The sequence below is a fragment of the Falsiroseomonas frigidaquae genome, assembly GCF_012163145.1.
Classification (GTDB): domain Bacteria; phylum Pseudomonadota; class Alphaproteobacteria; order Acetobacterales; family Acetobacteraceae; genus Falsiroseomonas; species Falsiroseomonas frigidaquae.
In genome coordinates this window covers 1-226,997 of record NZ_JAAVTX010000007.1, presented here as the reverse complement: position 1 = coordinate 226,997, position 226,997 = coordinate 1, and the positions used below count along the sequence as shown (strand labels likewise).

At 69.7% G+C, this 226,997-nt stretch carries 203 protein-coding genes, 5 tRNA genes and 2 pseudogenes (1 of these 210 running past the window's edge); 105 read left to right on the top strand and 105 right to left on the bottom strand.

Features of this window, described 5'->3' with window-relative positions; all coding sequences use genetic code 11:
* The 8 genes from HB662_RS23755 to HB662_RS23720 form a co-directional block, all read left to right on the top strand.
* Positions 1-469, top strand: the end of a protein-coding gene (locus HB662_RS23755; RefSeq protein ID WP_168053545.1) for an amidohydrolase. It extends 1,163 nt beyond the left edge of the window; the window shows 469 of its 1,632 coding nt (coding positions 1,164-1,632); its start codon lies off the left edge, out of view; it ends in the stop codon at positions 467-469.
* Positions 463-1,404 carry an ABC transporter permease gene (locus HB662_RS23750; RefSeq protein ID WP_168053543.1) on the top strand — a complete coding sequence of 314 codons (942 nt, stop codon included), beginning with the start codon at positions 463-465 and terminating at the stop codon, positions 1,402-1,404. The genes HB662_RS23755 and HB662_RS23750 overlap by 7 nt, the downstream gene beginning before the upstream one ends.
* A 73-nt stretch (positions 1,405-1,477) precedes the next feature.
* On the top strand, positions 1,478-2,341 hold the full coding sequence (locus HB662_RS23745) for an ABC transporter permease (protein WP_168053541.1): 864 nt from the start codon (positions 1,478-1,480) through the stop codon (positions 2,339-2,341).
* Positions 2,342-2,361: 20 nt separating this feature from the next.
* Positions 2,362-3,951 carry an ABC transporter substrate-binding protein gene (locus HB662_RS23740; RefSeq protein WP_245185855.1) on the top strand — a complete coding sequence of 530 codons (1,590 nt, stop codon included), beginning with the start codon at positions 2,362-2,364 and terminating at the stop codon, positions 3,949-3,951.
* A gap of 17 nt (positions 3,952-3,968) precedes the next feature.
* Complete coding sequence (locus HB662_RS23735) at positions 3,969-5,402, top strand: amidohydrolase family protein (protein WP_168053540.1); 1,434 nt, start codon at positions 3,969-3,971, stop codon at positions 5,400-5,402.
* Complete coding sequence (locus tag HB662_RS23730; protein ID WP_168053539.1) at positions 5,399-6,391, top strand: ABC transporter ATP-binding protein; 993 nt, start codon at positions 5,399-5,401, stop codon at positions 6,389-6,391. Before HB662_RS23735 ends, HB662_RS23730 begins: the two co-directional genes overlap by 4 nt.
* Positions 6,388-7,455 carry an ABC transporter ATP-binding protein gene (locus HB662_RS23725; protein WP_168053538.1) on the top strand — a complete coding sequence of 356 codons (1,068 nt, stop codon included), beginning with the start codon at positions 6,388-6,390 and terminating at the stop codon, positions 7,453-7,455. Before HB662_RS23730 ends, HB662_RS23725 begins: the two co-directional genes overlap by 4 nt.
* Before the next feature lie 125 nt (positions 7,456-7,580).
* Positions 7,581-8,750: an iron-containing alcohol dehydrogenase gene (locus HB662_RS23720; protein ID WP_168053537.1), complete on the top strand. Its 1,170-nt coding sequence runs from the start codon at positions 7,581-7,583 to the stop codon at positions 8,748-8,750.
* Here HB662_RS23720 and HB662_RS23715 read toward each other — a convergent pair.
* The 4 genes from HB662_RS23715 to secD all read right to left on the bottom strand — a co-directional run bounded on the left by HB662_RS23715 (position 8,738) and on the right by secD (position 13,658).
* Complete coding sequence (locus HB662_RS23715) at positions 8,738-9,898, bottom strand: EAL domain-containing protein (protein WP_168053536.1); 1,161 nt, start codon at positions 9,896-9,898, stop codon at positions 8,738-8,740. The two genes, HB662_RS23720 and HB662_RS23715, sit on opposite strands and share 13 nt — an antisense overlap.
* 235 nt (positions 9,899-10,133) lie before the next feature.
* Entirely contained in the window at positions 10,134-11,093 is a 960-nt protein-coding gene (locus tag HB662_RS23710; RefSeq protein ID WP_168053535.1) for a tripartite tricarboxylate transporter substrate-binding protein, read from the bottom strand.
* Positions 11,090-12,049: a protein translocase subunit SecF gene (gene secF, locus HB662_RS23705; protein WP_168053534.1), complete on the bottom strand. Its 960-nt coding sequence runs from the start codon at positions 12,047-12,049 to the stop codon at positions 11,090-11,092. The genes HB662_RS23710 and secF overlap by 4 nt, the downstream gene beginning before the upstream one ends.
* Before the next feature lie 25 nt (positions 12,050-12,074).
* The gene (gene secD, locus HB662_RS23700) at positions 12,075-13,658 is read right to left on the bottom strand and encodes a protein translocase subunit SecD (RefSeq protein WP_168053532.1); all 1,584 of its coding nucleotides are present in this window, start codon (positions 13,656-13,658) and stop codon (positions 12,075-12,077) included.
* 153 nt (positions 13,659-13,811) lie between these two features.
* Here secD and HB662_RS23695 point away from each other — a divergent pair, with 153 nt between their 5' ends.
* Positions 13,812-14,753 carry a Gfo/Idh/MocA family protein gene (locus tag HB662_RS23695; protein ID WP_168053530.1) on the top strand — a complete coding sequence of 314 codons (942 nt, stop codon included), beginning with the start codon at positions 13,812-13,814 and terminating at the stop codon, positions 14,751-14,753.
* A gap of 12 nt (positions 14,754-14,765) precedes the next feature.
* Here HB662_RS23695 and HB662_RS23690 read toward each other — a convergent pair whose 3' ends face one another.
* From HB662_RS23690 to HB662_RS23675, 4 genes are read right to left on the bottom strand one after another with little or no spacing between them, the layout of a single operon-like run.
* On the bottom strand, positions 14,766-15,182 hold the full coding sequence (locus tag HB662_RS23690) for a GNAT family N-acetyltransferase (RefSeq protein WP_168053529.1): 417 nt from the start codon (positions 15,180-15,182) through the stop codon (positions 14,766-14,768).
* The gene (lpxB, locus tag HB662_RS23685) at positions 15,179-16,330 is read right to left on the bottom strand and encodes a lipid-A-disaccharide synthase (RefSeq protein WP_168053528.1); all 1,152 of its coding nucleotides are present in this window, start codon (positions 16,328-16,330) and stop codon (positions 15,179-15,181) included. Before lpxB ends, HB662_RS23690 begins: the two co-directional genes overlap by 4 nt.
* Positions 16,327-17,226 carry a carbon-nitrogen hydrolase family protein gene (locus tag HB662_RS23680; protein WP_168053527.1) on the bottom strand — a complete coding sequence of 300 codons (900 nt, stop codon included), beginning with the start codon at positions 17,224-17,226 and terminating at the stop codon, positions 16,327-16,329. Before HB662_RS23680 ends, lpxB begins: the two co-directional genes overlap by 4 nt.
* The gene (locus HB662_RS23675; RefSeq protein WP_168053526.1) at positions 17,223-17,819 is read right to left on the bottom strand and encodes a GNAT family N-acetyltransferase; all 597 of its coding nucleotides are present in this window, start codon (positions 17,817-17,819) and stop codon (positions 17,223-17,225) included. Before HB662_RS23675 ends, HB662_RS23680 begins: the two co-directional genes overlap by 4 nt.
* 45 nt (positions 17,820-17,864) lie before the next feature.
* Here HB662_RS23675 and HB662_RS23670 point away from each other — a divergent pair, with 45 nt between their 5' ends.
* Positions 17,865-18,122 carry a SemiSWEET family sugar transporter gene (locus tag HB662_RS23670; protein WP_342449576.1) on the top strand — a complete coding sequence of 86 codons (258 nt, stop codon included), beginning with the start codon at positions 17,865-17,867 and terminating at the stop codon, positions 18,120-18,122.
* A 39-nt stretch (positions 18,123-18,161) separates the two neighbouring features.
* On the opposite strand, the gene HB662_RS23665 is transcribed toward HB662_RS23670, so the two are convergent.
* From HB662_RS23665 to hisI, 4 genes are all read right to left on the bottom strand, one after another.
* Entirely contained in the window at positions 18,162-18,494 is a 333-nt protein-coding gene (locus HB662_RS23665) for an STAS domain-containing protein (protein WP_168053525.1), read from the bottom strand.
* A gap of 42 nt (positions 18,495-18,536) precedes the next feature.
* On the bottom strand, positions 18,537-19,175 hold the full coding sequence (locus HB662_RS23660) for a GOLPH3/VPS74 family protein (protein WP_280865499.1): 639 nt from the start codon (positions 19,173-19,175) through the stop codon (positions 18,537-18,539).
* Positions 19,176-19,296: 121 nt separating this feature from the next.
* Positions 19,297-20,346 (bottom strand): CobW family GTP-binding protein, encoded by a 1,050-nt coding sequence (locus HB662_RS23655; RefSeq protein ID WP_168053523.1) that lies wholly within the window; start codon positions 20,344-20,346, stop codon positions 19,297-19,299.
* Entirely contained in the window at positions 20,343-20,801 is a 459-nt protein-coding gene (hisI, locus tag HB662_RS23650) for a phosphoribosyl-AMP cyclohydrolase (protein WP_168053522.1), read from the bottom strand. The genes HB662_RS23655 and hisI overlap by 4 nt, the downstream gene beginning before the upstream one ends.
* Before the next feature lie 41 nt (positions 20,802-20,842).
* Between hisI and HB662_RS23645 the strand changes: the two genes are divergently transcribed.
* Both HB662_RS23645 and HB662_RS23640 read left to right on the top strand, forming a co-directional pair.
* Positions 20,843-21,367, top strand: a complete 525-nt coding sequence (locus tag HB662_RS23645) for a Fur family transcriptional regulator (protein WP_168053521.1) — start codon at positions 20,843-20,845, stop codon at positions 21,365-21,367.
* A 209-nt stretch (positions 21,368-21,576) separates the two neighbouring features.
* The gene (locus tag HB662_RS23640) at positions 21,577-21,936 is read left to right on the top strand and encodes a helix-turn-helix domain-containing protein (RefSeq protein ID WP_168053520.1); all 360 of its coding nucleotides are present in this window, start codon (positions 21,577-21,579) and stop codon (positions 21,934-21,936) included.
* Positions 21,937-21,955: 19 nt separating this feature from the next.
* Here the strand turns inward: HB662_RS23640 and metC are convergent, their stop codons facing one another.
* The 4 genes from metC to HB662_RS23620 are packed head-to-tail and all read right to left on the bottom strand — an operon-like array spanning position 21,956 to position 25,417.
* Positions 21,956-23,158 carry a cystathionine beta-lyase gene (gene metC / locus HB662_RS23635; protein WP_168053519.1) on the bottom strand — a complete coding sequence of 401 codons (1,203 nt, stop codon included), beginning with the start codon at positions 23,156-23,158 and terminating at the stop codon, positions 21,956-21,958.
* On the bottom strand, positions 23,158-24,003 hold the full coding sequence (locus tag HB662_RS23630) for a sulfurtransferase (protein ID WP_168053518.1): 846 nt from the start codon (positions 24,001-24,003) through the stop codon (positions 23,158-23,160). Before HB662_RS23630 ends, metC begins: the two co-directional genes overlap by 1 nt.
* Before the next feature lie 17 nt (positions 24,004-24,020).
* Entirely contained in the window at positions 24,021-24,752 is a 732-nt protein-coding gene (locus tag HB662_RS23625; RefSeq protein ID WP_168053517.1) for an alanyl-tRNA editing protein, read from the bottom strand.
* Positions 24,749-25,417: an NUDIX domain-containing protein gene (locus tag HB662_RS23620; RefSeq protein ID WP_168053516.1), complete on the bottom strand. Its 669-nt coding sequence runs from the start codon at positions 25,415-25,417 to the stop codon at positions 24,749-24,751. Before HB662_RS23620 ends, HB662_RS23625 begins: the two co-directional genes overlap by 4 nt.
* Before the next feature lie 37 nt (positions 25,418-25,454).
* Here HB662_RS23620 and HB662_RS23615 point away from each other — a divergent pair, with 37 nt between their 5' ends.
* Together HB662_RS23615 and HB662_RS23610 are read left to right on the top strand one after the other, a co-directional pair.
* Positions 25,455-26,378, top strand: a complete 924-nt coding sequence (locus HB662_RS23615) for a DMT family transporter (RefSeq protein WP_168053515.1) — start codon at positions 25,455-25,457, stop codon at positions 26,376-26,378.
* Positions 26,375-26,875, top strand: a complete 501-nt coding sequence (locus HB662_RS23610) for a MaoC family dehydratase (RefSeq protein ID WP_168053513.1) — start codon at positions 26,375-26,377, stop codon at positions 26,873-26,875. Before HB662_RS23615 ends, HB662_RS23610 begins: the two co-directional genes overlap by 4 nt.
* Here the strand turns inward: HB662_RS23610 and HB662_RS23605 are convergent.
* The 5 genes from HB662_RS23605 to HB662_RS23585 all read right to left on the bottom strand — a co-directional run bounded on the left by HB662_RS23605 (position 26,844) and on the right by HB662_RS23585 (position 30,054).
* On the bottom strand, positions 26,844-26,981 hold the full coding sequence (locus HB662_RS23605; protein ID WP_168053511.1) for a hypothetical protein: 138 nt from the start codon (positions 26,979-26,981) through the stop codon (positions 26,844-26,846). The two genes, HB662_RS23610 and HB662_RS23605, sit on opposite strands and share 32 nt — an antisense overlap.
* 69 nt (positions 26,982-27,050) lie before the next feature.
* Positions 27,051-28,382 (bottom strand): tetratricopeptide repeat protein, encoded by a 1,332-nt coding sequence (locus HB662_RS23600; RefSeq protein ID WP_168053509.1) that lies wholly within the window; start codon positions 28,380-28,382, stop codon positions 27,051-27,053.
* Positions 28,383-28,393: 11 nt separating this feature from the next.
* Entirely contained in the window at positions 28,394-28,870 is a 477-nt protein-coding gene (locus HB662_RS23595; RefSeq protein ID WP_168053507.1) for a GNAT family N-acetyltransferase, read from the bottom strand.
* Between the two features lie 114 nt (positions 28,871-28,984).
* Complete coding sequence (locus tag HB662_RS23590; protein ID WP_168053505.1) at positions 28,985-29,617, bottom strand: ParA family protein; 633 nt, start codon at positions 29,615-29,617, stop codon at positions 28,985-28,987.
* Positions 29,618-29,676: 59 nt separating this feature from the next.
* On the bottom strand, positions 29,677-30,054 hold the full coding sequence (locus HB662_RS23585) for a hypothetical protein (RefSeq protein WP_168053503.1): 378 nt from the start codon (positions 30,052-30,054) through the stop codon (positions 29,677-29,679).
* A gap of 66 nt (positions 30,055-30,120) precedes the next feature.
* Between HB662_RS23585 and HB662_RS23580 the strand changes: the two genes are divergently transcribed.
* From HB662_RS23580 to HB662_RS23570, 3 genes are all read left to right on the top strand, one after another.
* A complete protein-coding gene (locus tag HB662_RS23580) occupies positions 30,121-31,566 on the top strand; it encodes an NAD(P)H-hydrate dehydratase (RefSeq protein ID WP_245185854.1) in 1,446 nt (481 codons plus the stop codon).
* A 21-nt stretch (positions 31,567-31,587) separates the two neighbouring features.
* On the top strand, positions 31,588-33,027 hold the full coding sequence (locus HB662_RS23575) for a malonyl-CoA decarboxylase (protein ID WP_168053501.1): 1,440 nt from the start codon (positions 31,588-31,590) through the stop codon (positions 33,025-33,027).
* A 66-nt stretch (positions 33,028-33,093) separates the two neighbouring features.
* A complete protein-coding gene (locus HB662_RS23570; protein WP_168053499.1) occupies positions 33,094-34,272 on the top strand; it encodes an MFS transporter in 1,179 nt (392 codons plus the stop codon).
* A gap of 5 nt (positions 34,273-34,277) precedes the next feature.
* On the opposite strand, the gene HB662_RS23565 is transcribed toward HB662_RS23570, so the two are convergent.
* Complete coding sequence (locus tag HB662_RS23565; protein ID WP_168053497.1) at positions 34,278-34,769, bottom strand: hypothetical protein; 492 nt, start codon at positions 34,767-34,769, stop codon at positions 34,278-34,280.
* Between the two features lie 167 nt (positions 34,770-34,936).
* Here HB662_RS23565 and HB662_RS23560 point away from each other — a divergent pair, with 167 nt between their 5' ends.
* The 3 genes from HB662_RS23560 to HB662_RS23550 all read left to right on the top strand — a co-directional run bounded on the left by HB662_RS23560 (position 34,937) and on the right by HB662_RS23550 (position 40,372).
* Positions 34,937-35,920, top strand: coding sequence for a tripartite tricarboxylate transporter substrate binding protein (locus HB662_RS23560; protein ID WP_168053495.1), 984 nt, complete (start codon positions 34,937-34,939; stop codon positions 35,918-35,920).
* 62 nt (positions 35,921-35,982) lie between these two features.
* Positions 35,983-36,987 carry an isopenicillin N synthase family dioxygenase gene (locus HB662_RS23555; protein ID WP_168053493.1) on the top strand — a complete coding sequence of 335 codons (1,005 nt, stop codon included), beginning with the start codon at positions 35,983-35,985 and terminating at the stop codon, positions 36,985-36,987.
* Between the two features lie 181 nt (positions 36,988-37,168).
* Positions 37,169-40,372 carry a chemotaxis protein CheB gene (locus HB662_RS23550; RefSeq protein ID WP_168053491.1) on the top strand — a complete coding sequence of 1,068 codons (3,204 nt, stop codon included), beginning with the start codon at positions 37,169-37,171 and terminating at the stop codon, positions 40,370-40,372.
* A 9-nt stretch (positions 40,373-40,381) separates the two neighbouring features.
* Here HB662_RS23550 and HB662_RS23545 read toward each other — a convergent pair whose 3' ends face one another.
* From HB662_RS23545 to HB662_RS23535, 3 genes are read right to left on the bottom strand one after another with little or no spacing between them, the layout of a single operon-like run.
* A complete protein-coding gene (locus tag HB662_RS23545; protein WP_168053489.1) occupies positions 40,382-41,428 on the bottom strand; it encodes a sensor histidine kinase in 1,047 nt (348 codons plus the stop codon).
* A complete protein-coding gene (locus tag HB662_RS23540) occupies positions 41,425-41,862 on the bottom strand; it encodes a response regulator (RefSeq protein ID WP_168053487.1) in 438 nt (145 codons plus the stop codon). The genes HB662_RS23545 and HB662_RS23540 overlap by 4 nt, the downstream gene beginning before the upstream one ends.
* On the bottom strand, positions 41,859-43,379 hold the full coding sequence (locus HB662_RS23535; RefSeq protein WP_168053485.1) for a sensor histidine kinase: 1,521 nt from the start codon (positions 43,377-43,379) through the stop codon (positions 41,859-41,861). The genes HB662_RS23540 and HB662_RS23535 overlap by 4 nt, the downstream gene beginning before the upstream one ends.
* Before the next feature lie 222 nt (positions 43,380-43,601).
* Between HB662_RS23535 and HB662_RS23530 the strand changes: the two genes are divergently transcribed.
* The 9 genes from HB662_RS23530 to HB662_RS23490 all read left to right on the top strand — a co-directional run bounded on the left by HB662_RS23530 (position 43,602) and on the right by HB662_RS23490 (position 54,377).
* A complete protein-coding gene (locus tag HB662_RS23530) occupies positions 43,602-46,016 on the top strand; it encodes a 1-deoxy-D-xylulose-5-phosphate synthase N-terminal domain-containing protein (protein ID WP_168053483.1) in 2,415 nt (804 codons plus the stop codon).
* Positions 46,013-47,020 carry a class I SAM-dependent methyltransferase gene (locus tag HB662_RS23525; RefSeq protein WP_168053481.1) on the top strand — a complete coding sequence of 336 codons (1,008 nt, stop codon included), beginning with the start codon at positions 46,013-46,015 and terminating at the stop codon, positions 47,018-47,020. Before HB662_RS23530 ends, HB662_RS23525 begins: the two co-directional genes overlap by 4 nt.
* A gap of 44 nt (positions 47,021-47,064) precedes the next feature.
* Positions 47,065-47,145, top strand: a tRNA-Leu gene (locus HB662_RS23520).
* Positions 47,146-47,287: 142 nt separating this feature from the next.
* On the top strand, positions 47,288-48,634 hold the full coding sequence (tig, locus tag HB662_RS23515) for a trigger factor (protein WP_168053479.1): 1,347 nt from the start codon (positions 47,288-47,290) through the stop codon (positions 48,632-48,634).
* Between the two features lie 302 nt (positions 48,635-48,936).
* Positions 48,937-49,581 carry an ATP-dependent Clp endopeptidase proteolytic subunit ClpP gene (gene clpP, locus HB662_RS23510; RefSeq protein WP_168053477.1) on the top strand — a complete coding sequence of 215 codons (645 nt, stop codon included), beginning with the start codon at positions 48,937-48,939 and terminating at the stop codon, positions 49,579-49,581.
* 178 nt (positions 49,582-49,759) lie between these two features.
* The gene (clpX, locus tag HB662_RS23505) at positions 49,760-51,016 is read left to right on the top strand and encodes an ATP-dependent Clp protease ATP-binding subunit ClpX (RefSeq protein ID WP_168053475.1); all 1,257 of its coding nucleotides are present in this window, start codon (positions 49,760-49,762) and stop codon (positions 51,014-51,016) included.
* Between the two features lie 177 nt (positions 51,017-51,193).
* Entirely contained in the window at positions 51,194-53,614 is a 2,421-nt protein-coding gene (gene lon, locus HB662_RS23500; protein WP_168053473.1) for an endopeptidase La, read from the top strand.
* Positions 53,615-53,916: 302 nt separating this feature from the next.
* Entirely contained in the window at positions 53,917-54,189 is a 273-nt protein-coding gene (locus tag HB662_RS23495) for an HU family DNA-binding protein (protein WP_168053471.1), read from the top strand.
* A gap of 113 nt (positions 54,190-54,302) precedes the next feature.
* Positions 54,303-54,377, top strand: a tRNA-Val gene (locus HB662_RS23490).
* A 728-nt stretch (positions 54,378-55,105) separates the two neighbouring features.
* Here HB662_RS23490 and HB662_RS29825 read toward each other — a convergent pair.
* The 9 genes from HB662_RS29825 to HB662_RS29820 are packed head-to-tail and all read right to left on the bottom strand — an operon-like array spanning position 55,106 to position 66,381.
* Positions 55,106-57,883 carry a hybrid sensor histidine kinase/response regulator gene (locus tag HB662_RS29825; RefSeq protein WP_168053469.1) on the bottom strand — a complete coding sequence of 926 codons (2,778 nt, stop codon included), beginning with the start codon at positions 57,881-57,883 and terminating at the stop codon, positions 55,106-55,108.
* A gap of 42 nt (positions 57,884-57,925) precedes the next feature.
* Positions 57,926-58,564 carry a chemotaxis protein CheX gene (locus HB662_RS23480; RefSeq protein ID WP_168053467.1) on the bottom strand — a complete coding sequence of 213 codons (639 nt, stop codon included), beginning with the start codon at positions 58,562-58,564 and terminating at the stop codon, positions 57,926-57,928.
* Entirely contained in the window at positions 58,561-58,932 is a 372-nt protein-coding gene (locus HB662_RS23475; RefSeq protein ID WP_342449575.1) for a response regulator transcription factor, read from the bottom strand. The genes HB662_RS23480 and HB662_RS23475 overlap by 4 nt, the downstream gene beginning before the upstream one ends.
* A gap of 57 nt (positions 58,933-58,989) precedes the next feature.
* Positions 58,990-59,253, bottom strand: a complete 264-nt coding sequence (locus HB662_RS23470) for a hypothetical protein (RefSeq protein ID WP_168053463.1) — start codon at positions 59,251-59,253, stop codon at positions 58,990-58,992.
* Complete coding sequence (locus HB662_RS23465; protein WP_168053461.1) at positions 59,250-61,157, bottom strand: chemotaxis protein CheA; 1,908 nt, start codon at positions 61,155-61,157, stop codon at positions 59,250-59,252. Before HB662_RS23465 ends, HB662_RS23470 begins: the two co-directional genes overlap by 4 nt.
* Positions 61,154-61,999, bottom strand: a complete 846-nt coding sequence (locus HB662_RS23460) for a CheR family methyltransferase (RefSeq protein WP_168053459.1) — start codon at positions 61,997-61,999, stop codon at positions 61,154-61,156. Before HB662_RS23460 ends, HB662_RS23465 begins: the two co-directional genes overlap by 4 nt.
* A complete protein-coding gene (cheB, locus tag HB662_RS23455) occupies positions 61,996-63,081 on the bottom strand; it encodes a chemotaxis-specific protein-glutamate methyltransferase CheB (RefSeq protein WP_168053457.1) in 1,086 nt (361 codons plus the stop codon). The genes HB662_RS23460 and cheB overlap by 4 nt, the downstream gene beginning before the upstream one ends.
* A complete protein-coding gene (locus tag HB662_RS23450) occupies positions 63,078-64,529 on the bottom strand; it encodes a chemotaxis protein CheW (RefSeq protein WP_168053455.1) in 1,452 nt (483 codons plus the stop codon). The genes cheB and HB662_RS23450 overlap by 4 nt, the downstream gene beginning before the upstream one ends.
* Before the next feature lie 4 nt (positions 64,530-64,533).
* Complete coding sequence (locus tag HB662_RS29820) at positions 64,534-66,381, bottom strand: methyl-accepting chemotaxis protein (protein WP_280865370.1); 1,848 nt, start codon at positions 66,379-66,381, stop codon at positions 64,534-64,536.
* Positions 66,382-66,775: 394 nt separating this feature from the next.
* Here HB662_RS29820 and HB662_RS23440 point away from each other — a divergent pair, with 394 nt between their 5' ends.
* Both HB662_RS23440 and HB662_RS23435 read left to right on the top strand, forming a co-directional pair.
* On the top strand, positions 66,776-68,083 hold the full coding sequence (locus HB662_RS23440) for an NAD(P)/FAD-dependent oxidoreductase (RefSeq protein ID WP_168053451.1): 1,308 nt from the start codon (positions 66,776-66,778) through the stop codon (positions 68,081-68,083).
* Between the two features lie 54 nt (positions 68,084-68,137).
* Complete coding sequence (locus HB662_RS23435; RefSeq protein ID WP_168053449.1) at positions 68,138-68,332, top strand: hypothetical protein; 195 nt, start codon at positions 68,138-68,140, stop codon at positions 68,330-68,332.
* Positions 68,333-68,335: 3 nt separating this feature from the next.
* Here the strand turns inward: HB662_RS23435 and fabG are convergent, their stop codons facing one another.
* From fabG to HB662_RS23365, 14 genes are all read right to left on the bottom strand, one after another.
* The gene (gene fabG / locus HB662_RS23430; RefSeq protein WP_168053447.1) at positions 68,336-69,061 is read right to left on the bottom strand and encodes a 3-oxoacyl-ACP reductase FabG; all 726 of its coding nucleotides are present in this window, start codon (positions 69,059-69,061) and stop codon (positions 68,336-68,338) included.
* Positions 69,058-69,483, bottom strand: a complete 426-nt coding sequence (locus HB662_RS23425) for a phosphotransferase (protein WP_209443456.1) — start codon at positions 69,481-69,483, stop codon at positions 69,058-69,060. The genes fabG and HB662_RS23425 overlap by 4 nt, the downstream gene beginning before the upstream one ends.
* Positions 69,483-70,268, bottom strand: coding sequence for a beta-ketoacyl synthase chain length factor (locus HB662_RS23420; protein WP_168053443.1), 786 nt, complete (start codon positions 70,266-70,268; stop codon positions 69,483-69,485). Before HB662_RS23420 ends, HB662_RS23425 begins: the two co-directional genes overlap by 1 nt.
* The gene (locus tag HB662_RS23415; RefSeq protein ID WP_245185853.1) at positions 70,265-71,449 is read right to left on the bottom strand and encodes a beta-ketoacyl-ACP synthase; all 1,185 of its coding nucleotides are present in this window, start codon (positions 71,447-71,449) and stop codon (positions 70,265-70,267) included. The genes HB662_RS23420 and HB662_RS23415 overlap by 4 nt, the downstream gene beginning before the upstream one ends.
* On the bottom strand, positions 71,446-73,758 hold the full coding sequence (locus HB662_RS23410) for an MMPL family transporter (protein ID WP_168053441.1): 2,313 nt from the start codon (positions 73,756-73,758) through the stop codon (positions 71,446-71,448). The genes HB662_RS23415 and HB662_RS23410 overlap by 4 nt, the downstream gene beginning before the upstream one ends.
* A complete protein-coding gene (locus HB662_RS23405; protein WP_168053439.1) occupies positions 73,755-74,318 on the bottom strand; it encodes a LolA-related protein in 564 nt (187 codons plus the stop codon). Before HB662_RS23405 ends, HB662_RS23410 begins: the two co-directional genes overlap by 4 nt.
* Entirely contained in the window at positions 74,315-75,235 is a 921-nt protein-coding gene (locus HB662_RS23400) for an LpxL/LpxP family acyltransferase (protein ID WP_168053437.1), read from the bottom strand. Before HB662_RS23400 ends, HB662_RS23405 begins: the two co-directional genes overlap by 4 nt.
* A complete protein-coding gene (locus HB662_RS23395; RefSeq protein WP_168053435.1) occupies positions 75,217-75,504 on the bottom strand; it encodes a beta-hydroxyacyl-ACP dehydratase in 288 nt (95 codons plus the stop codon). The genes HB662_RS23400 and HB662_RS23395 overlap by 19 nt, the downstream gene beginning before the upstream one ends.
* Positions 75,501-76,829 (bottom strand): AMP-binding protein, encoded by a 1,329-nt coding sequence (locus tag HB662_RS29815; protein WP_168053433.1) that lies wholly within the window; start codon positions 76,827-76,829, stop codon positions 75,501-75,503. The genes HB662_RS23395 and HB662_RS29815 overlap by 4 nt, the downstream gene beginning before the upstream one ends.
* Positions 76,819-77,316 (bottom strand): COG4648 family protein, encoded by a 498-nt coding sequence (locus HB662_RS23385; RefSeq protein ID WP_168053431.1) that lies wholly within the window; start codon positions 77,314-77,316, stop codon positions 76,819-76,821. The genes HB662_RS29815 and HB662_RS23385 overlap by 11 nt, the downstream gene beginning before the upstream one ends.
* 2 nt (positions 77,317-77,318) lie before the next feature.
* Positions 77,319-77,612, bottom strand: coding sequence for a phosphopantetheine-binding protein (locus HB662_RS23380; protein ID WP_280865362.1), 294 nt, complete (start codon positions 77,610-77,612; stop codon positions 77,319-77,321).
* A 130-nt stretch (positions 77,613-77,742) separates the two neighbouring features.
* Positions 77,743-78,582, bottom strand: coding sequence for a MipA/OmpV family protein (locus HB662_RS23375; protein WP_168053429.1), 840 nt, complete (start codon positions 78,580-78,582; stop codon positions 77,743-77,745).
* Positions 78,579-79,259 (bottom strand): class I SAM-dependent methyltransferase, encoded by a 681-nt coding sequence (locus HB662_RS23370; RefSeq protein WP_168053427.1) that lies wholly within the window; start codon positions 79,257-79,259, stop codon positions 78,579-78,581. Before HB662_RS23370 ends, HB662_RS23375 begins: the two co-directional genes overlap by 4 nt.
* The gene (locus tag HB662_RS23365) at positions 79,256-79,993 is read right to left on the bottom strand and encodes a class I SAM-dependent methyltransferase (RefSeq protein ID WP_245185852.1); all 738 of its coding nucleotides are present in this window, start codon (positions 79,991-79,993) and stop codon (positions 79,256-79,258) included. Before HB662_RS23365 ends, HB662_RS23370 begins: the two co-directional genes overlap by 4 nt.
* A gap of 74 nt (positions 79,994-80,067) precedes the next feature.
* Here HB662_RS23365 and HB662_RS23360 point away from each other — a divergent pair, with 74 nt between their 5' ends.
* Together HB662_RS23360 and HB662_RS23355 are read left to right on the top strand one after the other, a co-directional pair.
* Positions 80,068-80,859 (top strand): lysophospholipid acyltransferase family protein, encoded by a 792-nt coding sequence (locus HB662_RS23360; RefSeq protein ID WP_168053423.1) that lies wholly within the window; start codon positions 80,068-80,070, stop codon positions 80,857-80,859.
* Complete coding sequence (locus HB662_RS23355; RefSeq protein WP_168053421.1) at positions 80,856-81,626, top strand: glycosyltransferase family 2 protein; 771 nt, start codon at positions 80,856-80,858, stop codon at positions 81,624-81,626. The genes HB662_RS23360 and HB662_RS23355 overlap by 4 nt, the downstream gene beginning before the upstream one ends.
* Here the strand turns inward: HB662_RS23355 and HB662_RS23350 are convergent.
* Positions 81,592-82,416, bottom strand: coding sequence for a polysaccharide deacetylase family protein (locus tag HB662_RS23350; RefSeq protein ID WP_209443455.1), 825 nt, complete (start codon positions 82,414-82,416; stop codon positions 81,592-81,594). The two genes, HB662_RS23355 and HB662_RS23350, sit on opposite strands and share 35 nt — an antisense overlap.
* 1,118 nt (positions 82,417-83,534) lie before the next feature.
* Here HB662_RS23350 and HB662_RS29425 point away from each other — a divergent pair.
* The 23 genes from HB662_RS29425 (at position 83,535) to HB662_RS23235 (ending at position 115,009) form a co-directional block, all read left to right on the top strand.
* Entirely contained in the window at positions 83,535-91,889 is an 8,355-nt protein-coding gene (locus tag HB662_RS29425; protein ID WP_168053419.1) for a DUF4347 domain-containing protein, read from the top strand.
* A gap of 1,042 nt (positions 91,890-92,931) precedes the next feature.
* A tRNA-Asp gene (locus HB662_RS23340) sits at positions 92,932-93,008 on the top strand.
* Positions 93,009-93,303: 295 nt separating this feature from the next.
* Entirely contained in the window at positions 93,304-93,672 is a 369-nt protein-coding gene (locus tag HB662_RS23335; protein WP_168053417.1) for an NADH-quinone oxidoreductase subunit A, read from the top strand.
* A 112-nt stretch (positions 93,673-93,784) separates the two neighbouring features.
* Positions 93,785-94,345, top strand: a complete 561-nt coding sequence (locus HB662_RS23330) for a NuoB/complex I 20 kDa subunit family protein (protein ID WP_168053415.1) — start codon at positions 93,785-93,787, stop codon at positions 94,343-94,345.
* Positions 94,338-95,012 (top strand): NADH-quinone oxidoreductase subunit C, encoded by a 675-nt coding sequence (locus HB662_RS23325; RefSeq protein ID WP_342449573.1) that lies wholly within the window; start codon positions 94,338-94,340, stop codon positions 95,010-95,012. Before HB662_RS23330 ends, HB662_RS23325 begins: the two co-directional genes overlap by 8 nt.
* A gap of 29 nt (positions 95,013-95,041) precedes the next feature.
* A complete protein-coding gene (locus tag HB662_RS23320; protein ID WP_245185882.1) occupies positions 95,042-96,247 on the top strand; it encodes an NADH-quinone oxidoreductase subunit D in 1,206 nt (401 codons plus the stop codon).
* Positions 96,244-96,855 carry an NADH-quinone oxidoreductase subunit NuoE gene (locus HB662_RS23315; RefSeq protein WP_168053411.1) on the top strand — a complete coding sequence of 204 codons (612 nt, stop codon included), beginning with the start codon at positions 96,244-96,246 and terminating at the stop codon, positions 96,853-96,855. Before HB662_RS23320 ends, HB662_RS23315 begins: the two co-directional genes overlap by 4 nt.
* A gap of 3 nt (positions 96,856-96,858) precedes the next feature.
* Positions 96,859-98,166 (top strand): NADH-quinone oxidoreductase subunit NuoF, encoded by a 1,308-nt coding sequence (nuoF, locus tag HB662_RS23310; RefSeq protein ID WP_168053409.1) that lies wholly within the window; start codon positions 96,859-96,861, stop codon positions 98,164-98,166.
* Positions 98,167-98,171: 5 nt separating this feature from the next.
* Positions 98,172-100,211, top strand: coding sequence for an NADH-quinone oxidoreductase subunit NuoG (nuoG, locus tag HB662_RS23305; protein ID WP_168053407.1), 2,040 nt, complete (start codon positions 98,172-98,174; stop codon positions 100,209-100,211).
* Positions 100,212-100,215: 4 nt separating this feature from the next.
* Entirely contained in the window at positions 100,216-101,223 is a 1,008-nt protein-coding gene (nuoH, locus tag HB662_RS23300) for an NADH-quinone oxidoreductase subunit NuoH (protein WP_168053405.1), read from the top strand.
* A gap of 3 nt (positions 101,224-101,226) precedes the next feature.
* Positions 101,227-101,715, top strand: coding sequence for an NADH-quinone oxidoreductase subunit NuoI (gene nuoI / locus HB662_RS23295; protein WP_168053403.1), 489 nt, complete (start codon positions 101,227-101,229; stop codon positions 101,713-101,715).
* Between the two features lie 11 nt (positions 101,716-101,726).
* Complete coding sequence (locus tag HB662_RS23290; RefSeq protein WP_168053401.1) at positions 101,727-102,407, top strand: NADH-quinone oxidoreductase subunit J; 681 nt, start codon at positions 101,727-101,729, stop codon at positions 102,405-102,407.
* A complete protein-coding gene (gene nuoK / locus HB662_RS23285; protein WP_209443454.1) occupies positions 102,407-102,718 on the top strand; it encodes an NADH-quinone oxidoreductase subunit NuoK in 312 nt (103 codons plus the stop codon). Before HB662_RS23290 ends, nuoK begins: the two co-directional genes overlap by 1 nt.
* A gap of 4 nt (positions 102,719-102,722) precedes the next feature.
* On the top strand, positions 102,723-104,642 hold the full coding sequence (gene nuoL / locus HB662_RS23280) for an NADH-quinone oxidoreductase subunit L (RefSeq protein WP_168053399.1): 1,920 nt from the start codon (positions 102,723-102,725) through the stop codon (positions 104,640-104,642).
* A complete protein-coding gene (locus HB662_RS23275; protein WP_168053397.1) occupies positions 104,639-106,150 on the top strand; it encodes an NADH-quinone oxidoreductase subunit M in 1,512 nt (503 codons plus the stop codon). The genes nuoL and HB662_RS23275 overlap by 4 nt, the downstream gene beginning before the upstream one ends.
* An 8-nt stretch (positions 106,151-106,158) precedes the next feature.
* On the top strand, positions 106,159-107,577 hold the full coding sequence (gene nuoN, locus HB662_RS23270; RefSeq protein ID WP_168053395.1) for an NADH-quinone oxidoreductase subunit NuoN: 1,419 nt from the start codon (positions 106,159-106,161) through the stop codon (positions 107,575-107,577).
* 4 nt (positions 107,578-107,581) lie between these two features.
* Positions 107,582-108,319 (top strand): biotin--[acetyl-CoA-carboxylase] ligase, encoded by a 738-nt coding sequence (locus HB662_RS23265; protein ID WP_342449572.1) that lies wholly within the window; start codon positions 107,582-107,584, stop codon positions 108,317-108,319.
* 5 nt (positions 108,320-108,324) lie between these two features.
* A complete protein-coding gene (locus HB662_RS23260; protein WP_168053986.1) occupies positions 108,325-109,140 on the top strand; it encodes a type III pantothenate kinase in 816 nt (271 codons plus the stop codon).
* 104 nt (positions 109,141-109,244) lie between these two features.
* A complete protein-coding gene (locus HB662_RS23255; RefSeq protein WP_168053393.1) occupies positions 109,245-110,882 on the top strand; it encodes a ribonuclease J in 1,638 nt (545 codons plus the stop codon).
* A gap of 7 nt (positions 110,883-110,889) precedes the next feature.
* Positions 110,890-111,189 (top strand): DUF1467 family protein, encoded by a 300-nt coding sequence (locus HB662_RS23250; RefSeq protein ID WP_168053391.1) that lies wholly within the window; start codon positions 110,890-110,892, stop codon positions 111,187-111,189.
* Between the two features lie 426 nt (positions 111,190-111,615).
* Positions 111,616-112,923, top strand: coding sequence for a proline--tRNA ligase (proS, locus tag HB662_RS23245; protein WP_168053389.1), 1,308 nt, complete (start codon positions 111,616-111,618; stop codon positions 112,921-112,923).
* Positions 112,924-113,082: 159 nt separating this feature from the next.
* A complete protein-coding gene (locus HB662_RS23240; protein ID WP_168053984.1) occupies positions 113,083-114,333 on the top strand; it encodes a lipoprotein-releasing ABC transporter permease subunit in 1,251 nt (416 codons plus the stop codon).
* Complete coding sequence (locus tag HB662_RS23235) at positions 114,326-115,009, top strand: ABC transporter ATP-binding protein (protein WP_168053387.1); 684 nt, start codon at positions 114,326-114,328, stop codon at positions 115,007-115,009. Before HB662_RS23240 ends, HB662_RS23235 begins: the two co-directional genes overlap by 8 nt.
* A gap of 139 nt (positions 115,010-115,148) precedes the next feature.
* Here the strand turns inward: HB662_RS23235 and HB662_RS23230 are convergent, their stop codons facing one another.
* From HB662_RS23230 to HB662_RS23220, 3 genes are read right to left on the bottom strand one after another with little or no spacing between them, the layout of a single operon-like run.
* Positions 115,149-116,051 (bottom strand): hypothetical protein, encoded by a 903-nt coding sequence (locus HB662_RS23230; protein WP_168053385.1) that lies wholly within the window; start codon positions 116,049-116,051, stop codon positions 115,149-115,151.
* Between the two features lie 7 nt (positions 116,052-116,058).
* Positions 116,059-116,754 carry a class I SAM-dependent methyltransferase gene (locus HB662_RS23225; RefSeq protein WP_168053383.1) on the bottom strand — a complete coding sequence of 232 codons (696 nt, stop codon included), beginning with the start codon at positions 116,752-116,754 and terminating at the stop codon, positions 116,059-116,061.
* 60 nt (positions 116,755-116,814) lie between these two features.
* Positions 116,815-117,297 (bottom strand): nucleoside deaminase, encoded by a 483-nt coding sequence (locus HB662_RS23220; protein ID WP_168053381.1) that lies wholly within the window; start codon positions 117,295-117,297, stop codon positions 116,815-116,817.
* A gap of 158 nt (positions 117,298-117,455) precedes the next feature.
* Here HB662_RS23220 and HB662_RS23215 point away from each other — a divergent pair, with 158 nt between their 5' ends.
* From HB662_RS23215 to HB662_RS23195, 5 genes are all read left to right on the top strand, one after another.
* The gene (locus HB662_RS23215; RefSeq protein WP_168053379.1) at positions 117,456-117,962 is read left to right on the top strand and encodes a hypothetical protein; all 507 of its coding nucleotides are present in this window, start codon (positions 117,456-117,458) and stop codon (positions 117,960-117,962) included.
* The gene (locus HB662_RS23210) at positions 117,959-119,089 is read left to right on the top strand and encodes a glycosyltransferase family 61 protein (RefSeq protein ID WP_168053377.1); all 1,131 of its coding nucleotides are present in this window, start codon (positions 117,959-117,961) and stop codon (positions 119,087-119,089) included. Before HB662_RS23215 ends, HB662_RS23210 begins: the two co-directional genes overlap by 4 nt.
* A gap of 45 nt (positions 119,090-119,134) precedes the next feature.
* Positions 119,135-122,584 (top strand): DNA polymerase III subunit alpha, encoded by a 3,450-nt coding sequence (gene dnaE / locus HB662_RS23205; RefSeq protein ID WP_168053375.1) that lies wholly within the window; start codon positions 119,135-119,137, stop codon positions 122,582-122,584.
* Between the two features lie 82 nt (positions 122,585-122,666).
* Positions 122,667-123,401: a hypothetical protein gene (locus HB662_RS23200; RefSeq protein WP_168053373.1), complete on the top strand. Its 735-nt coding sequence runs from the start codon at positions 122,667-122,669 to the stop codon at positions 123,399-123,401.
* Complete coding sequence (locus HB662_RS23195) at positions 123,401-124,561, top strand: hypothetical protein (RefSeq protein ID WP_168053371.1); 1,161 nt, start codon at positions 123,401-123,403, stop codon at positions 124,559-124,561. Before HB662_RS23200 ends, HB662_RS23195 begins: the two co-directional genes overlap by 1 nt.
* A 140-nt stretch (positions 124,562-124,701) precedes the next feature.
* Here HB662_RS23195 and HB662_RS23190 read toward each other — a convergent pair whose 3' ends face one another.
* The 5 genes from HB662_RS23190 to cysQ all read right to left on the bottom strand — a co-directional run bounded on the left by HB662_RS23190 (position 124,702) and on the right by cysQ (position 130,484).
* On the bottom strand, positions 124,702-125,646 hold the full coding sequence (locus HB662_RS23190) for an alpha/beta fold hydrolase (protein ID WP_168053369.1): 945 nt from the start codon (positions 125,644-125,646) through the stop codon (positions 124,702-124,704).
* Positions 125,647-125,691: 45 nt separating this feature from the next.
* Complete coding sequence (locus tag HB662_RS23185) at positions 125,692-126,729, bottom strand: glycosyltransferase family 4 protein (RefSeq protein WP_168053367.1); 1,038 nt, start codon at positions 126,727-126,729, stop codon at positions 125,692-125,694.
* Between the two features lie 5 nt (positions 126,730-126,734).
* On the bottom strand, positions 126,735-128,015 hold the full coding sequence (locus HB662_RS23180; RefSeq protein ID WP_168053365.1) for a glycosyltransferase: 1,281 nt from the start codon (positions 128,013-128,015) through the stop codon (positions 126,735-126,737).
* Complete coding sequence (locus tag HB662_RS23175) at positions 128,008-129,531, bottom strand: hypothetical protein (RefSeq protein WP_168053363.1); 1,524 nt, start codon at positions 129,529-129,531, stop codon at positions 128,008-128,010. The genes HB662_RS23180 and HB662_RS23175 overlap by 8 nt, the downstream gene beginning before the upstream one ends.
* A gap of 149 nt (positions 129,532-129,680) precedes the next feature.
* The gene (gene cysQ / locus HB662_RS23170; RefSeq protein WP_168053361.1) at positions 129,681-130,484 is read right to left on the bottom strand and encodes a 3'(2'),5'-bisphosphate nucleotidase CysQ; all 804 of its coding nucleotides are present in this window, start codon (positions 130,482-130,484) and stop codon (positions 129,681-129,683) included.
* A gap of 104 nt (positions 130,485-130,588) precedes the next feature.
* Here cysQ and cysN point away from each other — a divergent pair, with 104 nt between their 5' ends.
* Genes cysN through HB662_RS23155 form a run of 3 tightly spaced genes read left to right on the top strand, consistent with a single transcriptional unit; the run spans position 130,589 to position 134,098 of the window.
* A complete protein-coding gene (gene cysN / locus HB662_RS23165) occupies positions 130,589-132,490 on the top strand; it encodes a sulfate adenylyltransferase subunit CysN (RefSeq protein WP_168053359.1) in 1,902 nt (633 codons plus the stop codon).
* On the top strand, positions 132,487-133,272 hold the full coding sequence (locus HB662_RS23160) for a sulfotransferase family 2 domain-containing protein (RefSeq protein ID WP_168053357.1): 786 nt from the start codon (positions 132,487-132,489) through the stop codon (positions 133,270-133,272). The genes cysN and HB662_RS23160 overlap by 4 nt, the downstream gene beginning before the upstream one ends.
* A gap of 7 nt (positions 133,273-133,279) precedes the next feature.
* The gene (locus HB662_RS23155; RefSeq protein WP_168053355.1) at positions 133,280-134,098 is read left to right on the top strand and encodes a sulfotransferase family protein; all 819 of its coding nucleotides are present in this window, start codon (positions 133,280-133,282) and stop codon (positions 134,096-134,098) included.
* Here the strand turns inward: HB662_RS23155 and HB662_RS23150 are convergent.
* From HB662_RS23150 to HB662_RS23140, 3 genes are all read right to left on the bottom strand, one after another.
* Complete coding sequence (locus tag HB662_RS23150; RefSeq protein ID WP_168053353.1) at positions 134,082-136,118, bottom strand: DUF6212 domain-containing protein; 2,037 nt, start codon at positions 136,116-136,118, stop codon at positions 134,082-134,084. The two genes, HB662_RS23155 and HB662_RS23150, sit on opposite strands and share 17 nt — an antisense overlap.
* Positions 136,115-137,395, bottom strand: a complete 1,281-nt coding sequence (locus tag HB662_RS23145; RefSeq protein ID WP_168053351.1) for a glycosyltransferase family 4 protein — start codon at positions 137,393-137,395, stop codon at positions 136,115-136,117. The genes HB662_RS23150 and HB662_RS23145 overlap by 4 nt, the downstream gene beginning before the upstream one ends.
* 80 nt (positions 137,396-137,475) lie before the next feature.
* Entirely contained in the window at positions 137,476-139,797 is a 2,322-nt protein-coding gene (locus HB662_RS23140; RefSeq protein ID WP_168053349.1) for a glycosyltransferase, read from the bottom strand.
* Between the two features lie 306 nt (positions 139,798-140,103).
* Here HB662_RS23140 and rpsB point away from each other — a divergent pair, with 306 nt between their 5' ends.
* The 18 genes from rpsB (at position 140,104) to prpB (ending at position 158,174) form a co-directional block, all read left to right on the top strand.
* Positions 140,104-140,958: a 30S ribosomal protein S2 gene (rpsB, locus tag HB662_RS23135; protein WP_168053347.1), complete on the top strand. Its 855-nt coding sequence runs from the start codon at positions 140,104-140,106 to the stop codon at positions 140,956-140,958.
* A 132-nt stretch (positions 140,959-141,090) separates the two neighbouring features.
* A complete protein-coding gene (tsf, locus tag HB662_RS23130) occupies positions 141,091-141,999 on the top strand; it encodes a translation elongation factor Ts (RefSeq protein WP_168053345.1) in 909 nt (302 codons plus the stop codon).
* 221 nt (positions 142,000-142,220) lie between these two features.
* Positions 142,221-142,943, top strand: coding sequence for a UMP kinase (pyrH, locus tag HB662_RS23125; RefSeq protein WP_168053343.1), 723 nt, complete (start codon positions 142,221-142,223; stop codon positions 142,941-142,943).
* Positions 142,944-143,018: 75 nt separating this feature from the next.
* Entirely contained in the window at positions 143,019-143,591 is a 573-nt protein-coding gene (frr, locus tag HB662_RS23120) for a ribosome recycling factor (RefSeq protein WP_168053341.1), read from the top strand.
* A 31-nt stretch (positions 143,592-143,622) separates the two neighbouring features.
* The gene (gene uppS, locus HB662_RS23115) at positions 143,623-144,423 is read left to right on the top strand and encodes a polyprenyl diphosphate synthase (RefSeq protein WP_168053339.1); all 801 of its coding nucleotides are present in this window, start codon (positions 143,623-143,625) and stop codon (positions 144,421-144,423) included.
* Between the two features lie 13 nt (positions 144,424-144,436).
* Positions 144,437-145,306 carry a phosphatidate cytidylyltransferase gene (locus tag HB662_RS23110; RefSeq protein ID WP_168053337.1) on the top strand — a complete coding sequence of 290 codons (870 nt, stop codon included), beginning with the start codon at positions 144,437-144,439 and terminating at the stop codon, positions 145,304-145,306.
* Complete coding sequence (gene dxr / locus HB662_RS23105) at positions 145,294-146,472, top strand: 1-deoxy-D-xylulose-5-phosphate reductoisomerase (protein WP_168053335.1); 1,179 nt, start codon at positions 145,294-145,296, stop codon at positions 146,470-146,472. The genes HB662_RS23110 and dxr overlap by 13 nt, the downstream gene beginning before the upstream one ends.
* A 56-nt stretch (positions 146,473-146,528) precedes the next feature.
* Positions 146,529-147,629, top strand: a complete 1,101-nt coding sequence (rseP, locus tag HB662_RS23100) for an RIP metalloprotease RseP (RefSeq protein ID WP_168053982.1) — start codon at positions 146,529-146,531, stop codon at positions 147,627-147,629.
* Between the two features lie 192 nt (positions 147,630-147,821).
* Positions 147,822-150,161 carry an outer membrane protein assembly factor BamA gene (gene bamA, locus HB662_RS23095; RefSeq protein ID WP_168053333.1) on the top strand — a complete coding sequence of 780 codons (2,340 nt, stop codon included), beginning with the start codon at positions 147,822-147,824 and terminating at the stop codon, positions 150,159-150,161.
* A gap of 23 nt (positions 150,162-150,184) precedes the next feature.
* Entirely contained in the window at positions 150,185-150,985 is an 801-nt protein-coding gene (locus HB662_RS23090; RefSeq protein ID WP_168053331.1) for an OmpH family outer membrane protein, read from the top strand.
* Between the two features lie 3 nt (positions 150,986-150,988).
* Positions 150,989-152,026 carry a UDP-3-O-(3-hydroxymyristoyl)glucosamine N-acyltransferase gene (gene lpxD, locus HB662_RS23085; RefSeq protein ID WP_168053329.1) on the top strand — a complete coding sequence of 346 codons (1,038 nt, stop codon included), beginning with the start codon at positions 150,989-150,991 and terminating at the stop codon, positions 152,024-152,026.
* Positions 152,027-152,157: 131 nt separating this feature from the next.
* Positions 152,158-152,655, top strand: a complete 498-nt coding sequence (gene fabZ / locus HB662_RS23080) for a 3-hydroxyacyl-ACP dehydratase FabZ (protein ID WP_168053327.1) — start codon at positions 152,158-152,160, stop codon at positions 152,653-152,655.
* Positions 152,656-152,684: 29 nt separating this feature from the next.
* Positions 152,685-153,509 (top strand): acyl-ACP--UDP-N-acetylglucosamine O-acyltransferase, encoded by an 825-nt coding sequence (lpxA, locus tag HB662_RS23075; protein ID WP_168053325.1) that lies wholly within the window; start codon positions 152,685-152,687, stop codon positions 153,507-153,509.
* On the top strand, positions 153,506-154,381 hold the full coding sequence (locus HB662_RS23070) for an LpxI family protein (protein ID WP_342449570.1): 876 nt from the start codon (positions 153,506-153,508) through the stop codon (positions 154,379-154,381). Before lpxA ends, HB662_RS23070 begins: the two co-directional genes overlap by 4 nt.
* A complete protein-coding gene (gene gloA, locus HB662_RS23065) occupies positions 154,378-154,773 on the top strand; it encodes a lactoylglutathione lyase (RefSeq protein ID WP_168053323.1) in 396 nt (131 codons plus the stop codon). Before HB662_RS23070 ends, gloA begins: the two co-directional genes overlap by 4 nt.
* Positions 154,774-154,783: 10 nt before the next feature.
* Entirely contained in the window at positions 154,784-156,181 is a 1,398-nt protein-coding gene (locus tag HB662_RS23060; protein WP_168053320.1) for a YcjX family GTP-binding protein, read from the top strand.
* The gene (locus HB662_RS23055; protein WP_168053318.1) at positions 156,178-157,056 is read left to right on the top strand and encodes a DUF697 domain-containing protein; all 879 of its coding nucleotides are present in this window, start codon (positions 156,178-156,180) and stop codon (positions 157,054-157,056) included. The genes HB662_RS23060 and HB662_RS23055 overlap by 4 nt, the downstream gene beginning before the upstream one ends.
* 197 nt (positions 157,057-157,253) lie before the next feature.
* Positions 157,254-158,174 carry a methylisocitrate lyase gene (gene prpB / locus HB662_RS23050; protein WP_168053316.1) on the top strand — a complete coding sequence of 307 codons (921 nt, stop codon included), beginning with the start codon at positions 157,254-157,256 and terminating at the stop codon, positions 158,172-158,174.
* Position 158,175: 1 nt separating this feature from the next.
* On the opposite strand, the gene HB662_RS23045 is transcribed toward prpB, so the two are convergent.
* The 3 genes from HB662_RS23045 to HB662_RS23035 form a co-directional block, all read right to left on the bottom strand.
* A complete protein-coding gene (locus HB662_RS23045; RefSeq protein ID WP_342449569.1) occupies positions 158,176-158,856 on the bottom strand; it encodes an HAD hydrolase-like protein in 681 nt (226 codons plus the stop codon).
* 232 nt (positions 158,857-159,088) lie between these two features.
* A tRNA-Asn gene (locus tag HB662_RS23040) sits at positions 159,089-159,163 on the bottom strand.
* A gap of 84 nt (positions 159,164-159,247) precedes the next feature.
* A tRNA-Cys gene (locus tag HB662_RS23035) sits at positions 159,248-159,318 on the bottom strand.
* 217 nt (positions 159,319-159,535) lie between these two features.
* Here HB662_RS23035 and HB662_RS23030 point away from each other — a divergent pair.
* The 3 genes from HB662_RS23030 (at position 159,536) to HB662_RS23020 (ending at position 162,336) form a co-directional block, all read left to right on the top strand.
* A complete protein-coding gene (locus HB662_RS23030) occupies positions 159,536-160,267 on the top strand; it encodes a protein-L-isoaspartate O-methyltransferase family protein (protein WP_245185850.1) in 732 nt (243 codons plus the stop codon).
* A gap of 98 nt (positions 160,268-160,365) precedes the next feature.
* Positions 160,366-161,751, top strand: coding sequence for a TolC family outer membrane protein (locus HB662_RS23025; protein ID WP_168053311.1), 1,386 nt, complete (start codon positions 160,366-160,368; stop codon positions 161,749-161,751).
* A 3-nt stretch (positions 161,752-161,754) separates the two neighbouring features.
* Positions 161,755-162,336 carry a DUF2497 domain-containing protein gene (locus tag HB662_RS23020; RefSeq protein ID WP_245185849.1) on the top strand — a complete coding sequence of 194 codons (582 nt, stop codon included), beginning with the start codon at positions 161,755-161,757 and terminating at the stop codon, positions 162,334-162,336.
* 138 nt (positions 162,337-162,474) lie between these two features.
* Here HB662_RS23020 and HB662_RS23015 read toward each other — a convergent pair whose 3' ends face one another.
* On the bottom strand, positions 162,475-163,449 hold the full coding sequence (locus HB662_RS23015; RefSeq protein ID WP_168053308.1) for a tripartite tricarboxylate transporter substrate-binding protein: 975 nt from the start codon (positions 163,447-163,449) through the stop codon (positions 162,475-162,477).
* Positions 163,450-163,547: 98 nt separating this feature from the next.
* Here HB662_RS23015 and HB662_RS23010 point away from each other — a divergent pair, with 98 nt between their 5' ends.
* A complete protein-coding gene (locus HB662_RS23010) occupies positions 163,548-166,229 on the top strand; it encodes a valine--tRNA ligase (protein WP_168053306.1) in 2,682 nt (893 codons plus the stop codon).
* On the opposite strand, the gene HB662_RS23005 is transcribed toward HB662_RS23010, so the two are convergent.
* The 8 genes from HB662_RS23005 to HB662_RS22970 form a co-directional block, all read right to left on the bottom strand.
* On the bottom strand, positions 166,226-166,732 hold the full coding sequence (locus HB662_RS23005) for a cupin domain-containing protein (protein WP_168053292.1): 507 nt from the start codon (positions 166,730-166,732) through the stop codon (positions 166,226-166,228). The two genes, HB662_RS23010 and HB662_RS23005, sit on opposite strands and share 4 nt — an antisense overlap.
* A 33-nt stretch (positions 166,733-166,765) precedes the next feature.
* Positions 166,766-167,677 (bottom strand): CHAP domain-containing protein, encoded by a 912-nt coding sequence (locus HB662_RS23000; RefSeq protein ID WP_245185848.1) that lies wholly within the window; start codon positions 167,675-167,677, stop codon positions 166,766-166,768.
* A 354-nt stretch (positions 167,678-168,031) separates the two neighbouring features.
* Positions 168,032-168,382: a RidA family protein gene (locus HB662_RS22995; RefSeq protein WP_168053289.1), complete on the bottom strand. Its 351-nt coding sequence runs from the start codon at positions 168,380-168,382 to the stop codon at positions 168,032-168,034.
* A gap of 79 nt (positions 168,383-168,461) precedes the next feature.
* Positions 168,462-168,752, bottom strand: a complete 291-nt coding sequence (locus HB662_RS22990; protein WP_168053287.1) for a hypothetical protein — start codon at positions 168,750-168,752, stop codon at positions 168,462-168,464.
* 28 nt (positions 168,753-168,780) lie between these two features.
* Positions 168,781-169,758, bottom strand: coding sequence for a Gfo/Idh/MocA family protein (locus HB662_RS22985; RefSeq protein ID WP_209443453.1), 978 nt, complete (start codon positions 169,756-169,758; stop codon positions 168,781-168,783).
* Positions 169,758-171,023 carry an MFS transporter gene (locus HB662_RS22980; RefSeq protein WP_342449568.1) on the bottom strand — a complete coding sequence of 422 codons (1,266 nt, stop codon included), beginning with the start codon at positions 171,021-171,023 and terminating at the stop codon, positions 169,758-169,760. Before HB662_RS22980 ends, HB662_RS22985 begins: the two co-directional genes overlap by 1 nt.
* Before the next feature lie 6 nt (positions 171,024-171,029).
* Positions 171,030-171,380, bottom strand: coding sequence for a hypothetical protein (locus HB662_RS22975; protein WP_168053282.1), 351 nt, complete (start codon positions 171,378-171,380; stop codon positions 171,030-171,032).
* A gap of 22 nt (positions 171,381-171,402) precedes the next feature.
* Positions 171,403-171,903 (bottom strand): P-loop NTPase family protein, encoded by a 501-nt coding sequence (locus tag HB662_RS22970; RefSeq protein ID WP_245185847.1) that lies wholly within the window; start codon positions 171,901-171,903, stop codon positions 171,403-171,405.
* A 107-nt stretch (positions 171,904-172,010) separates the two neighbouring features.
* Here HB662_RS22970 and HB662_RS22965 point away from each other — a divergent pair, with 107 nt between their 5' ends.
* Entirely contained in the window at positions 172,011-173,279 is a 1,269-nt protein-coding gene (locus HB662_RS22965) for an amidase (RefSeq protein ID WP_168053279.1), read from the top strand.
* On the opposite strand, the gene HB662_RS22960 is transcribed toward HB662_RS22965, so the two are convergent.
* Positions 173,271-174,062, bottom strand: coding sequence for a helix-turn-helix transcriptional regulator (locus HB662_RS22960; protein WP_168053277.1), 792 nt, complete (start codon positions 174,060-174,062; stop codon positions 173,271-173,273). The two genes, HB662_RS22965 and HB662_RS22960, sit on opposite strands and share 9 nt — an antisense overlap.
* A 112-nt stretch (positions 174,063-174,174) precedes the next feature.
* On the opposite strand from HB662_RS22960, the gene HB662_RS22955 reads away from it, so the two are divergent.
* Both HB662_RS22955 and HB662_RS22950 read left to right on the top strand, forming a co-directional pair.
* Positions 174,175-174,567 carry a hypothetical protein gene (locus tag HB662_RS22955; RefSeq protein ID WP_168053274.1) on the top strand — a complete coding sequence of 131 codons (393 nt, stop codon included), beginning with the start codon at positions 174,175-174,177 and terminating at the stop codon, positions 174,565-174,567.
* On the top strand, positions 174,564-175,376 hold the full coding sequence (locus HB662_RS22950; protein WP_168053272.1) for an alpha/beta fold hydrolase: 813 nt from the start codon (positions 174,564-174,566) through the stop codon (positions 175,374-175,376). Before HB662_RS22955 ends, HB662_RS22950 begins: the two co-directional genes overlap by 4 nt.
* Here the strand turns inward: HB662_RS22950 and HB662_RS22945 are convergent.
* The 7 genes from HB662_RS22945 to HB662_RS22915 are packed head-to-tail and all read right to left on the bottom strand — an operon-like array spanning position 175,360 to position 182,106.
* Positions 175,360-176,577 carry a methyltransferase domain-containing protein gene (locus tag HB662_RS22945; protein WP_168053267.1) on the bottom strand — a complete coding sequence of 406 codons (1,218 nt, stop codon included), beginning with the start codon at positions 176,575-176,577 and terminating at the stop codon, positions 175,360-175,362. The genes HB662_RS22950 and HB662_RS22945 overlap by 17 nt on opposite strands.
* Positions 176,574-178,229 (bottom strand): NTP transferase domain-containing protein, encoded by a 1,656-nt coding sequence (locus HB662_RS22940; protein ID WP_168053263.1) that lies wholly within the window; start codon positions 178,227-178,229, stop codon positions 176,574-176,576. The genes HB662_RS22945 and HB662_RS22940 overlap by 4 nt, the downstream gene beginning before the upstream one ends.
* The gene (locus tag HB662_RS22935) at positions 178,226-178,942 is read right to left on the bottom strand and encodes an XdhC family protein (RefSeq protein WP_168053260.1); all 717 of its coding nucleotides are present in this window, start codon (positions 178,940-178,942) and stop codon (positions 178,226-178,228) included. The genes HB662_RS22940 and HB662_RS22935 overlap by 4 nt, the downstream gene beginning before the upstream one ends.
* On the bottom strand, positions 178,939-179,262 hold the full coding sequence (locus HB662_RS22930) for an XdhC family protein (RefSeq protein ID WP_168053258.1): 324 nt from the start codon (positions 179,260-179,262) through the stop codon (positions 178,939-178,941). The genes HB662_RS22935 and HB662_RS22930 overlap by 4 nt, the downstream gene beginning before the upstream one ends.
* Positions 179,259-180,482, bottom strand: a complete 1,224-nt coding sequence (locus tag HB662_RS22925; protein WP_342449567.1) for a VWA domain-containing protein — start codon at positions 180,480-180,482, stop codon at positions 179,259-179,261. The genes HB662_RS22930 and HB662_RS22925 overlap by 4 nt, the downstream gene beginning before the upstream one ends.
* Positions 180,479-181,402, bottom strand: a complete 924-nt coding sequence (locus tag HB662_RS22920) for an AAA family ATPase (RefSeq protein WP_168053255.1) — start codon at positions 181,400-181,402, stop codon at positions 180,479-180,481. Before HB662_RS22920 ends, HB662_RS22925 begins: the two co-directional genes overlap by 4 nt.
* Before the next feature lie 2 nt (positions 181,403-181,404).
* A complete protein-coding gene (locus HB662_RS22915) occupies positions 181,405-182,106 on the bottom strand; it encodes a CoxG family protein (protein ID WP_168053253.1) in 702 nt (233 codons plus the stop codon).
* Positions 182,107-182,307: 201 nt separating this feature from the next.
* Between HB662_RS22915 and HB662_RS22910 the strand changes: the two genes are divergently transcribed.
* The gene (locus tag HB662_RS22910) at positions 182,308-183,723 is read left to right on the top strand and encodes a sodium:proton antiporter (RefSeq protein ID WP_209443452.1); all 1,416 of its coding nucleotides are present in this window, start codon (positions 182,308-182,310) and stop codon (positions 183,721-183,723) included.
* 21 nt (positions 183,724-183,744) lie between these two features.
* Here HB662_RS22910 and HB662_RS22905 read toward each other — a convergent pair whose 3' ends face one another.
* From HB662_RS22905 to gltX, 3 genes are all read right to left on the bottom strand, one after another.
* Positions 183,745-187,734: a beta strand repeat-containing protein gene (locus tag HB662_RS22905; RefSeq protein ID WP_168053250.1), complete on the bottom strand. Its 3,990-nt coding sequence runs from the start codon at positions 187,732-187,734 to the stop codon at positions 183,745-183,747.
* Positions 187,735-187,821: 87 nt separating this feature from the next.
* Positions 187,822-188,565, bottom strand: a complete 744-nt coding sequence (locus tag HB662_RS22900) for a hypothetical protein (protein WP_168053247.1) — start codon at positions 188,563-188,565, stop codon at positions 187,822-187,824.
* Positions 188,566-188,658: 93 nt separating this feature from the next.
* A complete protein-coding gene (gene gltX, locus HB662_RS22895; protein ID WP_168053245.1) occupies positions 188,659-190,062 on the bottom strand; it encodes a glutamate--tRNA ligase in 1,404 nt (467 codons plus the stop codon).
* Positions 190,063-190,184: 122 nt separating this feature from the next.
* Here gltX and HB662_RS22890 point away from each other — a divergent pair, with 122 nt between their 5' ends.
* Positions 190,185-192,356, top strand: coding sequence for a ComEC/Rec2 family competence protein (locus HB662_RS22890; protein WP_168053243.1), 2,172 nt, complete (start codon positions 190,185-190,187; stop codon positions 192,354-192,356).
* 201 nt (positions 192,357-192,557) lie between these two features.
* Here HB662_RS22890 and lexA read toward each other — a convergent pair whose 3' ends face one another.
* The 7 genes from lexA to HB662_RS22855 all read right to left on the bottom strand — a co-directional run bounded on the left by lexA (position 192,558) and on the right by HB662_RS22855 (position 199,256).
* The gene (gene lexA, locus HB662_RS22885) at positions 192,558-193,292 is read right to left on the bottom strand and encodes a transcriptional repressor LexA (RefSeq protein WP_168053241.1); all 735 of its coding nucleotides are present in this window, start codon (positions 193,290-193,292) and stop codon (positions 192,558-192,560) included.
* 138 nt (positions 193,293-193,430) lie between these two features.
* A complete protein-coding gene (locus HB662_RS22880; protein WP_168053239.1) occupies positions 193,431-194,636 on the bottom strand; it encodes a molybdopterin molybdotransferase MoeA in 1,206 nt (401 codons plus the stop codon).
* Positions 194,636-195,106, bottom strand: a complete 471-nt coding sequence (gene moaC / locus HB662_RS22875; protein ID WP_342449566.1) for a cyclic pyranopterin monophosphate synthase MoaC — start codon at positions 195,104-195,106, stop codon at positions 194,636-194,638. The genes HB662_RS22880 and moaC overlap by 1 nt, the downstream gene beginning before the upstream one ends.
* Positions 195,107-195,110: 4 nt before the next feature.
* Positions 195,111-195,926: an indole-3-glycerol phosphate synthase TrpC gene (gene trpC, locus HB662_RS22870; protein WP_245185846.1), complete on the bottom strand. Its 816-nt coding sequence runs from the start codon at positions 195,924-195,926 to the stop codon at positions 195,111-195,113.
* Positions 195,923-196,954, bottom strand: a complete 1,032-nt coding sequence (gene trpD, locus HB662_RS22865) for an anthranilate phosphoribosyltransferase (protein ID WP_168053237.1) — start codon at positions 196,952-196,954, stop codon at positions 195,923-195,925. Before trpD ends, trpC begins: the two co-directional genes overlap by 4 nt.
* A complete protein-coding gene (locus tag HB662_RS22860) occupies positions 196,951-197,538 on the bottom strand; it encodes an anthranilate synthase component II (protein WP_168053235.1) in 588 nt (195 codons plus the stop codon). The genes trpD and HB662_RS22860 overlap by 4 nt, the downstream gene beginning before the upstream one ends.
* Before the next feature lie 80 nt (positions 197,539-197,618).
* Positions 197,619-199,256: a vWA domain-containing protein gene (locus HB662_RS22855; protein ID WP_168053233.1), complete on the bottom strand. Its 1,638-nt coding sequence runs from the start codon at positions 199,254-199,256 to the stop codon at positions 197,619-197,621.
* Between the two features lie 153 nt (positions 199,257-199,409).
* On the opposite strand from HB662_RS22855, the gene HB662_RS22850 reads away from it, so the two are divergent.
* The 4 genes from HB662_RS22850 (at position 199,410) to HB662_RS22835 (ending at position 203,941) form a co-directional block, all read left to right on the top strand.
* A complete protein-coding gene (locus HB662_RS22850; RefSeq protein ID WP_168053231.1) occupies positions 199,410-200,375 on the top strand; it encodes a Bug family tripartite tricarboxylate transporter substrate binding protein in 966 nt (321 codons plus the stop codon).
* Positions 200,372-201,574: a mandelate racemase/muconate lactonizing enzyme family protein gene (locus tag HB662_RS22845; protein ID WP_168053229.1), complete on the top strand. Its 1,203-nt coding sequence runs from the start codon at positions 200,372-200,374 to the stop codon at positions 201,572-201,574. Before HB662_RS22850 ends, HB662_RS22845 begins: the two co-directional genes overlap by 4 nt.
* A complete protein-coding gene (locus tag HB662_RS22840) occupies positions 201,487-203,061 on the top strand; it encodes a hypothetical protein (protein ID WP_168053227.1) in 1,575 nt (524 codons plus the stop codon). The genes HB662_RS22845 and HB662_RS22840 overlap by 88 nt, the downstream gene beginning before the upstream one ends.
* 169 nt (positions 203,062-203,230) lie before the next feature.
* On the top strand, positions 203,231-203,941 hold the full coding sequence (locus HB662_RS22835) for a hypothetical protein (RefSeq protein ID WP_168053225.1): 711 nt from the start codon (positions 203,231-203,233) through the stop codon (positions 203,939-203,941).
* A 57-nt stretch (positions 203,942-203,998) separates the two neighbouring features.
* Here HB662_RS22835 and HB662_RS22830 read toward each other — a convergent pair whose 3' ends face one another.
* Positions 203,999-204,460, bottom strand: coding sequence for a CreA family protein (locus tag HB662_RS22830; RefSeq protein WP_168053223.1), 462 nt, complete (start codon positions 204,458-204,460; stop codon positions 203,999-204,001).
* 36 nt (positions 204,461-204,496) lie between these two features.
* Positions 204,497-206,173, bottom strand: a complete 1,677-nt coding sequence (gene ggt, locus HB662_RS22825; protein ID WP_168053221.1) for a gamma-glutamyltransferase — start codon at positions 206,171-206,173, stop codon at positions 204,497-204,499.
* 34 nt (positions 206,174-206,207) lie between these two features.
* On the opposite strand from ggt, the gene HB662_RS22820 reads away from it, so the two are divergent.
* The gene (locus HB662_RS22820) at positions 206,208-206,594 is read left to right on the top strand and encodes a YraN family protein (RefSeq protein WP_209443451.1); all 387 of its coding nucleotides are present in this window, start codon (positions 206,208-206,210) and stop codon (positions 206,592-206,594) included.
* Positions 206,594-207,103, top strand: coding sequence for a 2'-5' RNA ligase family protein (locus HB662_RS22815; RefSeq protein WP_168053219.1), 510 nt, complete (start codon positions 206,594-206,596; stop codon positions 207,101-207,103). Before HB662_RS22820 ends, HB662_RS22815 begins: the two co-directional genes overlap by 1 nt.
* On the opposite strand, the gene panC is transcribed toward HB662_RS22815, so the two are convergent.
* Together panC and HB662_RS22805 are read right to left on the bottom strand one after the other, a co-directional pair.
* Positions 207,100-207,927, bottom strand: coding sequence for a pantoate--beta-alanine ligase (gene panC / locus HB662_RS22810; RefSeq protein WP_168053217.1), 828 nt, complete (start codon positions 207,925-207,927; stop codon positions 207,100-207,102). The two genes, HB662_RS22815 and panC, sit on opposite strands and share 4 nt — an antisense overlap.
* Before the next feature lie 69 nt (positions 207,928-207,996).
* Positions 207,997-208,869: pseudogene (locus tag HB662_RS22805) on the bottom strand (YifB family Mg chelatase-like AAA ATPase); the annotation flags it as partial.
* A 50-nt stretch (positions 208,870-208,919) separates the two neighbouring features.
* Here HB662_RS22805 and HB662_RS22800 point away from each other — a divergent pair.
* Entirely contained in the window at positions 208,920-210,491 is a 1,572-nt protein-coding gene (locus HB662_RS22800; protein WP_168053213.1) for a recombinase family protein, read from the top strand.
* Positions 210,492-210,695: 204 nt separating this feature from the next.
* On the opposite strand, the gene HB662_RS22795 is transcribed toward HB662_RS22800, so the two are convergent.
* Both HB662_RS22795 and HB662_RS22790 read right to left on the bottom strand, forming a co-directional pair.
* The gene (locus HB662_RS22795; protein WP_168053211.1) at positions 210,696-211,469 is read right to left on the bottom strand and encodes a hypothetical protein; all 774 of its coding nucleotides are present in this window, start codon (positions 211,467-211,469) and stop codon (positions 210,696-210,698) included.
* Positions 211,470-211,951: 482 nt separating this feature from the next.
* Positions 211,952-212,260, bottom strand: coding sequence for a hypothetical protein (locus HB662_RS22790; protein WP_168053209.1), 309 nt, complete (start codon positions 212,258-212,260; stop codon positions 211,952-211,954).
* Positions 212,261-212,455: 195 nt separating this feature from the next.
* Here HB662_RS22790 and HB662_RS22785 point away from each other — a divergent pair, with 195 nt between their 5' ends.
* A complete protein-coding gene (locus HB662_RS22785) occupies positions 212,456-213,013 on the top strand; it encodes a recombinase family protein (RefSeq protein ID WP_168053207.1) in 558 nt (185 codons plus the stop codon).
* Between the two features lie 72 nt (positions 213,014-213,085).
* The gene (locus HB662_RS22780) at positions 213,086-214,111 is read left to right on the top strand and encodes a DUF4062 domain-containing protein (protein WP_171970280.1); all 1,026 of its coding nucleotides are present in this window, start codon (positions 213,086-213,088) and stop codon (positions 214,109-214,111) included.
* 64 nt (positions 214,112-214,175) lie between these two features.
* Here HB662_RS22780 and HB662_RS22775 read toward each other — a convergent pair.
* Positions 214,176-214,826, bottom strand: a pseudogene (locus HB662_RS22775) (magnesium chelatase domain-containing protein); the annotation flags it as partial.
* A gap of 31 nt (positions 214,827-214,857) precedes the next feature.
* On the bottom strand, positions 214,858-215,889 hold the full coding sequence (locus HB662_RS22770; protein WP_168053201.1) for a histone deacetylase family protein: 1,032 nt from the start codon (positions 215,887-215,889) through the stop codon (positions 214,858-214,860).
* Positions 215,890-215,993: 104 nt separating this feature from the next.
* Between HB662_RS22770 and HB662_RS22765 the strand changes: the two genes are divergently transcribed.
* A complete protein-coding gene (locus tag HB662_RS22765) occupies positions 215,994-217,295 on the top strand; it encodes an ArgE/DapE family deacylase (protein WP_168053199.1) in 1,302 nt (433 codons plus the stop codon).
* Positions 217,292-218,530 carry a Zn-dependent hydrolase gene (locus tag HB662_RS22760; protein ID WP_168053197.1) on the top strand — a complete coding sequence of 413 codons (1,239 nt, stop codon included), beginning with the start codon at positions 217,292-217,294 and terminating at the stop codon, positions 218,528-218,530. The genes HB662_RS22765 and HB662_RS22760 overlap by 4 nt, the downstream gene beginning before the upstream one ends.
* A gap of 81 nt (positions 218,531-218,611) precedes the next feature.
* Here HB662_RS22760 and HB662_RS22755 read toward each other — a convergent pair whose 3' ends face one another.
* The gene (locus HB662_RS22755; RefSeq protein ID WP_168053195.1) at positions 218,612-219,454 is read right to left on the bottom strand and encodes an alpha/beta fold hydrolase; all 843 of its coding nucleotides are present in this window, start codon (positions 219,452-219,454) and stop codon (positions 218,612-218,614) included.
* A gap of 80 nt (positions 219,455-219,534) precedes the next feature.
* On the opposite strand from HB662_RS22755, the gene HB662_RS22750 reads away from it, so the two are divergent.
* Positions 219,535-221,037 carry a M81 family metallopeptidase gene (locus tag HB662_RS22750; RefSeq protein ID WP_168053193.1) on the top strand — a complete coding sequence of 501 codons (1,503 nt, stop codon included), beginning with the start codon at positions 219,535-219,537 and terminating at the stop codon, positions 221,035-221,037.
* Between the two features lie 72 nt (positions 221,038-221,109).
* Positions 221,110-221,604 (top strand): GNAT family N-acetyltransferase, encoded by a 495-nt coding sequence (locus tag HB662_RS22745; protein WP_168053191.1) that lies wholly within the window; start codon positions 221,110-221,112, stop codon positions 221,602-221,604.
* 23 nt (positions 221,605-221,627) lie between these two features.
* Here HB662_RS22745 and HB662_RS22740 read toward each other — a convergent pair whose 3' ends face one another.
* From HB662_RS22740 to HB662_RS22715, 6 genes are all read right to left on the bottom strand, one after another.
* A complete protein-coding gene (locus HB662_RS22740) occupies positions 221,628-222,083 on the bottom strand; it encodes a DUF1801 domain-containing protein (RefSeq protein ID WP_168053189.1) in 456 nt (151 codons plus the stop codon).
* 28 nt (positions 222,084-222,111) lie between these two features.
* Positions 222,112-223,041 carry a sugar kinase gene (locus tag HB662_RS22735; RefSeq protein WP_168053187.1) on the bottom strand — a complete coding sequence of 310 codons (930 nt, stop codon included), beginning with the start codon at positions 223,039-223,041 and terminating at the stop codon, positions 222,112-222,114.
* A gap of 76 nt (positions 223,042-223,117) precedes the next feature.
* On the bottom strand, positions 223,118-223,747 hold the full coding sequence (locus tag HB662_RS22730) for a bifunctional 4-hydroxy-2-oxoglutarate aldolase/2-dehydro-3-deoxy-phosphogluconate aldolase (protein WP_168053185.1): 630 nt from the start codon (positions 223,745-223,747) through the stop codon (positions 223,118-223,120).
* Complete coding sequence (locus HB662_RS22725) at positions 223,744-224,592, bottom strand: SIS domain-containing protein (protein WP_168053183.1); 849 nt, start codon at positions 224,590-224,592, stop codon at positions 223,744-223,746. Before HB662_RS22725 ends, HB662_RS22730 begins: the two co-directional genes overlap by 4 nt.
* A gap of 90 nt (positions 224,593-224,682) precedes the next feature.
* Entirely contained in the window at positions 224,683-224,976 is a 294-nt protein-coding gene (locus HB662_RS22720) for a hypothetical protein (RefSeq protein WP_168053181.1), read from the bottom strand.
* Positions 224,977-225,060: 84 nt separating this feature from the next.
* A complete protein-coding gene (locus HB662_RS22715) occupies positions 225,061-225,492 on the bottom strand; it encodes a DUF3429 domain-containing protein (RefSeq protein WP_209443450.1) in 432 nt (143 codons plus the stop codon).
* Between the two features lie 106 nt (positions 225,493-225,598).
* On the opposite strand from HB662_RS22715, the gene HB662_RS22710 reads away from it, so the two are divergent.
* Positions 225,599-226,900, top strand: a complete 1,302-nt coding sequence (locus HB662_RS22710; protein ID WP_168053177.1) for a hemolysin family protein — start codon at positions 225,599-225,601, stop codon at positions 226,898-226,900.
* Positions 226,901-226,997 lie beyond the last annotated feature (97 nt).

The window sequence follows — 226,997 nt, the reverse complement described above, 5'->3', positions numbered from 1 at the left end:
CGGCATCCTGCCGGTGCCGCAGCCGGCCTTCATGTATGAGTTCGGCGACCTCTACATCCGCAACCTCGGCCGCGCGCGGTCGGAGGAAGCCTATCCGATGCGGACCTGGCTGGAGGAGGGGCATCATCCGGCGGCGTCCTCCGACTGCCCGGTTTCCTCCGTCGATCCCTTCGCCAACCTCTTCACCATGCTGACGCGCAAGACCAACCGCGGCACGGTGCTGGGGCCGGACCAGACGCTGACGGCCGAGCAGGCCGTGCATTGCCAAACCTGGTGCGGCGCCTACACGCAATTCGCCGAGGATCGCCGCGGCACGCTGGAGCCCGGCATGCAGGCCGACATCGCCGTGCTGTCGCGCGACATCTTCGCCTGTGAGCCGGAGCAGATCCTGCGCGACACGCAAGCGGACCTGACGCTGCGCGGCGGCGAGGTGATCTTCGACCGGCACGGGGCGCTCGCACCATGCTGAGGCATGCCGTCCAACGCCTGATGCTGGCGGTGCCGGTGATGTTCGGCGTGCTGCTGGTGGGCTTCCTGCTGATGCAGGTGGTGCCGACCGACCCCGCCATCGTCCGCGCCGGGCCGAATGCCAGCGCCGAGGTCATCGCGCAGATCCGCACCGACCTCGGGCTGGATGAGCCTCTCTATGTCCAGTTCGCGCTGTATCTCTGGCGCCTGGCGCAGGGCGATCTCGGCGTCTCCATCATCAACAACGTGCCGGTCTCGGGCGAGCTTGCCTCCACCATCGGGCCGACGCTGGAGCTGATGGTGGCCAGCCTGATCTGGTCCATCCCGCTCGGCATCGCCATGGGCACGGTGGGCGCCTATCTGCGTGGCTCGCTGATCGACCGCATCGTCATGGCCTTCAGCGTCGCGGGCGTTTCCGTGCCGGTGTTCTTCCTCGGCCTTGTGCTGATCTGGTTCGTTGGATTCCAGTGGCAGTGGCTGCCCTTCACCGGGCGGGAGGGGCCGATCTGGACCTGGCAGGGGCTGCGCGCCGTGATCCTGCCCGCCATTACGCTCGGCGGCGTCTTCGTCGGCCCGGTGGCGCGGATGACGCGCACGGCGGTGCTGGACGTGCTGGGCGCCGACCATGTCCGCACCGCCCGCGCCAAGGGGCTGTCGGAGCGGCTGGTGGTCACGCGCCACGCGTTGCGGAATGCGATGGTGCCGGTGGTCACGCTGATCGGGTTGCAGATCGGCTTCCTGCTCGGCGGCGCGGTGGTGACGGAGACGGTGTTCTCCTGGCCCGGCGTTGGGCGCCTCGCGGTTGGTGCGATCCTGTCCTCGGATTTCCCGATGGCGCAGGGCACCATCATCGTGCTGTCGATGGGCTTCATCCTGGTGAATCTGACCGTGGACCTGCTGTATGGCGTGCTCGACCCGCGGGTGCGGGCATCGTGATGGCCTTCGATGATCGCAGGGCGCAGACGCCTCCGGCGGCGAGCACCGGAGATCTGAATCGGATGCCCAAGCCATGAGCACGACCGTGACCGAAATCGTGGCGCCGGCCCGTCCCGGCACGCTGAAGATCCTGCTGCGCGAGCCGGCTGCGGCCGTCTCGCTCACGCTGGTCGTGCTGGTGATCCTGGCGGCGCTGCTGGCGCCCTGGCTCGCGCCCTATGATCCCTTCGACACCGACCTGATGGCGGTGATGCAGCCGCCCGATGGCAAGTACCTGCTGGGCACCGACGGGCAGGGGCGGGACATGCTCTCGCGCATGCTGTTCGGCCTGCGGGTGACGCTGGCGATGGGCGCGCTCAGCCTCGGCATCGGCGGCGTCATCGGCGTGGCGATGGGCTTCGCGGCTGCGTACTACCGCCGCATCGACGGGCTGCTCATGCGGCTTGCGGACATCATGCTGTCCTTCCCGGCCATCCTGTTCGGCCTGGCCATCGCCGCCATCTTTGGCCCGGGCGTCACCGCAGTGGTGATCGCGCTGGCGGTGGCGACGGTGCCGTTGATGGCGCGCATCGCGCGATCCACCGCGCTGGTCGTGCTCGGGCAGGACTACATCGAGGCGGCGCGGGCCCAGGGCATGGGCGATGCGCGGCTGATCTGGCGCCATCTGATGCCGAACTGCGCCAGCCCCATCCTGGTCTTCGCCACGCTGCGCTTCGGGCAGGTGATCCTGCTGGGATCGGCGCTGTCCTTCCTCGGCCTCGGCGCGCAGCCGCCGATCGCGGAGCTGGGCGCGATGGCGGCGCAGGGGCGCACCTTCCTGTTCTTCGCACCGCATATTTCCGTAATCCCGGCCGTCGGCATCTTCGTCGTTGTGCTGGCCTTCAACGTGCTGGGGGACGCGCTGCGCGATGCGCTCGACCCCCGGCTTCGCATCTGACCAAAAGCAGGGAGAAGCTGATGAAGATCCTCAAGGGCGCAATGGTCGCCGCGCTGGCGGCGATGGTCGCCGTGCCGGCGCTGGCGCAGACGCCGCGCAACACGGTGGTGTTCCTGCGCGAGATCGACGCGGATCGCTACGACCTGCACCGCTCCACCGCGCGCAGCGCCGGTGAGGTGGTCGGCATGATGACCGACACGCTGGTCACCATGGATTTCGACGGCCAGACCATCCGCCCTGGCCTGGCGGAACGCTGGACCGTCTCGCCCGACGGCAAGACCTACACCTTCCACCTGCGCCGCGGCGTGACCTTCTGCGACGGCAAGGAATTCACCGCGGAAGACGTGGTGTATTCGATCAACCGCTGGATCTCGCGTGAGACGCGCAGCCCGGTGGCGTGGCGCGCCGGCCCGGTGAAGGAAATCCGCGCCGTCGATGCCCACACCATCGAGTACGAGCTGAACGAGCCGTTCTCTGAGCTGCTGTCGCAGCTCACGCTGTTCTTCGCCGGCATCATCGACAAGAACACGGTCGAGCGCCTCGGCCAGAATTTCGGCAGCCAGGGCTTCAACGGCACCGGCCCCTATTGCTGGGCGTCCTGGACCCCGCGGAACGAGCTGGTGCTGACGCGCCACCCGAACTACCGCTGGGGCCCGCCGATGTACCAGAACCAGGGCCCGGCGCATGTCGAGCGCATCGTCTGGCGCGTGGTGCCGGAACCCTCCGCGCGTCTCGCCGCGATCCAGACCGGCGCCGCCGACGTCACGCAGTACATCCCGACCGTGGCGCTCACCAGCCTGCGCCGCGTGCCGACCGTCTCCGTGCTGACGCAGCCGAACTATTTCTGGGACTTCTACCTGGGCTTCAAGGTGGACAAGCCCGTGATGAACGACCGCGCCGTGCGCCGCGCCATCCATCAGGCGGTGGACCGGGAAGCGCTGGTGCGTGCGGTGTGGTTCGGGCATGCCCAGCCGGCGCTGAACATCATCAACCCGAACGCGCTGGATTATGATGCGCAGTCGGACACGATGGTGCCGCGCTTCGATCCGGCCGCCGCCCAGCGCACGCTGGACGAGGCCGGCTGGACGATGGGTTCCGATGGCGTGCGCGTGAAGGACGGCCAGCGTGCCACCTTCCTGACCTACGGCATCAACACGCTGGAGAACCAGCGCCAGAGCGAGATCATCCAGCAGCAGCTGCGCCGCGTCGGTATCGAGATGCGCATTCAGCTGTTCGATGCGACGGTTGCCTGGGGCCGCATGGCGACGCAGGAATTCGACGCGCTGTTCCTGTCCTACCCGTACTTCTCGGCGGGCGACGCGCTGAGCCTGTACTGGCACAGCCGGGCGCGGCCGACGCCGAACCGGATGAACTGGAACAACCCGCAGACCGATGCGTGGCTGGACGAGGCGCGCAGCGCGACCGACCCGGCCGTGCGCCGCACCGCGCTGGCCAACATCCAGCGGCAGCTTGCCGAGGAAGCCCCCTGGCTGACCACGGCACGTGAGAACCTGTACGTCGCGGTCTCCAACCGCGTCACCGGGCTGCGCGCGCATGGTCTGTATGGCATCGGCGTCTACAAGGCGCTCGACATGCGCACCACGCGATAAAAGGGAGAGAAACCGGCATGACCACCACCGTCATCCGCAACGCCGACCTGGTTGTTGCATGGGACGCCTCGGCGCAGCAGCACATCTACCTGCCCGATGCCGATGTCGCCTTCACCGGCGGGGCGATCAGCTTCGTCGGCCGCGGCTACACCGGCGAGGCGGAGGAGGAGATCAGCGGCTCCGGGCTGATGGTCATGCCGGGGCTTGTGAACATCCACTCACACCCATCCAGCGAGCCGATGAACAAGGGGCTGATCGATGAGATCGGCTCGCCGGGCCTGTACAATTCGTCGCTGTATGAATTCATGCCGATTTTTCGGGCGGATTCTGAGGCGGTTCCTTCCTGCGTGCGCGTTGCGCTGTCCGAGTTGCTGCTGTCGGGCGTGACCACGGTGGCCGACCTGTCGATGGCCCATCCGGGCTGGATGGACCTGCTGGCGGAATCCGGCATGCGGGTCTGCATCGCGCCGATGTTCAAATCGGCGAAGTGGTTCACCAAGAACGGCCACGTCGTCGAATACGAATGGGACGAGGCCGCCGGCGAGAAGGCGATGGCGGAGGCGCTTTCGCTGATCGAGCGGGCGGAACAGCATGAAAGCGGCCGGCTGTTCGGCATGGTCGTGCCGGCGCAGATCGACACCTGCACCGACACGCTGCTGAAGGAAAGTTTCCAGGAAGCCGAGAAGCGCGGCCTGTCCTGGCAGATCCACGCCGCGCAATCCGTGGTGGAGTTCCACGAGATCACGCGCCGCACCGGCAAGACGCCGATCGGCTGGCTGGATTCCATGGGGCTGCTGAGCGACCGCAGCATCATCGGCCATGGCATCTTCCTCGACGACCACCCCTCGACGAAGTGGTGGACCGATAGCGACATGGGCCGCCTGGCGGAAACCGGCACCACCGTGGCGCATTGCCCCACCGTCTTCGCGCGGCGCGGCATCACGCTGAAGCATTTCGGGCGCTACAAGCGGGCGGGCGTGAACATGGGCCTCGGCACCGATACCTATCCGCACAACATGCTGGATGAGATGCGGCTTGTTGCCTATCTCGCCCGCACCCAGGCGAACGACCCGCGCAGCATGACGACGACGGAGCTGTTCGACGCGGCGACGATCGGCGGTGCCAAGGCGCTGGGTCGCGAGGATATCGGCCGCCTGGCCGCCGGCGCGCGCGCCGATTTCGTGCTGGTGGACGTGACGCATCCGATGATGCGCCCGGGCCGCGATCCGGTGCGCAGCCTGGTCTATGCGGCGGGCGATCGCGCCGTGCGCGATGTCTATGTCGATGGCAACAAGGTCGTCGCCGACGGCAAGGTCACGACCATGGATTACCACGGCGCCGCCGCGCATCTGCATGAGGCGCAGAAGCGCATCGTGGAGAAGGCGCCGTCGCAGGACTGGGCGCATCGCCCGGTCGAAGTGTCCTCGCCTCCTACTTTCCGGTGGTCATGAACCCTCTACTCGAGATCCAGGGGCTGCGGACGGTGTTCCGCAGCGCCAATGGCGACATTCCGGCGGTCGACGGCGTCGATCTGTCGGTGCCGCGCGGCAAGACGCTCGGCATCGTCGGCGAATCCGGCTGCGGCAAATCCATGCTCTCGCTTTCCGTCATGCGGCTGGTGCCGCGGCCGGGGCGCGTCGCGGCCGGGCGCGTGCTGCTGGACGGCCAGAACCTGCTGGACCTGTCGGAGGCCGGCATGCGCCAGGTGCGCGGCGGCCAGGTGGCGATGATCTTCCAGGAGCCGATGACCAGCCTTAATCCGGTTCATCCCATCGGCCTGCAGATCATGGAGGCGATGCGCGCGCACGACACCAAGGCGAGCAACAAGGAACTGCGCGAGCGCGGTCTGGCGGCGCTGGACCGCGTCCGCATCCCCGCCGCCGCGCGCCGCTTCGATGAATTCCCGCATCAGCTCTCGGGCGGCATGCGGCAGCGCGTGATGATCGCGATGGCGCTGGCCTGCAAGCCGAAGCTGCTGATCGCGGACGAGCCCACCACGGCGCTCGACGTGACGGTGCAGGCGCAGATCCTGGATCTGCTGCGCGACCTGCAGATGGAAACGGGGATGTCCATCATCCTCATCACCCACGACCTCGGCGTTGTCGCGGAAATGGCCGACGAGGTGGCGGTGATGTATGCCGGCCGCGTCGCGGAGCGCGGCACCGCCAGCGAGATCTTCGCCAGCCCGCAGCACCCCTACACCCTCGGCCTGCTCGGCTCCGTGCCGCGGCTTGATGAGGAGCGCGCGGAGCTGCTGGCGATCGAGGGCGCGGTGCCGCCGCCCTTCGCGCTGCCCAAGGGCTGCCGCTTCGAACCACGCTGCCCCTTCGCCATCGCCGCCTGCCGCAACGCGCCGCCGCCGCTCGAGGAAGTGGCGCCCGGCCACTACGCCGCCTGCATCCGCGCTCCGGTGGAACACAGCCTGGACCTCGCCGCATGACGACGCTGCTGGAGGTCGAGAACCTCACCAAGCACTACCCGGTGAAGAAGGGCGTCGTGCTGGCCAGGCAGGTCGGCACGGTGCGCGCGGTGGATGGCGTGTCCTTCCGCATCGAGCGGGGCGAGACGCTGGCCATCGTCGGTGAATCCGGCTGTGGCAAATCCACCACTGCACGGCTGGTACTGCGGCTGATCGAGCCCACCGGCGGCACCGTCCGCTTCGATGGGCAGGAGATTTCGGGCGCGGCGCTGCGCACGCTGCGCCGGCGCGTGCAGGTGGTGTTCCAGGACCCCTATGCCAGCCTGAACCCGCGGCTTCGCGTCGGCGACACCATCGCGGAACCGATGGAGGTGCACGGCATCGGCACCCGGGAATCGCGTGCGGCGCGGGTGAAGGAACTGCTCGGCCTGGTCGGCCTCGCGCCCTTCCACGCGCAGCGCTATCCGCATGAGTTCAGCGGCGGCCAGCGCCAGCGCATCGGCATTGCGCGTGCGCTGGCGGTGCAGCCGGAACTCATCATCTGCGACGAGCCTGTCTCGGCCCTCGATGTCTCGATCCAGGCGCAGGTGGTGAACCTGCTGAAGGACCTGCAGCGACGCTTCGGCCTGTCCTACCTGTTCATCGCGCATGACCTGGCCGTGGTGCACCACATGGCCGACCGCGTGGCGGTGATGTATCTCGGCCAGATCGTCGAGACGGCGCCGAAGCGCGCCATCTTCGACCGGCCGATGCACCCCTATACGCGGGCACTGCTGTCGGCGATTCCGCACCCCGATCCGCGCCGGCGCGGCATGGTGAAGCCGCTCGGCGGCGACGTGCCGAGCCCGATGAACCCACCCTCCGGCTGCCGCTTCCACACCCGCTGCCCCTTCGTGCAGGACCGCTGCAAGGCGGAGATGCCGATGCTGCGGGAACTGGCGCCGGGCCAGCAGGTGGCCTGCCACTTCGCGGAGGTGCTGCCGCCGCATGAGGCGGTGGCGGAGAACGGCATGTCGCCCGTCGCGGCGCAGCGCCTGGCGCTGTATGCGGCGGCAAAGGCGCGCAAGGCTGCAAAGGCGGCCTGAAGGTATTGGCCGCCCAGGCGGCCTGGTCCCCAACGCGCGAAAGCCAGTCTTGCGCCGGGTGGGGGCCTGACGCGCCGCATCGTCTGCCTTAGCCTCCCAACCACAACGCGAAGGGGAAGCGGACGATGATCATGTCACTGGTGGCACCGCGGCTGATGGTGATGGGCGGCGGCGCCGTGGCGAAGCTGGGGGAGGTGCTGAGCCAGCTCGGCCTGTCCCGGCCACTGGTCGTCACCGACCCCTTCATGGTGTCCTCCGGCCTGGTCGAGCAGGCCCTGGCGCCGCTGCGCGCGGCCGGCATGGCGCCGGTGGTCTTCTCGGAAACCGTCCCGGACCCGACGGATACCGTCATCGCCGCCGGCGTCACGGTGATGCAGGGCGGGGACTACGACTGCCTGGTGGGCTTCGGCGGCGGCAGCCCGATGGACACGGCCAAGGCCATGGCCATCCTCGCCGCCGCGCCGGCCGGCGCGAAGATGCGCGACTTCAAGGTGCCGGCCGCCGCGAACAAGGGCGCCGTGCCCATCATCTGCGTTCCCACCACCGCCGGCACCGGCAGCGAGGCGACGCGCTTCACCGTCATCACGGATACCGAGACGGATGAGAAGATGCTCATCGCCGGCCTTGGCGCCCTGCCGCTGGCCGCGGTCGTGGACCATGAGCTGACCTTCGGCCTGCCCCCGCGCATCACCGCCGATACCGGCATCGACAGCCTGACCCATGCGCTGGAGGCCTTCGTCTCCGCCAAGGCCAATCCGGTGTCGGACGACTATGCCCGCAGCGCCATGCGGCTGATCGCCCCCAACCTCCGCCGCGTCTGGGCCGACCCGAAAGACGCCGCGGCGCGGGAGGCGATGATGCGCGGCGCGACGCTGGCGGGCCTTGCCTTCAGCAATGCCAGCGTCGCCCTGGTGCATGGCATGAGCCGCCCGATCGGCGCGCATTTCCACGTGCCGCATGGCCTGTCCAACGCCATGCTGCTGCCGGCAGTGACCGCCTTCGGGCTGGAAGCCGCCCGCGCCCGCTACGCGGAAGCCGCGCGGGTGATGGGCGTCGCGAGCGAGGCGGAGGGGGACCAGGCCGCGGCGCAGCGGCTGGTGGAGGAGTTGCGCGCGCTGAACCGCGACCTCGACGTGCCGAGCCCGGCGAAATGGGGCATCGACGCCGCGAAATGGGACGGGTTGCTGCCGGTGATGGCGCGGCAGGCGCTGGCGTCCGGCAGTCCCGGCAACAATCCGCGCGTGCCGGACGAAGCCGAGATCATCGCCCTCTATCAGGCCAGCTACGGGTCCTGAGGCTCCGGTAGCTGAGGCTCCGGTAGCTGGGGCTCGGGTAGCTGGGGCTCCGGCATCGCGGCCGCACTCCAGGCCGCGATCCAGGCGGGCAGGGCGGCCGGGGGCAGCGGGCGGCCGACGCCGAAGCCCTGCGCCAGGTCGCAGCCGGCGGCGGCCACGGCGCGCCAGATATGCGTGTCGGTGACGCCTTCCGCGATCACCAGCATGTTGTTGCGGCGGGCATGGCGGACGATGCGTTCCACCTCCGCCCGCGCCCGGCGTTCCTCCGGCATCGCGATCACCAGCTTGCGGTCCAGCTTCACGCCGGCGAAGGGCAGGTCCAGCAGGCGGCGGCGGCCATCATCCAGCGCCAGGTCATCCAGCAGCACGCCGAACCCGGCCAGCCGCAGCCTGTGCAGGGCGCGGCGCAGCAGGGCGCGGTCGCGCACCTGGGTGCTTTCCGTCAACTCCAGCAGGATGTCGGCGGGGGAAAGCCCGACGCGCGCCGCCATCAGCCCGAGCCAGATCGGCAGATCCGGCTTCACCAGGTCCGACAGGGGGATGTTGAAGGAAAGGCGGATCCGGTGCCCGCCACGCTGCGCGGCGAGGTCCGTCATCGCCCGCTGCGCCACCGTGGCGGTCAGCTTCGCCGCCAGGCCGGCGCGTTCGGCCAGCGGGATGAAGGCGTTCGCGCCAAGCGCCACGCCGGGGCGTTCCCAGCGCGCCAGCGCCTCCACCATCACCGGCCGGCGATCCGTCAGGCGCACCATTGGCTGGAAGCGCACGGTGATCTCGCCCCGGTCCAGCCCGGCGGCCAGCGCCGCGGCATCGCTGGCCGGCAGCACCACGCCGGGCGCGACCATGGAGAGTGCCGCGGCCAGGCGTGCACCTTCCGCCGGCACCTGTCGCAGGCCGGCGGAGGGTGCCTCACCCGGGCGGGTGACGAAGATGATGTCGGTGCCGTTGAAGGGGTCCCGCGCCGCAGTGAGCAGGGCGCTGCTGCCGGCGCCGCTTTCCACCACCAGGTGGCTCGGCGCATTGCCGGGCCCGACCATATGGCTCAGCGCCTCGGCGGAGGTGGAGACCAGCACCGGCGGCGGCCCGGCCATCCGTCGAACGGCATCCCGTGTCGCGGCGATCACGTGCGGATCGCGCGCGAGCAGCAGCACCGTTCCAGGCTCGGAGAGAGCGCGCCTGCGGCGCCTCAACATGGTGTGCACGTCCTTCGATCGGGCCCCGCGGCCGGATTTGGCCCGGCATCGCCCTCGATTATCACCATTTCGTGATAAACAAAATCATCTGGATCTCATTCAGGGAAGTGTCGCGAGTCGAGGCGAACGAGCATGAGGCATGTTTCGGTCATGGTTGCGGCACCTGTGAACACAGTCACGTGTGCGGGCGGTATCACGCGCGGCGCGGCAGCCAGGGTTCCTCGGCCCAGCGCCGGCGCAGTTCGGCATCGGCCCGGCGCAACAGGCTGGTCCAGGATTCAGGGTCGCGAAACCGCGGGTTCTGGCCGTTGGCGGCGCATTGCTCGGCGAAATCCGGATCGGCCGCCACGGCTTCCAGCCCGCGCAGCAGCGCCGCCCGGAACGGCTCCGGGGCGGCGGGGTGCAGCGCGAAGCCGCGCTGCGCGGAGGCGATCAGATCCACCTCCTGCTCCTGCAACGTGGCCACATCCGGCAGCAGGGCGCTGCGGCTGGCCGCGGCGAGGCCAATGCCCCTGAGCCGGCCTTCCCGAAGCTGCGCGATGGCGTCCGGCAGGGGCAGCATCGTCGCGGCGACATGGCCGGACGCCGCAGCCTGCCGGGCCGCGGCCGCGGTGGGGAAGGCGAAGCGGGGCAGGTCCAGCCTGCCATCGAGGCGGGAGGCGGCGAAATGCGCCGCGCTGCCGGGGGCCGGCGTGCCGAGCGTGCCGCTGTCGCCGAGCGCGCGCAGCGCCGCCACATCCGGCGGCCCGCCCGGTTCACCGACCAGGATCATGCTTTCCTCCAGCACCGCGGCGAGGGGGGCGACCCGGTCGACGGGGAAGGGCTCCCCGGCCTCCACGGCGCGGGCCAGCAGCAGCGGGGCGGTAAAGACGCCGATCACCGGGCGCGCCGGATCGGCCGCCGCCAGCGCGGCGACGGACTCCAGCCCGCCGCGGCCGGGATGGTTGCGCACCGCGAGGGTCAGCCGCGGCACCGCGCGTTCCAGGAAGGGGGCGACGCCGCGCGCCCAGAGGTCCGCCTTCGATCCGGGCGCTGCGCCGACCAGAAGCTCCGCCCGGTTGCGCCGCGAAGCCAGGGCCGGTGCCGCCAGCCCAAGCGTTCCCGCAAGGCCAAGCCCCAGCACCCGTCGCCGAGGCAGCCCGGAGTAGGTCACGTCGCCGCGGCCTGGGCGGGTGCCGCGGCTTCCTTCGGCCGCAGCGACTTGGCGCCGGTGTAGAGCACCAGCGGCGCGGTGATGAAGATGGAGGAGGAAGTGGACAGGACGATGCCGAACAGCATGGTCCAGGCGAAGCCGGCCAGCGCATCGCCGCCGAACAGCGCCAGCGGCAGCGCCGAGAGGAACAGCGTGGCGGAGGTGCCGATGGAGCGGTTCAACGTCTCGTTGATCGACAGGTCGACCACGTCGCGCAGCGGCATCTGCTTGAACTTACGCAGGTTTTCGCGCATCCGGTCGAACACCACGACCTTGTCGTTCACCGAGAAGCCGACGATGGTCAGGATCGCCGCGATGGTCTGCAGGTTGAACTCGATCTGCGTCACCGCCAGGAAGCCCACGGTCTTCGTGGTGTCCAGGATCAGCGTGATGATGGCGGCGATGCCGAACTGCCATTCGAAGCGGAACCAGATGTAGATCAGCATCGCCAGCAGGCTGATGCCCAGCGCGATCATGCCGCCGCGGAACAGCTCGCCCGAGACGCGTTCGCCCACCGCCTCGACCCGCAGCACGCGGGTGCCGGGGCTGGCTTCCTCCAGCGCGGCCCGCACGGCGGCCACGGCGCGCTGGGTGCCGGCCTCGTCGCCCTGCACGGGCAGGCGGATCAGCACCGCATCCGGGGCGCCGAATTGCTGCAGGCCGACATCGCCGAGGTCGAGCGCGGAGGCCGCCGAACGCAGCCGGGCCAAGTCAGCCTGGCCCTCGGTACGGATCTCCATGACGATGCCGCCCTGGAAATCGATGCCGCGGGCAAGGCCGGGATAGATCGCCAGCACGACGGAGGCGATGGACAGGAAGGCGGACAGCATCAGCCCGGCGACGGCACCCTTCATGAAGGGGATGCGCGTGTCGTCGGGGACGATGCGGAACAGGGGGCGGGATAGGGCGCGAAACATCAGGATTGTCCTTGGACCGCCGGCATCAAACGGGAAGCGTCTGCGGGCGGCGGCGGCGATACCAGGTCGCCACCATCAGCCGCACCACCACCGTCGCCGTCCACATCTGCACCACGGTGCCCACCGCCACGGTCACGGCGAAGCCCTTGATCGGCCCGCTGCCGAAGCCATAGAGGCAGGCCATGGCGATCAGGTTGGTCAGGTTGCTGTCCATGATGGTGCCGGACGCCTTGGTGAAGCCGAGCTCCAGCGACGAGATCGGCGTTCGCCCGTTCCGTACCTCCTCCCGTATCCGTTCGTTGATCAGGATGTTGGCGTCGAGTGCGGTGCCCAGCGTCAGCACGATGCCGGCGATGCCGGGCAGGGTGAGCGTGGCGCCCATCACCGACAGCACGCCGATCATGATCACCAGATTGGCCAGCAGCGCGATATTCGCCAGCCAGCCGAAGAAGCCATAGGCGAAGCCCATGTAGAGGAACACGAAGCTGGCGCCGACGGCGAGGGAGATGATGCCGGCGCGAATCGCATCCGCACCCAGCTCCGGCCCGACCGTGCGTTCCTCCACCACCGTCAGCGGGGCGGGCAGGGCGCCGGCGCGCAGCAGCACCGACAGGTCGTTGGCGCCGCGCACGTCGAAGCTGCCGGAGATCTGACCCCGGCCGCCGGTGATCGGCTCCCGGATGTTGGGCGCGGTGATCACCCGTTCATCCAGCACGATGGCGAAGGGGCGGCCGACATTCTGCCGCGTGACATCGGCGAAGCGACGCGTGCCGATGGAATCGAAGGTGAAGTTCACTACCCATTGGCCGTTCTGGTCCTGGCCGGCGCGGGCGTCGGTCAGGTTGGCGCCATCCACCTCGACCCGGCGGCGCACCGCGTAGCGGTCCTGGAAGCGGTCGCCGGGCAGGAACATGGTCCCCGGTGGCGGCGTGGGCGCCTGCAGGTTCGCTGCCTCGTCCAACAGATGGAAGGTCATGCGGGCGGTGCGGCCCAGCAGGTCCTTGATGCGGGCGGGGTCTTCCACGCCGGGCAGCTGCACCAGGATGCGGTTGGTGCCCTGGCGTGCGATCAGCGCCTCCGCCACGCCGGTCTCATCGACGCGGCGGCGGACGATCTCCAGCGACTGTTCCACCGCATTGCCGGCCTTGGCGCGCAGCGCGACCTCGGTCAGCGTGGCGCTGACGAGGCCATCCGGCGCGGTGGTGACCTCGATGTCCGGCTGCTGGGAGCCAGCCCCGGCCGGCACCACGATGGCGGCTTCCCGCAGGATGCGGGCCATGTCCTCGGCCCGCGCCGGGTCGGAGACGCGGACCGAGACGCGGCGCTCGGCCGGCGTGGCGTTCAGGCCGGTGTAGAGGATGCGCGGATTGGCGGCGGCGGCGCCGCGGCGGGCGGTATCGACCAGCGCCTCCAGCCTCTCCCGCACCATGGCGGAGGTATCGACCTCGAGCAGCAGGTAGCTGCCGCCGCGGAGGTCCAGGCCAAGGCTGATCTGGCGCGCCCAATCCGGCAGCATGCTGCGCGGCATCAGGTTGGGGAGGGACACCAGGATGCCGAGGAGGCAGACGCCTATGATGGCGAACACCTTCCAGCGGGCGAAATACATCATGGAAGCAGCCAGACCCCGAATGGTGAAGAAGCGGCCTAATACCCCATGCGGGGGGCGATGCCACCGGGCCGGAAGATGCGGCGCGCCCCCCCCTGATGCAAGCCCGCGCGCGAAGCAGTATCACCCGGTGGCTTGAAGAGAGGGTTTTTCACGATGACGCTGCGGGTCGCGGTACTCGGTGCCGGGCATTTCGGGCGTTTCCACGCGCTGAAGGCCAGCCGGCCGGCCGAAGGGAATCCCCTGCGGCTGGTGGCGCTGCATGATGCCGACCCGGCCCGCGCCGCCAAGATCGCCGCCGAATGCGGCGTGCCCGCCCTGCCGGCGGCGGAGGCGATCGCGGCGGCCCAGGCGGTGATCGTCGCCGCCCCCACCCGGTTCCACGCTGCGCTCGGCCGCCAGGTGCTGGAGGCGGGGCGGCATCTGTTCATGGAAAAGCCGATCGCCGCGACGCTGGCGGAGGCGGAGGCGCTGGCCGATCTGGCGGCATCCCGCGGGCTGGTGCTGCAGGTGGGCCATATCGAGCGATTCTCCGCCGCCTTCCGCGCCGTGGTGGCGGCGCAGGAGGGCGCGCGCGCGGTGCATTGGGAGGCAGTGCGCGTGGCGCCGTTCCGGCCGCGCTCGCTGGATGTCTCGGTGGTGCTGGACCTGATGATCCACGACATCGACCTGGTGCTGAAGCTGGCCGGCGGCCCGCCCGAAACGGTGGAGGCGGTGGGCGCGCGGGTGATGTCGGAGCATGCCGATTTCGCCGTCGCCCGGCTGGGCTTTTCCGGCGGCAGGGCGGCCACCATCACCGCCTCCCGCGTCTCCCTCGCCATGGAGCGGCGGCTGCGGGTGCTGGGGAATGAGGGGGAGATGAGCGTGGACTTCCTCAACCGCAGCCTGGCGATGCTGCGGCGGGGCGGCGCGGAGCCGGTGCCCACCATGCCCGGCTACGGCACCGACCGCGCCGGCTGGACCGACCATGACAGCCTGGAAGCCGAGCAGGCCGGCTTCGCCCGTGCCTGCGCCGGGGATGGCCCGCCGGAAGTCGCCGCCGCGGAAGGCATCGCGGCGCTGCGCGTGGCGCTGGCGGTGGAGGCCGCGATCGGCTGACCGGGCTCCGCCTCAAAGAGCCCGGTGCAGCCGCAGGCCGGAGGCGGTGAAGCCGATGCCCTCATAGAAGGCATGGGCGCGCAGCCGCTGCTTGCCGGAGGTGAGCTCCAGCGCCGTGCAGCCGGCCGCGCGCGCCCAATCCGCCCCGGCCTCCACCAGCTTGCGGCCAACCCCGCCGCTGCGTGCGGTGGCATCCACCACCAGGGTCATGATGCGCGCCACCGGGCCGATATGCAGGATGGTGGCGCGGTGCAGGGCAATGACGCCGAGCAGGCTTTCGCCATCCGCGGCGACCAGCACCAGATCCTCCGGCGTCGCGGCGGCGAGCCGTGCCTGGAGATCGGCCTCCGTCACCTGGTAGCCGAGCTGGTCCAGCAGACGCCGCATCTGCGCCGCATCGCCGGGCGCCGGCGGGCGAACCGCGATCATGGCCGCAGGGTCCGCAGCACCACGGCGGCCGCGGCGGCACTCGGCAGACCCTCCGGCGGGCGCAGTTTCGACAGCATCTCGGCAAATCCCTCGCGTTGCGCGGCGGCCGGGGCAGGGTCCAGCAGCAGCCCGGCCAGGCCCTCCGCCAGCGCCTCCGGCGTCGCATCCTGCTGCAGGTATTCCGGCACCACGGCGCGGTCGGCCAGCAGGTTCACCAGGCTGGCGAAGGGCACGCGGACCAGGCGGCGGACGATGGCGGCGGTGACCGGGTTCACCTTGTAGGCCACCAGATGCGGCACGCCGGCCACCGCCATCTCCAGGGAGGATGTGCCCGACTTGATCAGCCCGGCGCCGTGGGCCCGCGCCGCGGCGAAGGCATCATGCTTCTCCGCCAGGTCGGTCACCAGGATGATGCGGCCCGGCCAGCCCTGGGTGCCGGTGCGCACCGCATCCGCCACCACCGCCGAGACCGGCAGCGCCACGGCGAGGTTCGGCACCCGCGGCGCCAGCAGGCGCAGCGCCTCGCCGAAGACCGGCAGCAGGCGCTTCACCTCCATCCGGCGGCTGCCCGGCATCACCACCAGCAAGGGCTGCTCCGGCGCCAGGCCATGCGTGGCGCGGAACCGGGCGCCATCGCCGGCATCGACGCCGGATTCCAGCACCGGGTGGCCGACGAAGCTGGCCTGCATCCCGGCAGCCTCGAAGATCACCGGCTCGAACGGCAGCAGGCACAATATGTGGTCCACCGCCGCCTTGATCTTGGCGACGCGGCCCGGCCGCCAGGCCCAGATCTGCGGCGCCACGTAATGCACCACGGGAATGCCAAGCGGCCGGATGCGCTGCGCCAGGCGCAGGGTGAAGCCCGGGCTGTCGATGGTCACCACCACGGCTGGCCGCCGCGCGGCGATATCCGCCACCGTCTGATCCAGGCGGCGGGACAGGCGCAGGATATTGGGCAGCACCTCGATCAGCCCCATCAGCGCCAGCTCGCGCATCGGGAACAGGCTGGGCATGCCCTGCTCGGCCAGGCGGTCGCCGCCGATGCCGGCGAATTCCAGCGCCGGGTCGCGGTCCCGCAGCGCCGCCAGCAGCCGGGCGCCGAGCACGTCGCCGGAGGCCTCGCCGGCGACCAGGTAGATCAGGGTCATGCGAAACTCGCTGGCTTCGGGGCGGGCAGCGGGCGGCGGGGCCAGTCGCGGTGGTTGCGGACGGCGCCGTTGGCGCGGACCTCCTCGACCAGCGTCGGGTCCAGCGTGGCGAACAGCCAGCCGGGCTGGTCCATGGCCCCGGCCGCGACCACGCCATCCTCCGGAAAGCCGCGATCCGGCGGGCCGAAGATGGCGGCCTGGCCGTGATTGTCATCGAGCGCCGCGGACCAGGGCGCTTGCCCCACCGTCGGCGTCACCGCGACGAAGCACTGGTTCTCCAGCGCCCGCGCGGCGGCGCCGATGCGCACGCGCGCATAGCCGCGCAGGCTGTCGGTGCAGGACGGCGCCAGCACCAGCCAGGCGCCCTGTTCCACCTGGGACCGCGCATGCTTCGGGAATTCGACGTCGTAGCAGATCGAAATGCCGATGCGGCCCCAGGGCGTATCGAACACCGCGGGCCCGGCGCCGGCCGAGACGCCCCAGCGTTCCGCCTCGAAGCGCGTCATCGCCGTCTTGTCCTGGAAGGCCATGCGGCCATCGGGCGCGATCAGCGGGGCGCGGTTGATGATGCGGCCATTCGCCGCCCGCATCGGCAGCGTGCCCGGCAGCAGCCAGACCCCGGCGCGCATCGCCGCCTGGCGCATGGAGGCCAGGATCGCCTCGGCATGCGCGACCATTGCAACCAGTTCCGCCGCCTCATCCGGCGCATCGGTGCCGGCCAGCGCGGCGCCGAGCTCGACGCAGGCGTATTCTGGCAGCACGCAGAGGTCCGCCCGGCCGCCTGCCTGGTCCAGCCAGCCTTCCAGCCGCGTGCCGAAGGCGGCGACGCCGGCAGGATTGCCGACCGGCCAGGCGAGCAGGCCGAGGCGCAGGGGGCGCGGCGGCGGGGGCGTCAAAGCGTCTTGGTCCAGAAGGCCAGATCATGCGGCGTTTCAGCCGCTTCGCCGATTTCCTTCCAGTTGAAGCTCACCACCAGATCCGGCCGCGGCGTGTAGCCCCGCTTGCGCCAGAAGGCATCCAGCGGCGTGTGGCCGGCCGGGCGGCGCGGATCGGCGGGGTCGCGCACCACCGCGCAGAAGGCAGCCTCGGGCAGCGACAGGCGCCGCGCATGCGCCTCGCGTTCCACGAAGAAGCGCACACCGGCGCCGCGGCCGCGGTATTCCGGCAGCAGCACCGATTCGCCGAAATAGCAGTAGCGTTCCGGGTCCAGCCCGGCGGCGCGGAAGCAGGCGGCGACGGGCGCGTGGCCCTGCACCATCGGCTCGCAGGTCGCGGCTCCCACCACGCGGTCGCCGTCCCGGCACACCACGATGGCCGCGCCGGGCGCCTCGGCATAGGCGCGCAGGTAGCCCTGCTCGTAGCCGCCATCGCCCTCGTACAGATAGGGCCACTCGCGGAACACCGCGATGCGCAGCGCCGCGAGGTCCGGCAGCAGCGGATGCAGCGCGCGGCCTGACAAAGTCTCGAAGGTGAGATGGATTTCCGCCATGGCGGGATGCATAGGGGCGCATCTCCCGGCAGGAAAGAGCTTCGCGTGGATACGGCGGTGGAGGCGGTCGGGTTGATTGCGGGGGCGCTGACCACGTCGGCCTTCGTGCCGCAGGCGTGGAAGACCTGGCGCACGCGCTCGGCGGGGGATTTCAGCCTGGCGCTGCTGGTGCTGCTCGTGGTCGGCAACACGCTGTGGCTCGGCTATGGGGTGATGAAGGGTTCGACCGGGCTGGTGGTGGCGAACCTGGTCACCGTGCCGCTGACGGCGGCAATTCTCTGTGTGAAGCTGCGCCGCGGCTAGGCGCGGCGTGCGCCCCGCATCCTGCGGGGCGCGCCGGCATCAGGCGAGCGCGCTGACGGCCGCGTCGCGGGTCGGGTGGATGGCGAGGATCTTGTCGAAGCCGCTGATCTCCAGCACCTCCCGCACCGGCGCCTGGGGGGAGGCGATGGCGAAGCTGCCGCCGATGGCCTTGGCCTGCTTGGCCGCCTTCAGCAGCACGCGCAGCCCGGCCGAGGAGACGTAGTGCACCTCCGCCAGGTCGGCCACCACCTTCGCACCGCCCTCGAGCAGCCCGATCAGCTTGGTCTCCGCCGCGGGGGCGGTGGCGGTGTCGAGGCGGCCCTTGAGAGCCGCCACCTTCACGCCCTGGTCGGTGCTTTCCGTGATGTCCATGAAGCCTGTCCTGTCCTCAGCTCGCCTGTGATCCGGGTGTCTTTAGACCATCGGCGCATAGCGCGCGATCTGCGCGTAGATTTCGCGGATGGCATCGGCGAGGGAGCGGTTCAACTCCTCAAGATCCGCCACCTGGTCGATGCGGCCCTGCACCCGGTCCAGCTCCTGCGTCGACAGGATGAGCGAGAACAGGCCACCGGCGCGGCACAGGCCGATCAGCATGGAATCGCGCGGATCGGGGATGTCGTCCTGGAACAGCACGCCCATGATGCGGGCCTTCACCTCCCGCTCCTCCTTGTCCGAGATCACCGGGTAGCGGCGTTCCGGGAACACCCAGAGGAAGCGGCCCTCGACGCGCTTCAGGATGCCCTTGTCCACCAGCCGCTCGAACAGCGCGTCGCGATAGGCATCGGCATCGGCAGCCAGCGTCTCGATCCAGTAGCGGCTGTCGCCGGCTTCCGGCGCCGCGACGATCTGCGCCAGCGCGCGGTCCATCAGCGGATCCCCGGTCGGCGCCGGGTTCACCACGTAGAGGCGGGTCGGATCGGTGTCGATCCGGCCAGCGAGCGCGAGTTCGGCGAGCACGGCACCGGCAATCGCGTAGTCGCCGGATGGCGCCGCGCGTTCCTGCAGCCGCCCGCTTTCATCATCGAGCATGAGGAGGAGGATTTCCTCCGGCATCGTCAACGGCATGGCGTCACACGGCTCCCTGGCCACAAGCCGGCGCGGTCGTCCCGGCGGCGCCAGGGAAGCGCGCGGCGTGGGTGGAGTCAACGTGAGCGGGCCGCCTCGCAGGTCTCGCTCAGCCCGCGCCCAGCGCCGCTTCGTCCCGCGCCGCGCGCAGGAAGGCATCGAGGCCGTTCCGCACCACGTCGGGCTCCAGTTGGCGCAGGATGAAGACGAGTCGCGACCGGCGCGGCGTCCCCTCTGGCCAGGCAGCGAGGCGGATCGGCGGGTGGAACAGGTGCTGCACGCCGTGGATCACCACCGGCCGGTCCTCACCCTGCAGGTCCAGCAGGCCCTTCACGCGCAGCACGGAGGCGCCGCGCGTCATCGCCAGCATCTCCAACCACCCGGCGAGGCCCGACCAGGGCAGCGGCTCGTCGAATTCGAGGCAGAGCGCCTGGATGCTCGAATCGTGCCGGTTGCGGTCGTGGTGGTGGTGATGATGTCCATGATGATGCCCATGGGGGGCGGCGGCGCCGATCCAGGTGGCGACCGCCGGCGCCTTGGCGGAGGTGTCGTAGGGACCGGCATCCAGCAGCCGCGCCGCCGGCACATCGCCGGCGATGGCAGCCAGGATCGGCGCGACGGGGTTCAGCGCCGCCAGCCGGTCCTGCAGCGCCGCCACCTGGGCGGGCGGCACGAGATCCGTCTTGGTCAGCACGATGCGGTCGGCCACGGCGGCCTGGCGCAGCGCCTCCGGCTGGGTGTCCAGCGTGGCCATGCCGGTCGCGGCATCCACCAGGGTCACCACGCCATCCAGCACGAAGCGGCGCGCCAGGCGCGGGTCGGCCATCAGCGTATGCAGGATGGGGGCGGGGTCGGCCAGGCCGGTGGTCTCCACCACCACCCGCGCCACCGCCTGGCCGACCAGCATGCGGTCCCACACGCCATCCAGCGCCGTCAGCAGGTCGCCGCGGATGGTGCAGCACAGGCAGCCGGCGTTCAGCAGCACCGTGTCGCCATCCAGGCGTTCCACCAGCAGGTGGTCCAGGCCGATCTCGCCGAATTCGTTGATCAGTACGGCGGTGTTCGCCATCTCCGGCTGCTTCAGCAGTGCGTTCAGCAGCGTGGTCTTCCCGGCGCCGAGGAAGCCCGTGAGGATGGTGACCGGGATCGGGCCGCTCATCCGTGGCTGTGCCCCTTATGCGCATCCCCGTACAGCGCGGCCGGGTCCATCAACGGGTCCGCGATCGTGGTGAGCGCGTCGTCGCGGATGGCGCGGTAGAAGCAGTTGCGGCGGCCGGTGTGGCAGGCGACGCCGAGCTGATCCACCAGCGCCAGCAGCGTGTCGCCATCGCAATCCAGCCGCAGCTCAACCAGGTGCTGCAACTGGCCGGAGGTCTCGCCCTTGCGCCAGAGCCCCTTCCGGGACCGGCTGTAGTAGCAGACGCGGCCGGTCGCGAGGGTTTCCGCCACCGCCTCCCGGTTCATCCAGGCCATCATCAGCACCTCCCCCGTATCATGCTGCTGCGCGATGCAGGCGACGAGGCCGGCCGCGTCGAAGCGCACCGCGGCCAGAAGATCCTCCCGGGCCGCGAGGGCGGGGGGGGCATAGGTGAGGGGGGAGGGTGTGTCGGTCATGCTGCGGCATTATATGGTGCAGTGCGGCTTGGGGAAACGAGATGGCGGAGAGCATGCGAGCGGATGCGGTTGCGGCACCCGACCCGGCGCTGGAAGCAGCGCTGGACCGGGCGGCGACGTCCTGCCTGCACCGCGGCGCGCAGCTGACCGAGTTGCGCCGCCAGGTGCTGCGGCTGGTGCTGCAGGCGGAACAGCCGATCGGTGCATACGCGCTGCTCGACCGGCTGCGCGGCGCGCGGCGCGGGGCAGCACCGCCTACGGTATACCGGGCGCTGGATTTCCTGCTTGGCCAGGGGCTGATCCACAAGGTGGAACGGCTGAACGCCTTCATCGGTTGCGACGAGGCGGGCCATGGCCACGCGCATGGGGAGGACCACCCGCACCAGTTCCTGATCTGCGGGAAATGCGGCGCCACGGCCGAGATTTGTGATCCTGCGACCTCCGCCGCCGTCGCCGCGGCCGCGGCCCGCCAGGGCTTCGTGCCGCACCGGACGACCGTGGAGGTGGAGGGTATCTGCGCCCGCTGCGCCAATGATGCGGCGCCGGGTGCCGCCGCCGCCGGCTGATCCGGCCCGCCCTGCGTTCCGGCCCGGCTTGAGGGCGCCCTGGCCCCTCGTTCCGGGCCTGGAGTAGTTACGCCGAAATCAAGGTTGGCCGAGCCACATCAACTATATGTCATTGCGAGAGTCGCTTCCCGCATGCTCGGATGCATCGCTGGTCAATCTACTAGACTTTAGAACGTTGCATCCGCCTTCCGGTCTGTCAGAAGCGCCCCATGAACGATGGTGTGGTCGTGCTCCAATCCCGGATTGCCGCGCTCCGGTTGCTCCGGGACCTGCGTGCTGTTGATGCCAAGGCTGGCGTCCGCAACAGCCGCATTGCCTTCGACGTGGCGATGCTGTTCTTCGAGGAAGCGATGACGCAGCCGCAGGCCGCGCTCTCGGTGGACCAGATCGCGGCGACCACGGGCTATAGCGGCCCGACCGTGCGGCTGGTGCTGAAGCGCCTGCTCGCGGGCGGCGTCGTTGCGCCGGCCCGGCGGCTGGGCAAGACGCAGCTCTACGCCATCACGCCGGTCGGCACCGATGGCTTCAACGGCTACATCACTGCCATACTGGACTTCCGGGCGCCCTGACGGGCGCCCGGTTCGCCGCTTACCGAGGCAGCAGCGCCAGCGCCTGTTCGAGGTCGGCGATGATGTCCGGAACCTCCTCCAGCCCGATATGAAGCCGCACCGCCTGGCCCGGCAGTTCCGGCGTCACGCGTCGCACCAGCATGCCGTTGGTCGGCAGCGCCAGGCATTCATAGCCGCCCCAGCTGGCGCCGATGCCGAACAGCTTCAGCCCGTCGACGAAGCGGAAGATGTCGGCTTCCGTGTAGCGCGGCTGGAACACGATGCCGAACAGCGAACAGCCGCCGTCGAAGTCGCGCTTCCAGATCTCGTGCCCCGGCGCGCCGGGCAGCGCCGGGTGGCGCACCTGCATCACCTCCGGCCGCTTCGCCAGCCAGGCGGCGACTTCCAGCGAGCTCTCCGTCTGGTGCTTGAGCCGCAGCGGCATGGTCCGCACGCCGCGCAGCGCCAGCCAGCAATCATCCGGGCTGGCGTAGTGCCCCATGGCGGAGGCGGTGTTGCGGATGATGTGGTGATGCACCTCGGACGCCACGGTGATGCTGCCGAGCAGGATGTCCGAATGCCCGCCGACATATTTCGTCAGCGCCTGGATGGACACGTCGCAGCCATGGGCGAAGGGCTGGAAGCTGTGGATGCCCCAGGTGTTGTCGATCATGCTGACGGCGCCATGGCGCTTCGCCACCGCGGTCAGTGCCGGCACGTCCTGCACCTCGAAGGTGTGGCTGCCGGGGCTTTCCAGGTAGAGGACCCTGGTGTTCGGCGTCCACAGCGCCTCCAGCCCCGCGGCATCGATGCAGGGGTCGTAGAACTGCGTCTCGATGCCCCATCCGGGCAGCACGTTCTCGGCCAGGTTGCGCCCCGGGCCATAGACGCTGTCCGGCATCAGGCAGCGATCGCCGGCCTTCAGCCAGGCCAGCAGCGGCACGGCGACGGCGGCCAGGCCGGTGCCGGTGATGGTGCAATGCGTGCCACCCTCGATCTCCGTCACCACGTCTTCCAGGGCGTAGTGGGTCGGGCCGCCCTGGGTGCCGTAGGTCATCACCCGGTTGTAGCGGTGCTTCGCATTCTCCCGCCGCGCCTCGCAGGATTGCGCGGTGACGGTGGAGCCGCGATGGACGGGCGGATTGACGAAGCCCAGCGCGCGGATCGGCGGCCGCGCGGCATGCGACATGCGGGTGGCGAAGCCGTGCTTCGGGTGGCCGGCGGGGTTGGCGTCGTCGGGCATCAGCTTGCGTCCTTCGGGGTTTCCGGGCGGCTCGCCCATTCGGTCCAGGATCCGTCATAGACGGCGGGCTCCGGCAGCCCGGCCCGCATGGCGCCCAGCGCCACGACGCAGGCGGTCACGCCGGTGCCGCAGGAGGTGACGATCGGGCGCGTGTCATCCGCGCCGCGCTCGGCGAACATCGCCTTCAGCGTCTCCGGGTCCTTCATCACGCCATCGGGGCCGACCAGATCGGCCGCCGGCAGGGATTGCGCGCCGGGCATGTGGCCGGAGGGCAGGCCCGGGCGGGGTTCGGCGGCCGTGCCGTCGAAGCGCGCCTTCGACCGCGCATCGAGGATCAGCGCCTCCCCACCACCCTGGCGGACGATGCGCTTGATGTCGCCGATGCCGGCCAGGCGGCGGGCGATCAGGTCCGCCACGAAGGTCGCGGCCGGGGCAGGGGGTGCGTCGCCGGTTTCCACCGGCCGGCCCTCGCGCTGCCATTTCGGCAGTCCGCCATCCAGCACCGCCGCATTCTCATGCCCGAACAGCCGCATCATCCACCAGCCGCGCGGCGAGGCGCGCAGCCCGTGCTGGTCGTAGAACACCACGCGGGTGGTGTTGGAGATGCCCAGCGCGCCGATCAGTTTTTCGAACCGCGCCGGCGTCGGGATCATGTGCGGCAGCGTGCTGTCGGGGTCGGCGATCTGGTCGATGTTGAACAGCCGGGCGCCCTTGATGTGGGCCTTCCGAAAACCGTCCGCGGCGTTGCCCTGCTCGGTCGGCAGGTAGGTGGTGCAATCCAGCACCACGAGGTCCGGCTTGCCGAGCTCGGCCGCCAGCCATTCGGTGGAAACCAGCAGGTCCATCTGTGTCACTCCCTGGGTCACTCCGGCAATACGATGTGGATGCGTCGGTTTTGCCGGCCCTTGCTTTCCAGCTTCAGCACCTCGACCCGCCCGATCTCCCCGGTGCTGGCGACATGCGTGCCGCCACAGGGCTGCAGGTCCACCGGCGCGGCCTCGGCACCGATGCGGACCAGGCGGATGCGCCCGGCGCCGCGCGGCGGCTGCACGGACAGGGTGCGGACCATCTGCGGATTGGCGTCCAGCTCCGCCTCGGTGATCCAGGTGGTCGAGATCGGGTGGTCGGCGGCCACCAGCTCCGCCAGCTTTTCCGTGAACCATTCCTTGGCAGGCGGGTCGGGCAGGTCGAAGTCGAGGCGGGACTTCTCCGCGCCGATCTGGTTGCCGGTGGCGTAGATGCCGGGCAGTACGCTGCACAGCAGGTGCAGCGTGGTGTGCATCCGCATGTGCCGGTGCCGGCGGGCCCAGTCGAGGCCCAGCGTCACCTCTGCCCCAACGGGGGGAATAGCGCTGCCGGGGGCCAGCGTGTGCAGGATGGCGCCGGACTGACCCGTAACGGCCTCGCCCTTGATGGCCTCGGCCACCGTGGCCTCCCCGCCATCCCAGCGCAACGTGCCGGAATCGCCCGGCTGGCCGCCGCTGCGGGCGTAGAGGTTGGTGCGGTCCAGCACCACGCCGCGCTCATCGGCCGCCACCACGCGCGCCGTCGCCTCCCGCAGATAGGCGTCCTCGGTGAACAAAGTCTCGGTCATCGCTTCCATTCCTCACGCAGCCGCGCGCGGTTCACCTGCAGCCAGAGCAGCGCCAGCGCGCCCGGGGCATTCTGGATGCGGTTCTCGGCCACCATGCGGAAGGCGTCTTCCGCCGGCAGCACCAGCACGCGGGTTTCCTCGTGTTCATTGTCCAGGCCATGCGTCGTTGCGCCCGTCTCGGACAGGTCGACGCAGGCGCAGTGGAAATGCACCACCTCGTCACAGCCACCCTGCATCAGCAGGAAGGCGCCGATGCGCTGCACGGCGCCGGCGCGCAGCCCGGTTTCCTCGGCCAGTTCCCGCGTGCCGGCAAGCACCGGATCCTCGCCCGCCTCCAGTAGTCCGGCGGGGCATTCGGTCATTACCGGCGGCAGGCCGGCGGCGAGCGCGGGCAGGCGGAACTGCTCGATCAGCGCGACGCGGTCGGTGACGGGGTCGTAGGGCAGCATCACCACGCCCTGGCCGCGGCGCCACAGCTCCCAGGTCAGGATGCCGGATGGCGAGCCGTCGAAGCGGGCGTAGCGGAAGCGAACCCGTTGCAGGGCGAAGCGCTGGCCCCAGACAACCTCATCCTCCAGCACCTCCAGCCCTGGCCAGGGCGGGATGGGCGGGGCCTTGGGGTGGCGTTGCGTGGTTTGTTCGGGGCGGGGTGGGCTGGCGCTCATGCCCGGCCGACCCTAGCCTTGGGCATCAGGAACGTCCATGTCCCCCACCCAGAGCCTTGCGATTCCCGTCACGGTCGCCAGCGCCCGGCGCCGTGCCATCCTTCTCGTACTCGCCGCCTCGGCGTCCTTCGTGGTCTCGGCCGCGCTGGTGAAGTCGCTCGGGCCGGGCATCCCGCTGCCGCAGGTCATCCTGTTCCGCAACTTCTTCGCCCTGCCGCTGCTGCTGGTGATGGTGGTGCAGGCGGGCGGCTTCCACCTGCTGCGCACCCGGCTGCCCTGGCGCCATGCGGAGCGCACCATGTGGGGCATGTGCGGCATGGTCGGCGCCTTCCACGGCTTCGTTCATCTGCCGCTGGCCACCGCCACGGCACTCGGCTTCACCATGCCGCTGTTCCTGACGGCGCTGTCCGTGCTGCTGCTGGGGGAGAAGGTGGGCTGGCGGCGCTGGTCCGCGGTGGTGGTGGGCTTTGCCGGCGTGCTGATCATGGTCCGCCCGGGCTTCGGGGAAGCGGCGCTGCCGGTGTTCAGCGTCGGCCTGGTGCTGTTCGGCGCGCTCGGCTGGGCGATGGCGATGATGAGCATCCGCCGCATGGGCGAGGCCGGGGAGCCGGGCGTGTCCATCGTCTTCTGGTTCGCCCTGTCCTCAGCCGTGCTGGCCGGGCTTGCCACCATCCCGGTCTGGGTCACGCCGACGCCGCGGGAATGGCTGCACCTGGCGGGAATCGGCTGCGTCTCCGCCGTGGCGCAGCTGCTGATGACCGCGGCCTATCGCCGGGGCGAGACGACGCTGCTCGCCCCCTTCGAATATTCCGGGCTGATCTGGACCATGTTCGCCGGCATCCTGATCTGGTCCGAATGGCCGGACGCCTTCGAACTCGCGGGCTTCGGCGTGCTGGTCGGAGCCGGGCTGTACATCTGGCGGCGTGAGGTGGTGCGGGCAGCGGAGGCGCGCGGAAAATGAGCTTCGATCCGGCCCAGCACCGCATGATCGCCGAACAGCGCTGGTACGAGGATTTCCGCCTGGGCGAGCGCTTCCCGCTGCCGAGCCGGACCATGACCAGCGCCATCTTCCTGGCTTTCCAGGCGGCCAGCGGCGACAACCACCCGATCCACTACAACCGCGAATACTGCCAAGCCCGCGGTCTGCCCGACATGCTGGCGCATGGCTACCAGGTGGCGATCCAGACCGCAGCGGGGGCGGGGATCTTTCCGCATCTGGTCGAGGAGTCGCTGAAGGCGTTCCTCGAGCAATCCAGTCGCTTCCTGCATCCGGTTGTGCTGGGGGATACGCTCTATCCGTGCCTTGAGGTGGATGAGCTTTCGCCCAACCGTACGACCGGGGTCGTCGGACTACGCAGTACCGTGCACAACCAGAAGGGCGTGCAGGTGCTGGAGGGCCGGCATCGCTATCTGCTGCGCCGGCGCGTCAGCGCAGTGTGCTCTCCAGCAACGCCATGATCAGCACCAGCACCGCGGCCGTGCCGGCGATGGTGGGGAAGATGTAGGGGTGGCGAAGCTGCGCCACGTTGCGGCCCTCGTTCCGGTCGTTATGATAATGCGCCATCGGGGTTTGTCCTCTCTCCACCCCGCCTGAACGCGCGCGCCGGATTCGCGGTTCAGCTCCGTTCCGCCGTCAAACCTCGGATTTCGGCTGCAGCAGCTTTTCCACGCGCCGGGTTGCCGCATGGTCCGGATGAGCGCGGCGGAGCACCGCCAGATGCGCGGCCGCAGCCGCCCGGTTGCCGTCGCGCAGCGCCGCTTCCGCCAGGTGCTGCTGCGCCAGCGGATGCTCCGGCACGGCGCGCACGGCGGCGCGGAAGGCGTTGCGGGCGGGGCCGTGATCGCCCAGCTTCTCATGTAGCCGCCCGGTGACCACGAGTTGGTCGGCCTCCCGCTGCGCCACGTGGTTGAGCTGGTGTTCCAGCAACAGGCAGGCGGCCTCCAGCGCGGCATCCCGGTCGATCGGTGCCGGGCCGGGTTGTGCCGGTCCTGGCGGTGCCGGTCCTGGCGGCGACGGGCCGGCGGCGGGCTCGGGCGGCGCGAAAAGCCGCGGCCGGTCCGGAAACCAGCGGCGGCGCACCGCCTCGTTCACTTGCTCGAAGCGGGCCAGGAAGGCGGCGGCGTCGGCCGGATGCGGCTGCCAGCCGCGGCCGGGCAGCGCCTCCGACACCGCCGCGGTGAAGCGGCGCCACAGCAGGGACGACGCGCGCAGCCCCTCCGGCCGCGCCTTCAGCCTTTCGCCCAGCAGGCGCACCAGGTCGATGGCGGCGGGGGTGAAGGACAGGTTGCTCTGGCGGTCGGGGTGGTCGGCCGGCACCTGCAGGGGCACGTCGCACAAAGCGAGAAAATCATCCACCGCATCGCCATGAACCAGGCTGGCGCGCTCGAAGATGCGGACCAGCATGGCATCCTCGCCGAACACCGCGGCCCAATCGTCCAGCATCCGGGCGTAGTCGTAATGCGGCAGCCGCTCCGGCCCACCCTTCGGCAGGGCGGGCGGGTTGATGGCGGCCACCCGCAGCGCCTGGGTATAGCCGCTGGCCGCGTGCTGGTCCTGCCGGCGCAGATAGATGGCGACGCGGATGCGCGCGGCATGCGGTGCCAGCAGGTCGCGCAGGCGGGTGATCTCATCCCGCGTCGTCAGCAGCCCGCCGCATTGCTCGGCGGAGAGGATCACCAGCCGGGTGGTCTCCGGCAGCCCCGCCATCTCGGCGGCGAAATCCCGCCGGAACTGCGCCAGCCGCGCCTCCGCACCGACGCCGTCCCACAGCGCCGGGTTGAAGTGGCCCAGGCGCGACAGTGGCACCAGGGAGGCCGGCAGCATGCCGTGATTGGCCCAGCCAGGGCTGACCGGGTAGCACACGCCGAGCTTCGCCAGCGCCGCCCGCTGGCCACCCAGCACCCGCTGGATGGAGGAAGTGCCGGTCTTCGACTGGCCGATATGCAGGATCAGGTCGGGCTTCACGGCGGCCAGGTTCAGAGGGTCTTCTTGAACCACACCCGCGCATGGCCAGCCGGCATTCCCTCCAGCCGGCCGAATTCGGTGTAGCCGTTGCGGAGCCAGAAATCCGGCGCCTGGAAGCTGAAGGTATCGGTGTAGACCTGGGCGCAGCCGCGTTCGCGCGCGATCGCCTCCGCCCGCTGCAGCAATTCGGAGCCGACGCCCTTGCCGCGCAGGTCGCGCGACAGCCATAGCCAGTCGATGAACAGCCAGCCCCAGAAGGTCAGCCCGAGCAGGCCGCCACGGGCCGTGCCGTCCGGGGCGCGGGCCAGCAGCGTGACCGGCTCGCGGTCATAAGGGCCGCCCATTTCCTGGTTGAAGGCATGCAGGCCGCGCTGGATGGCGGCCACGGCATCGAGTTCGGGGAAGGTGTCCTCGGAAATCTCGACCCCGGAATCCTTGAACCCGGCATCCGGGCTCATGCCCTTCGGCGCATCATCCGGTTCCGCCATGCCGTGCCGCCTCCCACTCTGCCCGCCTGTTGCGGTGCGGCAAGTGGCCACATCGCGTGGCGGCTGAAAAGCCCCTGCTCAATCGGGGCGCCGACTGGGGCGCCAACCGGGCGATCAGTTTGGCCGCAGCGCCAGCAGCGCCGCGGCCAGGGCGCGCATCTCGGTCGCCGCGACGGATCTTGGCGCCGCTTCCGTCACCCCGAGCCCGGCGGCGAAGGCCTGGGCGATGCCGGTGCGGTTGCCGATCGCCGGGGCGAGCAGGGTCAGGTTGCGCCGCTCCAGTTCCGCCAGCACCTGCGTCAGCAGCTTGCCGCTGGCCGGCGCGCGGTTCAGCGCGATGGCGGCCAGGCGCTTTTCCCCCAGCGCCAGCTCCAGCGTCGCATCCATCGCCCAGAGGTCGGCGGAAGACGGCTGCAGCGGCACCAGCACCAGGTCGGCGTTGCGGATGGCGATGCGGGCATCGGTATCGGCATGCGGCGGCGTGTCCAGCAGCACCACATCCTGCCCGCGCAGCTTGCCCAGCGCGACGGGCAGCCGCCAGCCGGCCGGTGCATCCAGATGCAGCTTCAGGGCACGCGGTCCGGCATTCGCCCGCTCGGCGGCCCAACGTGTCAATGTCTGCTGCGGGTCCGCATCCAGCAGCGCAACGTCGAGGCCCTGTTCGGCGAAAGCGGTGGCCAGGTTGGCGCTGAGGGTGGACTTCCCCGCGCCACCCTTGCGCTGCGCGACGGCGATGACGAAGGCCATGCTGGCGACTCCACGACCTGTTGAGGGGGCCAGCCTAGCAAGAAGCGAGCCTCCGGTGGTCAGCGCCCGGTCGTGGAGGCATCCGGCTTGGCCCCGGGGCGCGGCGGGATCGGGCTATCGCCAAGCTGCCCGGCCCCCTCGCTACGATCCGGCTGGCGCGCGCTGGGGACCGGCGGGGCAGGGAGGATCGGCCTGTTCTCAGGCGGGCGGGTCCGCGGCGGCTCGCTGCGCGGCACGCCCACACCCGGCGGCGGGGAGGAGGGCAGCGGACGCTCAGCCGCCGGGGGCGCGCCGGGCAGGGAGGTCGGCGGCGGCTGCGAGCTGACGGCGGGCGGCTGCGCGGCGGCGGTGCCGGCGAACAGCAGCAGGGCGGGCAGCAGGCCGACGCCGCGCAGGATGGCAAGGCGGGGAGTGGGGGGGCGAGGGGTATGGCTCATGCAGGGCGAAGCGCGCTTCCGCCACCCGTGGTTCCCTTCGACCGTGCGCGCGATAGGCTGGCGCGCATGGACATGCCGCATGAATTGCTGACACCCGCCGAGATGGCCCGCGCCGATGCCGCGGCCATCGCCGCCGGCACGCCCGGATCGGTACTGATGCAGGCGGCAGGGCGGGCCGTGGCGCGGGCGATGATGCGCCGCTTCCGCCCGGTGCGGACCCTGGTGCTGGCCGGGCCGGGCAATAATGGCGGCGATGGCTACGTCGTGGCCCGGCTGCTGGAGCAGGCGGGCTGGCCGGTGGCCGTCGCCGCCCTGGCACCGCCCGCACCGGGCACCGACGCAGCGGCCGTGGCGGCGCGCTGGCACGGCCCGATGCTGCCCTTCACGGCGACGGAGGCGGCCCGCGCCGGGCTGGTGGTGGATGCGGTCTTCGGCGCCGGGCTGGCGCGGCCGGTGGAGGATCGCGTGGCGCGGGTGCTTGCGGCGGCCGGCGGGCCGGTGGTGGCGGTCGATGTGCCATCAGGCCTCGATGGCGCCACCGGCACCGTGCGGGGATTCGCGCCGAAGGCGGCGCTGACCGTCACCTTCTTCCGCCTCAAGCCCGGCCACCTGCTGTTCCCGGGGCGCGAGCTGTGCGGAGAGGTGGTGCTGGCCGATATCGGCCTGCCCGCCGCAGTACTGGCGGGCATCGCCCCGCGCGCCTTCCGCAACGGCCCGGCGCTGTGGCGCCTGCCGCGCCCGGGCGCCGACAGCCACAAATACGCGCGCGGCCATGTCGCCGTGGTCGCCGGCCCCGGCATGACCGGCGCCGCCCGCCTGGCCGCCGCGGGTGCCCGCCGCTCCGGGGCCGGCCTGCTGACCGTGCTGGCCCCCGATGCGGCCACCGCCGCCGTGCTGCGCGCCGGCGATGCGGGCGTGATGGTCTCGGAGGCAGGGGCCGAGGCGCTGCGCCAGGATGGGCGGATCGGCGTCTGGGTCATCGGCCCGGGCCTGCCGCCGGATGCAGCGACCCGCGCCCTGGTGCGCCAGGCGGTGGAGGCCGGGCGGCAGGTGGTGGCCGATGCCGGCGCCCTGCGCGCCGCCGCGGATGACCCCGCCGCACTGGCCGGCTGCGCGGTGCTGACCCCGCATCTCGGCGAATTCATCGCCGTGTTCGGCCAGCCGGGCGAGGACCGGCTGGAAGCGGTGCGCGCCGCGGCGCGGGCCACCGGCGCCGTGGTGCTGCTGAAGGGCGCGGACAGCCTGGTGGCCGCACCCGATGGCCGCGTCGCCATCAACGTCAACGCGCCGCCATGGCTCGCCACCGGCGGCACGGGGGATGTGCTGGCGGGGATCATCGCGGGGCTGCTCGCCCAGGGCATGCCACGCTTCGAGGCCGCCGCCTGCGCCTGCCACCTGCATGGCGCCGCGGCGAATTTGGCCGGGCCGGGGCTTTTGGCGGAGGACCTGCCGGGCCACATCCAGGCCGTGATGGCGCTCGACCTTCCCACGGTCATCGGGCATGCTTCCTGAAACATGCGGAAAGGAACCGTGATGTCCGACGTGGCCGTCCCGCCCGGATTCATCGACCGAGCGCTGCGGCGCGTGACATCGCTGTGGCGGGATATCGCCTCCTCCGCCCCGGCCGGGGAGGATGGCATCGCGGCGCAGATGCGGGCCTGCCTGGATGCGAAGGGCGGCGAGGTCTCCGCCCGGTCCCGCGCCGCACGCCTGGCGCAGAGCTACCTGGCCGGCGATCATGCCGCGCGGGGGGAGTTCCTGCGCGCCCTGGCAGGCTTCGATTCCGATCACGTGGCGGTGGCGACGGCCTGGGAATCGGTGGCCGCGGCGCCGGATGCGGAGGCCCGCGCCACCGCCAAGGCGCGGCTGCGCCGGGTGCTGGAGCCGCCGCGGCTGCGGCTGCTGACCCAGTTCACCACCCTGCCGGATGGCGTGAAGTTCCTGGTGGAACTGCGCGCCGACCTGCTGGCCCGGATGCGCGGCGACGCCATGCTGCAGGCGCTGGAGGCGGATCTGCGCGGCCTGCTGGCAAGCTGGTTCGATGTCGGCTTCCTGGAACTGCGCCGCATCGACTGGACCTCTCCGGCCGAGCTGCTGGAGAAGCTGGTGGGGTATGAGGCGGTGCACCGCATCCGTACCTGGCGCGACCTGAAGAACCGCCTGGATTCCGACCGCCGCTGCTACGCCTTCTTCCACCCGCGTATGCCGAACGAGCCGCTGATCTTCGTCGAGGTCGCGCTGGTGCAGGGCATGGCGGCCAATGTGCAGGGCCTGCTGGATGAGAAGGCTCCGCTGCTGGATGCGCGGCAGGCGGACACCGCCGTGTTCTATTCCATCAACAACTGCCAGCGCGGCCTGGATGGAATCTCCTTCGGCAATTTCCTGATCAAGCGGGTGGTGGAGCTGCTCAGCGCCGAGTTCGGCAAGCTGGAATGCTTTGCCACGCTCTCGCCGATCCCGGGCTTCCGCAGCTGGTTGGAGGCCAGGCTCGAAGCCGGCGACGCCACGCTGCTGACGGAGGATGAGGCGAAGGCGCTGCGCGAGGCGGCGCCGCCGGACCTCGCCATCGCCGCCCCGGGGGCGGAGGCCGGCAAGGCGGTGGAGGAAACCGCGCCGCAGACGCTGCGCCGGCTGATCGCGCGGCGCGGCTGGGCGCGGGTGGAAGCCACCTCGAAATCCCTGGAGCCGATCCTGCTGCGCGCCTGCGCCCGCTATCTGCTGGTTGAATCGGGCCGCGACGGCAAAAGGGCGCGCGACCCGGTGGCGCATTTCCACCTGTCCAACGGCGCGCGGGTCGAGCGGCTGAACTGGCGCGGCGACATCTCGGAAAAAGGCTTTCGGGAAGCCTGCGGCCTGATGGTCAATTACCGCTACGACCCGGGCAAGATCGAGGAATACCACGAGGCCTATGCCGGAGAGGGCAAGCGCGCCGCATCCCCCGCCGTGCGGAAGCTGGCCAAGGGTTTCCTCTGACCCCGGGTTGAGCAGCCCGGCCCGCCCTGCAAGGATCAGCGCCAGGGCGGGAAATGGACAGGCAGCTTGAACGTACTGGGCGTGCCCGATTTCCGGCGCATCCTGCTGGTGGGGCTGCTGGTCTCCGTCGCGCGCTGGCTGGAGATGCTGGTGATCGGCGTGGTGGTCTGGCAGCAGACGCAATCCGCCTTCCTGGTCGCCATGATGACGCTGCTGCGGCTGCTGCCGATGGGGTTGTTCGGCGCCTTCCTCGGCGTGGCGGCGGACCGGGTGCAGCGGCGTTCCGCGCTGATCCTGATGCTGGCGGTGCAGGGCGTGGTGGCGGCGGCGCTCGCCCTGCTGGCGCTGACCGGTTCGCTGGCGGTCTGGCAGCTCGGCGTGGCCAGCTTCCTCGGCGGCATCGCCTGGGCGGCGGACAACCCGGTGCGACGCATGATGCTGGGCGACGTGGTCGGCGCCAGCCGCATGGCGCGCGCCGTCTCGCTCGACGTGGTGGCGAACAATGCCAGCCGCATCGCCGGGCCTGCGGTGGGCGGCACCATCCTGGCCGCCGCCGGGCTGGGGCCGGCCTTCCTGCTATGTGTCGGGCTGTACACGCTGGCGGGGCTGGCGGCGCTGCGTCTGGCGCATTGCAGCACCCTGGCGCCGCGCCCCGGCGGCGTGCTGCGCGACATGCGGGAGAGTTTTGGCCTGGTGCTGCGGACACCCGGCATGGCCGGCGTGATGATCGTCACGCTGATCTTCAACCTGTTCGGCTGGCCGGTCTCCTCCATGGTCCCGGTGATCGGGCAGGAGCAGTTGCGCCTCGGCGCCGATGGGGTGGGGCTGCTGGCGGGGATGGACGGGCTGGGGGCGCTGGTGGGCGCCGCGCTGCTGGTGCCGCTGGTGCGGCCGGCCTGGTACCGCGCCATCTATGTCGGCGGCACCGCGCTGTATTGCGGCATGTTCGTCCTTTTCGCCGCCGCAACCGCGGTGCTGCCGGCGGCGCTGGCGCTGCTGCTGGTGGGCGTCGGCAGCGCCGCCTTCGCGGCCATGCAGGCGACGCTGGTCTATACCACCGCGCCGCCCGAGATGCGGTCCCGCGCGCTGGGCGTATTGTCCGCCTGCATCGGGCTCGGGCTGATTGGCTTCCTGCATCTGGGCGTCATGGCGCAGTGGCTCGGCGCGCCCACCGCCACCATGGTGATCGGGCTGGAGGGGATTGCCGCGCTGCTGCTGACCCGGCGCTGGTGGCGCGCGGTGTAGGGGGCTCAGTTCACCGCGAGCTCCGTCAGCGCACAGGTATTCACCTGCCGCCGTTCCTGCGCCTGCCCATCCATGGTGACGATCCGCAGGTCGTTGAGGCATTGCCCCGCCGGCAGCCGCACCACCAGGCTCTGCCCCGGCGCCAGCACCGACCGGCCGAGCCGGTCCGCGCCCCAGGCGCTGTCGCGGGAGGCGGAGACATAGACCTCCCGGATCGTCGCGCGGCCGGCGTTGCGCAGCGCGAAGGACGGGTCGGACCCGCGCGCCGCCACCGGCACGCCGCCCGAGGCGGCCCGGCGCTCGCGGTCCCATTGCAGGCGCTGCGCGTGGCGCTGCAGCATGTGCTCATAGACCGTGCCGTTGAACGAGCCCTGCGGGTTGTTCCAGGTGGTGCCACCCGGCCCGTTCGGCAGCCAGTATTGCTGCGACATGGCCGGTGCCGTGAAGGCGGGCGCGGTGAAGGCGAGGGTGAGCAGGGGAAGACAGGCGAGGCGCATGGCAGTGGGTCCCGGTTGAACGCCGGCACCTTCTAGCCAGCCACGGTTTCATGGCGATTGCGCGGCATGGCGAGGTCCGCGACACGGTTTCCGCAGCGAACCGCCAAAGTTGCTTGCCGTCGCGCCCGGGGCTTGCCCAAATGCCGGCACGATCCGGAGGGCAGGGCATGCACCACACTACGCGCCGCGCGACGCTGGGCACTATCCTGTCGGGGGGCGCCATCCTGTCGGGCCTCGCCGCGCCCGCGCTGGCGCAGTCGCGTTTTCCGGACCGGCCGATCCGCCTGATCATCCCCTGGACGCCCGGCGGCCCCGCCGATGGTGGCTTCCGCATCCTGGCGGATCTGGTGGGCCAGCGGTTCGGGCAATCCGTGGTGGTGGAGAACCGGCCGGGCGCCGCCGGCATCCTGGGCGCGATGGCGCTGAAGGATGCGCGGCCGGATGGCACCACCATTTCCCAGATGCATATGGGCGTGGTGCGGCAGATGCTGCTGAACCCGCGCCCACCCTACCACCCGATCGACGACCTCACCTACATCCTGCAGATCACCGGCTTCGTCATGGGCACGGTGGTGCGCGCCGATGCGCCATGGCGGACGCTGCCGGAACTGCTGGACCATGCCCGCGCCAGTCCCGGCAAGCTGAACTACGGCACGCTCGGCATCGGCTCCACCCAGCACCTGGCGATGGAGCGTATCGGCCTGGCGAGCGACGTGACCTGGCAGCATGTGCCCTATCGCGGCACCTCGGACACGCTGCGCGCGCTGCTCGGCGGCGAGATCCACTTCGCCTCGGAATCCTCGGGCTGGGCGCCGCTGGTGCTCAGCGGGCAGTTGCGGCTGCTGGCGCTGTACAGCTCCGCCCGCGCCGCGCGCTTCCCGAACGTGCCGACGCTGCGCGACCTGGGCATGAACATCGTGATCGACAGCCCCGGCGGCCTGATCGGCCCCGCCGGCATGGACCCCGCCATCGTCGCCGTGCTGGCGGAGGCGTTCCGCGCCGCGGCGCAGGACCCGCGCCACGTGGAATTCCTCGCCCGGCTCGACCAGCCGCTGATGCTCGCCGATGGCGCCAGCTACCGCGCCGCCATGCAGCAGGCGATGATCGACGAACGCGCGCTTCTGGGGCGGCTCAACCTGCTGCCGGCGTGAGGCGGCTTGCGCGCAGCCGGGGTGGGTGACAGCCTTCGATCCTGGCCAGTGGAGGCAAAGCGATGAGCGAGCAGATTCCCGTCCTGGACCTGGCGCCGCTGCAGGACGGCGCGCCCGGCGCGCTGGACCGGCTGGGGGAGGAACTGCGCCGCGCCTTCACCGAGGTCGGCTTCTACTTCGTCCGCAACCACGGCATTCCGCAATCGCTGCTGGATGCGACCTTCGAGGCGGCGGAGCGGTTCCACGCGCAGCCGATCGAGGCGAAGCTGGCGCTGAAGATCAACGAGCACAACATCGGCTACATGCCGATGCGTGGCGCCACCACGCGAGTGAATGCGGTGGGCGATGTGGCGCTGCCCAATGCCAACGAAGCGATCTTCTTCAAGCGCGACCTGCCGGCGGATCATCCGGACGTGCTGGCCAATGTGCGCTTCCGTGGCCGCAACCAGTGGCCCGAGCTGCCCGGCTTCCGGGAACAGGTGCTGCAGGCCTGCGATGCCTTCGAGGGTCTCGGCCTGCGCCTGCTGCCGCTGTATGCGCGCGCGCTGGGCCTGGAGCCCGGCTTCTTCGCGCCCTATTTCGACGAGCCGATGTACACGCTGCGGATGTCGCACTACCCGCAGCAGGAACCGACGGCGCCGGAGAACGAGTTCGGCATCGCGCCGCATGTCGATACCAGCTTCATGACCATCCTGGCGCAGAACCGCATTCCTGGCCTTTCGCTGCGGATGCCCAGTGGCGAATGGGTGGATGCGCCGGCGCCGGAAGGCGCGTTGCTGATCAATGGCGGCATGATGCTGCGGCGCTGGACGGACAAGCGCTTCCTGGCCACGCCGCACCGCGTCATCAACCGGTCCGGCCGCGAACGCTACGCCATTCCGTTCTTCATGGATGCCGGCTACCGGGCCGTGATGGCGCCGATCACGGCGGATAGCAGCCCGGCGGATGACAGAACGGGGCGTGAACCGCCGATCACCTACCCGGATTTCATGACCGGCTACCAGCGCAGCAACTTCCACCATGCCGCCGACGACAAGGCGGAGAAGGTGCAGATGCAGGGCGCCTGAGGCATGCGCCGTTCCGTCACGCCAGCGTGATCGACTCGCCCGGTCGGCGAACGGAATTCGGGCGACTTTGCTGGCTGATGGTGACATGACATCCACAAAGCTGTCCTCGCCGATGTCCTGTCGGCAGGGGGACGCTGTTTCGGCGATACGGCTCAGGGCCCGCCATAACTGACAGGACAGCATGACCAGTTCCGCGCTGCGTTTCCCCGTCGTCGGCATCGGCGCCTCGGCCGGTGGGGTGGAGGCGCTCCGGTCGCTCTTCCGCGGCCTGCGACAGCCATTGCCCATGGCGTTCATCGTCGTGACGCATCTCGCCCGCGGCCATCTCAGTGCGATGCCCGCGATCCTGGCGGACTGCACGACCCTGCCGATCCATGTGGCGGAGGACGGCCAGCAGGTGCAGGCGGGCCATGTCTATGTGCTGCAGCAGAACGCCATCATCACGTTGAAGGACGGCCGTATCGTGCTGCGCCAGCAGCCCGTCGACCGCGTACATGAGCGCCATCCGATCGACGTCTTCCTGGCGTCCATGGCGGAGGACCAGCAGCATTGCGCCATCGGCATCGTGCTGTCCGGCAGCGGCAGCGACGGCACGCTGGGGCTGAAGGCCATCAAGACTGCCGGTGGCCTGACCATGGCGCAGGGCACCAATGGCACCACGCCGCAATTCGGCGACATGCCGCACAGCGCCATCGCCGCCGGCGTGGTGGATCTGGTGGTGCCGTCGGAAAAGATGGCGGCAAGGCTGGCCGAATTGCTGAAGACCTTCGACGAACCGGCCTATGAACGACTGAGCAGCGAGGCCGCCGCCACGGCGCAGGCGACCATCGCCAAGATCCTGCATTCGGCCGTGGGGCATGATTTCGCCGGCTACAAGGACCGCACCTTCTTCCGCCGTGTGCAGCGCCGCATCCATGTGCTGCGCCTGCCGGGGCTGGATGCCTATACGGCGCGGCTGCGTGTCGATGCCGAGGAGGCGCGGCACCTGTTCCAGGACCTGCTGATCGGTGTCACCAGCTTCTTCCGCGATCCCGATGCCTTCTCGGCCCTTGGCGACAATGTCATCCCCCAGCTGTTCAAGGATCGTGGGCCGGAGGAGGTGGTGCGCGTCTGGGTTCCCGGCTGCGCCACCGGGGAGGAGGCCTATTCCCTCGCGATCCTGCTGCGCGAGCAGATGGAAGCGCATCCGGGTGGCCCGCGGGCGCAGATCTTCGCCACCGACATCGATGAGGCCGCCCTGGCCACGGCGCGGCGCGGCCGCTACCCCGGTGCGCTGCTGGCCAGCCTGTCGCCCGAGCGGCTGGCGCGGCACTTCAACGCCGATGCGGCAAGCTTCGCGGTGGCGAAGCCGCTTCGCGACCTGTGTGTCTTCTCGCCGCACAGCCTGATCAATGATCCGCCCTTCTCCCGCATCGACCTCATCTCCTGCCGCAACCTGATGATCTATCTGGGTCCGGGCCTGCAGGACCAGGTGATCCCGCTGTTCCACTATGCGCTGCGGCCTGGCGGCTTCCTGTTCCTCGGCATCGCCGAGACCATCCTTCGCCATGCCGAGCTGTTCGTGGCGGAGGACAAGGCCAACCGCATCTACCGTCGGCGGGACGACGTGGCTGTGGACGGACCGGCCGCGCGGCTGCTGGCGAATCCGCGGGGCCCGGTGCGCATCTGGCCCTCGCGCGCCCTGCTGCGCCCGCCGGCGCCGCAGCGTGGCACGGAGCTGCGGCAATCGGCGGAGGCGCTGGTGCTGGACCGCTTCTCCCCGGCCCATGTGGTGGTGAACCGGGATGGCGACGTGCTGCACCAATCCGCGCATCTGGGACGCTACCTGGAACCCGCCGCCGGCCGGCCGAGCCGCCAGCTCGTGGCCATGGCCCGGCCCGGCTTGCGCTTCGCGCTGCGGGCCGTGCTGCGCGAGGCAATGGAGACGCAGGCCGAGGTACGGCGCCCGCTGGTCGAGATCGAGGAGGGCGAACGCCGCATCAGCATCGCCCTGACCGTGACGCCGATGGGCGCGCGGGATGTGCCCGAGCGCCAATTCCTGGTCGTCTTTGCCGACATCCCCGGCGCCGACACGGCCGCCGTTTCGCTGGATACCGCGGGGCAGGACCATCTGCTGCTGCTGGAGCGCGAGCTGCGTGACACGCGCGAGAAGCTGCAATCGACCACCGAGGAATACGAGACGGCGACCGAGGAACTGACCTCAGCGAACGAGGAAATGGTCTCGGTGAACGAGGAGCTGCAATCCACCAACGAGGAGCTGGAAACCTCGAAGGAGGAGCTGCAATCGGTGAATGAGGAGCTGCGCGCGTCCAATACCGAACTTTCCGTCAAGATCGACGAGCTGGATCGGTCGAAGGCCGATCTGCGGAACCTGTTCGACAGCACGCAGATCGCGACGCTGTTCCTCGACCGCCACCTGGTGATCCGCAGCTTCACCCCGGCGGTGACCAGCATCTTCAACCTGATGCCCGCCGATCGGGGCCGCCCGGTGACCGACTTCGCCGGCCATCTCGACAAGGTGGACCTGCGGCGGGAGGTGCGCCGCGTGCTGGATGAGCGCACCGCCGTGGAACGCCGCGTCACCGCGCGGGACGGCCATGTCCATTACCTGATGCGCCTGCTGCCCTACCGCACTGCGGAGGGCGATGTGGATGGCGTGGTGCTGACCTTCTTCGACGTCACCAAGGTGGTGGAGGGTGAGATCCTCAGCACGCTGGTGGATGAGCTGAACCACCGGGTCCGCAACATGCTGCAGGTGGTCCAGGCCGTCTCGACCAGCACGCTGCGCCACGCCAGGTCGCTCGAGGATTTCGCGGCCGCATTCAGCGGGCGCATCAAGGCGCTGGCGCGGGCGCATGAACTCGTCGGCGAACAGGGCTGGACGGCGGTGGACCTGGAGGCGCTGGTCGCCAAGGAGCTTGCGCCGCACAACGACCGGCCGGACCGCATCAGCTTCGGCGGCGCCGCGGTGCCGCTGCGGCCGAAGATGGCGCTGGCCCTGGGCATGGTGCTGCACGAGCTGGCCACCAACGCCGCCCGGCACGGCGCGCTTTCCGTCTCGCCCGGGCAGCTGCGGATCAACTGGACGGTGGAAGGGAAGGGCGCGGACGAGCGGTTGCATATCGCCTGGCTTGAGCTGCGCGGGCCGCCAGCGGCCCAGGGCCAGGAACGCCGCGGCTTCGGCACGGAACTGATCAACCGCCTGCTGAAGCACGACCTCGGCGGCACCATGAGCCAGGTCCAGGCGGATGGTAAGCGCGTGACGACGCTCGAACTGCCGCTCCGCGGCGCGCCGGTGTCTCTGCCGATGGTGCGTGGCGCCACGCCGCCGGTCGCCACTCTGCCGGTCGCCACGTCTCCTCGTGCCAACGGCAAGGGGCACTGACCGGCCGCTTCACCCCAGGGCGAAGCGCACCGTGATGCAGGACCCGGGCCCGCCGGCGAATTCCACCAGCCCGCCGATGGTGGACGCCATTGCCTGCACGATCCGTCCACCGAGGCCTGTGCCGGCCGGCAGGTCGGCGCCGGCGCCGCCGACACCGTCATCTTCCACCCGCAGCACGCCATCCGCACCCTCCATCGCCAGCGTCACCCGGATCGGGCCGCCCTCCGGCGTGTCGGGGTAGGCATATTTCAGCGCGTTGGTGACCAGCTCGGACAGGATGACGCCGAGCGAGACGGCGCGGTCCGGCGGCACTTCCAGTGGCGCGCCGGTGAAATCGATGCGTGCCGTTTCCACGCTGCGGCCGATCTCCACCAGCAGGCCGCCGAGATAATCGTTCAGCGCGACGGAGCGTACATCCGCCGAGGTGTACAGCCGGCGGTGCACCTGGGCGACGGCGGCGATGCGGTGGCGCACCGCCGCCAGCGCGGCGCGGGCCGCGGGGTCGGCAACCGCGCCTTCCTGCAGGCGCGTCAGGCTGGCGATGATCTGCAGGCTGTTGGCGACGCGGTGGTTCACCTCCTGCAGCAGCAGGGCGCGGCTGGCGGCCAGTTCCTCCGCGCGGTCCAGCGCTTCCCGCACCTTGGTCTCGGCTTCCGCCTGCTGGCGGCGCATCGTGGCGCGGTCCACGGCACCCTCGATGGCCCGGTGCAGCAGCAGCAGGAAGCTCTCGCCCGGCGTCTTCACGACGAAATCCTCGGCCCCGGCGCGCAGCGCGGCGACGGCGACGCGCGTCTCATCAGCCCCGGTGACGAAGATCACCGGCGCCGGGTCGGGCAGGGCGCGCAGCGCGGCCAGGGTTTCCAGCCCATCCGCGCCCGGCATGTAGTGGTCCAGGCAGATCGCCGCGAAGCCATCCTCCTTGGCCCGCGCCAGTCCCTGGTCGCCATCGCAGGCGATGACCACCTGATGACCGAGGCGGCCAAGCGCGCGCTGTACCAGGCGGCACAGTGCCTGGTCGTCGTCGATGTAGAGGATGCGGGAAGCCTGGCTGGTCATGGGGCTGTTGGCGGCACCTGGATCACGGCGAGAAACAGCCCGAGCTGTCGCACGGCCTGGGCGAAGGTCTCGTAGTTCACCGGCTTGGTGATGTAGACGCTGCAACCGAGTTCATAGCATCGCCGGATCTCGCGGTCGTCATCCGTTGTCGTCAGCACGATCACGGGTGCGAGGCGCAACTCCGCATCCGCCTTCAACCGGGCCAGGATGTCGATGCCGCTCATGTCCGGCAGGTTGAGGTCGAGCAGCACCAGCACCGGCGCGCCGCCCTGGCGCTGCGGACCGAACAGATGGTTCACCGCGGCGGTGCCGGAATTCAGGTGCAGCACGTCGTTGTAGACGCCGGCGCGTTTCAGGTTCTTCTCGATGAGGCGTGCGTGGCCGTCATCATCCTCGATCATGACGATGGTGACGGCTTGGGCGGATACGTTCATGCGGGCTGGTCCTCCAGCTGTGGTGCGTTTGCCATGTCTGTGTCGGGGGCGGGCAAGGCATCCGGCAGCAGCAGAGTGAAGACGGAACCCTCGCCCAGGCGGGAGGCGAGGCGGATGTCGCCGCCCATGCGGCGCGCCAGCGCGCGGACATGCGCGAGGCCGATGCCCTCGCCGGGCTTGTCCTGCGGTCCGGAACGGCGGAACAGCTCGAACACCCGGGCGTGGTCGCGCTCGGCGATGCCGCGGCCGTTATCCACCACGTCCAGGGCGTGCAGTCCGGATTCCCGCCGCGCGCGGACCATGATGCGGCCAGGGCGGGCGGGATCGAGGTATTTCACGGCATTGTCCAGAAGGTTGCCGAGGATCTGCTCCAGCGCCAGCCGGTCCGTCTGCAGGGTCGGGAAGGGCGGCTGCAGTCGTAGCTCCGCGCCCGCGGCATCCAGCTGGTGCTGCAGGCTGTTCGACAGGCCCTCCAGCAGCGGCTGCAGCGGCACGGGCTCCGCCACCAGGCGCCGGCGACCCTCGCGCGACAGCGCCAGGATGGCACCGATCAGGCGGTCCATGCGATTGGTGGAGGACCGGATGAAGCCGATCGCCTCGGGGATATCCTCCCGCACCGCCTCGCGGACATCCTGCGTGACCAGCGCCGGTGCCTCGGCCTCGGCACGCTCCATCAGGCCGCGCACCGCCACGATCGCGGTCTCCAACTCCTGCGTGAAGCCCATCACATTGACCAGCGGCGCGCGCAGGTCATGCGAGACGATGTAGGCGAAGCGCTGGATTTCCTCATTCGCGGCCATCAGCGACCCGGTGCGCGTGGCCACGCGCTGCTCCAGGCTGGAATTGGCCCGTTGCAGCGCCGCCTGCGCCGCCTCCAGGTCGCGCGTGTAGCTGCGGGCCGCGCGCAGCGTGCCGAAGCTGACCAGGGCGATCAGCAGCAGGCCGAGAATCGCGCCATACATCAACAACTGCCCGGCGCCTTCCAGATTGGCACTGCGCTGCTGCTGGCGGATGGCGGTGCGCTGTTCCACGCCTGCGATCTGGTTGCGCACCTGGTCCATCAGGATCTGGCCGCGCCCGCCGCGGACCACCGCGAGCGCCGCTTCCCGGTCCCCGGCCTCCGCAAGCTCCAGGCTCTGCTGCAACTCGGCCAGCTTCGCCTCGATGGTGCCGCGAAGCTCGATCTGGGGCGGAAGCTGGCCGCCATCGGCCGTCACCTGCGCCGCAAGCCTGTCCAGCTCCTGCGGCAGCTGCGCGCGCGCGGCGATGTAGGGGGCGAGGTAGCTGGGGTCGTCAGTGAGCAGGAAGCCGCGCTGCCCGGTCTCGGCATCCTGCAGCGAACTCAACACTTCCCCGGCCGTCACCCGGATCTGCTGCGTGGCAACGACGGCGGAGGCGTAGCTGCGCGTTTCCTGCACGAGCCAGACCAGGCCAACGCCGAGTGCGAGGAGGATGACAAGCCCAAGCGCCGTAAGGCCGAGGGTGATGCGGCCGAAGGCAGCCTGAGTCCAGGTCATGGATCCGTTTCGGTTTCATTGCAGCAGGAGACCAAGCGGCCCCTCCGCCACATCGCCGTGGACCGCGCTATCGCACAAGAGCGCGCCGACGATCGATCGGTTCATCGTCTTCACTTACCCGTGTAAAGGCTCCAAGGGAGGCAAGGCGGCGGAATTGGCACGGGCGGCTTCGCGTCCTGGCCGCCGCGTCCTATCCTGCCGGCAAATGTCCAGGAGGCGCAGATGACCGCCGAACGCCCCATCCGCACGGTGCCGCAGGCCCAGCCGCATGCCCCGGCCCTGGCGCGTACCGACGCCCAGCGCCTGCGGCTGCTGCATGCGCTGGAACGCAAGCTGCTGTGGCTGTCCGCCTGGATGATCCACCACGCCAACCACATCCGTCCGAACCGGGACGGGCTGAAGGTCGGCGGGCACCAGGCCTCCTGCGCCTCCTCCGTCTCCATCCTGGCGGCGCTGTATTTCGAGATCCTGCGGCCACAGGACCGGGTGGCGGTGAAGCCGCATGCCGGCCCGGTGTTCCACGCCATCAACTATCTGCTCGGGCGTCAGGAGCGGGACAAGCTTTCCACCCTACGGCAGTTCGGTGGCATCCAGCCCTATCCCAGCCGGGTGAAGGATGGCGCGGAGGTGGATTTCTCCACCGGCTCCGTCGGCCTCGGCGTCGCGCTGACCAGCTTCGGGTCGCTGGTGCAGGATTATGTGAAGCTGCACGGGCTGGGGCGGCCGGAGCTTCCGGCGGGGCGGCATGTGGCAATCGTCGGCGACGCCGAGCTCGATGAGGGCAACATCTACGAAGCCCTGCTGGAGGGCTGGAAGCACGATGTCCGCAATGTCTGGTGGGTGGTGGACTACAACCGCCAGAGCCTCGATTCGGTGGTGCCGGACCGGCTGTTCGGCCGCATCGAGGGCCTGTTCCGGGACATGGGCTGGAACGTCGTCACCCTCAAATACGGCCGCCGCCTGGAAGCCGCCTTCGCGCGGGAGGATGGCGAGGCGCTGCGTCGCTGGATCGACGACTGCCCAAACAGCCTGTACGCCGCGCTGACCTTCCAGGGCGGCGCCGCCTTCCGCCGCGCGATCCTGGCCGAGCTCGGCCGGGTGGATGGGGTGCGTGCCATCATCGACCCGCTGGACGATGACGAACTGGCGGCGCTGATGACCAATCTCGGCGGCCACGACATCGAGACGCTGACCGAGGCGTTCCGCGTCGCGGCGGCGGAGGGCGACCAGCCCACCTGCTTCATCGCCTATACGGTCAAGGGCATGGGCCTGCCCTTCGCCGGGCACAAGGACAACCACGCCGGGCTGATGACCAAGGAGCAGATGGCGAGCTTCCGCGACGCCATGGGCATCCGGGACGGCCATGAGTTCGACCGCTTCGAAGGCCTGGACGTGCCGGAAGCCGAGCTGGAGGCGTTCCTGGCCAGCATCCCCTTCGCCCAGCCCCTGGCGCCCGAAGGCCGGCAATTGCAATCACCGACCATCCCGGTGCCAGCCAGCCTGCCGGCGCCGCGCGTCCCGCCGGGACGGATGATGTCCACCCAGGGCGCCTTCGGCGAGATCCTGGCCGAGATCGGTCGCGGGCAGGGGGAGAATGCGGCGCTGGCCGAGCGCATCGTCACCACCAGCCCGGATGTCACCGTCTCGACCAATCTCGGCCCCTGGGTGAACCGCCGCGGCATCTTCGACCGTCACCTGAAGAACGACGTGTTCCGCGATGCCAAGCTGGCGAGCGCGCAGCGCTGGGGAATGGGGCCTGAAGGCCAGCACATCGAACTCGGCATCGCCGAGCAGAACCTGTTCCTGCTGCTCGGCGCACTCGGCCTTTCGCATTCATTGTACGGGGCGCGGCTGCTGCCTGTCGGCACGGTGTACGACCCCTTCGTCAACCGCGGTCTCGATGCGCTGATCTATGGCTGCTACCAGGATGCACGTTTCCTGCTGGTCTCGACGCCATCCGGCCTGACCCTCGCGCCGGAGGGCGGCCAGCACCAGTCGGTCAACACGCCGCTGATCGGCATGGCCCAGGACCGGCTGGTGGCTTACGAGCCCGCCTATGCGGATGAGCTCGCCATCCTGATGCGCTTCGCCTTCGAGCACATGCAGAAGGCGGATGGCAGCGCCGTCTGGCTGCGCCTGTCCACCCGCGCCCTGGCCCAGCCGGAGCGCAGGCTGGACCCGGCGGGCGTCATCGCCGGCGGCTACTGGCTGGTGCCGCCCGGCCCCGGGTCGAAGCTCGCCATCGCCTATCAGGGCCCCGTGGCGCCAGAGGTGCGGGAGGCCTTCGACGCGATCCGGGAGGATGTGCCCGATGCCGGCCTGCTGGCGGTGACCAGCCCGGACCGGCTGCAGGCCGGCTGGCTGGCGCAGGGCCGCGCGCGGCGCCAGGGCCAGCCCGGCGAATCGACGGTGGAGAAGCTGCTGGCGCCGCTGGCACCCGATGCGGCGCTGGTGACGATCCTGGATGGCCATCCGGCGGCGCATGCCTGGCTGGGCTCGGTGCGCGGCCAGCGCGTGGTGCCGCTCGGCGTGGACCGCTTCGGCCAGGCGGGCGACCTGCCGGACCTCTACGCCGCCTACGGCCTTGATGCGGCGGCGATCCTGGACGCCTGTGCCGCGGCGGTGCTGGGCCGATGAGCGCGCCGCAGCCGGTCCCGCCGCGCCGGGGTGAACGCCTGGCGACGCTGGAGGATGTCCGCGCCGCCTATCGCCTGATCCTGGGGCGTGAGCCGGAGAATGAGGCCGTGCTGAGCCGGCATCTGGCGCAGGTGCCGACCCTCTCCGCGCTGCGGGCCCGCTTCCTCAATTCGGAGGAGTTCCGCGGCGCGACTCCGGGCGGCGACAAGCCGGTCATGCTGCCGCTGGCACCCGATGCGCTGCCGGTGGAGGTCGCGGCGGACCCGGCGCGGCTGCAGGCCATGCTGGAGCGGACCGGCTCCTACTGGGCGCAGGTGGGGCAGGAGGCGCCGCATTGGTCGGTGCTGACCAACGAGATCTACCTGCCGGACCGGATCGCGGAAACGAAGGGCGCCTTCTACGCCACCGGCGCCGTCGATGCGGATCTCGTGCGCCGGACGCTGCGCCGCCACGGGCTGGACCCGGCGCATCTTCCCCGCTGCGTGGAATATGGCTGCGGCGTCGGCCGTGCGACCCTGGCGCTGGCCGCGATCTTCCAGCGCGTCGTCGGCTGCGACATTTCCCGGCCGCATCTGGACCTGGCGCGGGCCGAGGCCGCCCGCCGCGGCCTTGCCAATGTCGCCTGGCACCACAGCAGCATCGCGGCACCGATGCCCGGCGGAGCGTGGAATTTCTGGTACAGCCGCATCGTGCTGCAGCACAATCCGCCGCCGGTGATCGCGCATCTGCTGCGCCTGGCCTTCGCTGGCCTGGCCCCGGGCGGCATCGCCCTGTTCCAGGTGCCGACGCATTTCCAGAACTACCGCTTTTCGATCGACGCCCATCTGCAAGACCCGCGCCCCCCGACGATGGAGATGCATGCGCTGCCGCAGCACCACATCTTCGCCCTGGCCGCGGAGGCGGGGCTGGAGGTGCTGGAGGTGCGGGAGGATACCCACGCCGTGACCGCCCACACCTCGACCTGGCTGTCCAACATGTTCCTGCTGCGCCGTCCCGCCGGCTGATGCCCCTGGCGATGGGGAAGATGGCGCGATAGGAAGGCGGCTGCGCGGGCGTGGTGGAATGGTAGACACGCTGGTTTTAGGTACCAGTGGCGCAAGCCATGGGGGTTCGAGTCCCTCCGCCCGCATATTCCCGCCGCCTATGCCGGTGCCGATGGCCCGGTTTCGGGGCCTTCCCCATTGCCCCCGGCGCCCTTGGGCGGTAACGGGGCGAGCCTCAAAGCGTCTTGCGCCCGTCATGGGCGCCTCTGTGCATAAAGAAGGTCCGAAATGCAGGTCACCGAGCTTCCCGCCGAGGGGCTGAAAAGGGCGTTCCAGGTCGTCGTCCCGGCGGCCAGCCTCGCCGAAAAGCGCGACAAGCGCCTGAAGGAACTGGGCGCGGATCTCCGCCTGCCGGGCTTCCGCCCCGGCAAGGTGCCCACCGCCGTGGTCAAGCAGCGCTACGGCCAGGCCGTGGCCGGCGAGGTGCTGGAGCAGTCGGTGGACGACGCGACCCGCCAGGTGATCGCCGATCGCGGCCTGCGCCCGGCCATGCAGCCGAAGATCGAGCTGGTGAACTACAGCGAGGGCGCAGACCTCGAATACAAGATCGACCTCGAGCTGCTGCCCGAGATCCCGATGCCGGACTTTGCCACCATCGAGCTGGACCGCCAGAAGGCGACTCCGGGCGACGCCGAGATCGACGCCTTCCTGGCCACCATGGCCGGCCGCCTGGCGAATCTCGAGGACGTGGCCGAGCCGCGCCCGGCCGCCAAGGGCGAGATGCTGGTGGTCGATTTCGAGGGCCGCACGAAGAACGAGGACGGCAGCCTGTCCGAGCCCTTCCCGGGCGGCACCGCCACCGACACCCCGATCGAGGTGGCCGGCGAGGGCTTCATCCCCGGCTTCACCGAGCAGCTCGAGGGCATGTCCCCGGGTGAGCAGAAGGAGATCAACGTCTCCTTCCCGGCCGAATACGGCTCCGCCGCGCTGGCCGGCAAGGATGCGGTCTTCGCCATCAACGCCAAGGCGCTGAAGGTGAAGGTGCTGCCGGCGATGGACGATGAATTCGCCAAGCGCCTGGGCCTGGAAGACATGGCGACGCTGCGCGCCAAGGTGGCCGAGAACCTGCAGGGCGAATACGACAGCCTGGCCCGCATGAAGGTGAAGCGCGCTTTGCTGGACGCGCTGGCCGAGAAGGCGGTGTTCGAGGTTCCCCCCGGCATGGTCGAGGGCGAGTTCACCCAGATCTGGCAGCGGGTGGAGCAGGACCTCAAGGCCGGCAAGCTGGACGCCGACGACCAGGGCAAGGACGAGGACACGCTGAAGGCCGACTACCGTGCCATCGCGGAGCGCCGCATCCGGCTCGGCCTGCTGCTGTCGGAGATCGGCCGGACCAACAACATCCAGGTCTCGAACGAGGAACTGAGCGCCGCGATGCGGCAGGAAGCCTCCCGCTACCCGGGCCAGGAGAAGCAGGTTCTGGAGTATTTCCGCAAGAACCCGCAGACCATCGAGAACCTGCGCGCGCCGATCTTCGAGGAGAAGGTGGTCGATTTCGTGCTGGAGCTGGCAAAGGTGACCGACCACCAGGTCGAGCCCACCGCGCTGACGGAGCAGGAAGAAGCGGCGGCCTGATCCGTCGCCATTCAGTCTGGGCTGCGCGGGGCGGTGCCATCAGGCCCCGCCCCGTTTGCTTTGCGGGACTTGCCAAGGGCGGCCCCGGCCCCCAATTCCGACCGCCGGCCACGGATATTCGTGCGGCGGCTTCCGCAGAGGGGGGCTTTGCGGGGCGCGCGGCTTTCCCCATCTTAAGGGGAATGGCAGGGATTCGCTGTCAGGCTGCGGCTTTGGTTGCCGGGCCGGTTTGGTTGCCCGGACGGGGTGTGCCGGGAAAGATTCGCCCAGGCCGGTAACGGACGGGCATGAAAGGGACCACCATGCGTGACCGCGATCCGGTCGAGTTCTACAACAGTTCGCTCGTCCCCATGGTCGTCGAACAGACGGCGCGTGGCGAGCGGGCCTACGACATCTATTCGCGCCTGCTGAAGGAGCGGATCATCTTCCTGACCGGGCCGATTTTCGACCAGGTTGCTTCGCTGGTCTGCGCGCAGCTGCTGTTCCTGGAGAGCGAGAACCCGAACAAGGAGATCGCCTTCTACATCAACAGCCCGGGCGGCGTGGTGACGGCCGGCCTCGCGATGTACGACACGATGCAGTACATCCGCAGCCCGGTTTCCACCGTCTGCGTCGGCATGGCGGCTTCCGCCGGCAGCCTGCTGCTGACCGCCGGCGCCAAGGGCAAGCGCTTCGCCCTGCCGAACAGCCAGGTGATGATCCACCAGCCCTCCGGCGGCGCCCAGGGCCAGGCGAGCGACATCGCCATCCAGGCGCGGGAGATCCTGAAGACGCGGGAGCGCCTGAACCGCATCTACGTGCACCATACCGGCCAGTCGCTCGAGGAAATCGAGGCCAAGATGGAGCGCGATACCTATATGACGGCTGAGGAAGCGCGCGATTTCGGGCTGATCGACCAGGTGGTGGAACAGCGGCCGGTTCCGCCCTCGGATGCGGTGAAGATCTGAACGCGGCAGCAGAATGGGGCGGCCCGACGCCGCCCCGGCGCTGCCACGGTGCTTGTTGCACTTTCCCCCGCGGCTTTGCGGGGCTACATTCCTTTGTTTCCCGCCCCCCAGCCGGGGGGCAGGTGTCCCGGTCCGTCAGCCTGCGAGGCGGCCGCGGCTTGAGGCTTTCGGAGCGCGCATGAGCAAGTCCGGCGACTCGAAGAACACCCTGTATTGCTCGTTCTGCGGCAAATCGCAGCACGAGGTCCGGAAGCTTATCGCCGGGCCTACCGTGTTCATCTGCGATGAATGCGTCGAGTTGTGCATGGATATCATCCGCGAGGAGCACAAGACGCACCTCGTAAAGTCCCGTGATGGCGTTCCGACGCCGCGCGAGATCTGCAAGGTGCTGGATGACTACGTCATCGGGCAGGACCACGCCAAGAAGGTCCTCTCCGTCGCGGTGCACAACCATTACAAGCGCCTGGCGCATGGCGGGAAGACCGGCGAGATCGAGATCGCCAAGTCCAACATCATGCTCATCGGCCCCACCGGTTCGGGCAAGACGCTGCTGGCCCAGACGCTGGCGCGCATCCTCGACGTGCCCTTCACCATGGCGGATGCGACCACGCTGACGGAGGCGGGGTATGTCGGTGAGGATGTGGAGAACATCATCCTCAAGCTGCTGCAGGCCGCCGACTACAATGTGGAGCGTGCGCAGCGCGGCATCGTCTACATCGACGAGGTCGACAAGATCAGCCGCAAGTCTGACAACCCGTCCATCACGCGGGACGTGTCCGGCGAGGGCGTGCAGCAGGCGCTGCTGAAGATCATGGAAGGCACCGTCGCCTCGGTGCCGCCGCAGGGTGGCCGGAAGCATCCGCAGCAGGAATTCCTGCAGGTGGATACCACCAACATCCTGTTCATCTGCGGCGGCGCCTTCGCGGGGCTGGAGAAGATCATCGGCTCCCGCGGCAAGGGCTCCGGCATCGGCTTCGGCTCCGAGGTGCGGGCGCCGGATGAGCGCCGGACCGGCGCCATCCTGAAGGAGGTCGAGCCCGAGGATCTGCTGAAGTTCGGCCTGATCCCGGAATTCATCGGCCGCCTGCCCGTGGTGGCGACGCTGGAGGACCTGGATGAGAAGGCGCTCATCGAGATCCTGACCAAGCCGAAGAACGCGTTGGTGAAGCAGTACCAGAGGCTGTTCGAGATGGAGGGGGCGAAGCTCACCTTCACCGAGGACGCCATGAAGTCCGTGGCAACGCGGGCCATCCAGCGCCGCACCGGCGCCCGCGGCCTGCGCTCGATCATGGAGGCGATCCTGCTCACCACCATGTTCGACCTGCCCGGCCTCGAGGATATCGAGGAGGTGGTGGTGAACCGGGAGGTGGCCGAAGGCCGCGCCAGCCCGCTGTTCATCTACGGTGAACGCCCCGCGGAGCAATCTGCGGGGTGAGTGCCAGGATGGCTCCCCTGGCATGAGGACCCCGCATGGGGCGCGCCTTGTGATGGTGGGGAAGGGGGGCCATCTGTTTGACAATCCCGTGGCGCCGGGAGCCGTGCCGAGAACCAGGCGCCCAGGTGGGTCGTCTGGGGGCGGCTTCCGCGCCGATCGTCCAAAGTGAGGTCCGATATGGCGGCAAATCCCACTGAACCCGTCCGCGGCGAACTGCTTCCCGTCCTGCCGCTGCGTGACATCGTTGTTTTCCCCCACATGATCGTGCCGCTGTTCGTCGGACGCGAGAAATCCGTCCGCGCCCTGGAAGCGGTGATGCGCGACGACAAGCAGATCCTGCTGGTCGCGCAGAAGAACGCAGCCCAGGATGATCCGGGTGCCGATGACCTGTACCAGGTCGGCACCGTCTCCACGGTCCTGCAACTGCTGAAGCTGCCGGACGGCACCGTGAAGGTGCTGGTTGAGGGCGGCCGCCGCGCGAAGATCGATGCCTATAAGGGCACCGAGCCCTATTTCGAGGCCTTCGCCGCCACCGCCGAGGAGCCGCCGAAGCCCGAGGGGCGTGAGCTGGAGGCCCTGGCGCGCACCGTGGTCGCGCAGTTCGAGCAGTACATCAAGCTCAATAAGAAGATCGCGCCCGAGGTGCTGGTCTCGATCAACCAGATCGAGGAGCCGGCCAAGCTGGCCGATACGGTGGCCAGCCACCTGAACCTCAAGATTTCGGAAAAGCAGGAACTGCTGGAGATCGAGGGCGTCGGCCCGCGGCTCGAGCGGGTCTTCGCCCATATGGAATCCGAGATCGGCGTCCTGCAGGTGGAGAAGCGCATCCGGAGCCGCGTGAAGCGGCAGATGGAGAAGACTCAGCGCGAGTACTACCTGAACGAGCAGCTCAAGGCGATCCAGAAGGAACTGGGCGAGGGCGAGGAAGGAAAGGACGAATCGGCGGAGCTGGAGGCCAAGATCAAGGCCACCAAGCTGTCGAAGGAAGCCCGCGAGAAGGCGATGGCGGAGCTGAAGAAGCTCAAGACCATGTCGCCGATGTCCGCCGAGGCGACCGTCGTCCGCAACTACCTCGACTGGATGCTGTCGATCCCGTGGAAGAAGAAGACCAAGATCCGCAACGACATCGTCGCGGCGGAAGCGGTGCTGGACGCGGACCACTACGGCCTTGAGAAGATCAAGGAGCGGATCATCGAATACCTGGCGGTGCAGACGCGCAGCCCGAAGATTCGTGGCCCGATCCTGTGCTTGGTCGGCCCGCCCGGCGTCGGCAAGACCTCGCTCGGCAAGTCGATCGCCAAGGCCACCGGCCGCAATTTCGTCCGCATGAGCCTCGGCGGCGTGCGGGACGAGGCGGAGGTGCGCGGCCATCGGCGGACCTACATCGGCTCCATGCCCGGCAAGGTGCTGCAGGGCATGAAGAAGGCGAAGTCGTCCAACCCGCTGTTCCTGCTCGACGAGATCGACAAGCTGGGCGCCGATTGGCGCGGCGACCCGTCCTCGGCGCTGCTGGAAGTGCTGGATCCGGAGCAGAACGGCACCTTTAACGACCATTACCTGGAGGTCGATTACGACCTGTCCGACGTGATGTTCGTGACCACGGCCAACAGCCTGCGCATGCCCCAGCCGCTGCTGGACCGCATGGAGATCATCCGCATCCCCGGCTACACCGAGGATGAGAAGGTCGAGATCGCCAAGCGGCACCTGCTGCCGAAGGTCAGCGAGGCCAACGGCCTGAAGGCCGGCGAGTGGTCCATTTCGGACGAGGCGCTGCGCGACATGGTGCGCTACCACACCCGCGAGGCGGGCGTGCGCAACCTGGAGCGCGAGCTTGCCGGCATCGCCCGCAAGGCGGTGAAGGAGATTGTCGCGAAGAAGTCCAAGAAGGTGGCGGTCAACGTCAAGAACCTGGACAAATTCGCCGGCGTCCGGAAGTTCCGCTACGGCGAGGCCGAGGCCGAGGACATGGTCGGCGTCGTCACCGGCCTAGCCTGGACCGAGGTGGGTGGCGAGATCCTCACCATCGAATCGGTGGTGCTGCCGGGCAAGGGCGCGGTGAAGACCACCGGCAAGCTAGGCGATGTGATGCAGGAAAGCGTCTCCGCGGCGCTGTCCTATGTCCGCAGCCGCTCGATCAACTTCGGCATCAAGCCGACGGTGTTCGAGAAGCGGGACATCCATGTGCACGTGCCGGAAGGTGCGACGCCGAAGGATGGACCCTCCGCCGGCGTGGCGATGGCGACCTCCATCGTCTCGGTGCTCACCGGCATCGCGGTCCGCAAGGACATCGCGATGACGGGCGAGATCACGCTGCGCGGGCGGGTGCTGCCGATCGGTGGCCTGAAGGAGAAGCTGCTGGCGGCGCTGCGGGCCGGCGTCACCACAGTGTTCATCCCGAAGGAGAACGAGAAGGACCTGGCCGAGATCCCCGACAACGTGAAGAAGAACCTGACCATCATCGCGGTCAGCCACGCGGATGAGGTGATCTCCCAGGCCCTGGTGCGGAAGCCCGAGGCCATCACCTGGGAGGAGCCTGCGGAGCCCGCTCCGGGTGCCGGTGGGGCCGCAGCTGACGGGGCGACCGTTCGCCCGCACTGAGGCCGCAGGACGTGGATTGGGAAAGGGGCGTGCGCCGGGCGGTGCACGCCCCTTTTTCGTTACGGGCTTTTCCTGCGTCCAGACGCGCGGGAAACTTGGGATTTTTCGGATGCAACGGTTGGGAAGCGCGGTCGCCTGCTGTTTTTCCGCCGCATGTGCTGCACGAATGGCGGATATCCGCGGCGAATCGGCGGCCGTGACGTTGACGCCGCTGAAAGCGCGCTCCTAGTGTGCCCCCAAGACGAGGCTGATTCGGGCCCGTTTCACCACGACATGCACAGGAACCTGAAGGGGGGTCCCACATGAACAAGCAGGATTTGGTCGCCGTTGTTGCGGAGGCTGCCGATCTTCCCAAGGCCAAGGCGGGCGATGTTCTCGACGCGGTTTTCGAGGCGATCGAGAAGGCATTGAAGAACAACACCGAGGTCCGCCTGGTTGGCTTCGGCACCTTCAGCACTTCCAGCCGCAAGGCTGGCAAGGGCCGCAACCCGCGCACGGGTGAGGAGATCAAGATCCCGGCCACGACGACCGTCCGCTTCAAGGCCGGCAAGGGGCTCAAGGACGCCGTGAACTGAACCTGCCGCATTCCAGCGGTTGGTGTGGAAGGGCCGGCCCGCAGGGGCTGGCCTTTTTGCCGTCCAGGGGCCTTGGCGCCTTGCCAGCTTGGCGCTACGGCATGGTCTGCGAGGGGCGCTTAGCTCAGCGGTAGAGCGCCTGTTTTACACACAGGTGGTCGGCGGTTCGATCCCGTCAGCGCCCACCATAGATTCCCCGGGAAGCCGCCCTCTGGCTGCCGCGGGGCAGCCGGCCGCAAACCAGACCGGGCGCGGCGGCATCTTCACCTGATCCGCCTGGCCGGCAGGGGCGGGTAGGGGTGTTCCTCGACGACGGCGTTGCTGGCCGCAGAACGGCACCATGCGCGAGTGGATGCGTCTCGAGGCGGAGGAGCACGCGGTGCTGCCTCAGCGAGACGCTGCAGACGCCCCCCCCGGCTGGCAGCCCTTCCCTGGTGGGTACGCTGCTGCCCCTGAACGCGTCAGACGCGCTTGCAGTGGCAGCCAGGGTCAGGCTCTACACGCCGCCCCCGGCTGGTCGATCCAGGCCGCCTGTGGGCCGCGCTGAGCTGCTGGGCGTGCCTCCGCATCGCCGCGGGCACCAATGGTCCGATTGGCGGCTGCAAGGCTCGGACTATTCTCCGCCCTCCGATCCCGCTGCTCGGCATGCCACCAGCGCGACGCGGAGATCCAGCAGCAGCGCGTTCCGCTTCTCATGGCGAGGATCAGGCTGTGCCGAGGCCGCAGCCAGCAGCGACCCTTGCCCGTCCGGCTGCGCAGGGTCGGTCGAGGTGGCCGTACGGTTGGCGGCTGGCGCCTGGCTGAGCAGGCCATGCCGGATGGCCGGCCCTGGCGTGGGGACATGATGGACGCCTCCTCGCAGCCAGCCTCGCTCTCGCCTGGTAGATCTGGCGAGGCCTCGGGCCGCGGAGGAGCATCAGTCCCTGGCCGAACCTCGCAGTATGAAATCGATCCGCTGACCGAAATCATCCACCGAGAACGGCTTCTTGATGATCTCCATCCCTTCCATCAGGAACTGGCTCTGCTCGGAAGCGTCCTTGGCGTAGCCGGTCATGAATAAGACAGGCAGGTCCGGGCGATGTTCCCGGGCAATTTCCGCGATTTGGCGGCCGTTCAGGCCTGGCAGGCCGACATCCGTGACCAGCAGGTCAATTCGTCGCCGGGATTGCAGGATGGGCACCGCCTCCTTCCCGCCCTCGGTCTCGATGGCATCGTAGCCCAGTTCCCCCAGGACCTGCAGCACGACCAGCCTTACCGAGGGATCGTCCTCGACCACCAGCACGGTCTCGCCGGTTCCAAGCACTGCCGGGCCGGCGATCGATTCGTCGCCGGTCGACAACTCGCCCTGGAAGCGAGGCAGGAAAAGACGGATCTCGGTGCCTTTGCCCGTCTCGCTGACTATCTTGATGTGACCACGGGATTGCTGAACGAAACCGTAGATCATCGACAGGCCCAGGCCGGTTCCCTGGCCCACCGGCTTGGTCGTGTAGAAGGGGTCGAAGGCCCGCGCGAGGACCTCCGGAGCCATTCCGCAACCCGTGTCCTTCACACAGATCTCGACGAAATCACCGGCAGTCGCGACGTCGGCATCGCTCAGGTCAGTGGCCGAGAGCGGGGAATTCTGCAGCGTGATCGTCAGCTGCCCGCCATCCGGCATCGCGTCACGGGCGTTGATCGCCAGGTTGAGGATGGCGCTTTCCAGCTGGCTTTCGTCGGCGACCGCGGGCCACAGCTCAGGGCCGACGTGAATCGCCAGCTGTATCCCTTCGCCAAGCGATCGGCGGAGCAGGTCCTCCACCGATTGCACCAGGGTACTCACATCGAGAGGGCGGCTATCGAGGGTCTGCCGGCGTGAGAAGGCCAGAAGGCGATGCGTCAGGGCAGCCGCGCGCTGGCCGGATTTCACGGCCGCATCGAGATAGCGGTCGACATCATGCAGGCGGCCCTGGCTGATACGCCGCCGCGCCATGTCGATGCCCCCGATGATGCCGGTCAGCATGTTGTTGAAGTCGTGGGCAAGGCCACCTGTCAGCTGGCCGACAGCTTCCATCTTCTGGCTCTGGCGGAGCTGGTCCTCGAGGAGCTTGCGCTGTGTAACGTCGCGGCCGATCCCGTAGATCGTTCCATCCTCCGCGATGCCGGTCCAGCTGACCCAGCGGTAGGACCCGTCCTTGCTGCGCAGGCGTATGTCGAAATCCGAAATCGATTCGCCGCGCCGAAGTGCCGCAAGCTGGAAGGTGAGGTTATTCAGCTCATCCGGATGCACCAGCCGATCCATCGAGGAGCCGACGAGTTCCGACCGCTCGAAGCCGAGCAACGCGGTCCAGGCGGGATTGACGGATTTCTGCAGTCCGTCCGGGCCGATGACGTTCAGCAGGTCGCGCGAAAGGTTCCACACCCTGTCGCGCTCCTGCGTCCTCAACTCCACGCGTTCCTCAAGGCTCTCCGTCAACACCCGTAGCTGTGCCTCGGAGCGCTTGATCGTCGTCACGTCATAGATGACGCCGGCGAAGATGACCCCGCCACCAACCGCGCGCCGGTACTCGCCGCGCGAGGCAAGCCAGCGCTCCTCGCCCGTGTCGGCGCGCGTGATCCGGCATTCGTGGAACGCAGTGCCGGCCGCCATCTGGCCGTCACGATTCTGGATGATCGCCTGGTCCTCGGGGTGGACGACGGAATTGATCGTGCGGACCGGCAGGCTCTGGGCCGGACGCAGGCCCAGCAGACGGCAGAATTCGCCGGACACATCCGCCGTGCCGTAGCCGCTGAGATATTCGAAAGACCCTACGCCACCGGCGGTCTGGGCAATGTACAGGCGCTCCTCGACCTTGCGCTGCTCGGTGATGTCGGTCAGCACGCCGGCGAAGCGCAGCGGCTTCTCCTCGGCATCGAGATAGGTGCGGCCGCGCGCCGAAACCCAGCGCACCTCGCCCTGGACAACCACCCGGAAGTCACGGGCAAAGACCTCGGCGCCCTGCAGCGCCCCGGCGACGGCAATGCGCATCCGCATGCGGTCGTCTTCATGGATCGGCTTGAAGAAGGCGGCGGCGGGCAGATCGGCCGGTGTAGGCTCCAGGCCATAGATCCTGGCGAAGCGCGCATCCACGATCAGGCGGTTGGTCGCGATATCCCATTCCCAGGCGCCAGCCGCGGCCGCCGAGACCTGGGCGAGCCGCAGGCGTTCCTGCGCCTCGTCCAGCTTCTGGCGGCTTCGCCGCAACTCCTGGTTCCGGCTTTCCAGGACATACTCGCTCGTGACGTCGGCCTGGCTTGCCAGGTGGAAGGCGGGCAAGCCCTCGGCATCGCGGATCGTGGTGATGCTCACGCGATTCCAGAAGCTGGCGCCGTCCCGGCGCCTGTTCAGGATGTCCGCGGTGGCCGAGCCGTTCTGCGCGATCGCGGAATGGAGGCGGGCAAGGGTGGCGGGATCCGTGTCCTCCGCGTGCAGGAAGCCGGAACTGCGGCCAACGATCTCCGCGGAGGCAAAGCCCGTCAGTGCCTCGAAGGCTGCATTGGCGAAGATGATGGTGTCGCCGGGTGCCCGTGCATCCGTCGCGGTGAGGGCTACGCCGGACTTGCCGAGGATCTCCAGCCACGGGCCCGCAATGGCCGACAGGCGCTCCAGCGCCTCTGCCCGTCCCACGTCGTTCGAAGGCCGTAACGACGGCGCTGCGGTCTGATCGCGATTAAGCATGACCGGAACCAACGCAGCACAGCCGGCGCGGTTCTGCCAAGGCTAGATCTCTTCGCCCATGACCTGCCGGATGAATTCGGAGATCAGCAGCCGCAGCGCCTGGATCGAGGGCAGGTCCATCAGCATGGAGATGTAGCCGCGGATGTCGTGGTTGTTGATGGCGAAGTTGATGTAGAGGAAAAGCACGATGCCGCCATCGGTCTCGGGCCTTCGTGATTCGAACAGCAACGACCCGTTGCTGCGCAGCACCTCGGGCAGCGACATGGTCAGGGGCTGCTTCAGCATGTTCGCCATGGTGGCGAGGCAGCTGTTGAGCACGATGTTGCCGGTTTCCGCCAAGGCCTCGTTCTCGATCGCGGCAGCCTCCTCCAGGGTGAGGGATTCGCCGGCCACGGCGCGGACCATCGCCAGGCTGTTGCTTTCGGGAAAGATCAGAAGTGCGCGGCCGGAAAAGGCGCCGTCGAAATCCTGGCGCACGGCGACCATCTGGCCGTACTCCCGCTCCCGGATCAGGGTGATGGCGCCGCTGCGGGAAACGACTTCCAGCGAGGGAACCGAGAGCAGAACCTGCTGGCCCACCATCTTGCGAAGACTGACAGCGGCGCGGCTGACGCCAATATTGACCAACTCGGTGAGGGCGTCCCGCTCCATATCCTCCAATGTGGCCGCCTGGGCCGTCATCGCGCGGCGGGCCGAAGCCGCAGCGCCGCACCGGAGATGAAGCCACGGATCCCCTCCTCCGTAACCGGCTTGGCAATGAAGCTCGCATTCGCCGCGCGGGCACGGGCGACGATCTCGTCCTGAACATTGGCTGTCGCCACCGCGAGCGGCATGGCCGGGAACCGCGCCCGCAATTCTTCCGCCAGGGCAAGTCCGTCGCGGCCCGGCATGTTGAAGTCGATGATGGCGAGGTTTACCGACTGGGCATTCACGGCCGCGACCGCTTCATCCGCATTGCTCGCCTCGATACGCACCCATTCAGGCTGCAGCGCGGCGATCGCCTTGCCGACGACGATGCGGGCCAGCTTGCTATCGTCGACGATCAGCACCGTTGTGTCCATGAAAAGTACTCCTGTAGTTCGCGGCACATGGAAACCGCGGAGCCACTATAAGTTGGATGGCTTGGCCTGTCTCTTCACCAGCAGGGCAGGAAGCAGCAGATCCCTGAGAAACGGCGATGCGGGTATGCCCTCGACGCGGGGCCCGAGGGCAAGGAGGGCCTGCACGACCGCGCCATGCAGGGATTGGCAGGCCGAAAGATCAACCAGACTGACACCGCTGGTCTGCAGCAGGGCCGTCAGGGACTCTGCATCTTCCAGGTGGCAGGAGCCTTCCAGCCGGAGCACGGCACCATCGAGCCGGACCGTCATGCGACAAGCTCCGCCAGATCCAGGATCATCAGCACGCTGCCATCCGCCAGGAGTGTCGTGCCCAGCATGCCCGGTGCATGGGCCAGCAGACCGTTCATCGGGCGCAAGGCGATATCCAGACGGTCGACGAATGCATCCACCGCGAAGGCTATTGGCTCTCCACGTACCTTCGCAATCACGACCCGTTGGGATTCCGCCAGCGCCGCCCGCCGCGTGCCGACCAGCTCCCCCAGGCCGACCAATGGCAGCACCTGGTCGCGAAGCTGAAAGGCCCATCCGGCCCTGATGGGGACGACCCGGCCCGGGGCCAGGCGCGCCGTCTCGACCACCGCGTCCAGGGGCAGGCCGTAGCGTTCTTCGCCGCAGGCGACGACCAGGATCTGGATCAGCGTCATCGCGACCGGCAGGCGGAACTGCACCTGCGTTCCCCGTCCCGCCGCGGAGGTGACGGTGACCCGGCCGCCGAGGCTCGCCGCGGCGGATCGCACCACATCCATGCCGACGCCGCGGCCCGAGAGCGTCGTGACAGCCGCCGCGGTGGACAGCCCCGGCGCGAAGATGAGGTCGATCGCCGCCACGTCGTCCAGCCGCGCGGCATCCTCCTGCGTCAGCACGCCTCGCTTCACGGCCAATGCCCGGATGGTCGCGGCATCGATGCCGGCGCCATCATCCGCGACCTCGATGACAACCTGGTCGCCCTCGACGCGGGCGGCGAGGCGGATGCTGCCAGCTTCCGCCTTGCCTGCCCGCCTGCGGGTCGAGGCTTCCTCCATGCCGTGGTCGAGCGCGTTGCGCAGGACGTGCAGCAGCGGATCGGACAGCGCGTCCACCAACGCCTTGTCGACTTCGACATCGCCCCCCTCGACCACCAGCTCGGCCTTCTTGCCGAGCGATCGTGCGATGTCGCGCACCAATCGGGGAAACCGCGCGAATAGCGGTGCAAGCGGCACCAGCCGGACCCGTCCGACCGTCGCATGCAGATCCCCGGCGAGGCGGTCGAGCCGCGCCTGCCGGAGGCGCAGGGCCTGGCCGAGCGCGTGCCCGCCAGGCAGGGATTCGGCCTGGGCGGCGAGTTCGGCCAGGCCGCCCTTCGCGATGACGAGGTCGTCGGCAAGATCCGCCAGCCGGTCGAGCCGCGCCGCATCGACGCGCAAGGTCCGCCGAGCGGGCCCGCCACCCGCCGACCCGGCCTGCGCGGCCGGGACGAGCTCGGCGAAGGCCACCTGGTCCGCAACGAGCCGGAAGCCCGCCTCGACCTCCGCCCGCCCGGCGGCCGAGACGGCCTCGATGACGAGGTTGCAGGTGAACGGATCGTAAGGCTCGGACGAATCCCATGGCACCCGCGCCGAGAGGCGGAGTGCCGTCACCTGGGGAATCGCCGCAGTGATGGCGATGGGGTCATCGCCGAAGTAGTAGCAATCCGGGCGCGGCACGTAGCGAATGGCGATGCCGGACAGCCCATCGAAATCCGGCGGAATGCGCCAGGATGGTTGCGCGGGCTGCTCCTCGGCCATTACCGGCGCGCCGCCGGCGTCGCGGATGCGGTGTGCCGCAGCCTGGCCGATGGAGCCCGCATCGGCCGGAAGCCTGCCGTCGCGCTCCAGCGCATCGAACCAGCGATCCACCTGGTCAACCATCTCGATCAGCGCGTCGATGTCGCCGGGCGTGCTGGCCTGGCCGTCGCGAAGGGCGGCGAGCCGATCCTCTGCGGCATGCAGCAGCTGGCCCATGGCCTCCAGGTCGAACAGCCCGGTCGAGCCCTTCAGCGTGTGCAGGGCGCGGAAGCAGGCCTCCATCGCGGCCGCATCGTCCCGCCGCAGGGCCAGCGCCGACAGTCCGCGAGCGGCCTCGGCGACCAGTTCGCGCCCCTCGACCAGGAATTGGGCCATCAGGTCCTGGGTCATGTGGCGGGCGGTCGCTGGAACACGGTGGCGTCCTCGAAGCGGCGAACGTCGAAGCGCTGGCTGATGCGGCTCATGGATTCGGTGTGGCCGAGGCAGAGGAAGCCAGCGGGCGCCAGCCGGTCGAAGAGGTTCCCCGCCGCGAGCAGCCGCGACTCCTCATCGAAGTAGATGAGCACGTTGCGACAGAAGATCACGTCGAAGACGCCATGCACCGCCATGCTCGCCGCATCGATCAGGTTGGCCGGGCTGAAGCTAACCGATTCCCGGAGGTCCTGGATGATCCGCCGCTGGTGCCGCCTGGCCGGCTCGAAATAGGCATCGCGCAGCCCCGGCGGAAGCCGCGACAGGGCGCGCTCCCCATACAGGCCCTCCCGCGCCGCCTCCAGCACGCGCGTGTCGATGTCCGATCCGATGATCTCGACATGGTAGGCATCCACCAGCCGCCAGTTCTCCAGCAGCCAGATGGCGATGGAATAGGCCTCCTCCCCTGTGGAGCAGGGAACCGACCAGATCCGGATCTTGTCGCCAGGCTGCCGGGTGGTGATCAGCTCCGGCAGCAGCGACCGGCTCAGGCAGGCCAGCTGGTGTTCCTCGCGGTAGAAATAGGTTTCGTTGATGGTGAAGGCGTTGACCAGCGTCTCGCGCTCCGCGGCATCGGTGCGCAGGCGGCCGAAATAGGTGGCGAAATCGCTGATCCCCGTTGCGGCGTAGCGGTCGGCCAGCCGTCGCTCAATGTAGTAGCGCTTGGTCTCGCCGAACAGCATGCCGGTCTGGCGGTACAGGAAAGCGCTGAGGCGCTGCAGTTCCGCGGCGGACAGGGACGCGCTGCCGGGGTCGCTCATGGGGTTGCGACCAGCCCGGCCAGCCGCGCCGCGATCGCCTCCAGCGGCGCGATGATGCCGGCCCCGCCCGCCTTGACCAGCGCGCCGGGCATGCCCCAGACGATTGCCGTTTCCTCGGCTTCGGCGATGGTGCGCCCGCCGGCCTGCAGCAGGGCGGCCATGGATGCCGCGCCGTCATTGCCCATGCCGGTCATCAGGATGCCGATGAGGCGCTGCGGTGGCAGCTGTGACATGGCGCTGCTGACCAGGCGATCCACGCTGGGATGCCAGCGAAGGGCGGGATTCGCCGGCGTCGGCAGCACGATGGCGCCGGCGGTGCGCTGGCTGACGATCATGTCCGCATCGCCGCGGGCGATGTGGACGTAGCCGGCCTCAATCGGCATCGGCCGCGTAACCTCCTTCACCTGCAGCGCGCACAGGCCATCGAGGCGCCGGGCGAGCGAGTCCGTGAAGGCGGCCGGCATGTGCTGGGCGACCAGGATCGGCCAGGGAAAGCTGGCCGGCAGCTGCGACAGCACCGCCTCCAGCGCCGGTGGCCCGCCGGTGGAGGTGCCGATGATCACCAGGCCCGGAAGCGCCTCCGCCGGTCCGCCGCTGGCGATGGCCGCGGCGGCGGGCGGTGCGGGTGGCTGCGGCGGCGCGGGCCCTCGCGCCCGCAGGCGCTCCGCCAGCCTGTGCGAAGGGCGGATGCGGACCTGGCTGGCGGCGCGCACCTTCTCGATGAGGATTGGTGCGAAGCCATCGATGGCGAGGGAGACGACGCCGCCCGGCTTCGGCACGAAATCCACCGCGCCCAGGTCCAGCGCCTCCAGCGTCGCCGCGGCGCCTTGCGTGGTCATGGAGGACACCATGACCACCGGGCAGGGCCGCTCGACCATGATCCGGTCGAGGCAGCGCAGGCCCCCCATGCCGGGCATCTGCACATCCAGCGTGATCACCTCCGGCCGGAAGGCATGCAGCTGGACCAGCGCTTCCGCGCCGTCGCGCGCGAAAGCCACCGAGAAGCCGCCATCCTGCTCGAATGCCGCACCCAGCACCCGGCGCATCAGAGCAGAATCGTCGACGATCAGGATCTTGATCACGGGGGGGAGGGGTTGGCCGTCAGGTCCCGCAGCAGGTCCGCCTCCGCCAGGCTCAGCAGGGCGGCCGGATCGATCAGCAGGATCACCCGGCCATCGCGCTCGAGGGCGCGGTCGAACTGGCCGGCACCCGCCTCCGACAGGTCCGGCGACGGGAGGATCTCGCCAGGCTCGACTTGCAGGATCTCCGTGACCGCATCCACCGCGAAGCCGGCCTGAAGCTTGCCGAGGGTGAGGACGACGATCCGCCCGCGCGTCTCGCCTTCGCCCGGCACCGCGAAGCGGCGGCGCTGGTCGATCACCGGAATCACCCGGCCGCGAAGGTTCAGCACCCCCTGCACATAGGCTGGCGCCCGCGGCAGGCGTGTCAGCGTGCCGGGCAGGCGCACCACCTCGTCCACGGCGCCGATCGGCAGCCCGTAGCTCTCGTTGCCGAGGCGGATCACCAGGAAGCGTTCGCGCCCCTCGGCCCGGGCCCCGGTGGAAGCCGCGGTCGCCATGCTCTCGTCCTCCTGCTGGTCTGCCGCCACCAGATGCCGCGCGACCCGGTCATCGGCGAGGAGGCAGGCGGGCGAAAGGATCGCCACCAGGCCGCGCCCATCTGGCTGGCGCAGCACATGGCCGATGCGGGCCTCGCCGCCGCCCTTGTTGAACAGGCTCGGTGCCGGGCCCACCCGGTCCGGCGCGACGCGCAGGATGGCGCTGATGCGGTCCACGACCAGGGCCATACGCTGCCCGGCCACATGCGTCACCACGATCTGCTCGGAGCCCAGGCGAGGGCGATCCGGCAGGCCGAGCAGCAGCCGCAGCGACAGGGCAGGGAGTACCGCCTCGCGCAGGATGAAGACGCCCAGCAGCACCTGATCGGTCTGCGGCAGCGTGGCGATCGCCGCAGGCAGGGCGAGGACCTCCGCGACGCTTTCAAGCGGTAGCGCGTAATCCTGCCCCGCCAGGGTGAAGGCGAGGAAGGATTGTTCCTGCCGGACCGCTGCCGAGGTGCCGGCCACCGCCTCCGGGCGCTGCGGCGCCTGCCGCGCTGCACCGCGAAACGCCGTCGCGAACCGCGCCTCCAGCATTGCCGACAGGTCGAGCGAGGTGCCGCCATCCGCCTGTTCCAGCAGCAGCCGGCCGGCCTCGGGAAGTGGTCCGGCGTGCTCGACCGCCTGCAGCGCCTCGACCGCCTCGACCGCCAGGCCGAGCGGCGGGTCGTGGCGCAGCACCACGATACGCTCCACCGCTCCCGCAGGCTGGGCCGCGTCGAGCATCTGGCGCAGCGACAGGACGGGAAGAACGGTGCCGCGCAGATGGATGACGCCGAGCAGCCCCGGCGGTCCGTTCGGCACGCGGGTCATCTGCCGCGCGCCGATTACCTCGGCAACGCCGCTGGCCGCCATGGCCAGGCGCGCCCCGCCCGCCCGCACCGTAAGCCGGTGGCCCATTTGCCCGGGCACGGCCTCAGCGATCCGGCGCCTGCTGAAGCTCATTCGCCAGCAGGGCGATCTCCTCGATCGCGACGGCGAGATCCTCGGCGGTCTGCGACTGCTGGCGCGCCGCCGCGGCGGCCTGGGTCGCGGCGCCACTCGCCTGTTCCGCCGCCGCGGCGATCTGGCCGATGCCTGACAGCACCTCCGTGCTCGCCGCCACGATGGTCTGGCTTGTCGTGGCGAGATGCTCGGCACCCGCCTGCAGGATGCCGCTGTCATTGGCGACCAGGCTCAGCCGCTCCTCCAGGGTCTGGTTCCTCTGGATCTCCGCTTCGGACATCAGCGTGATCTGGTCCACCTCGCGCCGGACCCGGGCGATGCGCGCGACGATCTCGACCAGAAGGTCCTTCACCGATTCCGCGTTCTGCGCCGCGTCGCGGGCGAGGGTGCGGACATCGCCGGAGACCACCGCGAAGCCACGACCGGCCTCGCCAGCCCGGGCCGCCTCGACGCCACCACTCGTCGCGAGCATCGTCGTCTGCACCGCGATGAGGCCCAGGCCGTCCACCACGCGGCCCACCGCCGTCGCCTGAGCTTCCAGCCCCTCGATCAGATTCTGGACATCCTTGCTGCCGGCCACGGCCGTGGCGACGCCCTGGGTGAGACCGGCAACGGCAACGCGGCCCTCCGCAAGCTGCTCCTGGATCGTCGCCACCCGGCCCACCCTGGCGCGCGCGCCGGCCTCGAAGCTGCGGGCCGTGGTCTCGATCTGCCTTATGGCCGTGCCGGCCTGCTGGGTCGCAGCGGCCTGGATCTGGGCGCCGCGGCTGATCTGCTCGATGGCGACGAGGATCTCGCCCGCCGAGCCCGACAGTTCCTGCACGGTCGCCGACAATTCCTCGGCGGCAGCAGCCGAGCCCTGGGCCGCCTCGGCGCTGCCACCGCCCCTGACCAGCCCCTCGGCCATCTCGGCCAGCGCCGCGGCCGCCGCCTGGCTCTGTTCGAGCACCGTGGCCTGCTGCTCGACCGCAGCCTGGGCTTCCGCCGTGGCCGCGGCCTGCTCCTCCGCGGCGCTTGAGATGATCTCGGCGCCCTTGCGCGCCTCATTCATCGCGGAGACCGCCTCGACCGCCGCCGTCAGGATGTGCTGGCTGTCCTCGCCCAGCGCGGCCATCTCGCTCCGGAGCGTGCCGAGGATGGCGCCGAAGCGTGCCGCCGTGCGGGCCTCCCCCTCGGCGGTCGCGGCGGCGTCGCGCAGACGAGCTGCCACATCGCGCACCGAGGCAGCGATGGCCTCGGCCAGATTGTTGATATCGAGGGACCGCAACTCCGCGGCCTGGGCCAGCGCGCGGATCTCGTCAGCGATCACGGCGAAGCCGCGACCCTCATCGCCCGCGCGCGCGGCCTCGATCGCGGCGTTCAGCGCCAGCAGGTTGGTCTGGTCGGCGATGTCGGCCACGCTCCGGGTGATCTCGCCGATCCGCCCGGCATGCGCTTCCAGGGCGCTCACCACCTCGACCACCGCCAATTGCCGTTGCGCATTCGCGCCGACCGCGCGGATGGAGGCATCGATGGCCGCGCTGGACTGGCTCAGCAACGCCTGCAGCGCGTCCGTGCGCTGCCGGGACGTATCCGCCAATTCGCGTGCCCGGTCGAAGGCGGCGGCCATGCCGACGACGGCGGCGAGTGATTCATGCGCCGCGCCGGCGGCCTCCTCGGCGCCCGACGCGATCATGGTGAGCGACCCGCGGAGTTCCTCCACCGCGCTGGCGGCTTCGGTGATGCCGCCGGCCAGTTCGAGGCTGGCCGCCACCATGCGGTCACCGGCGGTGTCCTCGCCGGAGCCGGCCAGGCGCCGGGCCGAGGGCGATGACTTCAAGGGGGAGCGCACGACGTCCTTCGCCGGGGCGCCTGGCGTCCTGGAGCGGCCAGTCAGGGTCGTCGTCTTAACCAGCGCCATTTCATGATCCAGAACGCGACGAGGTTGCTGATTGGGGTCGTCCGGCCTTCGATTTCAGAAGGCGAGGATCAGGCCCCAACTAAGCATACCTGTGCAGGCAAGCCCATGATCTCGCGGCGAAGCCGGAGCCGCTCACGCGGATGGCATGATGCCTGGCTCCGACGAGCATCGCTGCCAGGCGGCCCGGAGCCGCCTCGGCAAGGCGCGGCACATGAGCCGGGGCATGGCACGCGGGGCCGCATTCGAGATCTGGTGGCGCGAGATGTGCGGCAGGCTGTTGACGAGAGCCGTTGCGCCGACGACGCTGAGTCCGATGCAGCACGCGCCAGAAGCCGATGTCCTCGTCATAGGTGGCGGCCCCGCCGGGTCCACCGCCGCCACGCGCCTTGCCATGGCAGGCCGCTCCGTGCTGCTGCTGGAGAAGGAGGCGCATCCGCGCTTTCACATCGGCGAGAGCCTGCTGCCGCGCAACCTCGATGTGCTGGAGCGCCTCGGCGTGCTGGAGGAGGTGCGTCGGATCGGCGTGCACAAGCCCGGCGCGGAATTCGTCTCCGACCGCACCGGCCGCAGCGCGGCATTTCCCTTCGCCCAGGCGCTGAACAAGGCGCGGACCCATGCCTGGCAGGTCAAGCGCGCTGATTTCGATGCGCTGCTCTTCGCCAATGCGCGCAGGCATGGCGCAACGGCGCTGGAGAACACCCGGGTCACCGATATCGCCCTCGCCGCGCCGGGTGAGCGCGCCACCGTCACGGCCAGAAGCGGGGATGGCGCCAGCCTGCAGTTCCGTCCGCGCTACGTGCTCGATGCCTCCGGCCGGGATACCTTCCTCGCTGGACGGATGCGGGTGAAGGAAACCAACAAGTACAACAACACCGCGGCCGCCTATGCGCATTTCCGCGGCGTGCTGCGGCGGGAGGGGGAGCTGGATGGCTATATCAGCATCCACCTGGCGGAGGATGGCTGGTTCTGGCTGATCCCGCTGCAGGACGGGCTGATGAGCATCGGCTTCGTCGGCAACCAGGATGCCTGGAAGGGCCGCAAGGGCACCGCCGCCGAGCTGTTCGCCGCCCGCATCGCCAGCAGCCCGACGGTCGCGGCCCGCGTGCAGGGCGCCGAGATGGTGTCCGAGGTCTATTCCACCGGCAACTACAGCTACCGCGCGCGCCAGGGGCATGGCGAGGGCTTCCTGATGATCGGCGATGCCTTCGGCTTCGTCGACCCGATGTTCTCCACCGGCGTGCTGATGGCGATGACGGCGGGCGAGCTGGGTGCGGAGGCCGCGGATGCCTGGCTGGATGACCCGGTGCGCGGCCAGAAGCTGGCGGCGCGCACCAATCGTGAGCTGGCCCGTGCGATGGACCGCATCGGCTGGCTGATCTACCGGATCAACGACCCGGTGATGCGATCGCTGTTCATGGCGCCCCGCAACACGCTGTGGATGCGTGACGGCATCATCAACATGCTCGCCGGCAATCTGCGCGGCGATCCGCGGGCGGTGCTGCCGATCCTGTCCTTCAAGGCCGTCTTCCACGTGCTGTCGGCGCTGCACCGCCACGGGCTCGGCCCGGCGATGCCGGAGAAGCGACCGGAGGCAGCCCCCGTCGCCATGGCCGCGGAGTGACGCGTCGCGCGCCGACGCAGTAGTGTGGCGCAGGACCACGGAGGCTCCCGCACGATGCGCCCGATTCTGTTGACCTCGCTCTGCCTGCTGACCCTGGCCGCCTGCGAAAGCAGCCGGCCTGCCGCCCGCACCGGGGAAGCGCTGGATCGCGCCGGGACCCGGACCGGCGAGGCGGTGGGGCGCGCGGTGCAGGATACCGGGGCTGCGGTCGGTCGCGCCGGCGACTGGGTGCGCAACCGGACCCAGTAGGCGTCAGCCCAGGCCGCCGCTCACGGCGATGGTCTGCCCGCTGATATAGCCGGCACGCCCGGAGGCGAGGAACCCGACCAGCTCCGCCACATCCTCCGGCCGCCCAGCCTTCTTCGCCGGCACCAGTTCGGCGATGCGGGCCGGGGACAGGGCGCTGGCGACGGCCGGGCTTTCGATGATGCCGGGCGCCACCGTATTCGCCGTGACTCCGCGCGACGCATATTCCAGCGACACCGACTTCACCGCGCCGATCAACCCCGCCTTCGCCGCCGCGTAGTTCGACTGGCCGCGGTTGCCGAGCAGGCCGGAGATCGAGGAGATCGCGATGACGCGGCCCCAGCGCGTGGCGATCATCGGCAGGATCAGCGGGCGCAGCGCGGCGAAGAAGCCGTTCAGCGAGACATCCACCACGCTCCGCCACTGATGCTCCGACATGCCGGCCAGCGGCACGTCGTCATGCGTGCCGGCATTGTGGACCATGATCTGCACCGGGCCGCCGACCAGCAGCGCCTCCAGGCAGGCGGCGGTGGCCGGCATGTCCGTCAGGTCGCAGGCGAAGGCGCAGGCCTGGCCGCCGCCGGCCTCGATCTCGGCGGCCAGCGCCTGCGCGCGCTCCAGCCCTGCATGGGCGTGGATCAGCACCTCGTGCCCATCGGCGGCGAGGCGGCGGCAGATGGCGCTGCCGATCGGGCTGGCACCGCCGGTCACCAGGGCGCGACGCGGTGTCATGCGGCGGCCGACAGGATGATGGCGGCCCGGCCGTGCAGCAGCGCCGCCCCGTCATGGGAAATGGCGAAGCGGTAGATGAAGCCGCCGGATTCGGCGACCAGCGCCGTCGCCTCGATGTGCAGCGGGCCCGGCAGGTGGTCGAGCCGCGTGACCTCCAGCGCCACCTCGCGCAGGCTGCTGACGAAGCCGACCGGCTGCGCCGCGCCGGCGGTCAGCGCGCCATGCAGCGCCATCGCCTGCAGTGCGAACTCCAGGCCGCAGATGGCCGGCAGCAGCCCATCCCGCCGCAGCGGGTTCGCCACGTCCCGATGACGATCCGTCTCGCACTGGATGGAGGTGGCGTCCCAGCCCAGGGCGCGGTCGAGCAGGCACATGGCGCCCTGGTGCGGCACCAGCCGCGCGATGGTGGCGTGGTCCGGCATCAGCATGGCGTCACGCGCAATTCCAGATGGGCGTCGGGCAGCAGCGGCAGGTGGATCTGCGCCGCCCGGCGCGCGGCCAGCGCGCGCAGCAGGGGCAGGGCGCGGGCGGCGGGATTGGCGGGGGCGAGGGCATCCAGCGCATCGGCGGGTACCGGATCAGGCGCCGCTTCGGCGACGTAGCGCAGTTCCAGCAGGGCCTCCGATGCCTCGGCCGTCGGGCGCAGCAGGCAGGCGCAGGCGAAGGGCAGGGCGGTGGTCCGCAACCCGGACAGCGGCGCGGCCATCGGCGTGTCGTAGGCCACCAGCAGCACCGGCCGCCCGCGTGTCGCCACCGCACCCATCGCCGCCAGCAGCCCGGCCGCGAAGGCCCCGTCATGCCCGCCCAGGCTGACGGAGGGCATCGTGGAGCCCACGGCGATATGCCAGTAGCCCGCCGCCGCATTGTGCACCGAGTTGTGGAACAGCGTCGGCGAGACCACCCCCTCCGGCTCGTGCAGCGCATCCAGGATCCCGCCGATCACGGCGCCATCGCCGTTGCCGCTGGCGAAGACGGTTTCGAAGACGGCGCGATCCGGCTCGGCCTCGGTCGCCTCGGAGGCTGCGGCGAGGGCGAAGCGCACCGTGGCGCTGGCGCGGCGGCGGTCGCCGGGGGCCAGGATGGCGGGTGCCGGCGGCAGCGCCTCGGCCATGGCCCAGGGTGCGCTGCCGGCCAGGATCGGCCGGCTCGCCGCCCAGCCGGCCAGGCCGGGGCCGAAGACGGAGACGGCGCCAAGGAAAGCCTTCATCCGCGGCCGATCACCAGGCTGCAATTGCTGCCGCCGAAGCCGAAGGAATTGCTCATCACCCGCCGCAGCGTGGTGTGGCGGTTGGCGGTGGCGACATCGCTGCGGAATTCCGGGTCCGCGGCTTCGATGCCGAGGCAGCCCGGCACCAGGCCATCCTCCAGGCAGATCGCGGCGAGCAGCGCCTCGATGGCGCCGGAGGCACCGAGCGCGTGGCCGGTCCAGCCCTTGGTGGAACTGCACGCCACGCCATCGCCGAAAACATGGTGCATCGCACGGTCCTCCATGGCGTCGTTGGCCCGCGTGCCGGTGCCGTGCAGATTGACGTAGTCGACCTCGCTTGCCGCCAGCCCGGCGGCGGCCAGTGCCGCGCGCATGGCGCCGACCGCGCCGAGACCCTCCGGGTGCGGGGACGACATGTGGTGCCCGTCGCTGCTCGCGCCGGCGCCCAGCAGCAGCGGTCCTGGCGCCGCATCCGGCCGTTCCAGCAGCACCAGCCCCGCCGCCTCGCCAATGCTGATGCCGTCGCGATCCCCGGCGCAGGGGCGGCAGGGGCCGGCGCTGAGCAGTTCGAGCGAGGCGAAGCCATGCAGGGTCAGGCGGCACAGGCTGTCCACCCCGCCGGCCACCGCCGCATCCACCACCCCGGCCGCGATCAGTGTGGCCGCCTCCATCATCGACCGGGCGCCGGAGGTGCAGGCGGTGGAGACCGCGAGGGCCGGGCCGCGCAGGCCGAGGCGCGCGCGGATATAGTTCGGCAGCGCCTGCAGATCATGCGTGCGCGCATAGTCGAAGCCGGAAGGCAGGTTCCGCGTGCCGGAGGGGCGGGCGGCATAGGCCTGCTCGGTGCATTCGATTCCGGCGGTGCTGGTGCCGACCACCACGGCGATCCGCTCCGCGCCATGCCGCCGCACCGCGGCCGCGACCGCCTCGGCGAACCCGTCGCTGCGCAGCGCCAGCTCGGCCAGGCGGTTGTTGCGGCAATCATAGGCGGCGAGTTCCGGTGGCGGCGCAGCCTCCGCCAGACCCGCCACCGCGCCGGTCCAGATCCCGGCCGGCGCGCCGGGGAAGGTGTTCGGCGCCAGGCCGCCGCGCCGCGCATGCAGCGCCGCGCGCATCGGGGCGATACCGGCGCCGAGCGCCGAGACGGCGGTGCCGGCGCTGATCCGCAGGGGCCACATCATGTGCGGGAGATCGGCCGCGCCAGGGCCAGCGCCAGCACGAAGGCGGCGGCGACGCCGGCCGCGACGGTCAGGCCGATGCCGTGCAGGACCGGCGTGGCGCACAGCGACAGCAGGCCGAAGGTCAGCAGGGTGGATACGGCGCAGTTCAAGACGGCCCCCGCGGCATCGTCGCCGGAGTTGGAAACATGGGTGGCGAGGAACAGGGCATAGTCGATGGCGAGACCTGCGAGCAACAGCAGGGCGGCCAGGTGGAACAGGCTGATCGCTTCGCCCGCCAGGGTCAGCACCGCCAGCGCCACCAGCACCGCGCCGATGATCGGCGCCGCCACCGGAATGGCGCGGCGGGCGCTGCCGAGGCCGAGCGCGAGCAGCCCGGCCACCAGCACCCCGCCGGCCAGCGCCCAGCCCAGTGTCGCGCGGCCATAGCCGGCCAGCAGGCGCTCCATCTCCAGCTTCACGTCGAGGAACAGCACCCCCGGCAGGTCCAGCGCTGCGGCGGCGGCTTCGAGCGCCAGGGGATCGGCGACGCCGGTGGCCGGCGCGAGGCCCCAGATGGCGTCGCCATGCCGGGTCACCAGCGGGTCGAGCCGCGCGGCGATGGTCGGTGCGCCGGCGGCGAGCGCGGCGGCGTCCAGCAGCGGCAAGGCGCGGCTGGCCTCGACGGCTTCGGTGAAGCGGCGGAAGGCGGTGTCGCGGAAGGGCAGGCCGGTGCCCGCCGCCCGCAGGGCCGCCTCCAGCGTGGCGGTCTCCGGCAGGGCGGCCTGGCGGGCGCGCTGCGTGGCCGGGCTGGGCAGGTAGCGGCTGGGCAGGTCGAGCCCCCGCAGTAGGCCGCGCGCCACCAGCGGCTGCACGGCGACGGCCAGCGCCTCGGACAGGCGCAGCATCTCGGCCTCGGAGGCGGCGGGGCCAATGACGAAAAGGCTGCGCACATCCGGGGCGCCGAGCTGACGGCGCAACTCGCCATCCAGCGCCTGCTGCGCCGCGGGCACCGGGCTGAGCGCTGCGAGGTCACGCTGCGCCGATGGGCCGCCGGTGGCCAGCAGAACCAGGGTGGCCAGCGCCAGCACCGCCAGTGCCACCAGGCGTCGGCCACGCAGCGCGGCCAATGCCGCCTGCACCGTGGCGGGCAAAGGCCGCGCCGCAATCCGCGCATTCGCCGGCACCAGCCGCGGCAGCAGCCAGCGCGTGGTGGCCGCCGCCGCCAGCAGGCCGACGCCGCCGAACACCGCGGTCTGCACCAGCCCCGGCAGGCCGGAGCCCAGCATGGCCAGCAGCCCCGCCGCCGCGGAGCCCGCCGCCAGCCGCAGCGTCGGCCAGATCCGCGCGGCCGCCGCGCCCAGCGATTCCTCGCCCCGGCGCAGCGTCAGCAGCAGCAGCGGATAATCCACCGCGACGCCGAGCATGGTCACGCCGAAGCCGAGCGCGATGGCGTGCACCTGGCCGTAAAGCGCGATCGTCGCCGCATAGCCCGCCACCAGTGCCGCCAGCAGCGGGACCGCGACCAGCGCCAGGAGCAGGCCGGAGCGGAAGCGCCAGAACAGGAAGGCCGCGAGCAGCAGCGTGGCGGCGAGGCTCACCTGCGTCACGTCGCGCTCGATGCCCGCGGCGGCCTCGGCCGCGAAGACGCCGGGGCCGCTGAGCAGCAGGCGGGCACCGGGCGGCGGGTTGGCGGCGGCGAAGGCGGTGCGGAAGGCGGCCATCGCCGCGCGCTGCGCCGGGGCATCCAGCCCGGCGCCGTGGCCGCGGGCCACCAGCAGCGCGCGCAGCGGATCGCCTGGCCCCGACTGGGGCGCGAACCAGGCGCCATCCACCGTGGCGACGCGGGTCTCGCCAAGCCAGGTCGCGGCAAGACCCAGGAAGGTGCCGGTCGGGTCGGCGAAGCCGTAGCGCGCCAGCAGCGGCGCGGCGGCGGAGCGCAGCCCGTCGAGCAGCGCCTCCAGCTTCGGGCGCAGGCCGCCGGCGCTGAAATCGGCCTCGGCCAGCAGGTAGCGATGGCGGAACAGGAAGTCCTGCTCGGCCTCCCCCAACGCGACGGAGCCATCGCCGACGAAGGCGAACTTGCCCGAGCCGCGCAGCCCCGCCGCCGTCTCGCGCGAGATACGGGCCAGTTCCGCGCGCGGCGCACCCTCGATGGCGGCCAGCAGCAGGGTGGTGGCGGCGCCGGATTGCAGTTCGCGGAACAGGAAGCGCGTCGCCGGGGTCTCGCCCGGCGGCAGGAACTCCGCGAGGTCGGCGCGCGGCGGCGCCAGCCAGGCCAAGGCGCCACCCATCCCGGCCAGCAGCAGCAGCACCGCCAGGATACGGGTCACGATGCGGGCATGATCCGCATGCGGGTGACGCCGCCGCCGCCCTCGGTGTCCACGCCGCGCAATTCGGATCCCTGGCCCGTGATGGTGATGCGCTGCACCGCGGTGCGCAGCCGCAGCGAGGCGGGCGTCAGCACCAGGGTCCATTCGGCCGGCGTGCCGCTGAAGGACACCTCGTAGTGCTGGCGCAGGGCGGGCAGGTCGCCGGCGAGCGTGGCGCGGATGGCTTCCACCAGCGCCGCCATCTCGGGCTGCTCGCCGAGTGCGAATTCGCGCTGCACGGCGCGGTCCCGGCGCTCATAATGCAGCCGGCCGCCCTGCACCGCGAGGAACTCGTCGATCGGCCAGGTGGTGTGCTTCTCGAGCCGGTCCGGCGCGACCCACAGCAGCGTGCCCTCATTCGGCAGGCCGATGTCGAGTTCCGGGATCACCTTGTCCTCGGTGAAGCGGGATCGCCTTTGCTTCACTGCGGCCAAGCTGCGCATCACCTGCTGCAGCGGATCCTGCCCGAGGGCCGGCCCGGCCAGCGGCAGCAACAGCAGCGCGCGGCGGAGCGGCCTCATGGCGCCTGCCAGAACGGGTAGAAATTGAACCAGTTGGTGGGATGCGCCCGGCACATCGCCTCCAACTCGCGTGCATAGGCCTCGACGGAGGCCGCGACGGCGGCCTCGCGCCCGGCGCGGCCCGCCGGTGCGACGCGCTCTGCGAACTCCCGGAAGATGATCTCGTAGCGGCGCGTGCCGGTGCGGATGCCGAAGGCGAGCAGCACGGGCACACCGAGCACCGCGGCCAGCAGATGCGGCCCGGTCGGCAGCGGCGCAGGGTGGCCGAGGAAGTCGGCGAGATGCAGGCGCTGGCCGGCCGGCGCGCGATCCGCCAGCAGGCCGACCAGACCGCCGCGCTCCAGCACTTCCCGCACCCGCAGCATCGAATCAGGGCTGCCGAGGGGGATGATGGCCGCGGCGCGGCCGGCGCCGCCCAGCGTGTCGAACACCGCCTTCACCCGCGTCGCATTCGCCTCATGCATCAGGATCGAGACTTCCACCGGGCAGCCGGCATCGGCGATGGCGCGCAGCGCCTCGAAGCTGCCGAGATGGGCGCCGAACAGCAGGCAACCCTGGCCCGCCTCGACCCGGGCGCGCAGGGCATCGAGCCCCTGCACGGTGATGCTGAAGTCGCCGGTGCGGCCGGAGGCGAGCCAGACGCGGTCGAGGATGGTCGCGGCGAAGGTGAAGTACAGCGTCCACAGATCGGCGAGGCGCGCGGGCCGGCCGAGCGCGCGGTCCAGATACTGCCGCGCCGAAGCCCGTTGCCGCGGCGAGAAGGCCAGGAAATAGGCGGTGATCGGATAGAGCAGGACATGGCCGGCGCGCCAGCCCAGGGTGCGGGTGATGCCGATCATCACGCGCAGCCAGAAATTGTTGCCGCGCTCCGGCGCGCGCACCCATTCCGACTGCGGGTTCAGGGCGGCGTCGGCCATCCCAGCTCCCCCAGCAGGACCGTGGTGTCGCCGCGGCGGCAGGTGAAGGCGAGGCGATCGGCGCCGCGCGGGTCGAGCGTGATCTCGACCTCCTCGCCCGGCAAAACCGGTGCCGGGAACTTGGCGCGCAGAAGGCGCGTCGGCGGGTGCTCCCGGAACTTCGCCGCGGCCTGCAGCACAGCGTCCAGCAGCAGCACCCCGGGCACGATGGGGCGGCCGGGGAAGTGGCCGGGCAGGGCGGGATGGTCGGGCAGGATGCGGAAGATCATGGCTCCTCCCGCACCATCTGGCGCAGCGCCTGGTGCGGCAGCTTGCCCAGGTGGTCGCGCGGCAGGGCGGCAACCATCTCGAGCCGGCGCGGCAGGAAGGCCGGCTCGAGCCGGTCGCGCAATGCGCCGAGTATCTCCGCCGCGGTTCGTCCGGGCGCCACCACGATGGCCGCCAGGCGCGCCGCGGGATTGCGCTCCAGGTCGCGCGGCGCGAGGAAGACGCCATCCACCACGCCCGGCACGGCGGCCAGCACGCGGTTGAGCTCCGCCAGCGAGGCGCGCTTGCCGCCGAGCTTCACCAGATCGGCGATGCGGCCGAGCAGCCGGAACCGCCCATTGCCCACGGCTTCGAGCGCATCGGACAGAGGTACCGGGCCAAGGCCGGGGATCTCGGCCAGGCTGGGCGTGTCGGCAAACCCGGGGCGGAGGATGATGCCGTCATAGGGCAACCAGTCTTCCTCATGGGCACTGCGGCGGCTCGCCATGGATCCGGCTTCGGTGGCGCCGTAGATTTCCAGCATCGGCGCGTGCCACTCGCGCTCCACCGCCTCCGCCATTTCGCGCGACAGCGGGGCGGTGGCGGAGATGACGGCGGCCAGGTCGGGCGGCCGGCGGGTCTCCGCCAGCAGCACGCGCAGATGCAGCGGCGTGGTGATCAGGATGCGGCGCGGCGGCACGGCATCCAGCGCATCCAGCACGTCGCAGGGAAAGAAGCTGGCGCCGGCATGGATGGCGAGCCGGGCGTGCAGCGGCAGCATCAGCGTCGTCTCGAAGCCGTACATGTGCTGCGGCGGCACGGTGGCGACCAGGCTGCTGGGCGGGCCGTCCTGCGCGCGCAACCCGAAGCGCGCGGCCGCGGCGGCGGCGCCCAGCACCAGCGCGCCCCAGGGCTTCAGGTGCGCCGTGGGCGCGCCGGTGGAGCCGGATGTGAAGGCGATGGCGGCGATCCGGTCCGCGGGAATGGCGGGCGCGACGACCGTACGGTGCACGGGCGCCAGATCGACCTCGAACACCGGCAGCGAAGCCCCGGAGCGGTGTGCGTCAGGCTGCTGTGCATCGGTCAGGATATAGGTGCCCGCTGCTGGAGCCTCGCCGGCGGCGCCCGTCCTGCCGAGCAGCGTCGGGTGGCCGCGCCACAGCGCCGCGGCGAAGGCAACCAGCGCGGCGTAGCGATCGGTGCAGGTGTTCACTGCCTGGCCCTGGTCCGGCAGGCGCTCGGCCAGCGCGGCGGCCTGTGCCAGGAAGCCGCCCACGGTGATCGCGGCGCCATCCCGGTGGCAGATCACCTCCGCCGGATCACGCGCTGTCAGCAGGTCAGGCGGCATGATGGGCCAGGATGGCGCGGAAGGTGCGCCAGGGATTGGCGCGGCCCAGCTCCGGCAGGCGATGGGTCCGAACCGCATGCTCGCCGAGGAACAGCGCCAGGCAAGCCACGGTCTGCAGCAGGGACAGGTCCGCCGTCGTCCACCAGCCGAACACCGCCAGCGCGTGCAGCAGGGCGAAGCCGGTCAGGAGCCAGCACCAGAACGCGGTCAGTGCTCTTGTGTAGGCTTCGCCATGGCTGGGCAGCCCTGCCTCGTCGCAGCGGGCGTAGCGGGTGATCAGGGGAACCTGGCCCGGCCGCAGCGTCAATCCGAAGCGCAGCGCCACCGCAAGGTTCACCAGCACCGCCACCAGGGCAGGCCCGTGCTGGCCGGCAAACGACAAGGCAACGCCGGCCAGCAGGATTTCCGCCGATACGGCCAGCAGCCACAGCGTGGACCCGACCAGCAGCCTTCGTGCCGGCAATCGCGGCGCGCGTGCCGGCATCACGCTCAGCGGGTCCGGTGCCCGGCGATATGCGCGGCCAGGCTGCGCAGCGAGGCGAAGATCCGATGGTTGCGCTCATCGTCCGAGCGCAGCTGCACGCCGTAGGCTTTCGACACCGCCAGGGCGAGTTCCAGCGCATCGATGGAATCGAGGCCGAGGCCGGCGCCGAACAGCGGCGCCTCCGGCGCGATGTCGTCCGCTGCGACCTCAAGCGACAGGGCGGCCACGATCAGCCGTGCCAGGTCGGCTTCCAGCACCAGGTCGGGCTCTGCTGCCACCGTCGTGCCCATCATGCTCATCAACAGCTCCAGCCCATGAACGCGTCGAACCCAAATTATAGATCAGCCATCCGCACGATCAGGAACACAAATTCGGAATTAATGCCGCAGGATGAGATAGCAGGGCCGCCACGAAGCCGGCAACAGGTGGCTAGTCATAGGGTTCTGCGCCAGACGCAACTGTCGTCTCGCTGCGGTACAGCGAAACCGATATCCCACCGACCAGAGTCACGTTCCATTCCGACCGGAAGAGCGGACTTTCCGCATTTGCGGCACCAGAAAAATTCTCCACGCGCCCCCCGGTGGTGAGGGAAATCCGGTCGGTCAGCGGCAGCCGGTAGGAGAATTGCATCCGCATGCCAAGATAGCCGCCTTCCGCCGCATAGGCCGGGCGATCCGGACGCGCCTCGCTCGGCCGCACGCGATACCAGTAGTCCATCAGCCCGCCGGTGGCGAAGACCGGGCCCAGCCCGATCCGGGCGCGGCTGCCGGCCTGGAACAGGTCGCTCCGTTCGACCGAAGCCTCCGGCGCGAAGACGAAGCCGCGATGGCGGATGCGGGAGAAATCCGTAGTGAAGGCGGCGCGCACGGGCGCCTCCAGCACGATGCGCGTCAGCCGCGCCGTATCCCGCCAGGCGACCCAGCGGAGCGAGGGCCCGATCTCGCCCATCGGGTCGAGATCCTCCATGCCGGACCGCGCCCCGCTGCCCGATTCGCTGCCGAGCGCGCCATTGGCATTGAAGGTCAGTTCCAGGTCGGCGGAGCGGTACAGACGGCCCCGCAAACCGCGCTCGTCGCTCTGCAGGATCTCGCCGCGATAGATCAGCCAGGGCAGCGCCAGGGCGCGCGGATCGGACCGGTCGGCGGCGGGGTAGTCCGGCAGCAGGCCGCCGCCCAGTAGGACGCCGGCCTCCAGCAGCGGGCGGCGGATTTCCTGGGCGGAGGCGGGCAGGGCGGCCAGCAGGCAGGCACAGGTCAGCAGATGCTTCACGTGGGCTCGCGCTCCGCCAGCAGCATGACGTTGGGCAGCGGCGTCCAGCCCCAGCAGGGTGTGACGCTGGTCCGGAAACCCGCTACCCGCAGCGGCGCCGCCAGTTCGGCCAGGGGCAGCGGGCGGAAAGCGGAGCCATCCCGCCTCAGGCGGCGCCCGGCTTCCTCCATGGTGCGACCGAGGCCGGCGCGCCAGCCACAATCCGGGTCGAAGGCGCGGATGACGATGCGGCGCCGGGCGGCGGCGGCCATGCGCGCGATCAGGCCGCGCTGGGCCGCCTCCGGCATCTGCAGCAGCACATCGAAGATCAGTGCCGTGTCGCATTCCGGCACCGCGGCGCGGCCGAGGTCTGCCACCGCGAAATCCGCCGGCAGGCCGGTGCTGGCCCGCCGGGCATCGGCGATCTTGCCGGGGTCAAGGTCCAGCCCATGCACCGCCTGCGCCAGCCCCGCGGTGAGCAGCGCCAGCCCGACCTGGCCGCGGCCGCAGCCGAGGTCCGCCACCACGCCGAAGCCACGGGCCTCCCGCGCCAGGCGCAGGATGGCCGGCGTCGCCGGGTCCGTCAGCAGCTTGCCGCGGACGAAATTGCGCGCGTAGCGGGATGCGCCGCCATAGCGCGCGGTGACCTGGCCGGTCAGGGCCAGAAGGCCGGGCACGGCCGTGCCGGAGCCACTCATGCGGCGCAGCGTGCGGTATAGGCGCGCATCATGCCGAGTTCGGTGGCGCAGCCCACCTGTTCCAGCCCCGCCCCGCCAAGCTGGGCCAGGATCTCGGCCGGCGGCACGCAGGCCTCGATCGTGTCCCAGTAGTAGCGCATCAACGTCGCGGAGCCGCTGCCGGACAGGCGGCTCACCGCCGGCACCACGGCGCCCATGTAGCCACGCAGCAGGGCCTGGGCGATGCGGCCTTCCGGGCGTGCGATCTCCAGCACCACGACCCTGCCACCGGGGCGCAGCACGCGGCGGAACTCCGTGAACAGCGCGCCGAGGTCGGCGACGTGGCGCAGCGCGTATCCCATGCTGATGAAGTCGAAGCTGCCATCGGCGAAGGGCAGGGCTTCGGCCCGCGCCTGCACCAGCGTCAGGCCGAGTTGCCGGCGCGCCACGGCCAGCATCCCCTCGCTGAGGTCGAGCCCGATCAGGTCCTGCGTGCCACCGAGAATGGATGCAGCCTCCCGCGCCACCAGCCCCGTTCCGATGGCGACATCGAGCATCCGCGCGCCGGGTGCCAGCCCGGCCTGGCGCAGCGCGCGGCGGCGGTACCAGGCACCCGATCCGAGTGCGAAGGCGGCGTTGATACGGTCATAGGATCCGGCGGTGCGGTTGAAGAGATTTCGTACGAAATCGGAACGTTCCGATGAAGACGAATAGTAGTCCAGCAGCGGGGCGTGCGGTGGCGCGGGTTCTGTCATTCTGGGCTGCTGGACTGTTTCACGAAGCATCCTGTAACCTGCAATCCTTGGATTCACCACGCGGCGGCAGAACAATGACAAAGATCGAGGCCGCGGTCCAACAGACCAGATCACCGCCGCGCCAGGGCTGGCTCCTCGCCGCCTACTACCGTATCGCCTTCTATTTCTGCGTTCTGGTCTGGCTGCTGAGCTGCCTCGCCTGGAGCCTACCGGCACTGCTGCTCGTCCGCATCGTACCCAAGCGGCCGGGTGAGCGGATCGGCCAGTTCATGATCATGCTGGGGTTTCGCTGGTTCCTGTTCGTCATGCGGGCCACCGGCGTGCTGCGCGTGGACCTCAGCCCGCTGGATGTGCTGCGCCGGGATGGCGGCCTCGTCATCGCGCCGAACCATCCGACCATGCTGGACGCGGTGCTCATCATCTCCCGCCTTCCGCGCGTGGTCTGCATCACCAAGGCATCGCTGTGGAGCAGCTGGACGCTCGGCGGCGGCATCCGCATGGCGGGCTACATGCCGAACGATGCCCCGCTGCCGATGATCCGCCGTGCCGGGGAAGCCGTGCGCGGCGGCAGCCAGTTGCTGATCTTCCCGGAGGGATCGCGCACCGGGCGGCCTCCGGTCGATCGGCTGCACCGCAGCTTCGCGCTGATGGCACGCGCGGCGCAGGCCCCGGTGCAGGCGCTGCTGATCGAGGCCGACAGCCCCTATCTCAGCCGTGGCTGGCCGCTGTTCCGGCGCCCGGTGCTTCCCCTGGTCTATCGCATCCGCCTCGGGGAGCGTTTCGAGGTGGGGGAGAATACGGAGGATTGCGTGGCGCGACTGGAACGTCATTTCCGCGCCGAGCTGCCACCGAGGCAACCGGCTTGACGCCGCAGGCCGACCCGCATCGCCTGGTCCTGATCCCCAGCTACAACACCGGCGCCACGCTGGTGGAGACGGTGCGCGCCGCGCGGGCCGCCTGGGCGCCGGTCTGGGTGGTGGTGGATGGCAGCACGGATGGCAGCGATGCCCTGCTGCGCGAGGCGACCCGGGCCGACCCGCAGGTGCGGATCATCACCCTTCCACGCAACGCCGGCAAAGGTGCCGCTGTGCTGGCGGGGATGGTGGAGGCCCAGGCGGCGGGCTTCACCCATGCGCTGCTGATGGATGCGGATGGCCAGCACCCCGCCGACAGCATCGGCCGCTTCATGCAGGCTTCCCAGGCACAGCCGGATGCATTGGTGCTCGGCCTGCCCGTCTTCGGACCCGATGCGCCGATGCTGCGTGTGCGCGGGCGCCGGATCTCGAACTGGTGGGCGAATCTGGAGACGCTCGGAGCGGGCATCGGCGATTCCCTGTTCGGCTTCCGCGTCTATCCGATCGCACCATTGCTGCGGGTGATGCAGCGAAGCCGCTGGATGCGGCGCTTCGACTTCGACCCGGAGGCAGCCGTGCGGCTGGCCTGGAGCGGGGTGAAGCTGGTGAACCTGCCGGCCCCGGTGCGCTATCTGCGCGCGGAGGAAGGCGGCGTGTCGCACTTCAAATACGGGCGCGACAATGTCCTGCTGACGGGCATGCATATCCGGCTGATGTTCGGGATGCTGGCGCGGCTGCCATGGCTCATGCTGCGACGTCGGCGAGCGACACAGGCCTGAGTCCATCTGCCTGCAGCGCCGCCAGCAGTGCCGGCAGCACGGACAGCACAACCGGATCACCCCGCTCGTCACGCCCCGCATTGCCGTCATGCAGCAGCAGGATGTCGCGCGGGCCCAGGCCGCGAGTGAGGCTGCGCAGCACGCGTTGCGGATCGCGCCTGCTCGTGTCGTAGCCGCGACGCGTCCAGGAAACGAGGCGCAGCCCCTGTCCGGCCAGCACCGGATCCAGCAGGGGGCTGCGCAGGCCCATCGGCGCCCGGAAGAAGCGTGGCGCCGTGCCGGTGATGCCGGCGATCACATCCTGCGCCTGGCTGACCTCTCGTCGCAGCGCCCAGAGGCCGCGGGCGGCGAAGCTGGCGGGATGCGTCTGCGAATGGTTTTCCACCGTGTGGCCACGGGCCAGGATCTCGCGCAGCAGGGCAGGGTGGCGCGCCGCGCGGGCGCCGATGACGAAGAAGCTGGCGCGTGCCTGCGCAACATCCAGCAGGTCCAGCACCCGCGGCGTCACCACCGGATCCGGACCATCATCGAAGGTCAGCGCAACCTGAGCGGCCCCGGCGATGGGGAGCCGCACCAGGTTGGGGCCGAGGAACCTGCCGCGCGGGTGCATCGAAGCCGTCAACGTCGCGTGGTTCAAGGCAATCAACGCCAGGATCTGCGGCCACAGCATCGGCTGCGCGCAGGCGGCGGCGGCGGCGAGACCGTGCAACCACAGCGAGGCACGCGGCAGTGCTGCGGGTCGCCAGATCCGCAGGCTGGCGAGCACCGAGGGGTGTGGAGTGGGGGGCACGCCGTTCGCTCCTCAGGCGCTTCAGTCACCGGGCTCATTCCACGAGCCAGGACCTCGCAATAGCAGTCAGCCGGGCGGCGCTGAAGAAGATGGTGACGCGACGTGAACGGGCGGCCTCATGCCGACCTCCGCCCGGCCGACCGGTCGGGTGCGCCTGAAACGCCAGCGCATCACGGCGGTGGTCGCCGGGTCGCCCTCTGCAGCGGCACCGAAGCCTTCGCGCCTGCGCGACGACGATCAGCAGTGCTCCTCGGTCGCGTTTTGGCGGTGATCATCAGCGTCTGACTGCGCAATGGTTAACTTCCTTGATCGCTGCGTGATCTATCTGACCCGGAGTGGTTGGCAAAAGGCGCGACCGATGTGGATGTCAGAAGATCAGTCCCGGTGCGGATCCGAGGCACGGTGGTCCGCGCGCCGCGATGTACGCGAAGTGGTTTCCGATTATCGGACCAGTCCTGCTGACCAAGCGGGGGCGACACAGGCGTCCCGCTTCGCGCCGGCAAACAGGACATACTCCACGAATACGCATCGATACGATATCGGTTATTGTAGGCAGCGAATATTGTAGGCGATCTGTATTGAAGTATAGTTGATTGCTTACGGCGAAAGTCAATGCTGTGTCATATCGACAGCCTGATCGCATAGATGCCGCCGAAGCTGCTCGCTTCCGCCCGCTCCTCCATTCAGGATCGCTGGCCGGCACAGGCATGTTGGGCCTGACGCGCCCCATCTGGCCATTCCACGCCACCGTCCCGGGGTGGGTTCTTCAGATTCCAGGTGGGCTCGGCGCCAGCCTCGCGCTCGCAGGCGATCAGTCCTGCACCACCTTCCTCGCCGGCGTGACCACGCGCAGGACCGCCCTGGGCCCGATCGGGCAGGGCGGGTCATTTCTGCAATGCGGCGCAGCAGCGCCTGAACGCCAACCCGGAGTTTCGCCGGGAGGCTGCACCCCCATCGAGGGGCCGGAGCAAGTCTCCGACCTCGCCCCGCTGCCAGGCCGTCGCCGGCACGGGATCTCCAACCGCAGCGACATCACCGAACGTGCGGCGCTCGCCCTGCCTCATCAGGGTTCCGGGACCGCTTCATCGCCTGCCGCAACGAACAAGAGAGCCAGAAACATGTCCGATATCCAAGCCGATACCTGCACCAATTCCTGCCAGTCCGGGGCAGACCATTCTGCCGGTGCGGCGAGGCAGGCCGTGGCCGTCATCGACTGCGCGGTGTCCGGGTGGCAGAGCCTGCGCGATGCGCTGCCCGCCGGGATCGAGGCGATCCTGATCCAGCCGGGCCAGGACGGCCTGGCCGCCATGGTCGCGGGCCTGTCCGGCCGCCACGGCATCGCCGCCCTGCACATCCTCAGCCACGGCTTCGCCGGCGGGATGCAGCTGGGCAGCACCACGCTGGACCGTGCGGCGCTGCCGGCGCGGCGGGCGGAGCTCGCCAGCATCGGTGCCAGCCTGGCGGCCGATGGCGACATCCTGATCTACAGCTGCTCGGTCGCCAGCGGCGCCGGCGAGGCCTTCCTCGAGGATCTGGCGGAGATCACGGGCGCCGATCTGGCCGCGTCGCGCAGCTTGACCGGTGCGGCGGAACTGGGCGGCAACTGGGACCTGGAGTGGACCCGCGGCGTGGTGGCGACGCAGGCGCTGCGCATCGAGACGTTCAGTGGCGTGCTGCTCGGTGGGCCGATCTACTCCAGCACGACGGCATATGTCGGCGAGGAATTCCTCACGCTGGCCTTCGACAGGGAGCTGGATGCCGCCAACCCGCCGGAAATCTCCGCCTTCCTCCTGGGGATCAACGGGACCAACAGGGCTGTTTCGGCGGTGGAGGTGGTCGGCAGCACGGTGAAGGTGACCTTCAGCGGTGCTCTGACGGCCGGCGACGTCATCGACATCACCTATAGCGATCCGAGCGGCGGCAATGATGCCTATGCGATCCAGGACACGGATGGCGAAGATGCCGAGACCGTCAACCCTGTCTACACCGTCCTGGGCCCCCGGCCTCTCACCTTCGAAACTGCCGAGGTGAATGGTCAGTTCCTGACGCTGACCTATCCTGAAGCGCTTGCCTCCCTGCCTGCGGCAAACGCCGGCAACTTCATTGTCATGGTCGAGGGTAACCCCGTTACGGTGAACAGCGTCCTGGTCGATGGACCTGCCGGGACGGTCACCCTGGTCCTGGACCAGGCGGTCGTGACTGACCAAATCGTTTCAGTCGCCTACAACGATCCGTCCGGCTCGAATGATACCTATGCGATCCAGACCCCGGATGGCATGGACGCCGCCAGTATCGGCCAGACCAACGTGCTGAATGTCACGGTGGTGCCGACCGGCCCGACGCCGCCCGTTGCGACGGCGAACGCGTTCCGCGGAACCGCAAGCGATGCGGCTTCCACCGCCGTTGCGGTATTCCAGGATGTGACCGTCGATGTGGTGGATAGCGACCAGCTGATCACCGGCATGGTGCTGAAGGTCCATCAGATTGCAGGGGCCGGCGAAATACTGACCATTAATTCGGTCCCCTACGCCCTGGCCACGCAGAGCGGTTCCTCTGGACCATTCGCCTACGACGTGAACCTCACCGCCGGCGTCGCAACCATCACGCTGACCGGCCTGGCGCTGACCGCGGCCGATGCGGTTACATTCATCGAGGGAATCACCTACACGAACAGCACCGGTGCGCTCAGCGCCGGCGAAACCGCCGTACGGCCGATTGTCCTCGAATCGATCACCGATGACGGCCCCGTCGACTTCAACACCACCCAGGTGAATCTCGTCGGCACCGTCACCATCGCCGACAGCGCCGCACCCAACTACGCCCTGACGGCAACGGCTATCGATCCGACCATCACCTTCGAGCCGGGTACGCCGCAGCAGGTGGAGTTTCTGATCAGTGTGGACCAGGGCCTCAGTCTGGTCGGCTCCATGGTCACCATCACGCCGAGCTTGCCGGAGGGTTGGAGCTACAGCGACTTCGCGCTTTACGAGGTCAACCCTGCAACCCTTTCGGAGACTGCCGGCTCGATCACCGGAATCATTGCCGCCAACACGCTCTACAAGGCGGTCTTCAACGTCACCAGTTCCGGCACGGATAATGGCGGCAGCTTCCCGGTCAGCATCGTCGCCACCGCCGCGGGCTTCGACGTCAATACCGCCATGCGCTCGGCCAGCGCCATGGTGACGGTCGAACCGGCAGATGAGGTGCCGACGCTGGTCGCGACCGGCGGGACGCCGGATTTTGTCGGCGGCGCCACCGACCCTGTGGATCTGTTCAGCGCTGTCACCGCCAGCGTGGTGGATGTAGGGCAGGTCTTCACCTCCCTGCAGTTCACTGTCTCCGGCATCGTGGATGCCAACGAGACGATCGTAATCGAAGGCGTGGACGTGCTGCTGGCGGCTGGCACCACCGTCCTGCTTCCGGGCCTGGGTGTCAGCGGCGGCGACGCCGGGGTTTCGGTCGCCGTGAGCAACGGCACCGCCACCATCGACGTGACCGGCCTTGCCCTGGACAATACCGCCATGGGCAGCCTGGTCGACGCGCTCGGCTACAAGAACCTCACCAGCAACGCCACGATCGGCGACCGCGTCATCACCGTCACGCAGCTGGTCGATGACGGCGTCAACGCCACCGGCACCATCACCGGCATCAGCGCCACGGTCACGGTGACGGATGAGACCCCGCCGACGGTGGTCTCGATCGAACGGCAGACTCCCACGGATGAAGCGACGAATGCGGATGTCCTGGTCTGGCGGGTGACGCTTAGCGAGGCGGTCCAGAACATCGACGCGTCCGACTTCACGGTGACCGGGACTACTGCGACCGTGACGAACGTCGTCTCCGCCGGTGGCAATGCCTATGACGTGACGGTTTCGGGCGGCGACCTGGCCACCGTGACGGCCGATGTGACGCTGTCCTTCGCGGTGCTGCAGAATATCGAGGATCAGGCAGAGCAGACCTTTGCTGACGTGACGCCGACGGGTGACGATGAAAGCACCTATACGGTGGACAACACGCCCCCCGCCGTGCCGGCATTCACGGGCATCGAGGTGAACGAGGGCTCGCTCATCCTTTCCGGAACGGGCGAGGCGGGCGCTACGTTGGTGCTGCGCCCGCTGGGCGGCGGGTCGGAGACGGCGACGCTGGAAATTGGCCAGGACGGCAGCTGGAGTACGCCGGTGCTGCCGATTGGGCTCGGCATGGGCCTGAACATGTTCGACATTCTGTCGCGTGATGCGGTGGGCAATGAATCGGCGGTCGCGACCGGTGTCGCGCAGTTCCAGAACGATGCCCCCGCAGCCCTGCTCGAGGGCGGCACGGGCAACGACGTTCTGCTCGGCAATGTCGGCGCCGACACGCTCGAGGGCGGGGCAGGCGCCGACTGGATGAACGGCGCTGGCGGCGTGGACACCGCCGACTATTCGGCATCGACGGGCGCGGTGCAGGTCGATCTCTCGACGGGTACGGGGACGGGTGGCGACGCCGAGGGTGACACGCTCGTTGGTATCGAGAACCTGGTGGGCTCGGCGGAAGGCGACGTTCTGACCGGCGACGGCGAGATCAATGTGCTGTCCGGCGGCGCTGGCGACGACACGCTGAATGGCGGGGCTGGCGATGACACGCTGATGGGCGGCCAGGGGGACGACGCCATCTATGGTGGCGAGGGCTTCGACATCGTCGACTACAGCGCCGAGGAGGGCGAGCTCGATGTCGATCTCGACGACGGCGATGCCGATGTTGATTATTTGGGATATGATGATGACGACGACCTCTACTCGATCGAGGGGGTCATCGGCACGAACAACGATGACACACTGCGGGGCAGCGACGTAGCCAACCTGCTGGATGGCGGCGAAGGTGATGACCGCTTCTACGCAACGCTGGGCGCAGACACGCTGATCGGCGGCGATGGCATCGACCAGGTGCGCTACACCGGGAGCAACTTCGATGCGGGCGTGGTGATCTCGCTCGATCCGCTGCAGCAGAGCGGTGGCGCAGCGGCGGGCCATGTACTGACGGAGATCGAGCATGTCGTCGGCTCGAGCGGCGATGACTGGGTCATCGGTGATGTCAGCGGTGTCGGGAGCAATGTCGACAACGTCTTCGAGGGCAGGTCTGGTGACGACATCCTGGATGGAGGCTTCGGCGACGACACGCTGATCGGCGGCGACGGCAATAACCTGCTGCTGGGCGGCGAGGGCAACGACACGGCGGTCTACGAAGATCGGGAACAGGTGATCGAGGTTCGCCTCGACCTTGGCTACATCGAGCATGGCGGCGGCACCGACGAGGTGGTCTCCATCGAGAATGTGGTCGCCGGCATCGGCAACGACCTGATGATCGGTGACGCCGCTGACAACGTCTTCGAAGGCGGCGATGGCAACGACACGCTGGAAGGCGGCATCGGCAACGACCAGCTGATCGGCGGTGAAGGCACCGACACGGCCAGCTACGCCAATGCCAAGTCCGGCGTGACCGCGGCGCTCGGCAATTTCCAGATCGGCGGTTTCGGCATCCAGGCGAACTACTCCCCCAATACGGGTGAGGCGCTTGGCGACACCTATGACAGCATCGAGAACCTGACGGGATCGGTCTTCGCCGATGCGCTGTATGGCAATGCCGAGGACAATGTCCTGCGTGGCCTGGCCGGTTCCGACGCGCTGTACGGCGGGGAAGGCAACGACACGCTGGAAGGCGGCGTCGGGATGGACGCCATGCATGGCGGCGATGGCTTCGACATCGCGAGCTACGAGAATGCCGCCTCGGCCGTCAATGCCTCGCTGGTGAGCTTCCGCAACTCGGCAGGCTTCGGGGCGACGGATGAGTCGGGCCGCGACAGCTACAACTCCATCGAAGGCCTGCGTGGGTCTATCTATTTCGATGCGTTGACCGGCAATGACGGGGACAACCTGCTGCAGGGCCTGGCGGGCAACGACCTGCTGGTCGGCGGTGCTGGCGACGACACGATCGAAGGCGGGGCCGGCAGTGACGTCCTGTCTGGCGACGCCGGGGTCGACACGGCGTCCTACGCTTCTTCGGATGCGGCGGTGACGATCAATCTCGCCACCAGCTCGGCCAGGGGCGGCCACGCCCAGGGCGACAGCCTCGGCAGCATCGAGAACGTGACCGGCTCGGCGCATGACGACAGCCTGACTGGCGATACCGGGGCCAACCTGCTGATGGGCGGCGCGGGCAACGACACGCTGGTTGGCGGCGCCGGTGCCGATACGCTGGATGGTGGCGAAGGCTACGACACGGCGGACTACGCGACCTCCACCGACGGCGTGAAGATCGACATGCTGGATGCGTCGCAGAGCACGGGCGACGCGGCGGAGGACGTCTTCGTCAGCATCGAGAACCTGCTCGGCGGCTCGGGCAACGACACGCTGCTGGGCGACGGTCAGGCCAACCGGCTGGATGGCGGCGATGGCGACGACTTCATCAGCGGCCGCGGGACTGACGATGTCATGGGTGCGGCTGGTGACCAGCTGATCGGTGGCGCCGGCAACGACACGGTGAGCTACGAGTGGGACAGCGTCGGTGTCTTCGTCCATCTCGGCATGAACCTGGCCAGCCATGATGACGGTGACGACACGCTGAGCGGCTTCGAGAACGCGATCGGCGGCTCGGGCAACGACGACATCCATGGCAGCGCCGAAGCCAACATGCTGGGTGGCGGCGATGGCAGCGACACCCTGCAGGGCAACGATGGTGCCGACACGCTGGATGGCGGCGCGGGCAACAACAGCCTGGATGGTGGTGAAGGCAATGACGTCGTCGACTACGGCGCGGCTTCCGCCAGCAGCGTCGTGTTCAACACCAACCTGGGCGAGGTGACGCGCTACGATGGCATGAGCGTCCTCGGCGTCGACACGCTGTCGAACATCGAGACGCTGGGCGCCACGACCGGGACCAGCGACCTGATCGACGGTTCCACCGATACCCGCAGCCTGACGATCGACCTCGGCGCCGGGACCTTCGTGCCGGGCGTGGGCGAGAGCATGACGGTGACGGGCTTCGAGCATGCCGATGGCGGCTCGGCGGACGACGTGATCACCGGCTCCACCGCGGCCAACCTCCTCTCCGGTGGCGACGGCGCCGACACGCTGGCCGGCGGTGCGGGCAACGACACGCTCGATGGCGGCGACGGCATCGACACGGCGGACTACTCGGCCTCGGCCGAGGCGGTCTCGATCAACCTCGCCACGAGCACCAACAGTGGCGGCGATGCCGAGGGCGACCTGCTGGGCGCGATCGAGAACATCACGGGCTCGGCCCATGATGACCTCCTGGTCGGCGACGACGGCGCCAACCTGCTGTCTGGCGGCGCGGGCAACGACACGCTCGCCGGCGGCGGCGGTGCGGATACGCTGCAGGGCGGCGCCGGGAACGACGTGTTCCTGATCGACGCGGCGGCCGACCACGCCATCGGCGAGGTGATCAGCGGCGGCGAAGGCCTCGACGCCATCCGCTTCATCAGCGGCACGGCTTCCACGCTGAGCCTCGGCGATGTCACCGGGGTCGAGGTGGTCCTCGCCTCCGACGCCACCGGCGACCTCACCGGCACCACGGCGCTGAACATCGACGCGACCGGCCTGGCCGAGGGCGTCGAGATCGCCCTGGTCGGCAATGCCGGCAGCAACGTGCTGACCGGCAACGACAACGGCAGCAGCTGGCTGCTCGGCGGCGCCGGCAACGACACGCTGATCGGCGGGGCGGCTGCCGACACGCTGACCGGCGGCAGCGGGGCCGACCTGCTGACCGGCAATGGCGGCATCGACTGGGCGGATTACTCCGGCAGCACGGCCGGCGTCTCCGTCAACCTGAAGGACCAGGTGCAGGCGCTGGGCGATGCCCAGGGCGACACGCTGAGCGGGATCGAGAACGTCATCGGCTCCGACGGCAACGACTTCATCCGCGGCGACGCGGCCGACAACGACCTGCTGGGCGGCACGGGCAATGACTCGCTGCAGGGCTTCGAAGGCAACGACACGCTGGAAGGCGGTGCCGGCGCCGACGAACTGATCGGCGGTGCGGGCACCGACTTCGCCAGCTACCGCGCGGCGCTGGCCGGCGTGGTGGTCGACCTGACGCTGACCCGGTCGGCGGCGGGCGATGCGGTGGGCGACGTGTTCCTCAGCATCGAGAACCTGGAAGGCTCGACGCATGACGACGTGCTGGTGGGCGATGGCCTGGCCAATGCCCTGGTCGGCGGTGCTGGCAACGACACGCTGATCGGCGGCGCTGGGAAGGACATCCTGACCGGTGGCGAGGGTGCCGACGTCTTCGCCTACGGGGCGGTATCGGACAGCCTGGCGACGCCGACCGACCGCGACCTGATCACGGATTGGGGCATGGGCGACCGGATCGACCTGTCCGGCTTCGATGCCAACACCGTGCTCGGCGGCTTCCAGTCCTTCGTCTACCGGGGGGCGACCACGAACTACATGGATGCAGCGGCAGGCGAGGTGTGGACCTACGTGCTGGGTGGCAACACCTACGTCATCGCCGGTGTGGATGCGGGTGCCACCCGTGACTTCCAGATCCAGATCACCGGCGAGCACAGCCTGCAGGCCAGCGACTTCCTGGGCGTCAATGCCCTGCTGGCCGGCACTTCGGGCCGCGACGCGCTGACCGGCGGTGCCGGCAACGACACGCTGACCGGCGGTTCGGGCCGCGACACGCTGACGGGCGGCGAGGGTGCGGACCAGTTCGTCTACACCCAGGCGAGCGACAGCCTGGCGACGCCGACGGGGCGCGACGTGATCACGGATTGGGGCATGGGGGACCAGATCAACCTGTCCGGCTTCGACGCGAACACGGGCCTCGGCGGGGTGCAGTCCTTCGTCTACCGCGGTGCCACGACGAACTACACGGAAGCTGCAGCGGGTGAGCTGTGGTCCTACGTGCTGGGCGGCAACACCTACGTCATCGGCGGCGTGGATGCGGGCATCGGCCGCGACTTCCAGATCGAGATCACCGGGGTGCAAGACCTGCAGGTGAGCGACTTCATGGGTGTCGCGGGTCTGCTGGCCGGGAGCTCGGGGGATGACGTGCTGAACGGCGGGTCGGGCCACGACACGCTGAGCGGCGCGGCGGGCAACGACACGCTGTTCGGCGGGGCCGGGAAGGACATCCTGACCGGTGGCGAGGGTGCGGATGTGTTCGTCTACACCCAGGCGAGCGACAGCCGGGCGACGCCGACGGGGCGCGACGTGATCACGGATTGGAGCACGGGTGACCTGATCGACCTGTCCGGCTTCGATGCGAACACGCTGCTGGGCGGGGAGCAGTCCTTCGTCTACCAGGGCGCCACCACGAACTACATGGACGCGGCGGCGGGCGAGCTGTGGAGCTACGTGCTGGGCGGCAACACCTACGTCATCGCCGGTGTGGACGCGGGCAACACCCGCGACTTCCAGATCGAGATCACCGGGGCGCACAACCTGCAGGCCAGCGACTTCATCCTGTAGGCTGCCGACTACGGCCTCGATCCAGCAAATGCTCCGCTGGATCGAGGCCGATGGCTCCTGCCAAGGAGCCTTGCGCCCTTGGAAAGGCGGCAACTGCCAGACTGATCGCCTGGACCCCCCGGGCGGTGCCGCTGACCTACTCTCCTCAACGGGACCCACCGGAGATGAGAGGAAAGCAGCCCCCGCCCGCTGAGGGCGGGGCGGACATGCCAATCCAGGCACGATCTGCTGACGCGCCTCCGCGAGATCGACGCGTTGATGGCCGGCGCCGGCTCGGTGGGCGAGAGCGGCGCTGGAGCGGGTTACGGCACGGCTGACAGACCAGACACGGCGGGACCTGCCCTTCGCCGCAATCGCCGGTATCACCGCTTCGCAGCCCCAAGCGGCTTGTCGCCTGCCGCGGCTTCCCTCTCCCTTGGGGCACCTTCACTGGAACGCCAGGCTCCGGAAAGCGGCACCAATCCGGGCGGCGCCGTATACGTTAGGCCCTCCTGCATGGTCTGCTCGACCAGCCGGACCTTCTCTTCGGCCACACATGTATCCCTGGGGGCGCTCGGCGGCTGGTGGCCCGAGATTGGCGAGCCAAGGCGCCAGGAAGCACCAGCGGCCGGAAATTGTCCCGGGGGCGAGCAGGAGTCTTAAAGGGATGCGGCCTGGGCACCACTCCCACCCATAAGCCTGTCTTCGAGAGGGGACGCCGCCGCGCTGATACCCGGGTCGCCCCCAACCCGCGTCGGCTCCCGGTTAGGTGGGGAAGAAGTCTGCATTCACCAGCCGTGGATGTCGGCCCGCCAGTGCGATCCCGTCAGCGCCCATTCTCTCGGCTCAGAGCCCACATCAGCTTTTTTCCGCAAAATACGGAGCCGCCCGGCAATTCCGGTTGGGCCAGCGTCCCGCCACCCGCCTTTACGTGCGTGCGGAACCCGCAGAAAGCCGCGGTTTTCCGGGCCAAAGTCTTCCTCCCGCCGGCAGCCTCGCCCATCTTATCCCGGCTGTTGACAGGGGGCCGTCCCGCCCCTATTCCCCGTTTCACTGTTCGCGGGCGGGTGTAGCTCAGTTGGTTAGAGCGCCGGCCTGTCACGCCGGAGGTCGCGGGTTCGAGCCCCGTCACTCGCGCCACGCGAACAGTTTTCCAAAGCAGATGACAGGATCAGGGTGTGCGCCTCACGGCGCGCGCCCCATATCCTGTTTCTGCCTTTGTTGCCCGCGGCGGCTCGAAGATGGCGCATGTCAACACTTTCATCATGCAGAGGCCCTATGGCGGAGGAAGCGTAGCGCGGCTAATCTGCGCTGCGCTGCAATGCGATGGGGATGGGGCCTGCGGGATTGGCGCAGACAGCCCTGCCTTGGCGCGCAGGTAGAACAGGAAGGGCGCCGTGTGGCACCCTGGACAGGCAAGGACAGCCGAGGCCCCATGACCCAGCCGCTGCTGGCAGACTACTTCCCGATCCTGGTGTTCCTGGGGATCGCCGCCGTCATTGCCAGCGCGATGGTGGGCGGTGCGCTTCTGGCCGCGAAGCAGAAGCCCTACGCCGAGAAGCTCTCGGCCTATGAGTGCGGCTTCGAGCCCTTCGACGACACCCGCCGGAAGTTCGATGTGCGATTCTACCTTGTCGCCATCCTGTTCATCATCTTCGACCTGGAAGTGGCCTTCCTGTTCCCCTGGGCGGTGACGCTCGGTGAGATCGGCTGGTTCGGCTTCCTGTCCATGATGGGCTTCCTGGGGGTGCTGACGGTCGGGTTCATCTATGAATGGCGCAAGGGCGCGCTGGACTGGGAATGACGGTGGGGCCGCGAGGCCCTGGGAGATCTTCAAGCTGGCCGCGAGGCCCGCGGCAGGTGATGGGCCTCGGCCCTTCCGACAATGGGCGCCGGCGGGGCGCCCGGAGAACAGCATGAGCGGTTCGGACAGCAACGCGATCGCCTGGAACCGGGAGGCTCTGCCCCCGGGCGCGGCGCAGGATTCGGTGGTGCGCGGCATCACCGGGGAGATCGAGGAAAAGGGCTTCGTGATCGCCAACCTGGACAAGGTGGTGAACTGGGCCCGGACCGGCAGCCTCTGGCCAATGACCTTCGGCCTGGCCTGCTGCGCGGTGCCGATGATCCACGCCTATATGGCGCGCTACGACCTGGATCGATTCGGTATCATCCCGCGCGGGTCGCCGCGGCAGTCGGACGTGATGATCGTGGCCGGCACCCTGACCAACAAGATGGCCCCGGCGCTGCGCAAGGTATACGACCAGATGTCGGAGCCGCGCTGGGTGATCTCCATGGGGTCCTGCGCCAATGGCGGCGGGTACTACCACTACAGCTACAGCGTCGTGCGCGGTTGCGACCGGATCGTGCCTGTCGATGTCTATGTGCCGGGCTGCCCGCCGACGGCGGAAGCGCTGGTCTACGGGATCCTGCAATTGCAGAAGAAGATTCGCCGGACGGGGACCATTCTCCGTGGCTGACGCGCAGGAACTGCAGGCGCTGGGCGCCGCCATCGCTGAAGCCGCCGATGCCCTGGTTGGGGGTGCCGTGGTGGAGGAGGTGTTCGTGGAGCGCGGGGCGGAGCTGGTGCTGCGCGCCCGGCGCGACCAGATCGTGCCCTTCATGGAGATGCTGCGCGACGATCCGCGCTTCGCCTTCGAGCAGGTGATGGACATCTGCGGCATGGACTGGCCGGAGCGCGCGGAGCGTTTTGAGGTTGTGTACAATCTGCTCAGCCTGGCGCTGAACCAGCGCGTCCGCATACTCGTCTCGACCGATGAGGCGACGCCGGTGCCGAGCCTGATCAACGTCTGGCCGGCCGCCACCTGGTATGAGCGCGAAGCCTGGGACATGTACGGCATCGTCTTCGCGGGCCAGCCGGACCTTCGCCGCCTGCTTACGGATTACGGCTTCGAGGGCCATCCGCTGCGCAAGGATTTCCCGCTGACCGGTCATGTGCAGGTTCGGTATGACGAGACGCGCAAGCAGGTGGTGAACGAGCCTGTCGTGCTGACGCAGGATTTCCGGTCGTTCGACTTCCTCAGCCCCTGGGAAGGCATGACCACGCTGCCGGGCGATGAGAAGGTGCATCAGGTGCGCGCGGAGCGTGGGCAGATCGAGGGGCCGCAGGGGGGGAATACTCCATGAGCACCGAACTGGTCAGCGGCCTGCCACAGATGGACGGGCCGAACGCGTCCCAGAAGCTGTTCGACGCCGAGACGCACACCATCAATTTCGGCCCGCAGCATCCTGCTGCACACGGCGTGCTGCGCCTCATCCTGGAGATGAAGGGCGAGGTGGTGGAGCGCGCCGATCCGCATATCGGGCTGCTGCATCGCGGCACCGAGAAGCTGATCGAGTACAAGACCTATCTGCAGGCCATGCCCTATATGGACCGGCTGGATTACGTCTCGCCGATGTGCATGGAGCACAGCTTTGTTCTCGCGACCGAGCGTCTGCTGGGCATCGAGAATGACGTACCGCTGCGGGCCAAGTGGATTCGGACGATGTTCGCGGAGATCACGCGAATCCTGAATCACCTGCTGAACGTCACGACCTATGCGCTCGACGTCGGCGCCATCACGCCGTCGCTCTGGGGCTTCGAGCAGCGCGAGCATCTGCTGGAATTCTATGAGCAGGTTGGCGGCTCGCATTACCATGTGAACTACTTCCGGGCCGGCGGCGTGGCCAAGGATCTGCCGGCGGGTCTGGAAGACCGGATCGGTGCGTGGTGCCAGCGCTTCCCGAAGTTCCTCGATGAGCTGGAAGGGCTGCTGACGCAGAACCGCATCTTCAAGCAGCGCACCGTCGATATCGGCGTGATGACGGCGGAGCAGGCGATGTCCTGGGGCTTCAGCGGGCCCTGCCTGCGTGCCTCCGGCTGCGCCTGGGACCTCCGGAAGTCGCAGCCTTATGAGATGTACGACCAGCTCGAATTCGACATCCCCGTCGGCGTGCAGGGCGATTGCTACGATCGCTACCTGGTGCGGATGCAGGAGATGCGGCAGTCGCTGCGCATGATCGAGCAGTGCCTGACCCACATCCGCCCCGGCCCGGTAAAGATCGCCGACAACAAGATCACGCCGCCTTCGCGCGGCGACATGAAGCGGTCGATGGAAAGCCTGATCCATCACTTCAAGCTCTATACCGAGGGCTACCACGTGCCCGCCGGCGCGACCTACACGGTGACCGAGGCGCCGAAGGGTGAATTCGGAGTCTACATGGTGGCCGATGGCACCAACCGTCCCTATCGCTGCAAGATCCGCGCGCCCGGCTTCGCGCATCTGCAGGCGATGGAGGCGCTTTCGAAGGGGCACATGCTGGCGGACGCCGTCGCCATCATCGGCAGCCTCGATATCGTCTTCGGGGAGATCGACCGGTGAGTTTTGCGCAGCCCACGCATTTCGCCTTCGATGACTCCAGCGAAGCTGAAATCGCAAAAATTCTCGCCAAGTATCCGGAGGCGAAGAAGGCCTCCGGCGTGATCCCGCTGCTCTATGTCGTGCAGCGCCAGATGGGGCGCAGCACCGGCAGCGCCTGGGTGCCGAAGGTGGCGATGGATGTCATCGCGGAGCGCCTCGGCATGGCGCCGATCCGCGTCTATGAGGTCGCGACCTTCTACTTCATGTTCAACATGAAGCCGATCGGCCGGCACCACCTGCAGCTCTGCGGCACCACGCCCTGCATGCTGCGCGGCTCGGACGATGTGATGCGCGCCTGCCACGACGCGGCACATGTGCAGGTCGGGCAGACCTCGGCGGACGGGCTGTTCACGCTGACCGAGGTGGAATGCCTCGGCGCCTGCGTGAATGCGCCGGTGCTGCAGGTGGATGACGACTACTTCGAAGACCTGGATTACGACCGCACGGTTGCGCTGATCGAGGCGCTGAAGCGTGGCGAGAAGCCCACGCCCGGCAGCAGCATCGGTCGTCAGACCAGCGCGCCGGAAGGCGGACCGCTGACGCTCATCGATGTGGCAGGAGGGGAATAGGCGATGGCACTCTCCGACAAGGACCGCATCTTCACCAACCTGTACGGGCTGCAGGATTGGCGCCTGCCCGCCGCGCAGCGGCGCGGCAATTGGGATGGCACGGCTGGCTTCCTCGAGAAGGGGCGTGACTGGATCATCGAGGAGATGAAATCCTCCGGCCTGCGCGGCCGTGGCGGCGCGGGATTCCCGACTGGCATGAAGTGGTCCTTCATGCCGAAGCAGGCGAGCGAGCGACCGCACTACCTGGTGGTGAACGCCGATGAATCCGAGCCCGGCACCTGCAAGGATCGCGACATCATCCGTCATGATCCGCACACGCTGATCGAGGGCTGCCTGATTGCCGGCTTCGCCATGGGCGCGCATGCCGGCTACATCTACATCCGCGGCGAATACTACAATGAGAGCCGCGTGCTGGATGCGGCGATCGACGAGGCCTATGCGGCGGGGCTGCTCGGCAAGAATGCGGCGGGGTCCGGCTGGGATTTCGACCTGTACGTGCATCGCGGTGCCGGCGCCTATATCTGCGGCGAAGAGACGGCGCTGATCGAGAGCCTGGAAGGCAAGAAGGGCATGCCGCGGCTGAAGCCGCCATTCCCCGCCGCCGTCGGCCTCTATGGCTGCCCGACCACGGTGAACAATGTCGAGACCATCGCCGTGGTGCCGACCGTCCTGCGCCGTGGCGCCGCCTGGTTCGCCGGCTTCGGTCGCCCGAAGAACTCGGGCACGAAGATCTTCTGCATCCAGGGCCATGTGAACAAGCCCTGCAACGTGGAGGAGGAGATGAGCATCCCGATGCGGGAGCTTATCGAGCGTCATGCGGGCGGCGTGCGTGGCGGCTGGGACAACCTGATGTGCGTTATCCCGGGCGGCAGCTCCACGCCGCTGCTGCCGAAGCATATCTGTGACGACGTGCTGATGGATTTCGATGCGCTGCGCGAGCACAAATCGGGCCTCGGCACGGCGGGCGTGATCGTCATGGACAAGTCCACCGACATCGTCCGCGCCATCGCGCGCCTGTCGCGCTTCTACAAGCATGAGAGCTGCGGCCAGTGCACGCCGTGCCGCGAAGGCATGGGCTGGGTCAGCCGCATGATGGACCGGATGGTGCAGGGCCGCGCGGAGATCGAGGAGATCGACGTGCTGGAGGAAGTGACCCGCCGCATCGAGGGCCACACGATCTGCGCGCTGGCGGACGGTGGCGTCTGGCCGGTGCAGGGGCTGATCCGGCACTACCGGCCGGTGATGGAAGAACGCATCGCCGCCTATAAGGCCGCGCATGCAACGCCACCCATGCCGATGGCGGCGGAGTAACGACGATGGCGAAGGTCACGGTCGACGGGATCGAGGTCGAGGTCCCGAACGGCGCCACGGTGCTGCAGGCATGTGAGGCGGCGGGCAAGGAAATCCCGCGCTTCTGCTACCACGAGCGCCTGAGCGTCGCCGGCAATTGCCGCATGTGCCTGGTGGAAGTGGAGAAGGCGCCGAAGCCGGTTGCCTCCTGCGCCTATCCGGTCGCGGATGGCATGGTGGTGAAGACGGACAGCCCCGTCGTGCGGAACGCACGCAGGGGCGTCATGGAATTCCTGCTGATCAACCACCCGCTGGATTGCCCGATCTGCGACCAGGGCGGCGAGTGCGACCTGCAGGACCAGGCGGTCGGTTATGGCATGGACCACTCCCGCTACCGCGAGGCGAAGCGGGCGGTGAAGGACAAGTATGTCGGCCCGCTGATCAAGACGATCATGACGCGCTGCATCCAGTGCACCCGATGTGTCCGCTTTGCGGCAGAGGTCGCCGGCGTTCCGGAGCTCGGCGCCACAGGCCGCGGTGAGTCGATGGAAATCGGCACCTATGTCGAGAAGGCGCTGACCACTGAGCTTTCCGGCAACCTCATCGACATCTGCCCGGTCGGCGCGCTGACCTCGCGGCCCTACGCCTTCGTGGCGCGGCCGTGGGAGCTGCGGAAGACGGAAAGCATCGATGTGCAGGATGCGACCGGCACCAACATCCGCATCGACACGCGCGGCCCGGAAGTGCTGCGCATCCTGCCGCGCATCAATGAGGATGTGAACGAGGAGTGGATGGCCGACCGTGGCCGCTTCTCCTTCGACGGCCTCAAGCGCAAGCGGCTGGACCGGCCGTGGATCCGCGTGAATGGCGGGCTGCGCCAGGCGAGCTGGCCGGAGGCCTTCGCGGCCATCGCCGGGAAGCTGAAGGGCATGCGCGGCGAGCGCATCGGCGCCATCGCCGGTGACCTGGTGGAGGCGGAAAGCCTGTTCGCGCTGAAGGCGCTGATGGCGAAGCTGGGGTCGGAGAACCTGGATTGCCGCACGGATGGCGCGGCCATTGATGTGACGCGGCCGGATTTCTACCGCTTCAACACGACCATCGCCGGCATCGAGGAAGCGGATGCGCTGCTGATCATCGGCAGCAACCCGCGCACCGAGGCGCCGGTGATCAATGCGCGCATCCGCAAGCGCTGGGTCGCCGGGCGTTTCCCGGTGGGTCGCATCGGCCCGGCCGGCATCGACCTGACCTACGGCCATGAGCATCTGGGGGAGGGGCCAGAGGCGATCCGTGCGCTGCTGGATGGCTCGCACCCCTTCATGGAGGTGCTGAAGACCGCCAAGCGCCCGATGGTGCTGCTCGGCCGCGGTGCGCTGATGCGCGCCGATGGGTTGGCGGTGCTGGCGGCGGCCTGGGAGGTTGCCCGCCAGGCGGATGCGCTGCGCGAGGATTGGCACGGCTTCAACCTGCTGCACCTGTTCGGCGGTCAGGTTGGCGCGCTGGCGCTGGGCTTCCTGCCGGGCGCGGGTGGGCAGGACATCGGCCAGATGCTCGGCGGCGGCGCGGATGCGCTGTGGCTGCTGGGCGCGGATGGCGTGGATCCGGCGACGATCCCGGCCGGGACCTTCGTGATCTACCAGGGCCACCACGGCGACCGCATCGCAGGCCATGCCGACGTGATCCTGCCCGGTGCGGCGTACACCGAGAAGGACGGCACCTGGCTGAACACGGAAGGCCGCGTGCAGCGCGGGCATCTGGCGGTGTACCCGCCCGGTGAGGCGCGCGAGGATTGGCGCATCATCCGCGCCGCGAGCGAGGCCCTCGGCGCCACGCTGCCCTTCGACAGCCTGGCCGCCCTGCGCGACGCCATGGCTCTGGAGCAGGGGCTGGAGCGGCGCTTCGCCGCCGATGCCACCGGCCCGGCCGGCGATCCGGCGGCGATGTCGGGCGCAGCCTTCGTGCTGCCGCTGGCAAATTACCACCAGGCGGATGTCATCGCCCGTGCATCGGATGTGATGGCGCAGTGCGCGGCGACCTATGCTGCGCCGGTCCCCGTGGCGGCGGAGTAGGGACATGGATGCTTTCCTCGCCACGCCACTCGGCGTGCTTGCGCTGACCGTCGCGCAGACCATGGCGCTGCTGGTGCCCCTGCTTCTGGGCGTCGCCTACCTCACCTGGGCGGAGCGCAAGGTGCTGGGCGCCATGCAGATGCGGAAGGGGCCGAATGTCGTCGGCATCTTCGGCCTGCTGCAGCCCTTCGCCGATGCGCTGAAGATGCTGATGAAGGAAACCATCATTCCTTCCGGCGCATCGCGCACGCTGTTCATCATGGCGCCGATGGTCACCTTCATCCTGGCCATGCTGGGCTGGGCCGTGATCCCGGTGAATGATGGATGGGCGATCGCGGACATCAATGTCGGCATCCTGTATCTGTTCGCGATCTCCTCGCTCGGCGTCTATGGAATCATCATCGCGGGCTGGGCGTCGAATTCGAAATACGCCTTCCTCGGCGCGCTGCGCTCCGCCGCGCAGATGGTCAGCTACGAAGTCTCGATGGGCTTCGTCATCGTCACCGTACTGCTCTGCGTCGGCTCGCTGAACCTGACGGAGATCGTGCGGGCGCAGGAGAACATGTGGTTCATGTTCCCGCTGTTCCCGATGTTCATCATCATGTTCATCAGCGCGCTGGCGGAGACCAACCGCGCCCCCTTCGACCTGCCGGAAGGTGAGTCCGAGCTGGTGGCGGGCTTCTTCGTCGAATACTCCTCGATGTCCTTCGCACTGTTCTTCCTCGGCGAATACGCGAACATGATCCTGATGAGCGCGCTCATCACCATCCTGTTCCTCGGCGGCTGGTATGGGCCCTTCGGGCTGCTGCCGGCGCTCGGGCCGCTGTGGTTCATCCTGAAGATCTGCTTCTGCCTGTTCGTCTTCGTCTGGGTGCGCGCGACCTTTCCCCGCTATCGCTACGACCAGCTCATGCGGCTCGGCTGGAAGGTGTTCCTGCCCTTCAGCCTGGTCTGGCTGGTGCTGACCGCCTTCGTGCTGAAGATCTTCGGCTGGCTGCCGGGAGGAGTTTGATCCATGGCAACCCTCGATCGCGTCGCCCGCAGCCTGCTGCTGACCGAATTGGTCGGCGGCATGGCGCTGACGCTGAAGCAGTTCTTCAGCCGCAAGGCGACCATCAACTACCCGCACGAAAAGGCGCCGCTGTCGCCGCGCTTCAAGGGGGAGCACGCGCTGCGCCGCTACCCGAATGGCGAGGAACGCTGCATTGCCTGCAAGCTCTGCGAGGCAATCTGCCCGGCGCAGGCCATCACCATCGAGGCCGAGCCGCGCGAGGACGGGTCCCGCCGGACCACGCGTTACGACATCGACATGACCAAGTGCATCTATTGCGGCATGTGCGAGGAAGCCTGCCCGGTGGATGCGATCGTCGAGGGGCCGAACCTGGAATTCGCGACCGAGACCCGGTCCGAGCTGATCTACGACAAGGACAGGCTGCTGGATAACGGCGATCGCTGGGAAGCGATCCTGGCCCAGCGGCTTACCCTCGACGCGCCGTATCGCTGAAGGGCAGGGGAATGATCGCCGCCATCGCCTTCTACCTGTTCGCCGCCGTGCTGATCGCCAGCGCGGTCATGGTGGTGACCAGTCGCAATCCCGTGCACTCCGTGCTGTTCCTGATCCTGGCCTTCTTCAACGCCGCGGCGCTGTTCCTGCTGGCGGGGGCGGAGTTCCTGGCGATGATCCTGGTCATCGTCTATGTCGGCGCCGTCGCGGTGCTGTTCCTGTTCGTCGTGATGATGCTGGACGTGGATTTCTCCGCAGTGCGGGAAGGCTTCCAGCGCTACGCGCCGATCGGCGGCGCCGTCGGCCTGGTGCTGTTCGCCGAGCTGATCTTCGTCTTCGGCAGCTGGACCTTCGCCGACGATGCCGCGGGGCTGCGGCTGAACCCGATGATGCCGGGTGCCGACAACACGCGTGAGATCGGCCGCATCCTCTACACCGACTATGTCTGGCTGTTCCAGCTTTCCGGCCTGATCCTGCTGGTTGCCATGATCGGCGCCATCGTGCTGACCCTGCGCAACAAGCCCGTGGCGAAGCGCCAGGATATCGGCAAGCAGGTCTCCCGCATGGGCAGCGTGAACCTGCGCCAGGTGCGCAGCGGCGCCGGCCTGGCCGAGCTGGGCATCGAGCGCCCGCCGGTCGACGCGCCACCTGCGCCCAAGCAGGTCGAACATCATGGCGGGGGACACCACTGATGCTGGCCATCGGCCTTTCGCACTACCTGACGGTGGGCGCGATCCTGTTCGTGCTGGGCATCCTCGGCATCTTCCTGAACCGGAAGAACATCATCGTCATCCTGATGTCGGTGGAGCTGATCCTGCTCTCGGTGAACCTCAACCTGGTGGCTTTCTCGGCGCAGTTGGGCGACCTCACCGGGCAGATCTTCGCCATGCTGATCCTGACCGTGGCGGCCGCCGAGGCGGCCATCGGCCTTGCGATCGTCGTCATCCACTTCCGCAACCGCGGCACGATCGAGGTGGACGACGTGTCCACGCTGAGGGGCTGAGCCCATGTATGTCGGCGCCATCTTCTTCCCGCTGCTCGGGGCCTGCATCGCGGGTTTCTTCGGCCGCTGGCTGGGCGACAAGGTTTCGCAATGGGTGACGGTGGCCTTCATGGCCATCGCCGCCGTCTGCGGCAGCCTGGCCTTCATCGACGTGGCACTCGGCAGCGCGCCGGGTATCGTGCCCTTGTTCACCTTCATCGATGTCGGTGGCTTCGAGGTGGAATGGGCGCTGCGCTACGACACGCTGAGCGTGGTGATGGTGGCGATGGTCACCTTCATCTCGACGCTGATCCACCTGTATTCCGTGGGCTACATGTCGCATGACGCGACCATCCCGCGCTTCTTCGCCTACTTGTCGCTGTTCACCTTCATGATGCTCATGCTGGTGACGGCCGATAACCTGGTGCAGCTGTTCTTCGGCTGGGAAGGCGTCGGCCTCGCGAGCTATCTGCTGATCGGATATTGGTACGAGAAGGAAAGCGCCAACCGGGCGGCGATGAAGGCCTTCATCGTCAACCGCGTGGGCGACGTGTTCTTCATGCTTGGTCTGGCGCTGACCTACTGGACTTTTGCGTCCGTCGAATTCGAGACCATCTTCGCGGGTGTCGAGGCGGCGCGGACCACGACCTTCCTGGGGCTGCCGGCGCTCGAAGTGATCGCGCTGCTGCTGTTCCTCGGTGCCTGCGGCAAGTCGGCGCAGATCGGCCTGCACACCTGGCTGCCGGATGCGATGGAGGGGCCGACCCCGGTCTCCGCGCTGATCCATGCGGCGACCATGGTGACGGCCGGCGTGTTCCTGATGTGCCGCATGTCGCCGGTGCTGGAATATGCGCCGACCACGCTCACCATCATCACCATCGTGGGCGCCACCACGGCGATCTTCGCGGCGACCATCGGCTGCGTGCAGAACGACATCAAACGCATCATCGCCTATTCGACCTGCTCGCAGCTTGGCTACATGTTCTTCGCGGTCGGCGTCGGCGCCTATCAGGCGGCGATGTTCCACCTTTTCACGCACGCCTTCTTCAAGGCGCTGCTGTTCCTCGGCGCCGGGTCCGTGATCCACGCCATGTCGGACGAGCAGGACATCCGCCGCATGGGCGGCATCTGGAAGAAGATCCCGCTGACCTATGCCCTGATGTGGATTGGGTCGCTGGCGCTGGCGGGCGTGCCTTACTTCGCCGGCTACTACTCGAAGGACATGGTGCTGGAAGTCGCCTATGCCGCGCACAGCAACGCGGGCATGTACGCCTTTGCCATGGGCCTGCTGGCGGCTTTCCTGACGGCCTTCTATTCCTGGCGCCTGATCATCCTGACCTTCCACGGCGCGCCGCGGGCGGACCACCACACGATGGAGCACGTGCATGAAAGCCCGTGGACCATGATGGTGCCGCTGCTGGCGCTTGCCGCCGGCGCGGTCGTCACGGGCGCCGTGTTCTTCGAGCTCTTCGTCGGCCACGACCAGGCGGCCTTCTGGAACGGCGCGATCTTCACCTCCGCCGCCAACCAGATCCTGGAACACGCGCACCATGTGCCGGAATGGGTGCCGCTGGCGCCGACCGTGGTCGGCCTCACGGGCATCGCCCTGGCCTATCTGATGTACATGTTCGCGCCGAAGCTGCCGGTGATGCTGGCGAACGCGCTGCCGGGCGTGCACCGCTTCCTGCTGAACAAGTGGTATTTCGACGAGCTGTATGACGCGATCTTCGTGCGGCCGACGCAGTACCTGGCGCGCGCGCTGTGGAAGACCGGCGACATGCGCCTGATCGACGGCATGCCGAATGGGGCAGCCGCCGCGGCGGTTTCCGTCGCCGGTGGCGCGGTGCGGCTGCAATCCGGCCGCGTCGCCAGCTACGCCTTCACCATGATCATCGGATTGGTGCTGTTCGTGACCCTTCTCCTGGTTGGAATGCCCTCCCGATGAACGCCGCCGGCTTTCCCATCCTCAGCCTCGTCACCTTCCTGCCGCTGGCAGGCGCGCTGGTCATCATGCTGGTGCGCGGGGAGGAGGCGGTCGTCGCCCGCAACGCGCGCTGGACCGCGCTCTGGGCCAGCCTTATCACGCTGGCGCTGTCGCTGCTGCTCTGGACCGGCTTCGACCAAACCACGGCGGAGTTCCAGTTCGTGGAACAGGCGGAGTGGCTGCCGGAATTCGGCGTCGGCTACCACATGGGCGTGGACGGCATCTCGGTGCTGTTCATCCTGCTGTCCACCATCCTGACGCCGCTCTGCATCCTGTCGTCGTGGGAAAGCGTGACCACGCGGGTGCGCGAATACATGGTCGCCTTCCTCGTGCTGGAAAGCATGATGATCGGCATGTTCGCGGCGCTGGACTTCGTGCTGTTCTACATCTTCTTCGAAGCCGTACTGATCCCGATGTTCCTCATCATCGGCATCTGGGGCGGCGGCCGTCGGGTCTATGCCGCGCTGAAGTTCTTCCTCTACACGCTGGCGGGCAGCCTGCTGATGCTGCTGGCCATCCTGGCCATTTGGTACCAGGCCGGCACCACGGACATCCCCGTGCTGATGCAGACGGTCTTCTCGCCGCAGATGCAGTTCTGGCTTTTCCTGGCCTTCTTCGCCTCCTTCGCCGTGAAGGTGCCGATGTGGCCGGTGCATACCTGGCTGCCGGATGCCCACGTCGAGGCACCCACGGCAGGCTCCGTTATCCTGGCTGGCGTGCTGCTGAAGATGGGCGCCTATGGCTTCCTGCGCTTCTCCCTGCCGCTGCTGCCGCAGGCCTCGGCGGATTTCGCGCCGCTGATCTTCGCGCTGTCCATCATCGCGGTGATCTACACCAGCCTGGTGGCGCTGGCGCAGGAGGATATGAAGAAGCTGATCGCCTATTCCTCCATCGCGCATATGGGCATCGTCACCCTCGGCATCTTCACCTTCACGGCGCAGGGCCTGTCGGGCGCGCTGTTCACCATGCTGAGCCATGGCGTGGTATCCGGCGCGTTGTTCCTCTGCGTCGGCGTGCTGTACGACCGGGTGCATTCGCGGGAGATCATGCGCTATGGCGGCGTGGCCAAGGTGATGCCGGCCTATGCGCTGGTGTTCATGGTCTTCACCATGGCCTCCGTCGCGCTGCCCGGCCTCGCGGGCTTCCCGGGTGAGCTGCTGGTGATCGTCGGCGCCTTCAAGGTGAACCCGTGGGTCGCGCTCGGCGCCTGCATGGGCATGATCCTCGGCGCCGCCTACGCGCTGTACCTCTATCGCCGCGTGATCTTCGGCAAGATCGTGCGGGAGGATCTGAAGGCGCTGCTCGATCTTAGCCCGCGCGAATACGCCACCTTCGCGCCGCTGATCCTGTTGACCATCTGGATGGGGGTCTACCCCTCCTCCTTCCTCAACTTCTTCGAGGCGACCGTGGCCGCGTTGATCGCGCGCCATGAAGCCGCCCTCGGCGCCGCGCGACTGGCTGGGATGTGATGAGCCCGATGAACTGGACCCTTGCCACGCCCGAGATTTTCCTCGGCATCGCCGGCCTGCTGATCCTCGCCGGTGGCGTGATCCCGAAGAAGGAGACCTTCTTCCCCGTCTCCATGGCCGTGATCGGCGCCTTCGTGGTGACCGCGGTGCTGGTGCTGGGGCAGGGGGAGGGCACCGCCTTCCTCGGGCAATATGTCTCGGACGCCTTCAGCCGCTTCGCCAAGGTGCTGATCCTGCTCGGCGCCGCGCTGGGCCTGGTGCTGGCGCTGGACTTCAACGAGAAGGCGGGCATCGGGCGCTTCGAATACGCGGTGCTGATGCTGTTCGCGACCATGGGCATGCTGGTCATGGTCTCGGCCAACGACCTGATGTCGCTCTATATCGGGCTCGAGCTGCTGTCGCTTTCGCTGTATGTCATCGCCGCCTTTGACCGCGACAATCCCCGCAGCGCCGAGGCCGGCCTCAAGTATTTCGTACTCGGTGCGCTGGCTTCGGGCCTGCTGCTCTACGGCTCCTCCCTGGTCTACGGCTTCGCCGGCAGCACCAACTTCGATCGCCTGGCGGATGCGCTGGTCGGCGGCACCGCGGGCATGGGGCTGGTTATCGGGCTGGTCTTCGTCCTGGCCGGGCTGTGCTTCAAGATCAGCGCCGTGCCGTTCCATATGTGGACGCCCGACGTCTATGAGGGTGCGCCGACGCCGGTGACCGCCTTCTTCGCCACGGCACCGAAGGTGGCGGCGATCGCGCTGCTGATGCGCGTGCTCGCCGGGCCCTTCGGGGATCTGGCGGCGCAGTGGTCGCAGGTGATCTGGGTGGCTTCGATCGGCTCGATGCTGCTCGGCGCCTTCGCCGCCATCGGGCAGCGCAACATCAAGCGGCTGATGGCCTATTCCTCCATCGGCCATATCGGCTACGCGCTGATGGGCTTGGCGGTGGCCAGCGACACCGGCTTCCGCGGCGTGCTGGTCTACATGGCGATCTACATGGTGACCTCGATCGGCACCTTCGCCGTGCTGGTCGCCATGCGCCGCAACGGTCGCGCGCTGGAACAGGTGGACGACCTTGCCGGCATCGGCCGGACGGACCCCGCCATGGCGATGTGGATGGCGGTGTTCATGTTCTCCATGGCCGGCATCCCGCCGCTGGCCGGCTTCTTCGGCAAGCTCTACGTGTTCCTGGCGGCAGTGCAGGGCGGCTACTGGGTGCTGGCCGCGGTCGGCATCGGCACCTCTGTCGTCGCCACCTACTACTACCTGCGCATCGTCAAGGTGATGTACTTCGATGCCGGCACGGCGCCGCTCGATGCGCGCCCGGCGGGCCTCACCGTGGTGATGGCGGCGACGGGTGTCGCCACCGTGCTGTTCTTTCTGTTCCCGGCGCCGATCATCGCCGCGGCGCAGGTCGCGGTCGCGGCGATCGCCGGATGATGTGGTGACCCTGCCAGCCGCGCCGCCGCCCGGCTGGCGGCTGCGTAGCGAGGGCAGCCTGCCCTCGACCAGCAACCTGTTGCAGCGCCTGGCCATTTCCGGCGAACCGGAGGGCCTGGCCATACTCGCCCGCGAACAGACCGGCGGGCGCGGTCGGGATGGCCGCGTCTGGTCCAGCCCGCCCGGCAATCTGTACTTCTCCCTGCTGCTGCGCCCCGGCGGGCCGGCGCGCGAGGCCGGGCGCTGGGCGCTGCTGGCTGGCCTGGTGATGGTGGAGGGCTTGGCGCCCTTCGCGGCGGACCCGGCAGCGCTGCGGCTGAAATGGCCGAATGACGTGCTTCTGGGCGACGCCAAGCTGGCCGGCGTCCTGTGCGAAAGCGCGGCGACGGCCGATGGCGGGCTCGACTGGTTCATCATGGGCATCGGCGCCAACCTGGCGGCGCCGCCCGTTTTGCCGGACCGGCCCACTGCGGGCCTCGGTGCCATCCCGCCGGAGCAGGTGGCCTGTTCCATGCTGGCGGCGCTGGAGCGTCTGCGCGCGCTGTGGCAACGGGACGGGTTCGATGCGATCCGGGTTGCCTGGATGGCGCGCGGGCCGCAGATGCAGGCGCCGCTGACCTTGCGCGGCGGGCGATCCGGCCACTACGCCGGCCTCGCCGAGGATGGCAGCCTGCTGCTCTCTGCCGACGGACGGCTCCATAAGGTCTCGACCGGCGAAATAGCCTTTCGGGAGGCGAGTTGACAAAGATGCTTCTGGCAGTGGATGCGGGCAATACCAACGTCGTCTTCGCCGTGCATGACGGCACGGAGTGGCGTGGCCGCTGGCGGATCCGGACCGATGCGGAGCGGACCTCGGACGAGTATGCCGTTTGGCTGCTGACCCTGTTGCAGCATTCCGGGCTGAAGCCGGCCGATATCGATCGCTGCGTCATCGGCACCGTGGTGCCCGCCGCGCTGTACAATCTGCGCCGCCTGTCCCGGGAATGGTTCGATTGCGAGCCGTTGGTCGCCCGCGCCCATCTCGACTGGGGCTTTGAGATCCGGGTGGACGCGCCGCATGAGGTGGGCGCGGACCGGCTGCTGAACGCGCTGGCTGCCCACCAATCCTATGGCGGTCCGCTGATCGTGATCGATTTCGGCACCGCCACCACCTTTGACGTGGTGGGCAAGGATGGCGCCTATCTCGGTGGCGTGATCGCGCCCGGCATCAACCTGTCGATCGAGGCGCTGCATCGCGCCGCCGCCCGCCTGCCGCGCATCGGAATCGGCCGGCCGCAGGCGGTTGTCGGGCGGAATACTGTGGCGGCGATGCAATCGGGCATCTATTGGGGGTATGTCGGCCTGATCGAAGGGATCGTCGCCCGAATCCGGGCGGAGCAGGAGGAGCATCCGGTCGGCAACCTGAAGGTGATCGCGACCGGCGGCCTCGCCCCGTTATTCGCCGAAGGTACCACCGTCATCGAAACGACCGACCAGGATACAACCTTGGATGGTCTCCGCCTGTTGGCGGCCCGCAACCCCGCACCCATCTTCACTCGAACCGCGCGACGCGACGACCCCTGAGTCACCCCACCCCCAGGCGCCCGGAAGGCGACGGGGGAAGCGGCGGCCGGGTCTCGCGAAGCGCCCCGATACGACGAACGCTGCATAAGACTGGAACAAGAAGAATGACTGGTGACCTGGCCTTCATCCCGCTCGGCGGGACGGGGGAAATTGGACTCAACTTCAACGTCTACCGCTGCGATGGCGCCCTGCTGGCGGTAGACCTCGGCCTCGGCTTCGGCGGATCGGAGCATCCGGAAGTCGAGGTCATGGTGCCCGATCCGGCCTGGCTGGCAGAACGCCGCGACAAGCTGGTAGGGCTGGTGATCACCCATGCGCATGAGGACCATGTGGGCGCTGTTGCCCATATCTGGCCCAAGCTGCGCTGCCCGATCTATGCCAGCCCCTTCACCGCCTCCGTCCTGCGCCGCAAGCTCGGCGAGGCCGGGTTGCTGCAGCAGGCGGAAATCAACGTGATCCCGCTCGGCGGGCGCTGGAAGCTGGGCGTATTCGACCTGGAGTTCCTCCGCGTCGCGCATTCCATCGTCGAGCCGCAGGCGCTGGCCATCCGCACGCGCCACGGCACCATCCTGCATACCGGCGACTGGAAGCTGGACCCCAACCCGCTGATCGGCCCACCCACCGACGAAGCCGCCTTCGGCCGCCTCGGCGACGAGGGTGTGCTGGCGATGGTCTGCGACAGCACCAACGCCATGGTCGAGGGCCATTCGGGCAGCGAGGCGGAGGTCCGCCGCAACCTGGCTGCGCTGATCAAGGGGCTGAAGGGGCGGGTTGCCGTCTCCTGCTTCTCGACCAATCTGGCGCGCATTGAATCCATTGCCCTTGCGGCGCGTGCTGCGGGGCGTGAATGCGCGCTGTTCGGCCGCAGCCTGCGCAATGCGGATGCCTCGGCCCGCGAATGCGGCTACCTGCGCTCCATCCCGCCCTTCCTGTCGGAGGATGACGCGGAGGATGTGCCGGACAACAAGCTTCTGGTGATCTGCACCGGCAGCCAGGGCGAGCCGCGCAGCGCGCTCACCAAGATCGCCGCCGATACCCACCCGCATATCTCGCTCGGGGAGGGGGATACCGTGATCTATTCCTCCCGCATGATCCCGGGCAATGAGCGCGCCATCCTGCGGGTGCAGGACGAACTCTCCCGCGCCGGCGTCAAGGTGATGACGGCGGATGACCACATGGTCCACGTCTCCGGTCACCCGGCGCGGGACGAGCTGAAGCGCCTGTACCAGCTGGTCCGCCCGAAATACGCCATCCCGGTGCATGGCGAGTGGCGCCACATGAACGAGCACGCCAACCTGGCGGAGACGCTGGGCGCCATCGCCTATGTCATCGAGGATGGCGACGTGCTGCGCTTCGCCCCCGGCAAGCCGGATGTGGTGGAAAGCGTGCCGGTCGGGCGCCTGGCGATCGATGGCGACCGCCTGCTGCGGCTGGATGGCGATGTGCTGGCGGCGCGCAAGAAGATGCTGCTGAACGGTGTCATCGTGGCGTCCTTCGTGGTCGATGGCTCTGGCCGGGTGCTCGGCAAGCCGCAGATCTCGGCGCCGGGGCTGTTCGAGGAGACGGGTGAGGAATCCGGCCAGATCGCGGCCGACTTGGCCCGCGCTGTGGGCGACATGCCCGGCAATCTGAAGCGCGAGGACGGGCTGCTGCGGGAGGCGGCGCGGACTGCGGTGCGCAAGGCGGTGGGGCGGCGGCTGCGCAAGCGCCCCTCCGTCGAGGTGCACCTGATGCGGGTGTGAGGGTCGAATGACCTGGTTTACCGGCGTGGTGGTCTACCTGCTGATCTGGTGGACCTCCCTTTTCATCGTGCTGCCCATCGGTACCAAGCCGGTGGATGCGGCGCCGGAAGATGGCGGCTGGCGCGGCGCACCGGAGCGCCCGCTGCTGCTTCGCAAGCTCATCGGCACCACGATTCTCGCCGCGGTGCTGTGGGTGGGGGTCTTCGCCATCATGGAAAGCGGCTGGGTCAGCTTCCGGGATGGCTGGTGGGCCTATACGGGCCCGGGCAGCTCCGCGATCCTGCCGGGGCCACCTGCACAAAATTAAGGCGGCAAACTCGCCTCCCCGCGAGTGCCGCCTTAAAAACAGTCACATCAGTTTTGGAAGCCTGTTTTTTAGCTTCCGACAGCGGCGTTTGCTGTTGTGCCGCCTTAGGTGCCGAGGCCAATCTAGGTTCCAGAGGGAGGTTGATCCTCCTTCTGCCGTGTGACTGGCGTTTCCTCCCTAAACTCGGGCCGTACCCTCACGGGTGCGGCCCTTCTTTTTTAACCGGTCGGCACGGGGTTGCAAGCGTTTTCTTAATGGACGAAGCATTTTTCCGCTCTTTCCTTACCCGAACGGAGGGGGTGGCGTATTTTTATTGCTGCGGTGCAGCACCGCACGTCCGATCCGGGAAAGCTGGCCGCTGTGCCCTGGCGCCGTGGCCTGCCGGGCACTAGTTTGGCCCACCCGATCTCTTTGAGGAGCCGCGTCTTGCGCCTCTCCCGTGCCTTCTTGCCGACCCTGAAGGAAACCCCGGCCGAGGCGACCATTGCGTCGCACCGGCTCATGCTGCGCGCCGGGTTGGTGCGGCAGACCTCCGCCGGCATCTATGCCTGGCTGCCGCTCGGCTGGCGCGTGCTGCAGAAGATCGAGCAGATCGTGCGGGAGGAGCAGGACCGCGCGGGCGCGCAGGAAATCCTGATGCCGACCATCCAGTCCGCCGAGCTCTGGCGCCAATCCGGCCGCTACGACGCCTACGGGCCAGAGATGCTGCGCCTGAAGGACCGGCACGACCGGGAGATGCTGTTCGGCCCGACCAACGAGGAAATGGTCACCGACATCTTCCGCGGCTTTGCGAAAAGCTATCGGGACCTGCCGCGCAACCTCTACCACATCCAGTGGAAGTTCCGGGACGAGGTGCGGCCTCGCTTCGGCGTGATGCGCGGGCGCGAATTCCTGATGAAGGACGCCTATTCCTTCGACGTAACCAAGGAAGGCGCCCAGCACAGCTACCGCCAGATGTTCCTGGCCTATCTGCGCACCTTCGCCCGGATGGGGCTGAAGGCGGTGCCGATGCGCGCGGATACCGGGCCGATCGGCGGCAATCTCAGCCACGAATTCATCATCCTGGCCGAGACCGGCGAATCCCAGGTTTTTGTCAGCCAGGACCTGCTGGACCTCAACGCTCTCGCCGATGCGCCCGACTACAACGGGGACCTGGCGCCGGCCGTCGACGCCTGGACCAGCCACTACGCGGCGACGGAGGAGATGCACGACCCGGTGGCCTGGGAACAGGTGCCGGAAGCCAAGCGCGTCTCCGCCCGCGGCATCGAGGTCGGCCACATCTTCTATTTCGGTACCAAGTATTCCGCGACCATGGGCCTGTCCGTGCAGGGTCCGGATGGCAAGCCGGTGGTGCCCGAGATGGGCAGCTACGGCATCGGCGTCTCCCGCCTGGTCGGCGCCACCATCGAGGCGAACCACGACGAGGCCGGCATCAAGTGGCCGGATGCGGTCGCTCCCTTCAAGGCCGTGGTGATCAACCTGAAGCAGGGCGACGCCGCCTGCGATGCCCTCAGTGAGCGCATGTACGCCGCGATCCCGGAGGCGCTGTATGACGACCGCAGCGAACGCGCCGGTCCGAAATTCGCCGATGCCGACCTTATGGGCCATCCCTGGCAGGTCGTGGTCGGCCCGCGTGGCGCGGCCAATGGCGTTGTCGAGCTGAAGCGCCGCGCCACGGGTGAGAAGCAGGAAGTCTCCCCCGAGGACGCGCTGGCGAAGATCCTCGGCGCGTGATGGCAGCCCTGAAAAGCCCTCTTCACCCAACCTGGGGAGAGGGTTGGGTGAGGGGGGTCTCCGCGGCCCGCCGCGACCTGCTGACCACCGCCCGCCATCCCCACGCCCCCCTCGCCCCCCACCGGGGGGAGAGGGCTTCGCGTGGCGCGGGCTGAATTCATGTTCAACGCCTTCGAACGCGCCATCGCCTTCCGCTACCTGCGCGCCCGCAAGGGTGAGCGCTTCGTCTCGGTCATTGCGATCTTCTCGCTGGTCGGCATCGCGCTCGGCGTCGCCACGCTGATCATCGTGATGTCCGTCATGAACGGTTTCCGGATCGAACTGCTGGGCCGCATCCTGGGCCTCAACGGCCATCTCGGCGTGCATGGCATCGAGCGGCCGATCAGCGACTACGACGCCTTTGCCGGCCGTATCCGCGGGCTTCCGGGCGTGGTCTCCGCCACGCCCATCGTGGAGGGGCAGGTGCTGCTGACCAGCGACCAGGGCGGCGCCTCCGGCGGCCTGGCGCGCGGGGTGAAGCCGGAGGATCTGCGTGCGCGCGGGCTCGTGGCGCAGAACATCCTGGACGGGTCGCTGGCGCGCTTCACCGGCGACGACGCCATCGTCATCGGCACAAGGCTGGCACAGCGCATGCGGATCGGGGTGGGGGACAAGCTCACCCTCGTCTCCCCGCAGGGCCGCACCACGGTGTTCGGCACCGTGCCGCGGGTCCGCGCCTATACCGTGGTGGCGCTGTTCCAGGTGGGGATGCAGGAATACGATAGCAGCTTCGTCTTCCTGCCCATGGCCGCCGCGCAGACCTTCTTCCAGACCGGCGACGCCGCGACGCAGATCGAGGTCTTCGTCGAGGACCCGACCGGTGTGCGGGCGGTGACGCGCGCCATCCGGGCCGAGCTCGATGGCACGCCGGTTCGCATCGTCGATTGGCAGGACGCGAATTCCAGCTTCTTCGCGGCGGTGCAGGTGGAGCGGAACGTGATGTTCCTGATCCTGACGCTGATCATCATCGTCGCGGCGTTCAACATCGTCTCCTCCCTCATCATGCTGGTGAAGGACAAGGGGCGGGACATCGCGGTGCTGCGGACCATGGGCGCGACGCGCGGGTCCATCCTGCGCGTCTTCCTGCTCTGCGGTGCCTCCGTCGGCGTGCTCGGCACGCTGATCGGCTTCACGGTTGGGCTGGTCTTCTGCCTGAACATCGAGGCGATCCGACAGGCGATCCAGGCGCTGTCCGGCACCGAGCTGTTCAGCGCCGAGGTCTATTTCCTCACGCGCTTGCCCGCGGTGGTCGATCCGAAGGAGGTGGCGCAGGTGGTCGGCATGGGCCTCGGCCTGTCGCTGCTGGCGACCCTCTACCCAAGCTGGCGCGCGGCCAAGACGGACCCTGTGGTGGCGCTGCGCAATGAGTGATCCGGTACCGCTCGAACTGCGCGCCGTCAGCCGCCGCTTCCGCACGGAGGCCGGCGCGTTGGAGGTGCTCACGGGCGCCGACCTCACCCTCGTCGCCGGTGAGATCGTGGCCCTGGTTGCTCCTTCCGGCACCGGCAAATCCACCCTGCTGCATCTGGCCGGGCTGCTGGAGAAGCCGGATGACGGGGAGGTGTATTTCGCCGGCCAGGCCGCCGGAACCCTGGGCGACGATGCGCGCACCGCGATCCGCCGCACCGGCATCGGCTTCGTCTACCAGTTCCACCACCTGCTGCCGGAGTTCTCGGCCATCGAGAACATCGCGCTGCCGCAGATGGCCAATGGGGTGGCGAAGCCCGCCGCCGATGCCCGCGCCCGCGCCCTGCTGGCCGATTTCGGCCTGACGGGGCGGGAGGAACATCGCCCCGGCAAGCTTTCGGGCGGCGAGCAGCAGCGCGTCGCCATCGCCCGCGCGCTGGCGAACAAGCCGCGCGTGCTGCTGGCGGATGAGCCGACCGGCAATCTGGATGTCGGCACCAGCGACCGGGTCTTCGCGGAATTGCTGGACGCGGTGCGTGGGCAGGGGATGGCGGCGCTGATCGCGACGCATAATCCGGACCTCGCGCGCCGGATGGACCGGGTGGTAACGCTGCGCGACGGCAAGGTGGTGGCAGCGTAGCGCCTCATACCAAATCCCATTGATGGGAACCTGCGCCCGCCGAAAGGCAGGCGAGCGGCCCAATGGCCGCCGCGCCAAGTGGCGCGTAGCCAGGCCGGCGATTTAGGCGGTGATCGGTCACGATCACCGGGATTTGGTATCAGCGCATCAGCGCCGAGACGCTGCTGTCCTCGAAGAACTGGGACCGGATCAGGTTGCGGATGTAATCGGCGGAGGAGATCACCCGCAGCCGGTGCATCCGCTGCCGCGCCAGTTGCCAATCCGCATCGCCGAACCGCGCACCCAACTCCGCCAGATGGGCCTGCATGGCCGTGGCACTGGTGCTGTCGGGCAGGCGCAGCGGGTAGTCTGAGCCCAGCAGCTCCGTCGCCTCCTCATCCGATTCGGCAATCAGGATCACGGCGCCGACATGGGCAGCGACGAAGCCCTTGGTGAAGGGCTTGAAGCCGGAGCCCCACATTTTGCGGGGGCGGAAGGCGTAGTGCAGGTTGAAGTCCGGCAGCGCCCCGTACCAGCCATTGATGTTCGTGGTCTTGGCTTCCCACACCGTCAGCGCCCCGGCTTCCTGCAGCACGGCGAGGTGCGCGGCGTTGTCGGGATTGCCGAAATAGCCGCAGGCGAAGTGGTCCCATTGGCAGGGCGTGGGAGGGATGTCGATGTCCACGTGATGCGGGATGTGGATGACCGGCCGCTCCGGGAAGGCAGCCCGCAGATGCCGGCTTTGCAGCGCGGAGCAGGCGATGAAGCCATCCGCCTCCGCCGCGACGGCGGGGGCGAGGGGGCCGTCGATGAAATCCATCAGCACCAGGCATCCGGCATCGCGCAGCCGCTGCGGCACGTCGCGCTCCGGCTGCATCAGCGCGGTCTTGTTGACGATCGCGATGGCGTCACGCGGCAGCTCGTCCGAATAGCAGTAGCGAACGGCGCGGCCGTAATCCGTCGCGACTTCCGCGAAAAGCTGGGCGAGCTGGCGGCCGCGCAGATGGGCGGAACCGGCCCGCTGCGCCTTGCGGTTCACGATGAAGGCGAAGTCGCGGGTCATGGTCTGGCTACAGGATCCGCCGCCAGGGCTCGCGATAGGGCGCTTTCTCGATCACGATCATGCTGTTGTAGAAGTGCAGGCTGCCGATGCTATGCGCCATGGCGTTGCGCGTGCGGATATCGCCGGTACGGCTTTCGGGCGGTGTCCGGAAGCGATCGCGGCGCGCCTCCGGCACCATGAAGTCCAGCGTCAGCTTGTCCGGCAGGGACCGGAAGTAGTCATAGACGTTCAACCCCGTATCGCTGCGCTGGTGCGACGGGAAATGGATGGTGTGGGTATCCTCCACGATGTAGCAGCCATGCGGCGCCAGGCGCGGGAACAGCGCCAGGAAGGTGCCCACCATGTCTGCCTGGCTGTGCGATCCGTCATCCACCACGATGTCCGGGGCGCCGATCTCGGCCAGGACCGAGGTGAGAAAGGCGCCATCGGACTGGGATCCGATGAAGACCCGGTTGGCGATGCCGGCTTCCTCCGCCGCCTTGCTGTTCGGATCGATGTCGAGGCCGTAGATCCGGGCCGTGCTGCCGAAATACTCCCGCGCCACGCAGAGCGAGCCGCCGGATTGCACGCCGATCTCGAGATAGGTCAGCGGCCGGCCGGTGCGGAACCGCGCGAAGTGGCGGTCATACACATCAAGGTAATGATCCCACTTGTCCGAGGTGAAGCGCTTCGGCGCCTCGAAAATCTCACGATAGGACTTCACCGGCAATTTCCCCGAACGCAAGCCGATGATGCCGCGCCGCACGGGGGTGGTGCAAGCGGGCTACCAGGCCCCGCGATGCGGAACTTCCGCCTCATCCTCCAGCAGCGGCCCCACCACCTCGACCTGTCGCTGGCCGGCGGCGAAGACCTCGCGGCAAGGCAGGTCCAGGGTCAGGTTCTCGAGGTGCGGGCCGATCAGCGCCTTGAGGCGGCGCTCCGACAGGCCGAACACCACGCGGCCGATGCCGGCCCAGTAGATGGCGCCGGCGCACATGGCGCAGGGCTCGGCGCTGCTGAACAGGGTGGCGGTGGCGCGGGCCTCCGGCGGCAGTTCCCGGCAGGCGCGGGTGGCGATCAGGCGCTCGGCATGGGCGGTGCCGTCGCCATGCGGCCAGCCGGGGGCATGAAAGCCGTTGCCCTGCTCCATCAGCACGCGGCCATGCGAATCGGCCAGCAGCGCGGCGAAGGGGTGCTGGCCGGATTCACGCACCTCGGCCGAGAGTGCGATCGCCCGTCGCAGATTCTTCCCATCAATCTCATCCATAGAAATAGGCCCCCTGGCTGCCGCGGTTCGCGGCACGCATGGTTGAAAATTCGGCCGGTCGTTGATCCGCAGATGTGCATAATCCGTATCACTGGCGGTCTGGTCGCACCGCCCTTGGCGAGCTTGCCCAAGCAAGGAGGTGAAGCCTAGAAGCAGCCATGGATGTCTTCACCTTTGCGGCCGGGATGCGCCTGGCCGAGAACCAGCTTCTGCTGCCTACGCCTGGGATGGACCGCTATTTCGAAGCTGTCTTCGACTTTGACCTTCGGCAGAACGCCCGCTTTTTTGCCGTGGCTGCGTTGGCTCATGCCGCGCTGCACCGCCTGAACCACAAGCGCCACACTTCAGAGATGGCCGCATTGGCGTGTGGTGCCGATGCGGCGCTGGTCTTCGGCAATGCCTTCCGCGGCCTTCACCCTGACCTGTTCTGCGCGATCTGCCGCGATCTGCCCGGCTCCGCGGCCCAGTTGATGCAGTCCGTTCCGCAAAGGCGTCGGCTGGCCGCTGCCCTTTTCACCGATGTACCGCCCGCGGATGTCTGCGGCTTGCCCGGGGTCGAGGGTCCGCTGGTCTTGGTTGCGCTGCTACCCGCCGGGGCACGGCTGACGCAGACTGGGGTGCGGCATTACGATTTGCCCGGCTTCAGCCTCGCCTTGTCGGCATGAGGGTTCCGCCGAAGCTTCACTTCCTCCAGCCGGATCAGCTGAAGCTGGTGTCGGATTGGAAGTACTTGGCTGAGGGCAGTCACCGGCGCTGCCTATTGCTGGAAGCCGTAGCTCGGGATCTGCCGCGTATCCCGAGTTTTCGCCTTGGCCGCCGGCCCGTTCCACGAAGGCCGCTGCGGGTGACGGGCAGCGCGGTCCATCACTCTGTACTGCACAATGCCATGGTCATTGGACGCGGTGTGGTCGCTGATGCGGAAGGCGGGCTGCTGATCGATAGCGTCTCCGGGCTGGGGAAGGGTGCGGACAACAATCTGGCGGCGCACGTCGCGGCCGTCGGTCTGGTGTGGCGTGAGAATGTGCTCTGCACGCCAGCTTGGTGCCGTGGCCCCCCAGTCGCGCATATTCGCGAGCCGCTGTTCCATCTGTTGAACGGGAGGGACCAGAACTACACTCATTTCCTGTTTGAGGTCCTGCCGAAGCTGGCCTTCCGCCAAGCAATGCCGGCCCCGCGCCCTCGGCTGCTCGTCTCGGCGGCGGTTGCCCGAAGCTTCGGCTGGCTTTTCTCGGCTCTTGGCGTTGGCGAGGATGAGATGCTCGTCGCGCCGGAGGCAGGCTGGCTGCGAGTGGACGAGATCCACGTTGCTGGCGAGCCGGGCTGGCAGCATCAGGGCGTGATGAGGGCGTTGCGGGACTTGGTGGCAGGCGAGACGCCGGTCGACCGGGCGCGAATCTATATCCGACGCATCGGCACGAAGGCTTGGGCCCGCCCCTTGCTGAACGAAACGGCGGTGATCGAGAGGCTGGTGGCGCGGGGATTCCGCATCATTGTGCCGGAATCGCTGCCGCGTGAGGAACAGATGGCTGTCATGCGCTCGGCCGATGTCATTGCTGGCGTCTATGGCGGTGGTTTGCTGAACAGCCTGTTCTGCCCTCCCGGTACCAAGGTACTGAGCCTGACATCCACGGGGTACTGGCGCAGTTCCCTCGATTCGGCGGCCAATTCGCTGGATCTTCGTGTGGTGGAAGTAGTGGGCGATTGTTTCCTCGCGCGCCATGACCCGAACAACAGCGCCTTTGTGCTCGACCTCGATGCGCTGGATGCGGCGTGCGATGCGCTCGATCTATAATCAGGCTTGGTGACCGGCCGCGTCGGCGCAGCGAAAGGATCAAGTTTGCCCGCCCCCTTCATCCATCTCCACGCCCATTCCGCCTACTCCCTCAGCGAGGGCGCCATCAAGGCCGAGAAGCTGCCGGCCCTGGCGCGGGCGGCAGGCATGCCGGCGGTGGCGCTGACCGATTCGGGCAATCTGTTCGGCGCGCTGGAATTCTCCCAGGCCTGCACCGGCAAGGGCGTGCAGCCGATCATCGGCTGCCAGCTGTTCCTCGGCCGTAGCGTCACGGATGATGCGGGCCGTGGCGGCGACCCGGCGCGGCACCGGCCGGACCCGATCGTGGCGCTGGCGCGGGATGCGCAGGGGCTGGACAACCTGCAGCGCCTCTCCTCCGCCGGTTTCCTCGGCAGCGACATCTCCGGCATGCCCTGCATCGGGCTGGAGACGCTGGACCGCCACCGTGGCGGGCTGATCCTGCTGACCGGCGGCACCACCGGCCCGCTTGGCCGCCTGCTGGCGGAGGGGCGGCGCGATGCGGCGGCGAAGCTGCTGGCGCAGCTCAAGGACATCTTCGGCCCCGACGACCTGGTGGTGGAACTCCAGCGCCACGGCCTGGCCAGCGAGAAGATGGTGGAGGCCGGGCTGCTGGCGCTGGCCGATGAACAGGCGCTGCCCATCGTCGCCACCAACGATGTGTATTTCGCCGAGGCCAAAATGCATGCCGCGCATGACGCGCTGCTGTGTATCGCCGAAAGCCGGGTGATCGCGGAGCCCGACCGCCGCCGCGTCACCGCCGAGCATTTCTTCAAATCCAGCGAGGCGATGCGCACGCTGTTCGCGGATCTGCCGGAGGCCTGCGACAACACGCTGGCCATCGCGCAGCGCTGCGCCGTGATGGCGGAATCGAAGAAGCCGGAACTTCCCATCTGCCCCAAGGTGATGGAGGGCATGACGGAGGCCGAGACGGTCTTCGCCATGGCGAAATCCGGTCTCGAGGGCCGTCTCGATGTGCTGGGCCTGGATGAGGAAGCCCGCGCGCCCTACCGCGAGCGCCTGGCCTATGAGCTGTCGGTCATCGAGAAGATGGGCTTCTCCGGCTACTTCCTGATCGTTGCGGACTTCATCCAATGGGCGAAGCAGCAGGGCATCCCGGTGGGGCCTGGCCGTGGCTCGGGCGCCGGTTCCGTCGCCGCCTGGGCGCTGCTGATCACGGACCTCGACCCGATGCGCTGGGGCCTGCTGTTCGAGCGCTTCCTGAACCCCGAGCGCGTGTCGATGCCGGACTTCGACATCGATTTCTGCCAGGACCGCCGCGACGAGGTCATCGACTATGTCCGCCGCGAATATGGCGAGGATCGCGTCGCGCAGATCATCACCTTCGGCAAGCTGCAGGCGAAGGCGGCGGTGCGCGACGTCGGCCGCGTCATGGGCCTGCCCTATGGCCAGGTGGACCGCATCGCCAGCCTGATCCCCTTCAACCCGGCCAAGCCGGTGACGCTGGCCCAGGCGATCGAGGGCGAGCCGAAGCTGCAGGAAATGCAGCGCAGCGACGAACAGGTGCACCGCCTGCTGGAAGTGGCGCAGGAACTGGAGGGGCTGTACCGCAACGCCTCCACACACGCCGCCGGCGTGGTGATCGGCCGACGGCCGCTGGTGGATATCGTGCCGCTGTACCGCGACCCGCGCAGCCCGGACCTGATCACCCAGTACTCGATGAAATATGTCGAGCAGGCCAGCCTGGTGAAGTTCGATTTTCTCGGGTTGAAGACGCTCACCGTCCTGCAGCGTGCCGTACAGCTGCTGGCGGGGCAGGGGGTGACGGTGGACCTCGACCGCATCCCGCTGGACGATGCGAAAACCTACGCGATGCTGGCGCGCGGCGATGCGGCGGGCGTGTTCCAGTTCGAAGGCCAGGGCATGCGCGACTGCCTGCGCATGATGCGGCCTGACCGCTTCGAGGATCTGATCGCGGCGGTGTCGCTGTATCGCCCGGGCCCGATGGCGAACATCCCCGCCTATTGCCAGCGCAAGCATGGCGAGCCCTGGGCGGCGCCGCACCCGAAGATGGCGGCGATCGTCAACGAGACCTACGGCATCCTGGTCTACCAGGAGCAGGTCATGCAGATCAGCCAGGAGTTGGCGGGGTATTCGCTCGGCACCGCGGACCTGCTGCGCCGCGCCATGGGCAAGAAGATCCGCTCCGAGATGGAGGCGCAGCGCAAGATCTTCGTCGAGGGCGCGACCAAGAACGGCGTGCCCGATGCGAAGGCCGGCGAGATCTTCGACCTGATGGAGAAGTTCGCGGAATATGGCTTCAACAAGTCGCACGCCGCCGCCTACGCCCTGGTCAGCTACCAGACCGCCTGGCTGAAGGCGAACTACCCTGTCGCCTTCCTCGCCGCCTCGATGTCGCTCGACCTCGGCAACACCGACAAGCTGGCGGGACACATGCAGGAGGCATCGCGCCTAGGCATTCCCGTGCTGCCGCCGGACATCAACCGCAGCGGCGCGGAGTTCAGAATCGAGGCGAAGGAGGACGGCACGCCCGCCATCCGCTTCGCGCTGGCCGCGGTGAAACGCGTTGGCCTGGCCGCGATGAAGGATCTGGTGGCGCAGCGCGATGCCTCCGCGCCCTTCGCTACGCTCTCCGAATTCGCCGGGCGGGTGGACCCCAAGCTGCTGAACAAGATGCAGCTGGAGAACCTCGCCAAGGCCGGCGCCTTCGACAGCCTGGAGCCGAACCGCGCGCGGATGGTGCAGGGCGCCGAGCAGGTGCTGCGCGCCGCCCAGGAAGCCGGCGAGCGCCGCCTGAACCCGACGCGGGACATGTTCGGCGCCGAAACCGCACCGCCGCCACTGCGCCTGCCGGATGTGCTGGATTGGCCGGAGCTGGAGAAGCTGGGCTACGAGGCCGATGCGGTAGGCTTCCACCTCTCGGCGCATCCGCTGGATACCTACAGGCGCGTGCTCGGCAAGCTCGGCGCCGTGCCCTCCTCCCGCATCGCCGAACGGGCGCGCGGCGGGTCCGGGCGGATGAAGCTGGCGGGCACCGTGGTCGCGGTGAAGTCCGGCCGTACCAAGTCTGGCAGCAAGATGGCCTGGGTCCGCTTCAGCGACGCCGAGGGCAGCTTCGAGGTCACCTTCTTCAGCGAGATCCTGGCCCGCGCCGATGGCATGCTGGCCGAGGGCACCGCCCTGCTGGTCACCACCGAGGTGCGGCTGGATGGCGATACCGTGCGGCTGACGGCGCTGGAGCTGGAGCCGCTGGAGCGCGTCGCCCAGGGGATGGGCCAGGGCATCCGCCTGTGGCTCGACCAGACTGCCGCCATCCAGCCGATCCGCATGATGCTGGACCGCGAGGGCAAGGGCCGGGGCGAGGTGCGCGTCGTCTCCGTCACCGGCCCGGGGCAGGAGGTGGAGATCGCACTGCCCGGCCGCTTCAACGTCTCGCCCCGGCTGATGCAGGCGATGAAGGTGGTGCCCGGCGTCGCCGACGTGGCGGAGCTGTAGCCCCCTCGCAGAGTGCGCTGCGGTAGGCTACCAGTATGCCGCCCGCAGGAGGGGGTCTGTTCTGTCGCACGGCCATCATCCCTTGCTCGACCTGTCCCCCGACCGCCGCGCCGCCGCGCTGATCGAGGCCGGACTGCACCAGGCGGAGGCCGCGCGCATGCGGACCCTCGCCGCGCCCTTCCTTGATCGGCTGGATCCCGATGCCCGGCTGTTCGGTGAGCATCTGGTCGAGGAACTCGCCCGCCTTTCCGCACAGGTCGAGGCACTGTCCCAGCTGCGGCAGGCCGATGCGCTGTCCCGCGCCGAACGCATGCGGATCGACCCGCTGCCCTTCATCCCGGCTGCGCGCCGCGATGCCGCCTCCGGTCCCGAAGCGGCGACGGAAGGCGGTCCTGTCGCCTTCGACGTGGCGTCGGAGGATTTCATCGGCTTCGGCTGGTTCCCGGCCGAGATGACCGATGCCGGCGCGCTGCGCTGGTCCGGCGCCGCGCGCTGCGCCACCACGCAACTGCCGGCGCTGGGCGGCGGTGCGCTGCGGATCACCCTCGCGCTCCGCGCGCCCTTCGGCGCGGCGATCGACCTGGCGGAGCATGACATCTTCCTGGATGGGCTGAAGCTGGACCTGTCGGTGTTGTCGCAGGACGGCCCGGTCAGCACCTGCCAGGCGGATGCGGTGCTGCCGGAACTGCCGGCCGGGTCGCGCATCTCCCTGCTGCTGCACGGCGCCCGCTTCACCGACCCCGCCACCGGTCCGCTGCGGGACAGCCGCACGCTGGGCCTCGGCCTCGGCTGGCTGCGGATCGAGCGCGCGGGCTGATGCGCCACGCGCCGCGCATCATCATCACCGGCGACCTGCTGCGGCCGCAGGACAAGCTGTTCAAATCCTCGCAGAACGGCAACATCCTGTGGTTCCACCGGCTGGTCCGCCGTGCCCTGGCCAACGCCACCGGGCTGCCGGTGCAGGCGCTGCTTTGGGATGAACCGGGCATCGCGCCACCAGGTGGCGACATCCTCGCCTTCGATACGCCCGGCTTCTACGCCGCCGCCGGCGCCGCGCCGGATACGGAAGGCTGGGTCGGCCTGTTCGACGCGATGGACCTGCCGCGCGATGCCGCCGCCATGCTGGCCGCATCCTTCGCCGGCGCCGCGGCGGTGGTCGGGTTCGAACTGACGGAGATGCAGAAGCGGCTGCTGACGCTGGCCGGCATCCCCTGGGTCGATGTGAACATCCACCCCTACCGCTTCGGCCCGGACGTGCTGTTCGCGATCCAGACCGACCACCCGGAGATCCTGGCCCGGCTGATGCCGCACCATGCCGAGGACCATGTCTTCGAACCCTGGGCCGACCTGCTGGCCGCGACCGCAGTGAAGATGCCGCCACGGGTCCCGGTGGACCAGCCCTGCCTGCTGGTCGGCCAGACCCAGGTGGACCGGGCGCTGATCAGCGGTGGCAAGCTGCTCGACCTGTCGCATTTCGCCCCGGCGCTGCATGCGGTGCTGGGGCCGGAGGCGCCGGTGCTGTTCAAGCCACACCCCTACAACGCCGATGGCTTCGGCCTGCACCATGTCGGCCTGCGCCTGTCCCGGATCCGGGAGACGCGGGAGAATGCCTATGTGCTGCTGGCGCAGGACGCCATCCGCACCGTGGTCGGCGTGTCCTCCTCCGTGGTGGCGGAGGCGCGCTTCTTCGGCAAGGAGGGCGTGTTCCTCGGCACGCCGCCGATGCGGATCGCACCGCGCCGCGCGGATATCGCCCCCGGGCGGCATGCCAGCGTGGTGGATGCCTGGCTGTCGGCCGATTTCTGGCGCGACCTGCTGGCGCCGGTGGTGGCGGTGACTGCGCATGACGGCCGCCGCCCGGTGTTGCCGCCGAACGCGCTGCGGACATCCCTGCGGCAGTTCTGGGGGTGGGACGAGATCTTCTTCCAGCTGCCCTGGGATTTGGCGCAGGGCCGGGCGCAGGCGCGCGCGGGGTAGGTTTCGCGCTGCCCCCACCCCGACCAGCCTTCGGCGTCGCGGCAGTGCCGCGACCCCCCGTAAATGGGGGAGGGAGCAGAATCCCTCTCCCGTTCACGGGGGAGGGTGGCCGCGCAGCGGCCGGGTGGGGGCTTGCGCCGCTAAACCATCTCCGCCGGCTCCTCCCCCCGGAAGAACGGCAGGAACGCCCCCAGCACCAGGTCCGGCCTCTGTTCCGAAGGGTAATGCCCGGTCGGAATCGCCCAGCCGCGCAGATCGGGCGCCCAGGGCCGCCAGGCTTCCATCACTGCCAGGTGCCGGCCGACATGGCTGTTGCTGCCCCACAGCACCAGTACCGGGCAGGCGATCTGCCGCTTGCCGAATTCGGCGCGGTCCATCTCGTAGTCCAGCGTCACCGTCGCACGGTAATCCTCGCACACCGCATGGATCTGCTCTGGCGTCGTGCAGCGCGCATATTCCGAGAACGCCACCGGGTCGAAGATCGAGAGCCCGACGCCCTTCTTGTTCAGCTTGTAGTTGATGTAATAGTCCAGGTCGGCGCAGAGCAGCTTCTCGGGGAAGGGCGCTTTCTGCGCCATGAAGAACCAGTGGTAGCTCTCCAGCCCCCAGCCGAGGGTGATGTTCGACAGCAGGTGCCAGGTCGGCACGATGTCCAGCGAGGCGAGCTGGGTCACGCTGTCCGGGTGGTCCAGCGCCATGCGGAAGGCGACGCGCGCGCCGCGGTCATGCCCCGCCACGCCGAAGCGGCTGAAGCCGAGCTCGCGCATCACCTCCACCCCATCCAGCGCCATGGCGCGGAAGCTGTAGGCGGCGTGGTCGTCGCCACCGGGCGGCTTGCTGCTGTCGCCATAGCCGCGCAGGTCGATGGCGACCACGGTGAAGCGGCGGGCGAGCTCCGGCGCTACGCGGTGCCAGCTCACATGGGTCAGCGGGTTGCCGTGCAGCAGCAGCAAAGGCGGGCCGGAACCGCCGATGGCCGTCATGATCTCGGCGCCGGATGTGCGGATGCGCTGGTGGCGGAAGCCGGGCAGCAGGCTGGCCGCCGCTTCACTGGGCGGCTGCGATACCGACGTGTCATGGGACATGGGTGGGTTCCTCCGCCGGCAGGGTTCGCCGGCGGGGCGCTTCGGTCAAGCCTCGGACAGCAGGCGGATGACCTCATCGGCGCAGGCCTCGATCGCCTTGGTGCCGTGGTTGCGCTGCACATGGCGCCGCGCCGCGCGGCCCATGCGAAGCCGCAGCGCGTCATCCGCCAGCAGCAGCTCCACCGCATGCGGCAGCCCGGCCTCGGACACCAGCATGCCGGCTGCGGGCGGGATGCCGCCGGTGACGGTTTCATGCAGGGCGATCACCGGAAGGCCGCAGGCCATGCCTTCCACCGTCGCGCGCGGCAGGCCATCCATGGTCGAGGGATGCACCATGATCCGGGCCTGGCGCAGCAGAGCGAAGACCTGCGGATGGGGAAGGCGACCGGGCAGGCTCAGGCGCGGATTGCCCGCATGCTCACGCTTGATCGGCGGCAGCAACGGCCCGGCGCCGATGCACAGCACGCGGTGACGGTCCGTGAAGGGCAGCAGCGCGGCCTGGTTCTTCCGCTTGTCGAAGGCGCCGACATTGACGATGTCATGCAGGGCTTCCGCCTTCGGCACCGGCCGGCCCGGCCCGATCGCCTCGAGGTCGATGTATTTCGGCAGCACGAGCCCACGCTTGGCCTTGAACAGCTCAGGGAAGTGCTGCTGCATCTGCTCGTTGTATTCGCCCAGCACCAGCGCGGCGCGCGGCACCAGCGGGTCCTTCACGCCGCCGCCGATCACCAGGCCGATCCGCGTGCTGGCCGGAAGCACCGCCTGCACATCGGCATTCACGGCATAGCCCAGGCCCTTGTACAGCACGGCGTCCGGCGCGAAGGCGGCCATTTCCGCGCGCAGCGTGGCGGAGGTCTGGCGGTGCGGGATATCGTCCGGATTGTCCGCCGTGCAGAACACACCAGGCACGCTGCCATCCAGCAGCATCTCACGCTCCGTCTGCGGTCCCGGATGCATGCGGAACATCCGCGCATCGATGCCGCGCGCCCGCATGGCGCGCGCCAGGATCATGTCGCGCGTGGCACCGCCCATGGCGCGGCTGGCGTGCGACATCAGGATGGCGACACGTTCCAGACCAGGCATGCTTGTCACTCCGCCGCGCGCCCGCTGTCGCGCGGCGCATAGGCGGCGTCCAGCGCCGCCAGAAATTCGTCACGCCCGATCACGTCCCGCACGCTGGCGCCGTACTGCGCGCGCAGGGCCGGGTCGGCAGCCTCGGTCATCACGCGCGCCAGGTCCACCGGCGCGGCGCGCTTGAAGTGCAGGCCATCCACCCCGCGCAGCACCTTCTCCGCCATGCCGCCGATGTCGGAGACGATCAGCGGCGTGCCGGCGCGGCGGGATTCCTGGATCACCACGGGCGAGTTCTCCCACCAGACGCTGGGCACCACGACCCAGCCGACGGATCGCATCAGCTCCACCGCATCCAGCGGATCGTAACGGCCGGCGAAGGTCAGGCTGGGGCCGGCCGCCTCCACCATCGGCTCCAGCGTCGGGAACAGCCGAAGCACATCCTCCCGCTCCGCGCCGAAGACGGTCAGCACGATATCCGGGTTGCCGCGCAGCGCCATGGGCAGCGCGCGCAGCAGCACGTCCAGGCCCTTGAAGGAGGTCGGCTGGCCGAAGAAGCCGAAGCGGTGCGCCATGGCCCCGGGGTCGGCCGGTTCGCGCGGCAGTGCCAGGATGGCGTCCCCCAGGTAGTTCTCCAGCACCGGGTCGCGCGGCCCGGTCAGGCCCCAGTCGCGGTAGCGGCCGCGGATGAACTCGCTCGGGTGCAGGATGCTGTCGAAGCGCGACAGCACCGAGATCAGCGTGGCCTTGCGATAGGCGAAGCGTTCCAGAGTCTGGTCGGGGAAGCAGGCCAGGCAGCGCAGCGGCGATTCGCGCCGGCACAATTCGCGCGACCGGGTCTTCACCATTTGGCCGTGATGCAGGCAGATCGCCAGCATCTCATGGATCGTCATGACGAAGCGCGCATCCGGCCGCGCCTGCATCAGCGCGTCGATCAGGTCGGTGCCGAGCCGCCAGTAATGGTGGAAGTGGTAGACCTCGCAATCCAGCGCCGCGAGGAAATCCACCAGCACGCCGCGCTGGAAGCCATCCTCCCAGGCCAGCCGGTCCTCCGCCATGCCGGCGAAGGAGAATACGTATTCCTGCGGCCCGAACGGCATCACCGTCTCGATCTGGCGGCCTTCGGCGTATTGCGTGCCGATCTCGCTGGCGCCGACGAACACCACGTCGCGGCCGGCATCGCGCATCGTCTCGAACTGCCGGTAGGCCGCCAGCTCGCCGCCGCCCTTGGAGAATTCGGGGTGCGAATGGGCGATGATGCAGACCCTGCCGCCGCGCGCCATCTGTGCCTCAGCCATTTGCGGCGGTCCCCGCCATGCCGATGCACCACAGCCGCGCCAGGTGGTCGTTCACCACCTCCGCCGCATGCGGGCTGCTCCAGCCGCGCTGCACCGGCATGAAGGCCGGCTCGCCCTGCCTGGTGCGATGCAGGCGCAGCAGGCGCGCCAGGCTGTCGGCCAGCGCCGGTTCGCAGCCGGCGGCGGCGTGCAGCGCCAGCAGCCGCGCGAGATCAGCGGCGCCGAGCGGATGGGAGAACGCGTCCGCCGGGCGACCGGCGGCCACGAAAGCGGCGAATCGCGGCGCCTCCACGGCCAGCACGCCGGCGCGGCCAGCCGCATCCCGCAACGCCTGCACGGCCGCCGCGCCGACGGCCACCGGGATGCGGCCACGCCGGATGAAGGGCTGCGCTACCGCCTCCGCCGCGTCGCCCATCACCAGCAGCCGGTCGCAGCGGCCTTCGAATTCCGGCGCGGTCACCTGGAACAGCCGTGCCGCCAGCGGGTCGTCCGCACCCAGGATCAGGCCGAGGCGCGGCAGCCGCCCGGCGGCATCCGGCGCGGCGCGCTGGGCCGCCAGCATCGCCAGCGAGGGCGCCAGGAAGCCCTCCCGGCGCGCCACGACCAGCCGCAGCAGGTCGAGCGCCGCGGCGCCGGAGGCATCGGTCGGCTCGGCGAAGGGCGTGGTGCGGCAGATCGCATCCAGCATGTCCGGCACCGTCGCGGCGCGGGGCCGGCAGCGCAGCCAGCGGGTGAGGTCGGGCCTCGGCTGCAGCTGCAGGACCAGGTCGAGCGTCGAGAGCCGGTCGAGCCAGGCCGGGTCGATGCGGCCATGGCCGACCAGCGCCTGCGGCAGCGCCACCACATGCCAATCCAGCAGAGGCAGCGCCACCGCCTCGCCCCGCCCGGAGGCATCCGGCTGCAGGCCGAGCGGCAGCGCCTCCAGCCGAGCCTCGGGCGGGAAGGGGGTGCTGCCGCGCACCACCACCATCACCTCCCCGGCCAGCGAGGTCAGGGTCTCGGCTTCCTCGATCTCCGGCAGATTCTCGACGATGCGGCCGCGCACCGTGCCCAGCCCGCCGAGCCAGTCCGCGAAGACGCCGAAGGGGCGCTGCGGCCAGGCCAGCAGCGGTTGCAGGGCGGGGTCGGCGGCGCAGTCGGACAGCAGCGCGAAACCGGCCGCCGCTGGCCAGGCCGCCAGGACCCGCGCCAGCGCGGCCTCGCCCGGACCCTCGGCGGCGATGGCGACGCGGGCCTCGCCCGATTGCAGCACCAGCCGCGTATCGACCGGCAGCTGGCGCACCAGCAGCGTGAAGTTGCGGGCCGGCTGCGCGGTGTCGTTCGGCTTCGGCCCGGCGCCTGGGTGGAAGCGGATCTGCGCGATCGGGCAGGGCTGGCCGTCGGGCGCCTCCAGCCACAGTGTGGCCTCCGCATCGGCCGGCGCCCGCGCGGAGCCGACCAGCAGGCGCCCGCCATCGCGCAGCGCGACAACGCAATCCAGCCCGAGTTGCAATTCGTCCCCAACCGGGCCAACCACGCGAGACCCTCCTGCCGGCGATGCGCCACCCTGCGCACGCCTGGCGCCACATGCGATGCGCTGCCGTCAAACGGGCTTCGGCGGCTTGTGTCAACCGCAGCCGGGCGAAACCATGGGCAACAGCGGAGGCTTTCGCCGGCCGCGCGCCTTCAGGCGGAGACCGGGCCGGCCGCGCCCCAGGCGATGAAAGGTCCGTTGCGGAAGCCCTCCGCCGCCTTGCCGTAGCGGAAGGCCGCGCCCTCCGGCGTCTCCACCCGCCCGCCGGCGGCTTCCAGCACCGCCTGGCCGGCCGCGGTGTCCCATTCCATGGTCGGGCCGAAGCGCGGATAGACATCCGCCACCCCTTCCGCCAGCAGGCAGAATTTCAACGAGGACCCGATGGCGCGATGCTCGCCGACCGGCAGCCGCGCCAGGAACGCCTCCGTCTCGGCATCCAGATGCGACCGGCTGGCCACCGCCGTCCAATCCGCCGCCGGGCGCGGCCTGGCGCGAATCGGCCGCCATTCGGCACGGCGCGGATCGGCACCGGGCGCCAGCGCCGCCATCTCCGCCCCGAGCCCGGCCGCGCCGCGCCAGATGCGGCCGAGTGCCGGCGCATAGACCACGCCGCAGACCGGCTGGCCTGCCTCGATGAGGGCGATGTTCACGGTGAACTCGCCGGACGGGCCGAGGAATTCCCGCGTGCCGTCCAGCGGGTCCACCAGGATGAAGCTGGCGCCCTTCGGCGGTGCCACCCGCGCCGCATCTTCCTCGGACACCACGGCGATGCCCGGCGCCGCGGCGGGCAGGGCGGCGGCGATCACCGCTTCCGCCGCCAGGTCGGCCTCCGTCAGGGGCGAGCCATCCGCCTTGGCGGTCACGTCATGCGGCCGGGCGCGGACCTCGACGATGCGCGCGCCGGCCTCGGCGGCGATGGCGGCGAAGCGCGCCAGAAGGGTGCCGTGGTCGGTCATGGCTCGTTGAGTCCCAAGGCTCGTTGCACATCTTGCCGCGCCGAGGGTGGTCATGGGATAGCCGAAAGGGCAAGCAGGGCGTGCAGGAGCCGTACGGGACCGAAATGGACAGCCACCGCCACGCCGCCATGCCTGATCAGCGTGGACCCGACCAGCGGGGCCTGCTGCGCTTTCTCACCTGCGGCTCCGTCGATGACGGCAAGTCCAGCCTGATCGGCCGTCTGCTGTTCGACAGCCGGCTGATCATGGAGGACACGCTGGCGGCGATCGCCAAGGACAGCCGCAAGCATGGTACGGTGGGGGAGGAAATCGACCTCGCCTTGCTGGTGGACGGGCTGGAGGCGGAGCGCCAGCAGGGCATTACCATCGATGTCGCCTACCGCTTCTTCGCCACGCCGCGCCGCAGCTTCATCGTGGCCGATACGCCGGGGCATGAGCAGTACACCCGCAACATGGCGACCGGTGCCTCCAACTCCGACCTCGCCGTCATCCTGTGCGATGCCCGTCGCGGCGTGCTGACGCAGACCAGGCGCCACGCCTATATCTGCTCCCTGCTCGGCATCCGGCATGTTGTCCTGGCGGTGAACAAGATCGACCTGGTGGGGTTCGACGAGGCGGTGTTCGACCGCATTACCGGCGATTTCACCCGCTTCGCCGCGGGGCTCGGCTTCCATTCGATGCTGCCGGTGCCGGTCTCCGCGCGCTTCGGCGACAATGTCTCAAGCGCGTCCGGCAATATGCCGTGGTATCGCGGCCCGACGCTGGTCTCCCACCTTGAACAGGTGGAGCCGGAGGCCGAGGCGGCGACGCGGCCGTTCCGCTTCCCCGTGCAATGGGTGAACCGGCCGAACCAGGATTTCCGGGGCTTCTCCGGCACAGTCGCCTCCGGCCGCGTCGCGACCGGAGATGCGCTGGTGGTCGCTGCCTCCGGCAAGGCCAGCACCGTGGCGCGCATCCTCGGCCCGGATGGCGAGCAGACGGCGGCGGTGGCCGGGGATGCCGTCACCATCTGCCTGGCGGATGAGGTGGATGTGGCGCGCGGCGACGTACTCGCCCCGCCCGCCGACCGCCCCACGGTGACGGACCAGTTCGCCGCCCATGTCCTGTGGATGGACGAGGAACCGCTGCTGCCCGGGCGGCAATACCTGATGCGCGCGGGCAATCTGTGGACGCCCGTCTCCATCACCTCGATCCGCCACCGGGTGGATGTGAACACGCTGGAGCACCAGCCGGCGCGGCGGCTGGAACTGAACGAGATCGGCTTCTGCAACCTGTCCGCGGCGCAGCGCCTGCCGCTCGACCCCTATGCGGAGAACCGGCAGACCGGCGCCTTCGTGCTGGTGGACCGCTTCAGCAACCGCACCGCCGGCGCCGGCATGGTCGCCTTCAGCCTGCGCCGCGCCACCAACATCCACACCGAGGAATTCCTGGTGGACAAGGCCGCGCGCGCGGCGCTGGACCACCAGAAGCCGCTGGCGATCTGGTTCACCGGCCTGTCCGGCTCCGGCAAATCCACCATCGCCAAGCTGGTGGAACAGGCGCTGCACGCGGAAGGGCGCCATACCTACACGCTGGACGGCGACAATCTGCGTCACGGGCTGAACCGCGACCTCGGCTTCACCGATGCCGACCGTGTCGAGAACATCCGCCGGGTGGGGGAGGTGGCGAAGCTGTTCGTCGATGCCGGGCTGATCGTGCTGTGCTCCTTCATCTCGCCGTTCCGCGCCGAACGCGAGATGGTGCGGGAGATGATGGGCGAGGGCGAGTTCATCGAGGTGTTCGTCGACACGCCGATCGAGGATTGCATCCGGCGCGACCCCAAGGGCCTCTATGCCCGCGCGATCGAGGGCACCATCCGCAACTTCACCGGCATCAGCAGCCCCTATGAGGCGCCGGAGCATCCCGAATTGCGGATCGAGACGCAGGGCCAGACGCCGACCGAGGCGGCGGCGCGCGTGCTTACGCATGTGCGCGCCGTGCTGGGCGGCGTCCCGGGCGGCGCATGATGCGGGCGCTGTTCGAAGGGCGGATCGCGGATTTCCTGCGCGACGCCGCGCTGGGCGAGGCGCCCTGCATCTTCGTGCATGTCCCGAAGACCGCCGGCACCTCGCTGCGTGCCGAATTGGCCGCCATCCTGCCGCCCGACATCAACATCCATGTGGACTACACGGACACCTCGCGCAGCTTCAGCGACCGTCTGGACGATGCGGTGGCGCGCTTCCTGGAACAGGCTGGGCCGCGCGGCATCCGCTTCGCCTCCGGCCACATCGTCGGACGCCACATCACGCGCATCGCCGCGCAGATGCCCCGGGCGCGCTTCATCACCATGCTGCGCGACCCCGTGGCGCGCGTGGTCTCCGACTACCGCCACCAGCGGTCGCCTCGCCATCCGGGCCACGCCGCCTTCAGCCGGCGCGTGCCCAGCCTCGCGGCCTATCTCGAAGCGCGGGGCGAGATGGACAAGGCGGCGCAGCACCTGCTGCCGCGGGAGATCCTGGCAACGCGCGATGCCGGCGCCTGCATCGAGCATGTGACGCGCCACTTCGCCTTCGTCGGCATCCAGGAGATGTACGACCTGTCCTTCCGCACCCTCACCGCGCTCGCCGGCCGCCAGCAAGCGCCGCATCTGCGCGCCAACGTCAACACGGATGAGGATGGCGGGGCGGAGGTGGACGCGGCGATGGCTGAGCGCATCCGTGCGCTGAACCCGCTGGACTGCGCGCTGTACACGCATTTCGCGGAGGGTCTGCGGCGGGCCGAGCCGGCGCTGCGCGCGGCGCTGGCCTGAACCGGGCATGCCGCCGCTGCGCGCCTTCTTCGATGGCGATTTCGAGGCCTGGCTCGCCGCCCTGCAGCCGGCGCCGCCGCTCTGGCTTTTCGTGCATGTGCCGAAGACCGCCGGGTCGTCGCTGACAGCCGACATCGCAACCGGCCTGCAGCCCTATCGCAGCCTGCACATCGACCATCTCGACCGCAGCCGCCCCGCCTTGCAGCGCTACGACACGGCGGTGGAACAGGCGCTGGCGGCGTGGCGGGAAACGCCCTTCCGCTTCGCCTCCGGCCATGTGCAGCAGCGTCATGTCGCGCGCATCGTCCAGGGCGTGCCGGGCACGCGGCTGTTCACCATGCTGCGCGAACCGGCCGCGCGGCTGGTCTCGGACTACCTGTACCAACGCTCCCCGATGCACCCGCTGGCGGAGGAGGTGCGCCGGCGCGTGCCGGATTTCGACGCCTTCCTGGACCTGCCCGGCCAGCGCAACCGGACAGCGCGGCATCTGGTGCCGAAGCCGGTGCTGGATGCGGGCGATGCCGGCGCGGCGATCGCGCATGTCGAGGCGAATTTCGCCTTCCTCGGCCTGCAGGAACGCTACCTGCCGAGCTTCCGCGCGCTGACCCGGATGCTCGGCCAGTCGCGGGCGCCAGCGGCCCGGCTGCGGGTGAACGCCGCGGCTGCCGCGGAACGGGAGGAGATCGCGGCACGCCTCGCCGACCCGGCGCTGGCGGCGCGAATCGCCGCGACCAATGCGCTCGACCTGGCGCTGTACCGCCACTTCGCGGCGCGGTGGGATGCCGTCGCCGCGCGGCTGGAGGCCTGGCTCAGCCCGGACCAGTAGCAGTGACGCGGGTGGGGCCGAGCCGTGCCGCATCCACCGCCGCCACCAGGGCACGGCCGCGATCGGCCCAGGCCTCCTGTTCCTCCGCCGGCAGCCCGGCGACGCGCGCGGCGCGGCGGACAAGGGAGGGCAGCAGTTCCAGCAGCGCCGCCAGCATGGCGCGGTCCTGCGCGGAGGTGAGCCGCGCGAGCGCCGTCGCCGCGGCCTCCGTCTCCAGCCGCCAATAGGGGCCGAACTGGTCGCTGCCGCCCTGCGGCCAGGCCTCGAACATCTGCGGCCAGCCCTTGATGCGCCGGAATTCCAGCCCGATCGTGCCACGGCGGTCGAACAGCTTCAGCCGCACCTCCCGCCACACGCCGCTGGCCGAGACCAGTCCGCTCAGGCCGAGCTCGATGTGCCGGTAGCTGCCATCCGCATTGACGCTGTGCTGGTGCAGCTTGATGTCCTGGAAATCCGCCCCGCCGGGCGCCATCTCGCTCCCCGCGGCGGGCGTCGGGGCGGCCAGCGTCATCGGCGTGGTGGCGGGCGCCGGGGCGGGCGCCGGGGCGCCGGCCTCGCCACCGGCCAGCGGCGGCGGCGGCGCGGCGGGCTGCGGCGCCGGACCCGGCAGGCCGGCAGCCGGCAAGGCCTCGCCCCGAGACAATTCCGGCCGGGACGATTCCGGCTCCTGTTCCGTTGCCGCGGGCACGAAGGCGGGCAGGGGCACCTGAAGCTGCGGCGCGGAGGCTGCCATGTGGGGCACGATGCGCGCCTGCGGCGGCACCCGCCGCGTCACCCCGGCCGCGCCGGCCATCAGCGCCAGCATCGCCACCTCCACCGTCACCGCGGCGGCGCCCCGGTTGCGGAACGCCAGGCCCAGACGCACCGCGCCGCCGAGCCCGGCCGGCAGCGGCAGGGCGATGCGGAGCGCCCCGCCGGGGTCGGGAATGCGCCAGCCACTGTCCCGCGCCGGCCCGGCTTCCGGCCCCGCCTGCAAGGCCACCTGCAGCCCCGCCGGCTCACCCAGCCGGCAATGCAGCTCGGCCAGCGCCAGGTCGGCCGCACCGGGCGGCAGGGTCGGCAGGTCCAGCCGTGCCTCGGCGCCGGGCGGGATCTCCAGCATCATCCGCGGTGCCTCCGCCCCGGCGGCGGCGAAGCTTGCCTCGGCACCATCCACCCGGGCGGCGTCCCAGGCCTGCCGCGGCACCGGCAGCGCCAGGCCGGGGCGCGGCGCGGCCACGCCACAGGCCGCCCAGTCGAACTGCCAGGGCAGCACCAGGTGGTGCGGCTCCGCCGTCTCGGCCCGCAGCGCCAGGGGCGCGGCGGGGCCGGTGCCGGCGCTGGAAAGCACCAGCACCTCGCCGGAAGCGAGCTCCACGCCCACCTCCAGCACCGCCTCCGCTGCGCCGGGCGAGGCCGGCTCCGGCAGGTCCAGCTGGAGCCAGCCGGCGGTGACCAGATCGCCGGGCAGGGTCCAGGCGCCGAGCACCCGCCCGGCCGCCAGCAGGCGCACGCGCAGCAGGCTGGCGGCGGTGGCGCGGGCGGCGGCGACATGCAGCGCGATGCCGCACAACCCCTCCGCCGGCCGGCCGAGATGCTGCGTCACCTGCTCGGGTGGCGCATTGGCGGTGGCCAGCGGCGGCAGGTCGATCACCAGGCTGCGCATGGCCGGCGGACGGCTGCCGGGCTGGCCCTGCAGCGCGATCCGCGCCGCCTGCGCCGCGGCCAGGGCCTGCAGCGCCAGGTCGAGCAGCGCCGGCAGCGGGTCGGGGCCGAGGATCTGCGGCACCCCCTGCGGCAGCCCGGCCGCCAGGGCGGCGGCGGCGGCGGCATCCGGTGCCAGCAGCGCCAGCGGCGCCAGGCCGGGCGGGAACGACTCAGCCGGGCCATCCGCCGCGCCGCGCCGCAGCACCCCCTGCACCGGCCGCAGCACCACCAGCGGCAGCGTATCGAGCCCCTTCATGCCGGCGGCTGCCACCACGGCAGGCTCCCCGGCCGCCAGGGCGGCACGTTCAGCGGCGCCGATCAGGAACTCGGTCATGCAGGCGTCTCCGGTTCGGTAGCCAGATTCGGGGCCAGGCTGGCGGCGCGGGACGGAGCCAGCGCATGGCGGGCGCCGGCGGCCCGCAGCAGGCCGAGCCATTCGGGCAGGATGCGGTCCCAGGACCGGCGGGCGGCCTCCGCCCTGGCCCGGCCGGCCAGCGCCGCGGCGCCCTCGGGGTCCGCCAGCAAGGCGCGCAGCACGGCGCCGAATGCCGCCTGGTCCGGCGTCTTCACCAGCCGCGCAAGGTCTGACGCGGCCTCGCCCAGGCCCTCCAGCGCCGCTTCCGTCGCCACCACGGGGCAGCCCGCCGCCGCGGCTTCGAGAAACACCAGCGGCAGGCCTTCCAGCACGGATGGCAGCACCAGCGCATCCGCCGCCAAGTACCAGGCGGCGGGATCGGCCAGGTGGCCGAGCAGCCGCAGCCGGCAGGCCGGGTCCGCCGCCGCACTGCGATCCAGCTCCGCCCGCAGCGGGCCGGCGCCGGCGCAGGCCAAAGTCATGCCCGCCGCCGCGGCGATGGCAGGCAGATGCTGCGCGCCCTTGGTCTTCTCCAGCCGCCCGACGAACAGCAGCAGCGGCGCATCGGCATGCAGCCCGAGCGCGTTGCGCAGTGCCACGCGCAGCAAGGCGCGGTCGGCCAGGGGCGGCGGCGGGGCCGGGTTGTCCACCTGCGCGACGGCGCCCTCCGGCAGCCCGAAGAATCGCGCGGCGCGGCGCGCACCAGGCGGCGAGACGGCGCACCACGCGGCGCCCGCTGCCCGCAGCCCGGGCAGTGCCTCGGCGATACTGCCCGGCTCAGCCTCCGGCGCCAGATGCACCACCACCAGCCGGGGCAGGTCCGCGGCGGCGCGCAGCAGGCCAAGCCCCGCATTGGGCCAGGGCAGGGGGATCAGCAGGATGTCCGGTGCCAGCGCGGCGATCGCCGCCCGTGCTGCATCCTCCTGCGCCGCGATCTCATCCGTGGAAGGCGCGCGGCCGCTCCAGCCGATGGCGGCGGGATGCAGGCGCGGCGCGGCCGATCCCGGGGGCAATCCCGTGGGCATTGCGGCGGCCAGCGCCGGCAGCAGGGCGGGCTCCGCCGCCAGGGTGACGCGCAGGCCCGGCTGGTTCGCCAGCCGGGCGGCAAGCTGCGCCGTATGCCCCTCCGTGCCACCGAAGCCGGAGGAGGGCAGCAGGATCAGCAGATGGCCGAGCCGCCCGGGCACGCCCGCGCCGGGCAGGATGCCGGGCGGATCGGTCCGGGGGCCGGCGGCCTGTTCCGGCGCGCGGCTCATCTGCTCTGGTCCTGGCATGTTGTCACCGTGGCAGGGCATTAGCCCAGCGGGCGCGGCGGCGCCAAGCCGGCCGCCGGCGCTCAGGCGCGCGCCGCGGCGGCGGGGCGTGGCACGCCGCGGGCCAGGCCGGCCAGGTTCCGCATGGCTGGCGCCAGCGCCGCGGGGGCGAAGTGGCGGCGGCCGAAGGCCAGCGCCGCCTCGCCCATGCGCAGCCGTGCCGCCGGGTCCAGCACCAGCCCGGCCAGCTGCGCGACGAAGCCGGCGCGGTCCTCCGCCAGCGCATAGGCCTCGCCCGCGCCGCCGGTGATGCCGTACAGCGCCTCCGCCGTCAGCACGCTCGGCAGGCCGTGGCTGAGATACTCCACCGTCTTGATCTTCAGCCCACCGCCGTAGAACACCGGGTTCACCCCGATATCGAGCGTCGTCAGGAAATCCTCCGGCCGCGGCACCGCGCCATGCAGCACCACGCCGGGCCGCCCGGCGGGCATGGTCGTGCAGACATCGCCGGCGACATGCAGTTCTGCGCCCAGCGGCGCGATCGCCGGCCAGACCTGATCCAGCAGCCAGGTCAGCCCATCCCGGTTCATCGGGCTGTCGCCGCCGATGAAGCCGACCCGCACCGGCCCTTCCGCATCACGCGGCGCCCGCGGCTGCACCGAGACGACATGCGGCGCCAGCATCACCCGGCCGGGCAGCAGGGCATCGAGCCAGTTGAACTCGTCCTGCTGGATCGCCAGCAACTGGTCGAAGCCGGAAAGGATCCGCAGTTCCTCCTGCACGCTGATCTCGATGAAGTGGCGCCGGCCGAAATGGGCGAAGTTGCGGGCGCGCAGCGACATGATGTCGTGCGTATCGAGCACCGTCAGCACCGGCTGGTGGATCGCGTGGCGCAGGTAGGACAGGCGGATGTATTCCAGCACCACCGCATCCGGCGGGTTGGCGGCCAGGTGGCTGGCGAAGGCGGGCAGCGCGGCCGCGATGGTGGAGCGCCGTTCAAAGGGCGTCAGCCCCGGTGGCAGCCGCGCATCCGGTGTCGGCGGCAGCGCCCCCGTGGGGAAGATGCGGGACCGGCCGCCCAGCAGCGCCTTGGCGTAGGATATCTCGGACGGCGACATGGTGCCGATGAAGAACAGGTCGAGATCCATCTCCGTCCGCGCCGCACGGGCCAGGGCGGCGATGCGCGCGTGGTTGCCCAGCCGCTCCTCCCAGAAGCGGAGGTCGGTCACCAGCAGCGTGCGTGGCCGGTCCATCGCCAGCCGCAGCATGGCGGGGCTGGCGAGGCGGCGCTGTTCGGCCGCCACCCGCGCAGAATAGCGGCGCCACAGCGTGGCGGAGGCGGCGGCGATGCGCGGCCGCAGCGCCGGGTCCTGCACCGCGCGCTGCACTAGGCCGGCCAGCGCCATCGCATCGGCGGCGGCATGGAAGGCCGCCTGCGGCTCCAGCCCGGCGAAGGCTTCCGCCGTGCCGGCAACGGGGCGACCGCGGGACAGCGCCTCCACCGTCTTGATCTTCAGCCCGGTGCCGCCCTCATGCGGGTTCACCACCAGGTCCACGGCGGCATACAGGTCATCCGGATCCGCCACCGGGCCCATCAGCGCCAGGCCGGGTGCGGCCTGCAGATGGCCCGCGGCGCTGCCGGCAATGCGGATCTCGGCCCCGGCGGCGGCCAGCGCCGGCAGGTCCAGCGCCGCCAGGAAACGGTCCAGCGCGCGGGTATTCATCGGGTTGGAGCTGCCGAGATAGCCGATGACGAAGCGGCCATCCGGCGCCCGCGGCGGCAAGGGCGGGCGATCGCCGGCCGGGAGATGGCCCAAAGTGAGCACGGGCTTCGGGCTATAGGCCTCGAAGGCGGCGCGCTCCTCGTCCTGGATCGCCAGCACCAGGTCGGCCCGGCCGAAGCCGCGCGCCTCCTCCGCCTGTGTGGTGAAGTAGAAGGACGGGTTCAGGCCCAGCGCGCGCAGCCGCTGGTCGCGCCCGCCAAACTGGTCATGCGTGTCCAGCACCTTCAGTACCGGGGCGGCGAAGCGCAGGTTGGGCGGCGGGAAGAAGGTGAAGGCGCGGCTCAGGAAGACGTATTCCACCAGCACCATGTCGAAGCCCGGCCGGCGGACGGCGAGCGTCACCAGCACATCCTCCAGCGCCGGCTGCACCCAGTCATCCAGCCCGAAGCTGCCGCCTAGGCTCGGCCTCTCCTGGGCGCGATCATGCGGCACCAGGATCAGCTCGTCCCATGCGTCTCGCATGGAATCAAGATGTTCCGGTGCGACCTTCTCACGGTCCAGCAGGCAGAGCGTGATGCTGTGCCCGGCCGCCTTGAGGTCCGACAGCACGGCATGGATGCGGGCGCGATTGCCGGCGTCCTGCGGATGGCTTGGCGTGGGGGAGACGACCAGGATGCGCATGGCGGGCTTGGGATGTCCGGAAGGCGAGGCGCCAGGATAGGGGCGGGGGGCCGTGCCGCAAGCCCGTGCGTCAAGGACGGTCGCCGCTAGCCGGGCTGCAACGGCGCCTTCGGGGTTGCGAGCAGCGCCGCGGTGGGGCATACCGCGCCCGCCGGTCCGGGGTGCGTGCCCCGGGGCGGCAAATTCGCACGCGGTGCACCTTCCGGGGGTCTCCCCGAGGGTCCGGTCCCCTCCCTTCGGTCTGATGGGCGGGGGCTGCAGCGCGGAGGCTCAACCGGACCACTGGAAGTAGAAAGGATTTCGCCGATGGCGATGCCCGATGTCACCCTGCGCGGCCTGCTCGAGGCCGGCGTGCACTTTGGCCACCACACCCGCCGCTGGAACCCCCGGATGGCGCCGTACATCTTCGGCGTGCGCAACCAGGTCCATATCCTGGACCTGCAGCAGACCGTGCCGATGATGGACCGCGCGCTGCGCGCGATCCGCGACGTGGTGGCCGCCGGCGGCCGCGTGCTGCTGGTCGGCACCAAGAAGGCCGCTGCCGAATACGTTGCCGAAAGCGCCGCGCGCTGCGGCCAGTATTATGTGAACCACCGCTGGCTCGGCGGCATGCTGACCAACTGGAAGACCATCCAGGGCAGCATCAAGCGCCTGAAGCAGATGGAAGAGCAGCTCGGCGGCAACATCCAGGGCCTCACCAAGAAGGAAGTCCTGATGCTGACGCGGGAGCGCGAGAAGCTCGACCGCGCGCTCGGCGGCATCAAGGACATGGGCGGCCTGCCGGACATCATCTTCGTCATCGACACGGTGAAGGAGAAGCTGGCGATCGAGGAGGCCAACAAGCTCGGCATCCCGGTGGTCGCCGTGGTCGACAGCAACGCGGACCCGATGGGCATCGCCTATCCGATCCCGGGCAATGACGACGCGATCCGCGCCATCCACCTGTATTGCGACAGCGTCGCCGGCGCGGTGCTGGACGGCATCTCCGCCGAGCTCGGTTCCTCCGGTGCCGACCTCGGCGCGGCCGAGGAGCTGCTCCCTGAGGCGCTGCCGGACGTCGCCGACGTGCTGCCCGAGGCGGTTGCCGCCGAGATCGCCGCCGAGGCGCCCGCGGCCGAGCCGGTTGCGGAAGAGCCCGCCAAGGACGCTCCGGCGGCCTGAGGCGCCACCCCCGGCACGCCGGGGGCGGGTTGTGACGTGAGGCCGGGCATTGCGCGCCCGGCCGGCTGAGTTGGAGGCCGCCCCGGGCATGCTGCCGGTGCGGCCGTGATGCGATGGACGGGGACGATCGATATGGCCGAGATCACCGCGGCGATGGTGCGCGAGCTGCGCGAGAAGACCGGCGCCGGCATGATGGACTGCAAGAAGGCGCTGGTCGAAGCCGCCGGCGACATGGAGGCCGCGATCGACTGGCTCCGCAAGAAGGGCCTCTCCGCCGCCGCCAAGAAGTCCGGCCGCGTGGCCGCCGAGGGCCTGGTGGGCGTCGCCTCCGGCCCGAACATCGCGGCGATGGTCGAGGTGAATGCCGAGACCGACTTCGTGGCGCGTAACGAGAGCTTCCAGAACTTCGTCGCCGAAGTGGCGGGCCTGGCCCTGTCCGTGGGCGATGACGTGGAGGCGCTGAAGGCCGCGACCTATCCCGGCACGATGCATTCCACGCAGGAAGAACTGACCCGCCTGATCGCCACGATCGGCGAGAACATGACCATCCGCCGCGCCAAGGTGCTGCGCGTGCCGTCGGGCGCCGTCGCCACCTACATGCACAATGCGGTGAAGCCGGGCCTCGGCAAGATCGGCGTGCTGGTCGCGCTGGAAGCCGGGAGCGAGATCGACGCCCTGGAGGCGCTCGGCCGCCAGATCGGCATGCATGTGGCCGCGACCCGGCCGGAGGCGCTGGACGTCAACGCCGTCGACCCCTCCGCGCTGGAGCGGGAGAAGGCGGTGCTGCGCGAGCAGGCGGCAACCTCCGGCAAGAAGCCCGAGATCGTCGAGAAGATGATCGAGGGCCGCATCCGCAAGTACTACGAGGAAGTGGTGCTGCTGGAGCAGGTCTGGGTGCATGACGGCGAAAGCCGCGTGCGCCAGGTGGTGCAGAAGGCCGGCGGCAAGCTGACCGGCTTCGAGCGCTTCCACCTGGGCGAGGGCATCGAGAAGGCGGCCAGCGACTTCGCCGCCGAAGTGGCCGCAGCCGCCAAGGGCTGAGACAGGCTACCCGGCCCGCGCGGCCGGGTGGTACCCCCTCGCATCGGCCTCGCCGGGGCAGGATGGGGCGCGCGATCGGGCGCGAAATCGCCCGCATGGCCGCCAAAAGGGGGCGGGCGAAGGCCGCAATGCGCCATACGCGTGCTGCCCCTTCGCCTTGCCGCCGCCACGGTGCGCCGACTATGTTACGCAACGCAAGCCAGCCGGACTCCCGATATCAGATGAGCAGACCCCCCCTCTACAAGCGCGTCCTGCTCAAGGTCTCCGGCGAGGCGCTGATGGGCAATCGCGACTACGGCCTGGACATCGCCGTGCTGAAGAACATCGCGGAGGATATCCGCGATGTCGTGGCGCTCGGCGTCGAGGTCTGCATGGTGATCGGCGGCGGCAACATCTTCCGGGGTGTGGCCGGGGCTTCGGCCGGCATGGACCGCACCCAGGCCGATGCCATGGGCATGCTGGCGACCGTGATGAACGCGCTGGCCATGCAGAACTGGCTGGAAAAGCTGGGCGTGCCGACCCGCGTGCAATCCGCCATCCCGATGGCCAGCCTGTGCGAGCCCTTCATCCGCCGCCGCGCGATGCGGCACATGGAGAAGGGCCGCGTGGTGATCTTCGCCGCCGGCACCGGCAACCCGTTCTTCACCACGGATACCGCCGCGGCGCTGCGTGCCAATGAGATGGGCTGCGATGCGCTGTTGAAGGGTACGCAGGTGGATGGCGTGTATTCCGCCGACCCGCGCAAGAACCCGAACGCCGAACGCTACACGACGATCACCTATCTCGATGTCCTCTCGCGCGACCTGGCAGTGATGGACGCCGCCGCCATCAGCCTGGCGCGGGAGAACAAGCTGCCGATCGTCGTGTTCAACATCCACGAGCCGGGTGCCTTCACCGCCGTCATGAAGGGCGAGGGGAAGTTCACCACCGTGGTCGATCCTTAGACCAATGTTTGTCGCATTTTCCGACCTGTCGGGCGGGTTCGCCTGACCTGGAAATGCTGAAGAGGGAATCCGGGCATGGCCGCCGACTTCGCCGAGTACAAGCTCGAACTGCAGCGCCGCATGGACGGTGCGCTTGAGACGCTGAAGAAGGAATTCCAGGGCCTGCGGACCGGCCGCGCCAGCCCCGCGCTGCTGGAGCCGATCCGTGTCGAGGCCTATGGCAATGTGCAGCCGCTGGTGCAGGTCTCCAACATCTCGGTCGCCGGTCCGGGGATGCTGTCCGTCCAGGTCTGGGACAAGTCGGTGGTCAAGGCGGTTGAGATCGCGATCCGCGATTCCGGCCTCGGCCTGAACCCGCAGACCGAGGGCCAGGTGATCCGCGTGCCGCTGCCGCCGCTGACCACGGAACGACGCAACGATCTTGTGAAGACCGCATCGAAATATGCGGAGGCCAGCAAGGTTGCCATGCGCGGCGTCCGGCGCGATGCAATGGAGACCGTCAAGGGCTGGGAGAAGGACAAGAAGTCCGAGGTCTCGCAGGATGACGTCAAGCGTTGGACGGATGAGATCCAGAAGATGACCGACCAGAGCATCAAGACCGTGGATGCCACCCTGGCGGAGAAGGAAAAGGACATCCGGACAAGCTGATGGCACGCCGGGCGGCTTGGACGGGCGGGTGATGAGCGCGGCGGCAAAGCCGCTGGGGCCGGCCGGGCAAGCGCTCGGCGAGCAACCGCAAGGTGCGGCCGCGGTTGCGGCACGCCCTGCTGGCGGCGGCAGGTCGCCGCAGCACATCGGCATCATCATGGATGGCAACGGCCGTTGGGCCGCGGCGCGCAGCCTGCCGCGCGCGCTCGGCCACAAGGCGGGCGCCGAGGCCGTGCGGCGCACCATCGAGGCCGCGGCGCAGGCCGGAATCCCCTGGCTGACGCTGTTCGCCTTCTCCTCCGAGAACTGGCAGCGGCCGCCGGAGGAAGTCCGCGACCTGACCGGGCTGATGCGGATGTACCTCCGCTCCGAGGTCGGCACCCTGGCGAAGGAAGGTATCCGGCTTCGGGTGATCGGCGAGCGCGAGCGTTTCGGCGCGGAAACCGTGCGCGCGATCGGCGCGGCGGAAGCGGCGACCGCTCATGGCACCCGGCTCAACCTTAACGTCGCCGTCTCCTACGGTGGGCGGGCCGAGATCGTGGCGGCGGCACGGGACCTGGCGCGCCGGGTGGCCGCGGGCACGCTGGACCCGGAACAGGTGGATATGGCGGCCTTCGCCGGCCAGCTTTCGACCGCCGGCATGCCCGACCCGGACCTGATCATCCGCACCAGCGGCGAGCAGCGGCTGTCCAACTTCCTGCTGTGGCAGTCGGCCTACGCGGAATTCGTCTTCCAGGATGTGCTGTGGCCGGATTACGACGCGGCGCATCTGGGCCAGGCCATCGCCGAATATGCCCGCCGGGACCGTCGCTACGGCCTGCGGGTCGCGTGATACGGCTGGTTGCATGACCCCGAGTCCCAGTCCGTCCGCCTCCGGCAAGCGCTGGACGGACCTCCGCAAGCGGGCCTTGTCCGCCGCCGTGCTGCTGCCGGCGGCGCTCGCCTGCATCTGGTTCGGCGCGGAATCCTTCACCGCCATGGTGGCGCTGGCCGTTGCGGTGCTGACCTGGGAATGGGTGCATCTGTGTGGCCGGCGGACCCGGGCCTTCCCCGGCCTGGCCGTGCCCCTGGTGGTGCTGGCCGCCGGCACGCTGGCGGTGATGGACCGGGTGCGGGTCGGGCTGCTGGTGCTGCTGGCGGGCTTCGCCGTCACCTGGCTGGGCGTTTCGCTGATGGGCCGGCGCTCCGGCGTCACCCAGCCGGCGCGGCGGCTGGCGGCGGGGGTGCTCTATATCGGCCTGGCCGGCCTGGCGCTGATCGAGCTGCGGCACGACAATGAGGCCGGGCGCGGCAATGTGCTGTTCGTCTTCGTCGTGGTCTGGGCCTCCGATATCGGCGCCTACCTGGCGGGCCGGGCCTTTGGTGGGCCGAAGCTGGCGCCTGCCGTTTCCCCCAACAAGACCTGGTCCGGCGCGCTTGGCGGGCTGGTGGCGGCGCTGATATTCGGCGGCGCCTGCGCGCTGGCCTTCACGCCGGGTGCGGCGCTGGCTTCCATCGCCGTGGTCGTGGTTCTGGTGGGCGTCGCCTCGCAGGCGGGGGATCTTCTCGAATCCGCCATCAAGCGCCACTTCAAGGTGAAGGACACCTCGTCCCTCATTCCCGGCCATGGCGGGCTGCTGGATCGGCTGGACGGGGTGCTGGCGGCGGCACCGGTGGCGGCGCTGCTGTCCTATGCGCTGGGGCAGGGGCGGCCGCTTTGGGGATGGACCTGGTGACACGTTCGGTTTCCATCCTCGGCAGCACCGGCTCGGTGGGTCGTTCGACCGTGGCGCTGCTCGACGCCGCGCCGCCCGGCGCCTTCCGGGTGGAAGCGCTGGTCGCCAACCGGGATTTCGCGGTTCTTGCCGAACAGGCGTTGCGGCATCGCGCGCGGCTCGCCGTGGTGGCGGATGAAAGCGCCTACGGTGATCTGAAGGCGGCACTTTCCGGCAGCGGCATCGCGGTGGCCGCGGGCGCGGCCGCGGTGGAAGACGCCGCGGCGCGCCCGGCGGACTGGACCATGGCCGCCATCGTCGGCGCGGCCGGCCTGCGCTCCACCCTGGCGGCGCTGGCCCGGGGCGGCACGCTGGCGCTGGCCAACAAGGAAAGCCTGGTCTGCGCGGCGGAACTGGTGCTGGCCGTGGCGGCGGCGGGCGGCGCCACCCTCCTGCCGGTCGATTCCGAGCACAACGCGATCTTCCAGGCGCTGGATGGCCAGGACCCGGCGGGGGTCGAGAAGATCATCCTGACGGCCTCCGGCGGTCCGTTCCGCGAATGGACGCTGGAGCGCATGGCCCGCGCCACGCCGGCGGAGGCGGTACGCCACCCGGTCTGGTCGATGGGCGCCAAGATCAGCATCGATTCCGCCACCATGATGAACAAGGGGCTGGAACTGATCGAGGCCGCCCGCCTGTTCCCGGTGCCGGAAGCGCGGATCGAGGTGCTGGTGCATCCACAATCCGCGGTGCATGGCCTGGTGCAATTCGCCGATGGGTCGCTGATGGCGCAGCTCGGCACCCCGGACATGCGCACCCCCATCGCCCATGCGCTGGCCTGGCCGAAGCGCATCCATGTCGGCGCGCCGCGGCTGGATCTCGCCGCGCTGGGGCGGCTGGATTTCGCGGCGCCGGACCCGCAGCGCTTCCCGGCGCTGCGCCTGGCGCGGGAGGCCTTGCAGGCGGGCGGCGGCGCCCCGACTATATTGAACGCCGCGAACGAGGTGGCGGTGGGGATGTTCCTCGGCAGCCGCCTCGGCTTCCTGGAGATCGCGTCGGTGGTCGAGGCTACGCTGGAGGGTCTGGTGGCGGCGCGGGCGGAGGGGCTGGAGGATATCCTGGCCCTCGATGCCGCGGCCCGCCGTGCCGCATCCCGCCATGCCGAGGCCCGCGCCGCGGTCTGCTGAAGGCCATACCCGCGTTATCGGGCGCCTTTGCGCCGCTGGAGAGCACCTTGGATTTCCTGCCCGAACCGATCCGCACCATCCTGGCCTTCGTGGTCGTGCTGGGCGTGCTGGTGTTCTTCCACGAGCTTGGCCACTACCTCGCGGCGCGCTGGCGCGGCGTCTATGTGGAGCGCTTCTCGGTCGGCTTCGGCCGTGCGATCGCCGCCTGGACCGACCGGCAGGGCACCGAATGGCGCATCGGCTGGCTGCCGCTGGGCGGCTATGTGAAGCTGCACGGCCAGGAACAGCCGGAGGACGTGCCGGAGGAGGTGCGCGCCGCCTGGCGCTCCGGCCAGACCTTCCACGAGAAGCCGGTGGGCGATCGCGCCATCGTCGTCGCCGCCGGCCCGCTGGCCAATTTCGTCCTCGCCGCCCTGATGTTCGGCGCGCTGTACATGACGGTCGGCCAGCCCGCCGCCACCACGGCGGTCGGCACCGTGCAGGAAGGCTCCGCCGCCGCCACCGCCGGGCTGCTGCCGGGCGACCGCATCGTGGCGCTGGATGGCCAGCCGGTAACGCGGTTCGAGCAGGTGCAGCGGCACATCCAGCCGCGTGCCGGTACGCCGGTGGCCGTGACGGTGGAGCGTGACGGTGCCGAACGCACGCTGACGGCGACGCCCGCCGCGCGGGTGACGGGCGAGACCTCGGTCGGCATCCTCGGTGTCGGCGCCGCGCCGACGCAGTTCGAGCGGCTGGACCCGTTCAGCGCGATCTGGGCCGGCACGAAGCAGACGGCGGACATCACCGTGCAGACGCTGGGCGCCGTGTGGCAGATGATCGCCGGCGGACGCGGCGCGGAAGAACTCGGCGGGCCGCTGCGAATCGCGCAGATGTCGGGCCAGGTGGCGGAGCTCGGCATCGCCAGCCTGATTTCCTTCATGGCGGTGCTGTCGGTGAACCTGGCGCTGATCAACCTGTTCCCCATCCCGGTGCTGGATGGCGGCCACCTGATGTTCTACGCGGCGGAGGCAATCCGCGGCCGGCCGCTGCCGGCGCGGGCGCAGGAATACGGCTTCCGCGCCGGATTCGCGCTGCTGATCACGCTGTTCGTCTTCGCGACATGGAATGACCTTTCACAGTTCGGCCTGTTCCGCTGGGCGGCGGGGCTGTTCGGCTGAGCGCGGACCGGCGAAAATCTTGAGGATTTTCAGGGGCAGGGGCGTGATGCGCGTGGCACCTGCCCCGCTTCGGCCGCTTTTGCCGGGCAGGTTGCGGCGCACGGGCCCGGCGGGCGCGCCGCCGGGGGTGGCGGCCCCTTGGTCGCTCGGGTAGTCTCCGCCGCCTTACTCACCCCCCCGGGGATACACCTCTTGGTCGCCAATCGGCTCCTCCTGCTCGCCGCCACCTGCCTCGTCCCCGTCGGCCTCGCGCTGAACGCGGAAGCGCAGACCCGCGGTCCGCGCACGCCCAACGCCGCCGCTCTCCCCGCCTCCGGCGTGGTCCGCGGCATCGATGTCACCGGCAACCAGCGCATCGAGGCGGATACCGTCCGCTCCTACATGCTGCTGCAGCCGGGCGACCCGTTCGACGCGGACCGGCTGGACCGCAGCCTGCGGACGCTGTTCGCCACCGGGCTGTTCCGGGACGTGACGGTGGCCCGCCAGGGCGACCGCATCCGGGTGGTGGTGGAGGAGAATCCGATCGTCAATCGGGTGGCCTTCGAGGGCAACAGCAAGGTCTCCGACGATGTACTGACCCCGGAAGTGACGCTGCGCGCCCGCGCGGTGTTCACGCCGCAGGCCGCCCAGGCGGACCGCCAGCGCATCCTGGACCTCTATGCCCGCCGTGGCCGCTTCGCGGCGCGGGTCGAGCCGAAGATCATCCAGCTCGACCAGAACCGCGTCGACGTGGTGTTCGAGATCACGGAAGGCGATGCCGCGCTGGTCAGCCGCATCTCCTTCGTCGGCAACACCGCCTTCTCCGATGGCCGGCTGAAGGATGTGGTCGCGACGCGGGAACAGGCCTGGTACCGCATCCTGTCCACCTCCGACATCTACGACCCGGAGCGGCTGAACTTCGACCGCGAGCTGCTGCGCCGCTACTATCTGCGCCAGGGCTATGCCGATGTGCAGGTCACCGGCGCGGTGGCCGAGCTCGCGCCCGACCGCAGCGGCTTCTTCGTCACCTATACGATCGACGAGGGCCCGCGCTACCGCGTCGGCAAGACCGAGATCACCAGCACGCTGCGCGGGGTGGAGGCAGATTCGCTGCGCGGCGAACTCGCGATCAGCGAGGGCGACTGGTATGACGGCGACGCCGTCGAACGCTCCGTCGAGGCACTGTCGGATGCCGTCGGGCTGCGCGGCGTGCCGTTCGTGGAGGTCCGCCCGCGCGTGACGCGCGACCGCGAGAACCGCCGCGTCGACGTGACCTTCGAGGTTGCCGAGGGCAACCGCGCCTATGTCGAGCGCATCGACATCATCGGCAACAGCCGCACCGCGGACCGCGTTATCCGCCGCGAATTCCGCATCGCGGAGGGCGATGCCTTCAACGCCGCGCAGGTGCGCCGCTCGCGCCAGCGCATCCGCGACCTGGGCTATTTCGGCGGCGCCGAGATCAATGTGCAGCCCGGCTCCGCGCCGGATCGCACGGTGCTGCAGACCACCGTCTCGGAACGCCCGACCGGCGAAATCTCGCTTGGCGGCGGCTTCTCGACCGATGCCGGCCTGCTGACCGATTTCGGCATCCGGGAACGCAACTTCCTCGGCACCGGTATCGATGCGCGGCTGCAGACCCTGCTGGCGCAGCGCCGCACGCAGGTGGATTTCTCGGTCACCGACCCGGCCTTCCTCGACCGCAACCTGGCGGCCGGCGTGGACCTTTTCTACATCACGCGCGACCTGCAGGAGACCTCGAGCTACTCCGAACGCCGCGCCGGCATCGTGCTGCGCGCCGGCTACGAGTTCAACGAGCGGGTGCGGCAGAGCTGGGCCTACAGCCTGGTGCAGCGAGATGTGTTCGACGTCGAGTCGGACGCGAGCCGCTTCATCAAGGAACAGACCGGCATCACGCTGCTGTCGCAGATCGGCACCACGCTGTCCTACGACGTGCGTGACAGCCGGATCGAGCCGCGCAGCGGCTACATCGTCCGGGTCGGCACGGATGTCGCGGGCCTCGGCGGCGATGTCGCCTATGTCCGCTGGCGCGGCGACGTGGCCGGCTACATCCCGCTGGAGCGCTACCTCGGCGCCCCGGAATACGTGCTGGCCCTGCAGGGCGGTGTCGGCCTGCTGACCCCTTGGGGCGACCGGCCGGAGCGCATCATCGACCGCTTCTTCCTGGGCGGCGACAACCTGCGCGGCTTCGCACTGGCCGGTGCCGGCCCGCGCGACACCTCGGCCACCGGCAATGACGACCCGCTGGGCGGCCGGCTGATCTGGACGCAGACGACGGAACTGCGCTTTCCGCTGCCGCTGCCTTCCGAGATCGGGCTGATCGGCCGCGCCTTCGTCGATGTCGGCTCGCTGTCGGAGACGCCGGTGACCGGGACGGGCGTGCAGGATGACAGCTCGCCGCGCGTCGGCGCCGGCGTCGGCATCTCCTGGCGCACGCCGGTCGGCCTGATCAACATCGACATCGCCCAGGCGGTGGTGAAGAAGTCCTACGACGAGACGCAGCTCGTACGCTTCGGCTTCGGCACCCGCTTCTGAGCACTATCCGGGAAATCTGCCCCATGCGCCTGCGCCACCTTCTCGCGGCTTCGCTGCTGTTCGCGCCGCCCCTGTTGCTGACCCTGCCGGCCTCCGCACAGCAGCAGGGCCAGCAATGGTTCGTCCCGCCCGCGGGCCAGGCGCAGGGCCAGCAGCAGCAGCGTCCCGCCCAGCGGCCGGCGCAGCGTCCGGCAGCGCAGCAGCCTGCCGCCGGCACGCGCCCGCCGGCGCCGGTCATCGCCATCGTCGACATCCCCGAGGTTCAGCGCCTGTCCGCCGCCTTCAACCAGGTGCGGGAGGAGATCGAGCGCCGCCGCGGCAAGCTGAACGAGGATTTGCAGCGCGAGCAGGGCCGCTGGCGCGAGGAACAGCAGGCGCTGGCCGCCGCCCGTGCCACACTGGCGGCGGAACAGCTTCGTGCGCGGGAGCGTGACCTGCAGGAGCGTATCACCGACGCGCAGCGCATCTTCCGCGACCGGTCGCGCGCCATCGACCAAGCGGCGCAGGCCGGGCTGCAGCAGATCGAGCAGGCGCTGGGCGCCGTGATCCGCCAGGTCGCCGCGTCCCGCGGCGTGAACATCGTGCTGCCGCGGCCGCTGGTGATCTTCAACGACAGCGCCTTCGACCTGACGGACGAGATCTCGGCGCAGATGAACCGCGTGCTCCGCAGCGTGAACCTGCCGGCCGAGGGCGCCGCCCCGACCGAGGCGCCCGCTGCCGGCGCGCCTGCTGCCGGTGCCCCTGCTGGCGGTGCGCCGGCCGCGAACGGCGCGCCGCCGCCGCCGCCGCCGCCGGCCCCTGCCGCACCCGCACGACGGAACTGAGCCATGGCGGCGGATCCCCGCTTCTTTCCGGCGGGGTCCGCCCTGACCCTGGCCGAGGCTGCCGCCGCCGCCGGAGGCGAACTGGTCGGCGGCGACCCGGCGCTGCGCATCACAGGCGTCGGGCCGCTGCAATCGGCCGGGGCGACCGAGGTCAGCTTCCTCGACAACCGGCGCTACCTGCCGCTGCTGGCCGATAGCCGTGCCGCGGCCATCGTGCTGGCGCCCGAGCTGCTGGCCCGCCTGCCGGAAGGCCGCGTCGCGATCGTGACGAAGCAGGCCTATCTCGGCTTCGGACGCATCGCACGCGCGCTGCATCCGGTGGCGCCGCCACGGCCGGGCATCCATCCGACCGCTGCCATCGATGCCGCGGCCCAGATCGGTGCGGGGGTAGAGGTCGGTCCCTTCGCGGTGATCGAGGCAGGTGCCGAGATCGGCGAAGGCTGCATCATCGGCCCGCATGCCGTGGTCGGCGCCGGGGTGGTGCTGGGGGAGGGTTGCCGGATCGGGGCCCATGCCAGCCTTTCCCACTGCATCGCCGGCCGCTTCGTGGTGCTGCACCCGGGGGCGCGCGTCGGCCAGGAGGGCTTCGGCTTCGCGGTGACGCCGGAAGGGCGGTTCGAGACGATGCCCCAACTCGGCCGGGTGCTGCTGGAGGATTTCGTCGAGATCGGCGCCAATGCCTGCGTCGACCGTGGCAGCCAGTCCGACACCGTGCTGGGGGCGGGCACGCGCCTCGACAATCTGGTGCAGATCGGCCACAACGTGAGCACCGGCAAGGGTTGCGTGCTGGTCGCCCATGTCGGAATTGCCGGCTCCACCCGCCTCGGCAACGGGGTGCAGATGGGTGGGCAATCCGGCGTTGCCGGCCATGTCGAGATCGGGGACCGGGTTCAGGTCGCGGCCCAGTCGGGCGTCATGTCCGATGTCGGGCCGGGAGAGATTGTTGGCGGGTCGCCCGCCTGGCCGATGCGTGAGACGCTGCGCGCCTTCGCCGCGCTACGGAAACTTGCCGGCCGGCCGGCGGCCAAGCCGGCACCCTAGACCGCATCCGTTGGACTTGTGATCACGGCAATCGGTCTAGCTACTTGTTGTGGCGCATCTCCAGGTCGCCAGGCGATCCGCCTGACCTGAAGATGCTTTAATTCGCCAGGGAGCGAGCGGAAGACAGGATCATGGACGCGACCGCAGAGAATACGCCGGCCACCGCGGCGGAAGGCCCCGCAGGGACCGTTGGTGTCTACGACATCGCCCGCATCATGCAGGCGATCCCGCACCGTTTTCCCTTCCTGCTGGTGGACCGCGTGGTGGATATCGTCCCCAACGTCTCTGCCGTGGGTATCAAGAACGTCTCGATCAACGAGAATTTCTTCCAGGGCCATTTCCCGCAGCACCCGGTCTTCCCGGGCGTACTGATCATCGAAAGCATGGCGCAGACCGCGGCCGTGCTGGTGGTGGAGACGCTCGGACCGAGCGCCCAGGGCAAGCTGGTCTATTTCATGACCGTGGACAGCGCCAAGTTCCGCAAGCCGGTGGTGCCGGGCGACCAGATGCGCGTGCATGTGCTGAAGGAAAAGCAGCGCGGCAACATCTGGAAGTTCACCGCGGAAGCCAAGGTGGACGGCAAGGTGGTGGCTGAGGCCGGCTACGCCGCCATGATCCTCGACAAGTGAGCGAACCCGCCCGCGTGGATTCTGAAAACATGCCCGCCTTCATCCACCCCGCCGCCCATGTCGCGGCCGGGGCCCAGATTGGCGCCGGCTGCCATATCGGCCCCGGCTGCGTCGTCGGGCCGGAGGCGGTGCTGGGGCAGGGCGTCGAGCTTATCGCGCATGTGGTGCTCGATGGCCGCGTCAGCCTGGGCGACGGCGTGAAGGTCTATCCCTTCGCCACCATCGGCCTGCCGCCGCAGGACCTGAAGTACAAGAGCCAGCCCACCGGCGTCGCCATCGGCGCCCGCACCCAGATCCGGGAGCACGTCACCATCCACCGCGGCAGCACCGGTGGCGATGGCATGACGCGGATCGGCGCGGATGGGCTGGTGATGTGCGTCGCCCATGTCGGGCATGATTGCCGCATCGGCGACGGCGTCATCCTGGTGAACAACGTGATGCTGGCCGGCCATGTGGAGATCGGTGATTTCGCCGTGGTGCAGGGCGGCGCCGCCATCCAGCAATTCGTCCGCATCGGCCGCATGGCCATGGTGGCCGGCATGTCCGGCGTCGAACGCAACGTGCTGCCCTATGGCCGGGTCAAGGGCTATCGCGCCAAGCATTCGGGCCTCAACACCATCGCCATGCGCCGCCGCCTCGGGCTGAGCAAGGACCAGGTGGTGACGGTGGCGCGTGCGGTGCACGACCTGTATCGCGGTGGCCGGCCGGATGAGGCCGTGGATGCCGTCGCCGCAGCCTATCCGGGCAATGCTCTGGTGGCGGAAATCCTTGCCTTCACCCGCAACCGCGGCCGCCACGGCCTGGTCCCCTTCGGCCGTGCCGCCGAGGAGGAGGAGAGCGGAGAGGCTGCGTGACCGCCACGCCGCAACCCCTCGGGCTGATCGCCGGCGGCGGAATCATGCCGCTGCGGGTGGCGGATGCGGCGCGCCGCGCCGGCCGCCCGGTCTTTGCCGTGCTGGTCGAGGGCTTTGCCAATCCGCGGGACTGGCTGGCCTGGCCGCATGAAGTGGTGCGGCTCGGCGCCGTCGGCCGGATGCTCGGGCTGCTGCGGCGCCAGGGCGTACGGCAGCTGGTGCTCGCGGGCCGGGTGACGCGGCCTTCGATCCTGTCGCTGCGGCTGGATGGGGAAGGGGTGCGGCTGGCGGCCAAGGTCGGCCGCCGCGCCCTGTTCGGCGGCGACGACGCGCTGCTGACCGCAGTGATCACCGTGCTGCGCGACGAGGGCTTCGAACCGCTTGGCGCGCAGCAGGTCTTCGCCGAGCTGCTGATCGAGGCAGGCTGTCCGACCCGCGCACAGCCGGATGCGGCGGCGCTGGACGACATCAGGCGCGGCATCGCCGTGGTCCGTCAGCTCGGCGCCGCCGATGCCGGGCAGGGCTGCGTCGTGCAGCAGGGGCTGGTGCTGGCGCTGGAAGCCATCGAGGGCACGGATGCGATGATCGCCCGCGCCGGCGACATGCGGCGGGAGGGGCCGGGCGGCGTGCTGGTAAAGCTGGTGAAGCCGGCGCAGAGCAAGCTGGTGGACCTGCCCGCCATCGGCCCGGACACCATCCGCGCCGCCGCCGCCGCCGGATTGCGCGGCATTGCTGTCGAAGCGCGACGGAACGGCCATGTGGGCACCATCGTTCTGGATCGCGACGCCACCATATCGGAAGCCGATGCCGCGGGGCTGTTCCTGTTGGCGATGGATTCGGACCACATCCTCAAGGAAGGGAATACCCCATGAGCCAGGGCTCGCTGCTGCACACCATGATCCGCGTCGGCAACCTCGAGCGCAGCGTGGATTTCTACACCAAGCTGCTAGGCATGAAGGAACTGCGCCGCCGGGACGTGCCGGACGGCAAGTACACGCTGGTCTTCGTCGGCTACGCCGATGAATCGACCGGCGCCGCCGCGGTGGAGCTGACCTACAACTACGGCACCGAGAGCTATGAGCAGGGCAACGCCTTCGGCCACCTGGCCGTCGGCGTGCCGGACATCTACGCCACCTGCGACAAGCTGCGCGCCGGCGGCGCCAAGATCACGCGCGAGCCCGGCCCGGTGAAGTTCGGCACCACAGTCATCGCCTTCGTCGAGGACCCGGACGGCTACAAGATCGAGCTGATCGAGCGGAAGTAGCCCCCAGCGCATGGCGATCCTGACGCCGCTGGAGGATGCCCTCGCCGGCATGACCGACGCGGCGCGGGCGCTGGCGGGGCGGGAGAGGGTGCGGCTGGCCGTCACCGGCCTGTCGCGGGCCGGCAAGACGGTGTTCCTCACCTCGCTGGTGGCGAACCTGCTGGCGGCGGGGCAGGGGGGCAACACCCTGCCGGCCCTGGCCGCTGCCTCCGGCAACCGCCTGAAGGGCGCGCGGCTGGTGCCGCCGGGCATCGAATCGACGCCGCGCTTCGACGCGAGCGCGCATCTGGAGGCGCTGGCCGCCGACCCGCCGCGCTGGCCGGAACGCACCGAGGATCTCTCCACGCTGGAAATCTCGCTGGACCTCGCGCCCGCCTCCTGGCTCGGCCAGGCGCGCGGCTGGGTGGCGGGGGAGCGGCGCGTCACGCTGGAACTGCTGGATTATCCCGGCGAATGGCTGCTCGACCTGCCGATGCTGGACCAGTCCTACGACGATTGGTCGCGGGAGACGCTGGTGCGGCTGCGGCAGGGCCGGCGCGCCGCGGCGGCCGAGGATTTTCTCAACTTCGTCGATGCCCTGCCACCCGGCGCGCGGGACGATGAGGCGCTGGCCCGCCAGGGGTTCCGGCTGTACCGCGCCGCCTTGCTGCGCTGCCGCGATGATCTCGGCTTCCGCTTCCTGCAACCGGGACGCGCGCTGAATCCGGGGCCGCGCGGGGAAGCGCCGCTGCTGTGGTTCTTCCCGCTGCCCGGCGGCAGCCAGGGCGAGCTCGGCCGGCTGCTGGCGCGCCGCCACTCCGCCTATCTGGCGGACCAGCGCAGCGCCTTCTTCGAACCCTTCTTCCGCCGCTTCCGCCGCCAGGCGGTGCTGGTGGATGCGCTCGGCGCGCTGCATGCCGGGGAGGAAGCCTTCGACGATACCGCCGCGGCCCTGTCCGCCATCGCCGGGTCGCTGCGCCGCGGCGGCGGCTGGCTGAACCTGCTGACCGGGCAGGGCGTGCAGCATGTCGGCTTCGCTGCCACCAAGGCGGACCATGTGCCGGAGGGGCAGCGCAAGGCGCTGGTCGGGCTGCTGGGTGACCTGGTCGGGCGGGACACCGCAGGGGCCGGCGGCGCCACCACCTCCGTGCACGCCATCGCCGCCCTGCGTTGTACCCAGGACGACATGGCGCGCGTCGATGGCCGGGACGTGCAGGCGGTGCGTGGCGTGCTGCTGGATGGCGGCCGTAGCGCGCGGATCTACCCTGGCGAGGTGCCGGACCGCCGGCCGGATCACGCCTTCTGGAGCCATGGCGAATTCCGCATGCCTGTCTTCCGCCCGCCGCGGCTGACAGGTGACGGCCAGGCCGGGATGCCCCATCTCGGGTTGGACCGGATGCTGGCATCCCTGATCGGAGACCTGCTTTGAGCGACGCGCCGCGCGGCCCCCGCATCCTGACCGAGGAGTCGACCGCCCCGGCGCCACGCCTTGATTTCGGCTGGGACCAGGCCGTGGCACCGGTGGCCCTGCCGCCGGCGCCGCAGGGGCGCTGGTCCGCGCTCGGGCTTGCCGCGGGCGGCATCGGCGTGCTGCTGGTCGGGCTTTCCGCCATTGATGTCGGCGGCTACGTCGCGGACCAGTTCACCCGCGCGCCCTGGCTTGGCTGGCTGACGCTGGGCGTGGCGTTGGCCGGATACGGGCTGATCGCCGCCGCCTTCCTGCGCGAATTGCGCGGCCTGGCGGGGCTGGGGACGGTGGAGCGCGGCCGGGCGGCCGTGGCGCGCGGGGATTTCGCTGCCAGCCGAAGCGCGCTGCTCGATTGGGCGGCGCGGGTGCCGGAGGCGCAGGCCATGCTGCCCGCACTGCGCAAGGCGCCGGACCTGCCGACCCTGCTGGCGCTGCTGGAGGCGGGGCCGCTGGCGACGCTGGATCGCGCCGCGGTGTCCGCCGGCCGCGCCGCCGCGCTGCAATCCCTGGCGGCGACCGCCATCGTGCCGTCGCCGGCGCTGGACGGAATCTTCATCGCCTGGCGCGGGCTGCGCCTGGTGCGGGAGGTGGCGGCCATCCATGGCCTGCGTCCGGGCCTGCTCGGCACCATGAAGCTGCTGCGGCGGACTTTGTTCGAGGCCGGGGCGGTGGCGGCGGCCGATGTCGCCATCAACGCCGCGGTCACGGCCGTCACCACCAATCCGCTGGTCGCATCCGTGGTCGGCGATGCGGCAACCGGCGCAGTCGCGGCGCGGCGCATGCTGCTGCTGGCGCGTGCCACGGCGCGGGCCTGCCGGATTGTCACGCCGCGCTGAAGGCGCGCCCTAAGCCTCCCGCGCTACGTCCACATCGAATTCGGCCGCGGCGGCTTCACGGGCAAGATGCAGCCCGACGGCACGAGGGCGCTGGGTTCCAACTCCGCCGGCTGAGCCGGCGCATTTTCGGGCCGGGCGATTCCGTGTGCGGGAAAAATGCTCTAGTCCTGGCGGCAAGCTGACCGGAGCACTTCGCCATGCCCTATGTGATCGCCGACGACCTGCCTGACGCCCCCGCGGGCCAGCGCTTCCGCGCGCTGCTCGAACGGCCGCAGATCCTGCAGATGCCGGGGGCGCATCTCGGCATCGCGGCGCTGCTGGCGAAGCAGGCGGGCTTCGAGTCGCTCTACATGTCGGGCGCCGCCATGTCCGCCACCATGGGCCTGCCCGATCTCGGCATGATCACGGTGGACGACGTCGCCTTCCACATCCGCCAGGTTGCCCGCGCCTCCGGCCTGCCGATCCTGGTGGATGGCGATACGGGGTATGGGGAGGCGCTGAACGTCATGCACATGGTGCGGAGCTTCGAGGAAGCCGGCGCCGCCGCGGTGCATCTGGAAGACCAGCTGCTGCCGAAGAAATGCGGCCATCTGAACGACAAGAAGCTGGCCGATGCGCGGGACATGGCGGCCAAGGTCGCCGCCGCCCGCAAGGCGCGGAAGCACCTGTATATCATTGCCCGGACGGATGCCGTGGCCAGCGAGGGCATGGATGCGGCCGTGGCGCGGGCGCAGATGTACCTGGACGCCGGCGCCGATGCGATCTTCCCGGAAGCCCTGGTGACCCGCGACATGTTCGCCGAATTCGCCCGCCGGATGCCCGGGGTGAAGCTGCTGGCGAACATGACCGAATTCGGCCGCACGCCCTTCTTCACGGCGCAGGAATTCGAGGACCTCGGCTATGCCATGGTGATCTGGCCGGTCAGCCATCTGCGCGTGGCCGCCCGCGCGATGGAGGAGCTCTACGCCGCCATCAACCGCGATGGCGGCACGATGAAGATGCTGGACCGCATGCAGACCCGCGCGCAGCTCTACGCCACCATCGGCTACCACGAATATGAGGCGCTGGATTCCAGCCTGGTGGCGACGGTGATCCCGGAGGGGATGCCGCAATCCTAGGTCAGGCGGCGAAGAAGGCCGGAATCTCCGCCATGCTGGCGAACAGGATATCCGGCTCCGCCGCTGCCAGCGCGGAGGGCAGGGCGTAGCCCCAGGCCACCGCGCCGGCGACCAGCCCGGCGCTGCGGGCGGCGGCGATGTCGCGCAACTCGTCGCCGATGGCGATCGCCTCGCCCGGCAGCAGCCCGGTGCGCCGCAGCACCTGGCGGAATCGGGATGCCTTGCCGAACAGTGTGGCGTCGCAGGCCCAGTGCCCGATGCAGCAGGACGCTTCGGCGCCCAGCGCGCGGCGCGCATTCACCTCGGAATTGGAGGAGACCAGCGCCAGCGTCACCCCCGCCGCGCGTAGCCGTGCCAGCATGGCGGTGGTGCCGGGGAACAGCGGTGGCGGCGGGGCGGCGGTGGCCAGGCCCTTGATATGCGCCGCGATGCTCGGAAGCTTCCACAGCGGCACGCCGAGCACGCGCAGGATGGTGCGCGCATCGCGGTCACGCAGCGCCTCGGCCTCGGTCCTGTCGATGCGGCGGAAGCCGAAATGGCGCGCGGCCTGGTCCAGCGCCTCGAACATCAAGTCGCGGCTATCGGCCAGGGTGCCGTCCAGGTCGAACAGGGCAAGGCGCGGCACGTTTCGGGGGCGGGCCGAGACGGTGTGGATGGCGCGGGAATCGATCGAGCTGTCCACCCGCTCCGTCTGTCCTGTTCTGTCTTTAATTCTTACGCATCGCCCGTGGCGCCGCCGGCGGCAAGCGGTGGCGCGATGGATGTTCATCACGTTCCGGCCAGGGGCGCGCCGCCCTGGCGCCGCAGCAAGGCGGGCGCCTTCGCCCTGCATACGGGCTTGGCGGGTCCTGGACGGCAACCATCATCGCCGGCTCAGGCGGCCGTTGATGCAGGCTTGGAAGGGTGGAGAGAATTGGCTCCGGCGGTTGGATTCGAACCAACGACCAACGGATTAACAGTCCGCTGCGCTACCGCTGCGCCACGCCGGATCAGCCAGTGAACCGGGCTATAGCAAGCACCCGGTCCTTGGTAAACCCGCCCAATGCCGATTGGCGTTGGATGGGGAAGAAGAAAGGCCGCGGCCGGAATCGAACCGGCATATACGGATTTGCAGTCCGCTGCATCACCACTCTGCCACGCGGCCCCATGCGTGGCGAGCCACGCAGGAAGCGGCCTCATGCGTAGCGTACCACGCAGGAAGCGGCGCCTCTATCCGGCAGGGCGGGCCGCTGGTCAAGAGTCCGCTGGACGCGCTTGTGAAGGCTTCGGCAACGGTTGGCGTGGATGCTGCGTCGCGGAAGTGCTGCTTGGCCGTCGGGCGCCCCGGACGTATAAGCGGCGCCATGGACAAGGCGGCGACAATGGACCTGGATCACGCGGAATCGCGTGCCGTGCTTCACGCGGAATCGCGTGCCATGGCGGATGCGGAGCACGGCATGGCGGCGGCGCGCCGCTTCATGGTGGATGGCCAGTTGCGGCCGAACAAGGTGACCGACCCGCGGCTGCTGGCCGCGATGGGCGATCTGCCGCGGGAACGCTTCCTGCCGGCCAATCTGGCCGCCCGCGCCTATGCGGATGAGGATGTCCGCCTCGACGGCGGCCGCGCCCTGATGCAACCGATGGCGATCGCGCGGCTGCTGCAGTTGCTGCGGATCCGCGATGGCGACCGGATGCTCGTGCTCGGCGCCGGCACCGGCTACGCGGCCGCCGTGGCGGCGGCCTGTGGCGCGCCGGTGGTCGCGGTCGAATCGGATCCCGCCCTGTTCGCCCTTGCGCGCCGGGCGCTGGACGGGCTGCTGCCCGCCGGGGCGGTGACCTTGGTGCAGGCCGATCCGGCCCAGGGGCATGCCGCCGGTGCGCCCTATGATGTCATCCTGATCGAGGGCGAGGTGCCCTCGGTGCCCGATTCCATCGCGGCGCAACTCGCGGAAGGTGGCCGCCTAGCCACGGTCCTGGCGGCGGCCGATCGCGGCGTTTCCGCCCGCGCCGTGTGGGGCGTGCGCCATGGCGGCAGCTTCAGCGTGACGGATGCCTTCGATTGCGCCACGCTGCCCTTGCCCGCGTTCCAGCCCGCCCCGGCCTTCGTCTTCTGATGCGTGGCCCCGCTGCGGCGGGACCATGGATGCGGAAGATCTGGTGCAGGTGAAATGAAGACCCGCCCCGCTTCGCGGGCCGTAGGAGCCGCAGTCCGATGAAGTTCTCCCGTACCACCCTGGCGCTCGCGGCGCTGCTGATCGCCCCGCCGGCGCTGATCGCCCCCGCCGCGGCGCAGTCGCTGCAGGAGGCGCTGGCCATGGCCTACGCCAACAACCCGAACCTGCAGGCCGCCCGCGCCCAGCTTCGCGCCGTGGATGAGAACGTGCCCCAGGCGCTGTCCGGCTGGCGCCCGACCGTGCAGGTGGCCGGCAGCGTCGGCACCGCGCAGGGCCGCAGCACCAACACCTCCACCAGCAACCGCACCAGCCTGGACCGCAATCCGGCGACGCTCCAGGCCACCGTCAGCCAGCCGCTGTACCGCGGCGGCCGCACCACGGCTTCCGTCCGCCGGGCGGAGAACCAGGTGCTGGCGCAGCGCGCGCGGCTGCTGGCGACCGAGCAGCAGATCCTCTCGGATACGGTGAACGCCTATGTCGCCGTGATCCGCGACCAGGAGGAAGTGCGCCTCAACATCAACAACGAGCAGGTGCTGACCCGCCAGCTCCAGGCCACCAACGAACGCTTCCGGGTTGGCGAGATCACCCGCACCGACGTGGCACAGGCGGAAAGCCGCCTGGCCGGCACCCGCGCCGCCCGCGCCGATGCCGAGGGGCGGCTGCAGCAATCCCGCGCCAGCTTCGCCCGCCTGGTCGGCCAGCCGCCGCAGCGCCTGGTGGCGCCGCAGCCGCTGCGCGTGCCGCTGGCCACGGCGGCGGAGGCCGGCACGCTGGCCGGCCTGAACAACCCCAACGTGGTCGCCGCCCTGTTCGACGAGGCCGCGGCGCGCGACCTGATCGATGTGAACTTCTCCTCCCTGCTGCCGCAGGTCAGCCTGAACGGCAGCACCTTCCGCAACGACAACAGCTCCGCCCCCGACAACCGCGTCACCGGCAGCCAGGTGACGGCGAACCTGACGGTGCCGCTGTACCAGGGCGGCGCCGAATACGCCCAGGTGCGCCAGGCACGGCAGACGGCGCAGCAGGCGCGGCAGCTGGTCGATGACCAGCGGCGCCAGGCGACCCAGCAGGCGACCTCGGCTTGGGAAACGCTGACCGCCGCCCGCGCCCAGGTGGAGAGCGTGCGCGCGCAGATCCGCGCGGCCGAGATCGCGCTGGATGGCGTGCAGCGGGAAGCCATCGTCGGCAGCCGCACCACGCTCGACGTGCTGAATGCCGAGCAGGAATTGCTGAACGCCCGCGTCAGCCTGGTGCGCGCGCTGGCCAATGTGATCACCGCCTCGCACAGCCTGGCGGCCTCGGTCGGGCGCCTCACGGCACGCGATCTCAGCCTGCCGGTGCAGATCTATGACATGGAGGCCTACTACAATGCGGTGCGCAACCGCTGGGCAGGCTTCGGCGACTATGCCGCGCAGGGGCGCTGAGGCATGAGCGGCGCGGGGCAGCCCGGCCGCCCGGGCGGCGGCACGGATCCGGCGATGGATGACATCCTCGCCTCGATCCGCCGGATCCTGAACGAGGATGAGGCGCAGGACGCGCAGGACAACAAGGCGGCGGAGCCGGAGCCGCTGGACCTGACCGAGGCGATGCTGGTGGCCGCGCCGCCGCCGCCGGAGCCGGAGCCTGAACCGGAGCCGGAGCCGGAACCCGAGCCGGAACCGCCGCCGCCGCCGCCGCGTGCCGCGGCAACGCCCGAGCCGCGCCCGGAACCGCGGCCGCAGCCGGCCTCCGACCCGGAGATGACGGTGGCCAATGTGATGTCCGCGGCGGAGGGGCTGATCGCGCCCGCCGTCGCCGCCGCGACCACCGCCACCCTCGCCACCCTGCTGCGCAGCGTGGCGGAGGAGCGCAGCGCCATCGTGCATCGCGGTGGCCCCTCGATCGAGGATGTGGTGCGGGAGGAGATCCGGCCGCTGCTGAAGGCCTGGCTGGACCAGCACCTGCCGCCCCTGGTGGAGCGGCTGGTGCGGGTTGAGATCGAGCGGGTGATCGGGCGCGCCGCGCCCTGAGCCCCCCGGCGCGCCGCGCCCTGAGTTCCCAGGCGCGCCGCGCCCTGAGTTCCCAGGCGCGCCGCGCCCTGAGATCCCCGGCGCGCCGCGCCCTGAGCCCCCCGGCGCGCCGCGCCCTGATCCACCCGCTGCCGGGCCTCAGTCCGGCTTGATGTTGTTGTCGCGGATCACCGCGGCCCAGGTCGCCATCTGCCCATCCAGGAAGCGGCCGAAATCCTCGGGGGAGGAGGCGATGATCTCCACCCCCATCGGGCTGGTCAGCCGCGCCCGCACTTCCGGCACCTCCAGCGCCTTGGCCAGCGCGGCGTGGAAGCGGCGGATGATCGGCTCCGGCGTGCCGGCGCGGCCGAGCACCGCCCACCAGGCCTTGGCGTCGATGCCCGGCACACCCGATTCGGCCACCGTCGGCAGGTCCGGGAACAGCGCGGAACGCTGGCCGCCGGTCTGCGCCAGCGGGCGCAGGGACTGGCCCACCTGGCCGCCGAGACCGGCATTGCTCGCCATCGGCAGGTCCAGCTCCCCGGCCGCGGCGGCTGCGCTCATCGGGCCGCCGCCGCGATAGGGCACATGCACCATCTTGAAGTCGCCGCGCTGCTGCATCAGCGACATGGTGAGGTGCGACAGGCTGCCGACGCCGATGCTGCCATAGGTGATGGTATCCGGTGCCGCCTTGGCCGCCGCGATCACCTCCTCCAGCTTCCGCCAGGGGCGGGAGTTGTGGGTGGTGATCAGCATGGGCGCGGCGCCGATCTGCATCACCGGCACCAGGTCCCGCTTCGCATCGAAGCCGAGATTGCTGATGAAGGAGGGATTCACGGAGTGGCTGTCGAAGACTGTCACCCAGGTATTGCCATCCGGTGCGGCCCGCGCGGCGGCGGCGGTGCCGAGCGCGCCGGAGGCGCCGGGCCGGTTCTCGATCACCACCGGAACGCCAAGCTCTGCCGTCAGCCGCGGCTGCAGCAGGCGGGTGATGGTGTCCACGCTGCCGCCGGGCGGGAAGGGGACGATGATGCGGATCGGGCCGTTCGGCCAGGCAGGCTGACCCAGCGCGGGGGCGGCGAGCGTCGCGCCCGCGAGCCCCGCCAGAAGTGGACGGCGACCGATCTTGTGCATGGTTTTGTCTCCAACCCAGGCTGAATCCTATGCGCCGCGGGCCTGCCACCGTCCAGCCGCCCCTTGACGGAAACAGGCCGGCGGGGAAGGGATGCCGCATGCTCGACAAGACCTTCGACCACGCCACCATCGAACCCCGCCTGTACCAGGGCTGGGAGGATTCCGGCGCCTTCGCGGCGCATCCGGAGAGTGCGGCAAAGCCGTTCACCATCATGATCCCGCCGCCCAACGTCACGGGCAGCCTGCATATCGGCCACGCGCTGACCATGACGGTGCAGGACATCCTGACCCGCTTCCGCCGGATGCAGGGCCGGGACGCGCTGTGGCAGCCGGGCACGGACCATGCCGGCATCGCGACGCAGATGGTGGTGGAACGCCTGCTCGCCTCCCAGGGCCTGAAGCGGCGCGAGATGGGGCGGGAGGCGTTTCTCGCCAATGTCTGGGAGTGGAAGCGCGAATCCGGCGGCACCATCACCCGCCAGCTCCGCCGTCTCGGCGCCAGCCTGGATTGGCCGCGGGAACGCTTCACCATGGATGAGGGCCTGTCCGAGGCGGTGCGGGAGGTCTTCGTCACCCTGCACAGCCAGGGCCTGCTGTATCGCGACAAGCGCCTGGTGAACTGGGACCCGGTGTTCCAGACCGCGATCTCCGACCTGGAAGTCGAGAGCCGGGAGGTGAAGGGCCATATCTGGCACCTGCGCTACCCGGTGGAGGGCGAGCCGGGCCGCTTCGTCACCGTCGCCACCACGCGGCCGGAGACCATGCTGGGCGACACGGCGGTGGCCGTGCACCCCGAGGATGAACGCTACACCGACCTGGTCGGCAAGCACCTGCTGCTGCCGCTGACCGGCCGCCGCATCCCGGTGGTGGCGGATGCCTATTCGGACCCGGAGAAGGGCACCGGCGCGGTGAAGATCACCCCCGCGCATGACTTCAACGATTTCGAGGTCGGCAAGCGGCACGGCCTGGCCAGCCCCTCAGTCCTCGATGCCGATGCCAAGGTGACGCTGGCCGAGATCCTCGGCCCCTGGGCGGAGGACGCCTTCGTCCGCAGCCTGGAAGGCCAGGACCGCTTCGCCGCGCGCAAGGCCATCATCGCCAAGCTGGAGGAGATGGAGCTGCTGGCGGCGGTGGAGCCGCATGTGAACCAGGTGCCGCATGGCGACCGCTCCGGCGTGCCGATCGAGCCGCGCCTGACCATGCAGTGGTATGTGGACGCCAAGACCCTGGCGCAGCCCGCCATCAAGGCGGTGGAGACCGGCCAGACCGTCTTCGTGCCGCGCCAGTGGGAGAACACCTTCTTCGCCTGGATGCGCGACATCCAGCCCTGGTGCGTGTCCCGCCAGCTCTGGTGGGGCCACCAGATCCCGGCCTGGTACGCGCCGGATGGCGAGGTCTTCGTCGCCAAGACCGAGGAGGAAGCCCGCGCCGCCGCGAAGGCCAAATTCGGCCGCGACGTGGAACTGGTGCGCGACCCGGACGTGCTGGACACCTGGTTCAGTAGCGCGCTCTGGCCCTTCAGCACCTTGGGCTGGCCGGACAGGACGCCGGAACTGGCGAAGTATTATCCGGGCGACGTGCTGGTGACGGGCTTCGACATCATCTTCTTCTGGGTCGCCCGGATGATGATGATGGGCATCCATTTCATGGACGGCCAGGTGCCCTTCGAGAAGGTCTACATCCACGGCCTGGTCCGGGATGAGAAGGGCCAGAAGATGTCGAAATCCAAGGGGAACGTCATGGATCCCCTGGAGCTGATCGAGGCCTATGGCACCGATGCGTTGCGCTTCACCATCGCCTCACTCACCGGGCCGGGCCGTGACGTGAAGCTCGGCCGCAAGCGCGTGGAAGACTTCCGGTCGTTCGGCACCAAGATCTGGAATGCGGCGCGCTTCCTGGAGATGAACGGCATCAAGGCCGATCCGGCCTTCGATCCGGCCTCCGCGAAGACGCCGCTGGCGCGCTGGATCCTCGATGGGTCCAACCGGGCGGTGGCGGAGGCGACGACGGCGCTGGAGGCGTTCCGCTTCGACGAATATGCCGGCGCCGCCTACCGCTTCGTCTGGGGCAGCTTCTGCGACTGGTTCCTGGAATTCGCGAAGCCGGTGCTGAACGGCCCGGATGGGCCCGCGAAGGACGAGGTGAAGGGCGCCGCCCAGCATGTCTTCGGCACCATCCTGAAGCTGCTGCACCCCGCCATGCCCTTCATGACCGAAGCCCTGCATGCCGAATTCGGCTACGGCGCCGAATGCACCCTGATCCGCGCGGAATGGCCCGGCGCCGTGCCGGTGGCGGATGCCGAGGCGGCGCGGGAGGAACTGGACTGGCTCGTCGGCCTGATCGGCGAGGTGCGCGGCGTTCGCGCCGAGATGAACGTGCCGCCCTCCGTCACCGTGCCGCTGCTGCTCTCGGGCGCTTCAGGAACCACGCTCGCCCGTGCGGAGGCCTGGATCGACGTGATCCGCCGCATGGCGCGTGCCACCGAGGTCCTGCCGCTGGACGGCGCCGTGCCGAAGGGCGTGGCGCAGGTGGTGGTGGGGGAGGCGACGGTGATGCTGCCGCTGGCCGATGTCATCGACCTCTCGGCCGAACGCGCCCGCCTCGCCAAGGAACGCGCCAAGGCGGAGGGCGAGGCCGGCAAGATCGCCGCCAAGCTCGGCAACGGCGATTTCGTCGCGCGGGCGAAGGAGGAGGTGGTGGAGGAAAACCGCGAACGCCTCGCCGCCGCCCAGGCCGAGATGGCCCGGCTGGACGCGGCGCTGGCCCGCATCGCGGGCTAGCGGTACGCCAGCCCGGTCACCGGGTCGCAGGGCGGGTCCGGCGTTGCGGGGATGGCGTGAAGCGCCCGTTCCCGCTCCCCCGGCCGCCCGGTGAACTGCTCCGGCGGGTCGCCGGGCGGATAGGCGCCGACCACCAGCAGATCCGCCGACTGGCCCAGGTTGCGATGCGCCGTGCCCGCCGGCAGCACCACCACATCCCCGGCCACCAGCTCCAGCGTCACCCCGGCTTCCGCGCCCAGGCGCACGCGCACATGGCCCTGGGCGATGGCCAGCGCCTCATGCGCGTTCGGGTGGTAGTGGTCGAAGTCGTAGATCCCGTTACGCCAGGCCGGCGGCCAGCCATGGCGGGCGAACAGTGCCTCCGCCGCCGCCGGGTCGCCCGGCGTGGTTGCGCCACGATGCAGCAGCACGGGCAGGCGTGGGTTGTTGGGGATCTGGCCGCCCTGGCTGGCGCTATCCGCCAGCAGCAGCCGTTCCGCGCCATCGGCGCCGCGTTCATGCATGACAAGCACCCCAGTCTACGGGGGCGAGACGCCCTAGCGATCCAGGAGTTGCGCCGCCAGGCGATGGTGCTGCGCGGCGTGCGGGGAGGGGTATTCGGCCACCTCGGTCAAGCGCTGCGCCGCGGCCGTCATCATCCGTGTGCCGGCGGGGCGGTTGTAGATGAAGCCATGCGTCGGATAGGTGCGACCGAAATTGCCGCTGTCTTGGCCGACCTGCACGCGCACCGCCGTCCAGTCGTTGCGGTCGGAGACGTCCATCACCACGACGCCGCGCATGACGCTGCCGCGGCGGATGCCCGGGCCGCCCCAGTTGGAATGATCGATATGGATGGTGCGCGGGCCGACCACACGGCTGACCACCGCGACATGGCCCCGCCGCATGCCGCCCGAGGCGGTGAAGGCGAGCACGGAGCCACGCTCCGGCGCATTGCCGCGGGCATAGCTGCCGGCCGCGTTGCTCCACCAGAGGCGTGCGTCGCCACTGATGTTCATGCCGGTGGCCATGCGGGCGAAGGGCACGCAGGACAGGCTGGAGGCGACCGAGACGGGCAGGATCGGCGTGCCGGCGCTCATGGCGAAGGCCGGGCGCAGCAGGCCCTGCGGGGCCGTGTGGATGACGCCCTGCTGGGCCGTGTGCAGAACGCCCTGCTGGGCCGTGTGCATGGCACCCTGCTGGGCGCTGGCCTCCTGCCTGGATGCGGCGCGGCGGCGCTGGGCGGCGGTGCCCTGCCGGCTGGCGGCTGCGGCCTGGCGGGTGGCGGTGGCGCGGGCGGCGGCATGGGCACGACGCTGCGCGGCGGAGGAGGTCGCGGCCGTGGCGGGCTGGACCTGGCGAGTCTGCTTCTGAGCCGTGCGCGGGCCGCGTTCGGAAGCCTCGGCCGGCACCTGCATCAGGGCGGTGCCCAGCAGGACACAGAGTGCTGCAAGCGTGCGTTTTGCCCGCATCTACGATCCCCTGTCTTGCCTCGGCCGGCCCGGATGGCGCGTCCTGAGTGCTGCGGTAACCGTCTGCGACAGGGGCGGGCAACCCGCTGTGATGATACGCGTTGAAATACGAGGTGAATTGTCGGGGTCGACACCCCGCCGGCGGCCAGGAACAGATCATCTTCCTAGGATGAAACACGGCGAAACACGAAGCCACAGTGTTGCGTCCTGGATGTCACACTCCGGCACGGGATTCGCCGGCTGCCCAGATCGAGTCACATGGCTGTCATGTCGGCGCGGAATGGATCCTGTCCATTCGGCAATAAAAAACCCCCGCGGGCGTTAGCCACGCGGGGGGTGAAGCGAACGCGAAGCTCAGCGGCAGGCGGTGACCATGATCTCCACCAGGTGGCGCGGGTCGGCCATGTTCGCCTCGACGCAGGCGCGCACCGGGCGGCCGGCCTCGCCCAGCCAGTTGACCCACACCTTGTTCATCGCGTCGCGGTCGCGGATGTCCTTCAGCCAGATCTGCGCCTGCAGCAGGCGGGTGTTGTCCGTGCCATTGGCTTCCAGCGCGGCGTCGATCTTGGCGAGCACCTGCTGGGTCTGCCCGGCGATGTCCTGCGACAGGTCATCCGCCGTCATGCCGGCCAGGTAGACGAAGTTGTGGTACTCGACCGAGGAGGACAGGATCGGGTTGCTGCCCTGGCGGGTGATCTTGGACATTGCGCATATGCTCCTGGAGCGGTTTTGGCGCGATTGTCCTAAGCCGCGTCGCCCGAGGCGGCAAGGTGAGGCAACGGCATCAGCCCCCGGTCGGGGGGCGATCCTCGCCGTGATCGGCCGCGCCGGCCACCGCGCAGCCGCAGAAGGGGCAGCGCGCCAGGCTCGCGATGCGCGGCTCCAGCGCCGGGGGCAGCTTCCGGCCTTCCAGCATCCGCTCCACCTCCGCCCGCAGCGCCGCATGGGCGTCCGGGCAGCCGCTGCCGTAGTCGGCGGCGGTCTCGGCCGATGGCGCCTCGAGCCGGAAGGCGCCCGCCGCGCCCGGGGCGAGCGCGATGGGCAGGCAGGTCAGCAGGGTGCGGCGCTTCGTCATGCGCCGAGGCTACCGCACCCGCGCCAGCCTACGCCACCACGGCGTAGCTGCTGCCGGAGGCGGCGGCGCCGATCATCGCCTCGAACACCGCGACGCCATGGATCGCCTGGTCGACCGGCAGCGGATAGGCCGGGCCGCCGGCGACGGCCGCCGCGAAGGCCGCAAGTTCAGCGGCTTCGATGTCGGTCTTCGGATAGGTCTTCACCCAGGGCTCACCCTCCCGCGGGGTGAAGGACAGGTTCTCATGGCCCTGCAGCACCAGGATTCCCTCGGTGCCGTATAGCGCCACCCGCCAGAAGGAGGGGGTGAGCGCCAAGGTCGCAAAATTCACGGTGGCGCCCGATTCCAGCAGGCCGAGCATCGCCGTGGTGTCGTCGATGGTCTTCGAGACCAGCGCATGGCTCTGCACCGTCACCTGCCGGAAGCGCCCGGCCAGGTGGATGATCATGTCGATCATGTGGATGCCCATGCCGCCCATGCCGCCCAGCGGGCTTTCGGCGCGGTCCGCCCGCCACATGCCTGGCTGGTAGCCGCGCGCGCCGGGCCCGCTGAACTGGCCATCGACATGCAGCAGCGTGCCGAGGCTGCCATCCGCCAGCATCGCCTTCATCTGCGCCACCGCCGGCAGGAAGCGGCGGTTGTGGCCGAGCGCCATCACCACCCCGGCCTCCCTGCAGGCCTGCACCGCGGCGGCGGCGCTGGCGCGGTCCAGCGTGAAAGGCTTCTCGACGAACACATGCTTGCCGGCGCGGGCGGCGGCGATCACCTGTTCCGCGTGCTGGGCGTGCGGCGTGGCCAGCACCACGGCCTGCACCTCCGGGTCCGCCAGCACGCTGGCGAAATCCGGCAGGATGCGGATGCGTTGCTGCCCCGCCCAGTCGCGCGCCTTGTCCGGGCTGCGGGTACTGCCCGCGACGAAGCGGATCGGTGCCCCCTGCTGGCCCTGCACGCTGTTGACCAGCATCTGGCCCCAGCGGCCCATGCCCACGATTGCCGCGTTCAGCATCACGATCTCCCTGTCTCGCCACCCGGGCTTGCCGGCGGGCCTTCCAACTCGGCTTCCATCCGCCGCAGCCGTGTCATGCCCCAGCCGAACACGCCGAGGAACAGTGCCACGGCCACCAGGGTCGGCCATTGCAGGCCGAACACCTCTCCCGCCGCACCGAGCCCCAGCGCGCCGAGCGCCGGGAAGGCACGGGTGATCAGGCCCCAGAGGCTCAGCATGCGGCCGCGATAGGTCGGGTCCGTCGCGCTCTGGATCAGGGTCTGCACGCTGATTCCGTGCATCGAGGCGAAGCCGCCGATCAGCGCGGCGCACAGCATGCCGAGCGGGAAATACCCCGTCGCCACGAAGCCCACCGTCGCGATCGCCTGCGCCAGCGCGCCGAAGATCGCCAGCCGCGTCACCCCCTCCAGCCGCCCGCGGGAGGCGACCCACAGGCCGGTGATCAGCGCGCCGATGCCGAAGCAGGCGGTCAGCACCGCCAGGCTCTCCGCGCCGCGGCCAAACAGCCGCTCGACGAAGGGGGGCAGGATTTCCTGCACGCCACGCAGCATCAGCGCGCCCAGCGCCGCATACAGCAGCAGCGGGCCAAGGCCGGGGTGGCGCGCGGCGTAGCGCAGCCCTTCCACCACCTCCGCGCCCAGGCTCTTGGACACCGGGTGGCCGCGGCGTTCCTTCGGGTCGACCCGCAGCAGCGCGATGGTCAGGCAGGCGAACAGGTAGCCCACCGCATTGCCGGCGATGGCCGGCACCACGCCCCAGATGGCGATCACCGGCCCGGCGATGGCCGGCCCGATGAAGCGCGCCACGGCGAAGCACAGCGAATTGGCGGCCACCGCGGCGGGCAGGTCGGCGCGGGCGACGATGCCGGGCATCAGTGTCTGCCGCGCCGGCTGGGCGAAGCTGGAGGCGGTGCCGCCGCAGACCTCGAGCACCAGGAGCAGGGCGATGGTCATGTGGCCGCTATAGGTCAGCCCGGCCACTGCCATGGCCTGCAGGGCGATCGCCACCTGGGTCCACATCGCCAGCTTCACGCGGTCCACGCGGTCCGCCATGGCGCCGGCCAGGGGGCTGATCAGCACCGCGGGCGCCAGGTCGCAGAATGCCACCATGCCGACCCAGAAGGCGCTGCCGGTCAGTTCCCAGGCGAGCCAGGACACCGCGATCCGCTGCATCCACAGCCCGGTCCAGGCGACCATCGAGCCGGCAAAGAACAGCCGCGAGTCGCGCGTGGAAAGCGCGCGCGCGAGCGCGTTGGAGGACGCCACCCCGCGTCAGCGGGTGCGTTGCGGCGGGGCGAGAGGGGTGGCCGGGGCCGCCCGGAGGCAGTCGGCGATCAGCCGGTCGCGGTCGATCTGCTGCGCGCCGCGATCCGACTCGACCCGGCTATAGGGGGCGACGGACAGGGTGCCGCGGCTCGACTCGGTCTCGTCGGTGCGCATCTGCTGGCCGCGCTCGCGGTATTGCACCACCCGCGTCGCCTCGGCCCGGCAGGCCTCATAGGCGGCGTCGCGCTGCCCGGGGGGCGGCGGCGGCGGCGCGGAAATCGGCGTCGGCAGTGGCAGGCTGCAACCCGTGAGGCCCAGCAGCAGGGCGGTCAGGGGAAGGGCTTGGTGGCGGGGCATGAAGGGGACTTTCGGGCGGGCGTCAGGCCGGGACGCGGGATGCGGGCAGCGCGCGCGACAATAAACCCCGAAGCGCCTCCGCGTCGAACCTGGCACCGGCATCCAGCGGCATGGCGGCGGCGGCGCGCAACAGGGAAGGGTGCATCTCCACCCCATCGGCCGTGACGGTGAACAATCCGGCCATCCAGCCGCTGCGCCCCATCACCTCGACCAGCGCCAGCAGCCGCAGGCACAGCGCGAGTCCCGGCAGGGTGGCGAGGTCCGCGCGCCGGTCCACCGCCTCGGCCCAGGACCGCGCATCACGGTCGGCGATGGCGAAGACGATGGCGGCACCCTCCGGCCCGCGGAACAGCATGCGCCGCACCGGTCCCCAGCGGCCGGATTGGGCATGCGCGCGCGCCGCATCCCAGGCGCCGAGCAGCGCCGTGGGGCTGACGGCGGGCAGGGCTTCGGGGGACAGCGGGATGGCATAAGACAGGCTGCCGTCTTCGGCGGCGGCCAGGGTGATCGCTTGCTCGGGCATGGTCTTCTATGTGGCATCGGCGAGCGGCTTCGCAAACGCTGCTGGGAGTCTTCGCAAACGCCTTGCGGAGTCTTCGCAAACGCCTTGCGGCGTGGCGTGATGCGCCCATGACCGAACCGAACCGCATGACCGCCACCGAAGCCGCCCGCGCCATCGCCGCCGGCCGGCTTACCGCCACGGATCTGATGGAGGCCTGCCTGGCCCGCGCCGCGGCGCGGGAGCCGGCGGTGCGCGCCTTCATCCACCTCGATCCCGCCCAGGCGCGACGCAACGCGGCAAAGGCCCGGCCCGGCCCGCTCACCGGCATTCCGGTGGCGGTGAAGGACGTGCTGGATACGGGCGACATGCCGACCGGCTATGGCTCGCCGATCTGGGCCGGGCACCGGCCGCGCGGCGATTCGGCGGCGGTGGCCGCGGCGAAGGCGGCCGGCGGCGTGATCATCGGCAAGACCGTCACCACCGAATTCGCCACCCGCAGCCCGGGCGCCACCAGCAACCCGCACAACGCCGCGCATACCCCCGGCGGATCTTCCTCCGGCTCCGCCGCCGCCGTGGCGGATTTCATGGCGCCGATCGCCTTCGGCACGCAGACCGCGGGCAGCATCGTGCGGCCGGCGGCCTATTGCGGCGTGGTCGGCTTCAAGCCGACCTACGGCACCTTCCACCGGGGCGGCATGAAGGTGTGTTCGGAAAGCCTCGACACCATCGGCATCATGGCCCGCAGCGTCGCCGATTGCGCGCTGGCGATGGGCGCCATGACAGGCCGCGACTACCAGGACCCGGAGGCGAAGCGGGACCGCGCGCCGCGGCTGCTGCTCAGCCTGGGCCAGGCGCCGGGCGATGCGACGGCGGAGACGGTGGCGCTGCTGCACCGCGCCGCGGACGCCGCCCGCGCCGCCGGGGCGGAGGTGGTGGAGGCGCCCCTGCCGGATGCCCTGCTGCAGGCGGCCGAGCTGCACCCCTACATGATGAACATGGAAACCCGGCAGGGCCTCGCCTGGGAATATGCCGAGGCGCGGGCGCAGATTTCCGCCGTGCTGCTGGACCGGCTGGACTGGGCCAGCGGCTTCCCGCCGGCCAAGCTCGGCGAGGCGCGACGCGCCGCCATGGCCGCCCGCGCAGCCTTCCTGGACTGGACCGCCGGCTTCGACGCGGTGCTGACCCCCTCGGCCCCGGGCGAGGCGCCGGAGGGGCTGGCCTATACTGGCGACGCCACCTTCAACCTGCTCTGGACGCTGCTGTACGGGCCGAACGTGACCATCCCCGTCGGTACGGGGCCGAAGGGATTGCCGATGGGCGTGCAGCTAGTCGGCCGGATCGCGGAAGACCCGGCGCTGCTGGCCACCGCGCGCTGGGTGCAGGCGGCGCTAGGCTAGCGCCCGCAGGCGCGCGGCCGTTTCGGCATCGGCCGGGTAGAAGGCCTCGATCGCCAGTTCGGACAGCGTCACCTCCACCGGCGTGCCGAAGACGGTGGTGGTGGACAGCAAGGCGAGGCGCCCGGCAGCACTGTCCAGCAGCAGCGGCACCACCACGCCGCCGGGGGCCAGCCCCGGGCTGCTGGGCGCCGAAGGGGGCGGGGCGGGCAGCGCGCGCAGCCCGGCCAGCAGATCGGCCAGCACCGGATCGCCGCTTGCCTCCACCTGCCGGTGCAGCCGTTCCAGCACATGGGCGCGCCACTCGGACAGGTTCGCGATACGCGCCGCCAGCCCGGCCGGATGCAGGCTGAGGCGCAGCACATTCACCGGCGGTGCCAGCAGCGCGGCATCGAGGCCTGCCAGCAGCTTCGGCAGCACCGCATTCGCCGCCACCAGCTGCCAGTGGCGGTCCACCGCCAGGGCAGGATTGGGGGCCTGCGCGTCCAGGATCATCTGCAGCGCCTCCCGCACACCCTCCATCGCCGCATCCTCCCGATAGGCGGGGGCGTAGCCGGCGGCCAGCAGCAGCGTGTTGCGGGCGCGCAGCGGCACGTCGAGCTGGGCTGCCAGGCGCAGCACCATCTCCCGGCTCGGGCTGGCGCGGCCGGATTCGACATAGCTGAGATGCCGGGTGGAAACCTCGGCATCCAATGCGAGGTCGAGCTGGCTGCGGCGGCGGCGCTGGCGCCATTCGCGCAGCAGGGTGCCGACCGGTGGATGGGCAGGCGGGTGGGGGCTGGACATGGCGGCATCCTAGCTCCGTGCCACGCCGGCTTCCCATGACCTCCGAGGTTATCGCGCAGCGGCGCCGGGCGGGTGTTGGGTGCGGGCATTGGATACCAGAAGGAGGTTCCCGATGCCCGACACACCCCTGCTGAAGCTCGCGCTGCTCGGCGATGCCGCCGCCTGCGCCGCCTCCGGCCTGCTGCTGGCGGCCGGTGCCGGGGCGCTGGCCGTGCCGCTTGATTTGCCGGAGGGTCTGCTGCGCGGCGCCGGCCTGGCGCTGCTGCCCTGGGCCGCCTTCGTCGGCTTCACCGGCAGCCGCGCGGCACCTGCCCGCGGCGCGGTACTCACCATCATCGCGGTGAATGCGCTGTGGGTGCTGGACAGCCTGCTGCTCGCGGCCGGCGCGTTCGGCCTGGCGCCCGGCCGGCTGGGCACCGCCTTCATCCTGGCGCAGGCCACCATCGCCGGCGGGTTCACCGCCTTGCAGATCCTGGCCCTGCGCCGGGCGGCGGTGCCGGCATGATCCGCAGCCGCGAGGGCCTCGGCCTGTTTCACCGCGACATCGGCCAGGGCCCGCCCGTTGTCTTCCTGGCAAGCTGGTCGCTGCCCAGCGATTCCTGGTTCCGCCAGATGCAGGCCATGGCCGCCGGCGGCCTGCGCGCCGTGGCCTATGACCGGCGCGGTCATGGCCGGTCCGGGGACCCCGGGCGCGGCTGGGACTACGACACGCTGGCCGATGACCTGGCGGATGTGCTGGCCGCGCTCGACCTGCGCGGCGTCACGCTGGTCGCCATGTCCGGCGCGGCCGGGGAGGCGGTGCGCTACCTGACGCGGCATGGCGGGGCGCGGGTGGCGCGGCTGGCGCTGCTCGGCCCGACCACGCCCCTGCTGGTGCAGCGGCCGGACAACCCGGATGGCATCCCGACCGAGGCACTGGCGGCGCTGCGGGCGGAGCTGGAGCAGGATTTCCCGCTATGGCTGGCGCGGAATGCGCGGGATTTCGGCGGGCCGAAGCCCTCGGAGGCCATGTTGGAGTGGATCCGCGCCCTGGCCCTGCAGGCCAGCCTGCCTTTCCTGCTCGGCTTCCATCGAACCCTGGCGGAGACCGATTTCCGCGCCGAACTGCGCGCGCTGGACCTGCCGGTGCTGGTCATCCAGGGCGATGCGGATGCGACCTGCCCGATCGACCTCACCGGCCGCGCCACCGCGGCGCTGGTGCCCGGGGCGCGGCTGCTGGTTTATCCCGGCGCCCCGCATGGGCTGATCGCCAGCGACCCGGACCGGCTGGCGGCGGACCTGCTGGACTTCGCCCGCGCTACGCCGGCAGGCTGAGGCGCTCGCCGAGGCCCGGCTCGCCGAACCAGCGCACATGCTCCGCCACCAGGTCCATCGACAGCGCCGCGCCGGCGGGAAGGGCGAGCCGCAGCCGCGTCTCCACCGCCTCGCCGGGCGCCAGCGGCGTCTTCAGGAAGGGGTGGCGGCGCCAGTTGCGTTCGGCCAGCGTGCCATCGGGCTTCAGCAGCAGCAGGCCGAGATTGACCGCACCGCGCTGCGCGCCGGAGGGCAGCCAGGTGGCGCTGCCCTGGTTTTCCACCCGCAGCGCCAGATGCAGCCCCTCCGCATCCCGCCGCAGCGACAGCACCCGCAGCCCGGCCACCAGACCCTCCCGCTGCCGGCTGTCCGGGCCGGTGGCGGGGGGCGCGCCGCGATGCAGCACGAACATCCGGAAGCCTTCCAGCACCGGTATCGCCAGGTCGCGATAGGTGTCGGCGGCGGGGCGCGGCGGTGGCGGGCCGCGTTCGAATTCATGCGCGTAGAGCGCCTGGAAATCCCCCAGCGGCAGCATCTGCGGCCGGATGGTGAACAGCCCCACCTCCATCCGCGCGAAGCCCCGGGCCTTCGCCGCGGCCCAGATATCCTGCACGCGGATGTCGTTCTCGATCACGCCATAGCGCCGCATCTCATGCTGGGAGGAGGCGGCACCGGAATGGCGGGGGCCGGGTTCCATGAAGACGGCGCTGCCATCGGGCGCCAGCACGCGGGCGAATTCGGCGATGACGGCGGCCTGGTCCGGCACATGGTGGAAGGCCTCGTGGCACAGGATGCGGTCCTGGCTGGCATCCGCCACATCGAGCCGCAGCCCGTCATAGGGCACGTAGCGCAGCTTGCCGGCGAGGCCCGGATGGTAGCGCGCATCATGCGCCGCGGCGGCGGCCAGCGCCTTGGGCGCGATATCGGTGGCCACCACCTGGCAACCCGCCTGCGCCAGTTCCCGGCCGAGCCAGGCCACGCCGCAGCCGAATTCCAGCACCCGCAGCCCGGGCGAGAGATCCGCCGCCTCCAGCATCGCCCCCAGCCGGGTCAGGTTCGGCCCCACCTTGGCGAGCGGGGCGAAGGGCTTGCGGAAGCTCCAATGCTCCGGCGTCAGGTCGTCATGCGAGGCATCGGCCCGCCGCGCATGTTCCTCCAGCGGTACCTCCGCGATCAGCCGGCGGACATCGATCGGCTGGTCCGCGGTGGAGCTGTTGCTCACCGCCGCGCCGCCATGTCCGGCAGGCCCTTCAGGCTTTCCGTGGTGTCGAAGTCGCGCAGCACCGCGTCACTGGCCATCTCCACCTCGACCAGCCGGTCGGCATGCTTGGCTGCCAGATGGCGGGCGCCGATATCGCCGGTGATGGCCAGCATGTCTGGCAGGAATTCACGCGACCACAGCATCGGGTTGCCCTGCTTGCCGCGGAAGGTGGGCTGCACGATGGCGCGGCTTTCATCCGGGTCGAAGGCGGACATCAGCCGGTCCAGCATCGGGGCGGTGACCAGCGGCATGTCGCCAAGGCAGACCATGATGCCCTCCGCCTCCGCCGGTACCGCTGCCAGCCCGGCCTTGAGCGAGGCAGACAGACCCTCCGCATAGCCTTCCGCATGCGCGAACAGCACGGGGCGCCCGGCCAGCGCCTCCTCGATCCGTTCCCGCTCATGCCCCGTCACGACGATGACGGGCGAGGCGTGCGAGGCGAGCACGTTGTCCACGACGCGCAGAATCATCGGCACGCCCTTGCTGTCCGGCACCAGCAGCTTGTTCAGCGGCGCCATGCGGCGGGATCGTCCGGCGGCCAGCACCAGGGCGCAGACGGTGCGCGCCCGGCGCGGGGCGCTGGTCAGCGGCGGGGTGCGCGGCGCCTCGGCGCGGGGCAGGGGGCGCTGCTCGATCTCCTTCAGCAGGCCGCCGACGCCCATGCCCATGACATCCCGAGCCGTGACCTTGCGGCCGGCGAAGATGCGGGCGAGCACCCAATCGAAGCCGTTCAGCTTCGGGCTGCGGGCACAGCCGGGCAGCACCAGGGCCGGAACATCGCCAACCCGGCCGAGGCAGATCAGGTTGCCGGGGTCCACTGGCATGCCGAAATGCTCGATGGTGCCGCCGGCGCGGACGATCGCCGCCGGGCCGATGTCGCGCCGGTCCACCACGGCGGAGGCGCCGGCGATCAGCAGCAGCTCGGCGCCGGCTCGCTTCAGCCGCGTCAGCGCATCCGCCACCGGCCCTTCCTCATGCCGCACGCGTTCCACCGGCAGCATGGTGCCCAGCAGGGCGCGGATGCGGGTTTCCGTCGCCTCCACCGCGCCTTCCATGACGCTTTCCTTGATGCCGGGCAGCTCCGTCAGCACCAGGCCGACGCTGAGCGGCTGGAAGGGCTGCACCGACAGCGCCTGGCCGACCTTGCGACCGCGCGCGATCGCCTCGACCACCGCCAGCACCCGTCCGGGTACGGCGAAGGGGATGATCTTGATGGTCGCCAGCATCTCCTTCGTGTCGACCACGCTGTGGTTCGGCAGCGTGGCGATGGTGATGCTCTCATCCACCGCATTGATCCGCTCGATCAGTGCGGCATCCAGGGTGAACAGGCCGGGGCTCTCGGCGAACAGGTTCACCCGGCCGGTGGCGGCGCGGGACCGGGCGATGAGCGGGGCCATCAGCGCATCGGCCAGCCGGTCCGCCGCCTCATCCTCCGGCACATCGCCGGATTCCAGGCGGGCGGTGATGACGTCGCGCTTGCCGGCCTCCCGCAAGGTGGCGATCGCCGCCTCGTCCAGTACCGTGCCCTTCTTCAGTACCTTCCCTGTCAGGCGGACGGTGTGGGCAAGGATGGCGCCGCGGGCTTCATCCAGCGGGGTAGGACCGAAATTCATTGTTTTTCCGACTTTGGCCCGCGGGCGGTTTCAGAAGCCGCTCCGCGTCGGCTCTCGACGATCTGGGCGAGAATGGAGACCGCGATTTCCGGCGCGGTGATGGCGCCGATATCGAGCCCGACCGGGGCGTGGATCTTCTCCAGCTCCGCCTCGGTCAGCCCCGCTTCGCGTAATCTTTCCAGACGCTTGGCGTGCGTCCTTCGGCTGCCGAGGCAGCCGATGTAGAAGGCCGGGCTGCGCAGCGCCACTTCCAGTGCCGGGTCGTCCAGCTTCGGGTCATGGGTCAGCGTGACCACGGCGGTACGGCTATCCGGGCCGAGGGCGGTCATCGCCTCATCCGGCCAGTCGCCGGAGATGGCGACCTGGCTGCCCAGCCGTTCCTCGGTGGCGAAGGCGCGGCGCGGGTCCACCACGGTCACGGCATAGCCGAGCGTCGCTGCCATCGGCACCAGGGCCTGGGCGATATGCACGGCGCCGACCACGATCAGCCGCAGCGGCGGGTTGTGCGGGTGGATGAACCAGGTCTCGCCATCCAGCGACACGTTGCGGGCCTTGTCGGCGCGCAGCGCGGCGGCGGCCTCGGCCGCCAGCGCCTCCGGCAGCGAATCCTCGGGGAACAGCATCTGCGCGCCATCGGGCAGGCGGGTCAGCAGCGCCACCGGGCGCTTGGCGGCGCGGGCGGCGTTCAGGCGGGCGAGGAGGTCGGGGGTCATCCGAGCTTCTCGACGAAGACCTTCAGCTTGCCGCCGCAGGCCAGGCCGACCTCCCAGGCGCGGTCATCCGAGATGCCGAAATCCAATAGTTGCGGCGTGCCGTTCTGCATGGTCTGGCGCGCCACATCCGCCACCGCCCCCTCGATGCAGCCGCCGGAGACGCTGCCCTCCATGCGGCCGGAGGCGGTCACCACCAGGCGCGACCCGGCCGGCCGGGGGGAGGACCCCCAGGTTTCCACCACGGTGGCGATCGCCACATCCTCCCCCGCCGCACGCCAGGCGGCGGCGGTGGCCAGGATATCCTCGGACTCAGCGCTCATGCCGCGCTCCTCATTCGCCCGGCGCGCGGGTCCGACAGGACGGAGACCAGGTCGCGCAGGCTCGCCAGATTATGGACCGGGCGGAACTCGTCCACATGCGGAAGCATCGCCCTGATGCCCTGAGATTTGGGCTGGAAGGCCGCGTAACGCAACAGCGGGTTGAGCCAGATCAGCCGGCGGCAGGATTTCTGCAGTCGATCGGTGGCTTCCGACAGGCCGCGCGCGCCTTCGCGGTCCAGCCCATCCGTGATCAGCAACACCATCGCGCCCTGGCCGAGCACCCGGCGCGACCAGAGCCGGTTGAACAGGTCGAGCGAATCGCCGATGCGGGTGCCGCCGGACCAGTCCGGCACCGCATGCGCCACCGCCTCGAACGCCACCTCGGCGTCGCGGTGGCGCAGCGGGCGGGTGACGTTGGTCAGGCGGGTGCCGAACAGGAAGGTGTGCACACGGTCGCGGTCGTTGGCGACCGCGTGCAGGAAGTGGATCAGGATCTGCGCGTAGCGGGCCATGCTGCCGGAGATGTCGCAGAGTGCCACCAGCGGCGGCGGTCGCACCACGCGGCGGCGGCGGGCGATGTCCAGGATCTCGCCGCCCGTGCGCAGGCTTTCGCGCACCGTCGCCCGCAGATCCGTCACCGGGCCGCGCGGGTCGGGGCGGAAGCGGCGGGTCGGGCGGGCATCCAGCGGCAGCACCAGGCGGCGGATTTCCCGCTTCGCGGCGGCGAGTTCGGCGGCCGACATCGCCTCGAAATCGATCGATTGCAGGCGTTCGCGCTCACTCACCGTGAAGGTCATGTCCACCCGTTCCTCGGGCGGTTCCTCCACGGGCTTGGGCGGCTTCGGGCGGTCGCCCTGCATCGCCTCGGCCAGGCGGCGCTGCGCCGGCGTCGGCTTGGCGGGCTCCTTGAAGCCCTCCATCAGCGCCATGGCGGTGGCGTGGCGGGCGGCTTCCGGGTCGCGCCAGAACAGGCCGAAGGCCTGGTCGAACAGAAGGAAGTGTTCCTGCCGGTGCACCATGGTGGCGCGCAGCGCGGCATGGACTTCGCCGCGCTGGCCGAGATCGATGGCGGTCAGCGCCTCCGCCCCCGCCAGGATCTCGGTCGGCCCCACCGGCACGCCTGCGCGGCGCAGCAGTCGGCCGAAGGCGAGCAGATTGCCCGCCAATGCGCCGCCGGGGCCCGCCGGCATCAGCGAAAGAGTGGATTTCGGTGGGATCACGCCGCCCCGACCTGCCTGGTCTCAACCTGCTTCGCCTCGGCCACCAGCCGGGCTGCCTCGGCGCCGCGGATCTTGGCGATGTCGTCCTGGTATTTCAGCAGCGCGCCCAGCGTCTCATCCACCAGCGCCGGCTCCAGCTCCCGCGCATCGAGTGCCGACAGCGCCGCGGCCCAGTCGATGGTCTCGGCCACGCCCGGCGGCTTGAAGGTATCCGCGCCGCGCACCGCCTGCACGAAGGCGACAACCTGGGCGGACAGCGCATCGCCCACCTGCGGTGCGCGGATCTTCAGGATGGCGCGTTCACGGGCGGCGTCGGGGTAGTCCACCCAGTGATACAGGCAGCGACGGCGGATCGCGTCATGCACCTCCCGCGTCCGGTTGCTGGTGATGACCACCACGGGCGGCGTCGCGGCCTTCACCACCCCAAGCTCCGGGATAGAAAGCTGGAAATCCGCCAGGATCTCCAGCAGGAAGGCCTCGAAGGGCTCATCCGCGCGGTCCAGCTCATCGATCAGCAGGACGGCGGGCTCGCCTTCCAGCGCATCCAGCAGCGGGCGGGATTGCAGGAAGCGGCGGTCATAGATGCCGCGCTCCATCGCCGCCCGGTCGGTCGCCTCGCCGCTGGCTTCCGCCAGGCGGATCGCCATCAGCTGCCGGGCGTGGTTCCACTCATAGGCGGCCGAGGCGAGGTCCATGCCGTCGTAGCATTGAAGCCGCACCAGCCGGCGCGGCAGTTGCGCGGCGAGAACCTTGGCGATCTCCGTCTTGCCGGTGCCGGGCTCGCCTTCCAGGAAGATCGGCCGGTGCATCCGCAGCGCCAGGTGGATGGTGGTGGCAAGCTGGCGGTCGGCGACATAGCCGCCTTCCGCCAGCAGGCGCTGCGTCGCGGCGACGTCCGCCGGCAGCCTCACATCGGCCATGCTCACGTCAGGAAGATAAGCGCGAGCACGACGATCATGGCGGCGCCGCCAAGCCAGACCTGGGCCGGAAAGCCCAGGAAATCCTGCGTCAGCAGCCGCAGCGGCAGCGGCATCTGCGCCGGCGCCGGGTTCGGGCGGTGCACCGGGCCACCGGGGGAGATGCCATCGGCGCCGTGCTGCGTGATCGGCCCGGGCGCGCCCGGCTCCGCGAGGTATTCGGTATCGGTCCCGGCTACTGCAATGGTCTCCGGCGCCGGCTCGGCCGGCTGGAGCTGGGCGGCGAAACGGTCGAAGAACTGGTCGGCCATCGACTTGGCCGTGCTGTCGATCAGCCGCGCGCCGAGCTGCGCCATCTTGCCGCCGACCTGCGCCTTCACATTGTACTTCAGCAGCGTGTCGGTCGGCCCCAGCTCCTCAAGCGCCACATCGGCGCCGCCCTTGGCGAAGCCCATGGCGCCGCCCTGGCCCTCACCGGAGATGGTGTAGGATTCCGGGGGCACGATGTTGGACAGCAGCACCTTGCCGCCGAACTTGGCCGACATCGGGCCGAGCTTCATCGAGACCTTGGCCTGGAACTGGTCATCGCCGATGCGCTCCACGCTTTCGCAGCCCGGAATCGCCGCCTGCAGCACCGCAGGATCGTTCAATGCCTCCCAAACCCGTTCGCGAGCTGCGCCGATGCGCCGTTCACCGGTCATTTCCATGCGTGGGATCTCCGCCTTGCAGCCGCCGAAGGTAGGCGCGGCGGGCCGGCGCGGAAAGGGCAGGCAGTGCGGATCATGCGCCGGCGACCTCACTTCGCGCCCGCGCAGCCATCCGGCGCGCGATGTGGGCACGGGATCGTGACGACCCGCGGCGAAGGGATTAAGGCTTTCCGCAGGGTTGGCCGAAACGGGGAGTCGGGCATGACAGGGATGAAGGCGCTGCGCCCGATGGTGGCGGCCGGCCTGGCGTCGATGCTGCCCGGCCCGGCGCTGGCGGCCGGGGTGCCGGGGGCCGAGCTTTCACTGGCCTGGGGCATTCCCTTCGTCGGCATCCTGCTGTCGATCGCGCTGATGCCGCTGGTGGCGGGCCACTTGTGGCACCACCACTACGGCAAGATCGCCGCGCTCTGGGCCGCGCTGTTCCTGCTACCCTTCGCGGCATTCTTCGGCGCGGGCGCCGCGTGGTACGAATTCGCCCATGTGATGGTGCTGGAATACGTGCCCTTCATCGCCCTGCTGCTGGCGCTGTACACGGCGGGCGGCGGCGTGCTGCTGAAGGGATCGCTGGTCGGCACGCCCACGGTGAACACCGCCTTGCTGGCCATCGGCACCATCCTGGCCAGCATGATGGGCACCACAGGCGCGGCGATGCTGCTGATCCGCCCGGTGCTGCGGGCCAATGCCTTCCGCACCCGCAAGACCCACACCTTCGTCTTCTTCATCTTCCTGGTCGCCAATATCGGCGGCAGCCTGACCCCTGTCGGCGACCCGCCGCTGTATCTCGGCTTCCTGCGCGGCGTGTCCTTCTTCTGGCCGACCACCCACCTGTTCGCGGAATTCGCCACCTGCGTGGTGATCCTGCTGGCGGTCTACTGGGTGTTGGATACGCTGGCCTGGAACCGGGAAAAGCCGGTGCCGCCGGTGGTCGCCAAGGAAGCGGTGGGGCTGGAGGGCTGGCTAAACGTATGGCTGGTGCTGGCCATCGTCGCCGTCGTCATCGGCATGGGCTACGTGAAGCTCGGCAGCATGAACGTGCTCGGCCAGACCATGGAGGTGGAGCGTGTGCTCGGCATCCTGCTGTTCCTGGCGATCACCGGCATCTCCGTCGCCTTCACCAGCAATGCGCTGCGGGAGGCGAATGGCTTCGCCTGGGGCGCGATCCTGGAAGTGGCGAAGCTGTTCGCGGCGATCTTCGTCTGCATGGCGCCGGTGCTGGCCATCCTGCGCGCCGGCAGCGCAGGCGCCGCCTCGGGGCTGGTGGCGCTGACCTCCGGGCCGGATGGCGCGCCGATCCCGTGGGTGTATTTCTGGATGAGCGGCGTGCTCTCCAGCTTCCTGGACAATGCGCCGACCTACATCGTGTTCTTTGAACTGGCCGGCGGCGACCCGGCGATGCTGATGACGCAGGGGGCCATGACGCTGGCCGCGATTTCCTGCGGCGCGGTGTTCATGGGGGCCAATTCCTACATCGGCAATGCGCCCAACTTCATGGTCAAGGCGATCGTCGAGGAGAACGGCGTGCGGATGCCGTCCTTCTTCGCCTATTGCGGCTGGGCCATCGTCTTCCTGGTGCCGCTGTTCGTGCTGGTCACCTTCATCTTCTTCCGGCCCGGCTGAGGCCGGGCCGGGGAGGGCGCCTCACCCCAGGGCGATATTGCCGTCGTTCAGCGCTTCCCAATCCACACCACGCAGGTGCAGGACCTCGCCATTACCGAGGTCCAGCGCCAGGTCCGCATCGTATTCGAACAGGCGGTCCTTCACCTCCGTCACCGAGTTCAGGCCGGTGCCGCGCAGCAGCAGCAGGTCTTCCGCGGCGTTGAAGTCGCCGATCGTCTCCAGCCCGCCGGCCACATCGACGATGAAGGTGTCGCGCCCGGCCTCGCCGAACAGCACATCGGCACCGCCGCCACCCTCCAGCGTGTCATCGCCCGCGCCGCCCAGCAGCAGGTTGGCGGAGGCATCGCCGGTGATGGCATTGGCCAGCCCGTTGCCGACGCCGAAGGGGGTGCCGTTCAGCAGCACCAGATTTTCGATGTTCTCGAACAGATAGTAGCCATCCGCCGCACCATCGGCGAGCACCGTGTCGTTGCCCTCGCCGGCATTCTCGAACACCAGGTCCTGCTGCTCGCTGGCGCGGAACAGGTCGTTTCCGGTGTTGCCATACATGCGGTCGGCGCCCTGGAAGCCGTCGATCGTGTCATCGCCGGCACCACCCACCAGCAGGTCCGCGGCGCCGTCGAAGCCACCGAAAAGGCTGTCATTGCCATCCATGCCGAAGACGCTGTCGGCGCCTGGCCCGGCATCCACCGTGTCGTCCCCGGCCTCGCCCAGGATGAAGTCGTCGCCGGCCTGGCCGTGCAGCAGATCCCCCGCATCGCCACCCAGCAGGGTGTCGCCGCCATCGCCGCCGGCCAGCGTATCGGCCCCGCCGAAGCCGGCGAGCTGGTTCGCCAGGTCGTTGCCGACGATGATGTTGTCGCGGGCGTTGCCATAGCCGTTGATGCCGGTGCCGCCCTCCGCGGAAGACCGCAGCATCAGGATCTCGAGCTGGTCGAACAGCGTGTAGCTGACGGTGGAATTGACGTAGTCGGCGGTGCCGGTGGTGTCCGTCTCCACCACCACGTCGCTGCCCTGCTCGACATAGTAGAAGTCGTTGCCGGTGCCGCCGGTCATCGTGTCGGCACCCGCGCCGCCGATCAGCGTGTCGTCGCCGGCGCCGCCAGCCAGCCAGTCATTGCCCGCGCCGCCACCCAGCAAATTGTCGCCGCCGGCCGCCAGGATGCTGTCATCGCCGTTGCCGCCGAGGAACATCTCCGCCAGGCCCTGCAGCGTATCCGCGCCTTCGCCGCCATCGACCAGATTGGCACCCGCCTGGGCATCCAGGAAATCGTCGCCCAGCCCGCCCGCGAGCGTGTCGATGAAGGCGCCGGTCTGGATCGTGTCGGCGCCTTCGCCGCCATCCAGCAGCGCGGCGCTGGTCATCGCGATCAGCAGGTCGTTGCCCAGGCCGCCGAGCAGCACGTCGCCCGCCGTGCCGGCCTCCAGCCGGTCATCGCCATCGCCGCCGGACAGCGTGGCCGCCAGGCTGCCGCTGTTGCGGAGGAAGTCGTCGCCATCGCCGCCGAGCAGCACCTGGCTGCCCATGGCGGTCAGCGTGTCCTCGCCAGCGCCGCCTTCCAGCGTCGCGGCGCCGGCGGCACCCGTCAGCACGTCGTTGCCGTCGCCGCCCTGCATCAGCGTGGTGGCGGCGCCGGCGCTCAGCGTGTCGTCGCCCAGGCCGCCGGATTGGCGCGTGCCGCCGGAGATGACGTCATTGCCGTCATTGCCCTCCAGCAATCCGGCCAGGCCGCCCAGCGTGTCGTTGCCGAGGCCGCCCTGCAGCAGCACCGCATCCGCATCCGCCTGCAGCGTATCCTGGCCATCGCCGCCGATCAGCGTGCCGCCGCCTTCCAGATAGTCGTTGCCCGCCTCGCCATCCGCCACGCCACCGGCCGCCCCGAGCAGCGTGTCGTTGCCATTGCCGCCGAACAGGTCGGAGCCGGCGTCACCGACCAGCACATCGTCGCCGTCATTGCCATGCAGCCAGCTGCCGCCCTGCAGCAGGTCGTTGCCGTTGCCGCCGGCCAGCGTCGCCGCGCCGCTGCCGAGGAGGGTGTCCGCACCCTCCTGGCCGCGCATGAAATGGCCGCCCTGCAGCCAGTCATCGCCGTCGCCGCCGAGCATCGAGGCGTTGCCATCGGAATCGGTCAGCCGGTCGTTGCCGGTGCCGCCCAGCAGGTCATCCGTGCCGGCGCCACCCTCGATGACATCGTCACCGGCCAGCCCGACCAGCACATCATCGCCCGCGCCGCCATCGATGGTGTCGCCCTGCGCGCCGCCGGTGATGCTGTCATCGCCGGCGAGGCCGCGCAGCTCGGCGGCGGTGGCGCTGCCGGTCAGAGTATCGTCGTGCAGGCTGCCGAAAACCGCCTCGAATCCCGCGAGCGAATCGGTGCCGCCCGGCACGGTCGCGGCGCTGGTCGCGAGATCCACCATCACGCCGCCCGTGGCATCGGCGTAGGAGATGGTGTCGATGCCATCGCCGCCCAGCAGCGTGTCGGCACCCAGCCCGCCGGCCAGCAGGTCATCCCCGGCGCCGCCTTCCAGCAGGTCGTTGCCGGTACCGCCCTGCAGCACGTCGTTGCCATCGCCGCCGAGCAGGGTGGAGGGGCCGGTGCCGCCATCCAGGTAGTCGTCGCCGTCGCCGCCGGACAGGCTGGCGCCATCTTCCCCGGCATAGAGGCTGTCATTGCCGCCCATGCCGGCCAGCGTGTCGAAGCCGGCGAAGCCGAAGAACTGGTTGGCCCCGGCATCGCCGACGATGCTGTCGGCGTAGCCGGTGCCGCCGACAATCTCGATACCGGTCAGGGTTCCGGTGGCGAAAGCGCCGGTGCCGAAAAGGCCGTTCGCCAGGTCCACCACGAAGACGGCGCCCGGCTGGGCACCGGTCGCATCGGTGAAATCGACGCGGTCGATGCCGGCGCCGCCGATGATGGTGTCCTCGCCGGCGCCGTTGCGGATGTAGTCGTTGCCGTCGCCGCCATCCAGCAGCTCATACCCCGTGCCGCCGGACAGCGTATCGTCGCCGCCCTGGCCGAGCAGCGTGTCGGCATCGACACCGCCGATCAGGATGTCGTTGCCGTTGCCGCCGCCCAGGATATCGGCGCTGTCGCCGCCATCCAGGTTGTCGTCGCCGTCGCCGCCCTCCAGCGTGTCCACATCGGCGCCACCGCGCAGCGTGTCGTTGCCATCGCCGCCGCGCAGGAAATCGGCGCTGCCGGCGCCATCGAGGTAGTCGTCGCCCTGGCCGCCATCGAGGTTGTCGCCATCGTCGCCGCCATACAGGCTGTCATTGCCGGCCTCGCCGGCGATGCTGTCCTGGCCCTGGCCGCCCTGGATCACGTCGTTGCCGTCACCGCCGGCCAGGCTGTCCGCGTCGTCGCCACCATCCAGCGTATCGGCCCCGGCGCCGCCGATCAGCCAATCCACGCCGGCCTCGCCGTACAGCAGGTCCTCGCCTTCGCCGCCGTCGATCGTGTCGGCATCGAGGCCGCCGCTCAGCGTATCGGCGCCCACGCCGCCGGAAAGCGCGTCCGCACCGTCGCCGCCGAAGCCGCGGTCGTCGCCATCATCGCCCTGGATGACATCCGCCTGGTCGCCGCCGAACAGCGTATCCGCACCCGCGCCACCGGCCAGCAGGTCGGCAGCGGTGCCGCCATCGAGGAAATCGGCCTCATCGCCGCCGCGCAGCGTGTCCTGGTCCTCGCCGCCATACAAAGTATCGGCGCCCAGGCCGCCATCGATGGAATCGGCGCCGTCCATGCCGAACAGGCTGTCCGCGCCGGCGCCGCCGGTGATGGTGTCGCCATCCTCGTCGCCGAACACGGTATCCGCGCCTTCGCCGCCATTCAGCAGGTCGGCGCCGGCATTGCCGCTGATCTGGTCGGCGCCGGCCGAACCGTCGATGGTGTCGTTGCCGAGCAGGCCATAGATCGTATCGGCGTCCGAGGTCGGCGCCCCGCTGACGCCGCCGCTGACGAAGCCTGGCACAATGACGTCGTTGTTGTCCGTCCCGACGATCGTGGCCATGCCGATTTCCTGATCCTGCGGGACGTTAATGAGAAGTGACTATCGCCGCTCGCCGTGCCCGGCACAACGCCTCGTTACGTGTGCCGCTCAGCCAGCCAGCCGCGGCGTCGGCAGGCCGCGCGGCCGAGGCTGCGCCTCGGCGGCGCGAACCGGCTGCGCGGCAGCCGGAACTGCTGCATCCCGGCTCGGCGCGATGGTGGCGAGGTGGGCGTCGATGGCGGCGATCAGGTCAGCCCCGGGCCAGGAGCCGCCGCCATGCGTCCCCGCCTCGACCAGCCCGTCGGGCAGCGTGGCGTAGCCGGCAAAGCGGACCAGCTTGTCGGCCGGGAGCCGCACCCCGCTTCCGGAGGCAACCGGCGCGACCACCGCCGTGCCATCGGCCTCCAGCCGGACATTCACCGGGCCGAACAGGCCGGAGGCCGTCACCGCCTCCGCCAGGCGATGCGCTTCCATCCGCGCGGCTTCCTCGAAGGGGGTCCGCAGCAGGGGCGGCAATTCGCCCGGCGGTGGCACGCTGCTGGTGTTGCGCGGCGGGCGCGCGACCGGCAGGCGGAGCGTGCCGGTGGGAAGCGGGACAGTGGGCGGGGCGGCGGCGATGGTGCTGCGGAATGCCTCCTCCCGCGGCATGCGACCGGGGGCGGAGGCGATGCCCGCCGCGCGCTCCTTGGGGAACAGCACGGAGTGCCCCCAGATGCAGGCCACCAGCCCCATGCCGCCCAGCGCCAGCTCGGCGGGCAGCGGCAGGGTCGTGAGGCTGATGATGGCACCGGTCCAGATGCCGGTTCCGACGAGGCCGACCAGCCAGTAGCTGATCTGGGAGACGGTACGCATCACGCACTCCAGGCAAGGTGTGAGCTAGTATTTTTTGCTCATTAATGCATTTTTTAGACTTTTCCCGGAGCTTGCGTCAAGCGAAATCCTGTCTCACACAGCGTCACCCGAGGCAGCGAGGATGCGCGCCAGGGACTCGGCGCGGCCCAGCGCCACCAACACCGCATCGATCGGCGGGCTCTGCGTGCTGCCGGTCAGCGCCACGCGCAGCGGCTGCGCCACCTGGCCGAGCTTCACGCCCTTCACCTCGGCATAGTCCCGCAACCATTGCTCCAGATCCGCCCGCTCCCACGGCGCATCGGCCAGGAACTGCGCGAGATCCGCCAGCCGTGCCCGGGCTTCCTCGGTCAGCAGGACGGCGGCCTTGGTGTCCGGCACCGGGGCGCCATCGGCCACCGCAAAAATCGCGGCGTCCGCCAGCTCCACCAGCGTCTTCGCGCGCGCCTTGAGGTCCGGCATCAGCGCGCGGATGCGGGCGGCGGCCTCGGTGCCGAAATCGATGCCGCGCCTGGTGAACCGCGCCAGCACGTCGCGCACCAGCCGGTCATCCTCCGCCGCCCGGATGTAGACGCCGTTGAGGTGGGTCAGCTTGGCGTAGTCCATGCGGGATGCGGCGCGACCGACATCCTTCAGGTCGAACAGCTCGATCGCCCGTTCGCGCGGCACGATCTCCTCGTCGCCATGGCCCCAGCCGAGGCGCAGCAGGTAGTTGCACAGCGCCTCCGGCAGGAAGCCCTGCTCGGCGAATTCCAGCGCGCCGACGGCGCCATGTCGCTTCGACAGCTTGGCGCCATCCGCGCCGTGGATCAGCGGGATATGCGCGAAATGCGGCCGCCGCCAACCCATGGCGTCATAGACCATGCATTGCCGGAAGGTGTTGGTCAGGTGGTCGTCGCCGCGGATGACATGGGTGATGGCCATGTCGTGGTCGTCCACCACCACGGCGTGCAGGTAGGTCGGCGTGCCATCGGAGCGGAGGATGATCATGTCATCCAGCTCGGTATCGGCCACCCGCACCTCGCCTTGCACCAGGTCGGCCACCACCGTCTCCCCACCGCGGGGCGCCTTGATGCGGATGGCGCCGGGCAAAGCGGGGGCCTGCGTGGGGTCCAGGTTGATCCAGCGGCTGCCATCGTATTTGAACGGGCGCTTGGCGGCCTCGGCCTCGGCGCGCATCGCCGCCAGCTCCTCCGGCGTGTCGTAGGCGAGGTAGGCCTTGCCGGCGGCCAGCAGCTCGCGCGCCACCTCGGCGTGCCGCGCCTCGCGGCTGGTCTGCATGACCGGCGGCTCGTCCGGGCTGAGGCCCATCCATTCCAGGCTGTCGAGGATCTGCTGCACCGCGGCCTGGGTGCTGCGCGCCTTGTCGGTATCTTCGATCCGCAGCAGGTACTGGCCGCCATGGTGGCGGGCGAACAGGTAGTTGAACAGCGCGGTGCGCGCGCCGCCGATGTGCAGGTAGCCCGTGGGCGACGGGGCGAAGCGCGTACGGACCGACATGGTATTCCGTGTCCCGGCAGGAGGATTTCTGGCCGGGCTGATTAGCGCGGATCGCCCGCGTGCCAAAGCCGGGGTTCAGGGCGGCGTTGCGGCCGCCTTCGAAGCTCTCCACCATGGGTTGAATGTCCCTGGCTTTTTCCCCGTCGGAGCGGCAAGGCCTGGCTGCGCGCCTCGGCGGCCGGGTGGGGGCGCTGCTGGGTGCGCAGCAGGGGCGCTTCGCCCCCTGGCTCGCGGTGGCGCTCGGCGGTGGGGTTCTGTGGTATTTCGGCCTGGCCGAGGAGCCTGCCTGGCAGCCTATGTGGCTGGTACCACCGCTGGCGGCGCTTGGCCTGTGGCTGGCGCGGCGCTGGCTGCTGGCCGGCTGGGGCGTGGGACTTGCGGCCGCCTTCCTGCTGGGTGCCGGGCTGGCCGGCTGGCACGCCGCGCGGCAGCCGCCCGCGCTGTTCCTGCCCTTCGGTGCCGTGCTGGTGGAAGGCGTGGTGGCGCAGGTGCAACCGCTGCCGGAGGGGCAGCGCATCACCCTGGACTCCGCCCGGCTCGGCGCGGACCCGCCGCTGTCCCGCCAGGTCCGCATCCGGCTGCGCAGGGACGACCCTGCCTCGCCACAGCCTGGCGACCGCCTGCGCCTGCGCGCCCTGCTGCGGGAGCCGGGCGGGCCGGTGGTGCCTGGCGGCTACGATTTCCAGCGCGCCGCCTTTTTCTCCGGCCTTGGCGGGTCCGGCTTCGCGCTGGGGCGGGCGGAGGTGCTGGCCAGCGGTCCTTCCGGCATCGCCGGGCTGCGCGCCTGGCTTAACCGGGAGGTGGCGGGCACCATCCCCGGCGCCGCCGGAGCGGTGGCCGCCGCCCTGGTCACCGGCACGCAGAGCGCCATCCCGCCGCCCGAGATGGTGGCGATGCGCGATGCCGGCCTGGCGCATCTGCTCTCCGTCTCCGGCCTGCACATGACCATCGTCATGGGGCTGGTCTTCTTCGTGCTGCGGCTGGCGGTGGCGCTGGTGCCGCCTCTGGCGCTGCGTCTGCCGGGCAAGCCGCTGGCGGCGCTGGGCGCGCTGGCGGCGGGCAGCTTCTACATGCTGCTGACCGGGTCCCAGGTGCCGATGCAACGCTGCCTCGGCATGGCGGTGCTGGTGACGCTGGCGCTGCTCGCCGGGCGGCGGGCGCTGTCGTTGCGGAGCATCGCCATGGCGGCCGCCGGGGTGCTGGTGCTGGCGCCGGCGGAAGTGCTGGGGCCGTCCTTCCAGATGTCCTTCGCCGCAGTGCTGGCGCTGATCGCGGGGCATGAGGCGCTGCGCCCCTGGCTGGCACGCTTCCGCCGGCAGGCCGGCTGGTGGCGGCCGGCGGTTCTGTTCCTGCTCGGACTGGTGCTGACCTCGCTGCTGGCCGGCGCGGCGACCACGCCGCCGGGGCTGCACCATTTCGGCCGGCTCCAGGTCTACGGCATCCTGGCCAATGCGGTGGCGGTGCCGCTGACCTCGCTGCTGGTGATGCCGGCGGCGCTGATCGCCATGCTGGCCCTGCCGCTCGGCCTGGCCGAATGGCCGCTGCGGGCGATGGGCTGGGGGGTCGAGGGCATCCTGCTGGTGGCGCGGGAGGTTGCCTCCTGGCCCGGCGCCGCGCCGGCGCTGCCGCCGCTGCCGGGCTGGGGGCTGGCGCTGGCGAGCCTCGGCCTGTGCTGGCTATGCCTGTGGCGCGGCATGCTGCGCGCGGCCGGGTTGCCGATGATCCTGCTGGGACTGTCCGCCGGCCTGTTCAGCCCGCCGCCGGACCTGCTGGTATCCGCCGATGCCAGGCTGGTTGCGCTGCGGACCGGGCAGGGGGTGTTCCTGCATCGGCTGCCCGGGGCGCGCGCCTTCGTGCAGGAGAACATGCTGCGCGCCCTGGGCGTGACGGAGGCCCTGCCATTGCCGGAGGCCGGCACGCTGGCCGGCGGCGCGCTGGTCTGCACGCCCGGCGCCTGCCGGTTCCGCCCGCATCCCGGCGGCGCGGAGGCGGTGCTGTTGCGTGGCCCGCCGGCGCCGCGCGGCCAGCGCTCGGCCCCGCTCGACGCCTCGGCCCATTGCGCCGCGCTGGTGGTGGCGCTGGAGCCCCTGCAGCCGCGCTGCCCCACTGGCGCGGCGATCGACCGCTTCAGCATGTGGCGGGATGGTGCGCAGGCCGCCTGGCTGCAGGGCGAGACCCCGCGCCGGACCAGCGACCGGGCCTTCCGAGGCGACCGGCCCTGGGTCCCTGCGGAGCCAATGCCGGGGCGCGCGGAAACTTTGCCGCTCGCCACCGTTGATGACCCCGGACGGTAATCATTTCTTAGTCCAATGATCACAGACTGCGAGCGCAACGACGCCAAACGGAGGAAGCCGGAATGACGACCGCACTGATGCTTTGCGCCGGCATGGCAAGCGGCGCAGCGGCAATGGCCATGTGGCAAAGGCTGCGTGGCTGGCGCGAGGCCCGCAGGCTGGAATGGGACCCCTATTGAGGGGTCCCTCTCGGCTGAAGCTTCAGTAGCGACGCAGCAGGCCGATCAGGCGGCCCTGCACGCGTACACGGTCCGGCCCGAAGATGCGGGTCTCATAGGCCCGGTTCGCGGGCTCCAGCGCCACCGAATTGCCGCGACGCCGCAGCCGCTTCAGTGTCACTTCCTGGTCATCCACCAGCGCCACCACGATGGATCCGTTATCGGCCGTGTCGCCGCGCCGGATGATCACCGTGTCGCCATCCAGGATGCCGGCCTCGACCATCGAATCGCCGGCCACTTCAAGCGCGTAGTGCTCGCCGCCGCCCAGCAGCGCCGCGGGCACGTCCACCGTCGCGGTATCCCGCGTCGCCTCGATGGGCAGGCCGGCGGCGATCCGGCCATACAGCGGCAGCGCCACCGATCCGGCCTCGTTCGCCGCCTTCTGCACCCCGGCCAGGCCAGGTGCGAAATGGCCGCGGATGACGTTCGGCGTGAAGCCGGGCGGCGCATTGGCGGCGGCGGGCGCCGGCCCGGGAGCCGTCTCGCTACGGCGCGGCGCCACATTCTCCGGCAGTCGCACCACCTCCAGCGCGCGGGCCCGGTGCGCGCGGCGCTTGAGGAACCCGCGCTCCTCCAGCGCCGTGATAAGCCGGTGGATGCCGGATTTCGACTTCAGCCGCAGCGCTTCCTTCATTTCCTCGAAGGAGGGGGAGAACCCGGTCGCGCGCAGGTGCTTGTCGATGAACATCAGCAATTCGTGCTGCTTGCGCGTCAGCATGGCTTTCTCCAGCACCGGCTTCCAGAGCCGAGGGGCCCCGAACAAACAAGCAACCGGCACGGATGTTCTATGTAGGTTCCGCGCAATGCGTCAAATGTTTTCCTCTCGGATTCCCGCAGATACGCGCGGGAATGGGGCTCAGATGCCGTATTGCCCGAGCGGAATGGCCGGCACCTCGGCGCCCTCCGGCAGGGCCGGGGCCAGGACCGGCCTCAGGATCAGCGCCTCGGCCCGCGCCAGGTTGGCCAGCATGGAACTGTCCTGCTGCGCAAAGGGCGTCGCCACTACGTGCCCGGCCGAATCGGTGCGTAACGTCGCCCGCAGATGGTCGAATCGGCGGTCATTGGCGGGCAGGGCCGCGCCTGCGCGCACCATGATTGTGGGCGGCGGCGCGGCCGGCAGGCCGGACAGCACGGCCAGCGCAGGCAGCAGGAACTGCACGCCGCAGACCAGGGCCGAGACCGGATTGCCCGGCAGGCCGAGCACCGGCGTGGCGCCCAGCCGGCCCCAGATCAGCGGCTTGCCTGGCCGCATGGCGATCTTCCAGAAATCCAGCGCGAAGCCTTCCTCGCCCAGCGCTGCCTGGATCAGGTCGTGCTCGCCGACGCTGGCGCCGCCTGTGGTCACCAGCAGGTCGCAGCCGCGCGCCGCGGCGGCCGCGGCGGCGATGGCGTCGCGGTCATCGGCGACGATCGGCAGCACCAGCGGCTCGCCGCAGGCGGCGCGCACCAGGGCGGCCAGCGCATGGGCGTTGGAGCTGACGATGCCGCCGGGGGGAATCGGCTCGCCGGGCAGGGCAATCTCGTCGCCGGTGGCCAGGATGCCGATGCGCGGGCGGCGATGCACGCCCAGCCAGGGGTGGTTGGCCGCCGCGGCCAGGCCGATATCGCGCGCCGTCAGGCGCCGCCCGGCCGCCAGCAGCACTTCGCCCGCCGCGAAATCCAGGCCCTGGCGCCGGATCCAGCGGCCAGGCTGCACCGCCTCCCGCACCGTCACCTCGTGCTCGGTGGCCTCGGCATCCTCCTGCAGCAGGATGCCGTCCGCGCCTGGCGGCACGAAGCCGCCCGTGAAGATCCGCACCGCCTGCCCCGGCCCGACCGAGCCCGCGAAGGGATGCCCGGCCGGGGCGGCGCCGATCACCGCCAGGCTGGCGCCCGCCACCGCATCCGCAGCCCGCACCGCATAGCCATCCATCGCCGAGACATCCGCCGGCGGCTGCGTCAGCCGGGCCGCCACGGGCTGCGCCAGCACCCGGCCCCAGCCTTCCGCAAGTGCCACCGTCTCCGTCGCCGTTGGCCGCAGGGCGGCCAGTATGCGGGCGCGGGCGTCTTCCAGCGGTATCATCAGATCGCCTCGTAAACGCCCGATTTACCACCAGATTTATGCACAAGGCGCACCGCCTCGATCCGCATGCCGCGATCCGCCGCCTTGCACATATCGTAGATGGTCAGCGCCGCGACGGTCACCGCAGTCAGCGCCTCCATCTCCACCCCGGTCTGGCCGCCGACCTTCGCCAGCGCCTCGATCTCCACCGCATCCGGCTCGGCGATGCTGAGGTCCACGGTGACCTTGGTCAGCGCCAGGGGGTGGCAGAGCGGGATCAGGTCGCTGGTGCGCTTGGCCGCCATGATGCCGGCGATGCGCGCGATGCCGAGCACGTCACCCTTGCCGACCTGGCCCTGGCGGATCAGCGCCAGCGTTTGCGGCGCCATCACGATGCGGCCGCGCGCCACGGCCACCCGCTGCGTCGCCGCCTTGTCCGAGACATCGACCATGGCGGCGGCGCCGGTCGCGTCGAAATGGGTGAGGGTCACGCGGCTAGATCGCGTTGATCAGCTCGCGCGCCGCCGCTTCCACATCCGGCTGGCGCAGCAGATGCTCGCCCACCAGCAGGCAGCGGGCGCCGGCGCGACACATGCGGCGAACATCCTCCGGCGTGCGGATGCCGCTCTCGCCGACCGGGATGCGGTCCGCCGGGATCAGCGGGATCAGTTCGTCCGAGGTGGCAAGATCGGTCACCAAGGTCTTGAGATTGCGGTTGTTTACGCCGATCAGCCGCGTCTCCAGCCCCAGGGCCCGGTCCAGCTCCCGCTGGTCATGCACCTCCGCCAGCACCGCCATGTCGAGCGAGCGGGCGACATCCTCCAGCTCCTGCGCCTGTTCATCGGACAATGCGGCGAGGATCAGCAGGATGGCGTCCGCGCCCATCGCGCGGGCCTCGAAGACCTGCCAGGGATGCACCATGAAATCCTTGCGCAGCACCGGCAGGCTGCAGGCGGCGCGGGCCTGCACCATGTGGCCGAGGTCGCCCTGGAACCAGGGCGCGTCGGTCAGCACGGACAGGCAGGCGGCACCTGCCGCCTCATAGGCGCGGGCAAGCTCGGCCGGCTCGAAGGGCTCGCGGATCAGGCCGCCGGAGGGGGAGGCGCGCTTGATCTCGGCGATCAGCCCGACCCGGCCCTCCGCCACGGCGGCGCAGAGCGCGCCGGTGAAATCGCGCGGCGGGCTGGCATGACGGGCCTGGCTTTCCACCTCGGCCAGCGGCATGGCGGCGGAGCGCTCCCGCACCTCCTCGTATTTGTCGGCGAGGATGCGGGCCAGCGTGTCGGACATCACGGGGGTGGAGACGTTCATCGGGGAGGGTGCTCGGATTCTGGGGGCACGGCCGCGCTGCTACGCAGCCGGTTCAGCACGTTCAACGCCGCGCCGCTGTCAATGGATGCGGCAGCCAGGGGTACGCCGGCGCGGATGTCGTCCACCCGGCCCGCCACCACAAGGGCCGCGGCCGCATTCAGCAGCACGCAATCGCGATAGGCGCCGGGCGCGCCTTCCAGCAGCGCCTGCAGGGCGGCGGCGTTCTCCGCCGGGTCGCCGCCCTTCAGCGCCGAGGTGGGGGCGCGCGGCAGCCCGGCCTGTTCCGGCGCCACCTCGAATTCCCGCATCCGTCCGTCGCGCAGCTCCACCACCTGCGAAGGGCCGGCGAGCGTCAGCTCATCGAGGCCCATGCCATGCACCAGCCAGGCGCGTTCCGTGCCGAGGCGCGCCAGCGTTTCCGCCATCGGGCGCAGCCATTCGGCGGCGAAGACGCCGGTCATCTGCCGCGTGACGCGGGCGGGATTCGCCAGCGGGCCGAGCAGGTTGAAGATGGTGCGGGTGCCGAGTTCCACCCGCGGCCCGGCGGCGTGGCGCAGCGCGGCGTGGTGCCGCGGCGCCATCAGGAACACCATGCCGGCCTCCGCCAGCACCCGCGGCAGCGCCTCCAGCGGCGTCTCCATCACCGGGATGCCGAGCGCCGACAGCGCATCCGCGGCGCCGGAGCGCGACGACAGCGCCCGGTTGCCGTGCTTGGCCACCTTCACGCCGGAACCGGCCACGACCAGCGCCGCGGCGGTCGAGATGTTCAGCGTGCCGGCGGAATCGCCGCCGGTGCCGACGATATCCATCGCACCCGCCGGCACATCCACGGCGACCATCCGCGCCCGCATGGCGCGCACCGCGCCGGTCATCTCCGCCACCGTCTCGCCGCGCACGCGCATGGCCATCAGCAGGCCGGCGATCTGTGCCGGCGTGGCCTCGCCGGCCATGATCATGCCGAAGGCGACCTCCGCCTCGCTCTCCGCCAGCTTCTCACCAGCGGCCAGCCGCGCCAGGATTTTCTTCATGCGGGGACGCTGTTGCGGCGGGTCGCGAGCGCCAGGAAGTTCCGCAGCAGGTCGTGGCCGTGTTCGCTGGCGATGCTCTCCGGGTGGAACTGCACGCCCCAGATCGGCAGGTCGCGATGCGCCAGGCCCATCACCAGGCCATCCGAGGTGCGGGCGGTGGGAATCAGCGTCTCCGGCAGGTCCTCCACCACCAGGGAATGGTACCGCGTGGCGCGGAAGGGGGAGGGCACGCCCGCGAAGATATCCGTGCCGCCATGGGTCACGTCCCAGACCTTGCCATGCACCGGCTCCGGCGCCCGTACCACGCGGCCGCCGAAGGCCTGGCCGATGGCCTGGTGGCCGAGGCACACGCCCAGCAGCGGCAGCCGCGCCTCCGCCGCCGCGCCGATCAGGTCGAGGCAGATGCCCGCCTCATTCGGTGTGCAGGGGCCAGGCGAGAGGACGATCGCCTCCGGCTGCAGGTCCATGGCGGCCTGCACCGAGAGGGAATCATTGCGCCGAACCTCAACCGCTGCCCCAAGATCACCGAGGAAGTGGTAGAGATTAAACGTAAAACTGTCGTAGTTGTCGATCAGGAGGATCATGGCTGCGGATCGTCGCCCCGCCGGGCACGCAAATCAAGGTGCGGCCGGAATGGCAGCCGCCCATTCCGGCATCTTCCGCCTCAGCGGGGACCCATCGGGTAGCGGGCAGCGGCCAGGCGCAGCAGGGCGATGAACTCCGCCCGCCTGCCATCCTCATCCACGCCCCGCGCCGCCGCCGCGACTGCCGCGGCCTGCGTGAAGCCCCAATCCCCGGTGTGCGGGGAACGCCTGAGCAACTGCGCGAAGCCGGCGACGGCGGCGGCGAAACGTGCGGCCTCCGGCGCTGCGTCGAAGCTTGCATGCTGGTCGCGGGGCGTGATGGCGCGACCGAGCTCACGGCTCTGCCTCTGCCCAGGCCGCTTGTAGGCGACGCGCAGGAAGGCGATCTCGGCCGCCTGGGTCGCGCGCGGCGCGGGGCGAAGCGGGGCGGCATAGCGCAGCGGCTCCACGGGCGGCCGGGCGCCGCCGATCGGCACGATTTCATAGATTGCGGTGACGCTGCGGCCGGAGCCAAGCTCGCCGGCATCGACCTGGTCATTGCGGAAATCCGCCTGGCTGAGCTGCCGGGTCTCATAGCCGATCAGGCGGTAGTGGCTGACGACGGCCGGGTTGAATTCCACCTGCGCCTTCACGTCATCCGCCGCCGGCACGATGTTGGCCGCGAAATCCTCGACCAGTCCGCGCCGCAGATCCTGCAGGCTGCCGGCGTAGATCGCCGTCCCGTTCCCGGCCCGGGCCAGCGCGTGCAGCGTGCGGTCGTTGTAGTTGTCGAGGCCGACGCCGATGGTCGTCAGGTAGATGCCGCGCTGCCGTTCCCGGCTGATGAAGTCCTTCATCTCCGCGGGCGTGCGGATGCCGATGTTGAAGTCGCCATCGGTCGCCAGCACCACACGGTTGATCGCGGCGGGGTCCAGGTTCTTCCCGGCCAGGGAATAGGCCGTGGCCAGCGCGGCGCCGCCGGCGGTGCCGCCGCCGGCCCGCAGCCCCTCCAGCGCCGCCGCGATGCGGTCGCGCTGGTCGCCGGGCACACTGTCCAGCACCACCTGCACGCCGCCCGCATAGACAACCAGCGAAACCCGGTCCTCCGCGCGCAGCTCGGGCAGCATCATCGCAAGGCCGCGCTGCAGCAGCGGCAGGCGATCCTGTGACTCCATCGAACCGGAGACATCGACCAGCATCACCAGGTTGAGGCGCCGGCGCGCCTGCGGCACCGGCGGCTGCCAGGCGCGCAGCCCGATATGGACCAGCCGCCGCTCCGCATTCCAGGGCGAGGGATGGACGGAGACGAAGGTCGCGATCGGGTCCTGCGGAGAGGTCGGGCGCGGGTAGCCGTAGTCGAAGGCGTTCAGGAACTCCTCGGGGCGAACCATCACGGGCTGCGGCATCACGCCCGATTCCAGCAGCCGCCTTGTGAGCGTGTAGGAGGCGGTGTCGCCGCCGATCGAGAAGGTCGAGACCGGCGCCTCGACCGCGCTTTGCCAGGATTGTTCGGGCAGATTGGCCATGCGTTCGGGCGCGGGCTGCGGCGGCAGCGCCGGGCCGCCTCGCGCCGGTCCGCCGCGCGCCGGGGCGGCCGGCGCCATCGCGGCCGGCGCCATCGCGGCCGGTGCGGGTGCCGCGATGATCGGCACCCTGTTGCCCGGGGGCGTGGCCTCGCAGGCGGCCAGGAACAGGATGGGCAGCAGGACGCCGAGGAGGCGGCGTGCGGAGGTGGTCATGCTCAGGATCCTGCTCGACTCGGGTCTACATTCCGCAGGCAGAACATGGCGGATTGACGACGCCACCGGAACACCTCGCCGCTGCCCGCCGGGCTATCCGCGCCTGCGCCGCCGGGTCTAGCCTTCGCCGCCTAGGCCAAGGGGGAAACAACCATGCGGAAAAGGTTCTGGCTCGCGCTGGGCGCGGTGCTGCTCGTCGTCCCTGCGGTGAGGGCGGCAGACCTGCCGGACCGTCCGGTCCGCATCCTGGTGCCCTACGCGCCGGGCGGCACCAGCGACATCGTCGCCCGCGTGCTGGCGGAGGCGGCCTCCGCCCATCTGCCGCGCGGTGCGGTGGTGGAGAACAAGGCCGGTGCCGGCGGCAATATCGGCGCGGCGGAGGTGGCGCGGGGCCCGGCCGATGGCACGCTGCTGCTGCAATGCGCCTTCGGCCCCTGCGGCGCCAATCCGGCGCTGTATCCGAATGCGGGATACGACCTGCTGAACGACCTCGCGCCCGTCATCCTGACCGGCGCCGTGCGCAACGTGATGGCGGTGCGGCGGGAGCTTCCGGCGCAGAACGTCGCGGAGTTCCTGGCGCTCGCCCGCAGCCAGCGCGGCGGCATCAGCTTCGGCTCCTCCGGCGTCGGCGCCTCCAACCACCTGGGCCCGGAGTTGCTGCGCGCGGTGACGGGAATCGAGATGGTGCATGTGCCCTATCGCGGCTCCGGCCCCGCCATCACGGACCTCATCGCCGGGCGGATCGACGTGTTCTTCGATAATCTGCCTTCGATCCTGCCGCATCTGCGCGCCGGCTCGGTCCGCGCGCTGGCCGCGGTCAGCGACCAGCGACTGGCGGAACTGCCGGATGTGCCAACCTTCGCGGAGCAGGGGGTGCAGGGCATGGCGATCGACAGCTGGTTCGGCTTCATGGCACCCGCCCGCACGCCACCGGCCGCCATCGCCGCGCTGAACGCCGCCTTCAACCAGGCGCTGTCCGACCCCCGCGTGCGGTCGCGCATGGCGGAGCTTGCCGTGGCGCCGCTCGGCGGCACGCCGGAGGCGATGGGCACCCATGTGCGCGCGGAAGTGGCCCGCTGGGCGGATGTGGTGCGTCGCCAGGGGATTCGCGCGGAATGATTCCCTCGATCATCACCTGCGTCCGCACGCTGCGCGTGCCGGAGCGTGCGAACATCCTCTGGGTCGAGATCGAGACGGCGGAGGGGCTGGTTGGCCTCGGCGAAAGCTTCCGCGGGGCGGCGGCGGTGGAAGGCCAGATCCACGAACTGGTCGCGCCCTACCTGCTCGGCCAGGATTCACGGAACATCGAGCGTATCCACCGCCACCTGATGACGCCCTATGTCGGCTTCGGCGCGTCCTCCGCCGAGATGCGCGCGGCCTCCGCCGTGGACATCGCGCTGTGGGACCTGATGGGCCAGCGGCTCGGCGTGCCGGTCCACGAAGCCCTGGGCGGGCTGAGCCGGGACCGCATCCGCGCCTACAACACCTGCGCGGGCTATGACTACAACTCGGCCCGGGACCGCCGCGACGTGCGGGCGGGCGAGAACGCCATCGGCCCCTATGACGACCAGGTCGCCTTCATGCAGCGCGCCGACGAATTGGCGCATTCGCTGCTGGAGGAAGGTTTTACGGCGATGAAGATCTGGCCCTTCGACGTTTACGCCCCGGCCTCCGGCGGCCAGCTCATGAACCTCGATGATCTGAAGAAGGGCATGGAACCCTTTGAGAAGATAAGAAAGGCGGTGGGCGACCGGATGGAGGTGATGGCGGAGCTGCACTCCATCTTCTCGCTGCCCGCCGCCACCCGCATCTGCCAGGCGCTGGCGCCGATCCGGCCCTTCTGGGTGGAGGATCCGATCTGCAAGATGGACGACACCGCCGCCCTGGTGGAACTGCGCCGCGCGGTGCCGGGCGTGCCGATCTGCGCCAGCGAAACCCTGGGCGGCAAGGTGGCGTTCCGGGACCTGCTGGTGGCGGGGGCCACCGATGTGGTGATGGTGGACCTGACCTGGTGCGGCGGCCTGACGGAAGCGCGGAAGATCGCGGCGCTGGCGGAGGCCTGGGCCCGCCCGGTGGCCCCGCACGATTGCACGGGGCCGGTGACACTGGTCGCCAGCCTCCACTTCGCCCTGCACGCCGCGACGGCGATCTTCCAGGAGGTGGTTCGCGCGACACTGGCCACCTGGTACCGCGACCTGGTGACCGAACTGCCTCGGCTGGAGAAGGGTTTTTGTCGGCCGATGCAGGGCGCAGGGCTGGGGACGAAGCTGCAGCCGGATACGCGCAAGCGCGCGAACATCCGCGAAAGCCGCGGCTGAGCCTCGACACCGCGCTGGGCGGGGCGGCCCCGGACCGGCTGCTGCTCGCCTGCGTTGGCTATCTGCTGGCGCCGGCGCTGATCTTCGCCGGTGGTTTCTTCGCATGGCCCTGGGCGCTGCTGGCCGTCACCGCCGGGGTGGCGGGCTTCGCGCTGACCCCGGGCTGGCGGTCCGCCTGGCCGCTGGGGCGCGGCGCAACGCTGGCCTGCTTGGCTGGTGGGCTGGCCTGGAGCTTCGGCTGCAGCGGCACGCATCATCTTCTCTATGCGCCGGTGGATTGGCAGATCCGCGACGCGGTGCTGCGCGACCTGGCGCTGGGCCCCTGGCCGGTCGGCTATGTGGTGGGAGATGTGGTGCGGCTGCTGCGCGCGCCGCTGGGCTACTACATGCCGGCCGCGCTCGCCGGGCGGATCGGCGGGCTGGCGGTGGCGGAGGCGGCGCTGTTCGCCTGGACCGCGCTCGGCCTGGCGCTGGTGCTGGCGCTGCTGCTGGCGCTGGCCCGGCAGGTGGGGCTGCGGGCGCGCTGGCTGGTGCTGGTATTCCTGACCTTCGGTGGGCTCGACCTGCTGCCCAATATCTGGCTGGACGTGACCGAGGGTTGGGGCCTGGCCAGCTATTGGGGCCGGGGCGGCGAGTGGTGGGCGCGGATCTTCCAGTATTCGGGGCATGTGACGCTGCTGATGTGGGTGCCGAACCACGCCCTGCCGGCCTGGATTCCGGCGCTGCTGCTGCTGCGCCATGCGCGGCGGGCGGAGTTCCTGCGCGCGGTGGCGGTGCCCCTGGCGGCGGCGACGGCGTGGTCGCCGCTGGGCGCGCTGGGGGCGGGGATCGTGGCGGCGGTGGCGGCGCTGACGGGCGGGTTCTGGCGCGCCGCGCTCATTGCGCCCGCCAACTGGCTCGGCGTGGCGCTGGCGGTGCCGCTGGGCTGGTTCCTCGCCGCCGGATCCAGCGCGATCCCGCATGGCGCTTTGCTGGCGGAACATGGGCTGGCGGTGCTGCCACGGCTGGCGCTGTTCCTCGCCATCGAGTTCGGGATCGTCGGTGGCATCACGCTGCTGCTGCTGCGATCCCGTCTGCTGGCGGCGTCGCTGGCCATGCTGGCGCTGCTGCCGCTGTACGTCTTCGGCCCGGGCAACGAGATGACGATGCGGACCGGCATCGCGCCGCTGGCGGTGCTGGCGGTGGCCGCGGGCTGTGCCGTGCAACTGTCTGCCGGCTGGCGGCGATGGCTGCTGGCGGGGCTGCTGCTGCTGGCGGCGGCGGGGCAGGGGATGGAGGCCTCCATGCTGACGCGCCCCGCATGGCCGGCCAGCCGAGACTGCACCCTGCCCGAGGCCGCGGCGCAATCCGTCTTCGATGCGACGGATTGGTCGCATTACGTGGTGCCCTGGCCGGAGCCGGAGCTGCTGCCGCTGCTTGCCCCGCCGGTGATGCGGGAAATCCTGCCCGAGGCGATGGCCCGCTGCTGGCCGGAAGGCGGCGGCTGAACGGGCCGCCCAGAGCCGGCGAAACACGCGAAATATTTGCGCCGATGCTGCAGTTTAGTATCGTCGGGTAGGTCGCTCTTGCAGGAACCGGCAACCGTCAACGGCGCCTCCTGCCGCCCGACTGCGCCTTCACCAGCTTCGCAATGATGACCCCGCCAAGGACCGACGCATGTACAATAGCTACGCTTCCTTCTGGGCGGACTACCGGGTCGTCGCCAATTACTATCTGGAATTCAGCCGCAATATCAACTGGATGGCAGCTCCCGATCCGAAGCGCGCCTATGGCATCTACCAGCAGGCTCGCAACGTCCAGTACGGCACCATGGTCATGGGCCGAACTACGGTGGACGAGCATGGCCGGACTCCCGCGATGTTCGGCAACGCGCTGACCGAGGCAGATCATGCTGGCCTCGGCGTGATCACGCATGCGGATGAGGCCATGCACGCGGCGGTCGGCAGGATCACGACCGTCGCCACCGGCGGCATGGTGATGCACTACTATGCCGGGGTGAACAGCGCCTGGCGCGGCGGCCGGTCCGGCTACCATTTCCTGTACAATGACGCCTGGCTGCTCGGCGGCGCACATGGCGGCGCGCAGTTCAACCTCGCCTCGCCCCGCTGGCAGATCAACCTGTGGGACAGTGGCCGCCAGGGGCTGACGGCGACTGGGCGCGAGGCGGTGTTTCTCGACGCCCATGGCTACCGGATCTCGAAGACCGGCCACCAGACCAACTGGCAGAACACCTATGAGAGCTTCGTGTCCGTCGACCAGGACAAGAGCGAGGGGGCGACCTTCCACTCCCTCGTCGAATCCATCCGCAGCATCAAGGAACTGCGCCAGCTCTGGCGCCTGATCGTGCCCGGCGCGCCGCATCCGTGAAGGCGGCGACCAGGCGACCCTGGCCGTGATCCGTCTTGGCGGACGGACCGACCGCGCCTACCGGATCGGCACGGCGGAAACCGCATTGTAGGGCGAGCCGTCGATCAGCCGGGTGGACCAGGCGAGATAGACCACGGCATTGCGCTCCTCATCCACGAAGCGGTGGACGCGGGTTTCCTTGAAGAACAGGCTGGTGCTGCTTTCGAACACCACTTCGCCGCGATCCCCGCGGCGGGCGCCCGGCTGTACCTCCACAGTGCCGGTCGCCGTGCAGTTCAGCGCGAAGCGGGCCGGGTCCTCCGCCACGCCCAGCATGCCGGACAGGCCGCCGGTGCGGGCCTGGCTGATGTAGCAGGACACGCCACGCACCTCCGGATCGGTGAAGCGTTCCACCACCACGCGGTGGCTGCGGGTCAGGCCGAGATTGGTGATCGCCGTGTTCACATGGCCGATCTCCTTGGTCTCCTCGGCCAAGGCGGGGGTGGCAAGCAGCAGCAGGCAGGCGAGCAGGCGGTGCATGAGCGGATATCCTTCAATCGCCGGGGGTATGTCGGCTCAATCGCCGAGGGCGATACCCTCGCGCCGGGGGTCGGCGGCTCCCCAGATACCGCGTGGCGTGATGCGGATGGCGGTCAGACCGGAGTTGATCTCCCGCACATCCACGCGATGGCCGCGCGCTTCCAGCGCCGGGGCCAGCGCGGCGGCCGGGGTGCCAGCCTCCAGCTCCACCGCGGCCGTGCCGACCACGCCGATGCGCGGCAGCGCCAGCGCGGCATCCGGCGGCAATTCCCAATCCAGCATCGCCACCAGCGACTGCGCCACATGGCCGATGATGCGCGCACCGCCGGCGGAGCCCACCAGCAGTACCGGCCGCCCATCCCCATCCAGCACGATGGTTGGCGACATCGAGGAACGTGGCCGCTTGCCCGGCTCCACCCGGTTGGCGACGGGGCGGCCCTCGACCTCCGGCACGAAGCTGAAATCGGTGAGTTCGTTGTTCAGCAGGAACCCGCCGACGAAGATGCGGCTGCCCATCACGGCCTCGATGGTCGAGGTCATCGAGACGGCGTTGCCGGCGCCATCCACCACCGCGATGTGGGTGGTGCCGGTGCCATATTCCGCCGGCTGCGGCGCCAGCCCGGCTTCCCGCCAGCGGGGATTGCCGGGGCGCGGCGGCGCCATGGCGCGGTCACGATCCACCATCTGCGCGCGGCCGGTGAGGTAGGCGCCCTCCAGCAGCCCGGCCACCGGCACGCGGGTGAAATCGGGGTCGGCCAGGTACAGATTGCGGTCGGCGAAGGCGAGGCGCCCGGCCTCGCCCAGCAGATGCGCCGCGTCGGCACTTTCCGGCGCCAGGGCGGCCAGGTCGAAATGCTCCAGCACGCCGAGGATCTGGCCGACCGCCACGCCGCCGGAACTCGGCGGACCGAAGCCGCAGATGCGCCAGATGCGATAGGGGGTGCAGACCGGCAGGCGGCGGGCGGGGGCGTAGGCGGCGAGGTCGGCCGGCGTCATGCCGCCGGGGTTTGCGTGGCCCTGCACCGCCGCGGCGATCGCCTCTGCCAGCGTGCCGCGATGCAGCGCATCCGCCCCCTGCTGCGCGACCTGGCGCAGCGTCGCCGCCAGCGCCGGGTTGCGCAGGACATGCCCGGCGGGCCAGGGGGTGCCCTCCGCGTCGAAGAAATAGGCGCGCGCGCCGGGGTCCCGGCGCAGCGATTCCGCATGGGTGGCGATGGCGGCGGCCAGGCGCGGCGACACGGCGAAGCCGTCTTCGGCCAGCGCGATGGCGGGCGCCATCAGCCGCGCCCAGGGCAGGCGGCCATGGTCGCGATGCGCTGCCTCCAGCATCCGCAGGAGGCCGGGCACGCCGACGCTGCGGCCGCCTTCCATTGCCTGGGCGAAGCGCATCGGCGTGCCGTCCGGGTTCAGGAACAGGCGCGGCGTGGCGGCGGCGGGCGCTATCTCCCGCCCATCCCAGGCCTGGATTTCCCGGCTTTCGCCATCCTGGTGCAGCAGGAGGGCACCGCCGCCGATGCCGCTGGCCTGCGGTTCCGTCAGCGTCACCAGCACCGCGGCGGCGATCGCCGCATCCAGGGCGCTGCCGCCCTCCCGCAGCACCTCCCGCGCCGCGTGGCTGGCGAGCGGGTTGGCGGTGGCCGCCATGTGCCGTTGCGCCGGCTGCGCCAGGGCGGGCAGGGCGAGGAGAAGCAGCAGAAGGACTCGGAGTGCCATTGGGACCGCCCGCGTGATGCGGCTAGTCTAGGGCATGGCCGAACCCGACGTCATGCGCCGCGCAACGAAGCAGGCCTCCGAGGCGCGCGGCCGCCAGGCGGAGGCGGCGGCGGAGGCCGCGCTGGCGCAGGACGGGTTCGCGACGCTGGCCCGCCGGGTTCGCACGGGTGCCGGTGAGATCGACCTGGTGATGGAACGCGCCGGGCTGCTGGTCTTCGTCGAGGTGAAGGCGCGGGCCACGCTGACGGATGCCGCCTTCGCCCTCGGCCCCCGCCAGCAGGCGCGGCTGATGGCCGCCGCCGAGGCCTGGATGGCCGCGAACCCAGGCCACGGCGCGGCAGGCGTGCGCTTCGACGTGCTGCTGGTTGATGGCAAGGGCAGGGTGCGCCGCATCGCGGACGCCTTCCGGGCGATGGGCTGATGCCGTTCGCGGTGACGCTGCGGATGGATGCCCGGGGGGAGGCCGTATTGGCGCGGCTGGGCGCGGCACTGCCCGGCTGGGTCACGCCGCAACTGGGCTACCCGCCTCATATCACCCTGCTGCGCGGCGAGGATGAGGTCGAGCCGGATTTCGCCCGGGCCATGGCGGCGGCGCAGGTTGGGGCGGTGGACCTGGCCTTTGCCGGCTTCGGCATCTTCCCCGGCCCGCCCGCCATTCTGTTCCTGGCCCCGGTGGTGACATCGGCCCTGCTGGCGCTGCACGCCGCGTTGGCGGACGCGCTACCGGCTGACGCGCTGCACCCGCATGTCCGCCCCGGCGCCTGGGTGCCCCATGCTACCCTGGCCGAGGGCGCCGTGGATGCGTCGGCCGCGCTGGCGGCCTGGCCCATGCCTGGGGCGGGGCCGGTACGGGCGCGCGGCGTCGCGCTGGAACTGGTGCGCTTCCCGCCGCCGGTGGTTCGGGCGCGGCGGGAGCTGCCGGCCGGTTAAAGCGCCATGTTGTCCAGCAGCCGCACCTCGCCCAGCCGCGCCGCCGCCAGCAGCCGGCCCGGGCCGCCCTGCCAGGGCTGCAGCGTCTCCGGCTGCACCAGCGCCAGGTAATCCGGCACGAAGCCCGCTTCCTGCAATTGCCGGGTCGCACGCTCCAGCACCGGGCCGGGGGCGGCGCCGGCGCGGATGGTATCCAGCGCCGTCACCATCAGTCGCGGCAGCAGCGGCGCCAGGGCGCGCTGTTCGGGCGTCAGCCGGATGTTGCGGGAGGAACAGGCCAGCCCATCCGCCTCCCGCACCGTCGGATGCGGCAGGATGCGGATCGGCAGGTCGAGGTCGGCGACGACGCGGGAGACGACCTGCACCTGCTGCCAGTCCTTCTCCCCGAACACCGCCACATCCGCCTGGGTCTGGCTGAACAGCTTCGTGCAGACCGTGGCGACGCCGCGGAAGTGGTCGGGGCGGGCGGCGCCCTCATAGCCCTCGGCGGGACCGGTCACCTCGATCCTGGTGGCGCTGCCGGGCGGGTACATGGTGGGGACATCGGGCATCCAGACGATGTCGCAGCCCACCTCCCGCAGCTTCGCCAGGTCGCCTGCCTCGTCGCGCGGGTAGCGGGACAGGTCCTCGGTGGGAGCGAATTGCAGCGGGTTGACGAAGATGGAGACCGCCACCGTCTGCGCCACCTGCCGCCCGGCGGTGACCAGCGCCAGATGGCCCTGGTGCAGCGCGCCCATGGTGGGCACCAGCGCCAGGCGGCGCCCGTCGCGGCGAGCTTCCGCGCTGGCGGCGCGCAGCGTGGCGAGGTCGCGGATGATCTGCATGACGTTTCCCCTGTGGCGGGGCGCAAGGTTGCGGCTGTCTCATCCGCCGTCCACCCCGCCGGGTGCAGGTCAGTTGGCACGTCCGGGCATACGATGCCGGAAAGCCAGCGCCTCCGCCACATGCGTACGCCCCACCCGTTCCACCGCCGCGAGGTCGGCGATGCTGCGCGCCACGCGCAGCGTCCGCACCTGGCCGCGGGTGGACAGGCGGAGCCGGGTGGACGCGGTCTCCAGCAAGGCGAGCGCATCCGCATCGGCCATCGGTTGCAGCGCGTCCCACTCGGCTTCGGCATTGCAGCGGGTGGTGCCCCGCCTGCGCTGGCGGTCGCGCGCGGCGGCGACGCGGGCGGCGACCACCTCCGTCCGCTCGCCGGGCGGGGCCCGGGTGAGCTCGGCGGGGGCGAGCGGCTGCACCTCGATCACCACATCCATGCGATCCAGCAGCGGGCCGGACAGGCGCTGCTGGTAGTCCTGCCCGCATACCGGCGCGCGGGCGCATTCGCGGGCGGGCTCGCCGAGATAGCCGCAGCGGCAGGGGTTCATCGCCGCCACGCATTGGAAGCGGGCCGGGTAGGTGACATGGGCATTGGCGCGGCTGACGGTGGTGCGGCCGGTTTCCATCGGCTGGCGCAGCGCCTCCAGCGCCGCGCGGGGAAATTCCGGCCACTCATCGAGGAACAGCACGCCGAGATGGGCGAGCGAGATCTCCCCCGGCCGCGCCCGCGCGCCACCGCCGACCAGCGCCGGGACGGAGGCCGAATGGTGCGGGTCGCGGAAGGGTGGGCGCTTCAGCAGGCGGCCCTCGCTCAGCATGCCGGCCACCGAATGCACCAGGGAGATCTCCAGCGCCTCCGCCGGAGTCAGGTCCGGCAGCAGGCCGGGCAGGCGGGCGGCGAGCATGGATTTGCCTGCACCCGGCGGGCCGACCATCAGCATATTGTAGCTTTACACCCCGCAACGACGCATGAAGTAGCGACGGAGGCGAGGCAACTATGACCAAAGCGTACAGCTACCTGAGGTTTTCAACACCAGAACAGGCGACAGGCGACAGCACGCGCCGCCAACGGGAATTGGCGGAGAAGTATGCGGCTAAGACTGGCCTAGAGCTTGATGATAGCCTGTCCCTCAACGATCCGGGCATCTCGGCATACTACGGGAGGAACGCGAACAAGGGAGCCTTAGCGGCATTCCTGCGTGCAGTTGAAGATGGGATCGTCGAAAGTGGATCATACTTGCTGGTTGAGAATCTTGACCGCCTCAGCCGCCAATCACCCTGGGAAGCGATGCCGGTTTTCCAAAGCATCATAAATTCCGGCATCACGATCGTGACCGTACAGGACGAAAAAGTTTACAATAAGAAAGAGATGGTCGAAAGCCCATTCAGGATATTTGAGAGCCTGATGGTCATGATTAGGGCCAATGAGGAGAGTGCGACGAAGGGGCGCAGACTACGTGAGGCATGGAAAGCAAAGCGTGCTGCTGCTTCAAGTGAACCTATGACTTCAAGGGTGCCAGCATGGCTCAAGATGAATAAAAGCGGAGAAGCCATTGAGATTGATCTAGCTCGCATGGAAATTATTCGCCACATATTCGATCTATATGAGATGGGTAAGGGAGCCGCACAGATCGCCCGAATGCTGGATGCCGAGGGTATCCAAACCTTTGGTGACGGACCAAAGCAGAAGCGCAAGGCAATGTATTGGCACAAAACCTATATTCAGAAGATTTTGAGCAATGAGGCCGTTGTGGGAGTAATCATACCGCATCAAGTTGAGTATAGCAGTGGTCGGAAAGGTAGGAAGGCACTCGACGCAATTGCTGGGTACTATCCTGCGGTTATCTCAAGGGAGCAGTTCGATAGGGTTCAGCTTATGCGGGAAGGGAAGGCTAACGGTCCCCGTGTAAGGGCGGAGAAGGGTGAATTACAGAGCCTTGTTGCAGGTCTAGCATTCTGCATTTTCTGCGGCCTTACCATGACTCGGGTTAATAAAGGTAGTTCTAGCAAGGCTGGAAAGCCACGCCTAGTTTGTGTGAAAGCCAGGCGGGGCGATTGCACAGCGCCAAGTTACCCCCTTGAAGATATAGAAAATGCAATAACATCAAGGGCTTACGGATTTGCCGATCTACTAGCCGATAAGCCTAATGTGACTGCGGGCGCAGGGCTTCATGATGTTGCTATGCATGAGCTTAAACAGACCGAGTTGATGCTTACCATTGAAATTGAGGCGCTGATTAACCTGCGTCTCACAGATAGACGTTCTACCCTTCGTGATCGACAAGATGTCTTAGAAGCAAAACTAGAGGAAATCAAAGCCGCTATGACTTGGAAGCTTGTTCGGCAAAACACTGCCTCGGAAGTGGCTCTACATCGTAGAGCTACCGCCTGTGGCGCTATGCTGGCCGCTGTTCCTCTGGATCGATCGAAGGCTAACGCCATGCTTCGCCAGATGATCCATTCCATTGGCGTTATGCATGATGAAGCGGCGCTTGAAATTAACTGGCACCGAGGCGGCAGCACTCTGTTGAGCATCCATGGGAAAAACGGCTCAGCCGACTTCCCATAAGAGCCTCACCAGCGGCTTCTAGTGGTTTTCAGGTAGGGTGGGTAGCCTGATGGTCGCTGGAAGCCTCTGGCGAGTACACCATAGCGGCGCAAATGGCATTCTAGATGAGCGGTGTAGCCCGGCCTCTCATCATCTGGTAATCCGGGGACTCGAATTTTATCTAAGTGGAAAGTAATATTATCTTACTTCGGTATCGTATCAACCCTAGTGACGCTTCGATCCGTTTGATCTAAGAATACCGTCAAGATCAGCAAGTATGGCTCTCTCTACCCACCCATCCCTCTGTCTAGCTAACCTATCTAGTGTCCTTGAGCATCCAGACCGCTTGCAATAGATCACGGCTGGTTTGTTTTTCTCTAAATGATGGCTATTTCCGAAGTAGCTGGCGACGTTCTTCCCTTCAACCATCAGATGCGGCGGTAGCATCTTAAGAAGATATCTTCTTACGTAGTGCTTTCCTAGATTTGTTTTGGGTGCGGTATGCAATATGGGGGATTCATGTTTAATACCTTCACCAAAACCTCCCGATCTTAACAGGAAGTCCTGTAGCTGTTGAGCTATTGCCGGGTTTGGCAGATAGATCAGAAGGTGAGTGTGATCCTTTTTCTTCGGTCCCCATTCGCGAACCCAAACATAGAGCCTTGGAAGAAATTCATCGCCAAAACGCTGTGATTGAATCCACTTGGTCATTCTTTCAAATAGCTTTTTTTGAAGCTCGTACCGCTTAGACCAGCCCTCAAGCTCCATGCCTGGGGCCGTAGAGGTTGGATAATCTTTGGCGTATTTCCATAAAATAGTGAAATGAAAGAGACTTAGGCGGGGAAAGGTCTGGGCGTATCCTATAGCGTTGATGAGATTCTTAGCTTCGCTCCATGTCAGGTGAGGATGCTGAGAGGGTAGCTGCTGGTTGGTATTGTGTTGATATAATACATAAGGACCGGAGTGCGGCGCAACCGCTTGGTGATTTCCTAGAGTCATAAAGCAGCCTTTCGCAATGATTTAGTAAGTGTTTCGATACATAAAAATAGGGCCGGTAGTGAGGGCTTGCCTTCCATAAAATGGAAGTAGCTTTTCATAGCACGTTTTCCCTATTATTGCAAATCTAATCTGGTTTCCATTTTGCGTAGAAAAGCAGGGCATGCGTAAGGGCGTACAGAATAATTCGTTTCTTATCAATAGGTTAGAGTTCGTTTAGGGATTTTGTAGATCAAGGCGTCGGCAAGTCATACCGTTTGTGTCCGATAGATTTTGCTCAAGCTGCTAACTGAGAGTGGTTTCCGATCTGAATTTCAGCATCCTCAAGCAAGCACGTAATCATAGTAATACGGGGCGGGGGTATGGTGCCTGCCTGGGGGGGGCGGGTAGTCGCGGTACCTGTGGCGATCACCACAAGCAAGCCGATCTTGACCAGGATCAAATGCGTCTCTGTATGCCATCCTTCAGTAGCATTACTCCGGGACCTATCTTCGCTGCCACCAAACCATGAGACGGAAAAGGCAGAACCAGAGCGCCCCCCAAAACAGTATCCCCGCAACGTGCAACTCTTGGATGGTCCAGCGCCACAGCCTAGCCTCACCACCAAATATAGAATTCATAAAAATTATAAACGGCCGCACGACAACAAAGGAGAAGGAGAGGCCGACGTCCTTCCAGCCGATCCGAGAGTCATCATTTATATCAAATTCGCTCTCCCCACTCGTCACATCGATAAAGAAGGCGGCAGCGAGCAATGCTATGATAATCGTGGCGAGCTTCTTTGGATTTGGCATGGCCGATGATCCCTCAGACTGATGCGAAGGTTGCATAGCATTAACAAAACGGCCAGTGGTCGAAGGCGTCTCATTAGACCAAGCCCTAGTGAGTCAGTCTGTTGCCGTCTCAGTACGTCTCACACGAATGGTGCTTGACTAATGAGACAGAGCAAGCGATCATGTCTAAGAACCTAGTGAGACAGGACGCTTGCCATGCTAGTCGGATATGCTCGTACCTCAACCGTTGAACAGGAAGCGGGCCTAGAGGCCCAAGAGCGCGACTTGAAGGCCGCAGGGTGCGAGCGGCTATTCAGTGAGCGGGTTTCATCCCTCGCTAAGCGGGCGCAGCTTGAAGCGGTGCTAGGGTTCGTTCGTGAGGGTGACGTTCTGGTGGTGACGAAGCCGGATCGCCTGGCGCGCTCCGTGTCCGATCTACTGGCTACTGTGAGCGCCCTGGAAGGCAAGGGAGTGGCCTTAAGGGTGTTGAGCATGGGCGGGAGCGCCCTGGACACCGGGACGCCTACAGGCCGGTTAATGCTAACCATGTTGGGGGCCGTGGCGGAATTTGAACGGTCATTGATGCTTGAGCGCCAGCGAGAGGGGATTGCCAAGGCAAAGGCGGATGGACGCTACAGAGGGCGGGCGCCTACGGCTCAGGCTAAGGCGGCGGAAGTCCATCGCCTGAAGGCTGAGGGTGCGAAGCCTTCGGAAATCGCTACCCGGCTCGGAATTGGCCGGGCGAGCGTCTATCGTCTCCTCGGATCAGGATAACTGAATACTTATACACCTTGAGAAGATATAGTTCACTCAATTAGACGCGCACAATAAGCGGGAGCTGCTCGGATGGCTAGGCCAAGAGTATTTGTTAGCTCAACTTTCTATGATCTTCGTCATGTGCGTGGGGAGCTTGAGCGCTTCATTACGACCATGGGATATGAAGCTGTTCTTAACGAACGTGGAAATATTACCTACGAAAGCCGTGATGCGCTGGAAGCGTACTGCTATAGAGAGATCGAAAAAGTAAGTATGCTTGTTTCGATAGTGGGTGGGCGTTTCGGAACGCAATCTCGCGAAGGGCCGAATAATTCAATTTCTCATATGGAGTTGAAGACGGCCGTTGCTCAAGGAAAGCAAGCATACGTCTTCGTTGATAAAGGCGTACTGTCGGAATACAGGACCTACTTAAAGAATAAAGAAAAAGATGTCTCATATCATCACGTTGACGATGTAAGAATATACCAGTTCTTGGAAGAAATTTATTCCCTGCCCTTTAATAATCAAATATTCGGGTTTGATGACATGCCCGAGGTCATTGGTTATTTAAAGGAGCAGTGGGCGGGACTATTTGAAAATTACTTGCAGCAGCAAAATCAGGAGAAATTAAATCAGCTGTCGGATACTATCAAATCCACAGCAGACACCCTCAAGGAATTGGTTGAGCTCTTGCGGAACGATAGGAGCGGGCTTTTTACAGCGGTTCAGGGTAGGGAGGAGGCGCTCGATGCGATAATCATCCAGAATCATCCGATATTTAACAGGATTAAGGCCTTAACCGGTGCGCCCTATAGGGTTTTTTTTACCGACAGAACGGAAATGGAAGCTTGGCTTAACGCGCGTCAGTGGGTTCGGTTAGAGCGTGAACACTGGGACTCCAAGGACGATGCCGAATACGCCCTTATGCAGAAAAATGGCGATCAAAAGTTGCTTTATGTGTCAGAATCTCTCTTCGATTCTGATGGTCGTCTACGAATTATGCTGCCGAATGACTGGAAACCTAATCTCGTTCGGACCCGGATGATTAAGGTGGACCAGCCATCTGCCCCATCTAGCCATTCGAACAGCTCGTTGGATGACGACATCCCTTTTTAAACGAGCCAGTCTCTGCGCACAGCGGCTACAAAACAGACATTAGCCGCCGGGCCTAACACCTTGACATGAGCAGGTTGTGGCCGCCGGCCGCCGCGATCTCCAGCGCCCGCTTGGCGCTTTCCTGGCCGCGCACCTGGCTGAGGCAGGGGCCGGCCCAGGGCGCGTCGTCCAGCCGCGGCGGCACCGGCTGGGCCAGCGTCTGGATTCCCCGGAAGTGGTTGATCAACGCCGGCAGGTCGGGCGGCGCGAGCACCTGGATGCGGCCGGCCCAGGCGGCTTCCGGCCCCTGCTGCGCCGGGCAGACCAGGCCCAGCTCCCGCGCCGAGGCGGCCATGGCAGCGGGCAGCACGCCGGCGACCGGCGCCAGCGCGCCATCCAGCCCCAGCTCCCCGAGGGCCGCGAAATCATGCAGCTCATCGCGCGGCAGCACATCCATGGCGGCGAGTACGGCCAGCGCGATGGGCAAGTCGAAGTGGCTGCCTTCCTTGGCGAGGTCGGCCGGCGCCATGTTCACCAGGACGCGCTTCGGCGGCAGGGAAAGGCCGATGGCGGTCAGCGCCGCGCGCACGCGTTCCTTCGATTCGCCGACGGCCTTGTCGGGCAGGCCGACGATGAGGAAGGCCGGCAGGCCGGGCGCGATCTGCACCTGGACCTCGACGGGCACGGCCTCGATGCCGGCGAAGGCGAAGGTCTGGATGCGGGCGATGGAACTCACGCACCCAGGGTTGAATTAATCCGGGCCTAAATCAACCGCCCCAGCCGATAATAAACCGCTCCAGCAATCGCCCGAGCAGCTCCACATTGTAGCCCCCCTCCTGGATGATCGCCGACGGCAGCCTTGCCGCCGCGATCAGCGCGCCGGCCTGGGAGAAGCCGTCCTCCGTGACGCGCAGGAAGCCCAGCGGTTCATGCTCGCTCGCATCGAAGCCGAGTGAGACCACCAGCGCATCCGCGCCGAAATTGCGGATCGCGGTCAGCCCGGTGCCGATCGCCGCCAGCCATTCGGCATCCCCGCTGCCCTGCGCCAGCGGCAGGTTCAGGTTGCAGCCGGTGCCCGGGCCGGCGCCGCGTTCCCCAGCATGGCCGACATACCAGGGGTAGTAGGCGTTGGGGTCGCCGTGGATCGAGACGGTCAGCACATCCGCCCGCTTCCAGAAGATGCCCTGCGTGCCGTTGCCATGGTGGCTGTCGATGTCCAGCACGGCGACGCGCCGGGCGCCCGCAGCCACCAGCGTTTCCGCCGCGATGGCGGCGTTGTTGATGTAGCAATGCCCGCCGGCCCGTGCGGCATAGGCGTGGTGGCCGGGCGGGCGGCACAGTGCATAGGCGGTGCGGCCGGCCTGCGCTTCCTCTGCCGCCGCCACGGCGCAGGCGGCGGCGCCGATCGAGGCCTGCCAGGTGGCGGGCCCGATCGGGCAGCCTGTATCGGCGGTGTACCAGCCGACACGCCCGACCAGGCCCGTGGGCGGCCGCGCGCCCTGGGCGATCATCTCCGGCGTCGGATGGACATTGCCCACCACCTCGGCCCCCGCTTCCGGCAGTTCTGCCCAGCCGGCCGAGGCATCGCGCAGGAAATCCAGATAGCCCGGATCATGCGCGCGCAGCAGCGCGGCCTGCGGGGCAGGGGGTGGCGTCGTGGGCGTGATGCCAAGCCGGGCCAGCCCCTCGGCCAGCGAGGCGGCGCGGGCCGGCACCTCATAGTTCGGGCGGACACGGCCGCGCATGAGGAAGAATTGCGGGGCATGCGCCGCATTGGCGGCATCGGCAAAGGCTTTCATGGAAGGGACGGTAGGGGCGCGCGGCCGCGGATGTCCACCATGTGCGGCTGGACAGATCGGCGCCGTGCGGGTGGACTGCGCGGCTTGCTGCCCAAGGGTTCATGATGACCGAAGCCGTCCCGCTCGACCCCGGCGCCCGTCGCGCCATACTCGAGGCCTGTGATTCCCTGCGTTCGGAAGGCGAGCAGGCGCTGATGCGCCTGGTGCGTTGCCCTTCCACCCTGGGCAATGAGCAATCGGCATTGGCCGAGATGGCGCGGGTCTATGAAGGCCTCGGCCTTGAGCCGCGGCGCGTGGCGACGGACCCGGCGGCACTGGCGGGCCATCCCGGCTTCTCGCCGCCGCTGATCGGCTATGAGGGCCGCGACAATGTGGTCGCGGTGCACCGGCCGCGAGCCGCCAAGGGCCGGTCGCTGGCGCTGCAGGGCCATGTCGATGTGGTGCCGGAAGGCGCCGAGGATGAATGGACCACGCCGCCCTACGAACCCGAGATCCGCGGTGGCCGCATGTATGGCCGCGGCGCCGGCGACATGAAGGCCGGCATCCTCAGCTATGTCACCGCCTTCCGCGCCCTGAAGCTGGCCGGGCTGCAGCCGGCGGCGGAGGTGCAGATGCAGTCGGTGATCGAGGAGGAATGCACCGGCAACGGCGCGCTGGCCTGCATGCTGGCGATGCCGAAGACCGATGCCGTGATCATCCCCGAACCCGGCCCGGGACTGCCGGCGATGTACAGTGCGGAAGTCGGCGTGGTCTGGGCCTGGGTCACCGTCACCGGCCGCCCGGCGCATGTGCGGGACAAGCAGGCGGGGGTGAATGCGGTGGAGGCGGCGATGTCCATCTGGACCCGCTTCGAGGCCTATGAGCGCGACATGAACCGCGCCGAGCTGATCCATGCCAGTTTCCGTGGCGTGAACCACCCGGTGAACGTCAACCTCGGCACCTTCACGGGCGGCGAGTGGAATTCCTCCGTGCCGACGCGCGCCACGCTGGGCCTGCGGGTGGGTGTGATGATGGGCAACAGCGCGGCGCATGTGCGCGCCGATATTGCTCGAATTGTGCAGGAAGCGGGCGGCGATCCCGCGCTGAAGGGTGCCAAGGTGAAGCTGGAGTTCAAGGGCTTCATGGCGGACCCCTGCGTCTTCGACATGGAGGCCGCCATCGTGCAGGCGTCGATGAAGAACTTCGCCGATCTGACCGGGCATGATCTGCGCAAATATCCGGCGACCGGCCTGACCGATGGGCGCTTCTTCACCCTGTACCAGGGCACGCCCGTGGCCTGCTTTGGCCCGGATGCGCAGGACATCCACGGCATCGACGAAAGCGTCGGCATGGACAGCATGCACGACATCACCCGGACCATCGCAATCACCATGGCCGAATGGTGCGGCGTGGAGGCCAGCGCATGACCAGCAATTTCAAACCCTCCGGCACCCGGTTGTGGGACAGCCTGATGGAGTTTTCCCGGATTGGCGGCACGGCCAAGGGCGGCAACAACCGGCAGACGCTGACCGACCTGGATGGCGAGGCCCGCGCGCTACTGCAACGCCAAGCGGAGGCGGCGGGGGCGACGCTGGTGCTGGACCGCGTCGGCAACATGGCGCTGACCCGGCCGGGGCGTGATCCCTCCCGCAAGCCGGTCGCCATCGGCAGCCACCTGGATACGCAGCCAACCGGAGGAAAATTCGACGGCGTGCTGGGTGTGCTGGTCGGCCTCGAAATCCTGCGCGCGCTGGATGAGGCGGGGATCGAGACGGAGGCGCCCGTCATGCTGATCAACTGGACCAATGAGGAAGGCGCCCGCTTCTCTCCGCCGATGATGGGCAGCGGCGCCGCCATGGGCATTTTCCCGGAAGCCGAGGTGCTGGCGAAGACGGACAGCGCCGGCGCGGTCTTCGGCCAGGAACTGTCCCGCATCGGCTGGGCCGGCGCCGCGGATCCGGCCGCGTTGCAGGATCTGGAAGCGTACTTCGAAGTGCATATCGAGCAGGGGCCGCAGCTGGAGAAACTCGGCCTGGATATCGGCATCGTCACCCATGCGCTGGCGCAGCATTGGTTCGAGGTGACGGTCACCGGCGAGAATGCGCATGGCGGCAGCGTCATGGCCGGCAGGCGGGATGCCATGATGGGCGCCGCCGAGATGATCCTGGCGATCGAGAAGGCGGCCCTGGCCGCCGGCGCGCGCGCCACGGTGGGCCGGCTGACGGTGCATCCGGACAGCCGCAACGTGGTGCCGGACCGGGTGTGGTTCAGCCTGGATACCCGGCATGACGACGAGCACAAGCTGGCCGCGCTCGCCGAGGTGCTGCGCGCGGAAGCGGCGGCGATCGGCGCGCGGCGGGGCGTGACGGTGGCGGTGGAGGATTTCTGGCTCTCGCCCGCCACGCCCTTCGCCACGACGCTGGTGGACCGGCTGCGGGATTCCGCCACGGCGCGGAAGATCGCCTACCAGGAAATGCCGACCGCCATCGGCCATGACGCGGTGTACTGCGCGCGGCGCGTGCCGACGGTGATGGTCTTCACCCCCTGCCATGGCGGCATCAGCCACAATGAGGCGGAGAGCATCACGCCGGAATGGGCGGAGGCCGGGTTGCTGGTGGTGGCGGATGCGGCGCTGGCGACGGCGGGGGTGGCGAAGGGGTAGGGCGGCGCGCTGGCCCCCACTCCGGCCCTCCCCCGCAAGCGGGGGAGGGTGGCCGCGCCAGCCGGCGGGTGGCGGCCGGCGCTACCCTCTCCCAAAAAACTCCACCACCGCCGCATTGAACGCCTCCGGCTGCTCCCACTGCGCCGCATGGCCGCATTCCGCCAGGATCAGCAATTCGCTGCCCCGCAGCGCCCGATGGAAGATGCGGAACACCGAGGGCGGCGCCCACAAATCGGCATCGCCGCCCACCAGCAGCACCGGCATCGCGAGCCGCCCCAGCGCCGCCCGGTCCAGCCTGTTCATCCGCCGCTGCTCCTGCCGCTTTCCGGGAATCGCCGCATGCTCCAGCGCCAGCCAGGCCGCGGTGCCCTCCGGGTTGGCGGCGCGGTAGCTCGGCCCTACCTCGCGGAAGGTCCCGGGCAATTCGGAAAAGCCCTTGGGCCGCAGGCTGGCGCTGAGCGCGGCGTAGTCCGGATCCTCCAGCCCCATATGGGTGCAGGCCAGCACCATCCGGCCGACCCGGTCCGGGAAGGACAGCGCGAAATCCCAGGCGACGATGGCGCCCGCCGCGCAGCCCAGCAGATGCGCACGGGCAATGCCGAAATGGTCGAGCAGCGCCGCCAGATCCTCCGCCGCGCAGCCGGGATCCTCGGTGGCGGGCGAGCCCAGGTGGCTGCGCCGCGAATAGCCGATCACGCGATAGCCGGCGGCCGCCAGCACCGGCTGCTGGTAGCCCCAGACGGCATGGCTGCCGGTGCCCGGATGCAGCAGCACCACGGCCGGGCCCGCGCCCCCGGTGTCCCAGCAGGCCAGGCTGCCGCCGGGAACCGGCACCTGGTGGAAGCTGGCCGGCACCGGGGCGGGCAGGGGTTGGCGCAGGGCGGCGTCGGACATCTCGGGCTCGCTTTCGAATCGCGTCGGCATCCTGGCGCAGCCGCGGCCGGCTTCCCAGCCGCCGCCGCGGCTGGCACCGTTCCGCCGAGCCTCACGGAGACCTATCCCCCATGCGCATCGCCATCGGCGGCTTCCTGCATGAAAGCCATTCCTTCGCCCCGATCCCGACGCGCTGGGCGGATTTCCTGGCCCCCGGCGGCTGGCCCGCGGTGCAGCGCCCGGCAACGCTGCTGGACACGTTGCGCCCTTCCGCCGTGCCCGCCGCCGGCGCCATCCGCCTGGCGGAGGAAGCCGGCGTCACCATCGCCCCGCTGTCCTGGGGCTTCGCGAATCCGGCCGGCCCCGTCACGGCGGAGGCGTTCGAGCGCCTGGCCGCGCTGATCTTCCACGACCTGCAGGCCGCGCTGGACGAAGGCCCGCTGGATGGCCTGTATCTCGACCTGCACGGCGCCATGGTGGCGGAGCATTTCCCGGATGCGGAGGGTGAGCTGCTGCGCCGCGCGCGGGCCATCCTCGGCCCGGACGTGCCGATCACCGCCAGCCTCGACCCCCATTGCAACCTGACAGCGGCGATGGTGCAGTATGCGGATGCGCTGGCGCCGTTCCGCACCTATCCGCATGTGGACATGAAGGAAGCCGGCGCGCGGGCGATGCAGCTGCTGTTCGACCGCATCGCGCTCGGACGGCCCTTCGCCAAGGCGTTCCGGCAGCTCGACTACCTGATCCCGATCACCGGGCAGTGCACGCTGGTGCCGCCGATGGCGGATGCGATGGCGGCACGCGCGGAAATCGCCGAGCGCGAAGGCGCCGCCGAACTCGGCCTGTGCTTCGGCTTCCCCTATGCCGATTTCGCCGATTGCGGCGCCGCCTTCGCCGCCTTTGCCGCCGACCAGGCCAGCGCGGATGCCGCCGCCGATGCGCTGCTGGCGGACCTCGCCGCCCGCGAGGCGGCCTTCGCGCCGGATATCCACGATGCCCAGGCCGGCGTCGCCAAGGCGATCCAGATCGCCACGGGCGCCGAGCGCCCGGTGGTGCTGGCCGATACGCAGGACAATCCCGGCGGCGGCGGCCATGGCGACACCACCGGACTGCTGGCCGAGCTGATCCGCCAGAAGGCGGAAGGCGCCGTGCTGGCGCTGATCAACGACGCCGAAAGCGCCGCCGCGTGCCATGCGGCCGGGGAGGGGGCGGAGGTCTCGCTCAGCCTCGGCGGCAAGTCGGATGGCGCGCCGCTGGCGGTCACGGCGCGGGTGCTGAAGCTGACGGATGGGCGCTTCGTCTGCACCGGGCCGATGGCCGGCGGCAATGTGGCGGATCTCGGAGCCACGGCGCTGATCAGCCCGGCGCCGGGGGTTCGCGTGATCGTGACCTCGCGCAAGATGCAGGCCTATGACCAGGCGCTGTTCCGCCATGTCGGCATCGAGCCATCGGCCCAGCGCATCCTCGCGCTGAAGTCCAGCGTGCATTTCCGCGCGGATTTCCAGCCGATCGCGGAAGTCGTTCTGGTGGTGGCGGCGCCCGGGCCGGTGGTGGCGGACCCGGCAACCTTGCCCTTCACCAGCCTGCGGCCCGGCCTGCGGCTGCGGCCGGGGGACAACCGCCGCACCGGGTGACCGGCGCGGGGCTGGTGTCGCGGGGGCTGCACGCCTAAGTGGCGAGTCTCACCGGCCGAGGCAGTCCCGACCTTGCTGCGTCCCCTGCGTCCCGATGGCGGCGCCTCCCGGGCCGCGATCCGCATCGAGCGGATCGTGACCCTGCCGGAAGGCATCGAGGATCTCGCTGCCGATGCGCTCGGCGACGGCCAGCGGATGCTGCAGGTGCTGTGCGAGGATTGGCACGCCGGCACGCTGCGTTTCGATGGCTGGGGCGACGCGCTGTTCGCCGCCCATCTGGGCACGGCGCTGGTCGGGCTCTGCGGCCTGACGCGCGATCCGTATCTGCCGGATGAGGTGGTCGGGCGGGTGCGCCGGCTGTACGTGCTGCGCGCCGCCCGCCGCGCCGGCGTGGGCCGCGCCCTGGTGCAGGCGGTGGCGGAGCAGGCCGTGGGCTGCGGCTATCCCAGGCTGCGGGTGCGTGCACCGGTTGCCGCCTTCGCCTTCTATGAAAGCTGCGGCTTCCTGCGTGCGGTGGGCGAAAAGGCCGCCACCCATGTCCGTCCTCTGCCCGCCCCGGCGGCCTAGAGCACGATCCGTCCGGACAATCCTCAGGGGATCCAGCCGGGCAGGGACGCGGCCTGCCGGACCCAGGCCTGCATCTGCGCCTCGGGAAATTCATCGGCCTCGTGGATGTCGATCCAGCGCACTTCCCTGCTGCGCTCCGTGCCGCCGGGCGGGACCGGCTGCAGCGAGAGGCCCTGGAAGAAGGTCACCTTCACGTAGCGGGTGAAGACGTGGAAGCTGAGGAACCAGCCCTGGCCCTCGATGCCGTAGAAGGGGGAGTTCCAGCGCACCGCCTTGTTCACCTGCGGCACCGTCGCGGTGATCAGCGCATCCAGGCGACGGCCGAGGTCGCTCTTCCAGCCCGGCATGGCGGCGATATAGGCCTGCACCGGGGCATCCCCATCCGCCTTGGCGATCTGCGGATTGCCGCCTGAAAGAAGCACCGGCGCGGCATCGCCCGCGGGCGTGGCCTTCGCCTTGCCGGAGGGTCTTCGGGCCATGTCTCCTCCTGCCGCATCTGGAGCCGGTTCAGTTCCGGTGCACCTCCAGGAAGGCATGCACCTCCGCCGCCGCCGGAATCGGCGCAACGGCGCCATAGCCGGTGGTGGACAGCGCCGCGGCCGCATTGGCGTAGCGGGCGGCCTGCCAGACATCGTCACCGGCCGCGGCGCGCGCCAGGAAGGCGCCTGCCAGCGTATCGCCGGCGCCGGTCGCATCCACCGCCTTCACCTGGAAGCCTGGGATGCGGGCCCGCGCTTCCCGCGTTGCCACCAGCAGGCCCTCCGCGCCCAGCTTCAGCAGCACCAGGGGGCAGAGCCTGAGGTAGAAATCGACGATCGCCTCCGGCTCGGTCAGCCCGGTGAGCAGCTGCGCGTCATCCAGCGACGGAAAAGCCATGTCGGCCATGCCCACGGCCGTGTGGATGCAGGCGGAGGCGCGCCGCAGCGGCCAGAGCCGCAGGCGGAGATTGGTGTCGAAGGACACGGTGACACCGGCCTTGCGCGCCACCTGGATGGCGTGGAAGGCGGCATCGCAGGCCGTGTCGGAAATGCCGAGGCTGATGCCGGACAGGTGCAGGATCCGCGCGCCGCGGATCGCCTCCTCCGGCACGTCCTGCACCCGCATCCGGCTGGCGGCGCTGCCGCGGCGGTAGAAGGTGAAGTCGTGGCCCTGTGGGCCGTGGCTGACGAAATAGATGCCGGTCGGGGCATCCGAATCGGTCCGCACGCAGCCGGCATCCACCCCCTCCAGCGCCCAGAGCTGGGCGAAGCTCTCGCCCGGCCGGTCCTCGCCCAGATGGGCGATCATGCCAACATCGGCACCGCTGCGCGCCGCCGCGATGGCGGCGTTGGAGACATCCCCGCCATGGCCTTCGAGGTACAGGCTGCGGCCGTCCGGGCTGCCGGGCTGCTGGTTGTATTCCAGCATGGGCTCACCGAGGCAGAGGATGTCAGGCATGGGCGGGCAAGCTCCGGAGCGGATGCGGCATTCCTGGCCGGACCCTGCGGCAACGGTTGCGCGGAGGCAATGAGGCTCAGGCCTGCTTCAGGCCGAGAACGTCGCGCGCCGCCGCCTCGATGCCGGCGCGGTCGCCGCGCGCCAGCAACCCCTCATCCACCAGCCGCCCGCCGATGCCGACGAAGGCGGCGCCGGCCGCCAGGTAGTCGGGCGCATTGCGCGCATCGACCCCGCCGGTGGGGCAGAAGGCGACATCCGGGAACACCGCCCGCAGCGCCTTCACATGCGCGGGGCCGCCGGCCGAGCTCGCCGGGAACAGCTTCACCACATCCGCCCCGGCGGCCAGCGCGGCGCGCACCTCGGTCGGCGTCATGGCGCCGAGCATGGAGGCCGCGCCGGCAGCGCGTGCCGCCTGCGCCACCGCCGGGTCCACCCAGGGCGAGACCAGGAAGCGCGCGCCCGCCGCCAGGCAGGCTTCCGCCGCCGCGCGGTCCGGCACGGTGCCGGCGCCGATGGTGAGCGCCGGATCGGCGGCCAGGGCGCGGATCAGCCCGGTGGCGTCGGGCACCGTCAGGGTGATCTCGAAGATGGTCAGGCCAGCGCCGCGCAGCCATTCCACGGCCAGCGCCGCCAGCCTGGCATCCGTGGTGCGGACCACCGGGATGACGCGGGCGGCGCGGAACTGCGGCAGCAGGGGGTGGGTCATGGCGTCGTCTCCCGTTGTTGGTTGGTCTGGTGCGGCAGCGCCGCCCGCATGCGCGCCAGCCTTTCCTGCGCCGCCTGCGGCGAGAGCAGCGCAACGCTGACCGCCAGCGCATCCCCCAGCAGCAGCGGCGCGAGGCGCGACAGCATCGGCGCGCATGGCTCCGCCGCATCCTGCACGGTGCAGGGCAGCAGCAGCGTGGCGGCGCCGGCGAGCGGCGAGTGGGGGCGGGTCAGGGCGATGACCGTGGCGCCCGAGCTGGCGGCCGATTCGGCCAGGCGGACCATCTCCGGCGCCGTTCCGCTGGCACTGAGGCAGATCGCCACCGCCTCGCCATCCAGCGTCGCCGCCGCCATGGCCTGCATCTGCGGATCGTGCCGCGCCACCACGCCGCGGCAAAGGCGGAACAGGGAGAATGCCAGGTCCTGCGCCAGCGCGGCGGAGGCGCCCTGGCCCCAGATTTCGACCCGTGCCGCACGCAGCAGGGCCAGTGCTGCGCCTTCGATGGCGGCGGGGTCCAGGGCCGCGCGGATCTCCGCCAGCACGGCACCGGCGCCATCCAGCACCGCCTCCGCCACCAGGGGCAACGGCAGCCCGGGGGCGATCCGGAGCGGGGCTGCGGGCGGCGCGGCCTGGCCACGCGCCAGCGCCATGCGAAGGTCGGAAAATCCCTCCAGCCCCAGGCTGCGGCAGAAGCGGATCACGGTGGGTTCGGAGACCCCGGCGGTGCGGGCCAGCCCGGCAAGCGTGGCGCCCATGGCGCCGTCCGGATCGGCGGCCACCAGTTCCGCCACCTTGCGCTCGGCCGGGCTGAGCCGGTCGAGGATCTGGGCGATTCGGGCGCGCACCGATCCCTCCGACATCCTGTCGGCGTGGCTATAGCGGGGCGGCAGGGGCCGGCAAGCCTGGATAGGGCAAGCCTCTGATCCCGGAGCGCTTCAGCCGGCGCGGGTCATCGCCTCCGCCGTCTGCTGCAGGCGTAGCGCGGCGTCGCGGGCCAGGGCGGTGTCCTCGGCGGCGTCATGCAGGCGGTCCTTCAGCGCCTGGGCGCTGTCGCCGAGGCCGTTCACCGCGCTGCCCAGCGCCGCCAGTTCCGAACGAAACAGCGCAATCGCCTCCCGCTGCTCGGCCAGGGCGGCGTCGAGGTTGCGCAGCGCCATGCGCAGGCGGCGCTCATTGGAGTTCGGGAAGGCCAGGACATCGCCAGAGGCGAGCGGTTCATTTTCGTGCATGGATTGCCTCCGGTCGGGGAAGTGGTTGCTGAGAGCTTAACAAGTCCACTTCTTGAGACAAGGGAAATCTTTTGTTTACGAACGTCACCTGGCCGCGAGCGCGGCCACCGCCAGGCACCCAGCGGCACCCACCGACAGCACCCACCGCAACCTCAGGTAGGCCATCGGCACCAAGCCGGCCCGCGCGGCCAGCGTCTCCGCCGCCGCGGTCGCCACGATCGCCACGGCCAGCAGCGCCAGGCCCGGCCGCAGCGGCAGCAGCAGAGCCACCCAGCCCACCAGCTGCGGCACCACGCCAAGGACGAAGCGACCCGGCCCGGGCGCCGGCGCGGCCAAGGCCAGGCCCCAATGCACGGCGCCGAGGAAGGCCAGGATGGTGGCGCCATAGGCCGCCAGCGCCCGGCCGCCCCAGGGCAGTCCGGCCGCCGTGGCGCCGGCCATCGCCAGGAAGGGCAGCAGCCCGGCGAGGCCGAGCCAGAGGGCAGGGATGGGCAGGCCGGGAATCATGTGTCGCATGCCCTTCATCTCGGCACGCCGCGCCGCAGCGGAAGCCCCGCATGTTTCCATCCGGCGCCGCCGGGCGCTAAACCGCAGGCCGAACCGTCTGAGGGACCCGCGCGACATGGCCACCGGTCTCGAAATCCTGCTGATCCTGCTGCTGGTGCTGCTGAACGGCGTCTTCGCGATGAGCGAGCTCGCCATCGTTTCCTCCCGCCGCACCCGGCTGAGCGCGCTGCTGCGGCGCGGCCACCCCGGCGCTGCCGCGGCGCAGGCGCTGGCCGACGATCCGCAGCGATTCCTGCCCACCGTGCAGGTGGGCATCACCATGGTGGGCGTGCTGGCCGGCGCCTTCGGTGGCGCGCGGCTGTCGCAGACGCTCGGCGAATGGCTGTCCGAAGTGCCGGCGATCGGCAGCATGGGGCAGGAGATCGCCTTCACCCTGGTCGTCGTCATCATCACCTATCTCAGCCTGATCCTGGGCGAGCTGGTGCCGAAGCAATTGGCGCTGCGGAATCCGGAGCGCGTCGCGGTACTCGTCTCCCGCCCGCTGGCCAAGCTGGCGCAGGTGACCGGGCCGGTCATCTGGCTGCTCTCCAGTTCCTCCGCCTTCGTGCTGCGGCTGTTCGGCAAGCATGACGTCTCCGCCAACCAGGTGACGGAGGAGGAGGTGAAGGCGGTGGTCGCCGAGGGCGCCACCTCCGGCGCCATCGAGCGTGAGGAGCGGCAGATGATCGAGCGCGTGCTGCGCCTGGCGGACAAGCCAGTGCGGGCGCTGATGACGCCGCGCAACGAGCTGGAGTGGCTGGACCGCACCTCGGCGCCGGAAGACGTGGTGGCAAGGCTGCGCGCTTCCTCCGTCACCCGCTTCGTGGTGGCGGATGGGCGGGTCGACAATGTGGTGGGCGTGGTCGCGGCGAAGGACCTGCTGGACCAGATACTGGAAGGTGCGCCGATGTCGGTGGCCCGCGCGCTGCGCCAGGCCCGCGTGCTGCCGGATACGCTGTCCGCGCTGGACGCGCTGGAACGGCTGCGCGGCGACCCGATCGGCATGGCGCTGGTGATGGATGAGTATGGCAGCTTCGAGGGCGTGGTCACCGCCTCCGACCTGCTCGAGGCGATCGTCGGCGAACTCGGCGCGCCGCAGGATGACACCAACCATCCGGCGGTGGTGCGCCATGACGGCAGCCTGCTGCTGGAGGGGATGATGCCCTCCGACGAGCTGAAGGCCCGGCTGGAACTGCCCGACCTGCCACAGGAAGGCACCTATCACACGGTGGCCGGCCTGATGCTGGCACTGCTGCAGCGCGTGCCGAAGGAAGGCGACCGGATTTCCTGGGCGGGCTGGCGCTTCGAGATCGTCGACATGGATGGCCGCCGGGTCGACAAGGTGCTGGCGGCGAAGGAGGAGATACCTTCGTTCTAGGTCGTGGACTCGTAACTGCGCGCCCAGAGGCGTGCGGCGGCGAGGTGGAGCGCGGCGAGGTAGTTCCGGGCGAGCTTGTCGAAGCGGGTGGCGACAC

What these genes read in the sequence shown, in the direction of transcription:
- HB662_RS23750 (WP_168053543.1), top strand. Translation starts at nt 463, where the DNA reads ATGCTGAGGCATGCCGTCCAACGCCTGATGCTGGCGGTGCCGGTGATG.
- HB662_RS23745 (WP_168053541.1), top strand. Translation starts at nt 1,478, where the DNA reads ATGAGCACGACCGTGACCGAAATCGTGGCGCCGGCCCGTCCCGGCACG.
- HB662_RS23740 (WP_245185855.1), top strand. Translation starts at nt 2,362, where the DNA reads ATGAAGATCCTCAAGGGCGCAATGGTCGCCGCGCTGGCGGCGATGGTC.
- HB662_RS23735 (WP_168053540.1), top strand. Translation starts at nt 3,969, where the DNA reads ATGACCACCACCGTCATCCGCAACGCCGACCTGGTTGTTGCATGGGAC.
- HB662_RS23730 (WP_168053539.1), top strand. Translation starts at nt 5,399, where the DNA reads ATGAACCCTCTACTCGAGATCCAGGGGCTGCGGACGGTGTTCCGCAGC.
- HB662_RS23725 (WP_168053538.1), top strand. Translation starts at nt 6,388, where the DNA reads ATGACGACGCTGCTGGAGGTCGAGAACCTCACCAAGCACTACCCGGTG.
- HB662_RS23720 (WP_168053537.1), top strand. Translation starts at nt 7,581, where the DNA reads ATGATCATGTCACTGGTGGCACCGCGGCTGATGGTGATGGGCGGCGGC.
- secF (WP_168053534.1), bottom strand. Translation starts at nt 12,049, where the DNA reads ATGTTTCGCGCCCTATCCCGCCCCCTGTTCCGCATCGTCCCCGACGAC.
- secD (WP_168053532.1), bottom strand. Translation starts at nt 13,658, where the DNA reads ATGATGTATTTCGCCCGCTGGAAGGTGTTCGCCATCATAGGCGTCTGC.
- HB662_RS23695 (WP_168053530.1), top strand. Translation starts at nt 13,812, where the DNA reads ATGACGCTGCGGGTCGCGGTACTCGGTGCCGGGCATTTCGGGCGTTTC.
- HB662_RS23690 (WP_168053529.1), bottom strand. Translation starts at nt 15,182, where the DNA reads ATGATCGCGGTTCGCCCGCCGGCGCCCGGCGATGCGGCGCAGATGCGG.
- lpxB (WP_168053528.1), bottom strand. Translation starts at nt 16,330, where the DNA reads ATGACCCTGATCTACCTGGTCGCCGGCGAGGCCTCCGGCGACGTGCTC.
- HB662_RS23675 (WP_168053526.1), bottom strand. Translation starts at nt 17,819, where the DNA reads ATGGCGGAAATCCATCTCACCTTCGAGACTTTGTCAGGCCGCGCGCTG.
- HB662_RS23665 (WP_168053525.1), bottom strand. Translation starts at nt 18,494, where the DNA reads ATGGACATCACGGAAAGCACCGACCAGGGCGTGAAGGTGGCGGCTCTC.
- HB662_RS23660 (WP_280865499.1), bottom strand. Translation starts at nt 19,175, where the DNA reads ATGCCGGAGGAAATCCTCCTCCTCATGCTCGATGATGAAAGCGGGCGG.
- HB662_RS23655 (WP_168053523.1), bottom strand. Translation starts at nt 20,346, where the DNA reads ATGAGCGGCCCGATCCCGGTCACCATCCTCACGGGCTTCCTCGGCGCC.
- hisI (WP_168053522.1), bottom strand. Translation starts at nt 20,801, where the DNA reads ATGACCGACACACCCTCCCCCCTCACCTATGCCCCCCCCGCCCTCGCG.
- HB662_RS23645 (WP_168053521.1), top strand. Translation starts at nt 20,843, where the DNA reads ATGGCGGAGAGCATGCGAGCGGATGCGGTTGCGGCACCCGACCCGGCG.
- HB662_RS23640 (WP_168053520.1), top strand. Translation starts at nt 21,577, where the DNA reads ATGAACGATGGTGTGGTCGTGCTCCAATCCCGGATTGCCGCGCTCCGG.
- metC (WP_168053519.1), bottom strand. Translation starts at nt 23,158, where the DNA reads ATGCCCGACGACGCCAACCCCGCCGGCCACCCGAAGCACGGCTTCGCC.
- HB662_RS23630 (WP_168053518.1), bottom strand. Translation starts at nt 24,003, where the DNA reads ATGGACCTGCTGGTTTCCACCGAATGGCTGGCGGCCGAGCTCGGCAAG.
- HB662_RS23625 (WP_168053517.1), bottom strand. Translation starts at nt 24,752, where the DNA reads ATGACCGAGACTTTGTTCACCGAGGACGCCTATCTGCGGGAGGCGACG.
- HB662_RS23620 (WP_168053516.1), bottom strand. Translation starts at nt 25,417, where the DNA reads ATGAGCGCCAGCCCACCCCGCCCCGAACAAACCACGCAACGCCACCCC.
- HB662_RS23615 (WP_168053515.1), top strand. Translation starts at nt 25,455, where the DNA reads ATGTCCCCCACCCAGAGCCTTGCGATTCCCGTCACGGTCGCCAGCGCC.
- HB662_RS23610 (WP_168053513.1), top strand. Translation starts at nt 26,375, where the DNA reads ATGAGCTTCGATCCGGCCCAGCACCGCATGATCGCCGAACAGCGCTGG.
- HB662_RS23605 (WP_168053511.1), bottom strand. Translation starts at nt 26,981, where the DNA reads ATGGCGCATTATCATAACGACCGGAACGAGGGCCGCAACGTGGCGCAG.
- HB662_RS23595 (WP_168053507.1), bottom strand. Translation starts at nt 28,870, where the DNA reads ATGGCGGAACCGGATGATGCGCCGAAGGGCATGAGCCCGGATGCCGGG.
- HB662_RS23590 (WP_168053505.1), bottom strand. Translation starts at nt 29,617, where the DNA reads ATGGCCTTCGTCATCGCCGTCGCGCAGCGCAAGGGTGGCGCGGGGAAG.
- HB662_RS23585 (WP_168053503.1), bottom strand. Translation starts at nt 30,054, where the DNA reads ATGAGCCATACCCCTCGCCCCCCCACTCCCCGCCTTGCCATCCTGCGC.
- HB662_RS23580 (WP_245185854.1), top strand. Translation starts at nt 30,121, where the DNA reads ATGGACATGCCGCATGAATTGCTGACACCCGCCGAGATGGCCCGCGCC.
- HB662_RS23575 (WP_168053501.1), top strand. Translation starts at nt 31,588, where the DNA reads ATGTCCGACGTGGCCGTCCCGCCCGGATTCATCGACCGAGCGCTGCGG.
- HB662_RS23565 (WP_168053497.1), bottom strand. Translation starts at nt 34,769, where the DNA reads ATGCGCCTCGCCTGTCTTCCCCTGCTCACCCTCGCCTTCACCGCGCCC.
- HB662_RS23560 (WP_168053495.1), top strand. Translation starts at nt 34,937, where the DNA reads ATGCACCACACTACGCGCCGCGCGACGCTGGGCACTATCCTGTCGGGG.
- HB662_RS23555 (WP_168053493.1), top strand. Translation starts at nt 35,983, where the DNA reads ATGAGCGAGCAGATTCCCGTCCTGGACCTGGCGCCGCTGCAGGACGGC.
- HB662_RS23550 (WP_168053491.1), top strand. Translation starts at nt 37,169, where the DNA reads ATGACCAGTTCCGCGCTGCGTTTCCCCGTCGTCGGCATCGGCGCCTCG.
- HB662_RS23545 (WP_168053489.1), bottom strand. Translation starts at nt 41,428, where the DNA reads ATGACCAGCCAGGCTTCCCGCATCCTCTACATCGACGACGACCAGGCA.
- HB662_RS23540 (WP_168053487.1), bottom strand. Translation starts at nt 41,862, where the DNA reads ATGAACGTATCCGCCCAAGCCGTCACCATCGTCATGATCGAGGATGAT.
- HB662_RS23535 (WP_168053485.1), bottom strand. Translation starts at nt 43,379, where the DNA reads ATGACCTGGACTCAGGCTGCCTTCGGCCGCATCACCCTCGGCCTTACG.
- HB662_RS23530 (WP_168053483.1), top strand. Translation starts at nt 43,602, where the DNA reads ATGACCGCCGAACGCCCCATCCGCACGGTGCCGCAGGCCCAGCCGCAT.
- HB662_RS23525 (WP_168053481.1), top strand. Translation starts at nt 46,013, where the DNA reads ATGAGCGCGCCGCAGCCGGTCCCGCCGCGCCGGGGTGAACGCCTGGCG.
- tig (WP_168053479.1), top strand. Translation starts at nt 47,288, where the DNA reads ATGCAGGTCACCGAGCTTCCCGCCGAGGGGCTGAAAAGGGCGTTCCAG.
- clpP (WP_168053477.1), top strand. Translation starts at nt 48,937, where the DNA reads ATGCGTGACCGCGATCCGGTCGAGTTCTACAACAGTTCGCTCGTCCCC.
- clpX (WP_168053475.1), top strand. Translation starts at nt 49,760, where the DNA reads ATGAGCAAGTCCGGCGACTCGAAGAACACCCTGTATTGCTCGTTCTGC.
- lon (WP_168053473.1), top strand. Translation starts at nt 51,194, where the DNA reads ATGGCGGCAAATCCCACTGAACCCGTCCGCGGCGAACTGCTTCCCGTC.
- HB662_RS23495 (WP_168053471.1), top strand. Translation starts at nt 53,917, where the DNA reads ATGAACAAGCAGGATTTGGTCGCCGTTGTTGCGGAGGCTGCCGATCTT.
- HB662_RS29825 (WP_168053469.1), bottom strand. Translation starts at nt 57,883, where the DNA reads ATGCTTAATCGCGATCAGACCGCAGCGCCGTCGTTACGGCCTTCGAAC.
- HB662_RS23480 (WP_168053467.1), bottom strand. Translation starts at nt 58,564, where the DNA reads ATGACGGCCCAGGCGGCCACATTGGAGGATATGGAGCGGGACGCCCTC.
- HB662_RS23470 (WP_168053463.1), bottom strand. Translation starts at nt 59,253, where the DNA reads ATGACGGTCCGGCTCGATGGTGCCGTGCTCCGGCTGGAAGGCTCCTGC.
- HB662_RS23465 (WP_168053461.1), bottom strand. Translation starts at nt 61,157, where the DNA reads ATGACCCAGGACCTGATGGCCCAATTCCTGGTCGAGGGGCGCGAACTG.
- HB662_RS23460 (WP_168053459.1), bottom strand. Translation starts at nt 61,999, where the DNA reads ATGAGCGACCCCGGCAGCGCGTCCCTGTCCGCCGCGGAACTGCAGCGC.
- HB662_RS23440 (WP_168053451.1), top strand. Translation starts at nt 66,776, where the DNA reads ATGCAGCACGCGCCAGAAGCCGATGTCCTCGTCATAGGTGGCGGCCCC.
- HB662_RS23435 (WP_168053449.1), top strand. Translation starts at nt 68,138, where the DNA reads ATGCGCCCGATTCTGTTGACCTCGCTCTGCCTGCTGACCCTGGCCGCC.
- fabG (WP_168053447.1), bottom strand. Translation starts at nt 69,061, where the DNA reads ATGACACCGCGTCGCGCCCTGGTGACCGGCGGTGCCAGCCCGATCGGC.
- HB662_RS23425 (WP_209443456.1), bottom strand. Translation starts at nt 69,483, where the DNA reads ATGCCGGACCACGCCACCATCGCGCGGCTGGTGCCGCACCAGGGCGCC.
- HB662_RS23420 (WP_168053443.1), bottom strand. Translation starts at nt 70,268, where the DNA reads ATGAAGGCTTTCCTTGGCGCCGTCTCCGTCTTCGGCCCCGGCCTGGCC.
- HB662_RS23415 (WP_245185853.1), bottom strand. Translation starts at nt 71,449, where the DNA reads ATGATGTGGCCCCTGCGGATCAGCGCCGGCACCGCCGTCTCGGCGCTC.
- HB662_RS23405 (WP_168053439.1), bottom strand. Translation starts at nt 74,318, where the DNA reads ATGAGGCCGCTCCGCCGCGCGCTGCTGTTGCTGCCGCTGGCCGGGCCG.
- HB662_RS23400 (WP_168053437.1), bottom strand. Translation starts at nt 75,235, where the DNA reads ATGGCCGACGCCGCCCTGAACCCGCAGTCGGAATGGGTGCGCGCGCCG.
- HB662_RS23395 (WP_168053435.1), bottom strand. Translation starts at nt 75,504, where the DNA reads ATGATCTTCCGCATCCTGCCCGACCATCCCGCCCTGCCCGGCCACTTC.
- HB662_RS29815 (WP_168053433.1), bottom strand. Translation starts at nt 76,829, where the DNA reads ATGCCGCCTGACCTGCTGACAGCGCGTGATCCGGCGGAGGTGATCTGC.
- HB662_RS23380 (WP_280865362.1), bottom strand. Translation starts at nt 77,612, where the DNA reads ATGAGCATGATGGGCACGACGGTGGCAGCAGAGCCCGACCTGGTGCTG.
- HB662_RS23370 (WP_168053427.1), bottom strand. Translation starts at nt 79,259, where the DNA reads ATGAGTGGCTCCGGCACGGCCGTGCCCGGCCTTCTGGCCCTGACCGGC.
- HB662_RS23365 (WP_245185852.1), bottom strand. Translation starts at nt 79,993, where the DNA reads ATGACAGAACCCGCGCCACCGCACGCCCCGCTGCTGGACTACTATTCG.
- HB662_RS23360 (WP_168053423.1), top strand. Translation starts at nt 80,068, where the DNA reads ATGACAAAGATCGAGGCCGCGGTCCAACAGACCAGATCACCGCCGCGC.
- HB662_RS29425 (WP_168053419.1), top strand. Translation starts at nt 83,535, where the DNA reads ATGTCCGATATCCAAGCCGATACCTGCACCAATTCCTGCCAGTCCGGG.
- HB662_RS23335 (WP_168053417.1), top strand. Translation starts at nt 93,304, where the DNA reads ATGACCCAGCCGCTGCTGGCAGACTACTTCCCGATCCTGGTGTTCCTG.
- HB662_RS23330 (WP_168053415.1), top strand. Translation starts at nt 93,785, where the DNA reads ATGAGCGGTTCGGACAGCAACGCGATCGCCTGGAACCGGGAGGCTCTG.
- HB662_RS23320 (WP_245185882.1), top strand. Translation starts at nt 95,042, where the DNA reads ATGGACGGGCCGAACGCGTCCCAGAAGCTGTTCGACGCCGAGACGCAC.
- nuoF (WP_168053409.1), top strand. Translation starts at nt 96,859, where the DNA reads ATGGCACTCTCCGACAAGGACCGCATCTTCACCAACCTGTACGGGCTG.
- nuoG (WP_168053407.1), top strand. Translation starts at nt 98,172, where the DNA reads ATGGCGAAGGTCACGGTCGACGGGATCGAGGTCGAGGTCCCGAACGGC.
- nuoH (WP_168053405.1), top strand. Translation starts at nt 100,216, where the DNA reads ATGGATGCTTTCCTCGCCACGCCACTCGGCGTGCTTGCGCTGACCGTC.
- nuoI (WP_168053403.1), top strand. Translation starts at nt 101,227, where the DNA reads ATGGCAACCCTCGATCGCGTCGCCCGCAGCCTGCTGCTGACCGAATTG.
- HB662_RS23290 (WP_168053401.1), top strand. Translation starts at nt 101,727, where the DNA reads ATGATCGCCGCCATCGCCTTCTACCTGTTCGCCGCCGTGCTGATCGCC.
- nuoK (WP_209443454.1), top strand. Translation starts at nt 102,407, where the DNA reads ATGCTGGCCATCGGCCTTTCGCACTACCTGACGGTGGGCGCGATCCTG.
- nuoL (WP_168053399.1), top strand. Translation starts at nt 102,723, where the DNA reads ATGTATGTCGGCGCCATCTTCTTCCCGCTGCTCGGGGCCTGCATCGCG.
- HB662_RS23275 (WP_168053397.1), top strand. Translation starts at nt 104,639, where the DNA reads ATGAACGCCGCCGGCTTTCCCATCCTCAGCCTCGTCACCTTCCTGCCG.
- nuoN (WP_168053395.1), top strand. Translation starts at nt 106,159, where the DNA reads ATGAACTGGACCCTTGCCACGCCCGAGATTTTCCTCGGCATCGCCGGC.
- HB662_RS23260 (WP_168053986.1), top strand. Translation starts at nt 108,325, where the DNA reads ATGCTTCTGGCAGTGGATGCGGGCAATACCAACGTCGTCTTCGCCGTG.
- HB662_RS23255 (WP_168053393.1), top strand. Translation starts at nt 109,245, where the DNA reads ATGACTGGTGACCTGGCCTTCATCCCGCTCGGCGGGACGGGGGAAATT.
- HB662_RS23250 (WP_168053391.1), top strand. Translation starts at nt 110,890, where the DNA reads ATGACCTGGTTTACCGGCGTGGTGGTCTACCTGCTGATCTGGTGGACC.
- HB662_RS23240 (WP_168053984.1), top strand. Translation starts at nt 113,083, where the DNA reads ATGTTCAACGCCTTCGAACGCGCCATCGCCTTCCGCTACCTGCGCGCC.
- HB662_RS23235 (WP_168053387.1), top strand. Translation starts at nt 114,326, where the DNA reads ATGAGTGATCCGGTACCGCTCGAACTGCGCGCCGTCAGCCGCCGCTTC.
- HB662_RS23230 (WP_168053385.1), bottom strand. Translation starts at nt 116,051, where the DNA reads ATGACCCGCGACTTCGCCTTCATCGTGAACCGCAAGGCGCAGCGGGCC.
- HB662_RS23220 (WP_168053381.1), bottom strand. Translation starts at nt 117,297, where the DNA reads ATGGATGAGATTGATGGGAAGAATCTGCGACGGGCGATCGCACTCTCG.
- HB662_RS23215 (WP_168053379.1), top strand. Translation starts at nt 117,456, where the DNA reads ATGGATGTCTTCACCTTTGCGGCCGGGATGCGCCTGGCCGAGAACCAG.
- HB662_RS23210 (WP_168053377.1), top strand. Translation starts at nt 117,959, where the DNA reads ATGAGGGTTCCGCCGAAGCTTCACTTCCTCCAGCCGGATCAGCTGAAG.
- HB662_RS23195 (WP_168053371.1), top strand. Translation starts at nt 123,401, where the DNA reads ATGCGCCACGCGCCGCGCATCATCATCACCGGCGACCTGCTGCGGCCG.
- HB662_RS23190 (WP_168053369.1), bottom strand. Translation starts at nt 125,646, where the DNA reads ATGTCCCATGACACGTCGGTATCGCAGCCGCCCAGTGAAGCGGCGGCC.
- HB662_RS23185 (WP_168053367.1), bottom strand. Translation starts at nt 126,729, where the DNA reads ATGCCTGGTCTGGAACGTGTCGCCATCCTGATGTCGCACGCCAGCCGC.
- HB662_RS23180 (WP_168053365.1), bottom strand. Translation starts at nt 128,015, where the DNA reads ATGGCTGAGGCACAGATGGCGCGCGGCGGCAGGGTCTGCATCATCGCC.
- cysQ (WP_168053361.1), bottom strand. Translation starts at nt 130,484, where the DNA reads ATGACCGACCACGGCACCCTTCTGGCGCGCTTCGCCGCCATCGCCGCC.
- cysN (WP_168053359.1), top strand. Translation starts at nt 130,589, where the DNA reads ATGGACAGCCACCGCCACGCCGCCATGCCTGATCAGCGTGGACCCGAC.
- HB662_RS23160 (WP_168053357.1), top strand. Translation starts at nt 132,487, where the DNA reads ATGATGCGGGCGCTGTTCGAAGGGCGGATCGCGGATTTCCTGCGCGAC.
- HB662_RS23155 (WP_168053355.1), top strand. Translation starts at nt 133,280, where the DNA reads ATGCCGCCGCTGCGCGCCTTCTTCGATGGCGATTTCGAGGCCTGGCTC.
- HB662_RS23150 (WP_168053353.1), bottom strand. Translation starts at nt 136,118, where the DNA reads ATGACCGAGTTCCTGATCGGCGCCGCTGAACGTGCCGCCCTGGCGGCC.
- HB662_RS23145 (WP_168053351.1), bottom strand. Translation starts at nt 137,395, where the DNA reads ATGAGCCGCGCGCCGGAACAGGCCGCCGGCCCCCGGACCGATCCGCCC.
- HB662_RS23140 (WP_168053349.1), bottom strand. Translation starts at nt 139,797, where the DNA reads ATGCGCATCCTGGTCGTCTCCCCCACGCCAAGCCATCCGCAGGACGCC.
- rpsB (WP_168053347.1), top strand. Translation starts at nt 140,104, where the DNA reads ATGGCGATGCCCGATGTCACCCTGCGCGGCCTGCTCGAGGCCGGCGTG.
- tsf (WP_168053345.1), top strand. Translation starts at nt 141,091, where the DNA reads ATGGCCGAGATCACCGCGGCGATGGTGCGCGAGCTGCGCGAGAAGACC.
- pyrH (WP_168053343.1), top strand. Translation starts at nt 142,221, where the DNA reads ATGAGCAGACCCCCCCTCTACAAGCGCGTCCTGCTCAAGGTCTCCGGC.
- frr (WP_168053341.1), top strand. Translation starts at nt 143,019, where the DNA reads ATGGCCGCCGACTTCGCCGAGTACAAGCTCGAACTGCAGCGCCGCATG.
- uppS (WP_168053339.1), top strand. Translation starts at nt 143,623, where the DNA reads ATGAGCGCGGCGGCAAAGCCGCTGGGGCCGGCCGGGCAAGCGCTCGGC.
- HB662_RS23110 (WP_168053337.1), top strand. Translation starts at nt 144,437, where the DNA reads ATGACCCCGAGTCCCAGTCCGTCCGCCTCCGGCAAGCGCTGGACGGAC.
- dxr (WP_168053335.1), top strand. Translation starts at nt 145,294, where the DNA reads ATGGACCTGGTGACACGTTCGGTTTCCATCCTCGGCAGCACCGGCTCG.
- HB662_RS23090 (WP_168053331.1), top strand. Translation starts at nt 150,185, where the DNA reads ATGCGCCTGCGCCACCTTCTCGCGGCTTCGCTGCTGTTCGCGCCGCCC.
- lpxD (WP_168053329.1), top strand. Translation starts at nt 150,989, where the DNA reads ATGGCGGCGGATCCCCGCTTCTTTCCGGCGGGGTCCGCCCTGACCCTG.
- fabZ (WP_168053327.1), top strand. Translation starts at nt 152,158, where the DNA reads ATGGACGCGACCGCAGAGAATACGCCGGCCACCGCGGCGGAAGGCCCC.
- lpxA (WP_168053325.1), top strand. Translation starts at nt 152,685, where the DNA reads ATGCCCGCCTTCATCCACCCCGCCGCCCATGTCGCGGCCGGGGCCCAG.
- gloA (WP_168053323.1), top strand. Translation starts at nt 154,378, where the DNA reads ATGAGCCAGGGCTCGCTGCTGCACACCATGATCCGCGTCGGCAACCTC.
- HB662_RS23060 (WP_168053320.1), top strand. Translation starts at nt 154,784, where the DNA reads ATGGCGATCCTGACGCCGCTGGAGGATGCCCTCGCCGGCATGACCGAC.
- prpB (WP_168053316.1), top strand. Translation starts at nt 157,254, where the DNA reads ATGCCCTATGTGATCGCCGACGACCTGCCTGACGCCCCCGCGGGCCAG.
- HB662_RS23030 (WP_245185850.1), top strand. Translation starts at nt 159,536, where the DNA reads ATGGACCTGGATCACGCGGAATCGCGTGCCGTGCTTCACGCGGAATCG.
- HB662_RS23025 (WP_168053311.1), top strand. Translation starts at nt 160,366, where the DNA reads ATGAAGTTCTCCCGTACCACCCTGGCGCTCGCGGCGCTGCTGATCGCC.
- HB662_RS23020 (WP_245185849.1), top strand. Translation starts at nt 161,755, where the DNA reads ATGAGCGGCGCGGGGCAGCCCGGCCGCCCGGGCGGCGGCACGGATCCG.
- HB662_RS23015 (WP_168053308.1), bottom strand. Translation starts at nt 163,449, where the DNA reads ATGCACAAGATCGGTCGCCGTCCACTTCTGGCGGGGCTCGCGGGCGCG.
- HB662_RS23010 (WP_168053306.1), top strand. Translation starts at nt 163,548, where the DNA reads ATGCTCGACAAGACCTTCGACCACGCCACCATCGAACCCCGCCTGTAC.
- HB662_RS23005 (WP_168053292.1), bottom strand. Translation starts at nt 166,732, where the DNA reads ATGCATGAACGCGGCGCCGATGGCGCGGAACGGCTGCTGCTGGCGGAT.
- HB662_RS23000 (WP_245185848.1), bottom strand. Translation starts at nt 167,677, where the DNA reads ATGCGGGCAAAACGCACGCTTGCAGCACTCTGTGTCCTGCTGGGCACC.
- HB662_RS22995 (WP_168053289.1), bottom strand. Translation starts at nt 168,382, where the DNA reads ATGTCCAAGATCACCCGCCAGGGCAGCAACCCGATCCTGTCCTCCTCG.
- HB662_RS22990 (WP_168053287.1), bottom strand. Translation starts at nt 168,752, where the DNA reads ATGACGAAGCGCCGCACCCTGCTGACCTGCCTGCCCATCGCGCTCGCC.
- HB662_RS22985 (WP_209443453.1), bottom strand. Translation starts at nt 169,758, where the DNA reads ATGCTGAACGCGGCAATCGTGGGCATGGGCCGCTGGGGCCAGATGCTG.
- HB662_RS22975 (WP_168053282.1), bottom strand. Translation starts at nt 171,380, where the DNA reads ATGCCCCGCCACCAAGCCCTTCCCCTGACCGCCCTGCTGCTGGGCCTC.
- HB662_RS22970 (WP_245185847.1), bottom strand. Translation starts at nt 171,903, where the DNA reads ATGCCCGAGCAAGCGATCACCCTGGCCGCCGCCGAAGACGGCAGCCTG.
- HB662_RS22965 (WP_168053279.1), top strand. Translation starts at nt 172,011, where the DNA reads ATGACCGAACCGAACCGCATGACCGCCACCGAAGCCGCCCGCGCCATC.
- HB662_RS22960 (WP_168053277.1), bottom strand. Translation starts at nt 174,062, where the DNA reads ATGTCCAGCCCCCACCCGCCTGCCCATCCACCGGTCGGCACCCTGCTG.
- HB662_RS22955 (WP_168053274.1), top strand. Translation starts at nt 174,175, where the DNA reads ATGCCCGACACACCCCTGCTGAAGCTCGCGCTGCTCGGCGATGCCGCC.
- HB662_RS22950 (WP_168053272.1), top strand. Translation starts at nt 174,564, where the DNA reads ATGATCCGCAGCCGCGAGGGCCTCGGCCTGTTTCACCGCGACATCGGC.
- HB662_RS22940 (WP_168053263.1), bottom strand. Translation starts at nt 178,229, where the DNA reads ATGAATTTCGGTCCTACCCCGCTGGATGAAGCCCGCGGCGCCATCCTT.
- HB662_RS22935 (WP_168053260.1), bottom strand. Translation starts at nt 178,942, where the DNA reads ATGACCCCCGACCTCCTCGCCCGCCTGAACGCCGCCCGCGCCGCCAAG.
- HB662_RS22930 (WP_168053258.1), bottom strand. Translation starts at nt 179,262, where the DNA reads ATGAGCGCTGAGTCCGAGGATATCCTGGCCACCGCCGCCGCCTGGCGT.
- HB662_RS22920 (WP_168053255.1), bottom strand. Translation starts at nt 181,402, where the DNA reads ATGGCCGATGTGAGGCTGCCGGCGGACGTCGCCGCGACGCAGCGCCTG.
- HB662_RS22915 (WP_168053253.1), bottom strand. Translation starts at nt 182,106, where the DNA reads ATGGAAATGACCGGTGAACGGCGCATCGGCGCAGCTCGCGAACGGGTT.
- HB662_RS22910 (WP_209443452.1), top strand. Translation starts at nt 182,308, where the DNA reads ATGACAGGGATGAAGGCGCTGCGCCCGATGGTGGCGGCCGGCCTGGCG.
- HB662_RS22905 (WP_168053250.1), bottom strand. Translation starts at nt 187,734, where the DNA reads ATGGCCACGATCGTCGGGACGGACAACAACGACGTCATTGTGCCAGGC.
- HB662_RS22900 (WP_168053247.1), bottom strand. Translation starts at nt 188,565, where the DNA reads ATGCGTACCGTCTCCCAGATCAGCTACTGGCTGGTCGGCCTCGTCGGA.
- gltX (WP_168053245.1), bottom strand. Translation starts at nt 190,062, where the DNA reads ATGTCGGTCCGTACGCGCTTCGCCCCGTCGCCCACGGGCTACCTGCAC.
- HB662_RS22890 (WP_168053243.1), top strand. Translation starts at nt 190,185, where the DNA reads ATGTCCCTGGCTTTTTCCCCGTCGGAGCGGCAAGGCCTGGCTGCGCGC.
- lexA (WP_168053241.1), bottom strand. Translation starts at nt 193,292, where the DNA reads ATGCTGACGCGCAAGCAGCACGAATTGCTGATGTTCATCGACAAGCAC.
- HB662_RS22880 (WP_168053239.1), bottom strand. Translation starts at nt 194,636, where the DNA reads ATGATACCGCTGGAAGACGCCCGCGCCCGCATACTGGCCGCCCTGCGG.
- trpC (WP_245185846.1), bottom strand. Translation starts at nt 195,926, where the DNA reads ATGAACGTCTCCACCCCCGTGATGTCCGACACGCTGGCCCGCATCCTC.
- trpD (WP_168053237.1), bottom strand. Translation starts at nt 196,954, where the DNA reads ATGAAGAAAATCCTGGCGCGGCTGGCCGCTGGTGAGAAGCTGGCGGAG.
- HB662_RS22860 (WP_168053235.1), bottom strand. Translation starts at nt 197,538, where the DNA reads ATGATCCTCCTGATCGACAACTACGACAGTTTTACGTTTAATCTCTAC.
- HB662_RS22855 (WP_168053233.1), bottom strand. Translation starts at nt 199,256, where the DNA reads ATGACCACCTCCGCACGCCGCCTCCTCGGCGTCCTGCTGCCCATCCTG.
- HB662_RS22850 (WP_168053231.1), top strand. Translation starts at nt 199,410, where the DNA reads ATGCGGAAAAGGTTCTGGCTCGCGCTGGGCGCGGTGCTGCTCGTCGTC.
- HB662_RS22845 (WP_168053229.1), top strand. Translation starts at nt 200,372, where the DNA reads ATGATTCCCTCGATCATCACCTGCGTCCGCACGCTGCGCGTGCCGGAG.
- HB662_RS22835 (WP_168053225.1), top strand. Translation starts at nt 203,231, where the DNA reads ATGTACAATAGCTACGCTTCCTTCTGGGCGGACTACCGGGTCGTCGCC.
- HB662_RS22830 (WP_168053223.1), bottom strand. Translation starts at nt 204,460, where the DNA reads ATGCACCGCCTGCTCGCCTGCCTGCTGCTGCTTGCCACCCCCGCCTTG.
- ggt (WP_168053221.1), bottom strand. Translation starts at nt 206,173, where the DNA reads ATGGCACTCCGAGTCCTTCTGCTGCTTCTCCTCGCCCTGCCCGCCCTG.
- HB662_RS22820 (WP_209443451.1), top strand. Translation starts at nt 206,208, where the DNA reads ATGGCCGAACCCGACGTCATGCGCCGCGCAACGAAGCAGGCCTCCGAG.
- HB662_RS22815 (WP_168053219.1), top strand. Translation starts at nt 206,594, where the DNA reads ATGCCGTTCGCGGTGACGCTGCGGATGGATGCCCGGGGGGAGGCCGTA.
- panC (WP_168053217.1), bottom strand. Translation starts at nt 207,927, where the DNA reads ATGCAGATCATCCGCGACCTCGCCACGCTGCGCGCCGCCAGCGCGGAA.
- HB662_RS22800 (WP_168053213.1), top strand. Translation starts at nt 208,920, where the DNA reads ATGACCAAAGCGTACAGCTACCTGAGGTTTTCAACACCAGAACAGGCG.
- HB662_RS22795 (WP_168053211.1), bottom strand. Translation starts at nt 211,469, where the DNA reads ATGACTCTAGGAAATCACCAAGCGGTTGCGCCGCACTCCGGTCCTTAT.
- HB662_RS22790 (WP_168053209.1), bottom strand. Translation starts at nt 212,260, where the DNA reads ATGCCAAATCCAAAGAAGCTCGCCACGATTATCATAGCATTGCTCGCT.
- HB662_RS22785 (WP_168053207.1), top strand. Translation starts at nt 212,456, where the DNA reads ATGCTAGTCGGATATGCTCGTACCTCAACCGTTGAACAGGAAGCGGGC.
- HB662_RS22780 (WP_171970280.1), top strand. Translation starts at nt 213,086, where the DNA reads ATGGCTAGGCCAAGAGTATTTGTTAGCTCAACTTTCTATGATCTTCGT.
- HB662_RS22770 (WP_168053201.1), bottom strand. Translation starts at nt 215,889, where the DNA reads ATGAAAGCCTTTGCCGATGCCGCCAATGCGGCGCATGCCCCGCAATTC.
- HB662_RS22765 (WP_168053199.1), top strand. Translation starts at nt 215,994, where the DNA reads ATGACCGAAGCCGTCCCGCTCGACCCCGGCGCCCGTCGCGCCATACTC.
- HB662_RS22760 (WP_168053197.1), top strand. Translation starts at nt 217,292, where the DNA reads ATGACCAGCAATTTCAAACCCTCCGGCACCCGGTTGTGGGACAGCCTG.
- HB662_RS22755 (WP_168053195.1), bottom strand. Translation starts at nt 219,454, where the DNA reads ATGCCGACGCGATTCGAAAGCGAGCCCGAGATGTCCGACGCCGCCCTG.
- HB662_RS22750 (WP_168053193.1), top strand. Translation starts at nt 219,535, where the DNA reads ATGCGCATCGCCATCGGCGGCTTCCTGCATGAAAGCCATTCCTTCGCC.
- HB662_RS22740 (WP_168053189.1), bottom strand. Translation starts at nt 222,083, where the DNA reads ATGGCCCGAAGACCCTCCGGCAAGGCGAAGGCCACGCCCGCGGGCGAT.
- HB662_RS22735 (WP_168053187.1), bottom strand. Translation starts at nt 223,041, where the DNA reads ATGCCTGACATCCTCTGCCTCGGTGAGCCCATGCTGGAATACAACCAG.
- HB662_RS22730 (WP_168053185.1), bottom strand. Translation starts at nt 223,747, where the DNA reads ATGACCCACCCCCTGCTGCCGCAGTTCCGCGCCGCCCGCGTCATCCCG.
- HB662_RS22720 (WP_168053181.1), bottom strand. Translation starts at nt 224,976, where the DNA reads ATGCACGAAAATGAACCGCTCGCCTCTGGCGATGTCCTGGCCTTCCCG.
- HB662_RS22715 (WP_209443450.1), bottom strand. Translation starts at nt 225,492, where the DNA reads ATGCGACACATGATTCCCGGCCTGCCCATCCCTGCCCTCTGGCTCGGC.
- HB662_RS22710 (WP_168053177.1), top strand. Translation starts at nt 225,599, where the DNA reads ATGGCCACCGGTCTCGAAATCCTGCTGATCCTGCTGCTGGTGCTGCTG.